The following is a 229,935-nucleotide window of genomic DNA, read 5'->3' as shown; positions in this document are numbered from 1 at the left end:
ATGGTGCGTGGCGCCAAGTTCGCCGGCCGCGTGGCCGCCATGCTGGTCAAGAGGGAGAAGCAGGTGGCCTCCGGTGGCTTCGACCGCAACGCCCGGATGCGTGAGGAGTTCCAGGGCGTCGACGGCACGTGGACCTCCGGCGCCGACGGTAACCTGGGCGGGCCGATCGAGGCTGCGGAGCGGATCGGCGCGGCCGTCGACCTGATGGATGACGCCTGGTGGGGTGGCTCCATCCCGCCGGTGGGGGAGAGCGGCGCTGCGTTCCTGGTGAGCGAGCGGGCGATGCCGTTCTCGATCATCGTCGACGGCGACGGCAACAGGTTCGCCAACGAGGCGGAGAGCTACGTCGATCTCGGGCACCACATGATCGAGCATCCCTCCGGCGCGCACGGACAGTACTGGATGATCTGTGACGCGCGGCACGGTCGGCGGTACCTGCGCTCGTACGCGCTGGATCCGAAGGTCAACAAGGCGCGCACCGAGGACAAGGCGTCGGTCAAGGCGAGGACGCTCGATGAGTTGGCCGACAAGATCGGCGTGGACAGGGCCAACCTCAAGCTCACGGTGGAGAGGTTCAACGGGTTCGCCCGCACCGGCATCGACCACGACTTCGGCCGCGGCAACTCCGCCTACGACCGCTACTACAGCGATCCCCGCGTGCGCCCCAACCCCAACCTGGGGCCCATCGAGAAGGGCCCGTTCGAGGCCGTCCGTCTCGTACCGGGCGACCTGGGCACCAAGGGCGGCGTGATGACGGACGCCAGCGCCCGCGTGCTGCGCGGCGACGGCTCGGTGATCGTGGGCCTGTACGCCTCGGGCAACTGTTCGGCCTCCGTGATGGGTCGCACGTACCCGGGCCCCGGCTCGACGCTCGGCCCCGCCGTCGTCTTCGGCTACATCGCGGCCAAACACATCGCAGGCGCTGGTTGAGTTGGGCGCAGCGACGGAGTCGCCGGCCCGTGTTGGAGGAGCACGGCCTCCGTGATGTGCGCATATTCGGGTCCATTGCACGAGGCTCCGCATCTCACGACTCGGACGTAGACCTTCTGGTCATGCCTGAACGCTCGACGGGGCTATTGCAGCAGGCGGCAGTCCAAGTGGAGGTTTCGGATCTCCTGGGACTGCCCGTGGACCTAGTTTCTGACGACGCGATTCGGCCCGATCTCCGCGATGTCATCCTGCGCGAGGCAGTCTCGTTGGCGGAGGTGTCTCAAGGACGCTGGCCGACCTAGGCCCGTTGCTCGTCTGCGGAAGCTTCCGGACGGGGTGCAGGCTGCAGATTCGACAACCACTCGTACGAGTCCTGAATGTGTTGGATCATCAGCGCCCGGGCGAGCATCGGTTCCCGGCGATACATCGCGTCGGCGATCCTTGCATGAGCGGCGTCGCTCGTCCGCTTGAGATCCCCGTGTGCCAGGACGTGGTAGTCGGCACCACGGTGATGGATCGTCTCAAGTAGAGCCTGGATCATCGGGTCGTCTGCAGCGCGAATGATGCGTAGATGGAACTCCTGGTCGAGTTCCTCGAAGCGGGGATCCTCTGCCGTCAACTCCGCGACCTGCGCAGCCAGCGCCACCAGTCCTTCAAGCTCCGCATCCGTCATGCGGGAGGTGGCCTGGGCAGTGGCATGACCCTCGAGGATCTGCCGGAGAGGGAACATCTCCAACAGCCGTTCCAGTGGCAGTAACGGGACCACCATGGCCAGACCCGTCATGAGCTTTGCTGCGGACATGTCTGAGACAGTGAGGCGTCCCCCTGCCTGGGAATCGAGGACGCCGACGGCGACCAGCATCTTCTGTGCCTCCCTCAGGGAGCTGCGGGACAAACCGAAACGATTGCACAGTTCGATCTCGCCAGGGAGTCGTTGCCCGGGGGACAGCTCCCCGGTGGCGAGCATCCTGCAGAGCGCCTCTCTGGCCACGTCGACCGCGCTCCCACGCGACGTACCGACATTTTTGTCAGACAAATCGACCCCTGTTCTCAAAAACCTAGCTCGAAAGTGTATTCTTTGTCAGACAATCACGGTTGATTGATAATCACAGGCTAGCCGTACAACGAGGACCGCAGCATGAACGACCCCCTTCCCTGGACGCAGCTCGACGCCCGGCCCATCCCGGCCTGGTACCCGCAGGCCAAGTTCGGGATCTTCATCCACTGGGGGCTGTTCTCCGTCCCCGCCTGGCGTACAGTGTCCGACGAATTGTTCGGCGGCTACGCCGAGTGGTACTACGCATCGGTCTACGGGAACTACCGCAATGCTGATCAGGGGTACCACGAAGCGACATGGGGACAGGACTTCGCCTACCGCGATTTCGCGCCACTCTTCACTGCGGAGCACTTCGATCCGGCCGATTGGGCCGACCTGTTCCGGCGGGCCGGGGCCCGCTACGTCGTCCTCACCTCTAAGCACCACGACGGCTACTGCCTGTGGCCGACCGGCAATCCGCACAAGGCAGGCTGGAACTCAGGCGACGTGGGGCCCAAGCGTGATCTGCTCGGCGACCTGGCTGCCGCAGTTCGCGCTGAAGGCATGAGGATGGGTCTCTATTACTCCATGCCCGAGTGGGAGACCCACCCCAGTCACCGGTGCAACGGCGGGTACTTCATTCCCGAGCGTGACGTGGAGCGATTCGGGATGAATCCCGCGGACTACCCAGAGGAGATCCTCCACGCGCAGTGGAGGGAACTCAACGAGAAGTACCAGCCTTCGGTGATCTACACAGACGGCGGGGAATGGGATCTCGATGAGGACTACACCCGCTCCCGTGAGCTGCTGTCCTGGCTCTACCGGGAGGCGCCCAACCGTGACGAGGTCGTCGTCAATGACCGGATGCACGTCGGCATGCCCGGCCAGCACGGCGACTACTTCTCCACGGAGTACTCCGACATTGAGGGGTACGGCGCTCGCCATCCATGGGAGGAGAGCCGAGGCATCGGACAGTCCTACGGCTACAACCGGGCAGAGACGCTCGATGACTACTCAGATGCAGCCGAACTGCTGGATCTCCTCGTGAGCACCGTCGGTAGAGGCGGGAACCTTCTGCTCAATGTCGGACCGAAGTCGGACGGCACAATCCCGGCCATTCAACGTCAGCGCCTCGAGAAAATCGGGGCCTGGTTGGACGCGAACGGCGAAGCGATCTTTGACACTGAACCTCTCTATCTAGCGCTTGCTGAGGGCGCCTACGCCGTTGAACGCGACGGTGTGGTGTACCTGCTGGCTACCTCCGACGCCCCAGAAGTGGTCGAACTGCCCTGGGCAGTCACCCGCGCTGTCGACGTGGCCACGGGCACACCTTTGGCCACCGAAGGTGCCCGAATCGCTCTTCCCACCCCACGGTCGTTCCCGTGCGCAACGGCGTGCACGGTTGAAGGAAGGAACCTGCCATGAGTGAACAACTCGCTGACCGGTCGTTGCTCGACACCGAGCCCATCCCCGCACCCAGCAAACCCATCCGCTTCTGGCATGCCCTGGTGCCTGTCGCGGTGCTGGTTGTCCTCATCGTCTGGGGCATGATCATCGGCCCGCTGGTGTTCGAGCTGCCCTCCTGGCCGCTCGAGTTCACCTTCTTGTTAGCAGCCGTGGCGACATGGCTGCTCATGTTCGGCCTCGGCTTCAACTTCGAGGCGATTAGCACAGCCATGGCCAGGCGTACCCGCACGGCTCTCCCCGCCATCTGGATGCTGATGGCCATCGGAGTGCTCATCGGCTCCTGGACGGCGGCAGGGACCATCCCGATGCTGGTCCACTACGGCATGCTGATCATCGATCCCAGTTGGATCTATCTCATCGCGTTGTTGCTCACGTCGGTGTTCTCCCTGCTGACGGGAACGTCGTGGGGCTCGGCGGGCACCATCGGTGTGGTGCTGATCAACATCGGCATGGCCACCGATGCGAACCTGGGCCTCCTCGCCGCGGCGATCATCTGTGGCGCATACTTCGGTGACAAGATGTCGCCCCTGTCGGACACGACGAACATGGCCGCTATGGGTGCGGGCGTGCCGCTGTACTCGCACGTGCGGTCCATGGTCAACACGACCGGGCCGTCTTATGTCGTGGCGGTGGTGCTGACGATCGTGTTCGGGATGATGCAGCCGGCGCGGGAAGGCGTGGATGTCAGCACCTTCACGCGCCCCGTGGCCGACGACTTGGCGCGCGCCTTTGATTTCAACATCCTTGTATGGGTGCCGCTGCTGGTGATGCTGGCCGGCGCGTTCCTCCGCAAGGCGCCACTCCCGACGCTGCTCTATTCCGCGGCCTCTGGCGCGATCGTCGCTTTGCTGATCCAAGGCTTCAGTTTCGACAACGTGATCCAGTCCCTGATCAACGGCGTGACCATCGACATGACCGGCGCCGAGATCGGGGAGCAGGCGGTGGCCATCATCGAACGCGGAGGCTTGTATTCCATGGCCAGCGCGGTGCTGATCACCCTGTGTGTCTTCATGTACATCGGCTCCCTCGATCTCATCAATGCGATGGGCCGAGTGGTGGATAGGGCGTTTGGCAAGATCAAGTCGCGCCCAGGCATCATCATTTCGTCGCTGATCAGTTCCGCTTTCGTCAACGGATTCTCGTCCAACCAGTACGCCACAAGCTTCATCATCGGTACAGCTTTCGGGCCGAAGTACGACGAGGCGGGGATTCCGCGCAAGGTGCTCTCCCGTTCCATCGAGGACTACGGCACGTTCATCGAACCGATGCTGCCGTGGACCACCACCGGCGTGTACATGGTGGCCACGCTCGGTGTGGCATACGGTGACTATCTGCCGTACATGTTCCTGCAGTGGGCGAACTTCATCGTTGCTCCGCTGCTCGCCATCACGGGCATCGGCTGCTTCTACGGCGAGGCCAAGCGCCGTCGAGCCAAGCGTGCGGAGAAGGAGGCTGCTGCCAGCCACGAGTAGGGGAGTTCGCCCAATGCCAGCCCCCTTAACGGGGGCCGGCAGTGGGTGCTGATTAGGTACATGGCACATTTGTAGCCAGTTACTACGAAAGGCTCAGATGAACCGCTCTCGCCTCGCCGCTGTGGCCCTCGCCGCCCTCCTGCCCCTCGGTGCGTTCACCGCCTGCTCCGCGGAGACCGCCCCCAGCCCCGCGACCTCCATCCCCCCCCCTTAACGGGGGCCGGCAGTGGGTGCTGATTAGGTACATGGCACATTTGTAGCCAGTTACTACGAAAGGCTCAGATGAACCGCTCTCGCCTCGCCGCTGTGGCCCTCGCCGCCCACGGGCTCGAGGGCAAGAGCGGCCGTGAGATCGTCGAGGCCCTCGACCAAACCGAGACCGCGCGCCCGCTGCCGTTGATGGGGTCGGTGCGCTACGACGAGGTACTCCTCTCAGACGGCACCGTCGAGGAGGCCGTGCCCATCGAGGGCGACGAGTTCTACCTCTCGCTGGCGCCGTACGAGACGTTCACGCACGACTGCTTCTTCCACAACGTGGGCACCTGCCAGGGCGAGCTCGTGGGCGAGGACGTGCACGTGACGATCACCACCGACGACGGCGAGGTGCTCGTCGACGAGGATGCCACCACGTATGCCAACGGCTTCGTCGGCTTCTGGGTGCCGAAGGACGTCAAGGGCACCATCACGGTGGAGAAGGACGGCAAGGTGGCGGAAAGCCCGTTCTCCTCCGACGCCGAGGGTGCCACCTGCGTGACCACCCTCCCCCTCGTTGGTTGAGCCTGCGGGCGCAGCGAGCAGCGCCGAAACCGCGGAACTTTCGTTAGACCCGTCCCTGAGCTGAGCGTCGCCGGCCCCCGCAGCTGACCTGTGACCTGAGCCAGCCGCCGATCCGTTCCCTGAGCCAGCCGCTCGCGGCTGGTCGAAGGGCGCTCAAACCTCCGTGGATGCTGACGATCGGTTCTGCAGATAGTCGCGAGGGGTGAGGCTGTCCCCATCCGCGACCATCGTCTCCGCCCCCGGCACGCGATCCGTGTTCTGGGCGCTCACGGCGAGCCACCCGTCGTCGCCCTGACGCTGGACAACGAAGGTGAAGATCCCCTCCCTGCCGCCAGCGGAGCGTCCGTCGGGAGTGGTCTGCCCGCTCATCTCCCACTGCGCGTGCACGACGGCGACCTCGCCCAGATCGCGAACCCGCGTCTCCACCAACCGCATCGTCGACTCGGCGAACATCACCCGGAATCCGCGGGCGTGGGCGCGGCGGATGGCGGCCTGATCGTGCCACCACAGCCCCGTGACGTTGACGAAATCAGCGTCCGCGACGAACAGGGCGGCGATAGCGTCCGGGTCGCGATCCTCCCACGCTTCGACGAAGGCCCGGGCGACCTGTTCCGGTTGATGCAGCGTCATCCGCGTCAGTATCCGTGCCTGTTGTTCCAATCCCAGATGTACCAGGCGTAGATGATGTTGCCGATGCCCGCGGTGAAGAAGAACAGCAACACGTGCGCCCAGAACGAGTTGTACTTGCGGTAGCCCATCACCATGGGGCCGCCCTGGTTGATGACCACCTGTTGCACCGGTTGTGGCGCGTAACCGTAGGGCGGTGGCGGTGGCGGTGGTGCACCATAGGGCGACGGCGGAGCGTAGGGCGACGGTGGGGCGTACGGCGCGCCTCCGTATGCCGGGGCGGGGGCCGGGGCCGGTGAAGCCATCGGTGCGGGCAGCGCGGCGTCTCGGGGCTTCGGCGCCGGGAGGTCGCGGAACACTGCGAGCAGATCCCCGTGGGTGCGGGCTGCGTTGACCGCCCCCACGCGCTCACCGAACTCGTCGGTGGTCAGGCGACCGTGTTCGGCGTGGGTCTGCAGGAACGAGACTGCTTCGTTGCGCTCAAGGTCTCCGATGCGGAGAAGCTCGTTGGTCATGGCGGCAGCCTAGCTGGGCGCTCTGACAGGATCTCGCGCGGCCCTTGGGGGTCGGACTGGAGTTTTCCTTGCAGTCACAGATGTCGTCTGTAACCTTAGACTGTTAAAGTTACAGAAGTCGTGGTTGTGTGTATGGAAAAGTCGTAGGTGAAGGGGCAGAAGTATGGCGGCCTGGGAGAGTCAGTTCTGGGAATCGTCGCTCGGGTCGGGGCTGTCGAAGCGGGACCGGCGCTCGGGCGGCTATGTCAGCTATGTGCCGGACCGGCTTGTCGGGGCTCCCTTGCGGTTGCCGCCCTACCTAGATTCTCTCGCAGGGGAAGCGGAGCGCGCTGTACAGCGCCTGTCCCGCGACGCCTCGCATGATCTGGCTGGGATCTCTCGGTTTCTTCTCCGCTCCGAAGCGATCGCCTCGTCGCAGATTGAGGGCATCGCTCCGTCGGCGGGGCAGGTCGCGTTAGCTGAACTGAGTGACCATGAAGCTGTCGCCGATGTTTCGGTGCAGGCCCGTCTCGTAGCCAACAACATGGCGGTGGTGCGCGAGGCTCGAGCGCGCCTCGCCGAGGCAAGCGCCGTGACCGTGGAGCATGTCGTGGACCTGCGCCGCTCTCTGCTGCCAGAAGACACGAACCAACATGGGTTGAGAACGGTGCAGAACTGGATTGGGGGATCTCAGTACCACCCCATTGATGCTGACTTCGTGCCGCCGACGGCTGAACTGGCTCCAGGGTTGGTGGCTGATCTTGTCGGGTACATGAACGGAGCCGCGCATTCTCCGATCGTGCAGGCAGCCCTGGTTCATGCTCAGTTCGAAACGATTCATCCCTTTACCGACGGTAATGGAAGAGTGGGGCGCGCGCTCATTCACACCGTGTTGACCAGGCGTGGCCTCACGGAGCATTCGGTGCTTCCCGTCAGCCTCGTCTTCGCCACTCTCCGTGAGAAGTATGTCGACGGCCTCACCGCCTATCGGCATGCTGGGGCCGCCGGATCCGAGGAGTTCCATGCGGCGCGTGCACAGTGGATCGAGGTGTTCACTGACACGGTGCTCACGGCGACGAACCAGGCTGCCCAGCTTGCGACGGATCTGGCCTCTCTGCGTGAGGAATGGGAGCAGCAACTCAAGGACGCGCGTGACCGGAAAGGGCGGACCCGGGCGGTGAGAAGCGACTCGGCCACAGCCCTGATTCTGCGTGATCTCCCCAGTACTCCCGTGCTGACCAGTGCGACGGTCCAGCGTATCCACGGCGTCTCCCACGTGGCAGCCGGGAGAGCGCTGGAGGAACTCACCGACGCCGGCGTCCTCAGCGTGGCACAGAGGGCGGGCCGCCCGTTCTATCGCGCCCAGGAGCTGTTGGATCTCGTCACCTCTACGGAGCGGCGTTTGGCGAGCACCCGCTTTGACACGCGCGTGAGTCCGCCGATCCGACCCGTCCCGGCGGCGCCGCGGTAAGCCGCCTCCATGAGGCGGCCGCTACCCTGGCACGCATGACCACTCCCGAACTGCTGCGGCCCGTCGACCCTGAGGCGCCGCTGCTCGTCGTCGCCACCCGCCAGGAGGCCGAGCACCTGAGCGCCGACCTGCCGATCCTGCTCACAGGGATCGGCCGCATCAACACCGTCGCTGCCCTCACCGAGGTCCTCGTCGGCGGCGTGAAACCCACCTCGATGATCAGCATCGGCACCGCCGGCTCGCTGGGCAGCGCCAGCGGCGTGCACCGCGTCGGCTCCGTGCTGCTGCACGACTTCTCCCACTCCGCGGTGGCCGATCTCACCGGGGGAGTGGCCTACCCACCCATCACGTTGGCCGACGACGGGCCGGTGCTCGCCACCGGCGACCTGTTCGTCGAGGACTCCGCCACCCGCGCCCGGCTCGCGGAAATGGCAGACCTGGTGGATATGGAGGGCTACGCCGTCGCCTGGGTGGCCCGTCGCCACGGCGTGCCGGTGGAGCTGATCAAGCTGGTCTCCGATCCCGCCGACGAGGACGCCGGGCAGCTATGGGTCGACGGCGTGGCCGAGTGCTCCCGCATCCTCGACGCCCACATGTCCGAGCGGTTCTCCGCGGGTGGAGCGCGGTAGGGGATGCCAGAGCGCTCGCACCACGTGAGGGCTAGAAGCGAGGGACCTCGGGGCCGGGGATGTAGGCAACGGAACCGCAATCGAGGCAGTGTTCGGCCGTGCTGTTGAGGAGCACAGCCACGCCGAGGAGCTTCTTCGAATCCAGGTAGTGCTGCCGGTCGATGTGGACGGTCTGGGCGGGATCGACCAGCTCGACTTTGGAACTGCCGCATTGACTGCATTCGAGTGCGGAATCCATCCACTGCACTTCGAAATCTTCACCGATGAGGCTGAAGTTCTCGCATGAGTCGCACGCCCAGGCCATGATGACGTGATCGGGTTCGATGAGATCACGGGTGACGAGCTCGTCGAAGGGCTCCGGGTTGCGTTTCCGTAGCTCAGCGGGATCCAGCCACGAGATGCCGCTCTCGCAGTAGTCGCACACTCGCGACGCCATTGCCTGCAGGATCTCCTGCATGACCTCGTCCTCCTCGACGGCGAGCGTGAACTCCTCGTCGGACGGCGGCAGCTGAGCGTTGGGTTGGGAATTCTTCGCCACGGTGATCTCCTCTGTGTCTCCGAAGAGGATAAGGGGGTTTCTGCGCACAAATGGGCAGGTCGTCGACGACGGCTGGGCAGAGGCTGGGGTGTCAATCCTCCGGTGTCAGCTCAGGTGGTGGCCCTGCTGAATCCCGTGGCACCAACGTGGTGGCGAGGGTGTAGTCCCCGGAACTTCTCCCGTCCATGACATCAAACAGCAGGTTCACGGCGACTCGGCCGACATCCTCAAAGGGCTGACGAACCGAACTCAGCGGTACAGCGAAATGCGGAGCCAAGTCGATGTCATCGAAGCCGATGATCGCCACATCCTCGGGGATGCGCAAACCCTTCTCCCACAGCCGGTGGATGGCGCCAGCCGCAACGTGGTCGTTGGCGGCGAAGATGCCATCGATGCGATGGTCCATTTCAAAGAGTTTGTCCACAGCGTGATACCCGCCGTCAGCGTGCCAGCCGGACTCAACCCAGGCTCCCTCCCCGCCTGCGGCGAGCCACCCGGCACGGCGTGCGTCGGCCTCCAGCCAATCGCTGGGGCCCGCCAGATGCGCCACATGTTGGCGCCCAGCAGCGCGCAGATACTCAACGGCCGTGCGGGCTCCCCCGTGATTGTCACTGCGAACTCTGGACAGACCGCCCGGCACCTCGCCCTCCGCAACCAGGCATGTGGGGATGCGGGAGGAGAAACGAGAGGCAAGCTCCAACGATCGCTCTGACCAAGCGCTGATGATGACCCCGTCCACACCCAGAGCCAGAAGATGCTCGTGAGCTGCACTCAGCGCTTTTCGGTCGTCGCTCTCGGGAGTGATGCCTACAGTCCAGTACCCCCTTCTGCGGCTCTCTTCTGTGATCGCCAAACTCGTCTGTGTCGGCCCGAAGAGACCGTTCCTGGAGGTCACAACCCCGATCACCATGGATGCTTTCGTGGCAAGGGATCGCGCCGCCATGTTCCGTCGGAAGCCCAGGGCTTCAATCGACTCCTGCACACGCGCACGCGTGGGCTCCCTCACAGTGGAAGGGTCGTTCAGGACACGCGAGACGGTCTGGTGTGAGACGCCTGCGTGGGCTGCCACGTCTCGAATGGAAGGGGCTCGCCTACTCGGTGGCATGCGGGCCAGCCTACTCAACGTCTGACCGATGGCGCGCCGACTGTTCCACCACCAGAGCCTCGCGGTACCGGGACATGAAGGTGTTGAACCCCGCGACATCATCCGTCGATGGTGTGAGGGTTGTCCGTTCCTGGCCGTCGAACACCTCGCGGTCGAGCCAGGAAGCCAGATCCGCGGCGCCACTGAGCCCGAAGGCGGCAAGTAGCGCCATCCCCCATGCGCCGCCTTCCCCTGCCGTGTCGGAGACGGTGACCGGTACCTCCAGAGCCGCCGATAGATAGCGTTGGCCGACGCCGGGCGTCCGGAACAGTCCGCCGTGCGCGAACATCTCGGTGACAGTCACATGCTCCCGCCTCAAGACATCGAAGCCCATGCGGAGCGCTGCGAAGGCGCCGTAGAGGTGAGCTCGCATGAAGTCTGCCAGGCGTAGGCGGGCGTCCGGAACCCTCGTGAACAAGGGCCGGCCCACGTCGACACCTGCTATCGGTTCCCCCACCTTGAAGTTGAGGGCCACTAGCCCGCCGGCGTCCACCGCACCTTCGAGGGACTCCTCGTACATGGTTCTGAATAGCGCGTCCGTGTCGAACTCGGCGCCGAGTGCCCTGCCCACTTCGCCGAACATCATGACCCAGTCCTGGAGGTCGGCGGCTCCATTGTTGCAATGGACCATCACGACCGGTCGTCCAGCTGGCGTGGTGACGAGATCAAGCTCGTCGTAGCTGCCGGCCAAGGCGTCATCAAGCACCACCATTGCAAAGATGCTGGTGCCGGCCGAGACGTTGGCGGTTCCCGGGCGCACAGTATTGGTTGCAACCATGCCCGTGCCGGCATCGCCCTCGGGAGGGACCATCAACGAGCCTGCTCTGAAGTCCCCCTGTGGGGCCAGGAGGAGCGCTCCCTCCGCGGTCAGCCGCCCCGCGCTCTGGCCCGCGAGGCGGGCTTCTGGCAACAATTGATCCAGTCGCCAGTGGACTGAATGCTCCGAGAGCATCGCGTCGACCTTGGTGAGCATGGAGGCGTCGTAGCCCCCGGTCTCCACGTCGATCGGGAATACCCCGCTTGCGTCCCCGATCCCCAGTACGCGCTCTCCGCTGAGGCGCCAGTGTACATAGCCAGCCAGAGTTGTGAGAGTCCGCACCTGAGGTACATGGGTCTCCTTGTCGAGGACCGCCTGGTAGAGATGCGCAACCGACCACCTGAGCGGGATGTTGACCCCCAGTTGGCGGCTGAGAAGCTTCGCCGCCTCGCCGGTGGTGGTGTCCTGCCATGTGCGGAACGGTGTCAGCAGTTGACCGTCCGCATCGAGGGCGAGGTAGCCATGCATCATGGCGGAAACCCCTAGTGCTCCAACCTCCACGAGCTCCGATCCGGACCTTCGGGCGAAGTCCTCCCGCATGCTGGAGAAAGCACCCTGCACCGCTGCCCATACGTCGTCCATGCTGTAGGTCCAATGGCCTTGGTGGAACTGAGAGCGCCACTCATAGCTTCCCGAAGCTGCGATGTTTGACTCGCCGTCGACGAGTATCGCCTTGACGCGCGTGGATCCCAGCTCGATACCCAACGCCATCTTTTCTTGTCGGCCGTTCATGTTCGACACTCCTTGCTCTCTCGCGCAACTGGGAGGATGTACCCCCCTCAGTCACCATAAAGTGACCGGTCACTTCCATGTGGATGTTCTCTGGATGCTCGCTAAACACTGGCCATCCCGGATGTTGGCCTGTTTGCAGGGCCCCCTTGTCTCAGCTTCGAGACGTGAGCTATGCTATCAGAAAGTGACCGGTCACATTCTCAATCGACTCGATGTGGAGGAGAGAAAGATGCTGGAACTGAGTGGATTCCCCTCGGAAGTGCGGGACGAGGTGGCTCGTGTCCGAGATGAGGTGGCTGAGCTGCACGGTGAGCTTCTGCGCTGGGAACTCGTCGTCTGGACAGCGGGTAACGTCTCGCAGCGCATCCGATGCGCGGACGTCATCGGCCAGGACCTGTTCGTGATCAAGCCTTCAGGCGTCTCGTACGCGGAACTCTCGCCGGACAAGATGGTCGTCTGCACCTTGGACGGAGCCAAGATCGTTTATGGCACGGGTGCAGAGCTCAAGCCCTCCAGCGACACCGCGGCGCACGCGTATGTGTATGAGCACATGGACGACGTTGGCGGCGTTGTTCACACGCACTCCACCTACGCCACAGCCTGGGCGGCACGAGGCGAAGCCATCCCCTGCGTTCTGACGATGATGGGTGACGAGTTCGGGGGTGACATTCCTGTGGGTCCCTTCGCCCTCATCGGGGATGACTCGATCGGCCGAGGCATCGTTGAGACGCTCAAGGGTTCCCGTAGCCCGGCGGTCCTCATGCAGAACCATGGGCCTTTCACCATCGGTACTGATGCCCGGAGCGCGGTGAAGGCCGCAGCTATGTGCGAAGAGGTTGCCCGCACCGTCCACATCGCCCGTCAACTGGGTGACCCCCTTCCCATTCCCCAGAGGCAGATCGACTCACTGTTCGACCGCTACCAGAACGTCTATGGCCAGAAGCAGAAAGAAGGGCAGCGATGATGCGCTCACCATTTGAAGGAAAACAGATTTTGTTCTTCACGGGCTCTCAGGACCTTTATGGCCCCGAAGTGCTCAGCCAGGTGGAGACCCAGTCCCGTGAGGTTGCCCGGCACCTTGAGGACTCGGATGCGGTGCCGCTGGAGATCGTGTGGAAGCCCATCCTCAAAGAGCGGGACTCCATCCGTGCGTCGATGCTCGAGGCGAATGCTGACCCTGCCGTCGCAGGTGTCATCGTCTGGATGCACACTTTCAGCCCGGCGAAGATGTGGATCGGGGGGCTCACCGCACTCACAAAGCCGATGCTGCACCTGCACACCCAGGCTAATGAGGCCCTCCCCTGGGATACCATCGACATGGACTTCATGAACCTGAACCAAGCCGCCCATGGCGACCGGGAGTTTGGGTACATCACCAGCCGGCTCGGGAAGAAGCGGCAGGTTGTCGTGGGGCATGCGAGTCATCCGTCGGTCCAGCACAAGATCGGTGTGTGGAGCCGCGCTGCTGCAGCACATCTGGAACTGCAATCGATGCGGCTGGTGCGTTTCGGTGACAACATGCGCAACGTCGCTGTCACCGAGGGGGACAAGACCGAAGCCGAACACAAGCTCGGCGTGTCCGTCAATACCTGGGGTGTCAACGAACTCGTTGCTGCCGTAGAGCAGGTGAGTGACGAATCGGTTGATGATCTCGTAACCCTTTACGAGGATCGCTACGATGTCGCCCCGGAGTTGCGCCGCGGCGGTGATCGTCATGAGTCTCTCCGATACGGGGCCAAGCAGGAACTGGCCATCCGGTCGTTCCTTGAGGGTGTCGGCGCGACTGCATTCACCACGACGTTCGAGGACCTCGGGGGGCTGCGGCAACTGCCGGGGCTCGCCGTCCAGAGACTGATGGCAGACGGCTACGGTTTCGGGGCTGAGGGTGACTGGAAGACGGCCATTCTCGTCCGGTTGGCGAAGATCATGGGGTACGGACTGCAGGGGGGAGCCTCCCTGATGGAGGATTACACCTACGAACTCACCCCTGGCAAGGAAAAGATCCTGGGCGCTCACATGCTTGAGGTCTGTCCATCGCTGACCACCGGCAGGCCGTCGCTGGAGATTCATCCCTTGGGGATCGGGGACCGCGAGGATCCAGTGCGCCTGGTGTTCGATACCGACCCGGGTTCCGGAGTGGTGGTTGCGCTTTCTGACCTCCGGGATCGCTTCAGGCTGACTGCCAATCAGGTGCGCATCGTTGCTCCTGACGCACCGTTGCCCAACCTGCCGGTCGCTCGCGCGGTGTGGGAACCGCAACCCGATTTCCACACCTCAGCTGAATGTTGGATCACTGCTGGCGCAGCACATCACACGGTCATGTCGACAGCCGCCTCGCTGGAGCATTTCGAGTGCTTCGCGGACATGGTGGATATCGAGTTGGCCGTCATTGATGACTCGACCACCACGCGCGGCTTCCGTCAGGAACTTCTCCTGAACGCGGTGGTTCATAAGTTCACAGACGGTCTTCGCTGAGCAGCAAGTGCAACAACCCGCCAACTCGTGGTGATGAGGTTCGACGACGACGTCGAATCGACGAAGGAGGAACTCTGTTCGGATTACGCCCTTCCCCTATCTGAAGCGAACACATATCCATCTGGCTGGATTCGAATCGGCCTAGCCAGTCACTCAATGAGGAGAAGAAAATGACAAGAAAGAACTCATCCATGGCCAGGGCACTGCTGGCCTTCGCAGCCGCAGGTTCATTGGCTTTCGCTGGATGTGCCGGCGGAGGGGCCGGTAGCGGTAATGGCGACACCGCGGACGGCGGTTCGACCGACGGGATGCGCATCGGCGTTTCAATGCCGACGCAGGTCTCCGAGCGCTGGATCGCAGATGGCAACTTCGTGAAGGAGCAACTCGAGGCCGAGGGTTTCGAGGTGGATCTGCAGTACGCCAATGACGACATCCCCATCCAGACCCAGCAGATCGATCAGATGCTGACCAACGGGGCCGAGGTGCTTGTGATCGCTTCGATTGACGGCACTGCACTGTCAAGCCAGTTGGATGCTGCTGCGGCAGCAGACGTGCCGGTCATCGCCTACGATCGCCTCATCCGAGACCACGACAACGTTGATTTCTACGTCTCGTTTGACAACTACCAGGTCGGAGTCCTCCAGGGCAACGCGATGCTCTACGGACTGGGCCTCACAGATCAGGAAGGTGCGGAGGCGGCCGACAGGCCCACCGGACCGATCAACATCGAACTCTTCGCCGGGTCCCCGGATGACAACAACGCCACGCACTTCTTCAACGGTGCGATGTCTGTGATTCAGCCCTTCATTGATGACGGAACCCTCGTCGTCAAGTCCGGGCAGACGGATTTTGGTCAGGTGTCCATCCTGCGCTGGTCGCAGGAGACTGCGCAGCGACGCATGGAGGACCTGCTCACCTCCACATACTCCGGCGGGGATCAGATCTCCGCAACCGTTGGCGGCCATGACCCCGTTGCGCGTGGCATCATCACGGCTCTCACCGGAGGTGGCTACGGGCCGACCATTGCCGACGGACTGCCCATCGTCGGAGGGATGGACGCCGACATCGCGTCCGTGAAGCTGATCAACGATGGCGTTCAGCACTCCACGATCTTCAAGGACACGCGTCTGCTGGCCAAAAAGCTGTGGTGGCGGTCCGTGCCTTCGCTGAGGGAGAAGAGCCCGAGGCCAACGACACCGAGACGTATGACAACGGAGTCAAGGTGGTTCCGTCGTACCTGCTCGAAGCCAAGACGATCTATCAGGACAACATTCAGAGCGAGCTGATCGACTCTGGCTACTTCACCCAGGAACAGGTTGAAAAGGGCGTCCTCTGACGCGCTCCGGGGCGGGCGGACACCGTCCGTCCGCCCCGATTTCATAGAAAGGGCGGGAACGCCATGTCTGAGTACCTGTTGTCCATGGAGGACATCAACAAGGATTTCTCAGGAGTCAAAGTTCTCAAGCACGTCAACCTCGACGTCAAACAAGGTGAAGTGCACGCTATCTGCGGCGAGAATGGCGCAGGCAAATCGACACTCATGAAGGTGCTGTCCGGGGTGTACCCACACGGTGACTACACCGGCAGGATCATTCTGGATGGTAAAGAGGTGCGCTTTCGTTCCATCGGAGAGTCTGAAGCGGCGGGTATCGCGATCATTCACCAGGAACTGGCGCTCATTCCGGAACTGTCAATTGCGGAGAACGTTTTCCTCGGCCAACCGAAACCCTCGCGATTGGGCGTCATCGACTGGGACAAGGTTCATCAAGGGGCAGAGAAGGCCATCCAGGCGGTGGGCCTGCATGAGAAGGTTACCGAGCGGGTCAGGAGCCTGGGCGTAGGCAAGCAGCAGCTCGTGGAGATCGCCAAAGCGCTGTTGAAGGATGCGCGGCTGCTGATCCTCGATGAGCCCACCGCTGCGCTCAACGACGAAGAGTCAGCGCATCTCCTGGACCTGGTTCGCGGTCTGCGTGATCGGGGCGTCGCCGTCGTGATCATCTCCCACAAGCTGGGTGAGATTCAGGCCATCGCGGACCGTACGACCGTGATCCGTGACGGGGAAACCATTGAGACGCTCGACATGCACGAGCCGGAATCGACAACGGACAAGATCATCTCGCTCATGGTGGGGCGATCGCTGTCCAACAAGTACCCGACTCGGGAGTCAAACATCGGGGAGCAGGCGCTGGCCATCCAGGGATGGACGGTCGAACACCCGACACAAGAGGGCCGGCTGGTCCTCAATGACGTCAGCATCGACGTGCGGCACGGCGAGGTTGTCGGCATCGCTGGTCTGATGGGTGCGGGACGAACTGAGCTGGCCATGAGCGTCTTCGGTAAGGCATACGGGCGCTTCAAGTCGGGCAAGATGCTCATCGACGGGAAAGAGGTCAATCTCTCATCCCCGCAGGAAGCCATTGCTGCAGGGCTGGCCTACGCGTCGGAGGACCGTAAGGGAAATGGCCTCAACCTCATCGACTCGGTCAAGCACAACATTTCGCTGGCATCGTTGGGCAAGCTCACCCAGCGGGGCCTCATCCACGGTGACCGTGAGGCGCACGTCGCCGAGCAGTATCGCCAGAGCATGCGCATTCGAACCTCTTCGATCGAGGCCCCGATCACCTCACTATCGGGTGGCAACCAACAGAAGGTGGTTCTGTCCAAGTGGCTCTACTCGGATCCGACTGTGCTGATCCTGGACGAGCCCACCCGGGGTATCGACGTCGGCGCGAAGTACGAGATCTACACGCTTATCAACGACATGGTCGCGCAGGGCAAAGCGGTGATCGTCATCTCATCCGAGTTGGAGGAAGTGCTGGGAGTCGCCGACCGCATCTTCGTCCTGGCCTACGGCAACATGACGGGGCAGTTGTCCCGTTCTGAAGCAAACCAAGAGTCCTTGATGGAACTCATGACACGTGAACCAGCATTGGAGTCCAGCAAATGACAACGCAGACCAGCAGCACGGCTGCCCCGTCCTCCGGCGGGCCGAGTGTGTTCGCCAAATTGAAGGGAAGTATGGGGCAGAGCGGCATCTTCGCGGCGCTGCTCTTGATCATCGCGTTCTTCGCCATCATCAACCCGAACTTCCTCAGCCCGGGCAACATCACCAACATCATCCTGCAGTACTCCTACATCCTTGTGCTGGCCATCGGCATGTTGATGGTCATCGTGCTGGCTCAGATCGACCTGTCGGTGGGTTCGATCGTGGCACTGGCAGGCGCAGTGGCAGGTGTGCTCCTGATCCAGACCGGGCTACCTTGGTGGCTCGGCGTTCTTGCGGCCATCCTCGTCGGGGTTTTGGCGGGTGCGTGGAACGGGTTCTGGGTCGCCTATATCGGCATCCCGGGCTTCATCGTGACCCTGGGCGGCATGATGGTGTTTCGAGGGCTGACCTATCAGGTTCTGGACAATGTCTCGCTGTCGCCCTTCCCGTCCGAGTACTACACCATCGCCAACGGGTTCCTGAACGGACTGCTCGGGGGGCGCGGGTTTGATGTCCTGACCCTGGTGATCTTCGGGCTCGGTGTTGTTGCCTTTGCCTTCAGTGAGCTCCGCACGCGGAAGAGCCGGATTGAGTATGGCCAACCGGTAGCCTCCATGGGCGTCAGCATCGCCAAGATCGTGATCGTGGCCGCCGTCGTGATGTGGTTCGGGTATCAGCTTTCGGTGGCTCGAGGCCTCCCGATCATCCTGATCATCCTGGCCGCGCTGATCCTCATCTACACGGTCGTCACGCAGAAGACAGCGTTCGGCCGCAGCATCTACTCCATCGGCGGAAACAAGGAAGCTGCGCGCCTGTCGGGCATCAACGTGAAGAGGGTCACCTTCTGGACCTACGTGCATCTCGGCTTCCTCTGTGGCGTGGCCGGAGTTGCCTTCTCAGCCCGCATGAATGGTGCTCAGCCCGCTGCCGGTAGCGGGTTTGAGCTTGAAGCTATCGCCGCTTGCTTCATCGGAGGTGCGTCCACCACGGGCGGCACTGGCCGCGTTGTCGGGGCGATCATCGGCGGCCTGATCATGGCGGTTCTGTCCAACGGCATGCAGCTCATGGGAGCAGACACCTCGACCCAGCAGATTGTCAAGGGCCTGGTGCTCCTGGCGGCTGTTGCCCTGGATGTGTTCAACCGCCGTAAGGCTGGTCTCCAGTGAGGTAGCTCGGATAACCGAACTCGTCGCCTATGCACCTGTACATGGGGGCGAGTGGGTGCCAGCCGTCGTGGCCCTGTGGATTCGAAAGGTTCCACAGGGCCACGTTGTCGTCTAGGGCACGGCGTGGAGCGTGCCTGGGGCGACCGCATCGAGTTCGTGACCTTCACCGGTGGTGGGTTCGACGACAAGGCGCGGGATCTGGAGATCTTTCTCGACGTGCTGAGCGCGGTGTGCACCCCGACCGGTGGGCACCTCATGGACCCGCGCTACGACTCTCAACTGGATGACGCCGAGCGTCGAGCCCGCGACGCCTTCCAGCGTTTTATCGTTAGCGAGTGGGATGTCATCGCTGACACGAGCATTGGGCGAGACGTCGCCGCTCTTGTCACGCGTAGAGGGAACCGGCGGCCGAGTGAGCGTTGAGGCCCGGGGCAATGGCTGAAGAACACGGCGGCAGACCTTTCGACGGGGTGGAGGATAAACTACCCTGGGATCTATTGCGATTATTTCGTTAATGGACAGGAGGTGTGCAGTGCCGGCAGCAGCGAAGCTGACTGACTTAGCCACTTACGTACCCACGCCTGAAGAGCAAGGGCGTCTCATCAGTTTTGTGGAAGCGATGCGGGAGCGTGGTCAGGATGTGCAGCCGCAGCCGGTGGTTGTCACGGCGGCGGGGGAGAGATACGAACTCACCACCGGTATGGTCGACATGCTGGTCAACCTCTTGAGGATGCTAGCCAACGGCCAGGCAGTGACCATTGTTCCCAGGCATCGTCTACTGACAACTCAAGAGGCGGCTGACTTGCTCAACATCTCCAGACCGACGCTGATCAAGATCTTGGAGCGTGGCGATGTGCCCTATGAGATGCGTGGCCGTCATCGACGCATTCGCCTCGACGATCTCCTCGCTTACCAGGTGAAGCTGCATGAGCAGCGGGCTGAGGCTCTCGACGAGATGACGAGGTCGGCTCAGGAGGAAGGCCTGTACGACATTCTCGACGTTCCGCCGGCCAGCCAAGGGTGAGCGGTGTTCTCTAACAGCTAACAGGAAGCCCGTGATTTGAGGTTCCGCCTAGCGAGGGCCGTGGCATCGATCAAGGCCGTAATGTTGCGCTCCTTCTTGGCGAGTCTGCCCGCGAATGTGCGTGGGTCTTTCCCCCGCTGCAGGTCGCGGCTGGGGTGCATGACGTCATTGCGGAAATCTGCCAGGCCGCGGCTGGCAGCGGCCCAACTGAAGGGACTTGGTCCTGTGAGCTCATGAAGAGCCCGATCACGGCCGGCGATCGTCAACAGGTCGTTGAGACTGACTGCAGACAGCTCATCGACGAATGTGTCAGTTCTGCGGAGCTTGGTGACCAGGTGGGCGTGTTCCTCACGCCGATTGTCGCTAAGCAGCGCGATGGCGTCGGTCTGCTGCGGGAATCGCTCGCGGAGGTACTTGTAGAGTGAAATTTCAAGGTCAGCCAGCAACATGTAGTAGTGGGTCCGCCCAGCATGACTCCCCAAATCCGTCGGGGTGATGAATCCCGAGATAGCCGACCCTTCGATGACGAAGAGGAATAGACACTCGGCCAGACTGTGAACGACATTCGTGAGCGGAGTGCTAGCCGCAACGATCATTGAAACCTGCAACTCATCCATGCACTTTCCCACCGTGCCGGCCCTGGCCGTGGCAGTCCGGAATAGTCCCACGGGAGCCCCGCGTTCGATGACGGGGGCCAGGTCGAAGCTCAGCTCGTTCAGCTTCTGGGCTGCCTCGAGAGCGTCGTCAGCCCGTTGGAATGAGATGGCGGCGCTGATCGGTGTGGCGATGTGGTGGGCACGGATGATCTCGTTGAATAGCGTTCGCGCAGCCATGTCTGCATCATGGCAGCAGTTTCATGACGGCGCTCGGTCTAGCGCCAGGCACCACCAGCTTTGACGGCTCATCACATTTGAGGGTGTAGAGGCGGGGTGATCACGGCGGCGCGTCGGTCCGCGGATGAGGGTCGAGGCCTCCCGAAGATGGAAGTTCTCACACTCACCATCCGGAAGACCTCGACGTGCCTCACGCTACCTTCACGCGCCCCAACCTGACCACGTTCACCCGCCTCGACGAGCTCGGCCTGGAGGTCGTCGGCCAACAGATCGAGCCGAAGCGGGCCGTGTTGGCCTGCCGGGTCGTTGAGCCGGACCAGTGGTGCCGGCGGTGCGGCTGCGAGGGAACGCCACGTGGCACCGTGGTGCGTCGTCTGGCGCACGAGCCGTTCGGCTGGCGACCCACCATCTTGCTCGTCACCGTGCGTCGCTACCGCTGCGGCGAGTGCGGGCATGTGTGGCGTCAGGACATGAGCAGAGCCGCCGAGCCGCGGGCGAAGTTGTCCCGACGGGCGTTGCGGTGGGCGTTGGAAGGACTCGTGGTCGCGCATCTGACCGTAGCCCGGATCGCCGAAGGGCTGGCAGTGTCGTGGAACACCGCCAACGACGCCGTCCTGGCCGAGGGCAAGCGGGTCCTGATCAACGATCCGCGGCGTTTCGACGGCGTCCATGTGCTCGGCGTCGACGAGCACGTGGTGCGCCACGAGGCGCTGTTGTATCGGATGGAGGTGGGAGACCTGCATTGGTTGGCCGTCGTAGCGGCCAAGTGAAGCTGACGGCAGCCTGTCCTGGGGGAACGCCTGGGGTGGGTGGGAGCAGCCGTGACAAAGTCAGGACGGTCCAGTACTACCGGATGGGCCGTGTCTGGTGAGCAAGACGGGAAGGTGTACGAGAGGAACCGGTGTCGTAAAGCCTCTTAATCGTCGCCCAGCTCTAACCCGGTGGATCGGGGCTGGTTTGCGGTGCGTAACCGCTTGTCGGGGCCGTCGCTGATGGTCGTGGCGGGGGGGGGACTGTCGGAACGGTGGTATGTGTCGGGTCCGGCAGGTCGTGGTGAAGGTCTACGGCGTAGCCACGACGATGCCGCAGGGGTAAAGCCGGACGCCTCGCCCGTCAACCGAACAACAGTGAACGTGGGAACCATCCGCATTCCGCTCCCCGCTTCTTGGGGATAGGTGCGTTGCCTGCCGAAGGGTGTGGGTGGGGCGGAGCCGCCGTAGTACTCCGAGGCCGGGAAAGCCGGTCACATGGGGAAGGGCGGCAGTGAGAGAAAGCAGAAGAAGGTGAATGTAATGTCCGAAGACGCGCCGGTGAATGTCGGCGCCTCCGGATGGCCCAGCGATGCTCGGGCCTATCTGGGGGTACGGAGGATGCAGACCAAGCTGCATGGTTGGGCGGCCACCGATGGTGGTCGCCGGTTCGATGACCTGTGGAACCTTGTGTGTGATCCGGCGTTCTTGACGATGGCGTGGGAACGCGTCGCCGGGAACAAGGGGTCCAAGACTCCCGGGGTGGACCGTGTCACCGTGGCACGGATCAGTTCCGGGGTCGGGGTGGAGGAGTTCCTGCGAAACATTCGAGCCCAGTTGAGGGCTGGAGAGTTCAGGCCGGTGCCGGTGCGGCAGGTGATGATCCCCAAGGCCAGCGGCAAGCTGCGCAAGTTGGGCATCCCGACCGTGACCGACCGGGTGGTGCAGGCAGCTTTGAAGCTGGTCCTGGAACCCATCTTCGAGGCCGACTTCAAGTCGTGCTCCTATGGGTTCAGACCTAACCGGCGCGCGCAGGACGCGGTCGCCGAGATCCACCACTTCGCGAGCAAATCGTATGAGTGGGTGCTGGAGGCCGACATTGAGGCGTGTTTCGACATGATCGACCACACCGCCTTGATGGACCGGCTCCGGTGCAGGATCGGTGACAAGCGGGTGCTCGCGCTGGTCAAGGCGTTCCTGAAAGCGGGAGTGCTCACCACGGTGGGCACGACCGAGGGGACGATCACCGGCACCCCACAGGGCGGGATCTTGTCCCCGCTGCTGGCCAACATTGCCCTATCAGTCCTCGATGACGAGTTCACTCGCCGCTGGGACCATGAGATGGGCACGGCCGGAAAGCGGGCCTGGCGCCGTGACCACGGCAAAGCGTCCTACCGGCTGATCCGTTACGCCGATGACTTCGTCATCGTGGTGAAGGGTCAGCAGGAACACGCCGAGCAGTTGCGTCACGAGGTGGCAGACGTGCTGGCCCCGATGGGGTTGCGTCTGTCGCCGGAGAAGACCCGCGTGGTCCACATCGACCACGGGTTCGACTTCCTCGGTTTCCACATCCGACGGATGCGGAGACGAGGCAGCAACAAGTGGTACGTCTACACCCTGCCCGCGAAGAAGGCGATCGCCTCGATCAGACAGCGGGTGAAGACCATGACCTACAGGAACACCCTGCACCAGGACCCGGGATACCTCATGGACTATCTCGGGCGGGTGCTGCGGGGATGGGCGAACTACTTCCGGTATGCGGTGGCCAAAGCAACCTTCGCCGCGATCGACTCCTACACGTGGGAGCGGATCACGGCATGGCTACGCAAGAAGCACCGCCGACTCGGATGGCCGGAACTCCGCCGCAGGTACTGCCTGCCCGGAACCTGGCGCCTCGCTCACAACGGGAAGAGGTTCACCGGCGCCGCCAGCGTCCCGGTGACCAGGTACCGCTACCGCGGCTACCACATTCCTACCCCCTGGGACCGGCCAGCTGTCACCACCAGCTGAACCAGCCCTCTCTCATGGAGAGCCGGATGCGGTGAAAGTCGCACGTCCGGTTCGGCGGGCGGCCTGGGGAAACGGACCGGGAGCAATCCCGACACCGCGCCCCAGGCCGACCCAACTGGCGGCACACCCGTCACGGCGACAAGTACGTCACCGTGATCATCGACCTCACCCCGATCAGGGATGACACCGGCCCAGCCCGCCTGCTGGACATGGTCGAGGGCCGCTCCAAGCAGGCGTTCAAGACGTGGCTAGCTGCCCGACCCGAGGCATGGCGGGCTGGCGTAGAGGTCGTGGCCATGGATGGGTTCACCGGCTTCAAGACCGCCACCACCGAAGAGTTGCCCGACGCCACCACCGTCATGGATCCGTTCCATGTGGTGAGGCTCGCCGGTGACGCCCTCGACCAGTGCCGGCGCCGGATCCAGCAAGAACTCCACGGCCACCGCGGCCGCGCTCAGGACCCCCTGTACCGGGCACGGCGCACCCTCCACACCGGAGCCGACCTCCTCACCCCCCGACAACAAGCCCGCCTCGACGCCTTGTTCACCGGCGACGACCACGTGCAACTGGAGGCCACCTACGGCGTCTACCAGCAGCTGGTCGCCGCCTACCGCGACCCCGACCGAGCCAACGGCCGCGCCCGCATGGAGGCACTCATCGCCAGCATCAGCAGCGGGGTCCCCGGCGCCCTACGTGAGGTCATCACCCTCGGACGCACCCTGAAGAAACGCGCCACCGACGTGCTGGCCTACTTCGACCGACCCGGCACGTCGAACGGCCCTACCGAAGCCCTGAACGGCCGCCTCGAACACCTCCGCGGTTCCGCCCTAGGGTTCAGGAACCTCACCCACTACATCGCTTATGCGGAATTCCGCATAAGCGATGGTATGTCGACCTCGGGGTTATGTTGACCGGCGTCCTGGGGAGCGTGCTCCAGCGCGGGTTGGGCCCTGATCCGGTCAACATAACGATGAGCGTCCGAGTCGGGGTTCGCTTGATCTGACCAGGCGATCGCTGGGATCGCCTGGCTTCGGGTCAGGAGGACCAAGATGGTGATTCATCGTGATCAGCGCCGCGCCGACACGCGGGACGTGCTGGATGAGTTCGAAGCGTGGCTGCTGCGGGAGCGGTCCACGCAAGAGGGCACCGCTGCTGCCTACACCGCCCGCGTCGCGGGGTTCGTGGAGTGGCTTCCCGCGCCGGTCGATCAGTCGCTGAAGACGCTGACCGCGGCGATGCTGACGCAGTGGGTGAACCTGGAAGCGGCACGCGGGCTGAAGGCATCGACCCTGAGCAAGCAGCTGGTGATGCTGCGCTCGTTCCTGCAGTTCTGCCACCGGTCAGGGCGGACCGGGCAGGACTTCTCCGGGGTCGTGCCTCACGCGGCGGCATGGCGGCTCTCGTCGATCCCTGACCCGGTCCCGGCCGGGACGATCGAGGCGTTGTTCGGCACTCTCGATCTGCGGTCGGCGAAGGGGATGCGCGACCGGGCGATCCTGCTGCTGTTGTCCGGTCTGGGCCTGCGGGCCTGCGAGATCGCCGGCCTGCGGTTGGACGACATCGGCTGGCGCACCGGAACCCTGCGCGTCTGTGGGAAGGGCGACAGGGTTGACGAGTTGCCGCTGTCCGAGGATGTGGGGCAGGCGTTGGAGGACTACGTGCTCCACGGCCGCGGCGGCCGGACTGCTGGCGAGGAAGTGTTCTGGACCGTGATCGACCCGGTCCAGCCGCTGACCGCGAACGGTGTCTGCGGGACGATCCGGCAGATCTGCGTCAAGGCTGGGGTGGAGAAGTTCGGCCCGCACCGGCTGCGGCACACGTTCGCGACCGGGATGCTCGCCTCCGGGGCGACGCTGCAAGAGGTTCAAGGGCTGCTACGCCACGCCCACCTGCGCACGACCGCGAACTACACCAAGGTCGACAAGAACCGGCTGAGCGCACTGGCCACCGAGTGGCCGGCAGCGGCATCGGGCAGGTGGTCACGATGAACGGCCTACGCGACCTCCTGGACGACTACCTGGCGACCCGGCGGGCACTCGGGTTCAAGCTGACCGCGCCGGGCAAGGCGCTGGACGGGTTCGTGGGCTGGATGGAAGAGGCCGGCGAGCCCACGATCCGTCGCGACCTGGCGACCGCGTGGGCGGCGCAGTTCTCTCGCGGCACGGTGCTGGAGCGGTTGAACTACGTCCGCCAGTTCGCCGAGCACGTCGCCTGGTTCGACCCCGCGACCGAGGTCCCGATCCTCGACGGGCGCCCCTACGGCGCTCATCGCCCTCGCCCGCTGATCTTCACCAGCGACCAGATCGACACGCTGCTCGCCGCGGCGGGGAGGCTGACCCCGCAGGTCCGGGCCGCGTCCTGGCAAACACTGCTCGGGCTGCTGACGGTGACCGGGATGCGGATCAGCGAGGCCCGCAACCTCAACGACGACGACATCACCACCGACGAGGACGCCAGTGATGGCAGCGGCTGGGCCAAGGTGACCGACACGAAGTTCGGCAAGTCCAGGCTCGTCCCGCTGCACAAGTCCACGATGGACGCGATCCGCCGATACCAGCGGCTCCGGGATCGGACGTTCCCTACCCCGGCCACGACAGCGGTGTTCGTCGCCAGGCGCGGCACCCGGATCGCCCGCTCGACCGCGGGAAACACGTTCCGCGAGATCCGCGAGGCAGCCGGGCTGGCCGGTGGTCCGACCGGACCGGCGGCGAGGTTGCACGACTTCCGGCACACGTTCGCCACGACCACCCTGATCGAGCACATCCGTGTTGGTGGTGATGTCGATCAGATGATGCCGGTCCTGTCGGCGTTCCTCGGACACGTCGGCCCGGAAGCGACCTACTGGTATCTGTCGAACACCCCGGAACTGGCAGCGGCCCTCGCCGAACGCATCCAAGCGAACGGGGCCGGCGATGAGTGACCTCGCGCCGCTGCTGCAACGGTTCTTCACCGACAAGCTCGACCGGCACCTGAACGCCAGCCCGCACACGAAAGCCGCCTACGCCGACACGTTCCGGCTCCTGCTGACCTACGCCCAGCAGGCCACCGGGATCGCCCCATCAGCGTTGACCCTGGCCGATCTGGACGCGGACCTGATCGGCGGATTCCTCCAGCATCTGGAAACCGAGCGCGGCAACTCCGCCGCGACCCGCAACGCCCGCCGGGCCGCACTGCGGTCGTTCTTCAGCTACGCCAGCTACCGGGCACCCGACGCGATCGCAACGATCAGCCAAGTCCTCGCGATCCCCGCGAAACGCACGAAGACCACCCTCGTGTCGTTCCTGACCGCTGCCGAGGCCGAAGCCCTCATCGCAGCCCCGGACACCCGGACCTGGCTCGGGCGCCGAGACCGGCTCCTGCTGCACCTGGGCATCCAAACCGGGTTGCGCGTCAGCGAGCTGACCAGCCTGCACATCGACAGCATCCAGATCGGCCCGCACAGCCAGCTCGAATGCATCGGCAAGGGCCGCAAGCAACGCGTGATCCCGCTCCAGAAGAACACCGTCCAACTCCTCACCGCCTGGCTCAGCGAGCTTCCGTCCACACCGGACGGGCCACTGTTCCCGACGCACGCCGGGACGCCGCTGACCAGGGCTGCGGTCGGCAAGCTCATCGCCCGTCATACCGCTGCCGCGGCCGGCCGGTGTTCTTCGCTGGCCGGGAAGAACGTCACCCCGCACACGCTGCGGCACACCTGCGCAATGAGCCTGCTGCATGCCGGGATCGACACCGCGAGCATCGCGCTCTGGCTCGGGCACTCGAACATCCAGACCACGCAGATCTACCTCCACGCCGACCTCGAACTCAAACGCCGAACCCTGGAACGCGTTCCCGCCGTCGATGAGCGGCCACCAGCTCGCTACCAAGCCTCCGACGCTCTCATCGCGTTCCTCAAGAACCGCTGAACCCCGCACGGTTATGTTGACCGGCTCAGGCGCCGACTCCCACAAGGACAGCGCTCCCAGGACGTCGGTCAGCATAACCCCGAGGTCGACATACCATCGCCAGATCACTGCTCGAGACCGGCGGATTCAGACCCCAACTACACCCTGCATTGTGATGAGCCGCTTTGACGGTCAGACGACATCGTGTTGGCAATGTGTCCCGCCTGTTGGGTTAGCTAGGCTGCATCGCCCAGAGCGACCGCTGCGAGAGTCGCGAGGAAGTCGACGACCTTGTCCTTGAGGTCAGGGTTCGTCATCACAGCCTCGGTCATTGCCGAAGAGTCAGTGGCCACGGAGACCAGCGCCTGGACGACCTTGTCGTGGAACTTGGGTGACGCCTTCAACTGTTCGTCAGTGTTCTCCTTGGACATGGCCTGAACCTCGTCGTCATCGGCGAGCACGCCCCAAGCCGCCTGGGTCCAGGCAGCGCCCGACCCGTCACCGAGGTCAAGACCGCTCGCTGCGAACATCTCGTTGACCTTGTCGATGGCCTCAGCCAGGGCGATCTGCTCGCGTGTCTGCCCGCCGAGAGATCGGTCGCCGTCGTAGGAGGGCGCGGTCAGGTCCGTCGACTCTGAGGCTGTGATCGAGTGGTCCTGCTCTGTCTTGTCGTCAGCTGCGATCGCCAAGCCGACCAGTTCGACAGTGTCGATCTCGATCTTGTCGAACACAAAGTCGACATGGAGGTTGCGTTCCAACAGTCCGGCCAAGATGGCCCGGCGGTGCAGAGACGGATTGCCGTAGTCGATGATTTGGCTCAAGAAGTCCCACGCACTTCGGTAGGCACGCGCGTTCCGGCGGAAGGCGAGTACCTCGTCACGCTCAGGGGTGTCAGGTTCGGTGCTGGCGAAGCTCTTCTTCCACGAATGGATCACCGGGGCAAGCAGGTGTGCCAGTTGCTCCCCGCTGGTGTTCGCCAGGTAGGCATCGGAGATTCCGTACAACTGGTCGTCGTCGTAGTAGCCGGCCAGGTCCAACTTGTCGGCCAGGTTGAACAGCGCGTTGGGATCAGTCTCCTGGGAGATGTAGGCGTCCGAGTAGTAGGTGGCGAAGGAGTCCTGGATGGTCTGCGCGTCATTGCGGAAGTCGAGGACGATGGGCAGAGGCTTACCTGGCGCCGTTCGGTTCAGGCGGGACAGCGTCTGCACGGCAGCGATGCCCGACAATTGCTTGTCGACGTACATGGCGCACAGCAACGGCTCGTCGTAGCCGGTCTGGTACTTGTCGGCGACGATGAGGACACGAGCCTCATCCGACTCCCGGAAGTGCTGCGGTAGTGCCTTCTCCGATATCCCGGTCATGCCCGGCTCGGTGTACTCCTCCCCGTCGACGATGATCTTCCCCGAGAACGCGACCAGGGCGGTCATGTCGTGGTAGCCCTTGTCCGCCAGGTACTTGTTCATCGCCAGGGACCAGCGCACCGCCTCCTCGCGAGAACTCGTGACCACCATGGCCTTGGCCCGCCCCTCGAGGGAGCCCGCGACGTTGGCGCGGAAGTGCTCGACGACGATTTGCACCTTCTGCGCGATGGCCGTCGAATGGAGGCGGATGAACCTGACGATCGAGCTGACTGCTTGTGACTGGTCAACCTTGTAGTCGACCTGATGCTCAGACTCCTCCCCGCTGAGGCTGTCGCGGATCCTGGCGAACATGGAGTACGTCGAGTAGCGCTTCAACACATCGAGGATGAAGCCTTCCTCGATGGCCTGGGCCATGGTGTAGGTGTCGAAGGCCCGCCAGTTGCCTTCGGAGTCTTGCGTGCCGAATAGCCGCAGCGTGCGGTGCTTCGGTGTAGCAGTGAGCGCGATGAAGGTCATGTTGGCAGCCGTGGCGACGGCGGAGCCTTGCGCCAGCAGGAAGTCGTCGCTGGTGAATCCCTGCGCCTGGTCGTCAGGGTCTGGGTCTGCCTCTGGGTGGGCTGCCAAGAGCTTGCGAAGGTCAGAGGCTGCGTCGCCGGTCTGGGAGGAGTGTGCCTCGTCGGCGATGACGCACCACCTGCGCTGCTTGAGCTCGGCAGAGTCGTTGATGATCTTCAGGGCTTCTGGGAAGGACTGCAACGTGACCGTGATGATGTGGTCACCCTCGGTCAGTGCGTCGCGCAATTGCTTGGATTTCGCGCCGGACTTCTCGTCGATGCCCACGACGTAGCCCTTCGAGGCGCCCAGCATGTTGACCGCTCGACGAAGTTGGTCATCGAGCACGCGGCGATCGGAGATGACGATGACCGAGTCGAACACCTTGTCGCCGCCGTGGCCATGCAGCCGGCCGAGGCGGTGGGCGAGCCAGGCGATGGTCTTGGTCTTACCCGAGCCGGCCGAATGCCAGATCAGGTAACGCCCGCCGGCCCCGCGGGAGGCGACGTCGCCGGTGACCTTCTCGACGGCGCGTAGCTGGTGATAGCGGGGAAAGACCAGAGTGCCGTCGTCGCGCATCGCGAAGTTGTTGAGGATCCGCACCAGCGTGGCGGGGGTGAGCACCTCGCGCCACAGGTAGTCGGTGGGTGAACCGGTCTCGGACGGGGCGTTGCCGGCGTGACCGTTGTTGCCCTTGTCGAAGGGGATGAACCGGGTCTCAGCCCCCTTGAGGGCGGTGGTCATCATCACCCGCGTGTTGGACACCACGAAATGCACCAGGCAATGGCCGGGCTGCAGCAGCGGGGTCTTCTTGGTGGGGTTGCGGTCCTTGCGGTACTGCTCGACGGCGTCGTCGGCCTTCTGCGTGTGGTCGGTCTTGAGCTCCAACGTTGCCACCGGCAAACCGTTGACGGTCAGCACCAGATCGATCGTCGAGTTCTTGCTGGGGTCGAAGCGCACCTGCCGCAGCACCCGCAGCAGGTTCTTCTCGTACCACTCCTGCGATGAGGTGAGCAGCGGGTTCTCCGGTGGGAACTCGCACAGCGCGCCGAACTTCCCCGACAGCGCGCCGGTAACCTTCGGCATGTAGTCGAACCCAGACCGCAGCAGGCCGAGCAGCCCGTTGCGTTCCTTGCCAGTGGTCGCGTCGATCAGCGGCTTGGCGGCCAGCACCTCGCAGACCCGCTTCACCAGTTGATGTTCGGCTTGCTGGCGGGCCACACCGGTCAGCGACGGCGGAACGACCCGCTCGTACTCCTTGGGGTAGCGGTTCGCCAGCCACCACAGCAGGTCGCCGACGTGTACGCCCAGTTCCGGCTTCCAGTCCGGGTCTGGTGCGGTGCCGCCGGAGTAGATCCAGCCGGATGCCGCTAGGGAGTCGCAGATGTTCGACTCGAACTCGGATTCGAGAATCTTCGCGTTGCTCATGCAGGCACTTCCTTCCGGCCGGTGACAACCTCGGTGATGAGGGTGGAGCGCCGCTCCACCAACAACTCCTTCAGCCGTTGGGCATCGGCGATCATGTCGTCGATGCGGGCTGTTTGCGCATCCAGTTCAGCGGCAATGTGTCGTTGTTTGTCGAGTGGTGGGACTGGGATCCCCAGTGGCGCCATGTCTTCCCAGTACAGCCGCCATTGAGAAGGCCGAATGCCCTTGGATCGAACACGGTACTGAGGAATCATCCGTGGTGACCGAAGAACAAGATGCAGGTAGCTCGGATCAACGTGGGGGCCAGCCGGCCGACAAACCTGATAGTCCGGGCTGACAATTCCCCTGTGAGCTGACACACCGAGCGAGCCTTGCCATGCCTTCATCTTGTTGATCACCACATCCCCTGGGCGAACCAGTTGGTAAGACGACAAGTTCTCCGGTGTCCTGTTGTGATTGTCATCTATACGAGACGACTTTGGAATAACCCCGTACTCCCGGAAGACCGACAAGACTTCTTCATCCGGATGGCCTTGATCCTTCACCGGCCTCAAGACACTCCACATCGGTTGAAGTGAACCGTCCACGGAAAACGCAGCTTCGAGCGCCGCTTCGTGGGCAGACATCCGTCGCTCCCGCAGCGTCTCCATGAGCCAGTCCAACTCGGCGTCCATCGCGTCGATCTCTGCAGTCTCCCGGTCGAGGTAGTCGGCGATGCGGCGTTGGGTTTCGATGTTAGGGGCTGGGATGCGAAAGCGGCTCACCTTCTCGGTGGTGAAATGCGCCATCGAAACCGTCGAGCACTCAACATCAATAGCGCCGGCTGCAAGCGCTGAGCGCAGAGCGTAGTCCAGGAATCGCCCGTCGCTCGCGTGTGTTGGGCGAAGCCGAATCAGCGAGTTTTGAAACCCCAGGCAAGGAAGATCGTCGCCTAAGCAGGTGCTTCGGCCGACAGCCCCACCTTCGACGACCAGTACGTCGCCCTTGCGCAGATCTAATGCTCCAGCCTCTGCGGGAGAAAACCACATCTCCTTGGCCTCAACCTCAAGCGCGAGCTGGCCATGTGGTTGAACATGCGCTGCTCTCAGGTAGGGACGCCGAACGTCCTCTGCGCTCTTCGCCGCCGGTTGTAGCATCTTGCCCAGTGTGACTTCGGCCAATGCCGCAATGGGTGCCATTTTCACTCTGCATGCACCGCCTTGAACTTCTCCGACAGCGACGCCATGACCTCGAACACGTCGGCGTCGATCTCGTCCAGTGAGCGCATCGGCGTCGGCTTGTAGAACAGGCGGGTGAACGGGATTTCGTAGCCGATCTTGGCGGCCTTCTCGTCCCACGTCGCGTCCGGCGCGAACGGCAACACGTCGCGCTCCATGTGTTCGGTGACGTCCTCGGACAGTGGGATGCGTTCGGTGAGCTTGGAGCCGTCGACCAGCACCGGTTTGCCTTGCCGGTTGACCGCTGGCGGGGCGTCGGGGTCGTCGGACGCCACGGCGTTCATGATCGCGTCGATCAGCCCCAGCGAGACGCGCAGCCCGCGGGTTTTGGCGGCGGCTTTGATGGTGGTCGGCAGGTCGTTCCACGCACCGCTCAGGCCGCGGATGAGGGCTTCGTGCTCCGGCGTGGCGTCCTTGTGGGCCAGGGCCTTCTCAACAGCCTCGTCGGTCACCTCGATGGTGAGGTGGCGGATGCGGTGGACCGGCACGTCGCGGAAGCCCAGGTCATCGGCGGTGACGATCTTGGAGATGTCAGACTCCTCGAAAGCTTCGTAGGCGGACAGAATCTGAGCGCGATCCGCGTCGGTCATCTCGCGGCGCTTGTCGCCCATGCCCTTGGCCATCGGGTGCCAGGCACCGGTGCCGTCGAGCAGTTGGATGCGGCCCTTGCGGTGGGGTTCCTTGTTGGTGTCGAGGATCCACACGTAGGTGGCAATCCCGGTGCCGTAGAACATGTTGGTGGGCAGCGCGATGATGGCGTCGACCAGGTCGGAGGTCAGCAGCCAGGCACGGATGTTGTCCGGCCCCGACCCCGGGCCGCCGGTGAACAACGGGGACCCGTTGGAGACCACGGCGGCACGGCCACCTGCGCCGCCGTCGCCGCGAGGCCTCAGCTTGGAGGCGCAGTGGGCCAGGAACAGCATCTGCCCATCGGAGACCGGCGGCAGGCCGTGGCTGAACCGGGTGCCGGGCATCTTGGCCTGCTCCTCGACGGCCTTGCGGTCGGCTGACCAGTCGGTGCCGAACGGCGGGTTGGAGAGGATGTAGTCGAACGTCTGTTCCTGGTAGAGGTCCTGCAGGAGGGTGTTGCCGCGGCGGATCGCATCGGGGCGGCCGCCTTGGATGAGGAGGTCAGCCTTGCCGATGGCGTAAGCCGTCTCCATCAACTCCTGGCCGTAGAGGCCGACGTCGATGTTGGGGTTGAGCTCGGTCAGCGCACGGGAGGCAACCAGGAGCATGCCGCCGGTGCCCGCCGTCGGGTCATAGACCGAGCGGGTCGGGTGCGAGCCGGCGAGCCCGACGTCGTCGGAGGCGAATAACACATCGACCATCAGGCGGATCGCGTCACGCGGCGTGTAGAACGCACCGGCACCCTTGCCCTTGGTGTTGAACGCCCGGTACATCACGTCTTCGAAAATGTCGCCCATCGCGGTGTCGGTGAGCCTGCCCGGCGACATGTCGAGCGTGGAGAAGTGTTTCACCACACCCCACAGCCGGCCGGAGTTCGCCAGCGTGCGGGCGCGGTCCATGAACTTGAAGTGGGTCCAGATGTCGCGGATCGAATCGGAGAAGCCGGCCAGATAGTGTTCCAGCGACTCGAGGACCTTGTCGTCGGTGGAGGCGATCCTGGTCAGATCCAGCTTCGACGAATTGTAGAAGTGCAGCCCGAACTTCACCTGGATGGTCATGTCCAGCATCTGGCCTGACAGGTTGGTGCCCTCGATGAACTCGAGCACCTGCGGCTTCGACTCGGCCAGGAGACATTCCAGGCGGCGGAGCACGGTGAAGGGGATGATGTAGTCGCCGTAGTCCTCCGGCTCGACCACGCTGCGCAGATAACGGTCGGCTGTCTGCCAGATCGCCTGCTGCATGATGCGGGTGGTCTGTACTTCGGTGGGACCCACGGTGTTCCTTTTCTCGGGTTCCATGCCCGTCTCTGTGCTGACACGGTGGCAGCCTCCCGCAAGGGTTGCCGCGCTGCATGACTTGCTGTGATCGTAGTAGACCCGCACTGTGTGGGTACTGGCCATCTCCGCCTTTGCTCTGGACTACGGTGGTTCCACACAGCGCCCAATGGAAGAGTCATGCAGGTTTCCACCATCCTCGATCAGATCGACAACGGCGACATCGCCCTCCCCGAGTTCCAGCGAGGGTATGTCTGGAACCGGGAGCAAGTCAGAGGGTTGTTCACTTCCCTCTACCGGGGCTACCCCGTTGGGGGGTTCATGACGTGGACGACGCCGGCGGGCTCGGCATCCAGCCGAGCTGATTCCGCACGTTCCGACGGCAACGTCCGGCTCCTCCTCGACGGGCAGCAGCGTGCTACGTCGCTCTACGGTGTTATTCGTGGCCACAAACCTCCCTTCTTCGAGGGCAGGGGCGATGCATTCTCCGGTCTGCACTTCAACGTTGAGGATGAACTGTTCGAGTTCTACGCGCCCGTCAAGATGGGTGACAATCCGCTATGGGTCGACGTCACCGCAGTGATGCAGGACCTCGGGCCCTTCATCGCGAAAATGCACGTCGTGGCGCCCGAGAAGCTGACCACCTATCTTGAGCGGCTCCAGCGGGTCAACAACATCCGCAATCGCGAGGTTCACATCGATGAGGTCACGGGAGCGGACAAGACCATCGACGTCGTCGTCGACATCTTCAACCGGGTCAACTCAGGAGGTACCAAGCTTTCCAAAGGTGACCTCGCCTTGGCGAAGGTGTGTGCGGTATGGCCGGAGGCGCGCTCTCGGATGAACGAGATGAGGGACCGCTGGGCCCAGAACGGCTTTCACTTCAGCCTCGACTGGGTACTCAGGAACGTCAACGCCATCGTCACCGGCGAAGCTCGCTTCATTGCGCTTGCGGAGGTGCCCATCGAGCGCTTCCAAGAAGGTCTCGTTGAGGCCGAGAACCACATCAACCATCTACTCGACATGGTCGGCAGCTACCTCGGGATCGACCATGACCGAGTACTGATGGGCCGCTACGCCTTCCCCATCATGTGCCGCTATCTGCACAACGTGAACAAGCGAAACCTCTCCCCAGCCGAACGTGGGCGGCTACTACGTTGGTACATCCACGCCGGGATGTGGGGACGCTTCGCCGGCTCCACCGAGACTGTCCTCAACCAGGATCTGAGCGCCGTCGACGAAGCGGGATTGGACGGTCTTGAGGCGAACCTCACCCGCTGGCGCGGAGATCTCCGAGTCCGCCCATCGGACTTCGAGGGATACAGCGTGGGCGCCCGCTTCTACCCCGTGCTGTATCTGATGACCCGGACGCAGAATGCGCGAGACTTCGGCGATGGCATCGTGCTTTCCAAAGGCCTTCTGGGGAGAAACTCCGCGCTCGAAGTGCATCACATCTTCCCGAGAGCCCTTCTCTACCGGCATGGCTACGACCGAGCCGAGGTCAACGCTGTGGCCAACTTCTGCTTCCTCACCAAGGGCACCAACATTTCGATTAGTGACCGTGACCCGGCCGAGTACTTCGATGCCGTCGAGGCAACGGCCCCCGGCGCGCTGCAGAGCCAGTGGATTCCCCTTGAGCCCGAACTCCGGTTGGTGGAGAACTACCGCGGCTTCCTCGCACGCCGTCGCGAGCTGCTGGCGGCGAGCATCAACGCCTTCCTCGATGAACTCTCGCACGAGGTGCCCGAGGAACTCACTCCGGCCGGTGCCGCGCACTTTGAATCTGAGGCGGACCCGCGCTCGGCGGAACTTGCGCAGCTGTTCGACGATCTTGAGAACGAAGGGTTCGCGCCGCCCGAGACTGACGTCGAGGTGACCCATCCCGAAACCGGTGAACTCCTCGCAGTGGCGGAGGCCTTTTGGCCGCGAGGGTTGCAGGAAGGGCTGGGAGACCCGGTGGTGCTGGAGCTGGACCCCGAAGCAGCGGAGTTGGAGAGCTTGTCGGTCTTGGGTTACAAAGTGTTCACGACGATCGGGAGCCTGCGGGAATACGTTGAGCGTATGGAACTCCCTGAGGAGAATGCCGAAAGGGACTGAGCAACATTGTCCGTCTTCTTGAGGACGAAGGCCTGGAGCGCAGATTGTCGGAGCTTCCCGATAGGGTCCACTGCATCCAACCAGTAGCCAGATCCTCGAGAAGGGTGCAGGCAATGAAGTCTGTGGAGGAAGCGCCGACGCGCCACGGCCGGATGCCGTCGCTAGAGGCCATCGATGCTGAGATCGCGCTTGCGAAAGCACATCTCCAGCAACTGATGGCGGAGAAGAGCCGCGCCGGTGCCGCAGCCCTTCCGAGTGCGGCTGGGCTCTCCGTCGCGCTCTACACCTGGCAGCAGCAGGCCCTCGAAAACTGGAAGGCCGCGGGCTGCCGCGGAGTGGTCCAAGCGGTCACTGGTGCAGGCAAGACCAGGGTGGGCATCGCTGCCATTGCAGAGGCGCTCAACGCTGGCCGTCGGGCTGTGGTCATCGTCCCCACTCTGGTGCTCGTCAAACAGTGGGTCGCCACGCTGCAGGAGTTGTTGCCTGAAGTCCAAGTGAGCGAACGGATCGGTGACGCGCGGCCATGGCGCGTGCTGGTCACCACCATCCAATCGGCGATGAATCGGCCCGCTGTCCCCTTCGGTGAGCAGGCTCTGCTCGTCGTTGACGAGGCTCATCGTTCGGGCGCAGAAGGATTCTCGATGGCGCTGCGGGCCGGCTTCGACTGGCGACTGGGGTTGACGGCAACCCTCGAGCGTGGCGATGACGGCGACGAGATCCTCAGCGAGTACTTCGGTGGTGTCGTCCACGATCTTGGCTATGAACAAGCTCTGGCTGATGAGCTCATTGCTCCGTTCCGCTTCGCGCAGGTCAGCGTCCCTCTCCTGCCCGCAGAACAGGCCAGGTATCTCCAGCTCACCGAGAACCTCCGCGGCGCTCGTGACGGATTGATACAGCACGGCGTCCACAGCGAAACGATCTCCGGTTTCCTCAAGGCCGTCAGTGATCTGGCCAACGAGCGTTCCGGATCGAAGGCCAGCGGGCTTGCGCGCTACTACATGAAGCTCTTCTCGGAGCGGAGGCGGCTCCTGGCCGAGACCCCGGTCAAAATGGTGGTCCTCGAAGCGTTGAGCGAAGCCATCCGCCGGGCGCACGGCAGCATCGTCTTCACGCAGACGAAGGAAGCGAGCCTCGAAGCTGCGAGGGTGCTTGGGAGTGCGGGCTGCTCGTCGGCCGCCGTTCATGGCGAACTCGACAAGGATTCCCGCGAAGAGCGCATCGATCTCTTCCGCACAGGTGCCGTCACCGCGTTGACCGCGCCGCGCGTGTTGGACGAGGGCGTCGACCTGCCAGATGCGGATCTCGGGATCGTGACTGCTGCCAACCGGAGCCGGCGGCAGATGATCCAGCGGCTTGGGCGTGTGCTGCGTCGGCGGGCAGACAAGCTGGCACGATTCGTCGTTCTGTATGCCGCGGGAACGGTAGAGGACCCTACCGCTGCGGGTCACATCCCGGACTTCTACGACGAGTGCCTGCCGTTTGCTGAGGCGTCCCAGGTCTTTGACCTCAGCGAGGATGGGCAGCTGGGGAGCCTGCTGAGCTTCTTGGGTGTCGACGGCGTGGGCGACGCGCAGTTGCCGCGACGCGACGGCGCGGCGGAGGATCCGCCGCCCCCGCCTGCCGGTCAGCAGCCCGAAAGGCCCAGCCCCGCGTCGGGCCGCCTACTGGCTGACCACCGTCCGGCCAAGCAACCGGATCTGGCGACGGAGGAAGATCCGGAGCCAGCCGCCCAGTTGGGGGAGACGCTCTGGACGGATGACCTCGTCAAGTTCTATCTGACAAAGATCGGCCAGTATCCGTTGCTGAGTGCTGAGCAAGAGGTTGACCTGTCTCGAAGCGTTGAGGCAGGGCTTTATGCCCGGCACCTGATGGACTCTGGGGATTCCCGCCATGACAGGGCTGACCTTGAGGTTCTGGAACGCAAAGGCCAGGAAGCCCGGGAGCAGACGATCTGCTCCAACCTCCGGCTGGTGGTGTCGCTCGCCAAGCGCTACACGGGCAGAGGCCTTGAGTTTCTGGATCTCATCCAGGAGGGCAATATCGGCCTGATGCACGCCGTCGAGATGTTCGACTACAGGCGGGGCAACAAGTTCTCGACCTACGCCACCTGGTGGATCAAGCAGGCCGTAACCAGGGGATTGGCTGATCGAGGCTCGACGATCCGTATCCCCGTGCACATGTATGAGAAGAAGGTGCGCATCGAGCGTTTCAGGCGCGAACGAGGCCTCTCGTGGACCGCGCTCTGCGCAGAGCTTCCAGACGGTATCGCCGAACTGGACGTCACCGGCGATGAGGTGGCAAGACTTGCCCGCCTCTCTCGCCCGATCATCAGCACCGAGTGGCTGTCGGAGGAAGTGGAAGACTCCGTCATCTTCGAACCCCTCGACGGCCATGCTCATGATGCGGCAACGGAGCTTGTCGAACGACGGGCGCTGAAGCAGCAGTTCGAGACGCTCTTCAGCCCGCTGGCCCACGAGGATCCGCGCACCGCGTTCGTCCTGAAAGCTCGATATGGCCTCCTGACCGGTGAGCCCGAAACGCTGGAGGTTATCGGCCAACGTCTTAGGGTGACCCGCGAGCGCATCCGCCAGATCGAGAAGATGGGGATGACCCGTCTCCGAGAGATTGCTGAAGAGCAGGAGGCGAAGTCGCGTCTGCTCAGCGAAGGTGGTGGCGCGCCCAGCGGAGAGCGCGTCGTGACGCCCCGCCTGCAGGAGTTGCTGAAGCGTGCAGCGCAGACGAGACAGCTACGCCGCAAGCAGATCCTGTCCGCAGCCAGACAAGCAGGGCCTGCTCCGCGTCGGGCTGCCCCGGGTGAGGCTGGGGCAGTTGAACCAGCCGTGCCGCGGCGCGCGATGGTGTGACTTGAAGCCGAGCCAGCCCCTGGCGGGGGCTGGCTCGGCGCGAGTGCCGACGTCGCTCGTCGGGGTCAGAATGGGCCATGCACTCCACCTGGTTCGACCCCAGTCCTGAGTGTTCGACCTCCGGTGTACCCCCTCGACGGATTGAGACCCGCGGCGGTTCAGAAACGAAGTCAACCCTTCGTTGAGCTAGTTCTGTCAGAGTCCGGCGATATCGTCCCTACATGAGGCAGAAGACATCTCTGTGCAGTCTCGATGTGCATGTGGACTTCTACATGCGTGGCTGCTCGGATGGCCGACATATTGACGCGGCAGTGGGGGTACTCATGCAGGTGCTGCGCGATACCGGGCTGTCCTACAGTCTCTACGCCGAGATTGATGCCGAGGAGCAGTTTCGTGACCGGCTGGAACTGGCCGAGGCTGGGGGACTGAAACCAAGCGACCACGTGAAGAGCATCGAGGGTCAGCCGACGATCGATATGTTCGAGATCCGCTGGGAAGTTTCCGGGGGAGTGGAGCAACTCGGTGGAGGAGGGCAACGGGGAGTTGCGGTGCATGTTCGCCTTCTCTACATCGAACCGGACTTTCGTAGTTGTGCCGTGGGGCTCCATGTGTTCGAAAAGTGGGTCGGTGGGTCACCGCGTCAAGTCCGTCGGGCCCAAGATGAGGAGATTGACTTCGCAGTACGCCTCTACGCAGAGGAGTACGGGGCACGCTGGGGCATTCCGGAACTTCAGGAACGAATCCGCTGATTTGACACGGGTGATAAGTTATAGCTTATGTCGGAGTCGAGGGAGATCATTCGTTCCCGGGCACGTTCGCTCGCTTTGGCCCAGCGGGGGCTCTTGTCGGAACTCGTTGCGCTGCGCCAGCAGCACCAACTCACGCAGGCGATGGTTGCTGAGCGGATGGGAGTGTCTCAGGCCGCGGTGTCTCAGTTTGAGCGCTATGACGCCAACCCAACGTTGAGCACGATCCGCCGTTATGCCCTGGCCGTGGGCGCCCGCCTTGAGCACCGCGTCATCGACGACCAGGACGGCTATGTCGAGTCACGGGTAGGAAATGTCATCCCGTTCCCGGCCCCCCGGGTTAGACGCCTAGCGGGAGTGGACTGGGCCGGGGTGAGGGCACAGGTGGCCCAGCATGGTTAACGACGCGCTGCAGGAGCTTGTCAAGGCCGCGAACCTCGAAACGATTGACTTTCAGGAGCTCGCTGCGCGGAAACGCGATGTGGTGCGGCAGGAGGGAGACGTTCTCGGACCGTCTTACTACCTGCGACTTGAGCGGGCACGCGCCGAGGATGGAAGGGTTCTGTTCCGCATCTATCTCCGCATGGAGCTGGAGCTGCCGGATGCTGAGTTCGTTGTGGAGCCCGCAGCGATCTACTCCGTGGAGGGCGAGGGTGAGCGGCTAATGGACAAAGCGACCATGAACGCGTTCGCTAACGAGGTTGGCATCATGGTCCTGCTTCCTTATATGCGCCAAGCTCTGGCTGACGTGTCCGCAAGGGTGCTGGGAGAGCCTCTGCTCATGCCCATCCTGCAGCGCGGTCAGCTTGTTTTCGACGAGGCGGACCTGGCCGAGGACAGCTAGTGGTCGTCAGTCGGCGTCCCTCTTTGCTTGACGCTCGCCTTGTGGGGAATCGCGCTTTACTCCGCCGGAACGGACCCTGTGGGCGATGATGAGTCATGGACTCCATCTGGTTCGACCTTCATCCGGAACTGACTGACACAGACCACATCGACTTGGGCGGGTTGCCGCCCGAGACGGTCATCGTCGGGGCTGGACTCACCGGGCTCGCCGTCGGCGTGCTGCTGGCCCGGTCCGGGCAGGACGTCGTCATCCTCGAGGATCAACGTGTGGGTGCCGTCACGACGGGGCACACCACAGCGAAGCTGTCGCTGTTGCAGGGCAGCCAGTTCTCGACGATCCTGGACCGGCACTCGCCGGAGATGCTCGCCGCCTACCTGGAGGCCAACCGCGAGGGGCAGGCCTGGCTGCGTCGTTTCATGGACGAGAAGGGCGTTGAGTATCAGGTTCGCGACGCGTGGACCTATGCCACGACGGAGAAGGGCCTCAAGGAGTTGGGGGCGGAGCATGAGGCGTGCCGGCAGGTGGGGCTCGCCGTCGAGATGGCGGAGCCCACCGAGCTGCCGTTTGAAGTGGCCGGTGCGCTGCGCCTGCCCGATCAGCTGCAGATCGACCCACTCCTCGTGCTCGACGCCCTGCGCGCCCAGTTCGTGGAACACGGCGGGGTGCTCGTCGAGGGAGTGCGGGTCACCGACGCCACGTCGAGCCAGCCGGTGGAGATCACCACCAGCCGCGGGAAGCTCACGGCCCGCCAGGTGATCCTCGCCACCGGGGCTCCGTTCCTGGACAGGGGAGGGCACTTCGCCAAGCTGGTGCCGCAGCGCTCCTACGTCACGATGCACAAACCCGCCGGGTCCATCCCGCAGGGGATGTACCTGAGCATCGATGCGCCGACGAGGTCGCTGCGCACCGTCGAGACGTCCCAGGGGCAGCTGCTCATGGTGGGTGGGAGTGGTCACGTGACGGGGAGGACCGATCGGGAGTCGGAGGCTGTTGACAGTCTCGAGGCCTGGACGAAGGAACACTTCCCTGGAGCGGAGATGACGCATGCATGGTCGGCGCAGGATTACGAGCCGCACGACACGTTGCCTTTCGCCGGCCCGCTGCCCAGGGCCGGCGGGTCCATCTACGCCGCCACGGGCTATAACAAGTGGGGAATGACCAACGCGGTGGCGGCAGCGCTTAACCTCAGCCAGCAGATCCTGGGCGGGCACATGGCGTGGGCTGATGTGCTCAACAGTCCTTCGCTGAAGCTGGGCACCGTGGCCGACGTGGCCAAGAATTCGGTGGCGGTGGCGGGGGAGATGACGAAGGACTGGGTTGCTGCGGAGCTGAAGTCGCTGCCGGATGAGGCGCCTGCGGAGGGTGAGGGCATCGTCGGACGGGTGGATGGAAAGCCCGTGGGGATGTCCACCGTGAACGGGGTCACCTGCAAGGTCTCGGGCGTCTGCACGCACCTGGGCGGGGTGCTGAAGTGGAACGACGAGGCCTCGTCGTGGGACTGCCCGCTGCACGGGTCGCGGTTCGCTGCGGATGGGAAGCGGTTGGAAGGTCCGGCAGCCGAGGACCTGAACCAGTTGAGCTAGGAGCCCAGGGTTCAGGCGTCCTCGTGCGGGAAGAACTCGACCGTTTCGCACTGCTGACAGTAGGTCGCCCCGCCATTGAGAAGGGCGTCCGCGCCGTACTCCTTCTTCAAGGCCAGATAGGTGGACCGGTCCTTGAGGGCACCCTGGGCCGGGTCGATGGTGTGCAACGTGACGGCAGAGCAGGCCTCGCACTGCATCGGGTCGTCGGCGCTGTCGAGCCACTGCTCCTCGAAGTCGGTGCCCACGATGCTGAAGTTGTCGCACTCGGTGCAGTACCAGGCGAAGACGATGTCGTCGTACTTCTTCCCGGCCCTGTTGAGCATGAAGGCGATCTCATCCGTGCTCTCAGCCCAGGCGTCGTTGGGGCGCGTCACTTCGATGGGGGAGAGGCAGTAGTCACACCGGGAACTGCGGAGGGTGGCGACGATCTCGTCCAGGCTGGTCCCCGTGCCTGCCGCAGCATCCGACGGGGCTGCGCCGCCGTCGGGATGCTTCTTCACTCGCTTGACCATCAGAGCTCCTTCCTTCCGGCGAAGTCTAGGCGAGACAAGGCAGACTGGAACCCACGACGTCCTGCACAGCCAGGGCAGGAAGGAACCCCATGATCGATCTTCCTCCCATCACCTGGCAAGCGGTGCTCACCGGCCTCGCCGTCGTCGCCGGCGGAATCATCGTCGGCAACCTCGTGCGGATCCTGCTGGCGAAGTTCTTGGCCTTCCGCCAACGCAGCGCCAGCTCCACCCGCGTCTTCTCCCAGCTCACACAGGGCGTCATCATCGTGCTGACCACCGCGGCCGCGCTCACCGTCGTGTTCCCCAGCGTCAAACCCGTCGACGTCTTGGGCGGCATCACCATCATCTCCCTGGCCGCAGGCATCGCCTTCCAGACCGTGCTGGGCAATATGTTCGCCGGCATCGTCATCCTCGCGCGCGATCGGTTCCGGGTCGGCGACCAGATCCAGGTCATGGGCCACTCCGGCACCGTCAGCGAAATGGGCCTCTCCCACGCCGCAATGCGCACCTTCGACGGGCGGCTGGTGCTCATTCCCAACTCCGCCATCCACTCCGAGATAGTTACCGTGCAGACAGGCTACGAACGCGTGCGCTCCGCTGTGATGGTGGACCTCGACGACGCCGTCAACCTCACCAAGGCCCGTGAGGTCGCCCTCAAAGCGATGCGCGACATCCCCGCAGTGCTCGACCAGCCTGAACCCGAAGCCCTGCTACGCGAAATCGGCACCGCCACAGTCCGGATGGAGCTGCGATTCTGGTCAGGCGCCCGGCAACTCGAAACTCGCCACGCCCAGGATGCAGTCATCCAAAGCGTGCTGGAAGCCTTCCGCGAGGAGAAGGTCAAGAGCGGCGACGAGGTGGTCACCGTGCGGCTCGTCGACGCGGGGGTTGCGCAAAGCTAACGGCCGCCCGACTAGGCCGGGCCGGCGGTCAGTACTCCTCCCATATCTCGTTCTCCCAGCGGAGCTTGCCCGAATCGAGGCGGTCGGCGATCTCCTGCAGGTACTCCACCGTGGAGCCGAACTGGGGGCCGGTGGGGCCCACCTCGTGATCCATGAACAGCACCTGGCCCAGCGAGCCGTTCTCGCCCGGGGCGGTGTCGACGACATGCCCGTTGCCGCCGCCGTCGGCGTCGAGCGGCACCCATCCGTGGTGCCACCAGCCCGTCTGCGTCATGCCGGGGCGGATGGAGGCGTCGTGGTCGGCACGGTCGCCGAACGTGCCGTCGTCGAGGAGGCCGCGCCAGATGTCGGTCTCACTCTTGATGCCCTTGACGTCGAGTAGGCCGCCATAGGGCCATGCGCCTTCGTCGGATCCGTTGTGCCTGAGGAGGGAGTCGCGGAGGTCAGTGGGGAGGGTGAGGTTGAGGTCACGCTCAAGTTGGGCGATGTCGTCGGGTGAGGCGCCGTCGTGGAGGGTGTCGGTCAGACCGGCCTTCTCGAAGTGGGCCTCGATGCGGTACCACTGCGTGCTGATATCCGTCATGGGAAGAGCTTGGCATGCAGTGGGGTCAGTGGCGGGGGTTGGGGTGTTGGGAACGCTGCGGGGTCCTTCGTCGGCGCTGGCTCGTTCCTCGCCGGCGACGCTCAGGGGCCAGCGGGGGTTTCGACACGCCCGCGCTCCTCGTTCCTCGGAGGCTGGCGGCTCAACCAGCGACGGGGCTCAACCGGCGGTCAAGGAGCGGACGACGTCGGGGCCGGCCTGGGCGATCGCGTCGAGGCTGCCCACCACGATCAGGCGGTCAGTGGCGCGGGACAGGCCCACGTACATGCGCTCCTTGAACCGCTCGTGCGTGCCGTCCTCGTTGACGCACAGCACCACCGCGCGGCGCTCCAAGCCCTTGAAGCCCAGGACGTGGCCGTAGAAGTTCACCTCCTCGTCCCAGAACGTCTGCCAATAGCCCGCCTGGCCCAGTTCCTCCTGCAGTGCCTTCTGCTCCGGATGCCGGCGGCCCGTCGTCAGGAGGGCGATATGGCCCGGGTGCCAGCCCTCGTCGAACAGGGTCTCCACCATGTCGTCGGCCACATCCAGCGCGTCCTCGGGGGAGGCCTCAACGTGCAGCACCTCGGGGCCGTCGCCGCCCTGGAGCCTCATCCGCGGCGCGAGCGGCTTGAACACCTCGGCGATCTGCCGGGTGTTGCGCAGGTTGTGATCCAGCACCAGGGGAACCAGCGGCACCGGCGGGCGGCCGTAGCGTTCGAACAGACGCTGCCCCTCGTCGGAGTAGAGGAACAGGCCGCCGTTCTCCTCGTCCTTCAGCGCCGCGAGCAGGGGGCGCCACCAGGATTCGGCGAAATCCTGCGCCTCATCCACCACGAAGGAGTCGAACCGCTTGCCCGGCGGCAACTCCTGGGCCTTCTCCGCCATGAGGACGGGGAGCTCGGTCTCCCAGAACGCGTGGTCGTCGCGCGTGCCGGATTCGATGCCCCACAGGTTGGCGAGATCCTCAAACGTGCCGACGAACGCCGGGCGCTCCTTGTAGCGCCACGTCTCCGTCTCCCGCCGGAAGTAGCTCGCCAGCCCGATGGAGTAACACAGCAGCGCCACCCGCTGCTTCTGGCGGCCGCCGCGCCCGGCCGTCAACTGCCGCGCCTGCGTCAACGCCAGGACGGTCTTGCCGCTGCCGGCGCCTCCGCGGATCTCGATGCGGTTGAGCAGCCGGGTCACCTTGAGGATGAGATCCTGTTCCTGCGTGAGCCTGTCCGCGCGGGCCTCACGCTCATCCGCCGCATCCACCACGCTGGGCGCCGCGTCGGTGCCGCGGGCGGTGAGGATCTCTACCATCACGTCGCAGTCCTCCACAGACGGGGCGCGGCGGTGCGTCTCGAATCCGGTGGGAAAATCACGTAGCCGCTCGGCGAGGTGGGGGAGATCCTCGCGGTCGTGCAGCATCCACCGCGGGGCGTCCGGGAGGGTCACGTCCCCCAGCGACGTGAACGGGGTGACCACGGCATGCGCGAACCGCACATCTGCCCGCGACGAGTGCGCCCACCGCCGATCCGTCTCGACGAAGTGGCGCAGCGCGTACTTGGTGTCGCGGGCCTGGGCGACGGGGTCCATCTCCTCGCGGGTGCCGTCACGCAGCATGCTCCACTGGCCGTCGGACAGCGCGGTGCCCGCGCCCTTGACCTCGACCACCACGACGGCGACCTCCGGCATCACGACAACCAGGTCGGCCTCGTGGTCCCTGTCCGTGGTGGTGAGGCGGTAGTTGGCGATGAGGGTGTCGTCGGGCCCAAGCGTGTCGCGCAACTGCTCCCAGACGGCGCGCTCGGATTCGGTGGTGAAGCGCGGGTCCTCAGGGATCAAGTGCGGCACGGTTCGCCCCTACTTACCCTGGCGGAGGCGGGCCTCTTCCTTCAGCACCTTCTGGTGGGTCTCGCGCTCGCGCTCGAGCCACGCCGGCGGGTTCGCGAGGAGTTCGCCGATCTGATCGTGCGTGAGGGCCTCGGTGAGGCCGCCACGGGCGAGACCCGACTTGGAGACGCCCAACTTCTGCGCCACCACATCGCGGGGGAACGGACCGTTGCGCCGAAGGTCGACGAGCCAGGCCGGCGGGTTGTCGCGGAGATCGTCCAGCTCGTCGCGGGTGATGGGGCTGTTCTGGAACTCCTCCGGCGCGGCGGGCAGGTAGATGCCCAGCTTCGCGGCCGCGGTGGCGGGTTTCATCGTTTGGCTCATGCGAGCAGCCTAGCCGTCGCGTGGGGTGCTCGTCGGGCGTTGAACGGCGAGGGGTGAACCCGTCGCGACTCATACTGAGTCATGGAACAAACCAGCCAGTATCAGCAGCTCGTCGACGCCGCAGACGCACAGCAGTTGGGCCCAGTCGTCTCCGCCCACGAGGGGCAGTCCGCGCGCCAACAGACGACGCGACTGATCATTGTCGGCATCACCGCCCTCGTCGTTGTGGGCCTCGCGATCTTCGGCCTGCAGGCCCCGGTCCAGGCGCCCAACGCCATCGCGCTGATCGTCGGTGGAATCCTCACCCTGGTGGCCGGGTACACACTCATCAAGGCCCTGGTGCGGATGGCGCAGGGCAGCAAGCAGGTGGCGGTGTTCGAACGTGGCCTCGTCGAGGGCCGTGGCGGCAAGCCGGTGCTCGTCGCGCCGTTCACAGGCTCCTCCCTCCGCGACGAGCGGATCACCTGGTACAAGGGGTCGATGCCCGCACCCACCGAGGTGCAGCAGGAGCTCCGCCTCGCCGACGGGCAGCGCTGGAAGCTCAGCGGGCCCACGCCGTTCCGCCTCGCGGTGGGCCCCGCGGTCGCCCAGCAGCAGGCACAGGTACGCCTCCCCGAACTGGCGGAGGAGCTGAGGAACGGCGGGCAGGTCGACTTCGGCCCGCTGGTACTCACCCCCACCGGGGTCCTGACCCGCTCCGGGGCCGAGGTCCCGTACCAGTCGCTGACGAGTTGGGTCATAGAGGCCGGTGGATGGGAGCTCGCCTGGGGTGACGGCCTCAAGGACAGGGTGGCCGGCGCCGTGCGCGACACCGAGAACTTCGCCTCCCTCGCGGCCCTCATCGCGCTGCAGGCACCGCAGCTCGGAAAGGTCTGATGACCAACAACCCGCTGGCCAATTCAAGCCGCCCGGCCGCCCTCGAACGGTTCCGCACGGGCGGCTACTCTGGCCCGCTCGTCGCGCCCGTGATCGCGTACATCGCCTGGCGCTACTACGCTCCCCACCTCGCCGCCACCTACCAACCCGCGGCCACCTGCGGGGGGCGCCCCATGAGCCCCGGCGACCTGTGCCGCCAACGGCCCGGCGGCACCTTCGGATACGAAAGAGCCCTCGAACTTGCCCACGACGCCCATCAAGCCTCCCTGATCGCCGCCCCCGTCTACCTCGCCGCCATCGGCGTCTGGTTCATCGCCAGCCTGCTGACCGTGCCGCGGGTGCGAGACGTGCCGGACACCCCGAACTCCACCTGGCACGCGTCGCCCGCCTCGACTTCGCTGTTCGCCTTCATCCCGTGGGGGATCGGCGCGATCGTGCTGTTCGTCTCCTTCCGCGACGGCGGCTGGAGCAAGATCTTCCTCATTCTGCTGTGGATTCCGGTGGTGGTGGGGCTCTACGTCTTCTTCCCGCGACCCGCACGGTTGGTGCGCGTGGACGACGACGGCGTGCTCGCCGTCCGTGGGCTGCGCCGCACCTGGATCCCCTGGGGAGAAGTGCACGACATCGAGGTGCGCGAGGGGCGTAAGACCACCTGGCGGATCCGGCACAGCCGGGGCACCACCTCGCTGAACTCCGAGCTCAGCTCCGCGCCCCTGCTGGGGCAGCGGCTCCGAAACAGGTGAAGTGTCGCCCGGGCTGCTGGGGCCTTCGATCTGTCCGCTCGCCCCTTCGCGGCCTGCCCTGGTCACGTCGGAGGGCTCGCGGGCTCAACCCATGGTGCAGTAGCGTCAAGGGGTGACATCTTCCGCGGGCCTGCGCATCGGCTTCGTCCCCGGAGTGACGCTCACCAAGTGGCGGCGCATCTGGGGCGAACGATTCCACGAGCCGCTCGACGTCGTTGAGGTGACGGAGGAGGCCCAGCGCAGGGCGGTCGTCGACGGCGAGGTGGACATGTGCTTCGCCCGGCTACCCATCGACAAGGACGGGCTCCACGTCATCCCCCTCTACGACGAGCAGCCGGTGCTGTGGCTCTCGAAGGACCACATCCTCGCCGCGCTCGACGAGATCACGGCCGAAGACCTGGCCGACGACGGCACCCGTGTCATCTACGACGCTTCGCTCGAGAGCATCGACCTGGCCACCTACTCCGCCGCGGTGCTGCGCGTGCCCATGTCCATCGCGCGCTCCGGGAGCCGCAAGGACATGATCTACCTACCGTTGGTGGACGCCGAACCCACGACGGTGGGGCTGGCGTGGCGGGTAGACAACGAGCATCCGCTCATCGAGGAGTTCATCGGCGTGGTGCGCGGACGCACCGTCAACAGCACGCGCACCGCGCAGGCCAAGGGCGACGAGCCCGCTGCCAAGAAGGGGCGGCAGGCCAAGGCAGGGTCGAAGCCCGCCGCGAGGCGAGGTGGGCGCGCGAAGGCGAGCACCAAGGGACCCCGCAGGAGGTAGCCGTGGCGAGCAACGACGGGAACAGCTGGGGGTGGTCGCTGGCCGGGGTCGCCGTCGCGCTGGGTGCCCTCGGCATCGACGCGTGGGCGCTGATCGGGGCTACCTCCGGCATGGCCGTGTGGCCGTGGGGCGCGGTGCTGATGTGCCTGCTGACGGTGCCCGCGCTGATCGTGTTCGGCCGCCGCGACCTCTGGGCCAAGACACTCATCGCCCGCGTGCGCCTGGGCGCCATGTGGACGTTCCTCGTGGCCGCCCCGCTGCTGCTGGGTATCGGCAGCATGGCCGTGGGCGCCGGGCACGGTCGTCGATTCCACGGCGGCATGGAGGTGGGTTCCTCGGCGTTCATCGGCGCCTACCTCGCCGTCGGGTTCATCACTCTGGTGGTCCCGGTGGCGGCGATGATGCTGCGCAAGCGCCTCGACAAGTGGCGCGGCCACGACGTGCCGGATCAGAGCGAGCCGTACCTGACCTCCTAGCAACGTGTGGGGCCCTTCACTTCGACCAGCCGCTCGTTCCTCGCGAACTGGCTCAGCACAAGCGACAGGCCGCGGGCGGCTGGCTCAAGGGGCGGGACGCCTCTGGGACGCTCACGTGCGACACAATGGGGGGCGTGACTGGAACCACTGACCGCGCCGCCCTCATCGAACATGTCAAGAACCTCGCCGTCGTGCACGGCAAGGTGACGCTCGCCTCCGGCAAGGAGGCCGATTACTACGTCGACATGCGCCGCGTCACGCTCGACGGCGCGGCCTCGCCCTTCGTCGGCCGCGTGATGAACGAGCTTGTCGCAGACCTCGAATTCGACGCCGTGGGCGGGCTGACGCTGGGTGCCGACCCCGTCGCCACCGCCATGCTCCACGCCCGCGCCGCCGCCGGCGGGCGACTCGACGCGTTCGTGGTGCGCAAGGAATCCAAGGCCCACGGGCTGCAGCGCCGCATCGAGGGCACGGAGGTCGCCGGCCGCAAGGTGCTCGTCGTGGAGGACACCTCGACGACGGGCGGATCGGCCCTGACCGCCGTCGACGCCGTGCGTGCGGCCGGCGCGGAGGTGGTGGCCGTCGCGGTGATCGTCGACCGCAGCACCGGCGCCGCCGAGAAGGTGGCCGAGGCCGGCCTCGACTACCGTTACGCGCTGGGCCTGGCCGACCTGGGGTTGTGATGGGTGACCTCCACAGGGTCGCCTTCGGGGTGCTGGTGCGCGACGGTCGCGCGCTGCTGTGCCACCGCCACCCGGAGCGTCGGGTCTATCCGGACGTGTGGGACCTGCCCGGGGGGCACATCGAGGACGGCGAGTCGCCGGAGGAGACGGTGCGCCGCGAACTGCTCGAGGAACTGGGCGTGCGGGTCACGGCGATGACCCGGCTGGAGACCGCGGTGGATGTGCCGAACGCGGAGACCCACGCCTTCGTCGTGACCGACTGGGAGGGCGAGGTGTCCAACCTCGCGCCCGACGAGCACGACGAACTGCGGTGGGTGAGCCCGCCGTCGCTGGGGGAGATGACCCTGGCAGTCCCCGAGATCGAGGCCCTGGTCGCCGAGGCCTTGGCCGCCCGCCCGTGAGCAATTGGATAGGGTCACGGCGCGACACGCCGGGAAAAACGCCCTCCAAGGCCCATGACCCCATCCAATTGCTCACGGTATGAACCCGCTGCGCCCCTGCGCCTGCGGTACCGTGAATCCCGACGATAGGAGAACTTCGTGGATACGTTGCTAATCATTCTCGCCGTGCTGGCGGTCATCGCCCTCGGCGTGGTGCTGTGGGGAGTCGGGGCCTACAACGGCTTCGTCAAGAGCCGCAACCTGATTCAGGAATCGTGGCGTCAGATCGACGTCGAACTCAACCGCCGCTACGAGCTCATCCCCAACCTGGTGGAGACCGTCCGCGGGTTCGCCGCGCATGAGCGCAACACGCTCGAGCAGATCACCGCACTGCGCAACCAGGCCCGCTCCCTGGCCGGCGACTCCGGCGGGCAGCCCACCGAGGCCCGCGCCGCCGTCGAGTCTGAGCTGACCCAGGCCGTGCACAACCTGCTCGTCTCCGTGGAGGCGTACCCGGATCTGAAGTCCAACCAGAACTTCATGCAGCTGCAGCAGGAACTCACTGATACCGAGGACCGCATCGCCGCCGCACGTCGCTTCTACAACGCCAATGTGCGCGACTACAACACGCGCATCGAGTCGGTGCCCAGCAACATCATTGCTGGCTTCGCGAAGTTCGAGAAGGCCACCTACTTCGAGGTCAACGACCCGATGGTGCGCCAGGCCCCCGATGTGAACTTCGGCGAGATCTCCCAGCGTCCGGCCGCCGCGCCCGAAGCGACGAAGCAGCTTCCGTCGCAGCAGCAGGGTGGCTACCAGCAGCCCGTGCAGCCCCCTCAGCAGCAGGTGGAGGGCCAGCAGCAGCCCGCGGATCGCCCGCCGTTCCAGAACTGACCGCTGGGTTTCGTAAGCTCAACCCACGAATTGCGCCCCTTCGTCGTCTCGACGGAGGGGCGCCGTCGTTCGCGCTCCTTCACCGCGCTGGGGCCCCAAATCTAGATTTGAGCACTAGACGGCTTGCGCGACATGCCGGAGTGACTAGGGCAAACGCCTGATTTCCGCAGAAGTGGTTGAACTTTGAACCAGAGGCTGTTAAAGTTTCAACTACCAACACGGAAACAACCACTGAAGGAACTTCGCATGAACCTCAACGAGCTCAACGGCACCTACGTCCTCGATCCCACCCACACCACCCTCTCCTTCGTGACCCGCCACGCGATGGTCACCAAGGTGCGCGGCTCCTTCGAGGAGTTCGAGGGCCAGGCCGTCGTCGACGGCGCCAACCCCGGCAACACCACGCTCGAGGTCAAGATCAACCCCGCGTCGGTCAACACCCGCAACGCCGACCGCGACAACCACGTGCGCTCCGCCGACTTCTTCGACGTGGAGAACTACCCCGTCTGGACCTTCAAGGGCACCGATTTCGCTATCAACGGCGACGTCGTCGAGGTGACCGGCGACCTCACCATCAAGGACACCACCAAGTCCATCACCATCCCGCTCGAGTACCAGGGCGCCGCCAAGGATCCCTTCGGCAACATGCGCGTCGGCTTCGAAGGCTCGACGCAGGTCAGCCGCGCCGACTTCGGCCTGACCTGGAACGCCGCCCTCGAGACCGGTGGCTTCCTCGTCTCCGACAAGATCACCCTCGAGTGCGAGATCTCCGCCATCCAGCACGCCTGATCTCCCGCGGGTTCACCGCACCGCACACACGCCCCCGGCCCATGCCGGGGGCGTTTGCGTAACCTGTCATACTATTTCGCATGCCATGCACCGACACATCGGAGGGGTCCCAACGTTTGCCTCTGAGAGGTAAACCCCGATGACCCCAGTTGTCTCCCTGCTCGTAGGCGTCGTGGTCGTGTTCCTGATCACGGTCGCCACCGGATACTTCGTCGCCCAGGAGTTCGCGTACGTCGCCGTCGACCGCTCCAAACTGGGCTCCCGTGCCAGCTCCGGCGATGAGCGTGCCGCGAAAACTCTTGAGATCACCCGCCGCACCTCCTTCATGCTCTCCGGCGCCCAGTTGGGCATCACCGTCACGGGCCTGTTGGTGGGTTACGTGGCCGAACCGCTGATCGGCCAGGCCATCGGCACCATGCTCGACGGCGGGGCGCTCACCGCAGTGAGTGTGGCGATCGGCGGCATCGTCGCCATCGCCTTCTCCACCTTCGTCCAGATGCTGTTCGGCGAACTGTTCCCCAAGAACTACGCCATCGCCCGCTCCGGCCCGGTTGCCGACGCGCTCGCGCCGTCGACCCGCATCTACCTGCTGATTTTCGGCCCCATCATCTGGGTCTTCGACAAGGCGGCCGAACTGCTGCTGCGTGCGTTGAAGATCGAGCCGGTCCACGACGTCGAATCAGCCGCCTCCGCCACGGATCTTGAGCGTGTGGTGGCCGCGTCGCGCGAATCCGGCACGTTGTCGCCGGAGATGGCCAACGTCATCGACCGCATCATCGACTTCCCCCGCCGCGACCTCGAACACGCCATGGTGCCCCGCGTCCGCGTCGACGCCGTGCGCGACGACGCCACCATCGGCGACGTCCGCGCCCTTATGGCCACGGGCCACACCCGCTACCCGATCGTCGACGAGGAGGACTACGTCGTCGGCGTGGTGCAGCTGGCAGATCTGCTGCGCAGCGACCGCGGCCTCGACGAGCCGGTGCTCAAGATCGCCCGCGAGCCGCTGCGGCTGCCGGACATCACCAAGCTGCCCGACGCCGAGAACCAGCTTCGCTCGTCCAATGAGCAGATGGCCTGCGTCATCGACGAGTTCGGCTCGTTCGTGGGCGTGGTCACGCTCGAGGATCTCGCGGAGGAAGTCATCGGCGAACTGACCGACGAGCACGACCCTGATGATCTCGATTACCTGCCCCAGGCAGACGACGGCGTGTGGGTCATGCCGGGCGACGTCCACGTCGACGAGGTGGAGCGGGCCATCGGCCTCAAGCTCCCCGTCGGCGACTACGAGACCATCTCCGGCCTCATCATCCAGGCGCACGGCGACCTGCCGGAGGAGGGCGCGGTCGTCGACCTCGTCCTCGAGCCGACGGCGGCGCAGCGCGCCATCGACGCCCACACCCCGTCGCGGCTCGTCCGCATCGAGGTGCTCGCCGTCGAACGTCATGTTCCCGCACGCGTGCGCATCACGCTGCCCGAGGTTGTGGAGGAGCAGGCATGATCCTCCTCGAATCAGGGATGGGCGGCTGGGCCGTCACCATCTGGACGATCGTCATCATCGCGCTCAGTGCGTTCTTCGTGGCCGTCGAGTTCGCGCTCATGGCCGCCAAACCCCACCGGCTCGAGGAGCGCGCCGGCACCCTGGCCGGCCGCGCCGCCATCAAGAGCTCGCACGAGCTGACCCTCGTGCTGGCCGGCTCCCAGCTGGGCATCACCGTGTGCACCCTGGCGCTCGGTGCGCTCACCAAGCCCGCCGTCCACCACGCGCTCACCCCGCTGCTGCAGGTCACGGGGCTGCCCACCGCGGTGGCGGATGTGGTCGCGTTCATCCTGGCGCTGATCATCGTGACCTTCCTCCACCTGGTGGTGGGGGAGATGGCGCCGAAGAGCTGGGCCATCGCGCACCCGGAGCAGTCCTCCGTACTGCTGGCCGTGCCCATGCGGATGTTCATGTTCCTCGCCCGCCCCATCCTCAAAGCCATGAACTCCATGGCCAACTGGCTCGTGCGCAAGGCCGGCGCCACCCCCGTCGATGGGCTCACCGCGACGCAGGACGTCGCCGGGCTGCGGCACCTCGTCGAACACTCCGCCGAAGTGGGCACCCTCGAAGCCAACTACGGGCAGTCGCTGACCTCCGTGCTGACCCTGCGCGAGCGCCAGGTGCGGGAACTGCTTCCCGAGGAGCAGGACCTCGCGGCCGTGCCGGCTGACGGCACGCTCGCCGACGTCCAGGCCGTCACCCGCGACCACGGGCACATGCGTGTGCTCGTCCGCGACGGCGGCACCACCGTCGGCATCGTGCACGTGCGCGACACCCTGGACGAGACGGACCTGAGCCGCCCGGCGATGGATCTGGCCCGCCCGCCGGTCATCCTCCCCGCCGACACAGGGCTGGCCACCGCGCTGAACCAGCTGCGGCAGGCCCGCACCCAGATCGCGGTGGTGGCCGAGGGGGGTCGCGAGCTGGGCATCGTGACGCTGAGCGACGTGCTGCCCGGGCTGATGCCCACGGCGATCGTCGATACGGTCGCCGACGCCGGATGAGCGAGCCACACGACCCCACCGCCCCGACGGTGGGGGTGGGGCCGCACCCGGAGCCGTGGCCGGATGACGAGCGCCTCGACCCAGAGTTGCTGCGCGACGGCGACCGCCGCAACGTCGTCGACAAGTACCGCTACTGGCGGCTCGACGCGATCGTCGCCGACCTCGACCGCACCCGCGTCGGGCTGCACGTGGCCATCCAGAACTGGGAGCACGATTTCAACATCGGCTCCATCGTGCGCACCGCCAACGCGTTCAACGTCGCGGCGGTGCACATCGTCGGAAAGCGACGGTGGAACCGGCGCGGCGCGATGGTCACGGACCGCTACCTGCACGTCCACCACCACGAGGATGAGGAGTCGCTGTTCGCGTGGCTGGGGGAGCGGGGCGTGACTCCTGTGGGCGTCGACAACCTGCCGGGCTCGGTGCCGCTGGAGACCGCCGTCCTGCCCGCCAGTTGCTGCCTGATCTTCGGCTCCGAGGGGCCGGGGTTGACCGACGCGATGGTCGCCGGGTGCGAGCGCCTCGTCGCGATCACGCAGGAGGGCTCCACCCGCTCGATGAACGCCGGCGCCGCGGCCGCCATCGCGATGTACCACTGGCGGCTGCACCACGACGCCGGTTGATCCCGCGAGTCTCACGAGCGTCGGGGTTTCGACACTGCTCGCTGCGCTCGCAGGCTCAACCAGCGTTAGCGCTAGCATGACCCGCATGGAGCAGCAGGCACAACGATTCGCGGCCGGGTTGACGCCCCTGCCCACCGCGGCGCGCGTCACCAGGGCCCGCGGGGCGTTGCGGTGGCGGGTCATCTCCACGGTGATCTCCTTTGCCATCCTCGCCGTGCTGTGGTGGTTCTTCGGCCGCGACTGGTCCCTGGGCTGGACCATCGGCATCGCCGTGTTCTGGGTGCTTTCCTCGACGTTGTGGCTGGTGCTCTCCGCCGTCGCTCTTGACCGCGCGAAGAAGGACCTTGCGGCGATCTCCGACGGCGTCGCGTTCTACCTCGACCCCGCGGGCGTCGAGTTCGTCCACCCGACGACGGCCCGCGTCGCGTGGCCGGACGTGTCTGCGCTGAAGCTCGCCGGCCGCAACTTCGGCGCCGGGCCCAGCGTCGTCGTCGAATCCAACGGGCAGCAGGTGGCGAAGGTGCCCGCCAGCTTCCTCGACGCCACCCCGGCGATGATCGATTCCGCCGCGCAGGCTTACTCCCTGGGTCGCGTCCGCCTCGACACCAGCGCGCTCGACAACCTCCTCTGACCCACGGTGAATTGCCCCCACCGTTCACACGATTCCGTGGGCGCGATAGGCTGGAAGGCGAACCGACTTTCATCGAGAAAAAAGGGGCAAACATGCCAGTTGCAACTCCTGATGTCTACGCGGAGATGCTCGATCGGGCCAAGGCGGGCAGCTTTGCCTACCCGGCCATCAACGTCTCCTCGTCGCAGACCCTCCACGCCGCCCTCCAGGGCTTCGCCGAGGCCGGCTCGGACGGCATCGTGCAGGTCTCCACCGGTGGTTCCGAGTACTTCTCCGGCCACACCATCAAGGACAAGGTTGCGGGCGCCACCGCGTTCGCCGTGTTCGCGCAGGAAGTGGCGAAGAACTACCCCATCAACGTGGCGCTGCACACGGACCACTGCCCCAAGGACAAGCTGGACAGCTTCGTGCGTCCTTTGCTGGCCATCTCGGAGGAGCGCGTCGCCCGCGGCGAGCTGCCCCTGTTCCAGTCCCACATGTGGGACGGCTCGGCCGTTCCCATGGAGGAGAACCTGCAGATCGCTGACGAGCTGCTCGAGCGTTGCGCCAAGGCCAACATCATCCTCGAGATCGAGGTCGGCGTCGTCGGCGGCGAAGAGGACGGCGTGGAAGCCGCCATCAACGAGAAGCTCTACACCACCGTCGAAGACGGCATCCGCACCATCGAGGTCCTCGGCCTCGGCGAGAAGGGCCGCTACCTGACGGCCCTCACCTTCGGCAACGTGCACGGCGTGTACAAGCCGGGTGCCGTGAAGCTGCGCCCCGAGCTCCTCAAGGAGATCCAGGACGCCGTCGGCCAGAAGTACGGCAAGGACAAGCCGTTCGACCTCGTCTTCCACGGCGGCTCCGGCTCCACCGCCCAGGAGATCTCCGACGCGGTTGACCACGGCGTCGTGAAGATGAACATCGACACCGACACCCAGTACGCCTTCACCCGCCCCGTCGCTGAGCACATGCTGCGCAACTTCGACGGCGTGCTGAAGATCGACGGCGAGGTTGGCAACAAGAAGCAGTACGACCCCCGTGCGTGGGGCAAGGCTGCCGAGGCCGGCATGGCCCGCCGCGTGGTCGAGGCCTGCGAGCAGCTCCGCTCCGCCGGCCAGGCCGCCAAGTGACCTGCCGCTAGTCGCCTAGACACGCAGAAGGCTCCGGGGATCTCCCCGGAGCCTTCTGCGTTCCCGCTGATGTACAACTCACTCGCCCTTCGACCAGACGCGCTCCTCGTTCCTCGCAGGCGTCTGGCTCAGGGAACGTCAGTGCTGCTTGAACCGCACGATGTTGTTGAGGATCTCCTTCGTCGCCCAGGCGTAGCCGCCGTCGGTGGCCTCGATCACGCTGGCGGTGATGTAGGAGCGACACCCACCGCGACCCGTGGCAGCGGTGTCGCACTCGGTGCGCCACTTCCGCCCGTCAGCCGCGGTCCACGAGCCGCTGTTGGCCAGCGGATTCCTGCCCCACTCCGCGCGCGTCATCCGGGGCAGGTACGTCAGGTTGTTGAACACCCAGCCGGTGCGCTGCGTGAACACGCCGTCGGTCTGGGTCACCTGCGTGGCCATGATCATCGTGCGGCAGCGCACCGTCTGCGAGTACGGCTCGCACGCGGTGAACCACTGGCGCCCGTTGACGTTGTGCAGGCCAGGCGTGTTGTACACATCCTGCGGCTCGGTGGGCGTCGGCTTCGCGGTGGGCTTCGCCGTCGGCTTGACCGTGGGCTCAGGCTCCGGCTCCGGTTCAGGCTCGTCCTCCTCCAGCCACAGGAAGGCGGGCGACGTCCAGGTCTCCACCTTCGCCGGCGAATCGAAGTTCATCACCTCGATGCGCAGCGCATAGGAGCCCCTGGGCGCGGTCACGAGCTCGCCGTCGTCGTCGTAGCGCAGGCCGTCCCACGGGGCCGCCTGCAGCTCCGGCGCCTGCCACGGATCCAGCTCCGTGGAGACCTCCTGGATGCTGGCCTCGATGGGGTTGCCCTCCTCATCGGCCTCCAACACCCAGATCCGCAGCTTCGACGCGGGCGTGCCCAGCACGAACCCGATCCCGGGCAGGGCCCCCTCGTGGAACGGCACCGACAGATCGGCCATGGGCTCGAACAGCGGCTCCTCACAGATGCGGTCCACCCACTGCGTGCACTCCCACAGCGTGCCCAGCGCGGGCGGGAACGTGCTCTCGATGTCCAGCAGGAGCGGCGCGGCGCTGTAGTCGCCCTTCATGCCCGCGAACGGCACCATGATCACCTGATTCTCAGCCGCGAAGCGGAGGTAGCCGCTGTAGACGGCGGTCTCCGGTGCGGTCTCGGGGGCATCGATGGTGACGTCGACGGTGGCGGTGCCGCCGGCCGGAACGGTCACGCTCTCCGCGGAGAAGGTGACCTTCGCCGCCTCCTGCGTGAAGTCCGGCTGCGTGTGCACCCGGCCCTCGTCCCACGCCACAGAGGTGGTGACCGCGTCGTCGTGCGACAACGCCCAGGTGACGGGGGCCTCGCCGCCGTTTTTGAGCGTCATGGTCTGGCGCAACGGGCCGTCGGCAGACTGCCCGGCCGACAGCTTCGACGGCGACACCGTGGCGCGTTGCTCGGCCGCCTTGTCCACGTGGATGAGGCCCGCGCCCTGCCGGTGCGCGCCGTCGAGCACGCCCGCGTCGGGCATGAACGAGTACGCGGCGGGGGTGGCGCTGTTCTGCAGCCTCGTGCGGATCTCGTCGGCTGTGTAGGTGGGGTTGCTCTGCAGCAGCAGCGCCACGGCGCCCGCCACGTGCGGTGAGGCCATGGACGTGCCCGAGTTCAGGCCGTAGCCGCCCATCCCCACGGGGAGGGTGGAGTAGATGTTGCCGCCAGGTGCGCCGAGGTCGGGCTTGAGCCCGAGCGTGGAATCAAGGCCCCAGGACGAGAAGAACGAGATCAGCCCGGGAGTGTACGCGTTCGGATCCTCGATGAACGTGCCGGGCACGGTGACGGTGACCGGTCCTTCCTTCAGCGCCTCCAGTACGCGGTTGCCCTCGTCGGTGAGGATGCCGATGGCGGGGGCCTCCATGCTGTCGACCCAGTCGATGAAGTAGAAGTCCTTGTAGACGATGATCCCGATGGCACCGGATTCGAGGGCCAGCGTCGTGCGGCGGTTGAGGTCGCAGCCGCCGTTGCCGGAGAAGATGGCCACCTTGCCACGCAGCGTGGGGTCCGGCTTGCACTGGAGCGGGTCGCTGAACGTAGCCACCTCGCCGGTGAAGCCGTTGGGCACTGGGGCGGAACTGATGGAGAGGTAGCCGGAGCTGATGGGGCTGCCCTCGGCCGGGGCGAACACGACCTCGGGCGTCGAGACGCCGGTCGCGTCGAACGAGGCCACGGTGATGGCCTTGGCCGAGGTGCCGGGCGAGCGCAGCGACTGCACGCCGTACTCGCCCTCGTTGCCGGCGGCCACCACCAGCACGGTGCCGGCGTCGACCATCCGGTCTCCCGCCTTGGACAACGGGTGGTTGGGGGAGCCCTGGAACGGCCAGCCGAGGCTCATGTTGACCACGTCCATGCCGTCGACGGTGGCCTGCTCCATCGCCTCGAGGATCACCGCCATGGTGGTGGCGCCCTCACAGGTCAGCGCCTTGTAGGCGCCGAGCGTCGCCTCGGGTGCCACGCCCAGCACGTCGCCCGCGCCAGCGACGGTGCCGGCCACGTGGGTGCCGTGCCCCGCGCAGTCCATGGGATCGGCGTCCGGGGTGACCTCCGTCACCCTGCCGTCCTCCAGGATCAGGCCGTAATCGTCCCCAATGAAGTCCCGGCCGTACGGGATGCGCTCAGTGGGGAAGACGGCGGACTCGTCGCCGGTGCCGCCGAGATCCGGGTGCGTGTAGTCGATGCCCGAATCGATGATGCCCACCTTGATGCCCTCGCCGGTGAGGCCCAGTTCGCTCTGGGCCCGGTCGGCACCGATCATCGCCAGCGACGGCTTGGTGGCGGCGCCCTCCGCCGAAGGCGGGGCGGCGGGGACCCGCATCCCCAGCACCGGGTGGACGGACTTGACCGAGCGCAGGCCGGCGAGCCGCTGGGCCTGCGCGCCGGAGGCGGTCACGGTGACGCCGTTGAAGAGGCGGGTGTAGACGTGGTTGACGTCGGCCGGCAGCTTGGCAGCCCTGGCCTCCGTGGTGAAATCCGCTTGGTCGCGCTGGATCTGCGCCTTCTTCCCGCCGGAGGCGATGGGCTCGGCGCGGAACTCGACGAACCACTCGCCGGTGGCCCACGTCTCACCCCTGTCGACGGTGGGGGTGGGGATGAAATCGGTGAGGTTGCCGAGGTCGACGGGGGCCGCGGGGCCGTCGTCGGCCTGGGCCGCGAAGGGGGTCAGGGTCAGGGCCGCGATCAGCACCGTTGCTGCTGCAGTGCGCCACCCACCAGGCTGGGACATGAGTCCTCCTAAACGTTGAGGTGGCGACAATGTAACGGCGTTGCGGGCTCTTCGGCGTCAGACCCCGGTCGTATCTTTTCTGCGCGCAGACGCGAAGAAACCCGGTGGGTTCTCTGTTGCTAGAGAACCCACCGGGTTTCGACACTGCTCGCTGCGCTCGCAGGCTCAACCAGCGGTGCTGGCTGCGCTCGCAGGCTCAACCAGCGGTGCTGGCTGCGCTCGCAGGCTCAACCAGCGGGGTGGCTAGTTCTGCTTGAACCGCACGATGTTGTTCAGCAGTTCCTTGGTCTCCCACTGGTAGGTGTAACCGCCGTCGGCCTTCGGCGAGGCGGCGATCACGCTGGCGGTGATGAAGGAGCGGCAGCCGCCGCGGCCGGTGGCGGCGGTGTCGCACTCGGTGCGCCACTTACGGCCGTCGGCTGCGGTCCACGAGCCGTTGTTGGCCAGCGGGTTGCTGCCCCAGGCCTCGCGGGTCATGTGCGGCAGGTAGGTGAGGTTGTTGAACACCCAGCCGTTGCGCTGCTGGAACGCACCGTTGTCGGCCTGGGTCACCGTGGTGGCCCAGATCATCGTGGTGCAGCGCACGGTCTGCGAGTAGGGCTCACACGCGGTGAACCACTTGCGGCCGTTGACCTCGTGCATGCCCGGCGTGTTGTACACGTCGGCCGGGAGCTCCGGCGGAGGCGTGGTGGTCACGGTGACCGTCGGGGTCGCCGTCGGCACCGCGGTGGGCTCCTCGGTGGGAGCGTTCTTCCAACCGAACGCCTGGGTCGTGAAGCTCTGCGTGCCGCCGTCGCCGTCGGCCTCAACCGCGGTGACCTGGATCACGTAGTTGCCGGGAGCGGCCTCGACGAGGAGACCCTGCTCGTTGGGGAGCATGCCGTTCCACGTGTACAGCGACTCGTAGCCGGAGCGGCCCAGGTGGTCGTAGGTCAGCGCCGTCGTGCGGGTGTCCTCGATCGGGTTGCCGTCCGCGTCGACCTCGAGCACGTCGATGGTGAGCTTCAGGACGGGGACCGCCTGGTGGAAGCCCACCGTCGGCAGGTCGGTGCCGCCGTTGAAGATGCGATCGGCGTCGACGAAGCTGTACTCGGCCTCGGGGTCGTAGCACTGGTTCTCGTGCCAGGTGGCGCACTTGGTGATCTCCACCAGTGCAGGCAGGTCCCAGATCTCTGGGAAGATCTCGAGGTTGCCGTAGTCGCCGGCCAGGCCGCCGAACGGCACGTGGGCGGTGGTGCCCTCACCCGCGGTCAGCGAGATGTACCCGGAGTACTGGGTGCCTTCGGGGGCATCAGCGGCGGCGTTGATGGTCACGTCGACGGTGGCGGAGCCGCCGGCCGGGACGGTGACGGTGGGCGCCGAGAAGGTGACGGCCGACTCGAAGACGTTGTAGCCGGCGGTGTTCTGGGTGCCGTCACCGTACTCGGGGTCGAACTCGAGGTAGGTGCTCAGCGCATCGACGTAGTCCAGCGTCCAGGTGACGTCGGCATTCGAGGAGTTGCTGATGGTCAGCGTCTCGGTGTGTGCACCGTCGGCCGATTCGCCCGTGGAGATCTTGCCGGGGGAGACGACGAAGTCGTCCTGGATGGCCTTGTCCACCTGGATGAGGCCGGCGCCCTGACGGTGCGCGGCGTCGAAGAAGCCGGCGTCGGGCAGCTCGCGGATGGCCGCGGGCTCGGCGCTGTTCTGCAGTCGGTCACGGATCTCAGCGGGGGTCAGGTTGGGGTTGGCCTCCAGCATCAGCGCGACGGCGCCCGCGACATGTGGGGCGGCCATCGAGGTGCCGGACAGGGTGGCGTAGCCGTCGGCCTTCTCCAGCGGGTAGGTGGAGCGGATGGAGCCGCCCGGCGCGCCCAGATCAGGCTGCAGGGTCAGGTCCGCCGCCAGGCCCCAGGACGAGAAGTCCGAGACCAGACCGCCGGTGGGGTTGGGCTGCGAACTCAGCTCGCCGGTGAACTCGAGGGTGGCGGGCTGTCCGGCCACCACGGCCTCGCCGACCTCCTGGGAGACGGTGATCACGGGAATGGTGATCTCGGTCTCGCCCTCAACGGTGGCGTTGATGAAGCCCGCGGTGTTGTTGTAGATGATGAAGGCTTCGGCGCCGGCGTTCTGCGCGGTGACGGCCTTCTCGTGGAAGGTGCACGTGCCGCGGGAGGCGATGGCGACGGAACCGCTCAGGTCGGCGGTCTCCGCCTCGCAACCCAGCGGGCCGGTCAGCGGGACGACGTTGGTGCCGTTGAGTGCATCGGTGGGCTCAGGGGAGCCGGTGGAGGCCAGGAAGCCCGCCGAGACGGCGCCGTTGGCGGTGTTGAACACCACCTCGTCCATGCGGACGTGGCTGTTGTCGAAGGACGCCACGTTGATGGCCAGATCGGCCACGCCCGGGGCGCCGATGGTCTGGGTGAACATGTCACCGGCGTTGCCGGCGGCGTTGACCACGACGATGCCGTTGCGGACCAGGCGGTCCGAGGCGCGCGAGGTGGGGGCGTCGGGCCATGCGTCGTAGTCGGAGCCGAGGCTCATGTTGACCACGTCCATGCCGTCGGCCTCGGCGCGCTCCAGCGCGTCGAGGATGACCTGGTCGTCGGTGGAGCCGTCGCAGCCGAAGACGCGGTAGGCGCCGAGCGTGACGTTCGGGGCGACACCGGTGATCTCGCCGGAGGCGCCGACGATGCCGGCGACGTGCGAGCCGTGGCCCTGGCAGTCGTCCGGGTTGCCGTCGGGCTTCGGGATGGGCTGGTAGTTCTCCGACGTCGGGTCCGCGTTGTAGTCATCGCCCACGAAGTCGTAGCCGTAGGCCACCTTCGCCGTCGGGAACGTGGTGGAGCCGTTGGTGCCGTTGCCGCCGAAATCCGGGTGGTCGATGTCGATGCCGGTGTCGATGATGCCCACCTTGATGCCCTCGCCGCTGAGGCCGAGCTCGGACTGGGCGATGTCTGCACCGGTCTGCGCGATGGCGGTCAGCATCCGCGGCGTGACCTCCTGCGGAGCGGGCACCGAGACGGGGCGCACCGGGTGGATGGCCTTGACGGAGGGCAGATCGGCGTACTGCTCAGCGGTGTTGGCGTCGGCGGTGACGGCCACGCCGTTGAACAGACGCTCGTAGCTCTTGATGACCTGCGCGGGGCGGCCGGCGTTGCGGGCCTCGTTGGCGAATGCGCGGTGCTGCTGCAGGATGTTGGCGCGGTTGCCGCCGCTGGCAGTGGGCTCGCTCTCGAACTCGACGAACCACTTGGTGGTGTTGAGCCAACGCGCCGTGCGCTGCTCCTGGCTGGGGGTGGTGTCCCGGGGGACGCGCAGATCCGGATCAGGATCTGCCGCGGCGGTGAGAGGCGCGAGCCCGACGATTGCGGCGATGGCAACCGTGGCTCCGCGCTTCCAGAAGGAAGCAGAGGGCATGAGTTCTCCTCGTGTGGTGGATACGTACCGCTGGCAACCTAGTACGGAAACAGGGTCACCCATCAGCTTTCTCCCAAGTTGAGACCAGCCTTAACCTCACCGAAACACTCGGCTAAGCCCCCGTCGGTCTCGAACTGGGCAGGTGCAAGTTGTGCAGCGGAGTTGGTGCACAACTCTCCCTTGCTTCCGGAAGAGGCGCGACGGTGGGTTGGGCAGGTGCAAGTTGTGCAGCGGAGTTGGTGCACAACTTGTACCTGCCTGCCCGAGGGGTGCGCGCCGGGCGGGATAGGCCAGCTGCGTGGCGAGAGCGGAGAGGTTGTTGTCGTTGAACACCGTGCCCGCCTTAGCGGCGTAGAGGCCCCACTCCTTACAGGTGGAGCCGGACTGCTCGACGCACCGACGTGTGGCCTCAGCGTACGGCAGATGACGGCCACCGCCCGCCCGGCTCTCGGCGCCCCGGACCAGCGCGCGGTGGAGGGGTTTCGCTCACTCCCGCTGAGCGTCTCGGGGTCGGGGATATGCTTGTTCACACGGTGAACCCATCACGGTTTGGTAACAGACCCTTGCGGAAAATACCCTGGGTGCTAGCGTTAACATAGTTGTTCGACCCGCAGCACAGCCGCTCGGTTCAGACAAGAAGGTACGAAGGAGTACGTGTGACAAAACTTCTAGAGCTGAAGAACGTCAGTAAGACGTTCCCAGGTGTGAAGGCGTTGCAGAACGTCCACCTGGATCTCAACGCGGGCGAGGTTCTCGGCCTGTGCGGTGAGAACGGCGCCGGCAAGTCCACGCTGATGAAGATCCTCACCGGCATCTACACGCCTGATCCGGGCGCGGAGATGTGGCTGCAGGGCCAGCAGGTGCAGGTGCGCGACGTCAACCACGCACGTGACCTCGGCCTGAGCATCATCCACCAGGAACTCAACATGGTGCCTGACCTCACCGTCGCGCAGAACCTGTACCTCGGGCGTCCCGGCAGCAGCAAGGGTGGCTTCGTCAACGACAAGCAGCTCAACAAGCAGGCCGCAGAGCTGTTCGACCGCCTCGGCATGAACGTGGATCCCACCGCGCGCATCGGTGACCTCTCCGTCGCCCGCCAGCAGATGGTGGAGATCGCCCGCGCGCTGTCCTTCGATTCCAAGATCCTCGTCATGGACGAGCCCACCGCCGCGCTGACGGTCTCTGAGACCGACGCGCTGATGGACATGATCCGTGACTTCATCACCCCGGAGACCGGCCTGATCTACATCTCGCACCGCATGCCGGAGATCGAGGAGATCACAGATCGCGTCTCCGTGCTGCGTGACGGCGAGTACGTCGGCACCGTCACCACCGACGAGGTGGAGATGCGCGAGATCATCTCGATGATGGTGGGCCGCGAGGTCTCCGGCGATGCCCGCCCCCGCACCACCGTCGACACCGACGAGGTCGTGTTCAAGGTGGAGGGCCTCAACACCAAGAAGCTGCTGCGCGACGTCTCCTTCGAGGTGCGCGCAGGCGAGGTGCTCGGTTTCGCGGGCCTCGTCGGCGCCGGCCGCACCGAGGTCGCCCGCGCCGTGTTCGGGGCGGACCCGCGCGAGACCGGCGACATCTATCTGCACGGCAAGAAGCGCGCCATCCGCTCCGCAGCCGACGGTGTACGCGCCGGCATCGGCTACCTCTCGGAGGATCGCAAGACCTTCGGCCTCCTCCTCGAACAGGACGTCAAGTACAACGCGGTGCTCGCCGCGATGAACGACTTCAGCATCGGCGGCTTCGTGCTCGACGGCAAGATCAAGACCGTCGGCCAGGAGTTCTCGGACAAGCTGCGCGTCAAGACCCCGTCGGTCAACCAGCTTCTCGGCAAGCTTTCGGGCGGCAACCAGCAGAAGGTGGTCATCGCCAAGTGGCTGGTGCGCAACTCCGACGTGCTGATCTTCGACGAGCCCACCCGCGGCATCGACGTGGGCGCCAAGGAGGAGATCTACGAACTCATCGAAGAGCTCTGCCACCAGGGCAAGGCCATCATCGTCATCTCGTCCGAGCTGCCTGAGGTGCTGCGCGTCTCGCACCGCATCGCCGTCATGGCCCACGGACACATCACCGGCATCCTCGACAACGAGGAAGCCACTCAGGAAAACATCATGGAGCTCGCCACTCTCGGCAAGGCCCAACTGGAAGGAACCGCAGCGTGAGCACTGAAGCCACCACCACCAAAGCCGAGCCGAGCAAGATGCAGGGCTACCTGAAGTCCTCGCTCCAGCAGATCTTCGTCTTCCTGGCGCTGGTCCTGATCTACATCATGTTCATGGTCGTGGCGCCCAACTTCGCCACCCTTGGCGTGGCCATGGACATCATCCAGCAGTCCGCCTACGTGGGCGTGATGGCGCTGGGTGCCACCTTCATCATCGCCACCGGCGGCATCGACCTCTCCGTCGGCACCGGTATGAGCTTCGTGGCCGTCATGGCCGGTGTGTTCCTCGCCGGTGACTGGTGGAACCTCCCGCTGGGCGCCGGCCTGGGGCTCACCCTGCTGGTGGGTGCCCTGGTGGGTCTGGTCAACGGCTTCAACATCTCCATCCTCGGCCTGCCACCGTTCATCGCCACGTTGGCCATGATGATGGCGGCCCGCGGCCTGGCCCTGGTGGTCTCGGACAAGCAGACCATCTCCATCAAGAACCCCCAGTACTCCTGGATCTTCAACGGCGAGATCATCCCGGGCGTCAAGAACGCCATCGTCTGGTTCATCCTGCTGGCCATCATCGCCAGCGTCATGCTGAACAAGACGCTGCTGGGCCGCTACGCCATCGCCATGGGCTCCAACGAGGAGGCCACCCGCCTCTCCGGCGTCAACGTGAAGCTGTGGAAGACCCTGGTCTACGTGACCGCCGGCGTGTTCATGGCGATGGGCGCCATCCTCTACTCGGCGCGCTTCGGCTTCGTGCAACCCGCGGAAGGTGTGGGCTTCGAGCTCAACGTCATCGCCGCCGTCGTCATCGGTGGCACCTCGCTGGCAGGTGGCCGGGCCAACATCGTCGGCACCGTCGTGGGTGCGCTCATCATGGAGACCCTGCGTAAGGGCCTGCAGATGATGGGCATCGCCCAGGAGTGGCAGCTGGTCGCCACCGGAGTGGTCGTCCTGCTGGCCGTGTTCATCGATAACGTCCGCCGCGCCAGAGCCGCAGCGGTCTGACCCCACCCCAACGAAAACACAACACAACACCCCAATACCGGGAGGGCGGTCCTCCCGTTACCGAAAGGAAACCGCTATGCGCATGCTGCGCTCCACGCTGGCTCTCGGAGCCGTGCTTGCACTGGGCCTCACCGCCTGCGGCACGTCCACCGACGCCGAAACCCCCGCCCCCGCCGACGACCCCACGACGGCTGCGGCTCCCGCTGAGGAGACCACTCCCGCCGAGGGTGGCGAGACCACTCCCGCCGAAGGTGGCGAAGAAGCCCCCGACGGCGACATCCCGCAGGGTGACGGCTCGCAGACCATCTACCTGGTCTCCAAGGGCTTCCAGCACCGCTTCTGGCAGGCTGTGAAGCAGGGCGCTGAAGAGGCCGGCGCCGAGTACAACTACAAGATCGAGTTCGTCGGCCCCCAGGACGAGACCCAGGTCACCGAGCAGCTCAACCAGCTGAAGACGGCTCTGGACTCCAAGCCCGCCGCGATCGGCCTGGCTGCTCTCGACTCGGGCGCCGCTTCGGACCTCCTCAACGAGATCCAGGCCGCGAACATCCCGCTGATCGCGTTCGACTCCGGCGTCGACTCCGACATCCCGCTGACCACCGTCTCGACCGACAACACTGCCGCAGCCGAGGCTGCCGCGGAAAAGATGCTCGAGCTCATCGGTGGCTCCGGCCAGGTTGGCTTGGTCTGCCACGACCAGACCTCCACCACCGGCAAGCAGCGCTGCGACGGCTTCAAGAACTGGATGGAGGCCAACGCTCCTGACGTCACGCTCCTCGAGCCTCAGGTTGCCGGCGCCGTCGACCTGGCTGCCAACACGGCCAAGTCCATGATCCAGGCGAACCCGGATCTCGTGGGCATCTATGGCACCAACGAGGCCGCCGCCACCGGTGTCGTCCAGGGCGCCAAGGAATCCGGCGCTGACCTCACCGTCGTCGGCTTCGATTCCGGCAAGACCCAGCTCGAGGCCATCCGCTCCGGAGAGCAGGCCGGCGCTGTGACCCAGGCCCCGCTCAAGATGGGCTACGAGACCGTCGTCGCCGCCATCAAGGCCATCAACGGCCAGGAGCTGCCCGAGGCCATCGACTCCGGCTTCGAGTGGTACGACGCCTCCAACATGGATGAGCCGAACATCGCGGGCAACCTCTACGAGTGATGTGACGGTGGGCAGCCAGCTGCCCGCCCCACCCACTGAAACACCAGGGGCGCCTGCTCGCCACTTTGCCGCGTGGCGAGGTGGCGGGCAGGTGCCCTGTGTTTCATCCGATTCCACACGACGCAGCCCCGCCGGCCGCCTGCGCCACACACACCGTGCCGGACCCCACACAGACCCTCCCCAAGTTTCAAACGATCAGAGATCAGAAGAAGGTGTGATTCGTGACCAACTACCCGAAGATCGGTATCCGTCCCATCATTGACGGCCGCCGGCGTGGCGTTCGAGAGTCGCTCGAAGACCAGACGATGGGCATGGCGCTGCGCGTCAAGGAGCTCTACGAGTCTGAGCTGCGCTACCCCGACGGGTCCCCGGTGCAGGTTGTCATCGCTGACTCGACCATCGGCCGTGTGCCTGAGGCCCAGGCCGCCGCACGGAAGTTCAAGGACGAGAACGTCGGCCTGACCCTGTCGGTCACCCCCTGCTGGTGCTACGGCTCCGAGACCATCGACATGGACCGCACGATGCCGCACGCGATCTGGGGCTTCAACGGCTCCGAGCGCCCCGGCGCCGTCTACCTGGCCGCCGCACTGGCCGGCCACGCTCAGCTGGGCATCCCCGCCTTCGGCATCTACGGCGAAGAGGTCCAGGACGCCGACGACGAGTCCATCCCCGACGCCGTGCGTCAGCGCCTGCTCGACTACGCGCAGGCCGGCCTCGCCGTCGCCATCATGAAGGGCCAGTCCTTCCTCTCGATCGGTGGCGTGTCCATGGGCATCGCCGGCTGCGTCGTCAAGGAGGAGTTCTGGAACTACTACCTGGGTATGCGCAACGAGTACATCGACATGGTCGAGATCGAGCGCCGCATCGAACTGGGCATCTACGACAAGGACGAGTACGAGGTGGCCTACAAGTGGGTTCGTGAGAACCTCAAGCAGGGCGAGGACTTCAACCCCGAAGAGTGGCAGCGCTCCGCCGAAGACCACGAGAAGTGGTGGGAGTGGAGCACCAAGATGGTGCTCATCGGCCGCGACCTCATGCACGGCAACCCCAAGCTCGCCGAGATGGGCTTCGAGGAGGAGGCCGCCGGCCACGGCGCCCTCGTCTCCGGCTTCCAGGGTCAGCGCCAATGGACGGACTTCCTGCCCAACGGCGACCTCATGGAGACCCTGCTCAACACCAGCTTCGACTGGAACGGCAAGCGTCAGCCCAGCATCCAGGCCACCGAGAACGACAACCTCAACGGCGCATCGATGCTGTTCAACTACCTGCTGACCAACAAGGCGCAGATCTTCTCCGACGTGCGCACCTACTGGAGCGCCGACGCCATCGAGCGCGTCACCGGGCACCGCCCCGAGGGCCGCGCGGCCGCCGGCCTCATCGACCTGCGCAACTCCGGCGCCACCACCCTCGACGGCACCTTCGCCGCCAAGGACGAGGACGGCAACCACTGCATCAAGCCGTGGTGGGACGTCACCGATGAGGACATCAAGGCCATGACGGAGGAGACCACCTTCCACCCGGCCAACACCGGCTACTTCCGTGGCGGCGGCATGTCCACGCACTTCCGCTCGAAGGGCGAGGTGCCGGTCACGATGACCCGCATCAACTGGGTCGACGGGCTGGGCCCGGTCATCCAGATCGCTGAGGGCTACACCGTCGAACTGCCCGACGAGGTGGCCAAGACCATCGAGCTGCGCACGGATCCGGGCTGGCCGACGACCTGGTTCGTCCCCAACCTGACCGGCGAGGGTGCGTTCAAGAGCGTCTACGACGTGATGAACGCCTGGGGCTCGAACCACGGTGCGATCAGCCACGGCCACATCGGCCACCAGCTGATCACGCTGGCCTCGATGCTGCGCATCCCGGTCAACATGCACAACGTGGAGCGCGAGCGGATCTTCCGCCCGAAGAACTGGCTCGGGTTCGGCACCGCCGATCTCGAGGGTGCGGACTACCGCGCCTGCGCCCAGTTTGGCCCGCTCTACAACTGACACTGGGGCTCCGCCCCAGACCCCGAGCTGCTCGCGCGATCCGATGCTCCGAGGAGCCAGGCTCCAACGCCCGCGGTTCCTCGGGCTCGCTCTGCGAGCAGTGTCGAAACCCGTCACGTTGGTTGAGCCTGCGAGCTCTGCGAGCAGTGTCGAAACCCGGTGCGCTTCACAGCAACCTGAATCTCAGGTCACCGGGTTTCGACACGGCCGCGCCGCTCGCAAGCTCGCGGGCGGCCGGCTCAACCAGCGGGCGGCCGGCTCAACCAGCGGGCAGTCGGCTCAACCAGCGGGCAGTCGGCTCAACCAGTTAACAACCCCAGGAGAGAAACAGTGTCCACCGTCACCGCCCTCGCGGTTGATCTCGGGTCGTCGTCCGGCCGTGTCATCGCCGGCACCTACCGTGACGGCCGCATCGAGGAAGTCGAAGTCCGCCGGTTCCCGCATGAGGCGCGCATGGTGGATGGCTACCTGTCCTGGGACCTTGAGTTCATCTGGGGCGAGGTGGTCGCGGGGCTCCGCGACGCCGTCGCCCGGTTCCCCGACGCGGTGAGCGTCTCCGTCGACACCTGGGGAGTCGACTACGTGCCCCTCGGCGAGGACGGCGCGGCGCTGACGCCGGGCCGCGCCTACCGGGACGAGCGCACGATCCGCACCCATGATGCGTTCCGCGAGCGACTCTCCGACGAGGCGCTGTGGGCCGCCACCGGCATCGCGCCGGCCACGATCAACACCGCGAACCAGCTGTTCGCCTACCTGCAGGAGGAGCCGGCGCTCGCGGAGCGCACCGCGCAGATCCTGCTGCTGCCCGATTACTTCACCTACCTGCTCTCCGGCGAGCGCGGCTGGTCCCGCTCGCATGCGTCGTCGTCGGCGCTGCTCACCCCCGGCGCGCACTCGTTCTCCGACGAGGTCTTCGGCGCACTGGGCATCCCGCGCTCCTGGGTGGGCGACATCACCGAGGAGCTCACCGTCGCCGGCCCGTGCGTCGTGGAGGGGCTCGAACAGCTCACCGTGGTGCGCGCCGGCGCCCACGACACCGCCTGCGCCGTGCACGCGCTGCAGCGTGACGTGAGTCAGGATTCGTACTTCCTGAGCTGCGGCTCCTGGTCCGTGCTGGGCGTGCTGCGCGACGAGCCGCTGCTCTCCGACGACGCCCGCGCGCTGGGCCTGACCAACGAGGCCCGCGCGGATCACGGCCTGCGCCCCCTGTTCAACATCACCGGCTTGTGGATCCTGCAGGAACTTCAGCGCGACTGGCAGTCCCAAGGCCGCATCCACGACATCGTCGAACTCATCCGCATGGCGGAGGCCTCACCGTCGACGGGGGCCGTCATCAACCCGGACGAGCCGCAGTTCGCGCTCCCGGGGCAGATGGAGCAGCGGGTGCTGGAAGCGCTGGCGGCGCAGGGCATCGAGACGAATGGTCTCGACGAGGGGGCCATCACCCGCGTGGTGCTGGAGTCCTTCGCCGCCAGGTATGCACGGGGGATCGCCGACCTGTCAGCGCTGACCGGCGTGTCGGCGCCGCAGCTCAACCTGGTGGGCGGCGGGTCGCGCAACAAGCTGCTGTGCCAGCTCACCGCGGACGCGCTGGGCGTGCCGGTCGTGGCCGGCCCCGTCGAGGCGTCGGTGCTGGGCTCGCTGCTCGCGCAATTGGAGATCATGGGCCACCTGGATCCTGCCGACCGCAACGCGGTGATCTCCGCCACCTCCCACACCGAGATCTTCGAGCCCCGCCCATGAGGGCCGTGAAGCAGCGCGCCAACCTCCGCGACATCGCCGAGGCCTCCGGCGTCTCCATCCAGACCGCGTCGCGGGTGGTGCGGGGCGTCGACGTGGTGGCCGAAGCCACCCGCCTGCGCGTGCTCGAGGCCATCGAGCGCCTCAACTACCAACCCAACCTGGCGGCGCGGTCGTTGTCGGCGGCCCGCACCGGATCGGTCCACATCGTCGACGCGGTGCCGCTGTTCCACGGCCACGCGTTCACGTTCGTCGCCATCACGCAGGCTCTCTCCACGCTGGAGCTGCACGCCTCCACCTCCGTGTTGGGCGCTCTGGATGACAAGCCCGAACTGCAGCGCCTCGTGCCGGTCAGCGCCGACGGCGTGATCGTGCTGGGCGGCCGCGCCGAGTCCGGCCAATGGATCGACGTGATCGCCTCCAGCCTGCCGACGGTGTGCGTGGGCGAGGCGAGCAATCTGCCCGGCAATGCCGTCGGTGTCTCGGTGGATCACCGGGCTGGCGCCGTCGCCGCGGTGGAACACCTCATCGAGCGCGGGGCGCGGAAGATCGTGCACATCGCCGGCCCGCAGGACTGGACGGATGCCCAGGAACGACTGGAGGGCTACGAACGCGCCATGGCCGACGCCGGGCTGGAGCCCGTCTCCCTGGTGGCGGGATCGTGGGACGCGGCCGCGGCCGCCGCCCTGGTGCCCACCCTGGGCGCCGACGTGGACGCGGTGTTCGCGGCCAACGACCAGCTCGCACTGGGCTGCATGACCGCTCTCCAGTTGGCCGGGCGGAGCGTGCCGGGCGACGTCCGCGTCGTCGGCTACGACGATGTGCCCGGCTCCGAGTGGTTCCTCCCCGGCCTCACGACGGTGCGCCAGGACTTCCGCGCGATGGGGGAGTACGCCGTCAAGGCGTTGAACCTGCTGCTGAACGGGCAGCCCGCCGAATCGATGCTGATCACCCCCACGCTGCTCGTCCGCGACAGCACCTGACCGGTCCCTGAGCCTGCCCCCGCGACGAAGGAGCCGGGCAGGTCGAAGGCCGCGAAACCCGAAAGGAAACACCATGCTCAATGGCCCCATGATCCACCCGGAGTTGCTCAACGCGCTCGGCCGCGCCGGCCACGGCAGCAAGATCCTCATCACCGACGGCAACTACCCCCACCAGACGGGGGCCCCGGCCAACGCGGCAAGGATCTATCTCAACCTCGCGCCCGGGCTGCTGACGGTCACGCAGATCCTCGAGGTGCTCAAGCAGGCCGTCCCGATCGAGCAGGCCGGCATCATGACCCCCGCCCCCGACGCCCCGCCGGAGCTGCGCCCCGACAAGATCGACGCGCACGACGACTACAAGGCGGCGCTGCCCGGCGTCGAGTTCGTCGAGATCAGCCGCTGGGACTTCTACGACGAGGCGAAGAAGGACGACGTCGGCATCCTCATCGCCTCGGGTGAGCAGCGTATCTACGCCAACCTGCTGCTGACCATCGGCGTGCGCCAGTAGTCGCTCCTCGAGCGTCGCCCGGCGAGTTCGTGTCCTGAGCCCAGGGACCAGGCGTTGGTTGAGCCGACCGCGCCCGAGCTTGCGAGGGCCGCGGTCGTGTCGAAACCGCCAAGCGTTCAAGCGGCCTGTTCGCAAGGCCCCGGGTTTCGACACGGCTGCGCTGCTCAAGCTCGCAGGCAACCGGCTCAACCAACGTCGCTGCAGTGAGATGCTGGGCCTACAGCGTTAGTAGGGCATGGAGGCCGTGATGCAGGGTGAGCCCGTCGTCGACCGTGCCGCTCAGTTCGACCAGTTCGTCGACGAGCGGGGCGGCGCGCTCTGGCGCGCAGCGTGGCTGCTGACCGGCGACACCCACCACGCCGAGGACCTCGTCCAGACCGCGCTGACCAAGACCTACCCGAAGTTCGGCGGGTTCAGCGACTCAGGGAAGTTCGAGGCTTACGTCCGCACCACCATCTACCGCACGTTCGTCTCGTGGTGGCGCAAACGCTCGTGGCGCTCGGAGATCCCCGCGGAGATCCGGCCCGACGCGGTGCACCAAGCCGACGGCGACCCCGCGCTGCGCACCGATCTGGTGCGGGCGCTGGCGAACCTTCCCCGCAAACAGCGGGCCTGCCTCGTGCTGCGGTACTTCGAGGACCGCTCCACGCGCGAGGTGGCCGACCTGCTGGGGATGGCCGAGGGCACGGTGACCAGCCACGTCAGCCGCGGGTTGGCCGCGTTGCGGGCCTCCAGTTTCCTGTCCGACGAGGAGGACGCGCGATGAACGATCAGCTTTCCGAGGCCTTTGACAAGGCCATTCCCGACCAGCCCCCGACCACCGGCTGGGGTGCCGCTGCGCGCCGAAGGGTGGCTCGCCGTCGGGCTGCCGTTGCCGGAGTTGCGGGGGTCGCCGCGGTGGCGATCGCCGTCCCCCTGGCGATGAATCCCGGCGGAGGCCAGACCCTGGTTGCGGAGCCGCCGCCGCAGGAGGCGACCGAGCCTCCGGACGCGAACTACCCGGTGGAGAGCTACGAGGTATCGGAGTGCCGCGAGGAGGGTGGCACGCGGGTGGAGGTCACGGACCTGCCCGACGGGAAGCTGCCCGAGGGTGCTGAACGGATCTGGCTCTGCGGTGGCGGCGAAGAAGGCTGGGTGGTCAACGACACCGAACTGGTGGGGGCCCGCGACCCGCTCACCCTCGGCGTGGACCGCGCCGTCGAGGCGTTCAACGCGTTGACTTTCGTGCCCGGTGCCGCCATCGACTGCTTGGGCGACGGGGCGACGTACCACGTGGTGGTCGAGTACCCGGACGGCGAGAGCCATGTGGTGCGCGGCTACAACACCCCTGATGGCTGCGACCACTTCCAACTGGCCGATGGCATCGTCGACGGCGGGGGCTCGGACTACCTCGCGGTGCTGCAGGAGTTGTGGGCCGAGCAGCGACAGGGTCGCCCGGTGCCCGACGGCAGGGTGCATCTGTGCCCGGCTGCCACCTCGGTGTGGGGGATCGACCCCGCCACCGCGACGAGGGCCGTGGCCTGTGTGCCAGCCGAGGCCGGCGAGCCGCCGCGGATGCAGGACGCGGTGCCCGACGCCCTGTTGCAGCGCATCCTCGCGGGGGTCGTTGCCGTCGACGAGGCGGAGGATCCCGTGGCCGACGAGGGCGCTCCCCGTCTGATCCTGAGCAACGAGGCAGGCGACCCGGTGACGCTGCGCTGGCAGGACGTCGACGGGGCACGTTCGCTGGTGTGGGGGTGGGGACAGAAGCAGTACGTGTCGCGCCCCGAGGCCTCCATCGCCGGCGAGTTGGATGCGTTGTTCGAGCCGGCTGAGGCACCGGCGACGCCCGGCACCGAGCCGCCCGTGAACCCCGCTCCGGTCTGGGAGGGCGAGCTACCTGAATGCACCGGATGGGTTTCAGGAGAAGACGGGGATCTCGACGCTCTGATCCCTGCGGGACGGGGCTGCTTGGTGAACGACCACGGCACGCTGGCCGTCGGGGACAGCCTGGGGCCGGAGTTGGCGCAGGAGATCATCGACGCGGTGCGCGCCGAACAGGTCGATCTCGGCTTCCAGCCAGGGCTGTCCGGGGGACCGGTGATCATGCTCGCTACCAGCGAGGGCCCCCCGCTGAGGCTGGCGCTGCAGCCCGATGGGCGCGTCGTCTTCTATCACGCTGACGCCGGCGGGACCGCGGCGTGGGTGCCGAACCGTGACCTGCTGGAGAGAATGTGGGCCGTCACCTACGGGTCGTGCCGGGACCTCCCGCCGTCGGCCACGCCCTCAGAACTAATCGGCCTCCCGCCCGCTCACGGCGTGCAGTGTGAGCGCGACCCGGCGAAGGGCACCGTCGTGGAACTCCAGCCCTCGAATCCGCCTGGCGCCACGCCCGGCCCCCCTCGGGGCCCGGACAGGCCGATCCCCGTCCCGACAGTGGAGCCGAAGGAGAGTTGACGATCAGGGGATGCGCTTGGTCCACTCCTCGGAGCTGAACTTCGTCTCGACGAGCTCCTTCGCCCGCGCCAGTTCCTCGTCGGAGTACCCGCGGCGCTTCGTCTCATACAGCGACTCGAAGTGCGCCAGGAACGACGACAGGATCTGGTCTCGGGGGAGCTGGGTCTGGGACCGGAGCGGGTCCACGCGCTTGTTGGCCGACCTGGTGCCCTTGTCGGACATCTTCTCGCGCCCGATGCGCAGTACCTCGAGCATCTTGTCCGCGTCGATGTCGTAGGCCATCGTCACGTGGTGCACGACGACGCCGCCGGTCACGCGACGCTGGGCGGCGCCCGCGATCTTGCCCTTGTCCGAGGCGATGTCGTTGAGCGGGATGTAGCGCGCGTTGACGCCCAGCTCCTTCAGCGCCCCCATCACCCACTGGTCGAGGAACTCGTAGGAGCGCTCGAAGCTCAGCCCCTCCACGAGCGAGACGGGCGCGATCAGCGAGTAGGTCACGCAGTTGCCGGGCTCCATGAACATCGCTCCGCCCCCGGTGATGCGTCGCACCACGTTGATGCCGTGGCGCTCGCGTCCCTCGTCGTCGATCTCGTTCTTGTAGCTCTGGAACGAGCCGATCACCACGAGCGGCTGGTCCCAGTCCCAGATCCGCAGGCTGGGGTTGATCTCGCCGCGGGCCAGTTCGGCCGCCATCACCTCGTCGAGCGCGACGTGCATGCGCGGGTCCATCGTGACCGGGCCGATGACGTCGAACGTGTGATCAGACCAGTCCGTGGCGTGGCCCAGCGAGCGGCGCACCGCGATACCCACGGCCTCCGGGTTGAAACCGATCATCTGGGTCTCGGGGGAGAGCCGCTGCTCGATGGCCTGCGCGAGCTCAGCCACCGACGACGTGGTGGGCATACCGAGCAGCGCGCCGTTGATGTCCTCGAGGGCTTCGTCGGGCTCGAGGAAGAAGTCGCCGGAGACGAACGCCTGCGTCAGCCGACCGTCCTCCGCCTCCACGTCGACCGCCACGAGCTTGCCGCCAGGAACCTTGTATTCGCCACGCATGCTCTCGAGCTTACCCAGTGTCAACCGGGCACCCCCCTCACCGCGTGGTAGGGGTGAGTATCAGGAGGAATCACCACGGGAACCGTCAGCCAGCCGCAGAGCGCCTGGCTGACGATGCCCGGCTGCGCAGGGAGGAGAGGGGCCTACGAGATCGTTAGGCTGAACGATGTGAGCGAAGACGTCAGCGAGGCCACGCTCGGCTTCGAGGGGTTCGTTGCCCAGAAGGGCAAGCGGCTCTGGCGCGCCGCGTGGCTGCTGACCGGTGACTCGCAGCACGCGGAAGACCTCGTCCAGACCGCGCTGTCCAAGACGTACACGCGCTACGGCGACATCGGTAACGACGCCCAGTTCGAGGCTTACGTCCGCACCACCATCTACCGCACGTTCGTCTCCTGGTGGCGCAAAATGAGTTGGCGCAACGAGAAGGCCGCCGAGTTCGTCGACGACGCGCCCGCCCCGGAAGCCCCCCATGGCGTCAACCTGGACCTGGCGCGGGCCCTGGACGAGTTGCCCCGCATGCAGCGCGCCGTCCTGGTCCTGCAGTACTTCGAGGACCTCACCACTGAACAGATCGCCGAACGGCTGGGAGTGTCCAGCGGCGCGGTGAAGACCCACGCGAGCCGGGGCCGTGCGGCCCTGCGCTCCTCCAAGCATCCCGGGAGGGGTGAATGAGATGAATGACAACTTCCACGACCTGTTCAAGGCATCGGTGCCCGAGGCGCCGTCGACGCGGGGCTGGGTTGAAGGAGCACGCCGCAAGCGCCGGGGCCGGCAACTGGTCACCAGCGGGACCGCCGCGCTCGCCGTCGTGGCCTTGGCCGTGCCCGCCGCGCTGAACTTGTCCGGCGGTGCCGAGCCCATCGTCGCGTCGCCCGAACCGACGGCGAGTGCCCCGGCCCCCACCCCGGATCCCACTGCGAGTGGGGCCACCGGCGTCGACGTGTCGCTGTCGCCGAACGCGGAGGGCAAACCCGGCGCCGCCGCCTGTTACGGCGAGGACGGTGAACCTGCCGGGGAGCGGAGCCATGCGGGCACCATCCGCACGGGCGCGGCGCGCGCATGGCTGTGCACCAATCCGGACAACTTCGGCACCGGCGGACCGCTCGAGCCGCTGGTGGTGGACGTCGACGGGCTCGTCGAGGCCCTCTACGCGCAGCCCACCCTGACCGATGACAGCGCCCAGGCAGTCGCGGAGCACTACACCGTGGTCTTCGAGTTCGATGACGGCCGCAGGATGTCCTTCTCCGGCGACACCCGGGACTCCACAGCACTGACCGATGGCGTCAACAGCCTGCAGGGCAGCGCGGCGTTCTATCGAGACGAGGTGGAGGCCGGCTGGCTGGCCCAGCGCGCCCGGGCCGGGGCCCCCGCCACCGGGTATGAGTCGCCTCAGGAATGCCCGGTGCTCTCCTGCCAGCAGTCGTTGCTGCCTGTGTCGCTCGATCGGATCACCGGTGGGTACGCCTGCACCACCGACGCCGACACCAGCAGGGCTGTCGAGTTGAGGCAGTCGCTAGCCGAGGATATCGGCTGGGCGGCGCTGGCCAACGCCTGGGGTGCCCAGATCCTGCTGCGCAAGGCAGGCGAGCGCTACGAGTTCAGGGGTGAGGACAGCCTGATGGGCTGGACACCTGCTCCCGGGTTGGCCACTGAACTGGACGCCCTTCCCGCAGGCTGATCGGGCTACGGCCCGCCGCAGACTCTGTCGGTGATGAGATAGAACTCTTCGGCCATGCTGTGGACCGAGATCGCAGCCACTGCACCGTCGAGCACCTCGAACACCAGGGCGTGCGTGACGTCCTCGAGCAGGTAGACCTCGGCACTGAACCCATCCGCGCCGCTCGAGGCCGGAATACGCGTCCAGGACTTGGGCCAAGTGAGCCGCTACGCCGATGCCTGAGCGGGTGGTCGGCCCGGGTTCCTCGAGCACGATGCCGTCCACGTGGCCGACATCACCGAGCCAGATCTCGATCTGGGCGTAGTGCGGGATGGTCAACATTCCGCCGTAACACTCCCGGGTCGCTGACCTCGTACCCGGCGGGTGGTGGTTGCGCTCTCTCCGCCGCAGGCAGCGGTGAGGGCCAGAACGAGTGCAACCGCGCCCCAACGAAGGCGCCGTAACGGTGTCATGAGCGGAGCTTACTGAAATTCGCCTTGGGATTTCGCGGTGATGTCGTCATATATGGACGATCGCACCGAAATCCCAAGGTGAATTTCAGAGAGGCCGGGGGTGTTTCAGGTGGGCCTTCGTGCGGAGAATCCGCGACAGATGTGCCAAGGTCTCATCCCACTCCAGGAAGATCTGCCGGTAGCTGAGCCGAAGGATCTCGAAGCCCAACGCCTTGGCCGCCAAGTCGCGGGCGTAGTCCTCCTCCGTGTACTTATGGTGGAGTTCGCTGTCACATTCGATGATGAGGCTATTGCCTACCACGAGGTCCACCCGCCCTACTCCGGGGATCTGCACCTGGGGTCTCACCTTCACGCGAGCTTGTTGCAGCCACATCCGCACCCTTGTCTCCGAGCCGGATTCGGCACGGGGGTCGAAGAACCGCAGAGCGTGCTGCTTGGTCGGGGAGGAATCAGCGATCAGCACTTCGGCCTCCATCCGGGAGACAAGGCCTTTCTGCACCGCAGACTCCAGCACCATCAGTGCCTCCTCGGGTGAGTGGTGCCGAATCACCTGCGCGATGCACTCAGTGACGGGAAACACGGCCTCGCCAGGGAGGGCGGAAGTGTGTCTGTGCCAGGCGCTGCGGCGGCGCTTCTCGCCCCGTCCGATGATGATGTGCGGTTCTGAGTGGTCCGGCGTCCACAGTCCGTGGACCCGGCAGCCGGACAGACAACCTAGCCTGCCGCCCTTCTTGACCGACTCGATGATCCAGTACTCTGCCGTGGGGTAGGCGACCCAACCACGGACGACTTTGACGAGGGTGCCAGCGTTGATGGCCGCGCACACTTGGGCCCTGTCCCAGCCGAGGGCCAAGAGCGAGTCGACAGTGACCACCTGCCCCGTGGTCACTTTCTTCCACCTTGGGATTTCGCGGTGATGTCGCCATATATGGACGATCGGGGTGATTTTCGAAGGTCAACTTTGCTGTAGTGCTTCACACCTTTGCACTATGGCCGGGTGTAGCCCTTGTTCACCGATATCCACAGGCTTGCATCGGGTGACAACCTCCCGGGAGGCCCATCGCGTCGTTAGGGTGAGGAGGTGGCCATGCAGGGGATAGAGACGTTTATCGCCCAACGCGGTGGCGACCTTCTTCGCGCCGCGTGGGCACTCACGGGCGACTCGCACCACGCGGAGGACCTCCTCCAAACCGCGTTGGCGAAATCCCTGGGCGCCTACGACAAACTCGCCAACGACCACAAGTTCGAGGCCTACCTCCGTACCACCATGTACCGCACGTACATCTCCTGGTGGCGACGGCTGAGCTGGAGATCTGAACTCCCCAGCGACACGGTCGACGACGACACGCCCACCCCCGACGGCACGGCCGAGCTTCGCCTCGACGTGCTGCGGGCGCTGGCCACCCTGCCCCGCATGCAGCGGGCCGTGGTGACGATGCGCTACGTCGAGGACCGGCCGATCGCGGAGGTGGCCGAGGCGTTGGGTGTCAGCGAGGGCGCGGTGAAGAAGTACGCCCACCGAGGGTGCGCGGCTCTGCGGGAGTCGGCGCACCTCATCACTCAGGAGGCCTGAGATGAGCGACCACGATGACATCAGAGACGCGCTGCGCCGCGTCACCCCCGAACTGTCCGTGCCCGACGGCTTGCTCGCTGGAGCGCGGGAGCGCAGGCGCCGTACGCGCTCAATGGTGACCGGCGGCGCGGTGGCCGCCGTCGCCCTGATGGTCGTGCCGTTCGCGCTCAACCTGGGCGGGAACTCCGCCCTGGATGCGGTGCCCGCCTCGGCGCCTGATTCAGACATGGCAGCGGCACACGAAGAGGCTGCCAAGCCCCCGCCTGCTGCCCGCGCTACGGAGCCCGGAGCAGTCCCAGGTGATGGTTCGTCCGACCAGCCGGCAGGTGAAGGAGCGCTCCCGGCCAGCGATCTGGCTGCTCGGGCGTCGCAGTCCCTCGGCTGGGAGGTCATCCAGGCCGGGGATGGCCTGAACCGGGTGGTGTCGCCCTCCTCGCTGTCCATGTCGCTCGCGCAGGCAGCCGAGGGTGCCGAGGGTGCTTCACTGGACAGCATCGACGCCGCGCTCGGCCTCACCGGCGACGCTCGCTCAGAGGCGTTCGCCGAGCTGCGCGAGTCGCTGCTCAAGTACGACTCCTTGCCGGCGAGCGTCGACGCCGACGACCCGCCCGAGACCCCTGTCGTGCATCAGGCCAGCCGCATCCTGGCCATCGATGCGGAGATCAAGCAGCCGTACCTCGACAGGATCTCCCGGTTCTACGACGCCACCGCAGAATCCGCCACACTGCCCGATGCCAAGGCGAACCTGGACGCCTGGGTCGAGGAGCACACTGCGGGTCTCATCGAAGAATCGGCCATCGAGCCCAGCCCCGACACGGTGGCCGTCCTGCAGGATGCGCTCCTGTTCGCCGCCTCATGGGAGACCCCGTTCGAGCGGGACATCACCGTCCCCTTCCGAACCGCCTCCGGGACGAAGGGCGTGCCGGCGGTGAGCCAGACGCTCAACGTTTCCTACGCGGAGGGCGACCGGTGGACCGCCGTTCGGCTCCCGTACGACGACCAACTCGCCGCAGAGGTGATCCTGCCGCGCGAAGGGATTTCGCCCACCGACCTCACGACCGAGGAGCTTGAGGAGGCGGAGCAAGCCCTGGCGGCCGCGGTTCCTGAACCGGTGGAGGTCGCAATGCCCACCTTCGATCTCGCCGTGACCTCCAACCTCCGGGAGGCTCTGCCGCAGATAGACCTGTCCAACCTGAACGGCATCTACTCCGGTGCGAGCGCTGGGGACTGGATGCAGCAGGCGAAGCTCATCGTCTCGGCACGCGGCACGGTCGGGGCCGCGGTCACCGAGATGGAGGTCTCCTACAGCGGCAGGGTGGAACCGTCGCGAACGTTCCACGTCGACCGCCCCTATGTGTTCCGCGTTCTCGACACCGACACCAGTTGGCCGCTGTTCCTTGCCGCCATCTCAGACCCGAGCGAGGCACCATGACCACGTTGTCTGAGCCCGGCTCTGCGACGAAGGAGCCAGCCGGGTCGAAGGGCGCCAAGCATGCGTTCCGGCCTCTTGCGGCTCTGCTGATCCCCGCCCTCGCGCTGGCCGGCTGCGCAGCGCCGCAACAGGCAGCACAAGAGATCAGCGCTCCGCCCGCCACCTCCACCCCGCCGTCGGTGCCAGCGCCGCAGGTGTCGTACGACCCCGCCGGAAGCGACCTCGTCCCTCCGCTTTGCACCGAGCTGCGTTCAGCGGTGGGCTACGAGGTGCCCACCCAGAACATCCCCGACGACGGGCTGCCGCTCGGCGCCTCTGCCGTCTGGCTGTGCGGGGAGGCGGGCCCGCCCTACGACGGCCGGCTGGGCGCCCGCGAGCCCCTCACCACCGACGTGGACGGTTTCGTGCAGAAGCTCAATGAGCTCCCAGCGCTGCCTGAGGAGATCGCGTGCACCGCTGAGTACTCGCTGACGTACATCTTCGTCGTCGACTACCCGGATGGCACCGCCGTGCCGCTGCAGGGCGAGTTGCACGGGTGCCGCACCGTCGCCGGCCGTGCGGGAGGTGGGGAGATCTGGGACGAGATCACCACCCGCTGGGCGGCGCAGCGTGACGCCCACGGCATCGCCTACACCGGCACGCCGGACCTCTGCGTGAACTCCTACCGCCAACGCGAGGGGATCCAGAACGGTGTGGACAGCGTCTGGAGCACGGGCGGCACCGACGCCGTGCGCGGCGTGATCTGCGGCCTCCCGGCTGATGCCACCTCCTACGAGGCCGAGGTCCTGCAGCGCGACCTGCCGGACGACCTCGTCGCGGACCTGGCAGCCGCCCTCGCCGGTGAACCCGTCCAGGGCCCGGGCTGGGGCGACGCGCTGCTCCCGTACCTGGTGCTGCTGAACCCTCACGGCGACCCCACCACCGTCTACCTCCAGCCCGACGGCCAGGCGGTGGCCGCCCGCAGCGAGCAGTTCCCCCTGACCGAGGACCTGCGCGCCCGGGTGCTCGCCGAGACCGAGGGGCTGCGCAGGGAGCGCTTCGCCGTCATCCCGGAGACGTGCCGGACGTCCCACGAGGATCCGCGCGCCGAGTTCGCCGACGTCGTCAGCGGTGTGGTGTGCATCTCGGAGTACGGCGTGCCGGAGCTCGGGCCGGAGTTGCCGCCCGAGGTCGCCGTCGACATCGCTCGGCGTTTCGACGCCGAGGCCGTGCCGGACACCGGCGGGTTCTGCGGCTCCATGGTGGTGCTGAGTGACGGACGAGGCGGCAGCATCCGTCTGGAGGTGGGCAGCGACGCTCCGGCGCTCGTGGACGCCGATTCCAACCGCAGGTGGCCCATCCCCGACGACATCCTCGCCGAGCTGGCCCCCCGCGGCTTCAACCCCAGCTGCGAATAGGAGACTCATCATGCGCGCATCCGTCACGTTGGCACTCGCCCTGTCCCTGGCCCTCACCGCCTGCGGACAACCCGCCACGCCGGACTCAGAAGGTGACGTCAAGGGTGCTGTCGCCGTCCTGGATCTGCCCCACGATGCCACGCCGCACGTCGACGAGGCCGCCCGGGTCTCGCAGGAGATCGCGTGGCGCATCATTCAGAACTCCACGCAGCCCAACCGACTGACCTCGCCGAGCTCGCTCAGCATGTCGCTGGCGCAGGCTGCTGAAGGTGCCCGGACGGTTACGCTCGACAGTATCGACGGCGTGCTCGGTCTCACCGGCGACGACCGGGCCCGCGCCTTCGGGGCGCTCCGGCAGTCGCTGCTGGAGTACGACTCGCTGCCCGACGGCGTGGATGTCGACGAACCGCCCGAGGCCCCCGTCGTGCACCAGGCCAGCCGCGCCATGGCCATCGAACGGGAGATCCAGCAGCCGTTCCTGGACCGGCTCTCGGAGTTCTACGACGTGGTGGCCACCGAGTCGCCCCGGGATGAGGCGAAGGCGGATCTCGACGCTTGGGCCAAGAAGCACACCGCCGGGCTCATCGAGGAATCCGGCATCGTGATCGAGCCCGACACCGTGGCGGTGCTGCAGGACGCGGTGCTGTTCGCCGCCGCCTGGCGCACGTCGTTCACCGAGGAGCGGCCCGTGCCGTTCGACGGGGGCGAGGTCGACGGCGTCAGCGGCATCGTGACCGCCCGCTACGCCGAGGGGGAGGGCTGGGCCGCCGTGCGCCTGCCCTACGACGACATCCTGGCCGCCGACGTCGTGATCCCCGGGCCGGGAGCCGACGAAGGGCCGGCCGCAGCCCTCACGCATGAGGATCTGGAGGCCGTCACGGCTGCCCTGGATGCGGCGCCCAACTCGCAGGTGTCGGTGACCATGCCGTCGTTCAACCTGAAGTCCAAGACCGACCTCATGGCAGCGCTCCCCGAGATCGACTGGGGCGACCTGGGCGGGATCGTCCCGGGTGCCTTCGGTGACTAATGGGTCCAGGAGGTGGTGTTGCAGGTCAGCGCCCAGGGCACCGTGGGGGCGGCGCTGACTGAGCCGGCGGCGGCGGGGAGTGCGCCGGTGCGCGCCCACGAGTTCACCGTCGACCGCCCGTATGTGTTCCGGGTCGTCGATACCCGCACCGGTTGGCCGCTGCTGCTCGCCACGGTCTCCGACCCGGGCCAGGAATCCTGATCCCGTATGCAGTGTGCATGTCATGCACAGGGGATGAATGAGCGTGTTGATCCAGATCCGAGACGTTGATGAAGACGTACGCTGACGGTTGCTCGGTGGTGGCGGACCTGGCGAGCGCTGCTGGGGCACTGATTGATGTGTTGGAGATCTGAACAGCGCCCCTAAGCTGGGCAGCATGAGTCACCCCCACACCCGACGCGACGATCTTGTTGACACCCTCCATGGTGTCGAGGTACCGGATCCCTACCGCTGGCTCGAGGACGCCGACAGCGCGGAGGTGCAGGAGTGGGTCGCGGCGCAGGCCCGCTTCACCGAGGAGCGTCTTGCCGAGCTGCCCGCCCGCGAGTGGTTCACCGAGCTCATGGGCCGCATCGTCGCCCGGCCCCGCGTCGGGGTGCCGCGCAAGCGGGGCGGCCGCTGGTTCGTCAGCCGCAACGACGGCACCACGCCGCAGGATCTCTGGTACACCGCGCCCACCGTCGAGGAACTGGCCCGCGGGGGCGAGGCCATCCTGGACCCGAACACGTGGAGCGACGACGGCACGAGCTCGCTGTCCACCTTCACCGTCGCCCGCGACGGCTCACTCATGGCCTACGCCCGCAGCGACGGTGGCTCGGACTGGCAGCGCATCCGCCTGCTCGACCTGGCCACGGGGGAGGAGCTCGACGACGAAGTGGTCGCCAAGTTCTCCACCCCCAACTGGCTGCCGGACCACCGCTCGTTCCTCTACACCACGTTCGACGAGGCCGAGGATGCCCGCGGCACCGCCACCGCAGGCCTGGGCGTCGGCCGCCTGATGATCCACCGGCTCGACGGCGAGGACGAGTTGCTGCTCACCTTCCCGGACGAGCCCAACACCATGGCGTTCGGTCAGGTGAGCCACGACGACGCCTGGCTCATCGTCACCATCGTGCGCGGCACGGAGCACGTCAACCGCCTGTGGGCCTACCCGATCACCACCTCTGAGGGTCGTTCCGTGTTCGGCGAGCCGGTCAAGGTGGTCGACGACGCGGATGCCGAGTACGGGTTCGTCCGGGTCGACGGCACGCAACTGTACCTCCACACGGACCTCGACGCCCCGCTCGGGAGGCTCGTACGGATCGACCTCGCGGCCCCAGGCCGGGGCTTCGATGAGGTGGTCGCCGAGTCCGGCGACACCCTCGCCGCCGTCGAAGCCGCTGGCCGGGGCATGCTGCTGGCGTATCTCAGGGACGCCCAGGCCGCCGTCGAGTGGCGCGAGCTGGACGGCTCGGGTGCCGTGGAGATCGACCTGCCGGCCGGCGCGCTGGTGGGGATGGATTCTTCACCGCTGCGCGACGAGGCCTTCGTGGGGTTGAGCACCATCGACACCCCGGTGGTCGCCTTCCAGATCCCGGTCCCTGAGCGCGAGCGCCAGCGAGCGACGAAGGGCCCCCGCAGGCTATTCAGCGCCTCAACCCCAGTGGCTGCGGTGTCAGACACGCTGCGGGGGCCCTTTACTTCGACCTGTCCGGCGCTTCGCGCTGGGACAGGCTCAGCACAAGCGTCGTTCGCTGGCGCTCACGCTCAGGCGCCGAAGTTCACCACGCAGCGGCTTCGCGCGACCTCTGCCGACGGCACCGAGGTGCCCTACTTCCTCATCACCCCCGACGACGGGAACACCGGCCCCCGCCCCACGCTGCTGTACGGCTACGGCGGCTTCAAGATCCCCGTCCTGGCCGACTACCGCCCCGGTTGGTCCGCCTGGCTCGCGGCCGGGGGAGCGTTGGCGATCGCCAATCTCCGCGGCGGTGGCGAGTTCGGCACCCAGTGGTACGACGCGGGCCGCCTCGCGAACAAGCAGAACGTGTTCGACGACTTCATCGGGGTGGCAGAGCACCTCATCGCCAGTGGCGCCACGACGTCGGCGCAGCTTGCGATCCATGGCCGCTCCAACGGCGGGCTGCTCGTCGGCGCCGCCCTCACGCAGCGGCCGGACCTGTTCGCCGCGGCCCTCCCCGGCGTCGGTGTGCTGGACCTGCTGCGGTTTCACAAGTTCACCATCGGCGCGGCGTGGATGAGCGACTACGGCGATCCCGGCACCCCCGAGGGCTTCGCCGCCGCCCACGCGTACTCGCCGCTGCACAACATCAGGGAGGGCGTCGGGTACCCGCCCACCCTGGTGCTCACCGCTGACCATGATGACCGCGTGGTGCCGTTGCACAGCTTCAAGTTCGCCGCCGCCCTCCAGCATGCGTCGTCGATTGAGCCATCGAATGTCCTGCTGCGGGTCGAGACGTCGGCAGGGCACGGCGCGGGCAAGTCGTTGCAGATGATCGCCAGCGAATGGGCCGATCTGCTCGCCTTCGCGGCGCACCACACGGGGCTGCGCGTCGGCAGGTAGCGCGGCAGATTCCTGCTCCGCTGCGTACGGGCTTGACCGACGCGGCGGTCGCCCGCGAGTTGGGGATCAGCATTCATCATCGAAAGGAATGTGATGATCGATACTCCTCCCATTCGCGGCTCTTCACAAACCAGGGTGTAGGTAGCGCTGTTCGGGTTTGCGGCGTGGCGGCTGGCTGAAGGGGTCGAGGCCCTCCGAAGATGAAGGTTCCTACACGCCTCATCTGGAAGACCTCGACGTGCCTGACGCTACCTTCAGCTGCCCTGATCTGACTAGTTTCTGCCTGCTCGACGGGCTCGGGTTGGAGGTGACCGGGCAGTGCGTCGAGTCTGAGCGTGCTGTGTTGGCCTGCCGGGTGATCGACGCCGATGACTGGTGCCACGACTGTGGAGGCCAGGGCAGAGCTCGAGGCACTGTGGTGCGGTGGCTGTCGCATGTTCCGCTGGGGTGGCGCCCCACGATCTTGCAGGTGAGGGTCCGGCGGTACAGGTGCGTCGAGTGCGGTCGGGTGTGGCGACAAGACCTGAGCAAGGCGGCCGAGCCCCGTTCGAAATTGTCTAGGGCGGCGTTGCGGTGGGCGTTGGAAGGGCTGGTGATCCAGCACTTGAGCATGGTCCGGATCGCGGAAGGTCTGGACGTGGCCTGGAACACCGCCAACGACGCGGTGCTGGCCGAGGGCCAGCGGATGCTGATCAACAACCCTGCCCGGTTCGACGGGGTCGAGGTGATCGGCGTCGATGAGCATTGCTGGCGACACACCCGACGCGGTGACAAGTACGTCACCGTGGTCATCGACTTGACCCCGACCAGGGACGGTACCGGCCCGGCACGACTGTTAGACATGATCGAGGGCCGCTCCAAGCAGGTGTTCAAGACCTGGCTCGCTGAGCGCCCCCGAGCCTGGCGTGACCAGATCGAAGTCGTAGCCATGGATGGGTTCACCGGCTACAAGACGGCTGCCGCGGAGGAACTGGCCCATGCCACCGCGGTGATGGACCCCTTCCACGTAGTCCGCCTGGCAGGGGAGGCCCTGACCCGGTGCCGGCAACGGGTTCAGCAAACCACCCGCGGACATCGAGGCCGTGCTGGAGATCCGCTCTACCGGGCCAGGCGCACCTTGCTGACCGGTGTTGATCTGCTCACCGACAAGCAGGTCGCCCGCCTGGAAGCGCTGTTCGCTGACAACCAGCATGGCGAGGTCGAGGCCACCTGGGGCATTTACCAACGTCTGGTGGTGGCCTACCGGCAACCTGACAAGAAGTTCGGCCGCTACCTGCTCAACAAGGTCATCGATGACATCAGCACAGGCGTTCCCACAGCACTAGTGGAGTTACGCAGCCTGGGTCGGACCCTGAACCGGCGCGCCGCTGACGTGCTCGCGTTCTTCGACCGGCCAGGCACCTCCAACGGCCCCACCGAGGCCATCAACGGCCGACTCGAGCACCTCCGCGGTATCGCCCTGGGCTTCCGGAACCTGACCCACTACATCGCCCGCAGCCTCCTCGAGGCCGGCGGATTCAAACCCCGACTACACCCTCGATTGTGAAGAGCCCCATTCGCAGGCGCACCGTTGCGCAAGGCCTAGCCTGGGCGACCCCCGCGGTGGTCGCGTCCGTCCATGCGCCGGCCTTCGCGTCGTCGACGGCGACGCACTGCTCCTACGAGGTGGACTTCAGCGCCAATCGCGGTTCCGAGGCGCCCGTGCGGCAGCTCGTCTGCCAGGCGCCCAATGGCGACGAGGTGCTCATCGGTGTCACCAACAGCCTGTCCGCCTGCACGGAGCCCACGTCGGCGAACCTGTGGAGCAGATCGGAGTGGCGTTGGCGGGAATCCGCTTCACCGTTCCCTGTTGAGTGATTCCCTAATTCTCCGGGAGCGTGGCGGTGCCGTGGATGTCCGTCCAGTCTTCGACGAACTTGTCGACGGCCATCAGGATGTCCGGCGCTGAGAGTGCCTGCTGCAACAGCTTGGGGGAGAGCGTCACCGCGTCCGCGCCAGCCTCAAGGGCATGGGAGACCTGCGCGATGTTCTTGAAGCTCGCCGCCATGATCTTGCTCGGGGCGTCGAACCGCTTGATGAAGCCCGCCAGTGCCTCGATGGTCTCGCGGGTGTTGATGTCGATCGACTGCATCCGGTTGTAGTACGGCGCCAGGTAGTCGACGCCGGAGGCGATCGCCAGGAAGCCTTGCGTCTTGGAGTAGATCGCTGTCGCGGTCACCTTGACGCCTTCCTCCTTGAGGATGCGCATGGCATGCAGACCAGATTCGGTCAGCGGGATTTTGGGGTAGACGTTGGCGTCGATCTTGTCGAGCAACCGGTGCGCCTCGTCGACCATCCCCTGCGTGTCCTTGGCGAGCACCTGGACGTGAAGCGTGCGGTTCGGCCCGATGATCGAGCGGATCTGGCGGAAGTGTGAGTAGAAGTCGATCTTGCCTTGCGCCTTGAGGATCGACGGGTTCGTGGTCACACCGGTGACGGGATAGATGGGGGTGAGCCGTTCGATGTCGTCGAGGTTGGCCGTGTCGAACAGGATGTCCATGGCGGTGCCCTTTCCTTGCCTGGTTGCTATCCAACCACGTCGGCCACGTCCGGTCCCTGAGCGTTGCGCCTCGCGCGGCGACGAAGGACCGCCGCAGCGTGGCAGGCGCCTGGATCACAGGGGTGCTCCGCCGAGGCTGGGGGTAGAAGGAGTTACACGTCACCCTGCCAACGTCTCCAGCAGACGAAACGTCCCCAGCACCTTATCCAGGTGCTGGGGACGCTTCAGGGGTTTCACTTCGTCACGCGCTGGCGACTGCGTCGCAGACCGCGGCTCAGTACAAGCGACACGCTACGCGGCTCGTTCCTCGCCGACGAGGCTCAACCAGCGACTACCTCTTCTCGGGGCCTCCGAACATCACGATGTTGTTGAACACCCACTGGTTGCGCTGCGAGAAGGTGTAGCCACCCTCCGCCTTCGGCGTCGCAGCGTAGACGGTGGTCATCGTGTACGAACGGCACGCATCCCCACCAGTGGCAGCGGTCTTGCACTCCGTGCGCCACTGGCGGCCGGCCGAGGTGAACACACCCGTCGAGACGTCGTCGGTAGTGGCCAGGTCACCCAGGGGGTTGCCCTTCCACGCAGCCTCGCTCATGTACGGCAGGTAGGTGAGGTTGTTGAACGCCCAACCCTGCTTTACCTCGAACTTACCGTTCTCGATCACCACCACGGTGGCCCAGATGTCGGTGCGGCACCGCTCCGTCTGCGAATACGGCTCGCACACCGTGTTCCAATCGCGACCATTCAGATGCCGGTGCAGACCCGCCAGCGTGTACGGCGCCTCCCGCACGAACTTGTCCACCGCCGGGGTGGTCGGCTCGTCCGTCGGATCCACGGTGGGATCGGTCGTCGGTACCACGGTGGGATCGTCCGTGGGCTCAACCGTTGGTTCCTCGGTGGGCTCGGGTTCGGTGGTCGACTCGGGGGCCACGGTCAGCGCGAACGTGATCTCGGACGAGTTGCCCACAGCGTCTGTCACCGTCACCACCACGTTGTAGCCGCCCTCGGGGAGGGTGCCGGTGATGAGGCCGCCTGCGTCGATCGTGAGACCATCGGCCCCGGAGATCGAGTAGGTCAACGGCAGGGAGTCGTCCGTCGCGGCCACCTGGATGCTGATCTCGTCGCCCACGGTGAGCGTCAGCGGCGGGATCTCGTTGATCCCGGGGCCCTCGGTGTCGGCCGGCGCCTCGTCATCGGGGACGGCCACCTTGACGGCGAGCTCCGCGATCGAGACGAAGTTCAACTTCTGGTTGGTCACCGCATCGATCACGCGCAGGCGCACGTACTGAGCCGTCACGTCGAGCGGGAGCCGCTGCACATCGGTCGAGTCCGGAAGGGTGCCTTCACCGATCAGCGTGAGGTCATCCAGCGAGTTGCCGGCGTACAGCTCGTACTGCGTGATGCGGCCGTTGCTGCCACCTGTCTGGCGAGGCGTCACCTCGAGGTAGGCGAGGTCCAGCGGCTTGTCACCGACGCTGAGGTCGATGTCGAGCGGGAGGTCGACGGTCTCGTACCAGGGCGTGTGCCACATGGTCTCTAGATCGCCATCGAACATCATCTCCGCGCCTTCGCCAGCCTGAGCGGGCAGCTCGTTGACGAGCGTGACATCCACAGCTTGGGCGGGGTTCTGGCCCTCGAGCAGTTCGACGGTGAGACGAGCGGCGCCGTTGCTCTGGCCGTCGGCGTTGCCGACGGTCACCGGGAGGGTGGTGGACCCGGCGTCAGCCCAGTCCGGCACGGTGACGTCCACCGAGACGGTGGTGGAGGCGCCGGCGGCCAGGGTGAACTCGGCAGACGGGGCGACCGTCCACCCCGCCGCGGCGGTGGGGGTGAGGACCAGGCCGGTGAGGTCTGCGGTGCCCACGTTGGTCACCTCGAACTCGACGGTGTTGGCGCCACGGTTGACCGTCTGCGCGGCCGCGGTGACGGACACGGGCAGGCCGCCCAGCCAGTCGAGCGACACCTGCATGTAGCGGATGGTGGAGCTGGTGCCCTCGAACAGCAGGCCGTAGGTGCCGGGCTGCGGCGTGGGGCCGTACGCCAGCGGGGTCAGGGTCGAGTACGACATGGCGCCGGGCTCGAAGACCTTGGACGTGGACCAGGTCTGGCCGTCGTCGTAGCTGAGCTTGATGGTGCCGTTGGAGCGCGAGGTGGCTGCGGCGTTGGAGAACAGCAGCATCTTCGCCTGGGCGGAGCCCTCCGGCGCGTTGGGGTAGGCGCGGGTGATCGACGCGTTGTTGGTGGGGTCGATCAGGGCGCGGTCGATGTAAACCTCGCCGTAGGTCTCGCCGCCGTCTTCTGAGATGGCGATCTTACGCGCGCCGGTGCCGGGAGCGCGGGAGTTCAGCATGACGCGGCCGTCGGAGAGTTCCACGGTCTTGTTCTCGTCCATGACGGTGCCGACGGGGGTGCCCGCCTGCCAGGTGGCGCCGTGGTCGTCGGAGTAGACGCTTACGGCCTGCGCCACACCACCGTTGTAGACGCTGTACTGCTGGATCAGGCGACCCGCATACTCGCCGTAGCGTAGCTGGATGCCTTCACCGGAGGTGGCGAAGCGGCTGGTCCAATCCGGCTCGTTGGTGATGTCTGCCGTGATGTGGACCGGATCGCCCCAGGTTTCGCCGTGATCATCAGACTTGATGTACACGGCGTGCAGGACGTTGCGGTCATCGGGATTGGTGCCCGCCTGCGAACCCCACCAGCCCTGGTCGTAGGACTTCAGGAAGAATGCGAACACCGTGCCGGTCTCGCGGTCGACGATGTAGGAGGGATCGGAGTAGCCGTACTTCGGTGCAGCGGTCTGGCCCTGGGCGATGACCTCGATCGGCTCCCAGGTCTGGCCGCCGTCCTTCGAGATGCGCTGCACGATGGAGTTGGCCTGCGGCGCGTCGCCACAGCCACCCGGGCGGCCGTCCCACGCGGCGAGGATCCAACCGTTGTTGGCCTGCGTCAGCGCCGGGATGCGATGGCAGGTGAAGCCGGCGGCGTTGGCGGAGGCGAGCGTGATGTATTCACCCTCCTCGCGCGGGGCTGCCGGGGTGTCGGTGACCGGCACGGCGGGGGCGGTGACGGTGGCGGTGTCGACGACGGTGCCGTTGTAGCCGCCGGTCAGGGCCTGCACGGTGACGGAGGGCTGGAAGGAGCCCGCCGCGAGGTCTGACTCGGTGATCGTGTGGGAGCCGAAGGTGCAGTCGAAGTCGGCGCCGGCCGCGAGGTTGCGCCACTGGCAGCCGCCGGTCGCGCCCTCGGCGACGATGCCGGACAGGTTCGACTCGGTGGGCTTGATCGCCACGCCCTGGTCGCCGACGTTGCTGACGTTCATGGTGTACGTGACGGTGTCGCCCACGCGGACCTCGTCGCCGAGGTTGTCGGTGCGGGTGAGCGTCAACGCGAGGTAATCGGTGGGCTCAGCGGGCGCCTGGGTGACCGGGAGCGAGCCGTAGAGGGTGGTGACGACAGGAGCGATCGACGTGTCCGTCGGCGTCTCTGTCCACGTGAGGTCGTAGACGGCCCGGCCGGCGCCGGCATCGGCCTCGGTGACCGTGTAGGTCACGGCAGCGGTCCCGTTGCGCGCGCAGTTGTACTTCGCGGCTGTGCCGGTGAGGGCCGTCGGGAAGCTGCAGCTGTCGGCGTTGGCCAGCGTGTCCGAGGTGGCGACGATCATGCGCTCGGGTGAGCTGCTGTCGGTCGCCTCTGTGCGGAAGGTGATGGTGACCACGTCACCGACCTCATAGGCATCCTTGACGGGCGAGACTGAGTTGATCTTCACCCAGCCCCAGGTCTTGTCGACCTGCTGGCCGACGGGGGTGATGGTCTGCGCGCTCGCCTGCGGCGACGCGACGAGGCCCGACAGGGCCAGGCAGAGGGCGAGGGCGGCGGTGAGCCAGAGCCTCGCGGTGCGCGTTATGTGCATGGTTTCTCCTCTTTGAGTGGGTCCCAGCATTTTATGTTGAGACGTCGGACGTCTGACCCACCCCTGGGGAGGTGAGCAGGCGCAATGAGCGAAAAGGCGTTCTGAAGCATCGGTGACCCCCCGGTCCGAAGGCTCCAAAGGAAGCGTATAGTGGCGGTATCGAAAGCGATTCGTAACCCCAACGAAAGCGAAGTGATCGACAGTGACCGTCGAACGCGCAGGCCGCGAGAGTGAGATCATGTCGCGCCTCAGCGATGACGGCGCCCTCACGGTGTCTTCCCTCGCGGCGGATCTGGGGGTGTCAGAGGTCACCATCCGAGGCGACCTCCGGGCGCTGGAGCAGCAGGGCATGCTCGTGCGCACCCGCGGCGGGGCCAGGCCCACCACGCTCAAATCGATCCTCCAGCGCGAACAACTGAACGTCGAGGTCAAGACCCGAATCGCCGCCGCCGCGGCCGCCAAGGTGCGCGACGAGGCTGCCGTCATGCTCGAGGCGGGCACCACCTGCGCGATGGTCGCCAGGGCGCTCACCGCGCGTCGGGGCATCCAGCTCGTCACCAACTCGGCCCTCGCGTTCAACAACGCCCGCATCAACCCCAACCTGAGCGTCATCCTCACCGGCGGAGTGTTCCGCCGGGAGTCCGAGTCGTTCGTCGGCCCGCTCGCTGAGCGCGCGATCGGCGACTTCAACGCCCGCGTCGCGTTCCTCGGCACGGATGGCTTCTCGCCCGAACGCGGGCTCACCACCCGCTTCGTCGAAGGGGCCCAGGTGGCCTCCACCATGCGCAACCGCGCAGAAGAAACCTGGCTCGTCGCGGACTCCTCGAAGTTCGGGCAGGCCGGGTTCGTCAGTTTTCTGCCCCTCGATCAGATCACCGGGATCATCACGGATTCCGGCCTGCCCGCAGGTGCAGCAGAAGCATTGCAAGAGCACACACAGTTGTGCGTCGTCTAAGTAGGTAAGGAAAACAGCAATGGCAACCGTTGTAGTCATGCCCCAGTTGGGTAACAGCGTCGAGTCGTGCTTGATCATTTCCTGGCAGGTCAAGGTCGGCGACGAAGTCGCTGTCGACGGCGTGCTGTGTGAGGTCGAGACCGACAAGGCCTCCATGGAGGTCCCCTCCACCGCCGCGGGCACCGTGCTCGCCATCCTCTGGGAGGAGGGCGACGACGTTCCGGTCAAGGATCCCATCGTGGTGGTCGGCGACGCCGGTGAAGACCCGCAGCCCGCCCTCGACGCCGCCGGCTGGAAGGGCAAGGACGCTGAGGAGGAGGACGTCCCCACCTCCGATGAGGGGCCTCACGCCCAGCAGGAGCGCGAGGCCGCGCCCGAATCTGAGTCCCCCGACATGACCGGCGACGCGTCGCAGCCCTCGCAGGGCGCTGCCGAGGCGGCGTCGGGGCAGGCCTCCAACGGCGCCTCGAGCCCGCGGGCCCGCAACCTGGCCCAGTCCAAGAACATCGACATCGACGCCGTGCAGCAGGGCTCCGGCCCCGGCGGCCGCGTCATCGAGCGCGACGTGCAGGCCGTCCTCGACGGCGGCGGCGCCACCCTGGCGGCCGCGCGCGCCGGCGCCCAGCCCGGTGAGGGCACCGGCCTCGGCGGCCGCGTCTCCACCGCGGACCTCGGCAAGGACGCAGCGGCCGAGGCCCCGAAGCAGGCCACGTTCGTCACCTCCGGCAACCGCGAGTACCCCGGCCCCACCGCGGCCACCCCGCTCAAGGGCATCCGCAAGGTGATCTCCGAGCGCATGATGCACTCCCTCGCCAGCTCCGCCCAGCTCACCTACACGTCGACGGCGAAGGCCGCAGGCCTGCTGGCGATGCGCAAGAAGCTGAAGAACTCGCCCGAGGAGCTGGGCCTCAACAAGGTCACCATCGGCGACCTGGTGGGTTTCGCCGCCGTCAAGGCGGCCGCCAAGCACACCAACCACAACGGCCACCTCGAGGACGGCACGTTCACCACGTTCGAGAACGTGCACCTCGGCATGGCCGTCGACACCCCGCGCGGCCTCCTCGTGCCGACGGTGCGTAACGCGTCGCAGATGAGCCTGCGCGAGTTCTCCGCCACCAGCAAGGACCTGGCGTACCAGGCCATCGACGGCAAGATCAACCCCGATCTCCTGGCCGGTGCCACGTTCACCGTGTCCAACCTGGGCGGCTTCGGCATCGAGTCCTTCACGCCGCTGCTGAACGTCCCGCAGGTGGCCATCCTCGGCGTCGACGCGATCTTCCCGCGCGCCACCATCGACGAGGACGGCAACGTCGGCGTCGAGCAACGCATCGGCTTCTCGCTGACCGCCGATCACCGCGTGATCGACGGCGCCGACGCGGCCCGCTTCCTGCAGGACCTCGTCAAATACATCGAGAACATCGACATCACGGCACTGGGCTGAGAGGACTCCGCATGAGTGAGACGAATTACGACGCCATCGTGCTGGGTGGCGGCCCCGGCGGCTACATCGCCGCCGAGCGCCTCGGCCACGCCAAGAAGAAGGTCCTCCTGATCGAGGCGGAGGCCCTGGGCGGCACCTGCCTCAACGTGGGGTGCATCCCCACCAAGGCGCTGCTGAACGCGGCCAAGACCTACTCCCACGCCAAGAACGGCGCCCACCTGGGCGTCAACACCGGCGACATCACCGTCGACTGGTCCGCCATGCAGGCCTGGAAGAAGAAGACGGTCGACACCCTCGTCGGCGGAGTGGGGCAGGCCGAGAAGAAGGCCGGCGTCACCGTCATCAACGGCTACGGCACGTTCGACGGGCCAGGCAAGGTCACCGTCGACGGCACGCAGTACACCGCCGAGCACGTGATCCTGGCCACCGGCTCCGTGCCGGTCATGCCACCCATCCCGGGCGCGCAGGACAACCCCAAGGTCATCGATTCGACGGGCATGCTCGCCGTCGAGGAGATCCCGCAGCGCCTGGCCGTCATCGGCGGCGGCGTCATCGGCCTGGAGTTCGCCAGCCTGTTCGCCATGCTCGGCTCCGAGGTCACCGTCATCGAGATGCTGCCGGAGATCGTGCCGTTCATGGACGACGAACTGGCCGCGCAGTTGCGCAAGGGCCTGCACGGCGTTGACGTGAAGCTGGAGTGCAAGGTCACGGCCATCGACGGCAGCACCGTCAAGTATGAGGCCAAGGACGGCGCGCAGGAGTCCCTCGAGGCCGACGTCGTGCTGATGGCCGTCGGCCGGCGCCCCGCCGTCCAGGGCTGGGGCGCGGAGAACACCGGGCTGGAGTTCTCCGGCAAGGGTGTCGTGGTCGATGACCGGATGCGCACCAACCTGCCCAACGTCTGGGCCGTCGGCGACGTCACCGGCCGCTCCCTGCTGGCCCACGCGGCCTACCGCATGGGCGAGATCGCCGTCGCCAACATCCTCGATCCCGAGGCGCACCGCAAGGGCGAGATCATGCGCTGGCACACCATCCCGTGGGCCGTGTACTCGTCCCCGGAGGCCGCCGGCATCGGGCTCACCGAGAAGCAGGCGGCGGCCGCGGGCCACAATGTGGCCAAGGTGGTCGTCCCCGCCTACATGTCGGGTCGTTTCATCGCGGAGGAGGGCGTCAAGGCCCCCGGCGCGTGCAAGCTCGTCTACGACGCCGACACCACTCAGGTGCTCGGCATCCACGTCCTGGGCGTGTACGCCTCCGAGATGATCTGGGGCGCCTCCGTCGTGCTCGAGACCGAACTCAACATCACCGACCTGCGCCAGGTCGTCTTCCCCCACCCCACCGTCAGCGAACTGATCCGAGAAGCGGCCTGGGCCGCGAAGATCTGACCTACCAGGAGACACAGAAGCAATGACCAAGTCACTCATCGTCGACCCGGGCAACGTCCGCAAGTCGTCCTACATCGAATCGCCGAAGGTACCGGTCAACCAGTACAAGCCGGATTTCGACGCCGAGCTGGAGAAGTACGGCAAGGAAGGTCTCATCGACATCCTGCACGACATGATCGCCGTGCGGCAGTTCGAGACCATGCTGGACTCCATCAAGAAGACCGGCTCCTGGAACGGTGTCGAGTACAACCACCGCGGCCCCGCGCACCTGTCCATCGGCCAGGAGTCGGCCGTCGTCGGCCAGGCCTCGCAGCTGAACCCCGACGACTATGTCTTCGGCTCGCACCGCAGCCACGGTGAGATCCTCGCCAAGTGCTACTCGGCCTCGCGCAAGCTGCCCGAGGACCAGCTCGAGAACATCATGAAGACGTTCCTCGACGGCGAGACACTGGGTTTCGCGGAGAAGGTCGGCTACGACAACATCACCGAACTGGCCGAGAACTTCATCCTCTACGGCACCGTCGCTGAGACCTTCGCCCGCTCCGCCGGCTTCAACCGCGGCCTGGGCGGCTCCATGCACGCCTTCTTCTCGCCGTTCGGCTCCATGCCGAACAACGCCATCGTGGGCGGCTCGGCAGACATCGCCACCGGCTCGGCGCTGTTCAAGCGCATCAACAAGCAGGACGGCATCGTGATCGCCAACATCGGCGACGCGTCGATGGGCTGTGGCCCGGTCTGGGAGGCCATGATGATGGCCGCCATGGACCAGTACCGCACCCTGTGGAAGGACGGCGTGGAGGGCAACCCGCCGATCTGGTTCAACTTCTTCAACAACTTCTACGGCATGGGCGGCCAGACCTCCGGCGAGACCATGGGCTACGACATCCTCGCCCGCGTGGGCATGGGCGTTAACCCTGAGGCCATGCACGCCGAGCGCGTCGACGGCCTCAACCCCCTCGCCGTCGCCGACGCTGTCGCCCGCAAGCGCGAGATCCTCGAATCCGGCAAGGGCCCGGTGCTCACCGACACCATCACCTACCGTTTCTCCGGACACTCGCCGTCGGACGCCTCGTCCTACCGCACCCCCGAAGAGGTCGAGCTGTGGCAGGCCCACGACGGCCTGGCCAACTACTCCAAGTACCTCGTCGACAACAACGTCCTCACGCAGGACGACGTGGAGGCCATCGCCGCGACGTTCGACGAGCGCCTGACCAAGATCATCGCGATCGCCACGAAGGATGACGGCTCCAGCCCGCGCGTGGACACCTCGTTCATCGAGTCGGTCATGTACTCCAACGGCAACGAGCCCTCGCTCGACACCGAGCGTGAGCCCGAGCTCACCCAGCCGCTCGAGGAGAACGCCCGCGCCAAGTCCCTGCTGGCCAAGGCCCGCTACTACAAGGACGACAAGGGCAAGGTGGTCTCCAAGGCCAAGGCCTACAACTACCGCGACGCCCTGTTCGAGGCCGTCGCGCACGGCTTCGCGACCGACCCGACGCTGGCCGCCTGGGGCGAGGAGAACCGCGACTGGGGTGGCGCCTTCGCCGTCTACCGTGGCCTCACCGAGCTGCTGCCGTACCACCGCCTGTTCAACTCGCCCATCTCCGAGGCCGCCATCATCGGCTCCGGCGTCGGCTACGCCCTCTCGGGCGGCCGCGCCATCGTCGAACTGATGTACTGCGACTTCCTCGGCCGCGCAGGCGACGAGATCTTCAACCAGGCGCCGAAGTGGCAGTCGATGTCCGGCGGCCTGCTGAAGATGCCGCTGGTGATGCGCGTGTCCGTGGGCTCCAAGTACGGCGCCCAGCACTCGCAGGACTGGTCCGCGCTCGTGGCGCACATGCCCGGCCTGAAGGTCTACTACCCGGCCACCCCGTACGACGCCAAGGGCATGATGAACCTGGCGCTGCGCGGCACGGATCCGGTGGTGTTCTTCGAGTCCCAGCTGCTCTACGACGTGGCTGAGCAGTTCGAGACCGACGGCGTGCCCACCGAGTACTACGAGGTGGAGGAGGGCCAGCCGGTCATCCGCCGCGAGGGCTCCGACGTCACGATCGCCACCTACGGCCCCACGCTGTACCGCGCGATCGAGGCGGCCGAGATCCTGGAGGAGAAGTACGGCGTCTCCGCCGAGGTCATCGACCTGCGCTTCATCGCCCCGCTGGATCTGGAACTGGTCATCGAGTCGGTCAAGAAGACCGGCCGCCTGCTGCTCACCTCGGACGCGGTGGACCGCGGCAACTTCCTCCACGACATCGCCTCCCGCGTGCAGACGCTGGCCTTCGACCACCTCGACGCCCCCGTCACCGTGGTCGGTTCGCGCAACATCATCACCCCCGCGGCGGAGCTCGAGAAGCTGTTCTTCCCGCAGCCCGAGTGGATGATCGACGCGATCCACGAGCGGATGCTGCCGCTCACGGACCACAAGCCCGAGTCGAACCAGACCGACGGCGAACTCGCGCGTCGCAACAAGCTCGGCCTCTGATCGTTGGTTGAGCCGGCTGCGCCCGAGCTTGCGAGGGCCGCAGCCGCGTCGAAACCTCTAGGCAGCCCCACTCGGCTGAGTGGGAGCGTCTGGAGGTTTCGACACTGCTCGCTGCGCTCGCAGGCTCAACCAGCGTGATGACACTGCTCGCTGCGCTCGCAGGCTCAACCAGCGTGATGACACTGCTCGCTACGCACGCAGGCTCAACCAGCGTGAGCTGAATGGAGATTCAGATGGATACCCGTAACCAGATCAACGACCCGTCCGTCGCTCCGGCTGATCGCGTGGCTGCCCTGCAGGAGTACCTGCAGGGCTCGCCCGAGTTCCCGGAGTTCGTGACCGAATCCAACAACCACGTCCACACCATCTACAGCTTCAGCCCGTACACCCCGTCGATGGCGGCGTTGCGGGCCCGTGAGGCCGGGCTGACCGTCGTCGGCTCGGTGGATCACGATTCGGCCGCCGGCGCGGAAGAGATGGCGGCGGCCGCGGCCGCCGTCGGGCTCGGCTCCGTGACCGGGTTCGAGTGCCGCGTCTACGTGCACTCGGCCGACGAGGTCGCCGAGGGCCGAGCGCCGTTCCACAGCCGGAAGCTCAACAACCCCGACACCGCCGGGATCGCCTACATGACGGTGCAGGGCATCCCCGCCTCTGCGCGGGACGAGGTGGCCGAGTACCTGAAGCCCATCCGCGAGGCGCGGCTCAAGCGCACCGCGAAGATGGTGGACAACGCCAACGAGATCCTGGCGCGCCTCGGCGCCCCGCTGATCGACGTCGAAGCCGACATCGTGGGCCGCTCGCAGTTCCTGCACGGCGGCACCGTGACGGAGCGTCACCTGCTGGCCGCGATGGCCGACAAGCTGATCGAGCACTTCGGCAGGGGTGAGTCCCTCGTCGAGGGGCTGGGGGAGCTGGGCCTGAACCTGTCCAGCAAGGTCAAGGCGCAGCTGGGCGACACCGACAACCCGCACCTGACGTTCGACCTGCTGGGCGTGATGAAGGCCGAGTTTCTCGACCAGATCTACGTGGTGCCGGAGCGCACCCAGGACGGGGGAGAGTGCCCCACGATGACGGAGGTGATCGGCTTCGCGACGTCGATCGGCGCCATCCCGTGCTACGCATACCTGGGCGACGTGACCGCGTCGCCGACGGGAGACAAGAAGGCGGAGAAGTTCGAGGACGACTTCATCGACGACCTCGTGGCTTACCTCGGCGAGATTGGCATGCCGGCCATCACCTACATGCCGCCCCGCAACACCGCCGAGCAGATGGCCCGCATCGCGGAACTGGCCGATGCCAACGGCCTCCTGGAGGTCAGCGGGGTCGACATCAACACGCCGCGTCAGGTGTTCAACTGCCCCGAGCTGCAGCGCCCGGAGCTGGATCACCTCAACGACGCGACGTGGGCGATGGTCGCCCACGAGCAGCTCGCCGAACACGACCGCGCGCTCGGTCTGTTCGCTGAGGCCTCGCCGCTGGCGGGGCTGCCGCTGAAGGAGCGCGTCCAGCGATACTCCGCCGTCGGCCGCGCCCTCGTCCAGGACGGCCTGCCCGTCGCCGATGCCGCCGCGCAACTCAACGCTGGTTGAGCCGAACACGTCCGAGCTTGCGAGGACCGTGGTCGTGTCGAAACCCATGAAGCGAGATCACCTGGCTGATCGTGCGCCTTTGGGGGTTTCGACACTGCTCGCTGGCGCTCGCAGGCTCAACCAACGAGCAAGGAGAAACACATGAACCTCATCGACATCGCGCCCACACTGCGGGGCGCCTACCTCAACCAGCACGGCGTGCCGGTCATCGTGACGGCCGTCGACGCCGCGGACGACGCCGTCGCTTTGACGGATCTCGCCTCGGCCGACCTCCCGCTGCCCGGCAAGGTCACCTTCGAGGGCCGGGCCTTCACCGTCGAGACCCTCGGCGACGTGGAGGTCCTGCCCGACGCCCGCTCCGCAGAGGCGCGCTCCGCCGCGTCGCGTGCCGACGTGGTGGCGGGCAAGGTCGCCGTCGTGACCGGCGGCGCGCAGGGCTTCGGTGCGGAGATCGTGCGCGGGCTCGTCGAGTCCGGCGCGTTCGTCTACATCGCTGACCTCAACATCGACGGCGCCACGGCGCTGTCGGAGGAGTTGGGCACGGATCGCACCGCGGCCATCGAGGTCAACGTCGGCGACGAGGCCTCCGTCGCGGCGATGGCCGAGGAGATCGCACGGCGCACCGGAGGCCTCGACCTCGTGGTCTCCAACGCAGGCGTCGTGCGCTCGGGCTCGGTCCTGGAGCAGGAGCTCAAGGACTTCGCGTTCACCACGGATATCAACTACACGGCGTTCTTCCTGGTCACCAAGCACCTGGGCGGGCTCCTCGCCGCCCAGCACAAGGCCGCCCCTGGCTGGATGACCGACATCATCCAGATCAACTCGAAGTCCGGCATGGTCGGCTCGAACAAGAACGGCGCCTACGCCGGCTCGAAGTTCGGCGGCATCGGCCTGGTGCAGTCCTTCGCGTTGGAGATGGTGGACCACGGCGTGAAGGTCAACGCGATCTGCCCGGGCAACTTCTACGACGGCCCGCTGTGGTCCGACCCTGACCGGGGGCTGTTCGTGCAGTACCTCCGCTCCGGCAAGGTGCCCGGCGCCACCACCATCGACCAGGTCCGCGAGTTCTACGAGGCCAAGGTGCCGCTGCGTCGTGGCACCTACGGCGCCGACGTGATGCGCGCGGTCTACTACATCGTCGAGCAGGACTACGAGACCGGCCAGGCCATCCCCGTCACCGGCGGTCAGGTCATGCTCAGCAGCTGACACCGGCAGGCTGACGCGCAGGGGCCGGATCTGGCCCCTGCGCGCCTGGTCCCTGAGCGTCGCCCTGCGAGCTTGCGAGCCAGGCGACGACGAAGGGCCCCCGCAGCGTTCCGCTGGGCCGGGTTACGGGGCCCAGTGCGGGTCACGGCCGATGAGGGCGACCATGCGCTCCTCGTCGGAGTGCGACTCGTCGAGCACGACGGGGGTGCCGAACTCGCCGGATTCCTTCAGCGTCTCCGCCATCGGTGTCATGTCGGTGACGGTGCCGCGCACCATCTCAGGCTCCAGGTCCGGGTCCTGTCCCGAGGCCTTCGCCAGGTCCCAGCGGTGCATGAAGAGATCGGGCAGGTAGTACTGCTCCAGCACCGCCCCGAGTGTCTGCTCGCCCGAGCCGACGTCGATGGTGCGCTCGAGCTGCTCATCGTCGTCGACGAGGGCCTGCACGTTGGCGGTGTGCTCGCGCCACGCGGCGAGCACGTCGTCGCCCACCTCCACGGTGGGAAGGGCGACTCCGGCGGCGCCCAGCATGCCGGGCAACCAGGTGATGAGGTGCTCCAGGATGTCGCGGGCGCGCCATTCCTTGACGGGAGTGGGGGCGTCCCAATCGGTGACGTTGGTGGCGATGCCGTCCAGCTTGCTGGCGAGAGCGGAGTGCTGCTCTGCGATCTTGTTCGTCATGGCCTGAGTTTAGGTGGCTGCCAGCTCGGCCACAAGACCTCCGACGGCGAACTCGGCTGGCAGATCCATCGGCGTCTATAGCGACAGATCTGCCAGCCGAGTTCCACGGTGTTGCCCGGAGGGCTAAAGGTGTTGTCCGGATCCCCAGTGGTGTTGTCCGTCGGTCAGGAATGCTGGTGAAGTAGTCCGCTCGCCGGGGAGGCTGGCTGGATGAAGCCCCGGCAGCACCTCCCCGACTCACTGGTCAAGCGCGCTGAGAGCCAGTATGGTGTGCTGAGCACCGCCCAACTCCTCGACGGTGGGCTCAGCCGTGACGTGATTTCCCGCATGGCGCGTGACTGGATGCCGATCGCGCCTGGGCTTCACCTCCTGGGCCAGCCGTCGTTCCACGCGGCGGCTTGGGCGGGGCTTCTGCGTGGCGGCGACCCCGCCGTCGTCGGTGGAAGGGCAGCCGGATATCTGCACGACGCTGTGCGCGATGCCCCGTCTCACATCACCATCTGGGCCCCGGGCCGCAGGACCGGTTTCACGCTGGCGGAGTGGGAGGTGCGGTACCGGCGGGCGACACGCAACGGGATGTACAGCCTGCCGAGAACTGGGTTGGAGGCAACCCTCCTGGACATCTCCGACGAGTCAGCGGAGGACGAGGCGGTCTCCGCTGTCGCTCGCGCGCTGGCCAAGAGCAAGACGACGGCGGAGCGCATTCTCGGGGAGCTTGAAGGGCGTCGGGGCGTGCGCCACAGCCAGGTGATCCGGCAGCTCTGCAGCGAGGCATGTCGTGGGATCGAGAGTGCGTTGGAGTGGCGGTTCCACACGGCTGTGCTGCTGCCGCACGGCCTGCCCATCCCGGAACGACAGGTGCGGCGAGAAGCTGGCCGAGCCGATGGGCAGTACGGCGAGTACGGCCTGATCGTCGAGCTCGACGGCTTGCGTGACCACACGCAGGCCTCGAGGGACTGGCTCCGCGACAATGCCAACGCGGTGGAGGACGACAGCCGGACTCTCAGGTACGGCTGGGACAGCACGCTGTTCGAACCCTGCCTCGCGGCGGGCCAGGTTGCCGCCCTGCTCACAAGGGGAGGCTGGACGGGGCGGCGTCAGCTCTGCCCGATGTGCTTGGGAATCCGAGTGGAGGATCTATCGGCATAGTTGCCGACAGATCTGCCAGTCCACACGAGCGATGAACTCGGATGGCAGATCCATCGGCGTCTATAGCGACAGATCTGCCACCCGAGACCGACGGTGGGCTCAGCCGGCCGATCGCGAGCCGGGCCAGCGGGCTGCGGGCCCGCTCCAGCTCGCGCAGGGGATCCGCGGCGGTGAGCTGCTCTCCCGTCGACTCGCGGGGGACTGGGCGGCCCAGCAGCGTGGCGAACTCGGTGTCGTCGGCCCCGCGCAGCAACGCCGCGCGCATCGTCGCCACGTCGTAGGGCGACTCCATCCGCTCACCGTCCACCACCATCTCGCCCGTGAGGCGGATGTCCGCGGAACTGGCGCCGATGCGCACCTCCCACGTGCCGCCCTCCGTGCGCCACGCGCCGGCGTCGACGTCGTAGTGCCGCCAGGTGTACCGGTCGAAGGGGATGGTCACCTGGCGCGATTCGCCCGGCTCGAGGACCACCTTCGCGAAGCCCTTGAGCTCCTGCTCAGGACGCAGCACCGCGCTGCCAGGCAGCGACACGTACAGCTGCGCGACCTCCGCGCCCGCCACCGGGCCCGTGTTGGTCAGGGTGAAGCGGGCGCCGTCGGCGTCCAGCTCCAGACCCGAGTAGCCGAACGTCGTGTAGCTCAGCCCGAAGCCGAAGGGGTGCTTGACGGGACGGCCGGCCGCCTCGTAGAAGCGGTAGCCGACGAAGGGCCCCTCCCGGTACATGGCGTGGCGGGTGTCGGCGGGGAAGCGATCGTGCGTGGGGGTGTCGCCCAGCGCGTGGGGGGAGGTCTCGGCGAGCTTGCCGGACGGGTTCGCGGCACCGGTGAGTACGTCGACGACGCCCTCCGCGCCCGCCTGACCGGACAGGTAGCTGTGCAGGATGCCCGGCGCCAGGTGGCTCCAGGAGAGGTCCACCACGCTGCCTGCGCTGAGCACCACCACCACACGCGGGTTCGCCGCGGCCACAGCGTGCAGCAGCGAGACCTGGGCCGCGGGCAGGTTGAGGTGCTGGCGGTCCATCCCCTCGGATTCGCTGGCCGTGGGTCGCTCCGGTGATCCAGGTCGCAGAGTCGGCCCCCGGCGGCGGATACCGCGTGGTGACCAAGAAACTGTTGAACAACGTCGTGTTGTTCAACAGTTGAGTTGCTGCCTGGAAGGGGCCTCAGGTGGCCCCTTCCGGGGGCACAATGAACCCAGACCCGCAGGAAAGGACATTCAATGTTGAAGAAGGTCATGGGGGCCGCCGCAGCCGCGGCCCTGGCGCTGACCGGCGCAGTTGTCACCTCGCCGCTGGCGCACGCCGACGGCACCACACTCCAGCCCGTCGGCCAGGCGTCGCAGGCTCAGGCCGGGGCCCAGTCCGTGCGCATGGACACCAAGGACCTCAGCCCCATGTCCAAGATCCTGTGTTCCAACACGCGCGACTGTGGCGTCGGCACCCCCATCCGGCTGGGCACGGATCCCGAGAGCTCGTGGCAGGAGGGCAAGCCGATGTCCATCAACGTCCTCGGCCAGAAGGACAGGCAGGTCCAGGTGCGGGCCTTCGCCATCCGATGGGTCAGTGAGACCGAGTACACCGCGGTCCCCATCTCCAACGCCGTCGCGGCCACGCCCACCGGATCGTCGGCAGCCAGCTATGGCCAGACGCGCGTCGAGGTCACCATCGGAAAGATCCCGGCGCCCTACGACGGCAGCCTCGTCGTGGTGCAGACGGCGGACTGGACCCCCCGGTACGGGGCGCTGTCCTCGAGCAGGGCCGCCACCAAGATCGACGAGGTCCAGGTGCGTTCGGCACGTGGCCGGGACACGGGCTTCGCGGAGCAGAACTTCACCGACTACTTCCACCGCAAGGTCGACACCGCCATCACCGGCGACAAGTACTCCGTGCAGCTCCTGCGCGGCGGCAAGTGGGTCACGATCGACACGAAGGGCCCCGGCACCGTCGGCAGGATGGGCACCGCCGTCGTCCAGGCTGCGCCCCCGAAGGATCTGCCCACCGGCAAGTACCGTACCCGCCTGGTCAACGTGACGAGGAACGTCACCGACATCAGCCCCGATGAGCCGTTCACGTACTTCACGTGGACCTACAACGCCACCCCGCCCAAGCCCGGCGACAAGGACTTCAACGTCTACACCACCCCGGGTGTGTGGGATTACAACGGCCGCAAGTGGAAGACCAACTGCGAGCCGTACTCGGCCACCGAGCGGTGCCGCACGGAGATCTGGGCCACCCAGATCCTGTACTCCGGCGGGAAGTTCAGCCGCGTCGACGGCTGGGCGTTCAACAACCTGACCTACAAGGCCTCCGCGCGTTCGCTCTGGAAGGGCAACCCCATCGGCGGCAACGGCACCGTCGGATACAAGGGCAGCTGGACCGCGGCTGACGGTCGCAAGTGGCGCGTCGAGTGCGACTCGGCCGCCACCGGCGGGGGCGGTTGCCGCTCCTACGCCGTGGCTTCCGTCGCTGAGGCGGCTCCCGGTGGCGGCTACCGCGTGGTGAGCAAGGAGCTGTTCAACAACATCGTGCTGTTCAGCTGAACCACCACGAAGCCTGATCAGATCCAGGCTTAGGATGATGGGGCCCGCCAGTGTCGGCGGGCCCCATCACCATGTCGGGAGGCATCCATGAACAAGACACGACGCTGGTTGGGCGCTCTGATGGCCGCCGCGCTCGCGACGGCGGGGCTGACGCTGGCGCCCCAGGGCGCGCAGGCCAACAGGATGAGCCCGGAGACCTCCAAGCTGTGCGCCGGCAGCGTGCACAACTGCCGCATCATCCTCGATCAGGCATCCGTTGAGCCGGATCCGGAGGAGGGCAACGCAGTGAGCGCCACCATCATGGGCACGCCCGGGGTGACGGTGTCTGTCAGCGCCTTCCTCCTGCAGCACGAATGGGACCGCAAGGTGCACTTCCGCACCATCTCGGAGCCGGTCCTGGTCACCCCGAAGAAGGTCAAAGCCTCCGACAAGCTCGGCACCGCCCGGGTGACGCTCAAGGCGCCCGCGCTGCCCAGCCCCTACACGTCCTCGTCGTGGATCCTGGTGCAACCCACCGATTGGCGCCCTGGCCTGGAATCGGTTTCGGAGATCGGCGGTTGGCAGCTGAGCTCCCAAACGCATCAGGTTTCCAAGCGACCCGCAGATCAGGGCTTCGTGGCCGCCCCCACCAAGGACGGCGTCTTCAAGCGCAAGCTGTTCAACGCGTCGAAGAGCGCCAGGTATAGCGTGCAGATCAAGCGCGGGAAGCAGTGGGTCGCCGTCGATGCCAAGGGGCCCGTCCAGGGCGCCGGCGCGGGAATCACGGAACTGCCCGGGCAGCTGCCCGCGGGGTTGACCACCGGCAAGTACGAGATGCGCGTGGTCAACGTGACCCACGGCCACACGGATCTCACCAGCACCGATCCGAAGATGGACCTCGACTGGAAGCTCTCCACAGACAGCAAGCTCTTCAACGTCTACACCATCCCCGGCGAGTGGAACTACAACGGGCGCAAGTGGAAGACCAGCTGTGAGCCGTATTCGGCCACGGAGCGGTGCCGCACGGAGATCTGGGCCACCCAGATCCAGTACTCGGCAGGCACCTTCACCCAGAAGGACGGCTGGGCCTTCAACAACCTCACCTACAAGCCGTCGCCTCGTTCGCTGTGGAAGGGCAACCCGTTGGGCGGCAACGGGCAGGTCGGCTACAAGGGCAGTTGGACGGCCAAGGATGGCCGCAAGTGGCGCGTCGAATGCGACACCGCAGCCTCCGGCCGGGGCGGCTGCCGCTCCTACGCCGTGGCCACCGTCGCCGAGGTCGCTCCTGGCGGCGGCTACCGCGTGGTGAACAAGGAACTGTTCAACAACATCGTCCAGTTCGGCTGATCCGGTGACCATCCGACGGCGGGGCATCCTCGCGCTGGGGGCCCTCGCGGTCGCCGGGTGTGCGCCCGGCACCGAACCGCCGCCGACGGTTCCGCCGTCGGCCGGTCCGCCCCGCGCGTCGGTGCCGCCGGCGCCCACACCGGCGGTGTCGCAGACGCCCACGCCTGACCCGACGCCGAAGCCGTCGCCGCTGGTGCCCGGCCGCGAGGAGATCGCCGCCCGCTTCGAAGGGGAAACCCCCACGCAGTGGGGCCTCGAGGTCGAGGGCGTGGTTCTGCGCCACGAACAGGCTCCAGTGGTGCTGACCTTCGACGCGTGCGGTGGGCCCAACGGCTCCGGGGTCGACGAGGATCTCCTGTCGATGCTGACCGCAACGGGCACCCCCGCAACCCTGTTCATCAATGCCCGCTGGGCCGGCGCCAATCCCGGCACGCTGCAGTCACTCATCGCCGACCCGCTGTTTGAGATCGCCAACCACGGCACCCGCCATCTGCCGCTGTCCGTGACGGGGGAGGAGGCCTACGGGATCGCCGGTACCGCGTCGGTGGCGGAGGTCTACGACGAGGTGGCCGGCGCGCAGGAACTGCTCACCGGCCTGCTGGGGGAGCCCCCGCGGTTCTTCCGCTCCGGCACCGCGCACTACGACGACGTGGCAGTCAGGGTGGCCGAGGCACTCGGGATGCAGGTGGTCAACTTCGACATCAACGCGGATGCCGGCGCCACGTTCAACGCCGCCCAGGTGCACGAATCCACCCGGCAGGCCATGGCGGGCTCCATCTGCCTGGGCCACTTCAACCGTCCCGGCTCCGGGACCGCGGAGGGGATCAGGCGCGCCATCGCCAGCCTGACCGATGAGGGCCACACGTTTGCGACGCTCGGCCAGGTGCTTCCGGCCCGATGAATGTTGCGGGGTTTCGACACGCGCTGGCTCCTTCGTCGCAGAGCGCGGCTCAACCAGCGCGTCCAGCACTACCCGAAGGGGTGGGATGGGGCTCGGGCTCTTCCCGTGTTTGGCGGTGCCGGGTAGATTGGTGATTCCTATCCCCGATCTGTAGGAGGCAACATATGGGACTCGGTGACAAGATCAAGGAAACCGTCGGTAAGGCCAAGGAAGGCATCGGCGACGCAGCCGACAACGAGTCGCTCCGCCGCGACGGCCAGAAGGACCGCATCGAAGCCAACGTTTCAGAGCTTGGCGATCGCGTCAACGAAAAGGTTGGCGATGCGTCCGGAAGCTTCGCAGACAAGGTCGAGGACTTCAAGGATGACGTCACGAAGGATCGTCGCTGACGATCCACTGCCTTACCAGGCCCTGAACCACACGGGACCGCCCAATTGGGCGGTCCCGTGTGCTGTGTCCCAAAAGAACACGAATCGCAGACAAGTCTACTTGTGGGCGCGGGAGCACTTTCATCGGGGGTGGCCTTTAGAAGGCCCCCGGCCCGTGGTTGGATAGATCCCATGACTGCGCGAAAGATCGGCGTGACGGAGCTTGCTCTCCGTGACGCACATCAGAGTTTGATGGCGACCCGTATGGCCATGGAAGACATGGTCGATGCGTGCGAGGACATCGACCAGGCCGGTTACTGGTCGGTCGAATGCTGGGGCGGTGCCACGTTCGACGCGTGCATCCGCTTCCTGAACGAGGACCCGTGGAAGCGGCTGCGGACGTTCCGTGAGCTGATGCCCAACTCGAAGCTGCAGATGCTGCTCCGGGGCCAGAACCTCCTGGGATACCGCCACTACGAAGACATGGTCGTCGAGAAGTTCGTGGAGAAGTCCGCCGAGAACGGCATGGACGTCTTCCGCGTGTTCGACGCCCTCAACGACCCCCGGAACATGGCAAAGGCCATGCAGGCCGTCAAGGATGTGGGCAAGCACGCTCAGGGCACCATCTGCTACACGGTTTCGCCCGTCCACACCGTCGAGGGCTACATCAAGCTGGCCGGCCAGCTGCTCGACATGGGCGCCGAGTCCATCGCACTGAAGGACATGGCGGCCCTGCTGCAGCCGCAGCCCGCCTACGACATCGTCAAGGGCATCAAGGACACCTACGGCGACATCCAGATCAACGTCCACTGCCACTCCACCACGGGCGTGACGCTCGTGTCGCTGATGAAGGCCATCGAGGCCGGCGCCGACGTCGTGGACACCGCCATCTCGTCGATGTCGCTCGGCCCGGGTCACAACCCCACCGAGTCGCTCGTCGCGATGCTCGAGGGCACCGGGTACACCACCGGCCTCGACATGGACCGTCTGCTGAAGATCCGCGACCACTTCGCCGCGGTGCGCCCCAAGTACAAGGAGTTCGAGTCGGCCACCCTCGTCGACACCGACATCTTCTCCTCCCAGATCCCCGGCGGCATGCTCTCCAACATGGAGTCGCAGCTCAAGGCCCAGGGCGCGGGCGACCGCATCCGTGAGGTCATGGAGGAGGTCCCCAGGGTCAAGGCCGACGCAGGCCACCCGCCGCTGGTGACCCCGTCGTCGCAGATCGTCGGCACGCAGGCCGTGTTCAACGTGCTGATGGGCCGCTACAAGGTCCTCACCGGCGAATTCGCAGACCTGATGCTCGGCTACTACGGCGAGTGCCTCGGCGAGCGTAACCCCGAGGTCATTGAGCTGGCCAAGGCCCAGGCGAAGAAGGAAGCCATCACGGACCGTCCCGCGGACCACCTCAAGCCCGAATGGGACGAACTGGTGGAGGCCGCCTCCAACCTCGACGGCTACGACGGCTCCGAGGAGGACGTGCTGACCAACGCCATGTTCCCCGGCGTCGCGCCGAAGTTCCTCAAGTCCCGCGACGAGGGCCCCAAGTCCGTCGCCAAGACCCAGGCCCAGATGAAGGCCGAGGCAGATTCCGCCGCCAAGGGTGGCGCCGCTCCCGGCATCACCGGTCCCGTCAAGTACAACGTCACGATTGCCGGCCGCTCGCACAGCGTTGCCGTCGAGCCGGTCTAAGGAGAATCTTTCATGGCAAAGCAGTACACGATGGCAGAGCGCCTCGAGCAGCTCGCCGAGCGTCGCGCCCACGTTGAGGCAGGCGGTGGCGAGGACAAGCTCGCCAAGCAGCGCGACAAGGGCAAGATGACCGCCCGCGAGCGCATCTCCGCCATGCTCGACGACGGCACGTTCCAGGAGAACGGCGCGTTCCGCACGAACCGCACCACCACCTTCGGGATGGACAAGGCGGACATGCCCGCCGACGGCGTGGTCACCGGCTCCGGCTACGTGCTGGGCCGCCCCGTCCATATCGCCTCCCAGGACTTCACCGTCATGGGCGGCTCCGCAGGTGAGGCCCACTCCATCAAGGTCACCGAGGCGCTCAACGCCTCGCTGCAGACCGGCACCCCGTTCGTGTTCATCAACGATTCCGGTGGCGCCCGCGTCCAGGAGGGCATCGATTCGCTGTCCGGCTACGGCAAGGTCTTCTACGCCAACGTGCTCCTCTCGGGCGCGGTGCCGCAGATCTCGATCATCGCCGGCCCCTGCGCCGGCGGCGCGGCCTATTCGCCGGCCCTGACGGACTTCATCATCCAGACCCGCAAGGCCCACATGTTCATCACGGGCCCCGGCGTGATCAAGCAGGTCACCGGCGAAGAGGTGACGCAGGACGACCTGGGCGGCGCGGATGCGCACATGGGTCGCTCCGGCGTGGTGCACTTCGTGGCGGATGACGACGAGCAGGCCATCCTGATCGCCAAGAAGCTGCTGAGCTTCCTGCCGCAGAACAACACCGAGGACGCCCCCATCGTCGATCCCGACGACGTGGTGGAGCCCAACGAGAAGCTGCGCGACATCATCCCCGTGGAGTCCAACAAGGGCTACGACATCCGCGACGTGATCGCCGAGATCGTCGACCACGCGGACTTCCTCGAGGTGCAGGCCGGCTGGGCCCGCAACATTGTGATCGGCTTCGGCCGCATCGTGGGCCGCACCATCGGCATCATCGCCAACCAGCCCAGCGTCATGTCCGGCGTGCTCGACATCGACTCCTCGGACAAGGCGTCGAAGTTCATCCGCTTCTGCAACGCGTTCAACATCCCCGTGGTCAACCTCGTCGACGTGCCCGGCTTCCTGCCCGGCGTCGCCCAGGAGCACGGCGGCATCATCCGCCACGGCGCGAAGATGCTCTACGCCTACTCCGCGGCCACCGTCCCGAAGATCACCGTGGTGCTCCGCAAGGCCTACGGCGGCGCCTACCTGGCGATGTGCTCGAAGGACCTGGGTGCAGACAAGGTGTTCGCCTGGCCCACGGCTGAGATCGCCGTGATGGGTGCGGAGGGCGCGGCCAACGTCGTGTTCCGCCGCGAGATCGCCGCAGCGGAAGACCAGGACGCACGCCGCGCTGAACTGGTGGAGGAGTACCGCGAGACGTTCTCGACGCCGTACATGGCCGCCAGCCGCGGCCTGGTCGACGACATCATCGACCCGGCGGACACCCGCGCTGAGATCGCCATGGCCCTCGAACTGCTCGTGGGTAAGCGTGAGATCCGCCCGGCCAAGAAGCACGGCCTCGGCCCGGCCTGATCGGAATCATCATGGAAGACACTCAGCTACAGGAGTTGCAGAGCCTCATCTCGCAGCTCACCGAGAGGATCCAGGACTTGGAGGCGCAGGTCGCAGACCTGCAGGCCGCCAAGGAGATCCCCGAGGCGGACCTCATCGCCATCGGCGCTGCGGTGGCGGCGTACTTCGGCCACAAGGCCAAGGTGCGCGCCATCCGCTACGGCTCCCAGACCCGTTGGGCCGCGGCCTCCCGTCAGCGCGTCCATGACCGCTCCGTCCCTCACGTCCGCTAAGGAGACAAACCCCTATGAAGCTCAAGGTGACCGTCAACCAGACGGAGTATGAAATCGATGTCGAGGTTGAGGAGGAGGAGCGTCAAGGACTTGGCCCGATCGTGATCGGCGTCAACGGAGGCTCCAACCCCATCCCGACGAAGGCCTCGGTCAGCGCTGTCAGCTCGAACGCCGTCGTGGCCCCGCTCGCGGGTTCCGTGGCGCGCATCCTCGTGGCCGAAGGCGACGAGATCGAGTCCGGCCAGGTGCTGCTGGTCCTCGAGGCCATGAAGATGGAGACCGAGATCACGGCCCCCGCAGCCGGCAAGGTCGCCACCATCCTCGTCGCCCCCGGCGACGCGGTGCAGGGCGGCCAGGCTCTCATCGAACTCTGAATCCGCACACAGCAGTTGGGCGTCCCACCAGTGGTGGGGCGCCCAACTGTCGTCACTGGCACTCGGTGTAGGTCTCGGCGTGGTCGATGGTGCTGCAGTCCCATTCCGGGATCTCGAAACTGGTCAGGGGTTCGTAGGTTTCGAGTCGATGGTGCTGCAGTCCCATTCCGGGATCTCGAAACTGGTCAGGGGTTCGTAGGTTTCGAGATCGATCGAGGTGACGTGTTCTCTGTCGGTGGCGTACGCCCGCCCACCCGGCCCCGCCACGAGGTTGCCCACTGCGTGGTCGAGCACCAACTCCCGTGGATCTCTCTCCAGGTCCCACACCTCGACGGCCCCGTTGCCGCCGCTCGTCAGCAGGAGCATCGCATCGGGCGCGAAGTCCAGCGTTGAGGAGGAACTGCTGCTCTCGTGGATCTTCTTCCACTGTGCGGTGTCATAGGCGGCGGTGTGCCACGTCGCATCCGTGTTCCACGCCGTCGCGGTGATGGCCAGGCGTGAGCCGTCATGGCTCCATGCCAGTTGTTCGGAGCCGTGCTGATCGCCGCCGAGGGTGGCTACCAACTTCTGGGTGGTGGTGTCCCAGATCTGGGCAGGCTGATCGAAGGAGCCCACCGCGATCAACCGGTCCCGTCGTCCGAACCGCACCGTCGTCGCAGATGTGGTGCATGCCGGCAGCACAACGCTGGTGCTGCCGTCACTGACTGTCTTCAACTCCACGTTGCCGGTGGCCGACAGCAACGCCACGCTCCCGCCGTCATGGGAGAAGCGGGTATCCACCAGCGTGTGGTCCCCCAGATCCAGTTGGGTCTCGAGTGCCTTGAAGGTGCCGGTGGCGGCGTCGACGAGCCCGGGGCCGCCCTTGTTGAGCACGAACTGCGAGAAATCGGCATTGGCGGCGAGGTACGGGCCGTTGGGTCCGCCGGGCTTTCCGATGCGCTCGACGATCCGGCCATCGGAAGTGTCCCAGACGATCACCTGGTGCCCGTGGAGGGCGGCCAGCCTGGAGCCGTCGGCGGAGACGCACAGGGTGTCGCGACCAATGGGCTCGTTCAGTGCGGGCTGGGGCACGTCGTAGACGACATCGTCCGGGGGAGGCGGCGGTGGGGCGCAGAGCTTGGCACCGAACCCGGGCAGTGGTTGGACCCCCGGCGTGCAGGCACTGGCGGCCAGTGCGGCGCCGATCCCCGCCATGAGAGTGCGACGTCTGATTGCCATGCGGTAAGAATAGGCCCTTCGGGTGCCCTGACCGCTTCCCAACGGGCGGTAGTCTGGACCGGAATCGATGAGGAGGCCGCGTGAGCGACGACACCCCCACCGGGTACGACGAGATCAAGCCGGTAGAGAATCTGCCGTTCAACGAGGACACCCTCGTCGCCCTTCCCTCCCCGGACCCGACAGATCCGGTGGACCGGGCAGATGTGATCGGTGCCGGCGGCCGCTGGGTGGCGGCATGGGCCGGGCGCTTCATCCTGATGGCGGTGGCCTTCCTGGTCCTCGGCTGGGTGGCCACGAAGTTCTGGACCGGGATCCTTCCGGTGCTCCTCGCGCTGCTGTTCGCCTCGGTCCTGTGGCCGGTGACCAACGCGTTGAAGAAGATCGGTGTGCCGTACGTGCTCGGCGCCGCGGTCTCGCTGCTGGCCGGCTTCGGTGTGCTTGCAGGGCTGATCTGGCTGATCGCGCCGAGCATCCGCGATCAGTGGACCACGCTCTCCAACCAGGCGATCCAAGGCCTGGAGAAGCTGCAGGAGTGGGTGGCCGGGCCACCGCTGAACATCCGCGACGAGCAACTCAACACCTGGGTGGACCAGGGTCTCGCCTGGCTGCAGGACCGCAGCGGCGAACTCGCGTCCCAGGCGCTCAGCGTGGGCGGCTCCATCGGCAGCGGCTTCGTCACGCTCCTGCTGACGCTCGTGCTGACGTTCTTCTTCCTGAAGGACGGGCACAACTTCCTCCCCTTCACTCGCCGCCTGGTGGGGCGCAAGGCGGGCTTCCACGCCACGGAACTGCTCACCCGCCTGTGGAACACCATCTCCGGCTACATCCGCACCCAGGCCATCGTCAGCCTGGTGGACGCGGTGTTCATCGGCCTGGGCCTGGTGCTGCTGGGTGTGCCGCTGGCCTTCCCGCTGGCCGTGATCACGTTCATCGCCGGCTTCATCCCCATGGTGGGTGCGTTCACCGCCGGCGCCCTCGCTGTGCTCGTGGCGCTGGTCTCCAACGGCCCCTACACCGCCCTGTTCACGCTGCTGCTGATCCTCGCGGTGCAGCAGCTGGAGGGCAACATCCTCCAGCCGCTGTTGCAGTCCCGCGTCATGCAGCTGCACCCCGTCGTCGTCCTGCTGGCCGTGCTGCTCGGCGGCGTGTGGGGCAACATCGTGGGCGCGTTCCTGGCCGTGCCGATCGCCGCCTCGATCGCGGTGGTGCTGCGCTACCTGGGCGACCTCATAGACCTGCGGACGGGGGACAGGCGGGCCGAAGACATCAACTGGGCCACGGACGACGGCCACAGCATCGCCTACGAGGGCGAAAAGCACGCGGCCTTCTTCCGCGCCCTGGTCAGCCGCCGCACCGCACGGCGCGAGGAGGAGGAGGGCACAGACCGTGCCTCCGTCGAACTGCCCCAGGGCAGGGAACTGCGCGTGGAGGGCACGGGCTGGCTCGGCAGGCTGATGCGCCGTCGCCCCCTCGCCAAGCGGGGCGGCGCCGTCAAGCACACCGGCCTGGACAAGCAGGACGGCCCGCTCGGTAACGGCGACGACGAGTGATCACTCGGGGCCTACAGCGTAATGTTCGGAGGCTTCGAGAAGCGGTAGCTGGTCCCTGAGCGCCGCGCGGGGCGCGGCGCTCAGGGGCCGGGGCGGTGTACCTTGTGCTGCGCGGCCTGGGCGCGCGGGCGGATTGTCACGCGGTCGATGTTGACGTGCGGCGGGCGGGTGGCCATGTAGACGATCGTGTCGGCCACGTCGTCGGCGGTCAACGGGCCTGGGACGCCGTCGTAGACCTTGTCCGCCTTCGCCTGGTCCCCGCCGAAGCGGGTCAGGGAGAACTCCTCGGTGTGCACCATGCCGGGGGCGATCTCGGTGACGCGGACGGGCTGGTCGAACAGCTCAAGGCGCAGCGACTGGACGATCGAGCGCTCGCCGGCCTTCGCGGCGCAGTAGCCGGCGCCGCCCTCGTAGCCACCGTCGGCGGCGGTGGAGGTGACGGCCACGATGATGCCCTCGGCGGCGACCAACGCGGGCAACAGCGCCTTCGTGACGCGGGCGGTGCCGATGGTGTTGGTGGCGATCATCCGGCCCCAGGCCTCGAAATCCGCCTCGGCGACAGGCTCCAGGCCCAGCGCGCCGCCGGCGTTGTTGATCAGGACGTCCAGCCGCCCGCCCACGGACTCGGCGAGGCGGGCCACATCGTCGGCGGAGGTGATGTCGCAGGCGACGGCGACGCCGCCGATCTCCCCGGCCAACGCCTCGATGCGGTCCGCCCGGCGGGCGGCGCAGATCACGCGGAAACCGCGGTCCGCCAACAGCCGCGCGGTCGCGGCCCCGATTCCGGAACTGGCACCAGTGACAACAGCAGTCTTCATGCGTTCAGCTTATCCACGGCGGACGTGCCCCGAACGGCATACGGGTCAGCGCTTGGCTGGGCGCCAGCCCGCTGCTTCGGCCTCCTCAGGCGAGCAGAACCAGCGCTCGCCCTCGAACGTGTCGATGACGGTGTCGTCGTAGTGCTGCTGATGCGGCTTGTGGTAGATCCGCTCGCCCCTGCGGTTGATGTTGCCCTTGATGACGCACTCCTCGCCGGCCTCAGCAGTGGTGGCGGGCGCGTCGCCCACGACGGCGAGGGGAGTGGCACAGAGCGGGCCCCAGATGCCCAGCCCGGCCTCCTGCGCCCGGGCCTGGGCCGCCAGGAAGTCCTCGACGTGGGCGTAGGGCTTGTCGTAGGTGTACTCGACGGCGAAGCCCTGCTCGATGATCTGTTCGGCGACGTTGAGCCCCTCGAGCGTGAACACGTGGCGCAGCATTCTGCCGTAGACGTCGACGTCGAGCTGCGTCGGGTCCGCTTCCAGCCGCACCTCGCGGGACTGGACCAGGGACTGCATGGCGCTGGCTGCCTCCTGGTAGCCGCACTCATCTCGTTCAGGGGCGTCCAGCCCGATGACGCGCACACGCGTGCGCTCGCCGTCGAGGTCCACGTCGATGGTGTCGCCGTCGATGATGCCCAGCACCTGCACGATGCCCTCGGCCGCGACTTCAGGTGTGGTTTCCGCTGGGGGAGCCGCGGTGGTGGGCGTGGGCGACGGCTCAGGCGGGGATGTGGGGGCGGGCGTGGGGGTCGCGGTGACCGTGGCGACGGCGGGCTGCGTCGTGGGCGGCACCGCCTCGGCGCCGGCTTCTGCCCCGTCGCAGCCAGCGGTTGACAGCAGCGCGACACACAGCAGGGCAGGCGCCGCGATGCGGAACCTGCCCCTGCTGCGTGTCATGTGTACTACTTCTTCTTGCCCTGGTTCTTCACTGCCTCGATGGATGCCTTGGCGGCCTCCGGGTCGAGGTAGCGGCCACCGGGGGTGACCGGCTTGAAGTCCTCGTCCAGTTCGTAGAACAGCGGGATGCCGGTGGGGATGTTCAGGCCGGCGATGTCCTCGTCCGAGATGCCGTCGAGGTGCTTGACCAACGCGCGCAGCGAGTTGCCGTGCGCGGTGATCAGGACGGTCCTGCCCTCGGCGAGATCCGGCACGACGTGGGCCTCCCAGTAGGGGAGCATGCGGGCCACGACGTCCTTGAGGCATTCGGCGCGGGGACGCTCGGCCTCCGGGATGTCCGCGTAGCGCGGGTCGTTGTGCTGGCTGAACTCGTCGTCGATGTCGATCGGCGGGGGAGGGGTGTCGTAGCTGCGGCGCCAGAGCATGAACTGCTCCTCGCCGTACTGCTCGAGGGTCTGCGCCTTGTCCTTGCCCTGGAGCGCGCCGTAGTGGCGCTCGTTGAGGCGCCAGTGGCGCTTCACCGGGATCCAGTGGCGGTCGCAGCCGTCCAGCGCCAGGTAGGCGGTGTGGATGGCGCGGCGCAGCAGTGAGGTGTGCAGGATGTCAGGAAGGAGGCCTTCCTGCTTGAGCAGTTCGGCGGCCTTCTTGCCCTCCGCGACGCCCTTCTCGTTGATGTCGACGTCCACCCAGCCGGTGAACAGGTTCTTGGCGTTCCATTCGCTCTCGCCGTGACGGAGCAGGATCAGCTTCGCAGTCATGGACCCAACCCTACCGGCGTGCCGAACCGTGCGGGCAGTCGCCTAGCCGATCACGTTGAACTCGTAGCCCGCGGAGCGGTAGGCGGCCACCACCGCGGGCAGCGTCGCGAGCGTCAGGGCCTTGTCCGGCGCATCGTGCGCCAGGAGGACGACGGCGTGGCAGCCCTCGCGGATCGGGCGGGTGGCCATCTCCACCATCGCCGCGGCCGTGGCGGGGCGACGCTCCTTCGGTTCCGCGTCTCCCGTGAGCGCGTTCCAGTCGATCCAGTGCGCTCCGCGGGAGGCGAGCGCCTCGTCTGCCGCCGTCAGATCCTTCCATGACATGTGCCCACCGGGGTAGCGCCACGGGGCGGGGGTGAAGTCTGCGCCCAGCACGCGGCGCACTGCCGCGAGCGACGTGTCGAACTCATCCAGGATGGCGTCCTTGTCGCCTCTGCGCTGTGGGTAGAGGCGACGGTAGTTGTGGCTGTAGCTGTGCAGCCCGACGGCGTGTCCCTCCGCGACCTCGCGCTTGAGGACGTCGGGTGCAGCCTCCACCTCCTTACCCAGCACGAAGAACGTGGCCGGGGCCTCGACCTCCTTCAGCACGTCCAGGATCTTCGGCGTCATGGCGTGGTTGGGGCCGTCATCGAAGGTGAGGAACACGTGCTTGGATTCAGGCGGGGACGTCAACCACTTCTGCACGGTCGCCGCCGGGACCGCCGACGTCGTCGCGGCCCTGTTGTGGTTGGTGCCGGGTGCCAGCGTGGTGGGCTCAGGTGCGGGCGGCGTCGTCGTCCCGGAGGTCGCCCGAGGCGCCGGCGTGGGGGAGGTTGTGTCCGGTGCCGGAACCGTCGCAGGGCCCGGCGCGCATGCAGACAGGAGGGCGAGGCACAGGGAGATCCGGACGACGACTCGGAACATGGCAACCTTTCTAGGTTCGGCTGCCATCGACGTTAGGCCGGATCCGTCCGCCCGCCATCAGACGTGGGGCCTCGAGAAGGTACACCGTGGTCGTGTTATGAAACGCGCCGGCCGCGGCCCAGGTAGGACCGCGGCCGGCGCGTCCGGGGCTGTGGGTCAGGCGTTGGGCCAGTCCTCGCCCTCGGGCACCTCGCCGGTGATGATGTAGATCACGCGGCGGCCGACGGCGACGGCGTGGTCTGCGAAGCGCTCGAAGTAGCGGCCGAGCAGCGCCACGTCGACGGCGCCCTCGATGGAGATCTCGGCGCCCTCACGGAAGATCTCGGTGAAGTGCTCGCGGCGCAGGTCGTCCATCTTCGCATCGATCGCGGCGAGGGTCTTGGCGCCCTTCGCGTCGCGCTCCGCGAGCGACAGGCGGGCCACGTCGATGACCTCTTCGGCGATGCGGGCCATCTCCCGGAAGTTCTCCTCGAACTGCGGCGGGAGCGCATGCGCGGGGTAGCGCAGGCGGGCGACCTTGGCGATGTGCGCGGCGAGGTCACCCATGCGTGCCAGTTCAAACACCACGCGGATGGCCGAGACGATGGTGCGCAACTCGCCTGCCACCGGGGCCTGGAGCGCCAGCAGGCTGAGGCACTGGTACTCCAGTTCCTCGTGCATGTGGTCCAGCTGGGCATCGTTGGTGATGACGGCCTCCGCGCGGCCGAGATCCGCGGTCAGCAGAGATTCGGAGCTCTCGCGGATGGCCACTTCGACGAGATCGGCCATGTGGACGAGGCGGTCAAGGACCGAGTTGAGTTCCTCGTGGTAGCTGGTGCGCATGTACGGGCTCCTTCATCAGGGTATGACGAGTCTAGCTGGGCCGAGACTCCTGCATGAGGCTATGAGGCCCACCTACAGGGGCGTGTCTCCTCTCTGAACGCCAGGTGAACTCCCGGTGAAGGGTTGGTGCCCGACATGAACGAGGCTGAACCTGAGGGTTAGCGCAACGTGTCGGGGCCCATATGATGAAGGCATGCATCCAGCGGTCGCGGGCCTCATTGGGGCCGCACTGGCCCTCGTCGTGGTGCTTTTCATCCACCTCGTGCGCAAGGGCCTGGCCCATCGGCGCCTCCTGGCTGCACAGGGCAGGGCGGAGATCAGCGACGAACTGCGCAGCGCCCTGGACCTGCTGCACTCCGGGGCCCTGCTCGTGGGCCCCCACGATGAGATCCTGCACGTCAACGAGCCCGGCGTGGTCCTCAACCTGGCCCGCGGTAGCCGCGTGGGCTTCGCGACGCTGCTCGACAAGATCCGCGAAGTGCGCGTGGCAGGAGAGGTCTATCGCGGCCCCCTCCGCAGGGAGATGCACCCGGGCGCGGAGCCCCTCGAACTGAGCGTCGGGATCGGCCCCCTCCACGACGACTGGGTGCTCGTGGTGGCGGAGGACGAATCCCGGCAGCGCCGCGTCGATGCGGTACGTCGTGACTTCGTGGCCAACATCTCGCACGAGCTCAAGACCCCCATCGGTGCGTTGAGCGTGCTGGCAGAGGCCGTCGAGGCCGCCAGCGACGACCCGGAGGCGGTGCAGCGCTTCGCGGGCCGCCTGCAGCACGAGAGCTCCCGCCTGGCGGAGCTGGTCAACCAGATCATCGACCTGTCCCGTCTCCAGTCCGAGGACCCGATGCTCAGCAGCGAGGTCATCGACGTGCACGAGGTGGTCACCGAAGCCGTTGGCCGCTCGCAGGAGCTCGCCAAGAAGCGCCAGGTCAGCCTCATCGTCGCCCGCACCAGCAGCGCCTACATCGTGGGGGACCGCTGGCAGTTGGCCGATGCGATCAGCAACCTGGTGCAGAACGCCATCAACTACTCCGACGAGCGGGCCCGCGTGACGCTCAGCATCCTGCAGGTCACCGACGACGGGGACCGGTTCGTCGAGATCAAGGTCTCCGACAACGGCATTGGCATCAAACCGGAGGAGCAGGAGCGCATCTTCGAACGCTTCTACCGGGTGGACTACGGCCGCTCCAGGGACGCCGGCGGCACCGGCCTGGGCCTGAGCATCGTGCGCCACATCGCCATGGCGCACGGCGGCTCGATCCGGGTGTGGTCCCGCCCCGGCCAGGGCTCCACCTTCACCCTCAGAATTCCGGCCTATCTCGGGCCAGACCCGCAAGATCCGCTTGAGGAGGACTCATGACCCGCATCCTGATCATCGAGGACGAGGATTCGTACCGCGATGCCACCAGCTTCATGCTCCGTAAGGAGGGTTTCGACGTGGTGACCGCCGCGGACGGCGCGGAGGGTCTGGCCGAGTTCGACAAGAACGGCGCCGATCTGGTTCTGCTGGACCTCATGATGCCCGGCATCCCCGGCGTTGAGGTCTGCCGGCAGCTGCGCGCCCGCGGCAACGTGGCGATCGTCATGGTCACCGCCCGCGACTCCGAGGTGGACAAGGTGGTGGGTCTTGAACTCGGCGCCGACGACTACGTCACCAAACCATTCAGCCACCGCGAGCTCGTGGCCCGGATCCGTGCCGTGCTGCGCCGCGGGCAGGACCAGGTGCTGCTACCCGAGGTGGTGGAGGTCGACGGCGTGCGCATCGACGTTGAGCGCCACCAGGTCACCGTCGACGGGCAGGACGTGCCGTTCGCGCTGCGCGAGTTCGAGCTCCTCGAGTTGCTGCTGCGCAACGCGGGGCGCGTGATGACCCGCGGCCAGCTGATCGACCGGATCTGGGGCAGCGACTACGTGGGCGACACCAAGACCCTGGACGTGCACATCAAGCGGCTGCGTTCCAAGATCGAGAAGGATCCGTCCCAGCCGCAGCGGCTGATCACGGTGCGGGGGTTGGGCTACAAGTACGAAGGGTGAGCGGCCAGCAGGTCAGCCTGCGTTGCTGTAGGCCTCGGCGAAGTCCTCGTGCTCCGAGCTCATCACCGGGGTGTGGACCGACATGGAGGTGCCGTCGCCGAACGTCACGTTGACCTCGGCGAGGCGCCCGAGCTGCAGTTCGGGGTTGGAGAACGCGGTCTCCGAGCCGTCGAGGTAGATGGTGGCGCCGCGGCTGATCGACTCGCTGTAGCCCAGGTCGACGGGCTGGCCGTAGTTCTCGAAGCCCGCCTCGGCGGCCACAGTGATGCCGGTGACCTCGGCCGCGTCGTCGCGGGAGTGGATGCCGCCCAGCAGCACCGCCTCCCCGGAATCATCGGAGACCACCACGATGTTGCGCAGCTTGAGCCCGCCGTCGTCGGCCTGGACGCCGGCCGCGGGAGGTGAATCCGGAAGCCAGCCGGCGCGCGTGCAGGCGCTCATGGACAGGGCGAGGGCTGCTGCGGCAATGATGGCCGCGGTGCGGCGCACGGGGTTGCTCATGGATCCTCCGGTCAGGGGCATGGGTGAGCACATAGTAACCAGTTCGCGGGCCCCTGTGCGAAGTTCCGGCGTGTTAGCTGGACCCCCGTGGCGATGGGCACCTGTCCGAGGTGTATAAGGCCCTGCTAGAATTGGGTTCGGAAGGTGGTCTTCAAGATATGACTTTTTCGATCGGTGAGACGGTTGTCTACCCAAACCATGGTACGGCCGTCATCGAGGACATTGAGAACCGGACGATCAAGGGTGAGGACAAGCTGTTCCTCGTCCTGCGCGTCCTCGGTCAAAATGATCTGGTGATCCGCGTCCCGTCTGACAACCTGGACCTCGTCGGCGTGCGCGACGTGGTGGACCAGGAAGGCCTGGAGAAGGTGTTCGACGTGCTCCGCGCCGAACAGTGCGAGGAGCCGGCCAACTGGTCCCGGCGCTTCAAGGCCAACATGGAGAAGCTGCACTCCGGCAACGTGATCAAGGTCTCCGAGGTGGTGCGTGACCTCTGGCGCCGTGACCGCGACAAGGGCCTCTCCGCCGGTGAGAAGCGCATGCTGGCCAAGGCCCGCTCGATCCTCGTGGCTGAGCTGGCGCTGGCCGAAGATGTCGATGAGGAGAAGGCTGAGTCCCTGCTGGACGAAGTGCTCGCCTCCTGACCAACGTGTCCCCATACACTGAAATACCGGTCGTCGCCGTCGTGGTGGCGGCCGGTACTGGTTCCCGGCTGGGTGCGCCCGTGCCGAAGGCCCTCGTCGACCTCGAGGGCGTCCCCCTGGCCCGGCGCGCCGTCGACGCGCTCATCGACGGCGGGGTCAGCGCCCTCGTCGTGACCATCCCCGCCGGCTTCGAGGCAGAGTTCGATGCGGCGCTCGAGGGAGTCGCCGCCCCCGTGCGGTGCGTCCCGGGCGGAGCTACGCGGCAGGATTCCGTGGCCCTCGGGTTGGCTGCCCTGCAGTCACCGCCGGACTCGGTCGTCCTGGTGCACGACGCGGCCAGGGCGCTCGTCCCGCCCGCAGTGGTGCGCGCGGTCGCAGACGCCGTGGCCGGCGGAGCCGAGGCCGCCATTCCAGTGGTGCCCGTCGTCGACTCCATCCGCAGGGTGGATGACGACACCTCCGTCGTGGTCAACAGGGCCCGCCTGCGCGCGGTGCAGACCCCGCAGGGCGCCAGGCTGCAAGCGCTGCGTGACGCTCACACCGCCGTCGCGCAGCAGGGCGTCGAGGTGACAGATGACGCCACCGTCTGCGAGTTCGCGGGGATGGCCGTCACCCTCGTCGCCGGCCACCGCGACGCGCTCAAGATCACGGAACCGACGGATCTCATCCTCGCGGGGGCCATCCTGCAGCACCGGAAGGAGAGCTGATGCGAGTCGGCCTCGGCACAGACGTCCACCGCCTGGAGGAGGGCGTGCCCATGTGGGTGGCAGGCCTCCATTTCCCCGATGAGCCTGCGGGGCTGGCCGGGCACTCCGACGGCGATGTGGCCGCCCACGCGGCCTGCGACGCGCTGTTCGGGGCGGCCGGGCTGGGGGACATGGGATCCAACTTCGGCACCTCCGAGCCGGAGTGGGCCGGGGCCAGCGGGGTCGCCTTCCTCGCCGAGACCGCCCGCCGGGTCCGTGCGGCAGGGCTCGAGATCGGCAACGTCTCCGTCCAGATCGTCGGCAACCGGCCGCGGTTCGCAGCCCGCCGCGAGGAGGCGCAGGACGTCATGTCTGAGGCGCTGGGCGCCAGCGTCACCGTCTCGGCCACCACGACGGACGGGCTGGGGCTCACCGGACGGGGCGAAGGCGTGGCCGCCGTCGCGGTCGCCCTCCTGCACTGATCCGGCCGGCGACTACGCTGGGGGTGCATCGCCCACGTCAGGCAGGAGTTGGTCCATGTTTTCGCTGAAGGTACGTTCAGTCGTCGGTGCCGTTGCGCTGCTCGCCGTCACCGCGGGGTGCACCGACAACCAGGTGCAGACATCTCCTTCGCCGGCTAAGACCACCGTCGCGGATCCGGCCCAGACCACGCCGGTGGAGACCGTGCCCGTGGAGACCATCCCCGTCGCTGACCCGGATCCCGTGGGGTCCGCTCCCGCAGAGGGAGGCGGAGTGGCGGCGGTGATCGCGCCCGGCGTTCTGCCGGAGAAGGTGCTCGATTTTGACCTGAAGCAGGTGGGGCCGACGTGGTCCTACTCGCGCGGTACCCTGAGCACGCTCGAGACCGTCGGCGTCATCACAATGCCCCCGGGGAGCTCGGCCGACCTGCTGTTGCCCTCTCTCGAGGATCAGTCCCCGGTCATGGACGGCCGTGGTACGTGCGGCAACTGGAGCGGTGCCATCCCCACGTGCCTGTTCGACAGCGAGAACCACGGCGGGGTCATGGTGCAGGGCCAGGACGTCGCGTTGGAAGAGGTCCAGGCGGTGGCCGAGGCCATCATCCCCGTCCTCTGAGCCGCGTACGCAGATGGCCGCGCATCCGCCAGGGTGCGCGGCCATCTGCGTAGAGGAGGACTGATCAGATTTCGAGGCCCGGGTAGAGCGGGTGCGTGTTCAGCAGCCGCTCGGCCTCCGCGAGGGAGTTGCTGCGGGCCTCGTCGGTGAGCTCGTACTTCGCCTTCGAGGGCTCGCCCTTGCTGGTGGTGGTGGGTTTGGTGGCCTTCAGGACCCCGGTGATCATCTCGGCGACGGCGTCCATATCCGAGGTCGTGAACCCGCGCGACGTCAGCGCCGGGGTACCCAGGCGCACGCCTGAGGTGTACCAGGCTCCGTTGGGATCGTTGGGCACTGAGTTGCGGTTGGTCACGATGCCGGCATCCAGGAGAGCGGACTCGCCCTGTCGGCCGGTGAGGCCGAAGCTGGTCGTGTCGAGCAGCACGATGTGGTTGTCGGTGCCGTCGGTGACCAGCTTGGCGCCGCGGCTCATCAGGCCCTCCGCCAGCGCCTTGGCATTGTCGGCCACAGCCTGCGCGTAGGAGCGGAACTCTGCGGTGCGGGCTTCGGCCAACGCGACGGCCTTGGCGGCCATCACATGGGAGAGGGGACCGCCCAGGACCAGCGGGCAGCCACGGTCGATCGACGGGGCGTACTCCGCCGTCGACAGCACCATGCCGCCGCGGGGGCCGCGCAGCGACTTGTGGGTGGTGGTGGTGACCACATCGGCGTAGGGGACCGGGTCCTCCTCGCCGGTGAACACCTTGCCGGCCACCAGGCCAGCGAAGTGGGCCATGTCGACCATCAGCACGGCGCCCACCTCGTCCGCGATGTCGCGCATCTTGGCGAAGTTGATGCGGCGCGGGTAGGCGGAGTAGCCCGCCACGAGCACGAGGGGCTTGAACTCCTTGGCCTGCGCGCGCAGGGCCTCGTAGTCGAGCAGCTGCGTCTCGGGATCCGTGCCGTAGGCGCGTTGGTGGAACATCTTGCCGGAGACGTTGGGGCGGAAGCCGTGCGTGAGGTGGCCGCCCGCGTCGAGCGACATGCCCAGCAGGCGCTGGTCGCCGAACCTGCGGCGCAGCGTCTCCCAATCCTCCTCGCTGAGCTCCGCCACGCCCTTGGCCCCGAACTCCGCCAAGGCGGGGGACTCGATCTTGTGGGCCAGGATGGACCAGTAGGCGGTGAGGTTGGCGTCGATGCCGGAGTGTGGTTGCACGTAGGCGTACTCCGCGCCGAACAGCTCCCGGGCGTGCTCGGCGGCGACGGATTCGACGGTGTCGACATTCTGGCAGCCGGCGTAGAAGCGGTGGCCGACGGTGCCCTCGGCGTATTTGTCGCTCAGCCAGGTGCCCATGGTGGCCAACACCGGCAGGCTGGCGTAGTTCTCGGACGCGATGAGCTTCAGCGACGCGCGCTGATCGGTGAGCTCCTGGCGCGTCGCCTGTGCGATGCGGGGCTCCACCTCCTCGATCATGCCCAGCAGGGTCCGGTAGGCCGATGAGATCGACTCGAGATCGCTCACAGTTCTCCTCGTTTCAGGGGTGTGGGCCCTACTCTAGACCGCAGCGCGGTGAACGGCTCATCGGTTAGCCTTCCCCCTGTGAACATGGACAGACGCTCTGCTCTCGCGCTCCTGGCGACGCTGGGCCTGACCGGCTGTTCGTTCGAGCCGGTGACCTGGGTGACCGCCATGCCTGAGCCAGAAACCACCGCAGATCCCGCCGTCGAGCTCCGCGACGACTTCTTCATCCAGACCAGCGACGCGGGCGTCAAGTCCATCGACGAGGGCGCCACCCTCGGCCTGAGGGTCTCGACGCCCTACTTCGACGGGCGGATCGAACAGCTGTTCCTCGGCGAGGAGGTGGGCGCGGCCACCGCCGTCCAGGTGCGCCGCCGCACCCCGCTGCGGGCGCCGGAGGGGCACCAGATCCTGGCCTTCACCCTGGCCGCGGGCCGCCCCTCGTTCCAGGCGGATCCCGATACCCAGTTGGTGCATTCGCTGCGGGTAGGGGAGTCGCTCCTCGAGCTGGGCCCACCGTTCGGCCGGCACACCGTCAGCCAGGAGGGGGAGTACGACATCGACTGGACCCTCGTCATGCTGTGCGTCCCCACGGGGCAGTCGGTGCGCTACGAGGTGACGGACCAGGACAGGACCGTGGCGGTGGACCTCATCGGGAAGGCACCCGTCGACGACGAGGCGTGGGCTGCCACGCAGGGTTTCCGGGAGCGGCACCAGATCTCGATCGGGCCCGAGCGGGCCATCTTCTCGCGTGGGGTCGTGAGCCAGCCAGATCCGGCCCTGGAGATCGAGGCGGAGGCGACGCAGCTCACCGTGCCGATGGCGCCCAACCCGGTGGGCAGCATCCTGGCGCCCTGGCTGCCCGGCCTGGGATGGGCCGAGACGGGCGCGCAATGGCTGCGGCTACGGTTCACGTTCGACCCGAGTTTCGCCGACACGAAGTTCCACTACGACCTCGACGTGGCACAGAGCTTCACCTTCGAGGACGGGAAGGGCACGCGCTACCCGGCCTCCGATCCGGAGCGGTTGACGGTGGAGGACGTCGACCTGCTGCAGCAACGCCTCGACGTGACCTTCGCCGTCGGTGGCCCCGAGGCCGGCGCCATGCGGTTCCAGCCCGTGGGCAACCTCCAGGCGCTCTACACCGGCGGAACGGCGGTGCCTGCCGTGTTGACCGATCAGGCCCCGCCGCTCGAGTTCGCGGTGCAGTTCACTGCGCAGGAGACGTGAGCGCGGCGCGCTGCTGCGAAACCTCGTAGAGGGCCACGGACGCCGCCACGGACGCGTTGAGCGACTCCACGTCGCTGGCGATCGGGATCGAGACCAACTGGTCGCAGTGCTCCCGCACCAGCCGGGCCAGGCCCTCATCCTCGGAACCCACCACGATCACCAGCGGGCCGTCCAGGCCGGCGGCGCCGGAGACCGGCACGTCGCCCTCCCCGGCCAGGCCGATGATGGTGAAGCCCGCCTTGGTGGCCTGCTCCAGCGTGCGGTTCAGGTTGGTGGCCATCGCGATGGGCAGCCGGGCGGCGGCGCCCGCCGACGTCTTCCACGCCGCGGCGGTCATCGAGGCCGAGCGGCGCGAGGGGATGACCACGCCGGTGGCGCCGAACGCGGCGGCCGAGCGGACGATCGCGCCCAGGTTGCGTGGATCGGTGATCCCATCGAGGGCGACGATGATGCCGTCGGTGTCGAAGGCGTCGGCAATGAGGTCCTGCGGGTCCGCGTACTCGTAGGCGGGCAGTTGCAGGGCCACGCTCTGGTGCACGAGCCCACCAGTGACCCGGTCGAGTTCGGCGCGGGTGACCTGCAGCATCGGCAGCCCGCGGTCTGCGGCGAACTTCAGAATATCGCGCAGCCTGTCGTCGCGCTCGGCGCCTTCGGCCACGTAGGCCTGCTTGACGGGCATGCCGGCCAGGAGCGCCTCGTAGACGGGGTTGCGGCCCACCACCCAGTCGGCGCCGGCCGGCTTCTGGCGGGGCTTCTTCTGCTGCGGACGACGTTGCGCGGCCTGCTTGGCCTTGTACGCCTTGTGGTATGTGCGATCCTCGGCCTTGGGGGTGGGTCCGCGTCCCTCGAGGGAACGCCGGATGCGGCCGCCGGAGCCGGCGGCCTTGTTCTTGCCCTTGCGGGTCGCGCCGCGGCGCGAGGAGTTTCCTGGCATGTCGTGTGTCCTTAGTTATGGTGCCTGGGAGTGCCCAAATCTGGATTTGAGCCGGTTCAGCTGAGGCTCCACTTGGGGCCCGCCGGGGTGTCGATGATGGTGAGGCCTGCGTCGGCGAGGGTGTCGCGGATGCTGTCCGCCGTGGCCCAGTCCTTGTTGGCACGGGCCTGCGCCCGCTGCTCGAGGAGCGCGGCGACCAGGCCGTCAACGACGGGGGTGAGGTCGTCGTCGGCCTGCTGCCCGGCCCACTCGGGCGCATCGGGGTGGATGCCGAAGACGTTGAGCATCGAGTCGACGACGGAGGCGTAGGCGAGCACCTTCTCCCGGTCGCCGTCGGCGATGGCCTGGTTGCCCACGCGGATGGCGTCGAAGAGGGCGGCGGTCGCGGCGGGGGTGCCGAGGTCGTCGTTCATGGCGGTGTCGAACGCCTCGTACTGGGACACCTGTAGCGGGGCGTTGGCGAACCGTCCGGCGTCGACGAAGGGCCTGGCGCGCTCGATGAAGGAGTCGATGCGCGCGATGGCCTTCTCCGCCTCGGCGAGTGAGCCGCGGGTGCCGTCGTCGGCGGGGGAGAACTCGATGGTGGAGCGGTAGTGCGGCGCGAGGAGGAAGAAGCGCACGGCGCGCGGGTTGTAGGTCTTGGTGACCTCGGAGACCTGCGCGGTGTTGCCGAGCGACTTGCTCATCTTCTCGCCGGCCATCGTCACCCAGGCGTTGTGCAGCCAGTAGCGCGCGAACCCGTGGCCGGCGGCGGCGGACTGGGCCAGCTCGTTCTCGTGGTGCGGGAAGCGCAGGTCGATGCCGCCGCCGTGGATGTCGAACGTGCTGCCCAGGTATTTGCCGGCCATGGCCGAGCACTCGATGTGCCAGCCGGGCCGCCCCCGTCCCCACGGCGACGGCCAGCTCGCCGTGGCAGGCTCGTCGGCCTTGTGGCCCTTCCAGAGGGCGAAATCCCGAGGGTCGCGCTTGCCGCGCGGATCCGCGTCGGTGGCGGCCTCCATCTCGTCGACCTTCTGGCCCGACAGCTCGCCGTAGCGGGGCCAGCTCGTGACGTCGAAGTACACGTCGCCCGAACCGTCCTCGGCGGGGTAGGCGTGACCCTTGTCGATCAGTTCGGCGATGAGTTCCAGCATCTCCGGGATGTGTCCGGTGGCGCGGGGCTCGTAGGTGGGGGGCTTGCAGCCGAGGGAGGCGTAGGCCTCGTGGAGTTCGCGCTCGAAGTGGTAGGCGTGGGCCCACCACTCCACGCCCTCCTCGGCGGATTTGGTGAGGATCTTGTCGTCGATGTCCGTGACGTTGGCCACCACGGTGACGTCGTAGCCCTGGTGCTCCAACCAGCGGCGCAGGACGTCGAAGACGACCTCCTTGCGGATGTGGCCCAGGTGCGGCGACGCCTGCACGGTGAGGCCGCAGTGGTAGATGGAGACCTTGCCGTCGACGAGGGGCACGAACTCGCGCACGGTCCGTGAGGCGGTGTCATACAGCTTGAGGGTCACAACAGGGCAGTTTACTTGACTTCGGCCCGGAGCACGCGGGCGACGCCAGCGGCCAGCGGCAGCAGCACCCAGATCGACGCGGCTGCCAGGAGGTAGCCCCAGTGGGCGCTGGTGGCGGCGCCGTCGAGGATGGGGATGAGGGCCTGGTCCAGGTCCAGGTCCAGCCAGTGCTTGCGCTCAGCCAGCGCGGGGACGAAGCTGACGGCGTTGCTCCGGGGGTTGGGGTTGGTGGCGATGAGCAATTGGATGGGGTCACGGGCTTCGGACGGCGTTTTTCCCGGCGTGTCGCGCCGTGACCCCATCCAATTGCTCACGGATGTCAGGCGGTGAGGGAGAAGAAGGCCTCTTCGAGCGTCCTTCATCCCCCGGCCACACCTTGACGCCTGCCTCCGCATCCGACAGCGACGGGGCTCGCATCGCGGGTACGGTTGAGACGTGAGTATTGATGTATCGATCTGGTCCGACATCGCCTGCCCCTGGTGCTACATCGGCAAGCGGCGCTTCGAGAAGGCCCTCGAGGACTTCCCCCAGCGCGACCAGGTCAAGGTCACCTGGCGGTCCTACCAGCTTGACCCCACGCTCCCGCAGCACGACGGCCGCTCCGAGGTGGACTACCTCGTCGAGGCCAAGGGCATGCCGCGTGAGCAGGTGGCCCAGATGCTGGAGCACGTCAAGGCCCAGGCGGCGGGGGAGGACCTCACCTACGACTTCGATGCCCTCGTCGTGGCCAACTCCCGTAGGGCACACCGCGTGCTGCAGGCCGCCAAGGTCGCCGACGCCGCGGATGGTGGCAGCCGCACCGACACGCTCAAGGACGCCCTGCTGGCCGCACACTTCGAGGCCGGCGAGGACATCGGCGACGTTGAGGTGCTGACCCGCCTGGCCGCGGAGGCCGGGCTCGACCAGTCCGAGGCCCGCGAGGCTGTCGACTCCGAGGAACTCGACCGCGCCATCGACGCCGACGTCGCCCTCGGCCGCCAGATCGGCGTGCAGGGCGTGCCGTTCTTCGTCTTCGAGAACAAGTACGGCGTCTCCGGCGCGCAGCCGCCCGAGGTGTTCGCCCAGGTGCTGCAGACCGTCGCCTCGGAGCAGACTCCGGGCCTCATCACGGTCGACGGCGGGGCCGGCGACGCCTGCGGCCCCGACGTCTGCTGACCCCCATCATGGGCAACGCCGAGGAGCGCCAACGCCAACTCTGGGACAGGATGGCCGCGCGCTACGACCAGATGATTGCCCCCATGGAGAAACGGTTCCTGGCTGCGAGCCGCCGGTGGATCGGCGAGCGCGCCGTCGGGGAGGTGCTCGAGGTAGCCGTCGGCACCGGCCTCAACCTGCCGCACTACACCCGGGATGTGCGGCTGACCGGGCTGGACCTCAGCGTCCCGATGCTCGACGAGGCACGCCGCAGAGCGGAGCAGGCCGGCCGCTCAGCTACATGGGTGGAAGGTGACGCCGGGGACCTGCCGTTCGGGGACGACACCTTCGACTCTGTCGTGTCGACCTTCGCTCTGTGCGGTGTCCGCGACGTCGAGAGGGTGCTGGCCGAGATCATCCGCGTGGTGCGCCCCAACGGACGGATCCTCCTGGCCGACCATGTGGTGTCGACCAACCCCTTCATCCACGGGCTGCAGTTCGTGGCCGAGGCCGTGACCAGCCGCACGAGCGGCGAGCACTGGACCCGCCGTCCGTTGCCGAAGCTGGAGCGCATGGGCGTCCAGATCGTCGATTCCGGGAGGCGACACCTCGGTGTCATCGAGCATCTGTATGCCCGCAAACGCTAGCCGACAGCGCTACTGGTTCTTCTTGGCGGCCTTCGCGCGCAGCGCGTTGATGTCGAAGCCCATCGGCACCTCGAGATCAGGATCGTTGGCGCCGTCCTCCCACGGGTCGTACGGCTTCTCCTCGTTCTCGTCGACGTAGCCCTGCGACGGGTCGTACTTGTTGGCCAACTCGCCGTTGATGGCTTGGATGTTGCCCAACTGCTCGTCGGGCAGCGTGGTGAGGATCTCGTGGATGTAGCCGGCCGCGGCGTCCTCCGTGGGCACCTCGCGGTTCTCCCGTTGCGACTGGTACCAGCGGTAGTCCAGCACCTCGTGGAAGAACTGGGCGGCGTCGCGCTTGCTGCGCAGATCCGCCGGGATGCGGTTGACGGCGGGCTCGAAAACCTCGACGAGCCACTTGTGCGCCGCCACCGATTCCGGCATGTGGGGCGCCCATTTGGCGCGAAACGTGTCCATGTCGTTGAGCAGCCGGCGGGCCTGATGCTCCTCGGCGTCGAGCCCGGTGAGGCGCATGAGCCGACGCGTGTGGTGACCGGCCTCCACCACCTTCGGCTGCATGCGGATGGTGCTGCCGTCCGGCGAGGCGTCCACGTCGATCTCAGCCACGTCGAAGCCCAACGCGTTGAGCCTCCGCACCCGCCCCTCGAGCCGGTACATCTCAGACTCGTCGAACTCCTCGACGCCGGTCAGTTCCGCCCACAGCTGGTGGTAGCGGTCCTCGATGGTGTTGACCAGCCACTCCGGATCCAGCGACGGGTCCAGGATGCCGCCCGCCTCCAGATCGAGGAACTCACCGAACAGGTTGGTGCGCGCGATCTGCAGATCGTGGGCGCGCTGCCCATCCGTCAGGCTGTCGTGGATTTCGCCGGTCTCGGCGTCGACGAGGTAGGCCGCGAACTCGCCGGCGTCGCGGCGGAACAGGATGTTCGACAGCGACACGTCGCCCCAGTAGAAACCTGTGAGGTGCAGGCGGGCGAACAGCACCACCATGGCATCGAGCAGCCGGTTGACCGTCTCGTGCTTGACGCCGTGGTAGAACAGCGCGCGGTACGGCAGCGAGAACGGTAGATGCCTCGTGAGGAGGATGGGGTCGAGGTGTTCGCCGTTGGCATCCGTGCGGCCCAGCACCACACCCACCGGTTCGACGGAGGGCACACCCAGCCGCTTGAGCTCAGTCAGCAGGCGGTACTCCTGCACCGCCACCTCTTCGAGGATCTCCTTGGCCGCGAAAATCTCCTCACCCACCTGCAGGAACCGCACCACGTGCCGCGAAATACCGCGGGGCAGCGCGACGAGGTGCTGCGTGGGCCAGTCGGCCAGCGGCACCTGCCAGGGCAGCCGAAGCAGATCGGCGTCAGGCTTGGCAGCGAGGAATCTGGGCACGCCCCCCAGCCTACCGCCCGATGCTGGTTGAGGGACCTGGGTGGGGTTCGGCGCCGGAGAAGCACTTGCGTACGCGCGACCCCGGCCACTCCTTCACGCTTGGGTAACGCCGAGGGCGTGCCCAGAGTTGAGGACCAGGAGGAGGGCAGCGGCGTAGGCGTTCTCTGCGTCCTCGTCGCGGTGGACGGTGCCGTCATCGAGTTCCACGACGACCTCGCGGCCCTCGCACGTCAGCGACACGAAGCGATCCCCGAGCGCCGCCCGCAGTTGGCCCTCGTCCGGCAACCACACCGTCGCCTCCTGCGTGACGGAATCCAGCGCCCACTCGGTGGTGCCGTTGAACGCGAAGATCGTGCCGCTCTCCAACTGGCGGGCCTCGATGACCATGTCCGCCAGGTAGAACACGTCGTCGATCATCTCGGTGCGGGTGACGACGAACCTGTCTCCGGGCCGGGGGCTCCACTCCAGGCCGGCGTCGCGGAGGGCCAGGGCGAGCGTGAGGCTGATCACGAGGCCCGCTCCAGCGCCCGGGAGGTCACCGCGACCAGGTCGTCGCGGCCCTCGATGCCGACGCTCAGCCGCAACAGCCCATCGGAGATGCCCGCGGTGGCGCGGGCCTCCTCCGTCATGCCGGCATGCGTCATGGACGCCGGGTGGCACACCAGGGATTCCACCCCGCCCAGCGACTCCGCGAGGTGGAAGATCTCCAACCCGTCGAGGAAGCGCTCCGCCGCGGCGCGGCCACCGGCTAGATCGATGCTCAACAACGACCCGAAGCCGCTCTGCTGGCGGGCGGCCAACTCGTGGCCGGGGTGCGACGCCAGACCGGGCCAGTACAGCGTGCCGACGGCCGGGTGGTCCTGCAGCACCGATACGAGCGCGGCCGTGTTCTCAGCGTGCACACGCAGGCGGGCGTCCAGAGTGCGGAGGCCGCGCAGGGTAAGGAACGCGTCGAACGGGCTGCCGGTCAGGCCCAGCGCGTTGGCCCAGAGCCGCAGCTTCTCGTGGTGCTCCTGGGTGCGGGCGACCACCGCGCCGCCCACCACGTCGGAATGGCCGTTGACGAACTTGGTGGTGGAGTGCAGCACCAGATCCGCGCCGTGCTCGAGCGGGCGCTGCAACAGGGGCGACAGGAACGTGTTGTCCACCACGAGCAGCGCGCCGGCAGCATGGGCGGCCTCCGCCGTCTTCCTGATGTCGGTGATGCGCAACAGCGGATTCGACGGCGTCTCGGCCCACACCACCGCCGGCCCACGCCCGAGTGCCTCGGTGAGCGCGGCGTCGTCGTTGAAGTCCACGAAATCCACCGCGAAGCGACCCTGCTCCGCCAGGAAGGTGAACAGCCGCCAGGTGCCGCCGTAGGCATCGTGCTGCGCGACGACGCGGCCCCCGGCCGGCACGAACGCCTCCGCAACCAGGGTGATCCCGGCCAACCCCGTGGCCACCGCCGTCGCCCCGGCACCGCCCTCGAGGGTGGCCAGCGCCTCGCCCAGCAGGTCACGGGTGGGGTTGCCGGAGCGGGAGTAGTCGTACTCGCGGGCCTGGCCGACGCCCTCGAACGTGTAGTTCGACGACAGGTACAGCGGCGGCACCACCGCCCCATAGGTGGGGTCTGCGGCCAGGCCGGTGCGTACCGCGTCGGTCCAGGGGGAGAAGTCAGTCATGGGCACATCCTTTACTCGCAGGCGCCCTCCAACATAGTGCGGCCCGGATGTGCCGGGCGGCGCTGCCCACAGGCGTTCGCTGCTGGGGGAGCAGAAACGACGGAGGGGCCCCGGCGAACCGGGACCCCTCCGAAACGACTGTCAGGCGATCAGGAGATGCGCTCTTCGGTCTGGTTGCTGAACACGTGGACGTGATCCGGATCCGTGGTCAGGCGGACAACCTGGCCCTTCTCCGGAGCGGTGCGGGCGCCGACACGGGCGACGAACTGCTGGGCGCCGACGATCTCATCGTCCGGCAGGCCAGCGAGCGTGCCGTACAGGTAGGAGTCAGCGCCGAGCTCTTCGACCACGGCGATGTCGAGACCGATGCCGGTCTCGCCGACGCGGAAGGCCTCGGGGCGGATGCCGACGGTGAGGGTCTCTTCGCCCTCAGCGCGGGCGAGCACCTCACGGGGAACCGGGACGACGTGGTCGCCCACCTGGACGCCGTTCTCGACGCGCTTGCCGGAGAACAGGTTCATGGCGGGGGAGCCGATGAAGCCGGCGACGAACAGGTTGTTCGGCGTGTCGTACAGGGCCAGCGGGGAATCGACCTGCTGCAGGATGCCGTCCTTCATGACAGCAACGCGGTCACCCATCGTCATGGCCTCGACCTGGTCGTGCGTGACGTAGACGGTGGTGACGCCGAGACGCTGCTGCAGAGCGGCGATCTGCGTGCGGGTCTGGACGCGGAGCTTGGCGTCGAGGTTCGACAGCGGCTCATCCATGAGGAACACCTGCGGGTTACGCACGATAGCGCGGCCCATGGCGACGCGCTGACGCTGACCACCGGAGAGAGCCTTCGGCTTGCGGGCCAGGAAGTCCTCGAGGCCCAGCAGGTGGGCGGCTTCCTTGACGCGCTTCTGGCGCTCTTCCTTGGGGACGTTCTGCATCTTCAGAGCGAAGCCCATGTTGTCCGCCACGGTCATGTGGGGGTACAGGGCGTAGTTCTGGAAGACCATGGCGATGTCCCGGTCCTTCGGGGGGAGGTCCGTCACGTCGCGGTCGCCGATGTAGATGGCGCCGGAGTTGACCTCTTCGAGGCCAGCGAGCATACGCAGGGAGGTCGACTTGCCACACCCCGAGGGGCCGACGAGGACCATGAATTCGCCGTCCTCGATTTCGAGGTTCAGCTTGTTGACGGCTGCGCGATCTGAGCCGGGGTAAACACGGGAAGCATCCCGGTAGCTAACGGTGGCCATGCCACTTGTCCTTTCCACGGGCAGGTACGTGCCCGACGATCCGTTGTGGATTGGAACCCTATGAAATTAGGTTTTCCTACGAGGTGACTTTACACCTCTCAGCTTCCACGTCCACTCCGGGGTTCAATCAATGGTCGAGACAGGGGTGAGGTCCTTGTGACGTAGCATTCACCCGTGACCGACGAGCCAAGGCCCTCCCTGGAGCCCACAGACCCCGCTGTACCTGACGCCGATGCCGAGGGCGCCGAGGCCGGGGACCAGCCCGAGGAACAGTGGTGGGAATCCGAGGGCATGCCCTGGAAGAAGGAACCCGGCAAGGCTGATTACTGGTGCCTGGCATGGTTCGGTTTCATCGGGATCTTCTCTCTGGTGCTGATTCCCATGCGCGCCTGGGCACTCGGCGCCGGCGCGGATGCGATTGCGGTCCTGGCCATGGCCACGGGCGGTCGCACCGCGGTCGCCTCCAGCGGCGCGTTCGCCTCACAGGGTCTGTTGTCGTACTGGCCCGTGGTGCTGGTCGTCGCCTCCCTCCTCAGCCTCAAGTTCGACTGGGTCTACTGGTGGGCCGGCAAGCTCTGGGGTCGCGGCATGATCGAGCTGTGGGCCGGCCAGTCGAAGCGGGCGGCCAGGAACTACGCCCGCGCCGAGCGCTGGGCGGAGAAGTTGGGGCCCCTGGGCTTCCTGGTGGCCTATGTGCCCATCCCGCTGCCGCTGATGCAGGTGGTCTTCGTCATCTCGGGCGCCACCAACATGAGCATCAAGCGCTTCCTGATCTACGACTACATCGCCTCGACGCTGTGGCTGGTGTTGTACTTCTGGCTGGGCTGGCGCTTCGGTGAGCCCATCGTCGGGGTGCTGGAGGCCTACGCGCGCATCGCGATGTGGGTGGCGTTGGGGCTGATCGTGTTCATCTTCGTCTCCACCTACCTGGCGCAGCGGAAGAAGGCGAAGGAAGCAGCCGAGGCCTGAGCCGCGCTGGTTGAGCCCGCGAGTTCTACGAGCGGTGTCGAAACCGCCAGGCGTGTCCAGTGCCTGATCCACTGCGGGGATGTTCCGCCGAGGCTGGGGGGAAGAAGGACGCGAGTGTTGCCCGTGCGCATGGCTCGCGACGTTCGGCTGCCACGTCCCGGCGTGGCCTCGAAACTCGCGCCCTTCATCCCCCACCCTCGGCTTGAGCGCTTCTGCTTGCGGGGCTCGGTGTAGAAACCGTTGTCGGCGTGGTTTCCGGAGCGTCCGGTGTCGGGGTGCGTGTTGGGTGGTCGTCGCAGTCGGGCAACAGGTGCCTGGGTGAGGGTCGGTGCCGGAGAAGCACTTGCGTACCCCCGACCCCGGCCGCTCCTTGTGGCTTGTGGCTCAGGAGGCTTTGCCGAGGATGGCGACCATGAAGTTGGAGTCCTCGGTGAACGGGCGCAGGTCCCAGGTCGAGAGTGGCACCTGCAGCTCGAGGCCGGCCTCGGCGCAGTCGGTGAGGAAGTCGCGGAAGTCGTAACCGCGGCCGGCGCCGAAGCCGATGATGGCCCGCCCGTCGTCGGCCAGGTGGGTGGCGAAGCGACGCAGCACGTCGACCCGCGTCGACGGCGCCAGGAAACCCACCACGTTGCCGGCGGCGACGATCACGTCGAAGTTGGCCTCGATGCCCTGCGCGGGCAGATCCATCTCAGCGAGGTCGCCGGTCACCCAGGTGGGGCCGGGCCAGTCCTCCCCGGCGGCGGCGATCAGGCCGGGGTCCACGTCGATCCCGACGACGGTGTGGCCCAACGCGTGCAGCCTGCCACCCACGCGGCCCGGGCCGCAGCCCGCGTCGAGGATGCGGGCGTTGCGCCCCACCATGGCGTCGACGGTGCGGACTTCGCCGGCCAGGTCATGGCCCTGCGCCTCCATCGTCTTGAAGCGCTGGATGTAGCGGCGCGTGTGGTCCGGGTCTGCCGCGATCATCTGCGTCCACTTGCTGGCTTCAGGCATGGGTCTCTCTCTGCTGGGAAGGTTCGGCGGGCCCTTCGACCAGCCGCGGTGCTCGCGAGTTCGCACGCGGCTGGCTCGGGGAGCGTGAGAGCCTCCTGTGGGAGTCGAACCCACGACCCTCCGCTTACAAGGCGGATGCTCTGGCCGCTGAGCTAAGGAGGCGTGGCGCCCATTGTGCCAACAGTGGGCCCGGAATGGGAAAATCAGGCGCCGGAGGCGGCGACGAACAGCTGCCCCTCGCCCCTCACGTTGACGTGCTCGTCCGCCTCGATGAAGGCGGAATCGCCCGACGCGAGCCTCAACTCGCCCTGGTCCCCGGTCAGGACGAACTCGCCCTGCGTGGCCACCGCGATGCGGCCGCAATCCGTGCGGGGCACCGGCAGGTGGGTGTCGTCCACGGGGGCGACCAGCCACAGCTCGAACTCGGGGAAAGCGGTGGGGTAGACGTAGACGCCGTCGGATCCCTCGGCCAGCAGCACCCGCGGAGTGAGCGGGTCGAAGCGGACCACCTGCAGCAGGCCGTCCACGTCGATGTGCTTCTGCGTGAGTCCGCCGCGCATCACGTTGTCCGAGTTGGCCATGATCTCCACGCCGACGCCGCGCAGGTAGGCGTGCATGACGCCAGCCTCCAGCATGACGGCCTCCCCGGGCTGCAGCTTGAAGCGGTTCATCAGCAGGGCGGCGAGGATGCCGGGGTCGCCGGGGAAGTGTTCGTCGAGTTCGACGGCGGTCCGGGCGAACGTGCCCAGCTCACCCGGTGCCTCGAGCAGGTTCACCGCGGCGGCGAGCACCACGTCGACCAGATGGCGCCGCTCGTCGAGCGACAGCACGTCGAGGAACACCTCCTGCAACGCAGGGGCTGCGCTGCGGTCGCGCAGTGGGCCGATCACCGAGGCCAGTTCGTCGGCGACGCCGAGGGCCTCGAACAGCCCCGCGGTCTCCAGCGGATCGCGGAAGCCGAGCAGGCCCTCGAACGGGGTGATCGCCACGATCGCCTCGGGCTTGGGCCAGTCGTCCTTGAAGGATCGGGTGGGATCCGACGGCGGCAGGCCCAGCAGGGACTCGCGGGCATAGCCCACCTCGGCCTGCTCCCGCGACGGGTGGGCCTGCAGGCTCAGCGGGCTGGAGGCGGCGAGGATCTTCAACAGGTAGGGGAGGCGGTCGCCGAACGCGGAGCGCGTCGCGTCGCCCACGACGTGCGGCTGCTCCTGCACATAGGTGGACAGCGCGCGGCCGTCGTCGAGGAAGGCCTGCCCGCCGGGGTGCGTGCCCAGCCAGTACTCGGCCCAGGGCCTGCCGTCGGGCTCGCGGCGCAGGATCGCCGGAATCGCGGTGCGGCTGCCCCACGCGAAGTGCTGGACGTGGCCGTGCAGTCGGCGCATGAGCGATCGGTTCCTCGGGTCGGTGGTGTTTCTTAAGCATCGCAGACTCTACCCCTGCACGGGAATCCGTTGCACCCCCGTGAATGACACGGATGTCGTTAGCGTCTAAACTGGCGGCATGTCTGAAGCCCTTCACGTACAGGCGCCGGTCGAACTGACCGAGCGGGAAGCCGCCATCCTCGATTTCGAGGACAGCTGGTTCACCGCGGCCGTGCCGAAGGAGCAGGCCATCATGGAGCACTTCTCGCTCAGCTCGGTGCGTTACTACCAGCAGCTCAACGCGCTGATCGACACGCAGGCCGCGCTCGAGTACCGCCCGCTGCTGGTCAAGCGCCTGCGCCGGATGCGCAGCCAGCGCCACGCTGCGCGCTCCGCGCGCCGCCTGCACGCCTGATCGTTGAACGTTCCCTGAGCCAGTCGCTCCGCGACTGGTCGAAGGGCGCTCAAGCGTCAAAGCGGGTTTAGGTCATCGCTTCAGAAGGGCCTTGATCCCCTCTCGCACCGGCCTCTTCCCGCCCGGGCGGTAGCCGCCCTCCATCAGACCCGCCTGCACTTCGAAGTGGTTGGCCGTCGCCCTGTCGCCCGAACGCAGCATCGACCATGCGGCAGCCAGCCCGTATAACGGCAGGAAGGGCAGGCCCAGGCAGTAGGCGTACTGCCAGGCGTGTTCCTCCTCGTGCGTCATCAGGTCAGGCACCCGCTTCTCGACCTCCTCGACGGTTCGACCGGGGATGAGCACCACGTCGCCCACCGTCATGGCGCTCGCGTTGATCAACGGCAGCGACACGTTCTCGAAGGCGACGAGGTGGCCGACGCGGCGGGGCTGCCCGCGGCCGGCGATCCCCAAGGCCAGGCCAAGGGGAGTGGAGAGGTTCACCGCGTTGGCGACGTTGCGGAGGGTGCGGGCCTTGTCCATGGTGAAATCTTTGCACTCGTTTGGGGAGAGTGCTAATAATGGGGTTAGCACTCTCAAGGTTTGAGTGCTACCGAATTGCAGGTGAGGCCATACCGGCCGTCCGTCGCGGGCACTGGCGATTCACACTGAGACATTTGAACACACACCGGGGCTAGCCGCCCCTTCGACGGGAGGACTCCCGAAACACCATGGCAAAGCTGATTGAATTCAATGAGGACGCGCGTCGCGGCCTGGAGCGTGGCATGAACACGCTGGCCGACGCGGTCAAGGTCACGCTGGGCCCCAAGGGCCGCAACGTCGTCCTGGAGAAGAAGTGGGGCGCCCCCACGATCACCAACGATGGGGTGTCCATCGCGAAGGAGATCGAGCTGGAGGATCCCTACGAGCGCATCGGCGCTGAGCTCGTCAAGGAGGTCGCCAAGAAGACCGACGACGTGGCCGGCGACGGCACCACCACCGCCACCGTGCTGGCCCAGGCGATGGTCCGTGAGGGCCTGCGCAACGTGTCGGCCGGCGCGAACCCCGTTGGTCTGAAGAAGGGCATCGAGACCGCCGTCGCGGCGATCGTCGAGAAGCTCAGCGAGATGGCCATCGACGTCGAGACCAAGGAGCAGATCGCCGCCACCGCGTCGATCTCCGCCGCTGACCCCACCGTCGGCGAGATCATCGCCGAGGCGATGGACAAGGTCGGTAAGGAAGGCGTCATCACCGTCGAGGAGTCGAACACCTTCGGCCTCGAGCTCGAGATGACCGAGGGCATGCGCTTCGACAAGGGCTACATCTCGCCCTACTTCGTCACCGACGCCGAGCGCATGGAAGCCACGCTCGACGACCCGTACATCCTGATCGCCAACTCGAAGATCTCCTCCCTGAAGGACCTCCTTCCGGTGCTGGAGAAGGTCATGCAGTCCGGCAAGCCGCTGCTGATCATCGCCGAGGACGTTGAGGGTGAGGCCCTCGCCGGCCTGATCGTCAACAAGATCCGCGGCACCTTCAAGTCGATCGCCGTCAAGGCCCCCGGCTTCGGCGACCGCCGCAAGGCCATGCTGACCGACATCGCCATCCTCACCGGCGGCCAGGTCATCTCCGAAGAGGTCGGCCTCTCGCTCGACACCGTCTCGCTCGACCTGCTCGGCCAGGCCCGCTCCGTGCTGGTCACCAAGGACGAGTGCACCATCATCGAGGGCGCAGGGGACTCGGAGCAGATCGAGGGTCGCGTGACCCAGATCCGCCGCGAGATCGAGAACTCGGATTCCGAGTACGACCGCGAGAAGCTGCAGGAGCGCCTCGCCAAGCTGGCCGGCGGCGTCGCCGTCATCAAGGTCGGCGCGGCCACCGAGGTGGAGCTCAAGGAGCGCAAGCACCGCATCGAGGACGCCGTCCGCAACGCGAAGGCCGCCGTCGAGGAGGGCATCGTGCCCGGCGGTGGCGTCGCGCTGCTGCAGGCCTCGAAGCAGGCCTCCGTCGAGGGTCTCGTCGGCGACGAGGCGGTTGGCGCGCAGATCGTGTTCACCGCTGCCTCGGCCCCGCTGAAGCAGATCGCGCTCAACGCCGGCCTCGAGGGCGGCGTCGTGGCGGAGAAGGTGGGCTCGCTCCCCGCGGGTGAAGGCCTCAACGCCGCCACCGGCAACTACGAGAACATGGTGGAGGCCGGCATCCTGGATCCGGCCAAGGTCACCCGCTCGGCGCTGCAGAACGCCGCGTCGATCGCCGCACTGTTCCTCACCACTGAGGCAGTCATCGCGGACAAGCCGGAGAAGGCCCCCGCGGGCGCTCCCGGCATGGACGAGATGGGCGGCATGGGCGGCTTCTGATCCCGCTGGTTGAGCCGGCCGCCTCCGACGAAGGAGGAGCGCGGACGCGTCGAAACCGTTGAAGGATTCTCAACGCCTGAATAGAGAAGGGCGGTCCCGCAAGGGGCCGCCCTTCGTCGTGCCGCCACTGTTTCCCGCTATGGCGAGCCACCGTTTGCAAGCGGAAGCCGCCACCGTTTTAAGTCTACAACTGCCACCGTTTTCAAACGTACCGTAGCATTCGGAGTATGGACACACTGTTGGACCGCCATCTGGTCGAGGAGGTGGCTGGGCTTCTCACTCACTTCCCGGCGGTCGAATTGGGCGGTGCCAGGCAGGTGGGCAAGTCCACTCTCATCAGGTTGCTGGGGCGCCTCGTCCCCAAGCCCGTCTCGGTGTTCACCTTGGACGATCCGGAGGTCCGGGGTCTGGCGGAGCACGATCCTCGCGGTTTCCTCGGCCAACGGCCGGGAGACCTCCTGGCGATCGACGAGTTCCAGAGGGTTCCGGCGCTGACGCTGGCCCTCAAGGCCGCAATCGACGCCGACCGCTCGCCCTCGCGTTTCCTCATCACGGGAAGTGCCAACATCATGGCCACCCAACAATCGGCCGACAGCCTCGCGGGCCGGGTGGTCGGCACCCAGCTCTTCGGCTTCAGCCAAGGGGAGCTGCTCGGGAGGCGCGACGACTTCGTTGCAGGCCTCCTCGACGGCGGGCGATTGGAGCGCTTCACTTCCTCCCTCGGCCGGAGCGACTACGTGGACCTCATCTCGCGGGGTTCGATGCCCGAGGCAGTGTCGCTGCCGTTTCGGCACCGCATCACGTGGCTCTCGTCCTACCTCGAGCGCCTACTGAGCCGTGACATCCTCGACCTGACACGCTTGTCCGATCCGTTGCGGTTGCGCTCACTGTTGGCCGCACTGGCCGCCACGCAGGGGAGCGAGACCGTCGTCTCGAGGGTGGGAAGTGCCATCAACCTCAATGCCACGACGACCAGCAACTACCTGGACCTGCTCAGGGCCCTGTTCCTCATCGAACGGGTACCTCCGTGGACGCCCAACCTCCTGAAACGCGAAGTGGGCCGCAGCAAGTACCTCGTCACCGACAGTGCTCTCGCCCTCATGCTCGCCCGTACGTCTCCGGCGAACCTGCTCGACATGACGACGGGCTCAGCGCTTGGAGGGTTCCTTGAGGGATTCGTCGCCGCGGAGCTCCTCAGGCAACGAGGATGGGCCAGCGTGCGGTTCGATCTGGCACACTACCGATCCCCTGATGGGCGGGAGATCGACGTGATCCTTGAGTTGGACGATGGCCGTGTCGTCGCGATCGAAGTGAAGGCTGCGCAGTCGGTGTCGCGTCACGACTACCGGCACCTGGCGTGGTTGAGGGAGAAGCTCGGGGACCAATTGGTAGCAGGGGTCGTCCTGACGATGGACACGCTGGGGCGACGGCTGCAGGACAATCTCTACGCTTTGCCGGTGAGTGCGTTGTGGATGCTGTGAGGTAGGGGCGATTACGCTGGGCGCCGAACGGAGGTGTCATGGTGAGTGCGGTGGGCGGCGGCGCCGTCGCGAGGCGCGCGATCGAGTCCGCTGGCCTCCGGCTGCTACGGGCAGACCTGATGCCCGTGCTCGTGGCCGTCCTCGGCACCCGTTTCGAGGAGCGTCGCACCATCCCGTACGCCGAGTTCGTGCTGATGGTGGCCGACGACCTCGACGAGTTGCGCGGAACAGGGATCAACGCACCCCGTACGGCGCAGGAGTACATCGCTGATTGGGTGCGCGACGGCTACCTGGTCCGGCGTCCCACAGCGGCTCGCGAGGAGACCGTGGAACTGTCTCGCTCCGCGGCAGACGCGGTGCGCTTCGTTCTCGGCATCGAACAGCCCCAATCGACGGTGACGTCCTCGCGGTTGAGCAACGTCGCCGGGCTCCTCGGCGATCTGGCCCGCGACTCCGATCCCAACCCCGAGCGGCACCTCGAACTGCTCCGGGCCCAACGCGCCGAGCTTGACGAACAGATCCGCCGCGCCGAGGCGGGACAGTACGAGCCGATGTCCGATGCTGCCGCACGTGAACGCCTGCTCGAGATCCTGCGGCTGGCCAGCGAGGTGCCGGGCGACTTCGCCCAGGTTGCAGACGACCTCGAGGCCCTCAACCGCGAACTCCGCGAGCAGATCGTCAGCCACGACGGCGCCCGCTCGGGCGTACTCGGCCAGATCTTCGACGGCGTGGACGTGATCGAGAACTCGGAGGCGGGCCGCACGTTCGGTGCCTTCCACGAACTGCTACTCGACCCCGTCCTGGCGGATCGCTTCAACACCGCGGTCGACGCGGTGCTGGAGCGGGGCTTCACCACCGAGCTGCCGGCCACCGATGCGGTGTTTCTGCGCCAGTTCCTCATCGTGCTGCAGCGCGAGAGCGCGCAGGTGCGCCAGCGGCTCACGGATTTCTCGCGCAGCCTCCGCCGGTTCGTCGAGACTCAGGAGTACCGCGAGCACAAACGCCTGGCCGAGGCCCTGAGCCGCGCGGACCAGGCCGCGTTGGCGGCGCTGCGGAAGGCGCATCCCACCGCGGAAATCGGCCGCGACCTGGACCTCACCTCCATCCAGATCTCCTCCATCGGCGCATGGCGGCTGCACAACCCCGCGGAGATGCGCCCGGAATCGGACGTCACCGAGCACCTCACCGGGGAGCTGGACCTCGCCGTCCTGCGGGAGCTGGTCCGCCTGACTGAGATCGACTTCGCGGAGCTGCAGACCAACGTAGCCGAGACGGTGGCGGAGCAGCCGGGCGCCACCGTCGGCGACGTGCTGGGCCGGTTCCCCGCTACGCAGGGCCTGGCCTCGGTGGTCGGGCTCCTCCTGTTGGCCACCCGACACGGGGTGCCGGCCAGCGGACAGGAGGTGTGGCACTGGACCTCCGCCACCGGAGCGGACAGGTCTGTCAGTGCTCCGCGCTATGTTTTCCTCACCGTTCCCGCCGAGTGGAGTGCCCATGTCGTTGCAGCCCGCGCCTAGGAGGGCCGATGAGGTCGACGAGTTCGACGACGACCTCACAGAGCCCGTCACGGACACCGGTGAGCTGGATCCGGGAACCAGGCGGGTCCTGCTCCGGCTGCTGCGCGGGCCCTACCTCCGCGCCGAGGAACACTCCAACCTCTGGCACGCGCTGGTGCGCAACGAGCCGCTGGTGCGCTCCCGGCTCGCGGATCTCTACCTCGAACTCGTGGTGGACCTCGACGCCGGCGTGGCCTTCGTGCGCAACCTCGACGTGGAGGATGCGCCCAAGGTGGTGCGCGCCCACCCGCTGACGGTGCTCGACACCGTGCTCGTGCTGTTCCTGCGCCGCACGCTGCTGGCGGGGCAGGGGCAGGCCACCCGAACATTCGTGGGCCGCGATGACATTGAGGACCAGTTGCGCGGCTTCCAATCCCTGGACACCACCAATCGCAAGGGCTTCGACGACCGGATCACCGCGTCGATCAACAAGATGAAAGCCAACTCCGTGTTGCTCAACGTCACAGGCAGCGACGACCGTTGGGAGATCTCGCCCGTGCTGGCCCTTGTCTTCGGGGCCGACGAGGTGGCCGCCGTCACCGCAGACCTCGAGCGGCTGGCGGCCCCATGACGCAACACAGGCTGAGCCGGGTGCAGGTGGTCAACTGGGGCACCTTCGACGGCGCGTGGAGCTTCACGGTGCCGTGGAAGGGCCTCCTCATGACCGGCCCCTCGGGAGCCGGCAAATCGTCCCTGCTCGACGCGATGGCGGCCATCCTGGTGCGCCCCGCGAAGCTGCGGTTCAACGCGGCTGCCCAGGGCACGGACACGGGGGACCGGGACCGCAGCACCCTCACCTACGTGCGGGGAGCCCACAAGCGCGAGACCGACGAGGCGACGGGGGAGGTGGGCACCGCCTACCTGCGCCGCGGCGCCACGTGGAGCGGGATCGCGCTGACCTACATCGACGAGCGCGGCAGCGAGGCCACGTTGCTGCGCCTCTTCCACATCCGTTCCGGCTCGACGGATGCGGCAGACCTGAAGTCGATGTACGTCTTCGCGCCGGAACCGGTCGACGTCATGGCCCTCAAGCCGTACGTCGAGACGGGTATGGAGAACCGCCGTGTCAAGGCGGCATTCCCCGCCTGGGACGTCTACAGCTCGGACGCCTACACCGGTTTCGCCGCGCGCTTCCGGCGGCACCTCGGCATGGGCAGCGAGCAGGCGCAGGTGTTGCTGCACAAGACGCAATCGGCCAAGAACCTCACCAACCTCGACACGCTGTTTCGCGAGTTCATGCTGGACCCGCCGGAGACGTTCCGGTTGGCCGACGAGACGGTCGAGCAGTTCGGCGAGCTCAGCCAGGCGCACGCCACGGTGGTGGATGCCCGCCGCCAGGTGGAGGCGCTCACCCCGTTGCGGGCACACGCCAGCAGGCTGGGCGAGTTGGGCCAGGACCGGGACCGGCTGGAGTTGGAAGAGCGCCATCTCGACACCTGGCTTCTCGACCGGCAACTCGCGGCCGCCCGCGCGGAAACGGAGGGGCTGCGCCCCATCGTCGAGCGGTTGGCGGACGAGCGGCGCACGGCGGAGCAGGGCGTGGCGGCTGCCGAGGCCCGCCGCCAGCAGGCGCAGCGCGCGGTTGACGGCTCGGGCGGGGCACAGCTGGCCACCCTGGAACAGATGCGAGACATGCTGCACCGCGACCGGGCGGAGCACGACGCAGGCGTCGCGCGGCTCCGTGGCGCGGCTGAGCACCTGGGTGTGGAATTCCCCGCGGAGCAGGCCGCCGTGGCGGGATTCCTGGCCGCGCTGAGAGGGTTGGCGATGGAAGATCATGAGGCCCGGGAGCGCAACGCCGCGGCCCGCTACGAGGCGATGGCGGACAATGCCCGCAGCCGGGATCAGGCCGCCAACTTGGAGCGCGACCTGCAGGCGCTGCGGCACCACCGCTCCAACCTGGACGCCAAACTTCTGACGGTGCGAGGCCGGTTGGCCGAGCAGCTGGGAATTGCCCCGGAACGCCTGCCGTTCGTCGGTGAACTCGTGCAGGTACGGCCGGAGCACTCGGAGTGGACCGGGGCCATCGAGCGGGTGCTCGGCTCTTTCGCGCGCACGCTCGTCGTCCCTGAACGGCACTACCGGGCGGCCGCCGAGTTCATCGACGAGGACTTCCTCGGCACGCGGCTGGTCTATGAGCGCGTGGCCAAGGTGGCAGACGACAGCGCGCTGCCGGAGCAGGGCGATTCGCTGCTGGCCAAGCTCGAGTTGGCCGACGGCCCGCATCGGGGTTGGCTCATCGACAGGCTCACCGCCCGCTTCGACTACGCCTGCGTCGCCTCCACCGAGGGCTTCGCGCAGCACGGCAAGGCCGTGACCCGGCGCGGCCAGGTCAAGCATTCGGCCGCGCTGCACGAGAAGGACGACAGGCGCCGGGTGGATGACCGCTCGCGGTGGGTGCTCGGCTTCACCACGGAGGCCAAGGAGGCGGAACTCCAGCTGCGCCTCGACGGCGTGGCCGCCCAACGAGACAGGCATGAGCAGCTGCTGCGCACTCTGGACGCCGAGCAGGAACGCCTCGTCGCCCGAGGGCGCGCCGCCGAGCAGTTCGAGGGCTTCGCCTGGTCCACGGTGGACCCGCAGCCGCTCCTGGCCCAGCTCGCGGATGTCGAGCGCCAACTCGACGAGCTGCGCAGCGAACACCACGACCTGCGGCGCCTCGAGGCCGAACTCGAGGAGGCCAAGCGTGCCGCGACGGGGGCCGTTGGCAGGCGCGACGACCTCGCCGTCGAACACGGCAAGGCCGCGGACCGGCTGCTGGGGCACGAGGAGCAGGTCGCGCGCCTGACGGCCGCTATCGAGGCCTCGACGCCGGTGCCCGGCGACGCCGCAGATGCGCTCGCCGCCCGCATCCAAGGCATGGACGTGCCGGAGCACCGTCTCGAGGTGCACCTGAAGGAACTGTTCCGGAAGCGGTCCGACGAGATCATGGCGCAGACCAACCGGGCCGTGCACGCGGCGGTGCGCACCATGGCGGCCTATCGCCGCGACTGGCCCGGCCCGTCGGCGGATTGGGGCGACAGCATCGACTACCTGGCCGAGTTCCTCGCTCGGCTCGACTCCCTCGAATCAGATGGGTTGCCGGCGTTCGAGGAGCGGTTCTTCACGCTCCTGCAGAACCAGGCCCGCAACAACATCAGCCAGCTGCACATGCAGATCCGTGGTGCGTACCGGGAGATCCGTAGCCGGGTGGACGAGGTCAACAAGTCCCTGCTGATGACGGAGTTCGCGCCCGACGAGTACCTGCAGATCGAGGTCACGAACCGCTCGCTGCCCGACGTGACAGCCTTCCTGGCCACGCTCAACGACATCACCTCCGGCTCGGTGACGGACGCCGTGTCCATGGCCAACGCGGCGGAGCGGGCCGCCGCGGAGGTGCGTTTCAGGCAGATGCAGGCGCTCCTCGCGCGGCTCAGCTCCGATGACCCGGCGGACAAGACGTGGCGGCAGCGGTGCCTGGACACGCGCCAGCACGTCGCGTTCCGCGCCAAGGTGCAGGACCCCGACGGCGTGCAGGTGGACGTCTTCACCGGCTCCGGCGGGCGTTCCGGTGGAGAGCGGCAGAAGCTCGTGACGTTCTGCCTGGCCGCCGCCCTGCGCTTCCAGCTGGCCCCACCCGGCGAGCTGCGGCCCACCTACGCGCTGGTGGTCATCGACGAGGCCTTCGACAAGGCGGACCACACGTTCACGCAGGCGGGCTTGGAGGTGTTCCGCACCTTCGGGTTCCAGCTGCTCCTGGCCACGCCCATGAAGATGCTGCAGACCATCGAAGACCATGTGGGCGGCGTCGTGATGGTCGCGAACCAACCGGGGCGTGGCTCGACGCTGCAGGAGTTGCCGTTCGACACGAGCCGGCCCACCATCGACGAGGGGCCGGAGGCGGAGCAGGGGGTGCTGCTGTGAGGACGGTGGCGGACCTCCGCGCCTGGGCCGCCCGGCAGTGGGCCCGAAACTGGCGGGAGTGGGTGGCCATGCCGGAGTCGACCGGGCCGCCCTCCTGGCCGCTTCACCCGCCCACGCAACGAGAGCTCGCCGCGGACCCGGATGCGGTGGCGTTGGCGGTCGGGCAGTGGCGCCAGTTGGAGGGAGAGGACGGCGTCACCCTCGAATGGGTGGAGCGGACGCTGCCGTCGTTCGGGAGGCAACGCCTCCCCAGCCGTGCGCACCTCAGCGGCCCCGCCGTCGCGCGGCTCCTGGGGGAATCCGAGGCATGGGAGCGGGCGACGGCGGCGCTGGCACACCTGCGCCACGCGTGGCCGGTGCTGGAGCAGCACCCGGCGGCGACGCGGGCGGTGAAGGCGCTGGCCACTCTGCCGGAGGAGGATCTGGTGCGGCTCATGGCCGTGCTGGGATGGTTGGAGGCGAACCCGGAGACGGTCCGATGGGAGCGGGAACTGCCGGTGCCCGGCGTCGACACCAAGTGGGTCGAGCGGCACCGCACCCTGGTAGGGGAGTTGGCCCACGCCATCACCGGGAGCTTGCCTGGGCTCCGCCGGATCGGGGCGCGCTTCACCGTGCACCTGCCGCCGGAGGCCGACGGCGTGCGGCAGTTCTCCGTCGACCTGGAGGGGTTGCGTGGGCTTGGCCTCCGGCCGCAGCGGGTGCTCATCGTCGAGAACGTGGTCTCGTTGCTGTCGTTGCCCGATCTGTCGGGAACCGTGGCCATCCACGGTATGGGCTTCGCCGCCCCCACCCTGGCGAGGGTGGCGTGGGTGGCCGCGGCGGAGCAGCTGTACTGGGGAGACCTGGACACCTACGGGTTCCAGATCCTCGGCCGCCTTCGAGCCGCGCTCCCGGATGTCCGCTCAGTCCTGATGGACGTGGCGACGTTGACCGCGTATCGCGGTCTCGCCGTGACCGAGCCCGTGCCGTTCCGCGGAGCGATCGGATACCTGACCGCTGAGGAACACCGCGCCTTGGCGATGCTGCGCACCGGGGACCTGCGATTGGAGCAGGAGCGGCTGCCGGCCGACGCCATCCGCCAAGCCCTCATGTCCGTCTAGGGACCCTGGCCCGGTCCGGCCGCTGGGTCGGAGGAATGTCCGTACGGGGGTTGAGCTTCGGCCCGGCGCATGAGAAGATATGAGCCTTGAACGTTAAAATCGTCATGACGAAGGAGTCACCTTGATGTCGCGTTTACGCTCCCGATTGTTCTCGGGCATCGCCATCACAGCGTTGCTGGCCACCTCAGGAGTGGTCACAGCGATCTCACCCCCAGCGCCGGCCGCCGCCGCAACCGAGTCCGTCACCCTGGTGGGTGACTTCCAGACCGAACTCGGTTGCACGGAGGACTGGCAGGCCACATGCAACGCCACGGCGCTCACCGATGCCGACGGCGACGGTGTGTGGACCGGAGAGTTCACCGTCCCGGCAGGCAGCTACGAGTTCAAGGTCGCGATCAACGGCACCTGGGACGAGTCCTACGGCATGGGCGACGGCAACTACCCGCTGAGCCTCGCCGCAGACGCCACGCTGGAGTTCGCCTTCGACGACCGCACCAACAAGGTCTCCCTCGACGTTGCGGGCCTGCCTGGCGGGTACGCGGAGGCCGACGACGCGCTCGTGCGCGCCCCGTTCCGCGACCCGGGCTCGGGTAACACCTTCTACTTCGTGATGACGGACCGGTTCGACAACGGCGACCCCACCAACGACGCCTGCATCGCCACCGGCCACGTCGGCGCCGACGGCGTGCTCCCCGTCGACTGCACCGGCACCGACCGCCTCGTCACCGGCTTCGACGCGACAGACAAGGGCTTCTTCAACGGCGGCGACGTGCAGGGCCTGCGCGACCGGCTCGACTACATCGACGGGCTCGGCGCCACCGCCATCTGGCTCACGCCGTCGTTCGTGAACCGTCCCGTGCAGGGCACCGGCGCGGACGCGTCGGCCGGCTACCACGGCTACTGGATCACGGACTTCACCCAGATCGACCCGCACTTAGGAACCAACGCCGAGCTGAAGGCGTTCATCGCCGAGGCGCACGCCAAGGGCATCAAGGTCTACTTCGACATCATCGCCAACCACACCGCCGACGTGATCCACTACGCCGGCCTCGAGGGCACCAACCCGCCCTACGTCTCCAAGGCGGCCAGCCCGTACAAGGACGTCGACGGCAACGAGTTCGACCCGTCCGACTACGCCGACGGCGCCCAGGCGATGCCGCTGATGCACCCGGACACGCGCTCCTTCCCGTACGACCCGGAGATCCCGGCGGGCATGGAAGAGGCCAAGTTCCCGTTGTGGCTCAACGACCCGACGCTCTACCACAACCGCGGCTTCGACCCGTCGTGGCCGCAGGGCGAACCGGCCGTCTACATGGATTTCGGCGACCTCGACGACCTGATGACCGAGAACCAGAAAGTCGTCGACGGCATGACGGAGATCTACAAGGCCTGGGCTGATTTCGGCATCGACGGCTTCCGCATCGACACCGTCAAGCACGTCGACTTCGTGTTTTGGCAGGAGTTCACCGAGGCTGTCTCGAACCACGCCGACGACGAGTTCTTCATGTTCGGCGAGGTCTACGACGCAGATGCGCGCCTCCTGTCGCCTTATGTCCGCGACACCGACATGAACTCGGTGCTCGACTTCGCCTACCAGTCCTCCGCGGAGAACTTTGCCAAGGGCTTCACCACCCGCGGCCTGTCCGGGCTGTTCGCCGCCGACGATTTCTACACCACCGCCGATTCCTCGGCCGCTTCGCTGCCCACCTTCCTCGGCAACCACGACATGGGCCGCATCGGCTTCCGCCTCAGCGGGGCGGACAACACGCTGCAGCGCAGCGAGCTCGCCCACGAGCTGATGTTCCTCACCCGCGGCCAGCCAGTGGTCTACTACGGCGACGAGCAGGGCTTCGTCGGCGACGGCGACGACAAGGACGCCCGCGAGAACATGTTCGTCTCGCAGGTGCCCAGCTACCTCGACAACGTTCAGATCGACGGCACCCCCTACGGCGCCGGCCCGCACTTCGACACCGCCTACCCGCTCTACCAGCACATCTCCGCGCTGGCGGAGCTGCGGCACAGCACGCCCGCCCTCGAATCCGGCGCGCAGATCGAGCTCCACTCTGAGGCCGGGGCTGGCGTCTACGCCTTCTCCCGCGTCGACCGCACCGAGAAGATCGAGCACCTCGTCGCCCTGAACAACACCACCACCGCGCAGGAGGTGTCGCTGACCACGCTCACCGACGACGCCAGCTACGCCCCGCTCTACGGCGCCACCGAGGCCGTCTCCTCGGGGAGCGACGGCGGGCTCACCCTGACCGTCCCGGCCCTCAGCGCCGTCGTGTACAAGGCCGACGGCACGGTCACCGATGCCGGCGACGCCCAGGCGATCACGGTGACGTCCGCGGCCCCGGTCAACGGACTGACCCCGATCACCGCAGACGTCGCAGACGGCCGCTGGGCGGAGACCTCGTTCGCGTACCGCCCCGTCGGTAGCAGCAGCTACACGGCTCTCGGCACCGCCGAGACCGATCAGCCCCGCGTCTTCGCCGATTTCGGCGACCTCGCCGCGGGCACCCTCGTCGAGGTCCGTGCGGTCAGCACCGACGCCGACGGCTCCAAGGTCGCGCACTCCGCCACCGTCGTCGTGGGCACCGACCTCGGCGCCGCCGCTCCGGAGGCGGGCGAGATCGACTGGTCCACCGCCGTCACCGTCCCCGGCAGCCACAACGCGGCCATGGGCTGCGCCGGTGACTGGGACCCCGGTTGCGAGGAGGCCCTCCTCACGCTCGACGAGACCAGTGGCCTGTACACCGGCACCTTCTCCCTGCCCGCGGGCAGCTACGAGTACAAGGTGGCCATCGGCGGCAACTGGGACGTCAACTACGGCGTGGGCAGCGTGCCCAACGGCGACAACGCCGCCTACACGCTGGACGAGGCCACGGACGTCACCTTCTTCTACAACCCGGTGACGCACCTGTTCTTCAACACCGCGCAGAGCCCCATCGTCACGCTCCCCGGCAGCCACCAGGCCGCCGTCGGATGCTCCGGCGACTGGCAGCCCGAGTGCCTGGCCACCCTGATGTTCCCCAACGGTGACGGCACCTACACGTGGTCCACCACCTCGCTGCCTGCCGGCAGCTATGAGGTCAAGGTAGCCCACGGCATGTCCTGGGATGAGAACTACGGCGCGGGTGGCGCGCCCGGTGGTGGCAACTACACCTTCACCACCGCCGCCCAGACGCAGGTGGTCTTCACCTACGACATCGACACCCACCTCCTCGAGATCACCGTCGAGGATCCGCCGCTGGCCGGTACCGGTTCGCTGCTGGGCCACTGGATCGACGCGGAGACCATCGCCTGGCCCACTGATCTGGCACCCGGCGACCGCAGCGCCCGCACCTGGGAGCTGTGGACCGATCCCGACGGCGGCCTCGCCCTCGTCGACGGTGTGGTCACCTCCGACGGCGCCGTCAAGGTCGGCGACCTCACCCTCGATGCCGACGGCCTGACCGCAGACCAGTTGGAGAACCGGGGTCATCTCAGTGGCTTCCTCGCGCTGAAGCTCGACGCCGACCGCGCCGCCGTCGAGGCGGCCCTCACGGGCGACCTCGCCGTCGTGCAGCGCAACGCCGATGGCCTGGCTGAGGTGTTCACCGGCCTGCAGGTCCCGGGCGTGCTCGACGACCTGTGCGCCGATGCCGCACGTGCCGTCGATCTGGGCGTGACCTTCACCGGTGACACGCCGTCGCTGACCCTCTGGGCGCCCACCGCCAAGAACGTCACCCTGCTGCTGCACGGCGACGCCACTGGCGCGGGCGAGCCCACGCGAGTCGCCATGACGCGCGACGACAGCGGCCTGTGGAGCGTCGACGGCGAGGCCAGCTGGAAGAACCGGGCGTACCGGTTCGACGTGGAGGTGTTCGTCCCGTCCCTCGATGAGGTCACCCACAACGTGGTGACCGACCCGTACTCGGTGGGCCTGACGCGCAACTCCACCCACTCCGTGCTGGTGGATCTCGACGACCCCGCGTGGGCGCCCGAGATCTGGACGGCCAACGAGGCGCCGGTCATCGAGCAGTTCGCTGACCGCACCATCTACGAGCTCCATATCCGTGACTTCTCCGTGTCTGACGAGACCGTCCCGGAGGAGCTGCGCGGCACCTACGAGGCGTTCGCCCTCGAAGGCACCGACGGCGTGGAGGCGCTGACCGAACTGGCAGATGCCGGCATGAACACCGTGCACCTGCTGCCCAGCTTCGACATCGCCACCATCGAGGAGGACCGCTCCGAGCAGGTCCACCCGGTCATCCCCGACGCGGGCCCGGCCTCCGAGGAGCAGCAGGCGGCCGTGACCGCAGTGGCTGACCAGGACGCCTTCAACTGGGGCTACGACCCGTACCACTACTCCACGCCCGAGGGCTCCTACGCCTCGGACGAGAACCAGGAGGGCGGCAAGCGCACCTCTGCGTTCCGCGAGATGGTGGGCGGCCTGCACGGCATGGGCCTGCAGGTGGTGCTGGACAAGGTCTACAACCACACCGCCCAGTCCGGGCAGGCGGAGAAGTCCGTGCTCGACAAGGTTGTGCCGGGCTACTACCACCGCCTCAGCCTCACGGGCACCGTGGAGACGTCCACCTGCTGTGAGAACGTCGCGACCGAACACGAGATGGCTGAGCAGCTCATGGTGGATTCTGTGGTCACCTGGGCCCGCGACTACCACGTCGACGGTTTCCGCTTCGACCTCATGGGCCACCACTCCCGCGCCAACATGGAGGCTGTGCGCGCCGCGCTCGACGAGCTGACGCTCGAGGCCGACGGCGTGGACGGTGCGAACATGTACCTCTACGGCGAGGGTTGGAACTTTGGTGAGGTGGCGGACAACGCCCGCTTCCACCAGGCGACGCAGGGTCAGTTGGGCGGCACCGGCATTGGCGCGTTCAACGACCGGCTCCGCGACGCCGTCCATGGTGGCGGTCCGTTCGACTCGAACAAGTCCGAGATGCAGGGCTTCGGCACCGGTCTCTACACCGATCCCAACGGGGTGACCACGCGTTCTGCCGATGAGCAGCTGCGTGACCTGCGCCACCGTCAGGACCTGGTGCGCATCGGCATGGCCGGCAACCTGGCTGAGTACTCGTTCGAGACCTCGGCGGGCACCGTCCAGAAGGGCAGCGAGCTCGATTACAACGGGGCCCGAGCCGGCTACGCCACCGAGCCCCACGAATCGGTCAACTACGTCGACGCGCACGACAACGAGACACTGTTCGACCTGGGCATGTGGAAGCTGCCGTCGGATTCGACGATGGACACCCGCGTGCGGATGAACACCGTGTCGTTGGCCACCGTCGCGCTGGGGCAGGCGCCGTCGTTCTGGCACGCAGGCACCGACCTGCTGCGCTCGAAGTCGATGGACCGCGACTCCTACAACAGCGGTGACCACTTCAACACGCTCGACTGGTCCATGCAGACCAACAACTTCGGCGTGGGTCTCCCGCCCGCGGAGAAGAACTCGGAGCAGTGGGACGCGATGCGCCAGTACCTGGAGAACCCGGCCAACACGCCGACCCCCCAGGACATCGCCACCTCGCGTGCCCGTGCCCTCGAGCTGCTCGAGCTGCGTTCCACCTACCCGCTGCTGACGCTGGGTTCAGCCGATGCGATCACGGAGAAGGTCACCTTCCCCAACGCGGGTGCAGACCAGACGGCCGGCCTCATCCTGATGCACATCGACGACACCGTCGGCGCGGATGTCGACCCCGAGGTTGACAGCCTGCTGGTGGCGATCAATGCCTCGCCTGAGGCGATCGTCGAGGAGGTCGACGGACTGGCCGGGGCTGAGCTGGAACTCTCGCCCATCCTGACCGAGGGCGACGACGCCGACCCGGTGCTGGCCACCACCGCCTGGGATGCCGCTAGCGGCACCCTCACGGTGCCGGCCCGCTCCGCCGTCGTGCTCGTGCAGCCGCAGGAGGAGGTGGTGGATCCGACGCCGGAGCCCACGGTCGAGCCGACCGTTGATCCGACGGTCGATCCCACGGAGGACCCGACGACGCCGCCGGTGAAGAAGTACGTGCGTACCGCGCCGTACACGATGCCTGGTCTGCATCGGAACCTCAATGGCCGGGATTGGCACACTGAGTGTGAGCCGTATTCGCAGACCGAGAGGTGTCGCACAGACATCTGGGCGACGATCGTGGTGATCGAGGATGGTCAGTTCGTCCGTAAGGATGGCTGGGCGTTCAACAACCTCACCTACCTGCCGTTCATGACGCGTGAGGCCTGGGGTGCCAATCCCTTGGCGAATGACGGTGAGTGGACTGCGTCGACCGATGCCCGCAAGTGGATGACCGAGTGTGACACTGCTCGCACTGGTCGTGACGGCTGCCGCTCCTACGCGTTCGTGACGGTCTACAAGGCCACCGCGAAGCCTGAGGGTGGGTACGCGTTCTCGCAGAGCAACCAGTGGGTGTTCAACAACATCGTGATGTTCGGAGGCCCCGAACTGCGATAGCGGTTGGTTGAGCCGGTCGCGTCCGAGCTTGCGAGGACCGCGACCGTGTCGAAACTCCTGAGGCGTCCCCAGCACCTGAATGAAGGTGCTGGGGACGTTCCTTGTGATGGAGGTGACAGATCAGCTGCGGGGGCCCTTCGTCGTGTCGCGGTCCTCGTTCCTCGGACGCGCCACGCTCAGGGACCGAATCTCCCGGCGAAAGGCGAAGGAGCGGCCGGGGTCGGGGTACGCACGTGTTTCTCCGGCACCGAGTTCCACCCAGGTATCTGTCGCCCAGCAACGGTCACCATCCAGCACGCACCCCCGGCGCCGGACTCTCCGGCAACAACACTCGCGTCCTTCTTCCCCCAGCCCCGGCAGAGCACACCCGTGGTGTATCAGGTGACAGACCAGCTTCGGGGTCTTCGCGCGGGGCACGCTCAGGGACCAACTACCTCGCCATGGAGCGGAGCATGCGATGCATCCCCACGTGGCCCCAGCTCTCGCTGGCCGAGTGCTGTTCGTCCAGGTCCGTGAAGCCCCGGCGTCTGTAGAACCGCCGGGCCCTCTCATTGGCGTCGATCAGCCACAGGTACATCGGGCGGCCGTCGTCGACGTTGGCGAACAGCGCGTCAGCCAGCCCGGTGCCCTGGTACTCCTTGGCGACGTACAGCCTGTCCAACTGGCGTGCCGCAGGGGAGGGGACGAACCCGTAGTGCTCCTCCCAGTTCGCCGGGGCGTCGGTGATCGACGCGATGCCCACGATCTGCTGCTTCACCTTGGCGATCAGCGCCCGCGAGGTGCCGAGCTCGGCGAAACGCTCCGCGAGCGCCGGCACCCAGTCGTCGCGGTAGGCGCGCTGGCGCTCCGCGAAATCTGCCGGGACGATGCCGGCATAGGTGGACGCCTGTTGAGCTACGAGGAAATCGAACCAGCCTTCGGCGTCTTCGGGCTTGGGCGTGGTCAACACGGGTACGGGCACAAGGCTATGTTACCGCTAACACAGCGCAGGATCTGGCAAGCTGGGTGCATGTTCCTGTTAGAGGTCATCGCACTGCACGCCGCAGACGCCGAGCGCGCGGAGGCCGGGGGTGCAGACCGCATCGAACTGGTGGGCACGATGGACGACGACGGGCTCTCCCCGGAGCCTCTCCTCGTGGAGAAGGTGCGGCGCGCCACCACCATCGAGATCCGCCCCATGGTGCGGCTGCGCGCCGGGTTCGGCACCGACGGGGGAGAGGTCGCCCGGCTGAAGGGGTTGATCGCCGCCTACCTGGACGCCGGGGCCGACGGCGTGGTGCTCGGCTACCTCAACGGCCTCAACCGGGTCGACCTGGAGGTGATGGGCGAACTGGTGGGCGACGGCTCGTTCCCGTGGACGTTCCACCGCGCCATCGACCACTGCCTCGACACCGATCTGGCGTGGCGGGAGGTGCGTACGCTCCCGGGGCTCACCAACGTGCTGACGGCGGGCTCGGTGCGCGGCGTGGAGCGGGGCCTCGACGACCTGATCCGCCGCGCGAAGGCCGACGACGGGGTGGCCGCTTTGATCATGGCCGGCGGCGGCCTGCAGGCCGAGCACGTGCCGTGGTTGACGCGCGCCGGGGTGCGTGCCTTCCACATCGGTTCGCCCGCCCGCCCGGGCGGCTCCTGGAAGGCGTACATCGACTCTGAGCTGGTGGCCAGTTGGCGCGACCTCATCGACACCGAGGCCGCGCATGTCCGCCACGCCCACTGACCGCCGCATCAAGCGGCGCCGCGGGGCCCGCGTCATCGTCCTGACCCCGACGCGGCACGTCCTCCTCCAGGGCGACACCGACCCGGGCCTTCCCGGTTCCCGCTTCTGGCAGACCCCCGGTGGCGGCATCGATGAGGGGGAGACGCCGCGGGAGGCCGCGGCCCGCGAGCTGTACGAGGAGACCGGGCTCGCCGTCGACCCTGCGGAGCTGGGTGAGCCCGTGGCCACCCGCACCGTGACGCACGGCTACTCGGACCGGGTGCTGATCCAGCACGAGACGTTCTTCCGGCTGGTCACGGACCGGTTCGAGCCGGTGGCTGCCGGCCTCAGCGAGGCGGAGTCGCGGCGGAGGCTGGAGACCCGGTGGCTCCCGCTCGACGACCTGCCGCCCGATGTCTGGCCGGCCGAGCTGGCGCTGTTGGCCGCCCACGACGGCGACCCGCTCGACCTGGGTGACGTCGAGGAATCAACCGTTCGCTTCAACCGCTAGCTTCTCCGGCGGCGCGGTCTTCACCGGTCGTCGAACGCGCCGGTGTCCTGCGGCGCACTGTCGCCGCCCACGGGCCGATCCGGCGATGTCAGGTGCTGCGGGAGGCGGAGATCATGAAGGCGATCGCACAGCCCAGCGCCGTCATGGTCCAGACGAACGAGAACGGCGCGTACTGCCAACGCTCGAGCAGGAGTTGCAGCAGCAGGCCCGCTCCGCCGACGCTGAGGGCTACCCAGCCCACCGTCTTTGCCAGCCGTTTGGTGGCCAGGCCCAGCGCGCCGGAAGCCACCAGCATGAACGGAGCCGTGCCGGTGATGAGGAATCCAACGAAACACAGCGCCCCCGCCACGCGGGCGATGCCACGCTGGGCGTCCGTGGCCGGGGGCTTCGGCCGGGGTGCGAGCCCACGCGACGGGTATCCCGGGAGAACCGGGGCTCCCTGCGGTGGGGGAAGAGGTGGGAGGGGAGCGAATCCCGAGGGGTGCGTCATGGGGCCCGGCGTCCCCGGCTGGTAGGGGGCGCCGGCCGGAAGCGGGTCCGCAACCGGGGTCGCGAACCCGTCGGGCCGCTCCACGGGCGCGTAGGCCGCGCCGTCCTTCCAAGTCGCCATGCCCCCATCGTAATCGGCTGTGGGAGCCACCGCGTGCACCGCCAAGTGAGGGGCGTGTGCGCACGTTTGCTGTTCACTTCACCGGAAAAGTGAACAGAATGTGCGCGAATGACGCTCGCTCACATATGGTCTTGGTCTAAGCAGCGCCGCCCCTTGACGGCTAGATCAGTGAGGTTCTGGGAGCATGGAAGTCATCATCGTCGACAACGCCGAGCAGGTCGGCCGCATCGCGGCGGACAAGGTCATCGAGAACCTCGACGGCCTGGTCACCCCCGTCCTCGGCCTGGCCACCGGCAGCTCGCCGCTCTCCCTGTACGCAGAGCTCGCGCGCCGCTCCAAGGAGGGGCTGTTCGACTTCTCCCACGCCCTGGGCTTCGCGCTCGACGAGTACGTCGGCATCGATCCCGAGCACCCAGAGAGCTACCGCAACGTCATCCACCGCACCGTCGTTGAGCCCCTCGGCATGGATCCCAACCGCGTGCGCGTGCCCAACGGCTTCGCCGATGACCTGCAGGCCGCCGCTGACGAGTACGACGAGGCCATCGAGGCCGCCGGCGGCGTCGACGTGCAGATTCTGGGTATCGGCTCCAACGGCCACATCGGCTTCAACGAGCCCTTCTCCTCCTTCTCCTCGCGCACCCGCGTCGAGATCCTCACCGCGCAGACCCGCGAGGACAACGCCCGCTTCTTCAACTCGCTCGACGAGGTGCCCACCCACTGCATGACGCAGGGCCTCGGCACCATCATGGATTCGCGCGTGGCGGTCATGGTCGTCACGGGCGAGCACAAGGCTGACGCCGTCGCCGCCATGGTGGAGGGCCCGGTCTCGCAGGTGATGCCCGCCTCGATCCTGCAGTTCCACCCCAACTGCATCGTGATCGTCGACGACGCCGCCGCCTCGAAACTGAAGTACGCCGATCAGTTCCGCGCCGAGTACGAACTGAAGCAGCAGCTCGAAGCCAAGGCCTGAGCGCCCTCCGCGTCGTCCGCTTGGGCACTCTCAGGCCCGAGCGGATAGACTGGGCCGTCACTGGGAATTTCGAGTAAGCGAGGGTGACGTGCCAACCGGTAAAGTGCGATTCTTCGACGCCGAGAAGGGCTTTGGGTTCATCACCAAAGACGGCGGTGGCGATGTCTACGTGCGCTCCAACGCGCTCCCCAACGGTGTGACTTCCCTGAAGTCCGGCCAGCGGGTCGAGTTCGGCGTCTTCGAGGGGCGCAAGGGCGAGCAGGCCCTGAGCCTCCACGTGTTGGAGACCCCGCCGTCGCTGTCCAAGGCCCAGCGCAAGAACCCCGAACAACTGGCGATCATCGTCGAGGATCTGATCAAGATGCTCGACGGAATCGGCAACGATTACCGCCACAGGCGCCACCCCGACGGCAGGCAGGCCTCCAAGGTCGCCGCGCTGCTGCGACGTGTCGCTGACGAACTGGAGCTGTAAATGGCAAAGCCCCCCAAGCTGGACGCCGTCGTGGCGGAAGCCGTCGACCTCGCCCGCGAGGCCGCGACCGAGCAGGGCGGTGAAGATTCCGTCGGTGAACATCTGGGCGTGGTCGCCGAGGAGGGCGAGCGCATCGCCACCCACCTCTTCGAGAGCCGCCTGCCCGGCTACCCGGACTGGCGATGGGCAGTGACCCTGGTGCGCGCCTCGCGTGCCCGGGTCGCCACCGTCAACGAGGTGGTCCTGCTGCCGCAGCCCGACGCGCTGCTCGCCCCCGCCTGGGTGCCGTGGGAGGAGCGCATCGGCGCCGGCGACATCGCCCCGGGCATGCTCATGGCCACGCCAGACAACGACCCGCGGCTCGAACCGGGCTTCGCTGCCACGGACCTGCCCGCCGACGCGGATTCGGCTGACTGGGTGCAGTTGCGCACCACGGTGGCCGAGTTGGGCCTGGGCCGCCAGCGGGTGCTGAGCCGCGAGGGTCGCGACGAGGCCGTCCAGCGCTGGCAGCGCGGCGAGCCCGGCCCCAACAACGAGATGTCCCGTGAGGCGCCCGCCAACTGCGGCACCTGCGGCTACTTCGTCCCGCTCCGCGGGTCACTGGGGGTGCTGTTCGGCGCCTGCACGAACGAGTACTCGCCGTCCGACGGCCGGGTGGTGCACCTCGACCACGGCTGTGGAGGCCACTCGGATGTCGTCGCCGAGGAACGGGCCAAGGAACTGCCCGCTCCCGCGTTCGACACGATCAGCGTCGACGAGAACCTCTTCGACTGACCCATCCGGCCCTTGAGCGCGGCCTGTCCTGAGCGTCGCGCCCCGCGCGGCGACGCTCAAGGCTCCGGGTAACAATCAGGTTGCAAACCGCCGAACTCCTGCGCGTAGCCCCATCATTGGCTACTTTGACGTATGGCCGAATCTGGGACTGAGGCAGCGACGACGGTGCTGGGCGCCCCGCTCGTGGTGCTCAAGGACGTCAACAAACACTTCGGAGACCTCCACGTCCTGCGCGACATCAACCTCACCGTCCACGAGGGTGAGGTGGTGGTCGTGATCGGGCCGTCAGGGTCAGGCAAGTCCACCCTGTGCCGCACCATCAACAGACTGGAGACCTTCGAATCCGGCTCCATCACCATCGGAGGTGTCGAACAACCCAAGGAAGGCAGAGCGCTCGCGCAACTCCGCGCCGACGTCGGCATGGTGTTCCAGAGCTTCAACCTGTTCCACCACAAGACCATCCTCGACAACGTCACCATGGGCCCCATCAAGGTGCGCAAGGTGAAACCCGGGGCCGCCAAGAAGCAGGCCCTGGACCTCCTCGAACGCGTCGGCGTGCAGGAGCAGGCCCACAAGTACCCCGCTCAGCTGTCCGGCGGGCAGCAGCAGCGCGTCGCGATCGCCAGATCCCTGGCGATGCAGCCCAGCGTGATGCTCTTCGATGAGCCCACCTCGGCGCTGGACCCCGAGATGATCAACGAAGTGCTCGACGTCATGGTCCAGCTCGCACGATCCGGCATGACGATGATCGTGGTCACACACGAGATGGGATTTGCCCGCAAGGCCGCGGACCGCGTCGTGTTCATGTCCGATGGCGCCATCGTCGAGGACAACACGCCGGACGAGTTCTTCACCAACCCCCAGTCTAACCGGGCCAAGGACTTCCTGGGCAAGATCCTCACCAACTGATCACCACCACCCCCACGACAGACCAGAGAACACAGGAGAACAGCATCATGAACACCACATTGCTTCGACTCACCGCGGTTGCTGCGGCGGCAGCGCTCACCCTGACCGCCTGCGGAGGCGACGGAACCGACGGCGGGGACGGTGGAAACGGCGACACCATCCGCATTGGCACCAAGTACGACCAGCCGGGCCTCGGGCTGGACGAAGGCGGCACCATGTCCGGCTTCGACGTGGACGTGGCCAAGGCCGTCGCCGAGAAGCTGGGCTACACGGAAGACCAGATCGAGTGGAGCGAATCGCCCACCCCTCAGCGCGAATCCATGCTGGAGACCGGCCAGGTGGACATGATCTTCGCCACCTACTCCATCACCGACACGCGCAAGGAGAAGGTGCAGTTCGCCGGGCCCTATCTCGTGGCCGGCCAGGACCTCCTCGTCAAAGCCGATGACGATTCCATCACCGGCCCGCAGGATCTCGAGGGCAAGCTGCTCTGCTCGGTCTCCGGCTCCACGCCCGCCGAGCGGGTTGCGGAGGAGTACCCGGGCGTCCAGCTCCAGGAGTACGACACCTACTCGCTGTGCGTCGAGGCCCTCGCGGGTGGGCGCGTGGACGCGTTGACCACGGATGACACCATCCTCGCCGGCTATGCGGCCCAGGAGCAGTGGGCCGGCCAGTTCAAGGTGGTGGGCGCCCCATTCAGCGAGGAACTCTACGGCGTGGGCATCCCGAAGGACTCGGACATGTGCGAGGAGGTCAACGAGGCCCTCACCGAGCTGTACGAAGAGGGCACCATGGACGAGATCATCGAGAAGAACTTCGGGCCCGCCGGCTACACCCCGGCCCCCGGCAGCAACCCTCCCACCCCGGGCGGACACTGCGCCTGATCCGTCTGACGCACAGCTGACGGGAAGCCGCCGAGGCACGAGGAGACCCCTTGCTCGAACTGATCGACAGATTCGATTTCTTCGCCGCCGTATGGATGACGGTGAAGCTCACAGCGTGGGCTGCGCTGGGGTCCCTCGTGCTCGGCACCTTCGTCGCGGTGCTGCGGCTGTCACCCGTGCGGGTGCTGCAGTGGGCTGGCTCGACCTATGTGACGGTCTTCCGCAACACCCCGTTGACCGTGATCGTGGTGGCCGCGAACCTGGTGGTCTGGAACCAACTGGGGCTGGAGGTGGCCGCCCGCACCGGCACCTACCTGGACGACACCAACTTCCGGCTGGCGATCCTCGCGCTGGTGGCCTACCACGCGGCCTTCGTCTGTGAGGCGATCCGCAGCGGCGTCAACACCATCCCCGTAGGGCAGGCGGAGGCGGCCCGCTCCATCGGATTGACCTTCGGGCAGAACCTACGCCACATCATCCTGCCGCAGGCCTTCCGCGGCGCCATCACCCCGCTGGGCAACGTGCTGATCGCGCTGACGAAGAACACCACCGTCGTGACGGCGATCGGGGTGGCGCAGGTCTCACACGCCATGCGCCGCATGATCGAGTTCCGCTCCGACGTGCTGTTCACCGTCTTCGGCCTGGTGGCGCTCACCTTCATCGTGCTCACGCTGCCCATGGGGATGCTCACCGGCTGGCTGTCTCAGCGGTTGGCGGTGAAGCGATGAGCGCACAGGCGATCCTCTTCGACGCGCCGGGCCCCCGCACCCGTCACCGCCACCTCCTCTACTCCGTACTGGGTGCCCTGTTCGTGTTCGGTGTGGCCGCCGTCGTGCTGTGGATCCTGTGGGACAAGGGCCAGATCACTCCTGACAAGTGGGCGCCCGTCCTCACCCCTGCGGCCTGGGCGCAGTACTTCATCCCCGGCATCCGGGCCACGCTCACCGCGGCGCTGGTGGCGATCGTCGCCTCCTTCGTACTGGGCCTGCTGCTGGCGATGGGGCGCATGTCGGATCTCCGCATCCTGCGCATCCTCTGCGCAGTGGTCGTCGAGTTCTTCCGCGCCGTGCCGGTGCTGATCATGATGCTTTTCGTGTTCTTCCTCCTCACCTACACGCTGCGGTTGCGCGGCGGCACGGCGCCCTTCATCGGCGTGGTGGTGGGGCTGATCTGCTACAACGGCGCCGTGATCGCCGAGGTCATCCGCAACGGGGTCGCCTCGCTACCGGCCGGGCAGCGCGAGGCCGGGCTCTCCATCGGGCTCAACTCGAGCCAGGTGCGCAGGATGATCCTGGTGCCCCAGGCCCTCACCGCGATGATGCCGACGCTGGTCAGCCAGGTGGTGGTCATCCTCAAGGACACCGCGCTGGGCTACATCATCCTCTACCCGGAGTTGCTCAACTCCGTGCGTCAGATGGGCAGCCGCTTCGGCAACATGACGGTGGCCTTCATCGCCGGCGCGGTGGCGTTCATCGTGATCAACTGGTTCATCACGAAGTTCGCCGAATGGCTGGAGCGGAGGCTGCAACGCAGGGGACTGGCCCCCAGTCGGGCCGCCAAGGCCCCGCCGGTGGGCGCCACCGTCGATTGATTCGTGAGGCTACTGATCAGGCGGGGCAGCTGGCGCGCACCACGAAGTTGATCGGGTCTGAACCGTCCACCTCGGGGTCCATCAGGTCGAAGTAGGGGCCGGTGCCGGCCACGGTGAACCACTCGCCGTCCCACGTGATGGTGGCGCTGCCCAGTTCCCGGGTGGTGTCCATGTCAACCAGCTTGCCGTCGTCGAAGACGACGCTGGCGCTGACCACCGTCTGCTTGTCGGCGGTGGTGGTGACGGCGACCTTGGCGCCGCCCTCGTTGCTGCCGCTCATCGACCAGTTCTCGTTGACATCCGTGCAGCCCACCTTCGTGATGGCCTCCTCGGTGTCTCCCAGGCGCACGGCGGCGCCGCCCTCCGGCGCCTGCGTCGTGATCTCGGTGGGGACGGGTTCGCCCGCCGGAACGTTGGAGTTTGCCTCGCCGGTGCCCTGACCGACGGGCTCAGGGGCGCCGCCTTCGGCACCGGTGCAGCCGGCAAGCAGCATCACCAATGCGGCGGGGCCTGCGAGGAGGGAAGCCTTCACACGGTTCATGGAACACCCTTTCTGAACTTGGGCCAGCTTATGCCAGAGCCCCAAGGTGCCCAACACCGCGCCCGGGGTTGCGCAATGCCGTCGCTCACAACAGGCGCGTTCCGTACCTGGGCCATAGGATCAACATCCGTGGTTACGAACTCCCCCAAGGCAGCCAAGCTGCATCCCGAGACCCCGCGCGGCACCGCGTCCGGCCTCGACCGCTTCTTCGAGATCACCCAGCGCCGCTCGACCGTCGGTCGGGAAATCCGCGGTGGCCTCGTCACGTTCTTCGCGATGGCCTACATCATCGCCCTGAACCCCATCATCATCGGTACCGCTGCGGACAAGAACGGCAACCTGATCTCCGGCGCGCCGAAGTTCACCGACGCCGCCGCCGGCGTCATCGATGAACTCGCCGTCGGCGCCTCCATCGGCATGGTCGCCGCGGCCACGGCGCTGGTGGCCGGCGTGCTGACCCTCCTCATGGGCCTGATCGGCCGGTTCCCCATGGGCATCGCCGCGGGCCTGGGCCTCAACGCGCTGGTGGCCTACGTGCTCGCCCCGCAGATGACCTGGCCGCAGGCCATGGGCCTGGTGGTCTGGGAAGGCATCCTGATCTTCATCCTGGTGCTCACCGGGTTCCGCACCGCCGTGTTCAAGGCCATCCCCAAGACGCTGCGCACCGCCATCTCCGTGGGCATCGGCCTGTTCATCGCGTTCGTCGGCCTCGTCAACGCGGGCGTCGTGCGCCCCGGCGGCGGCACCCCCGTCGAGCTCGGTGTGGGCGGCACGCTGCAGGGCTGGCCCATCGGCGTGTTCTTCTTCGGTCTGCTGCTGCTGATCGGCCTGTACGTGCTGAAGGTCAAGGGCGCCATGCTCATCTCGATCGTCGCGGCCACCGTCGTCGCGATCATCATCGAGGCCGTCAGCAACCTCGGCGCTCAGGCCCCCGACGGCTCGAATCCCTACGGCTGGTCCCTCAACGTGCCGGCGCTGCAGAACTTCACACTGCCGGATCTCGGCCTCATCGGCCGCGTCGACATGGTGGGCGCGTTCTTCCCCGACGGCCAGTTCTCCGTGACCAACTTCGTGGCCCTGCTCGTGCTGGTGTTCTCGCTGCTGCTGGCCGATTTCTTCGACACCATGGGCACCGTCGTGGCCGTCGGCTCCGAGGGCGACCTGCTCGACAAGGCCGGCATGCCGCCCCGCACCACCGAGATCCTGCTGGTCGACTCCCTCGGCGCCGTCGCAGGCGGCCTGGGCTCGGTCTCGTCGAACACCTGCTACGTCGAGTCCACGGCGGGCGTCGGCGAGGGGGCCCGCACCGGCCTCGCGTCGGTGGTCACCGGCCTGGCGTTCATCGCGGCGATCTTCCTGTCCCCGCTGATCAACATGGTGCCGTCCGAGGCGGCCGCCCCGGTGCTGGTGTTCGTCGGCTTCCTGATGATCTCGCAGGTCGTCGACGTCGACTGGACCAAGCCGGAGGTGGGCATCCCCGCGTTCCTGACGATCATCCTGATGCCGTTCGCCTACTCCATCACGGTGGGCATCGGCGCCGGCATGATCGCCCACGTCTTCATCCGTGTCATCAAGGGTGAAGGGAAGAAGGTGCACCCGTTGATGTACGTGGTGGCTGCACTGTTCGTCATCTACTTCGTGCAGGGCGCGCTGGTCGGCTTCCTCGCCAACTGACACTCGTCCACGACGGGCCGGGCGGAACTTCCGCCCGGCCCGTTGCCGTCTCGCTGGGCTCGGGCAATGGCAGAGGGATTCAGCAGGGCCAGCACCGGGATCGACGGGCTGGACCGCATCGTCGACCATCTGCGGCTGGGCGACAACGTGTCTGGCAGGTGGATTCGCTCGACGACTCTCACCCTCCCAGACGTCGTCGCCACCGCGTCGCGGGAGATTGGCACCGGCTTCATCGGCGGCAAGTCCGTGGGCATGCTGGTGGCGCGCGCCATCCTCGCCGGCGACCCCGGCAACCGCTTCGCGCCCAGGATCGAGGCCCACGACTCGTTCTTCCTCGGCTCCGACCTGTTCTACAGCTACGTGGTGGCCAACGGCTGGTGGCGGCTGTGGATGGAACAAAAGACCCCAGAGGGATACTTCGAAGCCGGTGCCCGGCTGCACGACAAGCTGGCCTCCGGCAGGTTCCCGCCGTCGGTGCGCGAGAAGTTCATGCGGATGCTCGGGCACTCCGGGCAGTCGCCCATCATCGTGCGCTCCTCGTCGCTGCTGGAGGACAACTTCGGCAACGCGTTCGCCGGGAAGTACGACTCCATCTTCTGCGCCGGGCAGGGCACACCGGAGGACCGCTACCAGCGCTTCGAGGAGGCCGTGCGCGCCGTCTACGCCAGCGCGATGAGCCAGGAGGCCCGGGCCTACCGCCGCGACCGGGGCCTGTCCCACCTCGACGAGCAGATGGCGGTGCTGGTGCAGCGCGTCTCCGGCGACCATCACGGGGACCTGTTCTTCCCGCACGCCGGCGGCGTGGGTAACTCGTCGAACCTGTACGTGTGGGAGAGCGGCATCGACATGGATGCCGGGATGCTCCGGGTCGTGTTCGGCCTCGGCACCCGCGCCGTCGACCGCACGCACGAGGATTACGCCAGGATCGTCACGCTCGACCAGCCCACCCGCCGGCCCGCTGTGGAGGACGGCAAGGAGCGGCGGTACTCGCAGCACTTCGTCTACGTGTTGTCGCTGACCGACAACGACCTGGTCACGGTGCCGCGGGGCGATCTCATCAGTGGGGAGCGCGGCGACCCCGGGGGCGACATCAGTGCGGACTGGAAGCTGTTCCTCTCCCGCGACGAGGGCGCGCTGCGTCGGCTGAGGGAACTCGGCCGCTCGACGACGCGGCCGCAGGTGATCTGCGACCTGCAGGGTCTCCTCAAGACCACCGATTTCGGTGAACTGATGCGCGACGCGCTGGCCCGGCTCAGCGCCGCCTACGACTATCCGGTCGACATCGAGTTCACCGTCAACATCCGCCCGGACGGCGACTACCGGTTCAACCTGGTGCAGTGCCGCCCGCTGCAGACCCGCGGCCTCGGCAAGGCCGTGCGCATGCCGGAGGTGACCGACGACGGCTGCCTGTTCCACACCGTCGGCAACTTCATGGGTGGCAACGTGCGGCTGCCGATCGGGGCGGTGGTCTACGTGCGGCCCAAACGCTACCTGGGGCTCGGGCACCAGGACCGCTACGCCGTCGCACGGCTGGTGGGGGAGGCCACCCGCGCACTCAAGGGCACCGGCACCCTGGCCATCGGCCCAGGGCGCTGGGGCACCACCACGCCGGCGCTGGGCGTGCCGGTGTCGTTCTCGGAGATCGCGGCGGCGGATGCGCTGATCGAGTTCACCTATCCCGACGGCGACTTCCGCCCGGATCTGAGCTACGGTTCCCATTTCTTCCAGGACATCGTGGAGGGGGAGACGTTCTACGCCGCCATCTTCGGCGACCGCCAGGGCGTGGTGTTCAGCCACGAGTGGCTCACCGATCAACCCAACCGGATCCTCGACCTGGTGCCCGGCGCGCAGCAGTCCATCGCCGATGTGGTGCACGTGGTGCTCCCCGCCGATCTGGTGATCTACTCCGACATCCAGACCCAGCGGGTGATCTGCCGGTAGCTCCCCGGGGCTGGAAGGCATTTCTACGGTGGGTGGGTAACCGTTAGGCTGGCGCCCATGTTCCAGAAGGTATTGGTCGCCAATCGCGGCGAGATCGCAGTGCGCGCATTCCGCGCCGCCTACGAGCTCGGTTACAAGACGGTCGCTGTGTTCCCCTACGAGGACCGCAACGCCGATCATCGCGTCAAGGCGCACGAGTCGTACCTCATCGGCGAGGAGGGCCACCCCATCCGGGCGTACCTCAGCATCGAGGAGATCATCCGCGCGGCGAAGGAGTCCGGCGCGGACGCTATCTACCCGGGCTACGGCTTCATGTCCGAGAAGCCCGAGTTCGCCAAGGCCTGCGAGGACAACGGCATCAGCTTCATCGGCCCCTCGTCCGACGTGCTGGCGATGGCCGGCAACAAGGTGCGCGCCATCGAGGCCGCCCGCAACGCCGGCGTGCCGGTGCTCAACTCCTGCCCGCCGTCGACCGACATCGACGCCCTGCACAAGGCGGCCGAGGAGATCGGCTTCCCCGTCTTCGTCAAGGCGGTCGCCGGCGGCGGCGGCCGCGGCATGCGCCGCGTCGACGACCCGGCCAGGATCCGCGACGAGCTGGGCTCCGCCATGCGAGAGGCGGAGGCCGCCTTCGGTGACCCCACCGTCTACATCGAGCAGGCCGTCGCCGCGCCCCGCCACATCGAGGTGCAGATCCTGGCCGACGGCGAGGGCAACATCGTCCACCTCTTCGAGCGCGACTGCTCCATCCAGCGCCGCCACCAGAAGGTGGTCGAGATCGCGCCCGCGCCGCACATCTCCGACGAGCTTCGTCAGGCGTTGTGCGACGACGCGGTGAAGTTCGCCAGGTCGATCAACTACTTCTGCGCAGGCACCGTCGAGTTCCTCGTCGAGACCGAAGGCCCCCGCGCCGGCGAGCACGTGTTCATCGAGATGAACCCCCGCATCCAGGTGGAGCACACCGTCACCGAGGAGATTACCGATGTCGACCTGGTGCAGGCGCAGATGCGCATCGCCAACGGCGAGACGCTGGAGCAGATCGGCATCCGCCAGGACGAGCTGGAGATCCGCGGCGCCGCGCTGCAGTGCCGGATCACCACCGAGGACCCGCTCAACTCGTTCCGGCCGGACACCGGCGTGATCACCGCCTACCGCTCGGCCTCGGGTGCAGGCATCCGCCTCGACGGCGGCACCACCGGCACCGGCGTGGAGATCAGCCCCCACTTCGATTCCCTCCTGGTCAAGCTCACCGCCCGCGGCCGCGACCTGGCCATGGCCATCGCCCGTGCCCAGCGAGCGCTGGCCGAGTTCCGCGTCCGCGGCGTGGCCACCAACATCCCGTTCCTGCGGGCGGTGCTGGAAGACGCCGACTTCCTGGCCGGGGCCGTGACCACCAACTTCATCGACGAGCGGCCCTACCTGCTCAACGCCCGCACCCCGGCGGACCGCGCCACCAAGCTGCTGCGCCACGTCGCCGAGGTCACCGTCAACAAGCCGCACGGCGACGCGCCCACCACACTGGACCCGGCACACAAGCTGCCCGAGGTGGACCTGCACGAGCCCTGCCCCGACGGCTCCCGCCAACGACTGCTCGAGTTGGGCCCCGAGGGTTTCGCCAAGGAACTGCGCGACGCGGTGCCGGTGCGGGTCACCGACACCACCTACCGCGACGCGCACCAGTCGCTGCTGGCCACCCGCGTGCGCACCAAGGACCTCCTGGCGATCGCGCCCACGCAGGCGCGCCTGCTGCCGCAGATGTTCTCCGTCGAGTGCTGGGGCGGCGCCACCTACGACGTGGCGCTGCGGTTCCTCGGCGAAGATCCCTGGGAGCGTCTCGCCACGCTGCGCGAGGCCATGCCCAACCAGAACCTGCAGATGCTGCTGCGCGGCCGCAACACCGTCGGTTACACCCCGTACCCCACGGAGGTGACCGAGGCGTTCGTCGCCGAGGCCGCCGCCACCGGCATCGACATCTTCCGCATCTTCGACGCCCTCAACGACGTCGAGCAGATGCGCCCGGCCATCGACGCGGTGCGCACCATCAGTTCCGTGGCGGAGGTGGCGCTGTGCTACACCTCGAACCTCCTCGACCCGGGCGAGAAGATCTACACGCTCGACTACTACCTCCGCCTCGCGGAGAAGATCGTCGACGCGGGCGCGCACATCCTGGCCATCAAGGACATGGCCGGTCTGCTGCGCCCGGAGGCGGCCCGTCGCCTGGTCACCGCGCTGCGTGAGCGTTTCGACCAGCCGGTGCACCTCCACACGCACGACACCACCGGCGGCCAGCTCGCCACCCTGATGGCCGCCATCGACGCCGGCGTCGACGCCGTCGACGTGGCCAACTCCGCGCTCAGCTCCACGACGTCGCAGCCGCCCATGTCGGCGCTGCTGATGGCCCTCGACCAGACCGAGCGCCAGACAGAGCTCGACCCGCAGGCCGTGCTCGACCTCGAGCCCTACTGGGAGGCCGTGCGCAACCTCTACGCCCCGTTCGAGTCCGGGCTGCCGGCACCGACGGGCCGCGTCTACTCGCACGAGATCCCCGGCGGGCAGCTGTCGAACCTGCGGCAGCAGGCCATCGCGCTGGGCCTCGGCGAGAAGTTCGAGCAGATCGAGGACACGTACGAGGCCGCCGACAAGATCCTCGGCCGGCCCACCAAGGTCACCCCGTCGTCGAAGGTGGTGGGCGACCTCGCCCTGCACCTGGTCGCCGTCGGTGCAGACCCCGCCGAGTTCGAGGCGGACCCGCAGAAGTTCGACATCCCGGACTCGGTGATCGGCTTCCTGGGCGGCGAGCTCGGTGAGCCCGCCGGCGGCTGGCCGGAGCCGTTCCGCTCCAAGGCGCTGGGCGGACGCAAGTCGCCCGTGCGGATCACGGAGGTCTCCGACGAGGACCTTGCGCTGCTGGAGAACGAGGGGCGAGAGCGTCAGGAGACCCTCAACCGCCTGCTGTTCCCCGGCCCCACCAAGGACTTCCTGCAGGCCCGCGAGGACTTCGGCGACATCTCCGTCCTGCCCACGCTGCCGTACCTCTACGGCATGGAGCGCGGCAACGAGTACGCCATCACGCTGGAGAAGGGCGTGACCCTGCTCGTCGGCCTCGAGGCGATCACGGACGCGGACAAGCGCGGCAAGCGCACCGTCATGACGCTGCTCAACGGCCAGATCCGCCCCGTACGGGTGCGGGACCTGTCGATCAAGTCAGAGGTCGCGGCGGCAAAGAAGGCGGATCCGGGCAACAAGGGCCACGTCGCCGCGCCGTTCAGCGGCGTGGTGACGCCGTCGGTCTCTGAGGGCGACACCGTCGAGGCCGGAGACCAGGTGGCCACGATCGAGGCGATGAAGATGGAGGCCTCCATCAACGCACCTGTCTCCGGCACCGTCAAGCGCGTCGTCCTACCTGGCCCGACGCAGCTCGAAGGCGGGGATCTCGTCCTCATCCTCGAGTAGTCGCTGGTTGAGCCGATCGCTCCTCGCTGGTTGAGCCTGCGAGCGCAGCAAGCAGTGTCGAAACCTTTGAAGCGTGTCTGACACTTGTGCCACAGGTGGTTGTCGCTGTCTCCGATGGGGGCCTGGAGCCGCCCATGCAGAAGACGGTTATCCTTGCGTCAGTCGCCGACCACGGCGACGTCGAGGCCGTCCCCAGCCGCGACGGCCTCAAGTACCTCGACGATGGGCTCGAGCCAGCCGTGCGACTCGGGCTGGCACTCCGGGTTCGCCAAGACCCGCCGGTACTCGCCGAGGGCCTCGAGGGCGTGGATCCGCTTGGCGTAGCCCACCACCTGGCCGGGCAGCGGGCGAAGAGGGGAACCCAACTGCCGGTCGGCCAGGGAGCGAAGCGAGTAGTCGCTGTTGAGGCCGCACTTGGCCAGGTCCCACTCAATGCGGTCGAACGCCTCGGCATCCCAGGCGATGCTGCGGTGCGCGGCGGACAGCTCCTCCATCCAGGCGTGCAGGATCCGCCACCCCTGGGTGGTGCGGTCCGGGCCGATGTAGGCGCCGGTGAGCAGGGCGTCGACATCGGTGCGCAGCGGCCTCGACGGGTCAACCTCTGTGGCTGGATCACGGCGCATCAGGGGACCGAACCAGCTGCGTCGGGGCGGCTTGGGCTCGGCGAAGCGTTCGGCCGCAACGGCACGCAGGCGCTCGGCGAGAGGCTCAGGCGCCCGGAAGATGTCGCGCACGTCATCGATGGAGATGGCGTAGACAACGAGCCGCTGCATGGATCCACGGTAGCCTGCGCGTAATATCGACGCAGTGAATCCGAAAAGTCGTCGCCTGATCGTCACGGGGGTCCTGCTGGCCCTCGTGCTGCTGGCCGTCGCCAGCGCCATCTGGGGCGGTCAACCGTGACGCTGCGCAACGCCCTATGCTGGGGTTCCTCATGAAGCTCCTCTCCCGAAGCGCCGCTACTGCGCTGGCTGGCGGCCTGGCCCTCGCCACGGCCGTGCTTCCCGCGTTGGCCGAGGAGATCCCCGTCCCCGAGACGGCCACGCCCGCCGTCGGGATGGCCTTCGATCCCGGCAACGAGGAACTCTGGCTCGCAGGGCCGGCAGCGGACGACGGCCAGTTCGTCAACGCGGACGGCTCCAAGGAAGTCACCCTCGGGGCCGACATGGTCTCGGTGCAGGCGCTGGCCTGGTACGGAGGCCGCCTCTGGGTGGGCGACATCGGCGACACCCCCGCCCAGCGTGAATTCATCGTCGTCTACCGGCTCGGCTCAACGGAGGGCGAGCGCAGCACCTACCACGCCTACGACTTCCAGTACGAGGACGGCCCGCACGACGCCAAGGCCATGCTCATCTCGGGCCGCGGCAACATCTACATCGTCACGGCGGACGAGAACCCCGGCGTCTACCGCGTCAGGGGCGAAGCCACCCGCGACCGGATGAACACCCTCGTGCGGGTCTACGACGCCCCGGCCGGCGTCACCGACGGGGTGTTCCTCAGCGACGGCTCCACCATGGCGCTGCGCACCGCCACCGGCATCGAGTACATCGACGCGCTGGCCTGGGAGCCTCTGGTCACCGACACCCTCGTCGGCGCCCCGGAAGGGGAATCCCTCGCGCTCGGGGCGGATGATCAGTTGTTCGTCGGCGGCAACACAGCAGTCCGCACGGCGAAGGTACCCGGCGCCGACGTGACCACCACCGTCGCTCCCGAGGCGGTGGCCACGCCCACGCCGACGCCCACCGAACCGACGGTGACGCCCACCGAGACGGCCGAGGCCAGGCCCGCCGAGGAGCAGGGCCCCGCCCGCGCCGGAACCATCACGGCCCTCGTCCTGGCGGGCGCGGTGGCCGTGGCCGCGGGGGTCGTCACCTACCTCTGGCGCACCTGAACCTCAGAGCCGCTCGATCACGTAATCGAGGCACTGCGTCAGCGCCTCCACGTCCTCCGGATCGACGGAGGCGTAGCACCCCACCCGCAACTGGTTGCGGTTCAGCGCGCGGTACGGGTCGACGTCGACGATCCCGTTGCGGCGCAGCGTCGCGATGAGCTGCTTGGCATCGACGCTGTCGTCGAGGTCGATGGTGGCCACCACCGGGGAGCGGTGCGCAGGATCCGGCACGAAGGGCGACGCGAAGCTGCGGTTCTCCGCCCAGTCGTACAGCGTCTGCGTGGAACGACGGCAACGCGCGGCCACCTCGTCCATCCCGCCGAGTTCCAGCATCCAGCCCAGCTGATCCTCCAGCAGGATGAGGGTGGCCAGCCCGGGCGTGTTGAGCGTCTGGTTCTTGCGGGAGTTGGCCACCGCCACGCTGAAGTCGAGGATCTCCGGGAGGTAGCGGCCCTGCGCCTTGATCCGCTCGGCCCGCTCGATGGCGGCCGGCGAGGCGAACGCCAGCCACAGCCCGCCGTCGGAGGAGAAGTTCTTCTGGGGGGCGAAGTAGTACACGTCCGTCTCGGCGATGTCGGCGTCGATGCCACCGGCGGCCGAGGTGGCGTCGATCAGCACCAGCGATCCGTCGCCGCCGCGCCGCTCGACGGGGGCCGTCGCCCCGGTGGAGGTCTCGTTCTGCGCCCAGGCGTGCACGTCGGCATCCGCGCAGTGTGGCAGTGCGATCCCGCCGGCCTCCGCCTCGAACAGCATCGGGTCAGCCAGGTGCGGTGCGCGGGCTGCGGCGCGGGAGAACTTGCGGGAGAACTCGCCGAACACGCCGTGTGCGGAGCGCTGCTCGATCAGTGAGAACACCGCCATGTCCCAGAACAGGGAGGCGCCGCCGTTGCCCAGCACCACCTCGTACCCGTCCGGGATGCGGTACAGCTCGGCCAGCGACCGCTGCACCGTGGCCACCAGATCACGTACCGGGGCCTGCCGGTGGGAGGTGCCCATCAGGTCTGAGCGCATCGCGAGGTAGTCGAGCGCCTCCGGGCGCACCTTCGCCGGGCCGGAACCGAACCGGCCGTCGCCGGGGAGCATGTCGTCAGGGATCCTCACCATGGGGGCCATCTTCTCACTTCAGCCACGCTGCGCGTTTGGGGGTTCACCGTCGAGCCCCGGGCGAGGTGGTGATTGGATGGGGGCATGCAGATCAAGGTTGCCCACGCAGTTACTCCCAACGGCGTCATCGACGACGCCGTGGTCACCGTCGACGGTGACCGCATCGTCTCCATCGAGCCCGGCGGCGGGGGAGAGGGCACGCTGTGGGCGGTGCCCGGGTTCGTCGACACGCACTGCCACGGCGCGGTGGGCGTCGCGTTCGGCAACCCGGACCGTGAGGCCAACATCAAGGCCATCAACTACCACCGCACGCAGGGCACCACCACGATCATCGCCTCGACGGTGACCGAGCCCATCGAGAAGCTCGAGGAGCAGGAGGCGGTGCTGCGCGGCCTGTACGAGGACGGCGAGATCGCCGGCATCCACCTCGAGGGCCCGTTCCTGGCGGAGGAGAAGAAGGGCGCCCACGACCCGTCGCTGCTCTGCGACCCTGAGCCCGAGTTCGTCGAGCGACTCATCGAGGCTGGCGGCCCCGCGTTGAAGATGATCACCATGGCGGTGGAGCGTGCCCACTCCGAGGAGGCCACGCGCCGCTTCGTCGAGGCGGGCGTGCACGTCGCCTTCGGCCACTCCAACGCCGACGATGTGGTCACCGCGCAGTCCATCGGGTGGGGCGCCGACATCGCCACCCACCTGTTCTCCGCCATGCGCTCCATCCACCACCGCGAGCCCGGCCCCGTGCCCGTGCTCCTGTCCGACGAGCGCGTGATGGTGGAACTGATCTGCGACGGCATCCACCACGCCCCGGTGATCGCGGCCATGTCGATCGACGCAGCCGGGCCGGGGCGCGTCGCGCTGGTGACCGACGCGATGAGTGCCACCGGCATCGGCGACGGCGAGTACCTCCTGGGTGAACTCAAGGTGGAGGTCAAGGACGGCACCGCCCGCCTCGTCACCACCGACGGCAGCCAGGGCGCCATCGCCGGCTCCACCCTCACCATGGCCCGCGCCTTCGAGTTCGTCGTCCAGGAGGTGGGCGTCTCCATCCCCGACGCCGCCCTGATGTCGGCCACCACGCCGGCGAAGTGGCACGGTATCCCCGACGTCGGCGAACTCGCGCCCGGCAAGTTCGCCGACGTCTGCCTGGTCGACGACGCCGGCGTGCTTCACGGCGTCCTGCGCCGCGGCGAGTGGGTCGTCGCCCCCTGAGACTGGTTCGCTGCAGGGTCGCGACGTTCGCGGGCCACCGACCCAGCGTGCGGGATAGGATGAGCCGCGAAGGAGGTGGCCGCATTGAGCGACCTGATCGACACCACGGAGATGTATCTCCGCACGGTCTACGAACTCCTCGAAGAGGGCGTCCAACCGCTTCGGGCCCGGATCGCCGAGCGCCTGCACCAGTCCGGCCCCACGGTGTCGCAGACGGTGGCGCGGATGGAACGCGACGGGCTGCTCGTCGTTGAGGAGGACCGCACGATCAAGCTCACCCGCACCGGGGCCAAGCTGGCCCGTGAGGTGATGCGCAAGCACCGGCTCGCCGAGTGCCTGCTCACTGAGGTGATCGGCCTGGAGTGGGAGAAGGTGCACGACGAGGCCTGCCGCTGGGAGCACGTCATTTCCCTCGATGTGGAGAAGCGCCTCGTGGAGATCCTCGATTCGCCCACCCGCTCGCCCTACGGCAACCCCATCCCCGGGTTGCGCGAGTTGGGCGTCGACATCGACCACACCCCCTTCCGCGACGGCGCGGATCCGCTCACCGATCTGGTCTCGGAGGAACCCCGGCGGTTCTGCCTGCAGCGGATGAGCGAGAATCTCCAGGCCGATGCCGAGATGATCGGCGAACTGGCGCTGGCCGGCTTCGATGTCGCCACGTCGTTCGAGGCCGTCCGCATCGGAGGCGTGGTGCGCATCACGTTGGGCGACCGCGTCGTCGATGTGCCCCCTGCCGCCGCCGAACTGATCTTTGTGAGCCCTGATGAGTGACGTCGACGGCGTGCTGAAGTGGTTCGGGGGCCGCCAGCCCGGCGCCATGGAGAAGGTGCTCTCCCGCGCTTATGGCGGAGACCGCACCCCGTACGAATGGTTGGCCAGGGCTGTGTCCGCCTCTGCCGCGACGGTGCTCGACCTCGCGTGTGGCGCCGGTGCCATGGTGGAGCGGCTGCAGAAGCCCGGGCGCCTCGTCGTCGGCCTCGACCGCTCCGAGGCAGAGCTACGCGAGGGCCAGCGACGCGGCCGTGAGCCGTTCGTGCAGGGCCACGCATCGTATCTGCCGTTCGCCGACGGCAGTTTCGACGCGGTGGTGACCTCGCTGGGTATCTCTGTGGTCGCTGACCGCCCGCGCTTCCTCGCCGAGGCCGCACGCGTGTTGCGCCCCGGGGGCGTGTTCGCTGCGCTCACGCCGTCGCTGCGGCCGGCCAACATCGAGGACCTGAGGATCGTCAGCCGGCTCGGTGGTCACCTGCGCACGTCGCCGCACCTTCCGGGCGTGACCGAGTTCAAGGCCAAGCGCGCGCTCGGCGAGGTGGGCCTCACCCTGGCCGAGGACAAGCGGGCCAAGTACTACTACGAGCTGGCTGACGAGAAGGACGCCGAGGACTTCCTCGCCGGCCTGCGCGCCCCCGTCGACGCGGCACGCACCGCCGCCACGCTCGACTTCCTGGCCCAACGCCTGCAGATGGGCCCGGTGAAGCTGCCGCTGCCGATGCGTCGGATCATCGCCATCAAATAGACCCCGCTGGTGGCCCCGGGCCGCGGAAGCGTGGGCCGTCGCGGCGCAAGCCGGGGTAGGGTCGGAAGTGACAGGCGGAATAACCCGTAGGTACAACGCGTTTACCGTGAGACAACACGAGAAAGGGGTCTCCCATGGCGACCACCGACCTGACCGCTGAGAACTTCGAGAGCACCGTCAAGGACAACGAGATCGTCCTGGTGGATTTCTGGGCCGATTGGTGCGGCCCGTGCAAGCGCTTCGCGCCCATCTACGACGAGGCCTCCGGCCGGTACGACGATGTGGTGTTCGCGAAGGTCGACACCGAGGACGCCCGAGATCTCTCCGCGGCCCTCGAGATCCAGTCCATCCCCACCATCATGGGCTTCAAGTCCGGCCAGCTCGTCTTCCGCCAGGCCGGCATGTTGAGCGGCAAGCAGCTCGACTCGGTCATCGAGCAGATCCGCGACCTCGATATCGAGGCTGCGCTGGCTGAGCAGCAGAAGTAGCCACTGACGCGACGGGCCCCGGGGAGATCCCCGGGGCCCGTTCGCGTGCTGCGTCGGCCGTCGGAGTTGTCCACGAACTGCGAGCCCGCTCCCACGATGAGCAATTGGATGGGGTCACGGCCGCAGGACCTGTGTTTTACGGCGTGTCGCGACCGTGACCCCATCCAATTGCTCACGGTGGTTGCCAGGCTCGGCGTTTTTGCGGCTCACGGTGGTTGCCAGGCTCGGCGTTTTTGCGACACCCCCTCCCCGCAGGTGATACCCCCCACCCCCTACTATGGCGAGTAGTTACGGAAAGGGACGATGATGACCTCCGAGCGCAGGGATATGACGGTCCAACCGGATCTGAGTGCGAGCCAGGGGCGTGTGGCGCCGGTGCGCTCTCGTCGCCCCATCTATCTCGACATGTTGCCGCCCTGCAACGCCGGTTGCCCGGCGGGGGAGAACATCCAGGAGTGGTTGCGGCTCATCAAGGCAGGGCAGGCCGAGGCCGCCTGGCGGCAGTTGGTTGCCGACAACCCGTTCCCCGCCGTCCACGGCCGCGTCTGCTACCACCCGTGCGAGACGGCCTGTAACCGCAAGGACCTCGACGCGGCGGTGAGCATCCACTCCGTCGAGCGCTACCTCGGTGACCTCGCCATCGACAACGGCTGGCAGTTCCCCAAGCCGCGGCGTCGCTCCGGCCGCCGAGTGCTGGTGGTGGGTGCGGGCCCCTCCGGGCTCTCGGCCGCCTACCACCTGGCCAGGCTCGGGCACGAGGTGGAGATCTTCGATGCGGGCGACCTGCCCGGTGGCATGATGCGCTACGGCATCCCCGAGTACCGGCTCCCGCGCGACGTCCTCGACGCCGAGATCGACCGTCTCCGCGAGCTGGGTGTCGCGTTCCGGCAGAACAGCCCGATCAAGGACCTCCTGGCCACGCAGGCCGAGGGTCGCTTCGACGCGGTGTTCGTCGCCGTCGGCGCTCACATCTCCAAGCGGGTCGACATCCCCTCGAACGACGCCTCCCGCGTGGTCGACGCCGTCAGCTTCCTGCGCGACGTCGCCTCGGGCGAGCGCCCCGTCATCGGCCGCCGCGTGGCGGTCTACGGCGGCGGCAACACCGCCATGGACGCCGCCCGCGTCGCCCGCCGCCTGGGCGCGGAGGAGTCCGTGGTCGTCTACCGCCGCGCGCAGGAGCACATGCCCGCGCACGCCGAGGAACTCGAGGGCGCCCAGACCGAGGGAGTGAAGATGAACTGGCTGCGCACCATCAAGGAGATGCACGACGAGGACCTCACCGTCGAGATCATGGAGATCGACGAGGACGGCAAGGCGCGCGGCACCGGCAGGTTCGAGAAGCTCGCCGCAGACACGGTCATCCTGGCCCTCGGCCAGCGTGCTGACACCGAGTTCCTGCGCGCCATCCCCGGCATGAGTTTCCACGACGACGTGGTCGACGTCGACCCCCACTCCCTCATGACGGCGGTGCCGGGCATCTTCGCCGGCGGCGACGCCGTGCCGTCGGACCGCACCGTCACCATCGGCACCGGTCACGGCAAGAAGGCCGCCCGCCGCATCGACGCCTACCTCAACAACGAGGAATGGGTCCCGCCGCTGAAGCACCCCGTCGTCACCATCGACCAGATGAACCTCTGGTACTTCGGCGACCACGGCCGGCGTCAGCACGAGGAGGCCGAGGTCGAGCAGCGGATGGAGGGCTTCGGCGAGATCGTCTCCGGCCTCACGGACGAGGAAGCCAACTTCGAGGCGCAACGCTGCCTCAGTTGCGGCAACTGCTTCGAGTGCGACGGCTGCTTCGGCGCCTGCCCCGAAGATGCCGTGATCAAGCTGGGCAAGGGTAACCGCTACCGGTTCGACTACGAGTTATGTACGGGCTGCGCCACCTGTTACGAGCAATGCCCGGTGCACGCCATCGAGATGATCCCCGAGGGAGGAGCCCGATGAGCGACAACGGGACCCAGGCCATCATTGATGGCAACGAGGCGGCGGCGGACGTCGCCTACCGCGTCAGCGAGCTGTGCTCGATCTATCCCATCACCCCCAGCTCCACCATGGCCGAACTGGCCGACGAGTGGATGGCGCAGGAGCGGCCCAACATCTACGGGATCGTGCCCACCGTCATTGAGATGCAGTCCGAGGGCGGTGCCGCCGGCGCCATGCACGGCGCCCTCCAGGGAGGTGCGCTGTCGACGACCTTCACCGCCTCGCAGGGTCTCCTGCTGATGATCCCCAACATGTTCCGCATCGCGGGCGAGCTCACCTCCACGGTGTTCCACGTCGCCGCACGCTCCCTGGCCACGCAGGGCCTGTCCATCTTCGGCGACCACCAGGACGTCATGGCCGTGCGGCAGACGGGCGTGTGCCTGCTGAGCTCCGCGTCGGTGCAGGAGGCTCACGACATGGCCGCCATCGCGCACCAGGCCACGCTGCGCACGCGCCTGCCGTTCGTGCACTTCTTCGACGGCTTCCGCACCTCGCACGAGCTCAATACCATGACGCGGATCACCGACGACCAGCTGCGCGCCTACATCCCCCGCGATCTGGTGCTGGAGCACCGCGGCCGCGCACTCAGCCCCGCCAACCCGTTCATCCGCGGCACGGCGCAGAACCCGGACACCTACTTCCAGTCCCGCGAGACCTCCAACCCGTTCTACAACTGGGTGCCCAGCGTCCTGGAGGACGCCATGCGGCAGTTCGAGGAGCTCACCGGCCGCAGCTACGGGCTGGTGGACTACCACGGCGCCGAGGATGCCGAGCGCGTCGTGATCATCATGGGCTCCGGCATCGAGGCGGTCACGCCCGTGGTCGACGCCCTCAACGCCGACGGCGGGCGCGTCGGCGTGATCCAGATCCGGCTCTACCGCCCGTTCCCGACGGAGGCGCTGCTCGCGGCGCTGCCCGCGAGCGTGCAACGCATCGCCGTGTTGGACCGCACGAAGGAGCCCGGCGCCTCCGGCGAGCCGATGTTCCTCGACGTCAGCTCCGTGCTGGCCGAGGCCGTCGCCGACGGCCGCCGGGAGAAGCTGCCGTTGATGATCGGCGGGCGCTACGGCCTGTCATCGAAGGAGTTCACGCCGGCGATGGTCAAGGCCATCTTCGACGAGTTGGGCGCCGAGCGGCCGCGGCCGCGGTTCACCGTCGGCATCAAGGACGACGTGACGCACCTGTCACTCGACTACGACGCGGCCATCGACTTCGAGGACCCGGAGACGCTGCGCGCCGTGTTCTACGGCCTCGGCTCCGACGGCACCGTGGGCGCCAACAAGAACACCATCAAGATCCTGGGCTCGTCGGGAGACCTGTTCGCGCAGGGCTACTTCGTCTACGACTCCAAGAAGTCCGGCTCGCGCACCGTCTCCCACCTGCGCTTCGGCCCCAACCCCATCAAGGCGCCCTACCTGGTCAACCAGGCCGGGTTCATCGGCTGCCACCACTGGTCGATCCTGGAGCGCGTCGACGTGCTCGAGTTCGCCCGCCCCGGCTCCACGCTGCTGCTGAACTCGCCCTACGGCCGTGACGAGACGTGGCACCACCTGCCCAAGCCCATGCAGGCCAAGATCATCGAACTGGGCATCAACGTCTACGCGATCGACGCCAACAAGGTGGCCCGCGCCGCCGGTCTCGGCAGCCGCACCAACACCATCCTGCAGACCTGCTTCTTCGCGATCTCCGGGGTGCTCGACCGCGAGACGGCCATCGGCAGGATCAAGGACGCGATCTCGAAGACCTACGCCCGCAAGTCGGCCGAGGTGGTGCGCAAGAACCACCTCGCCGTCGACTCCGCGCTGGCGGATCTGTACCAGCTGGAGATTCCCGCGGACGCCAGCTCCGAGCGTGGCTTCATCCCGCCGGTGCCCGACGGCGCCCCGAAGTTCGTCCGCACCGTCACCGCCACGATGCTGGAGGGCAAGGGCGACGATCTGCCGGTCTCGGCGCTGCCCATCGACGGCACCTACCCGTCGGGCACCACCAAGTTCGAGAAGCGCAACATCTCCGAGATCGTGGCCGAATGGGACGAGGAGGCCTGCATCCAGTGCGGCAACTGCGCGTTCGTGTGCCCGCACGCGGTGCTGCGCGCCAAGTCGTACCCCACCACCGAGTTGGAAGGCGCGCCCGACGGCTTCCTCAGCGCCCCGCTGAACGCCGCCGGCCTGCCGTCGACCAGCTACACGCTGCAGGTCTACGTGGAGGACTGCACCGGCTGTGGGCTGTGCGTGGAGGCGTGCCCGGTCAAACCCATCGGGCAGCCATCGCGCCGCGCGGTCAACCTGGTGCCCAAGCTGGAGCGGGAGAAGGACATCGAGGCGGTGGACTTCTTCGAGAAGATCCCCGTCAACGAGCGCGCCAACGTCGACTTCGGCACCGTGCGCGGCACCCAGTTCCTGGAGCCGTTGTTCGAATTCTCCGGCGCCTGTGCCGGCTGCGGCGAGACGCCGTACCTGAAGCTGCTGAGCCAGCTGTTCGGTGACCGCGCCACCATCGCCAACGCGACGGGGTGCTCGTCCATCTATGGAGGCAACCTGCCCACCACGCCGTGGGCGAAGAACGCCGACGGCCGCGGCCCGGCCTGGTCCAACTCGCTGTTCGAGGACAACGCCGAGTTCGGCCTGGGCATCCGCCTGGCCGCGGACCTGCACGAGCAGTTGGCCCGCCGTCGGCTCGTGGAACTGCGCGACCAGATCGGCGACGACGAGCTCGTCGACAAGATCCTCCATGCCCCACAGCGGCAGGGCTCCGAGATGGCCGAGCAGATGGAGCGGGTCAAGGCGCTGCAACCGCTCATCGCCGGGCTGGAGGGCACCGCGGCGGAGGATCTCCGCTCGGTGGCCGACCACCTGGTGCGGCGCTCCGTGTGGATCGTGGGCGGCGACGGCTGGGCCTACGACATCGGCTCCGGCGGGCTCGACCATGTGCTCGCCAGCGGGCGCAACGTCAACATCCTGGTGCTCGACACCGAGGTGTACTCCAACACCGGCGGGCAGGCGTCGAAGTCGACGCCGTTGGGCGCGGTGGCGAAGTTCGCCTCCGGCGGCAAGCTGACCAACAAGAAGGACCTGGCGCTGCAGGCCACGGCCTACGGATCGGTGTACGTGGCGCGGGTGGCGATGGGCGCGGACCCCCAGCAGACGCTCAAGGCGTTCCGCGAGGCGGAGGCCTACGACGGGCCCAGCCTGATCATCGCCTACAGCCACTGCATCGCCCAGGGCTTCGACATGCGCAAGGGCCTCGACCAGCAGTACAAGGCCGTCAACTCCGGCCACTGGCCGCTGATGCGCTACAACCCCGTCATCCGCGACGCGGGCGGCAACCCGTTCCTGCTCGACTCCCCGCGGCCCCGCGTCACGCTGGCGGAATACCAGGGCTCGGAGCTGCGCTACCGCGTGCTGCGTGCCGCGGATCCCGAGGAGGCCGACCGGCTGCTGTCCCTGGCGCAGGCACAGGTGGACCGCCGCTGGGGCGAGTACGAGGAGCTCGCCGCCCGCCGCGCGGATGACTTCGCCGAAGACCCCAGGAGGGACTCATGACCGACCTGACCACCACCTACCTGGGTCTGGCGCTGCGCAACCCCGTCGTCGCCTCGGCCGGGCCGCTGTCGCAGACGGTCGACGGGATCCGGGAGTTGGCCGACGGCGGCGTGGGTGCCGTGGTCATGTACTCGCTGTTCGAGGAGCAGATCCGCCGCGAGGCAGAGGCCGACGCCGTGATGGAGGAGATGTACGAGGATTCCTATGCGGAGGCCCTGAGCTACTTCCCGACGGTGGCGACCGAACGCAAGGACGCCAGCCACGCCTACCTCAAGCTGGTGGAGGAAGGCGCCAAAGCCATCGACGTGCCGCTCATCGCCTCCCTCAACGGCGCCTCCATGGGCGGCTGGACGCAGAAGGCGCGGCAACTGGCCGACGCCGGCGCCGCCGGCATCGAGCTCAACATCTACTTCGTGCCCGGCGACATCACCATGCCGGGTGCGGCGGTGGAGGAGCGGCACCTCGAGATCGTGGCGGGCGTCAAGTCCGCCGTCGACATCCCGGTGGCGGTGAAGCTGAGCCCGTTCTTCTCATCGGTGGGCAACATGGCGCAGCGCCTCGACGACGCGGGCGCCGACGGCCTGGTGCTGTTCAACCGCTTCCTGCAGCCCGACATCGACGTCGACCGGGTCACCGTTGAATCCGGGGTGTCGCTGAGCACGCCGAACGAGGCGCGGCTGCCGCGCACCTGGATCGCCGTGCTGCAGGACAGGATCCGGGGGTCGCTGGCCGCGACCACCGGGGTCGACACCGCCGAGGATGTGGTCAAGTACATCTTGGCGGGGGCCGATGTGGTGATGACCACGTCGTCGCTGATCCGCCACGGCGCCGCTCACGCCCAGACCCTCGTCGACGGGCTGGCCGCGTGGCTGCAGGCGCGTGAGCTGACTCTGGAGAAGGCCCGCGGCCTGCTCGCTGTGCCCGCCGACGCACCTGCGGATGCCTACGAGCGCGCCGGTTACGTCTCCGCCCTGGAGAAGGCGAAGAGCACCTACGGCTCGCTGCGCTAGAACTTGAAGGGGATGGGGATCCCGCCGCAGCAGCAGATGCCCTGCGCGGCCTGCGGGCCGGAGCGCAGCGCCGAGGCGGCGCGCCCGCACGCGACGAACTGACGCAGAGTGGGCAGGAGGGCGCCGAGCACGCCTCGTTCAGCGACCAGCGTACGGATGATCGCCGAGCAGGAGCGGGCACCGTCGGCCGCCAGGTAGGCGCACGTGAATCCCTTTCGCGGGGAGAGGTGGCGCTGGTACGCGCCGATGGCGGCGTCCACCGCGCGACGCGGTGTCTGGGTGAGCCAAGGCATCGTGATCATCCGGTCACTGTAGCCCTGGCCAGGCCCTTTGACTACGCCCTTGGCGGTGTCACCTGGTGCGCGTGGGTGCCGCCATGCGCTCGGGTGCGCATCCCGGCTATCCTGATCTGGTTGGCCCCGTAGCTCAGGGGATAGAGCACCGCTCTCCTAAAGCGGGTGTCGTTGGTTCGAATCCAACCGGGGTCGCCATCTGGTCCCTGAGCGTCGCGCCCGCGCGACGACGAAGGGCGCCCGCAGCACACACTCCCCGCGCAACCGGAGGATGAGCCGACCCCGATAATTAATACAAACTAATCGGAGTAAGATCGCTGGCATGATGGAACTCAACCTCACGCCCACTGCAACCTCGTGCGGCTGCGGCGGCCACGACGACGCCCTGCCGGAACTCGACGCCCGCGTGATCCCGCACGCCATCCGGCACGCCGCGATCCACGGCGTCGTCGACTCGCTGCAACACGGCTCCGCCTTCGTGCTCGTCGCCCCGCACAACCCGCTCCCGCTACTGCAGCAGATCTCGGACCGCCACGGCGACGACATCCGGGTCAGCTACGTGCAGGAGGGCCCGGAGGCCTGGAAGCTCAAGCTCGCGCGCGCCTGATGTGCAGCTACTGCGGGTGTGACTCCATCACCGTCATCGGGCGGTTCATGGAAGAGCACGTAGAGATCATCAACGCCTCGGGCGAGTTGCGGCGCGCCGTCGAATCCGACGGCGAGGTCGCCGCTGCGGCAGAGCGGTTGGGCTCGCTGCTGCACCCGCACACCGCCACGGAGGAGGCGGGGCTCTTCAGCGTGATGAAGGGCCTCGACGAGTACCACGACCACATTGAGACCCTCTGCGGTGAGCACCGCACCCTCGACGACCTGCTCGACGCCATCGCCGCCGGGAACCACTCCCTGATGGACGAGTTCGACGTCGCTCTGCGCGAGCACATCCACAAGGAGGACAACGGGCTCTTCCCAGCCGCGGCCCTCGGCCTGGACGGGGACCACTGGACCCGGATCGACGACCTGACCCATGAGCATGACCATGCCGCCGGCAACGCCCATCACCACTGATTCGCAGGTGCGCTCGTGAGGGGGCGTCGCTCGCTGCGCGACTTCACCACCCTGATCTGGCTGGTCGCAGCCGCCGTCGTCGCCGTCATCCACCGTTGGGTGCCGGAGGCCACCTGGCTGATGGTCCACCTCATCGCGTTGGGCGCCATCACGCACTCGGTGATGGTGTGGAGCGCCCACTTCACGGCCGCGCTCCTCAAGACCCGGCCCGACGACAGCGCGCGAAAGGTCGCTGACGTGCGGCTCGGCGTGCTGGGCATCGGCGCGCTGCTGGTGTTCATCGGCGTGCCGACGGCGACGTGGTGGCTGGTGCTCATCGGCGCCCTTGCCGTCTCCGCGGCGGTGCTCTGGCACGCGCTCACCCTGGCTCGGGACCTGCGCGGCGCGCTGCCCGGCCGTTTCCGGGTCTCGATCCGCTACTACATCTCCGCCGCGTTGCTCGTACCCATGGGGGCGGGCCTGGCCTGGGGGCTGGGGGACCGGTGGCACGCCAACCTGCTGGTGGCCCACACCATGACGATGATCCTCGGCTGGGTGGGGCTCACCGTGGTGGGCACCCTGGTCACGTTCTGGCCGACGGTGCTGCGCACCCGCATGGATGACCGTGCTGAGAAGTTAGCCAGGCAGGCGCTGCCGATCTTGCTGGGCGGGCTCGCGGTGATCCTCGGCTCCTCCCTGGCCGGGTGGCGGCCGCTCGCCGCCGTCGGCATCGCGGTCTACGCCGTCGGCCTCATCTGGTTCGGCCGCTGCCTCATCGCGCCCACCCGCAAGCGCCCGCCGCGGGAGTTCGCCTCGGCTTCCATACTGGCCGGCTGCGCTTGGGCCTGTGTCGCGCTCATCGCCACCGCGGTGCACGTGTGGCGGACCGACGACCTCGGCCTGGCCACGAACTACACCCTGCTCGCCGGGATCTGGGTGGTGGGCTTCCTGCTACAGATCGTCACCGGGGCGCTGAGCTACCTGCTGCCGTCAGTGTTGGGTGGCGGGCCCCGCGTGGTGCGCGCCGGCGCCGCGCACTTCGACAGGTGGGCGGCCCTGCGGCTCGCCGTGATCAACGGCGGCCTGGCGCTGTTCCTGTTGCCGCTGCCCGGATGGGCCAAGGTCACCGTCTCGACGATGGTGATGGCGGCGCTCGTGCTGTTCATCCCGCTGATGCTCGCCGGCATCAAGGCCTCCGTGCGCGAGAAGCGCGCGGCGATGAGGGGCGAAGAACCTGTCCTGCCGGCCGAACGTCGCAACGCGCTGACGGGCGCCGGGTTCGCGGCGGGCGTCGCCGCGCTCGCCGTCGCGGTCTCGGTTGGCTTGGGGATCGACCCGGGAGCGGCTGGCCTGGCCCAGCCCCGGGCCGAGGCGCCGGCGGTGGCGGCCACCGGCCGGACGGTGCGCGTCGAGGTGGCCGCACGCGGGATGCAGTTCGAGCCCAGCTCCATCGAGGTGGACCCCGGCGACCGGGTCATCATCACACTCACCAACCACGACGTCACCAATGTGCACGACCTGATGATCGGCCCGGTGCGCACTCCGCGCCTCGCAGCTGGGGAGAGCGCGGAGCTGGATCTCGGCGTCGTCGGGCAGAGCGTCGAGGGTTGGTGCACCGTGGTGGGGCACCGCCAGATGGGCATGACCTTCGACGTGGTCGTCGGCGACGTTGCCCCCGCGTCCGCTATCGCCACGGAGGGGCCGGGCGGCCATGCCGGGCACGGGCCCGCCGTCGGGGATCCGGAGGCGGAGCTTGGCCATGTCGTCGACCCGGTGGCGCCGCGGCTCAGCGACGCGACGGTGCACCGCCACGAGTTCCGCGTCACGGAGGAACCCCTCGAGGTGGCGCCGGGGCTGTGGCAGCGGCGTTGGACGTTCAACGGCCAGAGCGTGGGGCCGACGCTGCGCGGCAAGGCGGGCGACGTCTTCGAGATCACGCTGGTCAACGACGGCACCATGGGCCACTCCATCGACTTCCACGCCGGGGACGTCGCGCCCGATGAGCCGATGCGCACCATCGCGCCCGGCGAGTCCCTCGTGTACCGCTTCACCGCCAACCGCGCCGGGGTGTGGCTGTACCACTGCTCGACGGCGCCGATGAGCGCCCACATCGCCGCCGGCATGCACGGCGCGGTGATCATCGAGCCCGAGGAGGGGCTGCCGGAGGTGGACCGTGAGTACGTCGTCGTCCAGTCCGAGGTGTTCACCGACGACGCGGCCAGTGCTGAGGACGCGACGGACATCGACCCCGCCAGGGTCGCCGACGAGCGGCCCGACCGGGTGGTGTTCAACGGCATCGCCAACCAGTACGACCAGCAGCCGTTCGAGGCGAAGGTGGGGGAGAAGGTGCGGTTCTTCGTGGTGGACGCCGGGCCCAACCGGGCCTCGGCTTTCCACGTCGTGGGTGGCCAGTTCGACACCGTCTACCGCGAGGGCGGCTACCAGTTACTCGACGGCGTCGACGCGTTCGGCAACGCGGGCGGGGGGGCGCAGGCGCTGGCGCTGCAGCCCGCCGAGGGCGGGTTCGTGGACCTCACGTTCACGCAGGCCGGCCACTACCCGGTGGTGAGCCACATCATGGTCGATGCCGAGCGTGGCGCGCACGGCATCGTCAAGGTGACCGGACCCTGATCTGCCGGGGTACAGATGGCTGACCGGCTGCGGGCCACGCTCGGGGACAGTCAGGCCGCGTTGCTGAACTCGCCCAACTCGGAGATCTCGGTGAGTTCGCCGTCGAGCGAATCCCCGGCGACGGCGGGGACGCCGCCGAGGTCCACCAGGAAGCCGCCGGGGAACTCCTCGGCCAAGAGGTCGGCGAGGCGCTGGGCGGTGCGGGAACGGGCGTCGAGTTCAGTGTCGGCGGGCAGCGGCTCGAGCGCGTCGACGTCGCCGAGCAGGGCGCTGAGGTGGTCGTCGAGGATGGGGTGGTCGCCCGCTGTGGCATGGTCGCCAAAGACGTTGAGTTGGGCGCGCACCACCTCGACGGCGGGCAGCAGGGTCTCAGGGTTGGACGTCAGCACGGTGGCGCGGGTGCCCAGAGCGGGGAAGGTGGCTTCGTAGGGGAGGAGCGTCATGATTGCGGGTCCGTTCTCTTCGTTGATGTCCTCCAGATAACCGGCACATCCTGTGCACATGCTGTGACTCCTCTGGGGGCTGAATATGAGCCTGTTCCCTCGGGCGGTTAGGATCGTCCTCGTTACCTAGGAAGGGATTCGTCGTGTCCGAAGCAGGCCTGCAAGCAGCCCGCCAGAAGATGATTGACGCCGGTGTCGCCACCCCGGCCATCGAAGTGTTCACCCGCTTCTACCAGCTCCTCGAGTCCGGTGAGACGGGCGTCATCCGTGAAGACACCATCGAGCCGCTGCTCGACCCGCCGATGCTCACCGACGTGGACATCACCGACGCGCAGGCGCGCGACGCCATCGGCAAGACCGTCATCATCAAGCTCAACGGCGGCCTCGGCACGTCGATGGGCCTCGACAAGGCCAAGACGCTGCTGCCCGTGCGCGACGGCCAGAACTTCCTCGACCTCATCGTCAAGCAGGTGCTGGCCGCCCGCGAGCGCTACGACGCCCGCCTGCCGCTGCTGCTGATGAACTCGTTCCGCACGGAGGACGACACCCTCGCGCACCTGGCCCGCTACCCCGAGCTCGCCGTCGATGACCTGCCGCTGAGCTTCATGCAGAACCAGGAGCCCAAGCTCCGCGCCGACGACCTCACCCCGGTGGAGTGGCCGCAGGACCCGACGCTTGAGTGGTGCCCGCCCGGCCACGGCGACCTGTACCCGGCGCTCGAGGGCTCTGGCGTGCTCGACGAGCTGCTCGAGGCCGGTTTCCGCTACGCGTGCGTCTCCAACGGCGACAACCTGGGTGCCGCGCCCAACGCCACGATCGCGGGCTGGTTCGCGCAGTCCGGCGCGCCCTACGCGGCCGAGCTGTGCCGCCGCACCATCAACGACAAGAAGGGCGGCCACCTCGCGGTCCGCAAGGCCGACGGCCAGCTCATCCTCCGCGACACCGCGCAGACCGCGCCGGAGGAGATGGACTACTTCACCGACGAGCACCGCCACCCCTTCTTCCACACCAACAACCTGTGGTTCGACCTCCAGGTACTCAAGGACACCCTCGTGGAGCGCAACTCCGTGCTGGGGCTGCCCCTCATCCGCAACGAGAAGACCGTCGACCCCACGGATTCGTCGTCGACGCCCGTCATCCAGGTGGAATCCGCCATGGGCGCGGCCATCGAGGTGTTCGAGGGCGCCACCGCCATCTGCGTGGGCCGCGACCGCTTCCTGCCGGTCAAGACCACCAACGAACTGCTGCTGCTGCGCTCGGACGTCTACAGCCTCACCGACGAGGGCAAGCTCATCGCCTGCACCGACACCTCGCCGGAGATCAGCCTGGATTCGCGTTACTACAAGACGGTGCAGAAGTTCACCGAGCGCATCCCCTCGGCCCCGTCGCTGCGGAAGGCGACGTCGTTCCGGGTGGAGGGCGACTACGTCTTCGGCCGCGGCGTCGTCGTCAAGGGCGACGTCACCCTGCCGGATGAGGGTGAGGCCCAGATCATCGAGGATGGCGCCAAGCTTGACGGCTGATCCGCTGGCCGCGGCTCTCGCCCTCGCCCTGACGGGGGAGGATCTCGCCGTCGGCCCGGTGGAGAGGCTGGCCGACGACCTTGCCGCGCTGGGTTACCCGGCCGATCGCCTCGTGGAGTTGCGCCATGAGGCTCAGCGGGCTGAGCGTCCGTGGCCGTTCCCGGTTCCGCTCGAGGTGCGCCGTGCGGTGGGTTTCGCCCGCTTTGATGCGGCCTTGGCCCGGGCCCGGGAGTCTCTGGGCCTCACCGGGCTGGTCCGCTCGCTGCCGGTCGAGCGGCCGCTGAACCGGGACGAGCAGCGGCTCGTCGCCGACCGCCCGCCGCACTGGTGAATGCGAAACGGGGCGCCTCCCGAAGGAGGCGCCCCGTTTGCGGGTCGACCGAAGGTCAGAGGGTGGTGGTGCCGCGTGCCTTGAGGACGTCGCGGATCTCGCCGAGGAGTTCCTCGGTCTTGGTGATCTCGGGGGTCTCTTCGCCCGCCTTGGAGAAGCGCTCCTTGGCCTTGGTGTAAGGGAGGATGACGCCGAAGTAGACGACGGTGGAGATGATCAGGAACGCGATCAGCGCGGTCAGGAAGGAGCCGACGGAGACGCCGGCCGGCTTCCAGGAGGAGAAGTCAGGGGTGCCGCCGAGCTTGCCCAGCAGATCCATGAACATGGCGGTGAACGTCTCAACGACGGTGGCGAATGCAGCGCCGACGACGAACGCAACGGCAAGCTCGATGAGGTTGCCGCGCATCAGGAATTCTTTGAAGCCCTTCATAGCTCTTCAAACTTTCTGTGTTCCGCACCCTCGTGCGGGAAGTTCTTATGGCCGTGCTGCGGTGGCAGCAAGGCGCGGTCGGTGCGACCGGTAGAAACTATAACTTTCAAATACCTCGCTGCCAAAACGTCCACAGTAGTCCCTTGTCACAAGCCCCCCAGTACCACCCGGATTCCGCCGTCCTGACCGAGCGTGGCGACCATCGGTGCGTCGGAGGCGGGCACGTCCACGAGGATCAACGAGCCTGGCTGCGTACTGGGCATGGACAAGGGCGAGGACCCGCCGGCCGGGGTGGACAGCACACCCACTCTCGCGTCCGACGTGAGGACGGTGGCGTCCTCAAAACCGGTGGCGATCAGCGTGATCCGGTCCCCAGGGTGGAGCAGGGCGCGCAGCCCTTCGTCGCGAAGCGCGATGGGTACCAGAGCGCGGCCCGGCTCGGTGCTGCGGCTGGTGGCGAGCAGCGCAGGTTGGAGGATGCTGCCCTCACCCAGCGCCACGGCGGTGCTGCGGCCCACCAGATCGGTGGTCTCGGTGGGGGCGCCGTCGGGGACTGCTTCTGGTGGGAACTCAGCGACGAGCAGGTCAGCCGCGGTGAGGGTGTGGCCGGCGGGCAGGGCCGCGGCAACCGTGACGGCAGGCACGGTGGGGCCTTCGGGCGCTGCCAGCGCATTGCCCAGCATCAGGATGGAGACGGCCGCAAGTGCGGCGCCCACCAGCCGCCGGTGCCACGAGACCCAATTGACGGTGGCGTTGAGGAGACGCTTCATGCCCACCACTCTGGCCGGTGGGCACCCCGATCCCCCGTTATCCACAGAAACCGGTGGTGAGGATCAGACGGACTTGGCCTCGGACTTCGCTGCCGGCTTCGATTCGGTCTTGGCGGCCGGCTTCGATTCGGTCTTGGCGGGCTCGGCCTTCTTCTCCTTCGCCGCGGGCTTCGAGGAGGTGCGGCTGTCGGTCTTGTAGAAGCCGGAGCCCTTGAACACGACGCCGACCGCGCTGTAGACCTTGCGCAGCTTGCCCTCGCATTCGGGGCAGACGGTGAGCGGGGCGTCGGTGAACTTCTGGACGACCTCGAGGTCTGTGCCGCATTCGGTGCAGCGGTACTGGTAGGTGGGCATTGACTTCCTCCGGGGAGATGACCGCCGCAATGATAGTTCAGCCGTCAACAATGCGCCCAACCGCGCTCAGTGGCGTAGCCGTGCACCGCGACATCATGGGGGAGGGTGGGGACGGTGTCGAACACCTCCGCCTCGCGGGCAAGCCCGATCAGCAAAGCGTCGGCGCGGCGGTGGAGGAGCGCCCTGTCGTACCAGCCGCCGCCGGTGCCCAGCCTCGTGCCGTCGCGCCCGACGGCGCGGCAGGGCAGCAGGATCACGTCTGCCTCGGCGAGGGCCTCGGCGCCGAGTCCCGGGCCCGCCGGGTGGGGGATGCCTGCCCAGCCGGGGACCAGGGCGTCCCACCCCGGGAACTGCGCCCAGTCCGGCTCGCGGCGGAGTTTCGGCACCAGCACCTGCCAGCCAGCCTCCAGCAGGCCGTCGATGATGGCCCGGGTGCCGGGCTCGCCCGGAAGTGAGACGTAGACGGCTGCGGTGCCCGCCCTTCGGTCCGAGAGCGCGGCGAGAACGTGGCGGGTGCGGTGCTGGTCCTCGCGCTCCCACGCCTGTGTTGAGGTGCGGCGTCGCGCAGCGGAGATGGCCTCGCGCAGCGCGCCTTTGCGGGGGTCGGCAACCATTGGCATATCGTAAGGGGCATGGCCTGGTTTGGACGTAAATCGCAGGAGCCCGTCGTCGAAGAGATCCCCGAGAAGCCCCGCCTCCCTGAGCCACCGGCGCTGAGCGCATCGGGAATGCGCAGCGTCGTGGACCACACCGATTACCTCTTGAGCCTGGTGAAGCCGCTGGAGCCGTTCGGTACCTCGCTGCTCGAGGCGTGGGACCAGGTGATGTGCGAGGACATCGATTCGTCCATCAACGTGCCGCCCAACTCCACCGCGAAGGTCGCCGGATATGCCGTGCGAGCGGCGGACCTGATGGACGATGAGGGTCACCTGGCCGAGCCGTTGCAGATCGTGGAGGCCGACGTCGAGCGGCTGCCGGAGGCAGGGGCTGTCGTGGTGGCGGCCGGCGACGTGCTGCCGCGCGGGGCCAATGCGGTGCTGCCGTCGACCTTCGCCACCCTTGAGGACAACCACGCCCGGCTGATCGAGAAGGTCGCCGAGGGGGAGTACGTGCGCGCCGCCGGCGAGCACCTCAGCGTCGGCACGCGGTTGCTCAGCGAGGGCGACGTGCTGGACGACCGTGCCATCGGCCTGCTGGCCGGGGCCGGTATCGACAAGGTTCTGGTGCGGCCCCGCCCCCGCGTCGTGATCATCAGCTCCGGGGACCACCTGGTGGATCCGGGAGATGAGGTGCAGCACGGCGACTCCACGGACGCGAACTCCTACATGATCGCCGCCGCCGCGCGAGCCGCAGGGGCCACGGTCTTTCGCGTCGCGGTGCACTCCAATGACCCCGAAGCCATCCGCACCGCCATCACGGACCAGTTGATCCGCGCAGATCTCGTCATCTCGACGACGGGTGGGCGCCGCGAGGACTACGAGGCCGTCGCGGGAGTCATGGAGGAACTGGGGCTGGTGGATTCGGTGGACGTGGCGATGTCGCCGGGCCGCACCCAGACCTTCGGCCTGATCGGCGAGGACGACGAGCGCGTGCCCATGCTGATGCTGCCGGGCAACCCGGTGAGCGCCTATGTGTCGTTCCACGCCTTCGCCCGCCCGCTGATCCGCCGCCTGATGGGCATGCGGACCGACCACCGTGTTGTGCGGGCCATCACCGGCACCATGTTGCGCTCCATGAAGGGCACCATGCACCTGCTGCGCGGCCACGTGAGGCTCGAGGGGAGCATCCGCCACGTCGAGCAGGTCTCGCTGCCGCACGCGTTGGGTGAACTGTCCCGATCGAATGCGCTGATCGTCCTGGACGAGTCCGTGGAGTCGGTCAAGGGCGGTCAGGCCGTGAAGGTCTGGCTGTTCGACGACGAAGACTGAGAATTCCTCAACCCACTCTGGCGACGCGCGCCGCAGCGGCAGGCAAATTACACCGATGTTGTTAACGTATGGGCATGCTCGCCGGGATCATCATCGCTGTTGTCGTCTGTGCCGGCCTTGCGTTCGCACTTCCCTGGGTGACGGCGCAGCGGCCCGCCGATGTCGAGCTCGAAAGCGACCCCACTGAGCGGTTCGCCGATTCCATGCGGATCATCCGCCGCGACGTCGAGGATTTCGTTGAAGACGAAGACCTGGCGTCGGTCTCCACCCCGCTGACCCGCCGGGCGGAGCTCAATGAGCTGCGGCTGATCGCCCGCCAGGCGGCCCGTCTTCGGCTCACGGTGGTGTTGGTCCTCCTGGGTGCCCTGGTCGTGCTGACGGTGCTCGGCGTTCTGAGCGTCGTGCCCTGGTGGAGCCTGGCGATCCCCGGTGGGCTCCTCGTCGCGTTCCTGTGTGTGGCCCGCCTCACCGTCGTGGGTATGCACCGCAATCTCGACCGTCGCGCCGAGGCGGTCCGCGCCGGGTTCGACGAGGATGAGGACACCGGCGTCATCGAACTGCCCGAGGCGGAGCAGGCCGAGAACACCGAGATCTCCATCGAACTGACGATGCCCACGACGATGGGCGCGCTGTGGGACCCCATCCCGGTGACCCCCGCCACCTACGTCTCGCAGCCGCTGCTGCCGCGCACCGTCCGCACGATCGATCTCTCTGCCCCGGTGACGCCCACGTCGCCGCTGGTGCCCACTGCGGACAACCCGGCAGATCCCGTTGAAGAGGGCGAGGTGACGATCACCGGCTCCGACGGCGGCAACGTCACCGAGATGCGCCCCCGCGCAGTCGGCGAGTAGCCCTTCACCTGACTGCTCGGCCCCTGATGCCGGAGCCACCTGTTCAGTTCAGCACCGAGTGGGTCCCTCGCCAACGCAGGTTTCTCCGTGCCTGAGTTGCTGCTCGGCGCCGACGACACATCACAGGCGCCGAGAAATAGCGGCGGCGCGGAAGAATCTTGGTTGGCGGGGAGGAGTCTGTGTTGGCGCGAAGCGTTGAGCGTTGGCGCCGTGTCATCTGTGTCATCTGGAGGCGGAGCGCTCCGCCTCTGTTTCCGGATGTCTCGATGGTTTGCCCCTCATCTTCACCGGCCTGCGGCTAAGCGCACCCGCAGTGGATGAGGTGCTGGATCGGCTGCGGGGGGCCCTTTACTTCGACCTGTCCGGCCCGCTTCGCGCTGGGACAGGCTCAGCACAAGCGTCGTTCGCTGGCTCGCAAGCTCGCTGGCGAACTCAGGGACCGGAGCCGGTCCCTGAGCGTCGCGCCCCGCGCGGCGACGAAGGGCGGCCGCAGCGTGTCCATGACCCTGACCACAGGCTCGACCAGCCAGACTCCAAGGAGTGGCCGGGGGCGGGGGGATGCAAGTGCTTCTCCGGCACCGGACCCCACTCAGGTCCCTAGTTGCCCGACAACGCCGTGGGAAAGCAACGCACCCCGACACCGGACACTCCGGCAACCACGACGACAACGGTGTCGGCAGTAAGCCCCGGCAGCAGAAACGTTGAAGCCGAGGGTGGGGGAAGAAGGACGCGAGTTTCGAGGCCACGCCGAGAAGCGACAACCGAACGCCGTCGCCCACGCGCACGGGCAACACTCGCGTCCTTCTTCCCCCAGCCTCGGCGGCGCACACCCGCAGTGGATCAGGTGCTGGATCGGCTGCGGGGGTTTCGACACCGCTCGTAGAACCCGCGGGCTCAACCAGCGCGGGACGCAGCCGGCTCAATAAGCGCGGCACGCTCAGCACAAGCGTCGTGCCCGGCTCGTTCTTCGTGGGTCCACTGGGGCCCGGCCTCGATAGGCGCTCTCGCTGGGGCCAACTTGGAGCGGTTCTCCCAGCGGTGCTAAAGTTATCGATGCTCTGGGGCTATGGCGCAGTTGGTAGCGCGTCTCGTTCGCAATGAGAAGGCCGGGGGTTCGAATCCCCCTAGCTCCACGTAAGATGAGAAAATCGAAACTTGCCCCGCCTGATGGCGGGGCAGTTTTGTTTCTGCGGTGACGTGGGCCGGGGCATCGATGCTGGTGTGGGCGAGGACGCTGGCTGTGGTCTGCTCGGGAGTGTAGGTGGCGTTCTCTTCGTCGTCGATGGTGATGCGGGTGAACAGGGCGCGGTTGAGGATCCGTCGTTCGGCTGGTTCGCACTTGTTGTAGAGGTCGTTGAGGTCGACCAGGAGTTCAGTGAGCTGGTCCAAGCCTGTTCGGGCCTCGGCGTAGGCGTCGGTGAGGTTGTCGAGCCGTGTGGTGATCTGGTCGAGGTTGGCGCGGATGCGGTCTTGGAGTCAACCAAACCTTCGGCAGTCCCGAAGACGGACAACAAGGAACCCCTACAGTGACCGCCAGGAACCCAACGAACCCGACGTGTCATACCCGGCCTAGCAGGTGCACTGGGATCAGGCCATGCATTGCTTCCGAAGATGAGCAGAACCATCACAAGGACGCGGTGTTTGGAATCATCAACACGGCGGCGATCTCGCGCTGCTGATACCCACCGGCTAGTGTTCGCGAGAGATCGCCTGATCGATTGCGGTGCGCCGATACTTGGACGGGCTCATCCCGACGATGGCGGTGAACTGCCGTGCGGCATGCCCACGGCTGCGCCACCCGACTTTTGTCATGGCGACGCCGATTGGAAGATCAGTCTCGACCAGAAGCTCAGCCAGCCGATGGGCCCGAATATGAGCCAGGTACCGCATGGGTGGCATCCCGAATCGTTGTGTGAACGCTCTGCCCTGCTGTGACACCGAGAGGTGAACCAGCGTGGCAAGGTCACCGAGCCGCCAGTCCCGCTCGGGTGCTTCGGCCAGAAGTCGTGCCGCCCGCTCGGTGGCCGTCTCGGCGCGGCGTCGCTTCGCTGTGCGGGTGGTCTCGACCTCGTGGAGGTAGGCCTCCCGCGCGGTGATGCTCATCGACGGCGCCTCCTCGACTTCAGCTGCCGCGTCCGCGTACGGTGTGAAGGCGGCGAAGAACCGGTGGTCTTGAACAAGTCCACCCATGCCTCGACGGGCATGTCCTTTGGCAGTCCGGCACCGTTCACGCCGTGGCGTGTCAGCCACGCCTGTGCCGCATCGGGTGAGCCGAGGCAGGTGGTGCGTACGAGGATGTGAGCGAGCCCACGGCCGGGGCCGGTGTAGACGCGGTGGACCAGGGCGTGGAACTGGCGTCGCTGTGCCGGGGGCAGCAGCGGGCGTTCGCGACGGTGGATCGTGAGGATTCCGCCGTCGACTCCTGGACGGGGGGTGAACGCGCGAGCGGGGACACGACTGTGCAGCGTGAACTCGAACCAAGGCGCCCATTGCGCCGTCATCATCGTGGCACCACCAACGCCCGCTCTGCGCCGGGCAACCTCCCATTGCAAGAGCACAATGGCATCGGTCCAGGCAGGTGCGTGCAGGATGCGTCGCAACATCGCCGTGGTCTGGTGAAACGGCAGGTTGCCGACGAGCACATGCGCCGACGGTGGGAGCTGGTAGGTCAGGAAATCGTCGGCGATGACCTCCACATGTGACGGGAGTCGTTGGGCCAAGCGCAAGGCGAGCCGGGTGTCGATTTCGACGGCTGTCACTGGCCGCCCGAGCTGGGCCAGCGGCGAGGTGAGTACTCCGTCACCGGGGCCGATCTCGATGATCGGGCCCTCGGTATCTGCCACGAGCCGTGTCATCGTGGCGATGGTGGATGGGTCAGTCAGGAAGTTTTGGCCGTGCTCATGACGGCCACCTCGATAGGTAGGCACTCGTTGCTCCGTGGTTGTTGCGGAGCCGGGCACGCTGAAAGAGCCGCCCGGCCGTGGTCACCGGAGGCGGGAGCAACAACCTGTGGAGGGTGCTCGCCGCCGTTAACGGCTGCGCAGACGCAGCGAAGCAGTGCCGTACAACATGTCACCGAGTGTAGGCGATCCCGTCGCCATTCAGCGACTTAAGACTCCTCCCAAGCGCCAAAGACGCGGTGATTCGTATCAATGTAGACCAGAACGAATTCCGAGCGAATCCACACCCGCAGAGCCCCGCCATCATTGAGATTCACTCCGTGAGAGATCTCGACCGAGTCGCCACGCCTCTTGCAGATCGAGGTTGGGAGGCTGCCAGCTCACCCGTGTGACGACCAGGTGGGGTTGACTCGGGGTGGCGATGCTGACTCTGTTGACGTGCTACTGCGCCGACGCGGGCACCTTGCGTCTCGACTTGGTGGACTGTGATTGTCATCCTGTTTCGGGCAGCGTCAACCGCTGGCCTTTCCATCGTTTGCGCAGCCACCGGTCGTGTGATGCAACGACGACAGTGCCAGGGTATTGGGCGAGTGCGTATTCGAGCGCGGTGACGAGGCTGAGCGAAAAGTGGTTGGTCGGCTCATCCAGCAGCAGGATCTCTGGGGGGTCAGCCAGGAGTACCGCGAGGGCAAGGCGACGCTGTTGGCCGACGCTGAGTTCCTGCACGCATCGATTGTGGTCTCGACCAGCAACCAGTCCGAAGGTCCCCAGCGGCACTCGTGCCGCACGCTCCACGCCGACCAGATCCGTGTAGGCGTCGAGTGCGGTGCGAGCCGTACCGCGATCGTAGGGGTCAGGTAGGGCGGTCTCTTGCGCAAGCAGCCCTACGCGGTCGACCGGTGCGCGAGTGACCTGCCCGCTGCTGGGTTCCAGCGTGCCGGCGAGCAGGCCGAGCAAGGTCGATTTGCCCGACCCGTTCGGGCCGGTCATGAGCCACTTCTCGCCTCGGCTGATGCTGAGCGACGTGGCCGGGAGCCGATTTTTCAGCGTTACGTTGACGGTGGTGAGCACGGGTTCAAGCGCGCCGATGGCACGCGGGGCGCCAGCAACGGTGAGCCCTTGGAATTCGAGTTCCCGTGGCGGCTTCCGGATCTGGCGGTCTTCAAGGTCCGTCAGGCGTGCGCGAGCGTCGTTGACGCGGCGAGATACGACCTGCTCGTTGCGGTCAGCGTAAAACTTCTGTGCCATGCGTACCTCGGTACGCGGGCGCCAATCCGAGTGCCCCACCGTCTGCTGATCCTTCACCGCTTTACGAAGCCGGGAAAGCTCGGCCTGTTCATCGCGATACTGCCGTTCCCACCTCTGCCGTGCTTCAGCTCGTGCGGTCAGGTAGTCGCTGTAGCTGCCTGTGAAACGGGTGAGGCCGATCCCGGTTCCCGTGCCGTCGTGAACCAGCGGCCCCGCGACCGCGTGCGGGAGTGGCGAAGGGTCGAGATCGAGCAGCGACGTGACCGTCTCATCGAGAAAGGCCCGATCGTGACTGGCAATCAGCAGCGGACCCCGCCACGCCGTGAGCACGCTGACGAGATAGGCGGTCGCGGCATCATCGAGGTGATTCGTCGGCTCATCCAGCAGCAGCACATCCGGTGCACTTAGCAGCAGCCACGCTAGGGCGAGCCGAGCTCGCTGCCCTCCGGAGAGCGCTCCTACAAGCCGGCGGCGGTCGATGTCCCCGATCCCGAGACCGGCCAACATGCCGGAAATCCTCGCGTCGATCTCCCACGCTCCAAGGCGCTCGGCCGTCTCCAGGGCACGTGCGTAGCCGTCGGCCGTGACAGGATCGTCGGGGCGGTCTGCAAGGGCGACGCCGAGCCTGCTGACCTCTTCGGCGGCACGACGAGACGGCGCGACCGCGGTCTCGATAGCATTATCGATGGTCTCGGTAGCAGAGAACGGGTGCTCCTGATGTAGCAGCCCGAACACCGGCGCATCGGCATCGGGCGCATTCACGGTGACCGTTCCCGATGCCGGCTCCAAGACTCCGGCGATCGCCTTCAGCAACGTCGACTTACCCGACCCGTTTTCCCCGATGAGTCCTCCTCGGGCCCCGGCAGGCACGACGAACGACACATCTGTGAGGACCCGCCGATCAGGATAGGAGAATGAGAGACCCTCCACCCGTAGATGCGAGCCCGCGGCAGTGAACGACGATGAAGCAAGTACATGAGGCATGAGCAAGATCCCGAAGACGTGACGAAACCTGCCGGGCAGACGGCCTCGGACGCAGGTCAGGGAAACGCTCAAATGGTCACGGACCCAGTCTACCGAGTCTTGTCATCGGATCAACCAAGCGGGATGCCGATTGGGTACGGAGCACTCGACGCCTACTCCGGTGCCCGGCGGTTCAAAAGGCCGCTGGTCTGGCTCATCTGCTGAGTATGACGGTGTCGATGCGTGGTTGTGACAGTTTGGTTCGGCCCCGTTGTGACGGCCTGATCTGGCCCCGCGTGCGACTTGCCGGGGTGTTGACGGTCTGAACTGGCCCCACCCCTTCACGCTGGTCCCCATCACTGGGAACCAGTCGCGAGGGCAAGGGAGCCAAGATGGGGTCACGAGTGCAGCTGTACGCCGACATCCGCCACGACGCGCGAGTCGATGGCCTGTCCATCCGCGAGCTCGCCCGCAAACACGGAGTCCACCGCCGCACCGTCCGCCAGGCACTCGCCGCTGCCGAACCCCCACCCCGCAAGAAGCCGGTCCGCACGGCACCGCGCCTGGACCCGTACAAGCCGGCCATCGACGAGATGCTCACCTATGACCTGGCCGCGCCGCGCAAGCAGCGTCATACCGCGACCAGGATCCTGGCCCGGCTACGCGACGAGCACGGCGCCACGGACCTGTCGTACTCGACGGTGCGGGACTACGTGGGGGTCCGGCGCGCGCAGATCGATCTGGAGGCCGGGCGTCGGGTGGAGGCGATGGTGCCGCAGGACCACGCCCCCGGCGCGGAGGCCGAGGTCGACTTCGGCGAGGTCTACGTCATCCTCGACGGCGTCAAGAGCAAGTGCCACATGTTCGTCTACCGCCTGTCCCACTCGGGCAAGGCCATCCACCGCGTCTACCCGACGGGCGGGCAGGAAGCCTTCCTCGAGGGACACATCGAGGCCTTCCACGCCCTGGGCGGGATCCCGACCCGCCACATCCGCTACGACAACCTCACCTCCGCCGTGGTGCAGGTCATCCACGGCGGTGACCGGCTCCGCGAGGAGAACGAACGCTGGGTGCTGTTCCGCTCCCACTACGGCTTCGACGCGTTCTACTGTCAGCCGGGCATCGACGGCGCCCACGAAAAAGGTGGCGTCGAGGGCGAGGTCGGCTGGTTCCGCCGCAACCACCTCACCCCCATGCCCGAGGTCGCCAGCCTGGACGAACTCAATGACAAGATCCGCGCCTGGGAACACGATGACAACACCCGCCGCATCACCTGCCATGCGAACACGATCGGGCAGGACTACCACGCCGAACTCGACCACCTGGCGCCATTGCCGGCCGACGACTTCGACCCCGGCTTGATCCTCCACCCCCGGGTCGATCGCTCCGCCCTGATCACCGTCCGCATGGTCAAGTACTCCGTCCCCGCGCACCTGATCGGGCAACGCGTCCGCGTGCCCCTGCGGGCCTCGTGCGTGGTCGTGTTCGAGGGCCGCACCGTCGTCGCCACCCACCCCCGCCTCGGCACCCGTGGCGTGACCCGGGTCGAGCTGGACCACTACCTCGAAGTGCTGCGGCACAAGCCCGGCGCGTTCCCCGGCTCCACCGCCCTCGCGCAGGCTCGCGCCGCCGGGGCATTCACCGCAGCCCACGACGCGTTCTGGGCCGCCGCCCGCAGGACCAGCGGCGACGTAGCCGGCACCCAAGCGTTGATCGACGTGCTCCTGCTCCACCGATCCCTCCCGGTCGATGCCGTGATCGCCGGCATCACCTCAGCCCTGTCGGTCGGCGCCATCAGCCCCGACGTCGTCGCCGTCGAAGCCCGCCGCCACGCCACCGGCCACACACCCGCCCCAGCCCCCCCTGCCCACTGTCACCGCCTACGACGAACTCCTGCGTCGTCGCCAACCCGACCCCGCCCCGGCCTCCGCCGAGGTCCACCACATCCAGACAGGAACCCCATGACCACCAGCACCTGCAACCGCCAGGGCGGTCTTCGCCGCCGTCACAGCCTCACCGAACAAGCCGCCCAAGCCGCGATCGACCAGGCCTGCCGGCTCCGGCTGCCCACGATCCGCGCCGTGATCGATGACGCCGTCGCGGCCGCCACGAAGGAACAACTCACCTATCAAGGCTTCCTCGCCGAACTCCTGCTCGCCGAGGTCGACGACCGCGACCGGCGCTCCACCCTGCGCCGCATCAAGAGCGCCGGCTTCCCCCGCGAGAAATGGCTCGCCGACTTCGACTTCACCGCAAACCCCAACATCAACGCCGCCACCATCAACGAGCTCGCCACCGGCGACTGGATCCGCCGCGGCGACCCCCTGTGCCTGATCGGGGACTCCGGCACCGGCAAATCCCACCTGCTCATCGCGCTCGGCACCGCCGCCGCCGAACAGGGCTACCGCGTCCGCTACACCCTCGCCACCCGGCTCGTGAACGAACTCGTCGAAGCCGCCGACGAGAAACAACTCACCAAGACCATCAACCGCTACGGACGCGTCGACCTCCTCGTTATTGACGAGCTCGGCTACATGGAACTCGACCGGCGAGGCGCCGAACTGCTGTTCCAAGTCCTCACCGAACGCGAAGAGAAGAACGCCATCGCGATCGCGTCCAACCAGTCCTTCTCCGCCTAAACCGACACCTTCACCGACCCTCGCCTGTGCGCAGCGATCGTCGACCGCCTCACCTACAACGCCACCATCATCGAAACCGGCACCAACTCCTACCGCCTCGCCCACACCCGAGCCCGCCACCAGACCCCCTCCACAGGCGCGTGACATTCCTAAACTGCCGATGACGGTTCGTTGGTGCGAGTCCCGCCACAGCGCTCCTGCGTAGGCTCGGCACATGTCGATGCGCCTCACACAGCTGGTTCTCGAATGTGACGACCCCCAGCGGCTGGCTGCCTTCTGGCAACAGGTGCTGGATCTGGGACCGGCCACGGGTGACCCCGACTGGCTGACACTGCAGTGGGAGCCGGTCGGACGCTTCTCGTTCCACCGGGTCGAGGGCTATCAGGCCCCCACTTGGCCTGGAGATGTCGGGGCCCAGCAGGCGCACTTTGATCTGCTCGTTGACGATCTCGAACAGGCGGCGAGAACCGTCTTGGAGGCAGGCGGCACCCCGCTGACTGATGTCCTGGACCCGGGCCCCAAGGGCTGGCGCATCTACGCCGATCCGGCTGGTCACCCCTTCTGCCTCGTCACTGTTCCCGAGTAGCCAGCACAGCCCGCCTCGCGACGGTCGCCCCCTTCTTGCCGCTGTCGGAGCTAGCGTCCGACCATGCCGCAGGTCGTTGGGCCCCGCCGCCGCCCTCGCGCTCAGTAGATTGGCGACATGACCGACGCAGCGTTCGATGAACTCGGCCGGCCAGAGCCGCCCGCCCACGACACAGAGGAACGAACCCTGCTGGGATTCCTCGACTTCCTACGCGCCACGATCGGCTGGAAGACCGCAGGGCTGAACACGGCCCAACTCGAGGCTAAGCCGCTGAGTTCGACGATGACGCTGGGCGGCATGCTCAAGCATCTGGCCTACGTCGAGGATTTCTGGTTCGGCCGAGTCCTGTCGGGCCGCGATCCGCACAAGGCCTGGGCCACCGTTGATTGGCGCGCAAACCCCAACTTCGACTGGGAATCCGCTGCCGGGCACAGCCCTGACGAACTCCACGCCCTGTGGAGCGCCGCCGTGGACAGGTCACGACATCTGTGGCGCACCCAAGCAACCCAACCCGGCTTCACCCTCGAGATTGATTACGGTCTGCCAAACGGCGAGCGGGTCTCAGCCCGCTGGGTGCTCACCCACATGATCGAGGAGTACGCCCGTCACTGCGGACACGCCGATCTCCTACGCGAGGCCCTCGACGGCGCCACCGGCGAGTGACTCCTGGCAAAAGCGCACATCTGCCGCTGTCGGAGCTAGCGTCCGACCATGCCGCACCTTGCTCTTCATGCCGGACGGCGGATGGTGGGGCGTGTGCCGGGATAGCTGCCCCACCGACGCTGTCCCCTGCCCGGTCAGCACGTCCAACAGTTTCCGACGGCTCGGGTGAGACAAGGCGCGAATCGCGTCGGCCAGAGCCTCACCTGTGGGCGGCCAGGAGGCAGGCGGGGTCACGTCATCGAAGCGCTCGGATGCAGGTCGTCTCGGCATGCACCCATCCTTGAGACCCCGTCCGTCCCATACAACGGTTCTTGTATGACTCCCCTTAAGCACGGGCCAACATCCGACTTCGCCGCGACCGGCAAAGTGCGTGACAGGGCTGATCTGCCGATGAGCGGACGTTGCTCCTGCGTCTGACGGCAGGTGCGACGAGGGTCACCGAACGGGCCGTGCCCCCTGGATCTGGCGACTGCGCCAGCGACTCTGCTTGTTCCGATTCCCGCAGATCTCCATCGAGCACCACTGCCCCGTCCTGGAGCGAGAGTGGTCGTAGAACGCCCACTGGCAGGCGTCGTCCAGACATGCCTTCATCCGCGACCACGAGCCATCCCTCAGCGACTGGTCGACGGCCTGGATGAGAGCGGTCACGACATGACGGGCCCCGTCCCCGGTCGGCTGGAGCGCGAGACCCCCTGACGTAAAGGCGGGCACGGCGCTGCTCCAGGCAAGCGCAGCGTTCAAGGCTTCCAGCGTGGGTGTCGGCATCGGGGCACGATCATGGTTCGCCAAGAATCCAGCTCTGAGTCCCTCACGCAGCTCACGCATGAGTGCCCGCGACTCAGCTGAGCTCCCGGCTGGGACCTTCTGCTCGTGGCACCACGCGTCCCACTGGCTCGGATCGAGCAGTGAGTCTGTTCCCTTCTCCAGGTCCCGCGTATTCACGAACCTGCGCACCAGCTCGAGAGAACCAGGCGCGAAGGGGTCGGAAGACGTGGCCATACGGCATGGTAACCCTCATCGCACAGTTGGGGGTTGCCTAGCCCCATTGCGGGAGATAACCTCCATCACCATGACGACAGTTAGTGCCTGGCGTAGTCGCGACTTCCGACGCATCTGGGGTGCCACGACGAGCTCCGCGTTGGGCAACGAGGTGGGAGAGCTGGCCCTGCCCGTCTTGGCACTCGTCTGGCTGGGTGCGTCGGCCGAGGAGCTGTCGATGGTGCGAGCAGCCACGTTCTTGCCCTACCTGCTGCTGACCCTGTGGCTCGGTGTGGTCGTCGACCGCTACCGCCGCCGGGCCTTGCTCATCACCGCCGAGACGGTGAGTGCCTGCACGCTCTTGACGATCGGGGGGCTCGCCCTGCTCGGCACACTGACGATCCCCGTCCTGGTCGTCGCGGCCGCGCTGCTGGGTTCGATGGCCGTCCTCCACATGCTGGCGGACTTCTCGTTCGTCCCCCTTGTCGTCTCCCGCGAGCAGCTCGCCGACGCGAACGCGCGCATCACCGCCACGCAGTCAGCCATCGGCATCGGAGGGTCGGGCGTCGGTGGCGCACTGGTGCAGTGGTTGTCCGCGCCGATCGCCATCGGGCTTAACGGCGTCGGGCGGCTCGCGGCCGTGGTGCTTCTGTACCGGGTCCGCACGCAAGAGCCGGTTCCGGAACCTTCAGGCGCCTCGGCCCTCGCCCAAGCCTGGGAGGGACTCGTCACCCTGGGGCACCATCGCGTCGTGCGGGCCCTGGCTGCGGAGGCCACGGCGTGGAACCTCGGGAACGAGGTCTTCATGCTGGCCATGACCGTCGCGGTGGTGCAGGAGCGCTCGGACGGGCCCCTCATGCTGGGTGTGATCTTCATGGCTGGAGGCGTGGGTGCGTTCCTGGGGGCCAGCCTGAGCGCCCGGCTGACATCCGCGTTCGGCTACGGACGATCGTTGATCACCGCCATGGCGCTGGGAAACACCGCGCCGCTGCTCGGTGTGCTCCTGGCGTCGGACACCTCGACGCGCTCACTGGTGCTCCTGGGTGTCGCCTTCGTGGCCTCGGGCGTGGGCATCGGTGTCGCGAACTCGCAAGCCGTCACGGTTCGTCAGCTCTGCGTCGCGGAGCACCTGCGCGGCCGGGTCAACGCCGCCTACCGGATGCTGTCCTGGGGTGCTCTAGCCCTCGGTGCACTCCTGGCGGGGTGGCTGGTGACGGCTTGGGCGTGGTGGCCGGCGGCGATCGCAGGCACGACGTTGATGGCCGTCTCCACACTTCCGGTCGCGGTCTCCCCTGTCCGACGTATGCAGGGACTCACCGACCATCCGTCAACTCCTTAGGACTGGGGCTCTACGGCTGCACCCCCAGGGGGACATACTGACGGCACGGCCACCGCGGTGACCCTGCGCCCGATGAGCGAAGACGAGTACACGACGTGGCGGGCGGTGTGCGTGGCCGCCTACGCGCGCGACACCGTCAAGACGTTGCGCATCACAGCCGTCGTGGCCACCGAGCGAGCGGCAGCGCAGATCGAACAGATGATTCCCGATGGGCGAGGGACCGCGGACAACTACGCGCGGGCGATGTTCAGCAGCATGAACTCTGGCGCCGGATTCGTCCTTGATCTGCGCCAGGCATCCGGCAGATCGAGCGGGTCGAGGCAGGCATCGATGTCGTCTATCGATGTCCCCACCCTGGTTCTCGCCTCACGCCATGACGGCGTAGTGGCGTTTGCCCACGCGGAGAATGCCGCAGCCGTCATCCCCGGCGCCAGACTCGTCGACACTGAGGCCGCCAGCCACCTGTTCTGGCTCGGCCCCACACACGATGCCGTACGCCGCGAGATCGACCGGTTCCTTTCTGCTGCTGCCCTCGGTTGACGACTTCCCCCACGTGCACGATGCAGGCCGGCGCGTGGAGGTCCTCCGGCAACGGCTACCACCAGTGAGCGTCGTCAGAGTTTCTTGATCGGTCGTCGGAGGCCGAGCGCCGCCTCGCGTAGGGCCCAACACGTCCTGACTTGCCGCTGGTGGTGTGTCGTGTTGGTCGTGTGTGCTTGCTGCGCACTCAGCGACTGGCTCGTGCCTCTTCGTCCTTGCTGGCGCTGCGGCCGGCGTGATCAACGTGCAGCTGCACGGCTGTAGCGCGATCATCGGGTATGCCTGCGCCGAGGCGGGGGCCATGGGCATACATCTCGATGCTGTGGCCATCCACTGTCCAAGAGGCGCGGAACCCTGTCGCAGGACCGTTTGACTTTCCGATGTCGTCCGGGGAGCCTGGGATCCCGGAGAGCAACTTCTGGAGCTGTGTCGCCGCCGGGGCCACGACGGTGTCCCATGGCTCACCCGACCAGATGAACCAGTGCAACCCCACGAACTCGCCGTTGTGGAAGTGCCATCCTCCTCGAGGGTTGCCCCAGTTGCTCGGCCCCTGCGAATTGACGTAGTCCTCGTCGGTTGCTGTCTCGGTGATGTCCAGTCCGTGCTGGGTGAACCATGCGCTGCGTTCGGTCTCAGTGGTCGGCCACGGGCCGGAGATCAGCTGTTGGACGAGGTCGGCGACGTCGGAAGGGGCGGGCGTGATGGCGGGTTCTGGGCTCATGGTGTCGACGCTACGGGTGTGCGTGGCGCCGCCGCATCAGGGCAGACCCGGACTCGCGCCCCAAAGCACCCTGATGCCGCTGTCGGAGCTGGCGTCCGGTCATGCCGCTGGGGGCGGAACTCGTCAGGCGCCGCGCAGCACCGTGTCAAGGTCGCTGGTGATCTGGGTGACGGGGTCTCGGCCGGGCGGGAAGGGCGGGTATCTGCGCAGGACAGCGCGCAGCGCGGGGGTGGCCCTACTGACAGCATTATCGAGAAGGTCTTGCGCGGCAGCTTCACCCCGTGCGGCTTGCACCGCCAAGGCGGCGTGTGCGGTGCTCCGCAGGAGGTGCCCGACCTGGTCTGCCTTGGCGAAGGGGTGCAGGTAGGCGGACCCTGCCGCGTCCCCGGCAGCGGCCGCGGCATGTCTTGCGACGTCGTCGGTCGCCTCGCGTGCGGCTCGATGGGCGTCGAGCGCGGTCGTGCGCTGCAGTTTCGAGCGTCGCTGTCCTGCGGCGAACCAGCGTGCCGCCTCCAGCGCAGCCTGGATTCGAGGGTCGACTTTGGCGCCGAGCAGGCCCGTTACCTGTTCGGCGGGGGCCAGGGCGAAGCGAGTGACCTCTCGGAGCTCGTCCATGCTTAGGTCGAAGTAGAGGTCGGGATCAACGGCCATGGTCCCAGTCTCCAGCAGTCCGGACACGTCCGCTCGTGCCGCATGGCTGCCCGCGGTCAGGTTCTTGCGGTGACGGGGGGTCACTCCTCTGGGCGGGGGCTCATTCGCACCTGCTCGAAGCCCGCCGCAAGGATGTCGAGACCACGTTCGAATGCGCGATCCGTGTCGAAACCATCCACGGGGGTCGCGGTCTGGGCCTGCGCGAGATCGGTCAGGGCGAACCCGCGCGCATAGCTGGTGCCGGCCAGGTAGATGTCCATGGCGTCACCGCGGCTGAATCCCGCGGCCGCCAGGGTGTCGATGATCCGATGCAGGGCGGTCTGGTTCTCATCGAGCACCAGGGCCCGCCCCGCCTGGGCCATGAACACTGCCGGGTGCTCCACGATCAAGCGTCGATAGGCCCGCGCGAACTGGCACACCACTTCCTGCCATGAGGTCTCGGACGGCGCCACGGCTGACTGCATCCCGGCCACCAGGAGGGCAGCCATGCCATCGAGCACGTCCTGCTTGTTCTTGACGTGCCGATACAGGGACATTGCCTCGACGCCCAGCACCTCACCCAGGCGACGCATCGTCACCGCGGCCAAGCCTTCGCTGTCCGCAAGAACGATCCCCGCCTCCAGAATCTCGTGGCGCGTCAAGGGCGCTCGCCGCTGATTCTTCACCCCATCCTCCAAGCTTTCAGCTCTACCAATAGCTGTGCTTACATTGTAAGCATGACTCACGACACGAACGCCGACTCGCCAGCTGCCCACCCTCGATCCCGACGGTTTGTCCTCGCGGCCGTCGCAGGAGGTATCCATACGGGGATCACCCTCTACTGGGCCATCGGGGGCCGTGCCCTGCTGTGGACCATGGGAGACGCCTTCATCGTCAAGTTCGCCTCGGTCATGTGGATCCTGTACCCGCTGGCCGCAGTGAAGGCCGTGGGCGCATTCGGGCCGCTGTGGCTCCAGTCCCGCCAGTGGCAACCCTCCAGGTCACTAGCCCGGCTCGTCTACTGGTGCGCTTCGGGGGTGCTGCTCGTCTGGGGTGGGCTGAACACGGTCGTCAGCAATTTGGTGCTGTTCGGGATCGTCCGCCCGTCTGCGGGCTATGACCGTCCCGTGATGATTGGGCACGCTTGGATCTGGGATCCGCTCTTCGTTGTGTGGGGGCTCGGGCTGCTGCTAGGCCTGACGCGCACACGCACGGCGTCCAATCGGCAAGCCAACATCCTTGCACCACTCATCTGAACGCACTCAACTGCCGCGTACGGTGGTGCCCATGCCCGAGTTCGCGGAGTTCACTGACGACAGCGGAGACCTCGATCCGCTGCCCGTGCTGGTCAGCGCCTTGGCCAACGAGGACGTCCGCGCATGCGCGACATTGGCGGCAGCCCGCGAGGATGAGCCAATGGATCGCTGGATCGGTGCCTTCCAACGAGCGCTCGAGGATGATCGCCAGCTCGTCCTTGTGGCTCGTTCTGGCTCGGACCTCGTGGGCTATGGGAAGGCGAGTTGGCTGCAGCTGCCAGCCGACTGCAATGCCCCCTCGGGCTGGTACCTCACCGGTGTTGTGGTGGACCCAGCCGTACGTCGTCGAGGCGTGGGACGGCTGCTGACTCGCGCTCGACTCATCGAGCTACGAAGGCGAGGCGTTCGACAGGTCTGGTACTTCGCCAACGCCCTCAACCAAGCCTCCCTGGCGCTCCACGCACACCTTGGCTTTGGCGAAATCACCCGCGACTTCGCAATTCCGGGCGTCACCTTCTCGGGCGGGCAAGGTGTGCTGGCCTGCTGGGACGCCGCTTCCAATTGAACGCGCACTTCTGCCGCGAACGACCTCAGACGCGCGCAGGCCGCACCATGCGCTCCTCAAGGACCCCTCGGTGTCCCTCGAACGCTTGGCGAATCGCGCCGTCCTTACGGAAACCCTGCTTGGTGTAGAAGCGGATGGCCCGCTCGTTGTTCGCGAGGACCCATAGGCTGCAGGCCGCTTGTTGAGCAGCAGCCATCAGCAGTTGTTGAGCGGCTCCACTGCCTTTCTCCGACTCGAGCAGGTAGATCATCGTAAGCTCGACAGGGGTTGGCGCGTCGACATCGCGGGATGGCCGAACATGGGCAATGCCTGTGATTGAGCCGTCACGGACGACCACCCAGTAGGTGAGTCCCCGGTCCATAGCGGCCCGCCAGGAGCTGACCGCGTGAGCCAGGAAGTCGTCGGACGTTCGAGCGGCAGTGACGTCGTCGGGCACCACCCCGGAATAGGACTCAGACCAAGCCTGGGCCCACATGCGTGCGGCGGCACCCAACTCGTCCTGCCGGACTTCACGGATCTCCATCACTTCACCAGTCTCGCCGACGGCTGCAAGGGAATCCACGGTGGGCTGTTCCAGTTCGATCGTCACCGCCCAGTGAACCTCGAAGAACCATGGCTATGCACCTCAATTCACCTCCAGAGGACACCCTCGCCTGCCGCTGACTCACGCAAGGTCGGTCCAATTCTAGCCGTCATCCCGGGGCCCGATTGAGTTGACATAGCCACCTGCTCTTGGGGGTAGTGGCCGGTTCGACCCTGGCACCGCCCATAGTGGTGCCATGGAGACACCGGAGAACATGCAGGGAATCGAGCGAGCCATCGCATTGCTGGATCGAGCCTCGCGTCTGGAACTGGGTGGGGCTGACCCGTTGAGTGGAACTGACACCGGCTTCACGCTGGGTGCAGTCTTCATCGCGGCCGCCGCGTGCGCGGATGGGTCACCCGTCGGCTTGGCCCGGGGTGATGAGGAGCTGGAGACTGCGGCCGCCTGTGTTCACAAGGCCCGCGAGGCGCTGGTGGGGTGGGAGCCCGAGAATCTTCCCGCTGCGGCCGAGTTCGTGTCCAGTCTGGTCGACCTGGACGAGTTGCTTCAGGCGGAAGCGGCGTGAGTTGGCTGCATCGCGAGGCCATGCATCGTCGCCTCAGCGGGGTTCCGCTGGGGATCGCGGAGTGGGCCTCGGTGGTCCTGACTGCCCATCGCGCTCTGTCTGCGGCCAATCGTGAACCTGACCCCGGTGTGAGGGCTGCGGCGGGCCTCGCGCGCCTTCACTATCAGTCTGGCGGCTGGTGGAACGACACGAAGCTTGTGGCGTCCGCACGGTCCGTTGGTGACTCCTCGCGCGAGGATCTGCGCAGCGCATTCCAGCTCTTGACTCGGGATGCTGCCGTGTCGGCAACGAATGAGGACCAGGCAACGCTGCTGCGGGCGCTCGATCACCGGCTCATGGGTTCTCGGGTGAAGGGCGTCGATGAGTGGGGCGATGCCTTGGCTGCCGTCGCACCTGCGGCAGTCCATGTGGCCGCTGCGACGGCTATTGCCCACCAGCAGCACCGATTCCTGCGGCGTGCTGAACAGCTTCTCGATGCGGTGGACATCTCCCCTGATTCCGCGGTGCACCCTGAACGGCTTCGTCTGCTCACGCGGACCGCTGTTTCTCGGTGGCAGGAGTTGGTGCGAGGCTTGCCAACTCTTTCGGGCCCCCAGGCGGCTCTACCTCCCAACGTCCAGACCACGCTGGCCAGCGGTGCGAGGGCCGCGACCGCGAGCATTCGTTCGGCTCCGGGCTCGTCTCCTGCTGAGCAACTGGGGCTGCTGGCTGCCCGCACCGGCACCCGCCGACGCGGCACTTGCGAGCCTCTAACAAACCCGGGGCGATTCATCTACCGCCTCGCCCACACCCGCGCCCGCCACCACACCCCCACCACAGGCGCGTGACATTGATCATCTGCCGATGAGCGGGCGACGGCACCATCATCCCGAACTCCCCTTGGAACGACAGCGGACGTCCTCCGGCAGGCATCGGTTAGGTGTTAACTGGGGAAGGCGCTGCGGACGTGCGACTCGTCGTGCCGCGGAAGATGCGCTCATGCACTGTGCCCTAAAGCACCTTGCTATGCCCATACTCGTTGAGCAGTACGGTCGGATTCGCCTGAATGTGCTCAGGGTAGATGGAACCTTCCCAGAAAATCATAGTCCCCGATTGCTGATCCAGACCGTACACCGGACGTAGAGCCGACAGCGAGGACACGCCACTGCTGCAGCGCGCTGAGAGCCATGTCAGAAACTGCACAAGTGGGTAGCCGCCCAATTCTTTTCCCGGCGCGTGCTCCAAGAAAGCAGTCATAGGAAGATGCTTATAGGTTCCATCGGGTTGGAGTTTGGGGGTAAGTGCGGAGAAGCTCGTGCTCCAGAATCCTCGGTCGGCGATTAGGAGAGCGTCCAACTCTTCGCTCGGATGTCCGACAGCGTACCCGTCGACGCTATGAACAAGATCATCATAGAGGGTTCTGAAGTCGCCTCTGGGATCTTGGGATGAAGGCATCAACCCCGTCGATTGGCTCAGGAGGCCAAAGGGAACTGGCCCGGTCATTACCTCGGGCCAAGCGCTGCCGAACGTTCCCGCAACCGAGTTGATCATCCGCTTCTGTTCAAGAGCGTCCAGGATGTCCTTCTTCCTCAGCGTCAACTTGCACGAGAAAGCCGCTAAGACGCCGCTTACCAGGACCGTCGGTTGGTCGGTCAGCGCACTTGGGTAGTCGGGCCTTAGGATCACCAAGTCAATCTCGTTCGTCTCACCGCTCGGCCCGACAATGTACTTGCGCGTCACGATCTGGCCCAGCGGGAGCCACTTGCTTATGAGATTGACCCATGCCGCCTCGCCCTCATGGCCGGCACGTTGACTGTCTTTGTTTCGCGCGTGCTTTCGTGCAGCCTCATAATCGTCCTTGATTTCACGCGCGGCCGCGTCGATCAGAGCAATGAACTTGTCTGCACTCATAGTCAGCAATATGCCATACCCGCCCGCCGGCAACTCGCATGACGAGAACGGCGCTATGTCCGCTGGAGACGCTCGGTCATGCCGCAGTGGTCAAGCTCGTGGGCATCGAGTCAGGTTGGATCATGGTTAAACTAGCGGTGCGCGAATAGGAAGCCCTTGCGTGCAGCCGGAGGCTCCGAGGCCGGATGATCGCGGTCAACGCTCAGCGGGGCGGGCAGTCAACCAAGCCACGTTGTCGTCGGCCGCGAAGAACGTCTGCTGGACTGCCGTGTCCCAGGGCAGCTCGATGGAGGAGAGCAGCTCCTTCATGCGGAACACCCGCAGGCCGTCGATTTGTGGGAAGTCGCGATCCAGTGTCACCAGCCAGTCGCATCGGTTGAGTACGGCGGTAGCCAAATGCGTCGCGTCAGGAAGCTTCATCCCGTGCGTGCCTCGGTAGTCGGTTGCCTTGCGTGCGACCGGCACCGTTACGTCCAGCAGCAGCACGTCGCGCGATTCCAGCTTCGCGCGGATGGCGGCCAGCTTGGCGTCCTGGAGCTCTCGCTCGCGTTGCGAGACGGCGTTCGACTTCTTGTACACCTCGGCCAGCACGATGACCGACGCGACCAGCTCGGCTTCCCCGCGGTCGATCATATCGAGCAGACCGGTGATGCGCCCGGCCGCCGGCTCGCCGTTGATCCAGGCGAGGAGGGCGCTGGAGTCCATCAGGACACGCTTGACATCAGTCTTGGCCATGGATGGCCTCCAGGTAGTCCGCGACCGTCATGCCCTCGGTGATCTCGGGCATGTAGCCCCGCAGCTCGCGCCACGTCAGCGTGGGCTCCTCGACGACGCGGACCTCATCGGCGGTGATGTAGTAGGTCTGGCCGTCTTCGTTCTGTCGGAGCGTCCCTTCGACCTCGACGAACTCCAGCAGGCCGTCGCGCATCTTCTGGGCTAGCTGGGTCGGGAACCCGACGTGTACGACCTTGCCGCCGCCCTGGGGTTTGATGGAGGCTCGGTTGCCGCGGGTGACGTTGACGCCGGTCATCTGGCCGCGCACAGAGCCGTAGAACTCGCGCACCCACGGGGAGATCTCGTCAAGCCCGTTACGCAGCCGCCGGTCGAGCCAGACCACGTTGCTGGCCGCTTCGACCTTGGAGCGGTCGCCGGCCCTTCTGACCATGTCCTTGGCGTGCGCGACGGCGTTCGGGGTCCAATCGGCCGGCATCCCGTTGCCGTCCCGGATTCGGGCCAGCCCGGTGACCGCCGCGCGGGCCGCGTCGATGCCCTCGGTGCGGTGCTCGCCCTCAGCAGCTAGAGCGGAGACCGCGGAGCCGAGCTTCAGTTCTGCGACCTTCCACTGGACATCGGCGGTGTCGGACAGATCGTCCAGCAGTTCCAGCAGGTGCACCCCGGCCGCGAAGAAGCGTGCCGCGTCGGCAGACTGACCGTCGTCGACAGTGAGCACGATATCGGCGTCCACGCTGAGCTCCTTTCTACATGACCCATCCTCCCATTGCGGTCCGACAGCGCGCGAGGTCTCCGAGCGATCAGGCCTCGTTTGGCTCCCGAAGAGTTATTAGGGGCGACAGTAAAGTGGCCGTTCCGGAGGCGTCCCTGTTACGGCGGTGACCTGTCACCCGCTTGAGCATGCAGAGCCTGGCTGCGAACATCCGCTATTGCCGCGTGCCGTGACACTGATCCGCCCGACCATGGAGGACGATCGTCGGCGGCCCGCTGCCCAGGCGACGCGGCACCTGGACCTGTAATGGCGGGCACAAGGAAGGGGGTCTCGCACCGTCCAGAGGGATGGTGCGAGACCCCGCAAGCTGCCGACCGGGCTACAGAGACCGTTCGGGTGGACCAGCTGCCGGCCCCATGTGTTGCGTGAACTCGGCTGACAGCCCCGGACGATGGGTGGCGCGGTCGGTGATGAGTTCTTCGACGTCGGCAGCGCAGGTGACCAAGCGTGCGTTGCCGGTATGGAGCAGCTCGTGCGGACCATGACTGGTGGCGCTGGTGACGGGCCCCGGCACTGCACCAACCTGGCGACCGAGCTGATGAGCTTCGGCCGCCACGCGCAGTGCCCCCGACCGTGCGCCCGCTTCCACGACCACCGTCGCCGCTGACATGGCCCCCAACAGTCCGGAGCGGGCCAAAAACCGATGCCGCGTCGGCACCGCCCCGGGAGGAAGCTCGCTGACCAGCGCACCCACATCACCCACCCGGTCCAGCAAGTCACGGTTCCCGCTCGGGTGAGGGCGGTCCACGCCACCTGCGAGCACGGCGATCGTGTCCCCACCGGCCGCCAACACCGCGCGGTGCGCGGCAGCCTCGACACCATAGGCGCCACCAGCGACCAGCACGCGCTCCCTGTTCGCGAGGGCGGCAGCCAGCTCGCCCGCGACATGCTCCCCATACGCGGAGGCCGCCCGAGACCCCGTGACCGTCACCGAGGCCTGCATTGGCCGCGCCAAGAACGACGTCGCCCCGCGCACGAACAGAACATACGGGGCACGCTCACCCAGATCGTCCAGCGCCCGAGGCCAGTGCACATCCCCCGGAATCAGCGTGGCGATCCCGCTCTCCTCAACCACGCGCAGCCGCTGGTCCAGCCCATCCAGCCTGCCCAGTGACGTGAGACGGTCACGCCACACCCGACCATCAACACGGCCCAAACCCGGCACGGTCGTGTCGGTGTCGAGCAGCCCGAGCGTCTCAACGGCACCCACGCGACGCAGCAGCCCTCCCGTGACGGGATCATCCGGCTCCGCCAACAGCGACAGCACCACCCGGGCACGACGTTCATCAACACCAAGACCAGCAACACCGGACATGACGGCTCCTCCTCGAACAGACTCCGCCGAGCAGGTGCGCCAACACAGCCCGCGAGCCTCGCCCGGCCGTCAGGCCGTGGGTGGCGGCGAACAGGTCAGCACGCGCCGGTTGTGACGCTCAGCAGTGCGGGCTCGTACCAACAGCACCACGCTCACCGGGCCCATGACCAGGAACTTGAACGCGTTCCAGATGCACAACAGCACCAGCAGGTGGAACCACCCGGGCGCACCGCGGCCGATGAGAATCGTCAGGATGTTCGCGACCGCGAGATACGGGATGGCCAGCAACATCGCCGGCACGCCCCACTTCAGCCCCCGCCGCGTGCGGAGCCTGTCCAAGACGATGTTGGTCGGCATGTAGCGGTGCAGGAAGTCCCGCGTGTGGATGCTGGCGATCCAGATCAGGCGAAATATGAGCACAGTCCTCTCCTCGTCACCGGCGACAAGGAAACAAGAGGACCACTCCAGCCGAAGCCATCAGGTCATCCACCGCATCCAACGGTGGGTTCACGCAGGTAGAGGCCGCCTACGATTTAGCTTACCCGACCATGTGAAGGACTCGCTGCTTCTAGTTGCTCAGCGCCCGACGCTTGCTCGTGAAGCAGCGCAGTCACCGTTTGCACCCTGCGTCTTACGTCAATGAACTCGGCGTTGGACGGTTTCCGCGTACAACCGCGATGACAGCGCTGGTTGTGATGTGATGCGAAGCGTCACGACGGTGGCTGACCCATACGGACTCGGCGACGTGCGGTGTGCCCGCCGTGTGATCAGTGAGGTCGAGGACGAGCAATTGTGCGAACGGCTGATTCGTTGACTGGTACTCCATGGCCTGAGCAAGGTAGGCGGACTCAATGCTCTTCTTGCTGCAGTCGGATAGTTCGCGTTTTACCTCAGTAACGTATCGCTGGGCTCCATCGAAGTTGACGATCACGTCGGCACGGCCATGCGCAATGTTTGAGTGCTCAAGGCCCACACGGCCTGCCAGCTCCGTAGCGCTGAGATACTCAGCGAAGTGCTGTTGGAGTGATGATTCCAGGGGTGCTGGGTGGTTCGCGTCGATCGGCATGGTGTATTTCTGCCTTACGTCTCCAACGTGAACCATAAAACGCAGTGTATTAAGTAGGAGTAATGAGAAGTTTGACTTGACTGTTCCGACGAACGCGGGGTTGTCCGAGAGGTCGGCCATCAGAGATGCAGTTAGGCTCGCAATCAACTCGTTAGCAGGTCGGTCGCCTGCGAAAGTCCCAACGAACGTCTGCCGGGCGGACTCTTCGAGTGCGGCCCGCTTCTTGTCATCTAGGTCACTGATTAGAGCAGAGGCTGGCCCAAGTAGGGCGTGGAGGTAGGGTTCGCGGAGGGAATCCTCCTGGGGGTCATCGTTGGGCTCACGCAGAGTTGATCGAGCCCGATGGACAAGGCCCGCGAGCTCGTAGATCTCGTTGGACAACAAGGGGGTATCGCGCGCCTGATCCGCGTCCACGGCCCGTTGCAGTTGGTGCGCCATCGCATGGCGCCTTGCCAGTTCGTTGACGATCCTAGGCTGGATGAGAGTGTTGACCGTGCGTAGGCCGCTGAAGCGCCGGTCCGTCTCGTAAACCTTGGTGATCGCTTCGGCGGCGGCCCAAGTGTCTAGGAAAGCGTCTTCCGATATGTGTTCCGAGGCATACTCAAGGTGCCATGCTAGTGACGTCCAGGCCAGTTCAGCTTCATGCCCGGCTAAGACTCTGTTTCGAAGGTGCATGCCGTGGAGCTGGAGCGTGCGATAGTTCGCCGTCTCTCGCGCAGAGTGAGCAGCGGCTCGAAGTCGCTGCTCGTCGTGATCGTGGAACGCCAGGACCGCTTGACATGCCGATGCGAACGCTTGCGCGTCGCTTCTGTCTTCGCTCACGGACGCTAAGGAGAGGAACCGCTCTTGCGCGTTGCGGATGTAGCTGAGCAGTTCTGTCTGGTCCTGTTGCTGGAGCCCGTGACGAAGCACTTGGAGCGCGCGCTCATAGGCCGCATCCTCCGAACCGCGAGCCGCAAGTCTGTCAAGAGTGGCTGCGAACCTTCGTTGGTCGGCTTCCCCTGTCCATAAGTCCACGGCAACGCCGACTGTTCGGGCAAGCGGGTCGTCGAACTCGTGTGGGAGAGGGTCGACAGGTTGAGTGAGAACTTCCAGTAGTCGATAGGGCGGATGGTCTATTGTCGCGACAATATCCAGCGCAATACTAAGTCGAAGTCCCGCGATCAATGGAGACGCTGATATGCAGTCAGAGGTCGGCAGTAGGACGTCGTGCAGGGTGGGGCCGACAATATCAATGATGTCGTGAGTCAGCAGGGAATCGACGGCCTCTCGCAGCGCTAGATAGCTCCGCTGTGCAGCAAGTCCAACTGTGAACCTATGAAGCGCGTCCCTCCATAATCCTGTCTCTTCAATCGAGTTGAGTCGATGTGCCAATAGACCGGCAATAAGCGGTGCATGCGGGCCAGCGGCAAGTGTTGTCGCCTCGTTCGCGATCTCCTCAAGGGAGACTGTAGACAGCACACTCGAAGCGTCAACTGATGCTGACGCTTTGCATATCCGATCTGCAATGGACATGACGGTTCCGATCTTGCGGAGAAGTAGTTGGCTAGAAGATCGAAGATTTGCCCTGATCAGGCTTGATAGTCGCTGCAACTCCTGGTACCTGAGACGTGAGTGACTGGTCAGCGGTGGTGACGAAAACCTGAAGTTCGGGCTCCTCTGCAGCAGCGGCAACTAGACCCTCTAGGAGAATTCGGGCATGGTCATCTTGGACTTCTTCGGCTTTCAAGCTGTCGAGCAGGAGCAAACCTGGATGGCCGGCGATTCCACGTTCCTGGGCGAGGCGAAGTAATGAGATGAGGAGTGCATACCGCAGTCGCAACCGCTCACCTGGGCTCTGGGAGGAAAAGCTGGACGTGGCACCTCCACCTTTCGTGACGTCCATAGTGCCATTCGCTTTGATCCGTACATTTTCGAGTTCGCCCATTCCGAAGGTCACTGCAAAGTTGCAGGTCTTGGTGCTGAGGTCTTCATACAGCTCCGTGCTGAATTTCTGAATGTCCGATCGCAAAATCTTATCGGCCGCGGCGAGAACAATCTGGGCGACAGGCGTAGCAACAGCATCTGGTTGTAACTGTCTAAGCGTCATCACGACAGCCTGAGCAGCAGCAAGTTCATGCTCTGCTTCCAGTCGTGCCGCGGAGTGACTGGCAGCCTCAACATTTCCGATTCGCTTGTCCAGCCGCTCCAGTTCGGCGCTCGCTTCAGTGAGTCGTGTCTGGGCTGCAGCTTTGGCCGCGGCGAGCGATGACTCTGCGGCCCGTGTCGCGGAAAGGGCTTCGACAGCTTGCAGCTCGCGTTCCGCGTAGCTGTCATCTTCGCAGGTAAGCGCAGCGTCACAGACAGCGCACTGGTGGTGCTCCTGCTCACGCTTTCTGTGCTCACTGGAAATTGGTCCTTCGCATCGTGGGCAGTGCTTGGGGTCGAGGCCTTGGAAGAGGGCGCTGGCGGCGGCAGACTCCCGTATTCTGTTAAGGCTCTTTTCGTCTTCTATGCGTGCTTGGTGTGCTTCGCTATAGGCAGACGCGGCGGTCTCGGCCATGTGGCGCGCATCTGCGACTCGTTCCGCTGCGGCAGAGGCAAGGCTGATTAGGTCCTGCAAGCTCTCAGTTGGCGCTTGTGCCTGCAATTGGGCTATCCGATCCTCGGCCTTGGTTAGGCGCTCCTGCGCAGCCGCCAATTCGTGGACGAATGAGGCGTTTACTTGCTCCCGGCGCCGCTGCTCTGTTTTGTACTCGCTATCGAGCCGCTTGGCTAATGCAGAGACCCGCATGGCGCGTGTCGCGTCAGGCATGTCCAGAAAGACTTGCATTAGCCTGACTGGAAGGTAATCACTTGCGGTGCTACCCAAAAGCACTTTGTCAGCTGCAGCCGGGGGGTAGATTGCTCCGTAGTAAGCAGGCCAGCCATGCGACTTGATGGTTCCTGTCTCATCGTCGGCTCTCGGCTTGTTGAACACATGGATGGTGTCAAGGCCCAGTTGGGTCATCATGAATGTTCCGATGGTTTCAGCCCACTCGTCGTCGCTCTCGGCGCGCGCGATCTCGGTAACATCGGACGCGACGAAATCGTCGCTGAGCTGGAGTTGGTCTTTCGGGCCGGTGAGAATCTTCGCTTCTGTGATGTGTGAATTGTTGAACCGCAGGCGAAGGCCGACTGGTTGGCCGTTGAGGTGCATATCTACGGAAACGGCTGTGAGCCAAGAAAGAACGTCCGACTGTAGGTCGCGTGGTATTCCGCGGATCGCTAGGGTGAGTATTTCAAGGATCGTCGTTTTTCCCCGCAGGTTTCCGGCAGAGATCACGGTAACCCCGAATGGAAAGACGAAGGTGCGATCAAACTCGCCCGGTTCGATGTCTCCAGTTTTTGTTCCGCGCAGGCGGAGTCGAGTTACCGTCAGACTGCGATGCTGGCGGTTGGGGCTAGCCAAGGTCAAGCCGTAGTCGCTTAGCGTTTGAAGGACGGCGTCTTCGCTGCATTCTGCGCCGGTTGCGATGCGTTGGACCAGATCCGTAGTCGCTGTCATCTTGATTCATCCCGTCCCTGTGCGTCAAGCAAGCGCTGTAGTCGTGTGCGTGTGCGATCAGCGATTCCAGCGATAAGCGTCCCAACCTCCGCGCCTGCATACTCGGGCTGGAGGTATTGGATGTCACGCAAAGCACTCCCTCTTCGGCCGCCTGCCAAGTCCGCGACCAGTTTGGATCGGTCGACGTAGTACTTGAGTTCTGGCACAGAACTCACGATCGTGGCAGCCGCTTCGCGGCCGGCTCTGGTGAGGTAGTAGTTGTGCTGGGCAGTATGGCCGGGGACCCCTTGGCGGCGGCGGACTATGAGGCCTGGCGTTCTAAGGACAGAGAGGGCCTCGTCTAGCGGTTCGTAGGCGCCAAACAGATGACGGAGCATCTGGTAGGAACGAACTTCGGGCTCGTCGCTTTCGAGGATTTGGCGTGCAAGTTCGAGATCCTCTTCATTGCCTTCGGTTTCGAATCTTGAGAGGAGTTCGCCGGCAAGGTAGTCGGGATTCCGCAGCCAGAAATCTAACTTCTGGAGGAGCACTTGTGAGCGCAGAACGGCAACGGATTCGGCGGGAGCATCAGGCGGGCGGGGGCTGGGAAGTGGCTCCGCTGCAGCAGTGATGAGAAGGAGCAGGCGGACGGCGTCTTGGAATACGCTGGTCGTGTGTCCTTCGGCCACATTGGCGAACTCCATCATGGGGTTAGAGTACCGGCTCAAGCCTCCCTGACCTGGGCGGCGCGCGACCCAGGACAGGAACCTTCGGCATGAGCGGAGTGCGTAGGCTTGGCCGCTCTGCTTCGCCTTGAAGAGGCCCGGGGCCCCACGGCCAACCTGTCGGGACCGGGACTACTGTCCGGTGCGCGCATCATCTAGTCTCCGTGGCGACGGCTCCTCACGTATCCCGCATGACCACGCCGACGCCCAGTAGGTGCTTGCAGACTGTTGCCGCCGTATACCCGAACCTGTCACCCACTCGCTCAGTGAACTCCCTTGCTCATACATGGCCTGCATCAGCCGAGTCTCGCTGCTCGACGGGGAGTGGTTGCGGAGAATGACACCGCGTTCTCGCAGGAGGCGAGAGAGCCGCTCGTGTCCAAGGCCAACCTGGCGGGCCACGGCTTTCAGGGACCCTCCGGCGGCGTAGGCGGTTTCCGCTCGCTGGAGGAGGTCTTCGGATGCTTGCGGCGCCTGCTGCGGGTGGTGCCTCCGGAGGTGTGTCCTGTGCCGTCGAGCGCGGATCGACTGATGTACTCGCACCATCTGGATCGCCGGCGGGGCAAGCTTCGACAAGCCTCCCGCTAGGTCCACCAGAGGAATCGGCGTCTGACACGGTCAGGCGCCGATTGTCGTTTCGCTTCTGCCGTCGTCGGCGACCAGTTCGACGGCGGTGGTGGCGCCGTTGTTGAAGTTCTCACCCAGCCGGCTGCTCAAGACTGGTCCGCGGACAGGGCGGCGCAGCACGCCGCCGCGATCTGCAACAGCTCCCGGGGGAGTACACGCCGTCGGTTTCCGAGCCGCCGACGCGCACCTCGGCGCCCCTCTCGTTGCGGGCGACGTAGACCGCGGGCTCGACGCGGGCCGCGCACAGCTTGTGACGACGGGCTTCGGTGGTGCTGGCTGCCACGCCACCGAGACCAGGGCGTGGCTCGTCAGCCCGCGTCGGGCCGGACATCCTTGAAGAGCCGGAGGTGGTAGCCGAGACTGGCGTCGCCGGCGGTCTCGGCGTCGGCGACGGTGGCCAACACGACGGTGTGGTCGCCGCCGGGGATGAGTTGCAACTCCTCGCACCTGAGCCACGAGACCGCACCGTCGATGCGGGGCAGCCCGTGATCCTCGCGCCAGGCAAGGCCGTAGAAGCGGTCCGCGAGATCGCGGCGGGCGAACCTCATCGCCACCTCGGACTGGTCGCCCGCCAGCACGTTGACGCCCACCCTGCCGGCCTCGCGGATGCGCTCGATCATGCCGCCGCGGTTGTCCAGGGCGAAGAACACCATGGGCGGATCCACGGACAGCGACGCGAACGCAGAGACGGTGGTGCCCGCGGGCGTGTCGTCGACCGTGGTCGTGATGACGGTCACGGGCGAGGGCACGCGGGCCATCGCCTCCCGGAAGATCACCTCGAGTTCGTTCACCTGCCCCACCGTAGCCCGTGGAGCAGCCTCAGCGCTCGAGGTCCTCCTCGTCGACGTGGTGCATGCCGTCGACGTCGTAGAGCAACGTGGCGCCGTCGGCCTCCTCGCGCATCTGGCGCGGCGCGATGGCGCGGGCCAGGTGGTACACGGCGATCGTGACGATGGTGCCCAGGGCGATGCCGCCCAGTTCGAAGTCGCCCAGCGGGACCTTCACGTCACCGATGCCGATGATGATGCCGGCCGCGGCTGGGATGAGGTTGAGCGGGTTGCCGAAATCGACGTTGTTCTCTTTCCAGATCTTCGCGCCGAGCAGGCCGATCATGCCGTAGAGCACCACCGTGATGCCGCCCAGCACCGCCGACGGGGTGGCGGAGATGACGGCGCCGAACTTGGGGGAGAAGCCGAACAGGATGGCCACGATGGCGGCGACGACGTAGGCCGCCGTCGAGTACACGCGGGAGGCGGCCATGACGCCGATGTTCTCCGCATACGTCGTGGTGGGGCCGGCGCCCACCGTGGTGGCGATCATCGAGCCCACGCCGTCAGCGGCGATGGCGCGGCCCATGATGGGATCGAGATCCTCCTTGGTCATCTCCGCGACGGCCTTGACGTGGCCGGTGTTCTCCGCGATCAGCGCGATCACCACGGGCATGGCGATGATGATGGCGCCCAGCGAGAACTGGGGCAGGTGGAAGCCCACGACGTTGGTGGCAGTGGCGCCGAACTCCCACGTCGCAAGGTCGGTGACCGGCGGGAAACCGAGCCAATCGGCTGCGGCAACGCTGGACCAGTCGACGCGGGGCGCGGGCCCGTCGGCGGTCTGCAGCGGGCCGAGCGTCATGTCCGCCACCCAGCTGAGGATGTAGCCGAGCACCAGCGACAGGAAGATCGCGATGCGGCCCCAGAAGCCGCGCAGGCCGATGGACAGGCCCACCACGATCAGCATCACCACGAAGGCCAACCACGGGTCGACCGGCCAGTAGACGCTGGCCACGACGGGCGCGAGATTGAAGCCGATCAGCATCACGACGGCGCCGGTGACCACCGGCGGCAGCGCCCGGTGGATCACCCGCGCGCCGGCGAAGTGGATGATGAGGCCGGCGATGAACAGCAGGAGGCCGACGACGAACAGTGCGCCGGTCAGCGTCGCAGGGTTGCCGCCCGCGGCGTAGATGGCGGTGGCCACGCCCACGAACGAAGCCGAGGAGCCCAGGTAGCTGGGTACGCGGTGCTTGACGACGAACAGGAACAGCAGCGTCGCGACGCCGGACATCATCACCGCGAGTTGTGGGTTGAGGCCCATCAGCAGCGGGAACACGAACGTGGCGCCGAACATCGCCACGACGTGCTGGGCGCCCAGCCCGATGGTGCGCCCCCAGCCGAGACGTTCCGTGGGCTTGACCACTCCGTCGGGTAGGAGGACTCCGTTGTTATGCAGCTTCCACATGGGGCGCATCCTTTCGTCTGCGTGATGCTACTGCCGATGGGGTGGGCAACGGCACCACTCGCTCACGGAGAGTGCATGTGCCCAGCGCGCACACGACCGCCCGCAGGCAGATGCCTGCGGGCGGCCATGCCAGAGGGACGGGTTACCGCCGGAAGCGGACCAGGTTGTTGAACAACCAGGCATCCTCCAGGTAGTACGACCATGCACCGTCGGCAGCCTGGCGTGAATGGACCACATTCTTCACGAAGATGTAGGACCGGCACGCGCCTGTGCCAGTGGCCGCGGTGTGACACTCGGTGCGCCACTGACGGTCACCCGAGGTGAAAGCGCCGTCGTTGGCCAGCGGATTGGCGCCCCACTCATCCTCCGTCATGAACGGCAGGTAGGTCAGGTTGTTGAAGTGCCATCCGGTGGTGGCGACGAAGCGGCCGTCCTTGTATTCAACGACCGTGGCCCAGATGTCGGTGCGGCAGCGGAACGTCTGCGAGTAGGGCTCGCAGGCCGTGTACCACCGTCGGTCGCTGATGTTGTGGAAGCCAGGCACCTCGTAAGGTGCCTGGAGTGTCATCCCCGGCGGTGGGGTCGGGCGTGGCCCCACCGTGACCGTGAACTGGGTGCGGTGCACAGTGCCATCGATGGTCGTGGCGACGGTGACCGTCTGCCGCCCCAACACGTTGGGGTTGTAGCCGGTCACGGTCAGTTCGTCGTGGGGGACCACCGCAGTGGTTCCGTCGGAGTAGGTGACCGTGACCACCATGCCTGTCAGGTCCAGTGGATCCCCGGCGGTGTAGGCCGCGATGCTGGGCGGTGACGTGACGGCGATGCCCACGGCGGTGGCGTCCGCTGCCCACCGCAGCCCGAACCCGTAGCCATAGGCGTTGCCCGCGGCGTCGACGTAAGGCTCGGTGTCCTGCCCAACATCCTCCATTTGGGCTTCGACGGCGTCCATGTCGCGCGGGAACGCGATCGGCAGTCGGCCCTGAGGGTTGTGCTGGCCGAGGATCACGTCGAACAGTGCCTCGTCAGACACAGAGAACCCGACGACGATGCCGTCAGCCTGCTCCTCGAACTCGGCGGGCACGACCGGGTTGACGGCCTTGATGGCCACCATGACCGGCACGTCGCGACCCAGTTCATCGAGCTTGGTCACCGCGTCCAGGAGCGAGTCGAGGTCCTGTTCGTTGGCGATGTAGGAGGTCTCCCCGAAGTAGGACCGGTTCTGCCGGCTGCCGTCGGGAAGGATGTCACCCGCGATGGAGACCCTGCGGACGTTGGGCCCATCTGCAGTGTAGGGGCGGTACTGCAGAGACAGCGGGTAGAAGGTGCCATCGCCCCTGAGTCCTGCCCCGGAGAAGTTCGTGCCGTTCATGGGGCTGCGCAGGCCGGCCACTACGATGTCGACGTCGGAGAGGTCCGGTTGCTGCAGGTCCACCGGGTTGCCGGCATCGTCTTTGATGACCGTGTCGGTGACCACCCGGCCGAAGTACTGCTCAGCCGTGGCGATGTCCATCGTGGGTCCCGTCGTCGGGGGAGGCGTGTCGCCGAAGAGACCCGGGAAGCCGTGTGCGATGGAGGCCGGGATGTAGGCGGTCTTGTCGCTCCAGTAGGAGGCATCTGTCTCCTTGATGACGCCGTCGTTCTTCAGCATCACCACGGAATCCAGCTGAGCCTGGTACCCGGCGGCCACCTTGTCTGCGCTCGCCACCGTGGAGCGGGACTCCACCAGGTCGAGGTAGGGATGGTCGTACAGACCGGGGGCGAAGAACATCCGCAGGATGCGTTCACCGGACTGGCGGAAGCGGGTCTCCGCATCGATGTCCTGCAGCCCCGCCTCATAGTCGGCCTGCCACAGATCGTAGGCCGCGAGGACCGGGGCCTTGTTGTTGTTGCCGCCGAACATGTCGAGGCCGGCTGCGATGATGCGGTAATGGCGCTCCTCCGTGCTCACGCCTTCCATGCCGTGCGCCATGCGGGAGGTGACGCCCCAGTCTGTGCAGATCACGCCGTCGTAGCCGTGCTCGACGCGGACCACGTCGATGAGGTCCTTGTTGTAGGCGGCGCCGACGCGCTGGCCGAACATGGGTTCGCCGTCGGCGTCGATGGAGATGGAGTACTTCGACATCATCGACATCGAATCGATCCCCGCGACGAACGGGGCGAGGTGGCCCTCGAAGTTGTCGCCGGGGAAGACGTTGTACTTGCCTGCGTTGGTGTGGGATTCGCGTCCGCCCTCACCGGCACCGTCGCCCGGGACGTGTTTGATCATGGTGTTGATGGAGTCGCGGCCCCAGCCGGCCGCCTCGCCCGCAGCGTTGAACGAGTTCTGAGACCCGTGGACATAGGCTGCAGCGGCCGCAGAGGCCTGGTCGGTGTTCTCGCCGAACGTGCCGTCGACGCGGAGCCAGCGCGGTTCGGTGGCTGTATCGATCTGCGGGCCGAGCGCAGTGGTGATGCCCAGTGCGCGGTACTCCTCGGAGGAGATCCGGGCGAAGTCGTGGATGACATCGGTGTCGAAGATGGCTGCCAGGCCCAGATGCGACGGCCAGCGCGAGATGGGGCCCGCGGAGTCGTACTGCGCCACCCCCGCCGTCGAGCGTGGGTCAGAGGAGAAGTTCACCGGGATGTACGGCTTGTCCTCCGTGACCAGGCCTTCGACGAAGGCCTGCATCTCGTTGGACCACATGACGTTGGCGGCCACATGGTTGGGCCCGGCGTTCAGCACGTTTCGCAGATCGTTGTTCTGGAGGTAGTTGCGCTGGGCGTCGGTGAGCACACCATCAGGGTTGCGCTCATGGGACGAGAAGAGCATCAGGCCGGCGATCTGGTCGATGGTCACCTCTTGGGCCAGCGCTTCGGCGCGGGTGTTGTAACCCAGGCGCCAGTCCTCCCAGACGTCGAGTCTGCCGTTGCTGTTCGAGTCCTTGAAGGCCAAGGTGTTTCCATCGTCCACCTCCTCGATGATGCCGACGCCGCTGGCGGCCGCGTAGCTGATGGTCGCACCCCCACCCGGGTTCTCCACGACGACGAAGTTCGTCCGGCCGTCGGTCACATGGGTGGTGGTGTAGGTGTCTGCCGCGTGGGCAGGGAGCGAGAGTGACGAAGCCAGGAGTGCCAGTGCAGCCACTGGCGCTCCCATCCTCGTCGATGTTGGCCGTGACATAGTGGGTCTACCCCTTCCGCTCATCGCCGGCTTCGTTGCACGGACGATTGATCCGCGAGCGACCTCCGCTGGTCGCCCACGATGGGGAACACACCGGCCTCGACAGCCATGCCGTGAGAGTGCGGGCCGGCTGGGCGCGGGGAAGATGGTCGACGAGCCCCTATAGTCTCGAGACGCTACCTTATTGATCGCCTTGTGGGAGCGATTCCGCCCGAATAGGCGCCTCGGGTTTAGGTGGGGTGCCGCCCCGGCGGCGTCACGGGCAGTTAGTGTGGGGCCATGGCGCATGACGTGGTGGTCCTGGGTGCGACGGTGGCTGGCCTCACCGTCGCCCGGCTGCTCGCGTCCGAGGGCTACGGCGTCGTCGTCCTCGACCCCAACGACGAGGGTGTCAGCGCCGCCATCGGGCACGGCGTCGCAGCCACCGGCCATGCCTCGACAGTGGCGAACATCGCGCACGCCTACGGACTGGGCGCGGCGCGGGAGCATACCCGCCGCAACATCGCAGGCCTCCAACAGATCAGCAGCGTCTTGCCCGCCGCCCGGCGGATGCGGATGCGGGACCAGTCGCTGCCCGGAGGCGACGAGGCCGAGACCCTCAAGCTGGCAGAGATGTACCGCGAAGAGGGCGGCGATGCCGACGTGCTGGTGGCCCCGGATTCCATCAGTCTGATGAGCGAGGTGCTCGTCGTGGATCCCTTCGAGTACGCGGTCGCGCTGCGTGCCGCAGCCGTGAAGGCGGGAGCCAACGTCGTCCACGGCGTGACAGTGACACACCTGACCAGGCGTGACGGGGCCACCCGCATCTACTTCCGCAACAACATGGCGTGGGTCCGCGACGTCGGGCACGTCAGCGGCATGGCAGTGATCGACACGCTGGGCGTCAGCCCGTGGGGCAAGGTCGCCCGGATCGGGGAGGCCGAGTGGGTGCCGGTGCTGCGGTGTCGGCCCGCGGGTGCGCTCACCGAGGTCGCCCTGCACGCCAGGCCTGATGTGTGGATGGTGCGGCCCGTCGGCGACGAGGCGCTGCTACTCGGCCACAAGACAGGCCCCGACGGCATGGCGCAGGCGGCGGAAGCCCTTGAGGCCTGGGCGGTCGAGCATCTGGGCGCCACCGACGGCGAGCACAGCCGCCTGGCCATCGACCCCAGCGACCACGGTCGCCCTGTGGTGGGGGCCTCCGCCATCCCCGGCGGCTTCTACGCCCGCGGCAACGGCCGCGGTGAGCTGATGAACGGCACCGCCAGCGGCCACTACCTGGCCCGCCTCCTGGCCGGGCATGCGCCGTCGGGCAACGCGTTGCCGCCCATCCGCAAGCTGCGGGCATACGGGTCGCGGCTGCTGCGCAGCCTCTGACGCCGGGCCTAGCCTTCAGGACCAGAGAATCATCGAGGAGCCCCGCCGTCGATCTGACACTTGGCGAACATCGGCTGAGTTCCGCCGGGATCGGGGAAAGAAGGGCGCTCGCCCAGTGGTTCGCCTCGTAGGCGACGTCACCGTCGCAGTCGATCCGGTCCCTGAGCGTTCGCCAGCGAGCTTGCGAGCCAGCGAACGACGAAGGGCCCCCGCAGCCGATCTCACACTTCAACCAAGGGGGTTCAGGTGCAGATCACGCTGCGGGGGGCCCTTCGTCGCCGCGCGGGGCGCGATGCTCAGGGACCAGCGACTAACGCTTTTCGGGGCCTCCGAACATCACGATGTTGTTGAACACCCACTGGTTGCGCTGCGAGAAGGTGTAGCCACCCTCCGCCTTCGGCGTCGCAGCGTAGACGGTGGTCATCGTGTACGAACGGCACGCATCCCCACCAGTGGCAGCGGTCTTGCACTCGGTGCGCCACTGGCGGCCGGCCGAGGTGAACACACCCGTCGAGACGTCGTCGGTAG

General features: G+C 67.0%; 197 protein-coding genes, 3 tRNA genes and 5 pseudogenes (1 of these 205 cut by a window edge). 133 read left to right on the top strand and 72 right to left on the bottom strand.

Translation table 11 applies throughout. The features are described 5' to 3' along the window. Both BN1186_RS06935 and BN1186_RS16460 read left to right on the top strand, forming a co-directional pair. Window positions 1-930 carry the 3' portion of an FAD-binding protein gene (locus BN1186_RS06935; protein ID WP_052459891.1) on the top strand. Its footprint begins 54 nt before the window's first position, so 930 of the gene's 984 nt are visible here — the last part of the coding sequence; the start codon falls outside the window, past its left edge; its stop codon occupies window positions 928-930. A 29-nt stretch (window positions 931-959) separates the two neighbouring features. Continuing rightward, window positions 960-1,232: a nucleotidyltransferase family protein gene (locus BN1186_RS16460; protein WP_218975415.1), complete on the top strand. Its 273-nt coding sequence runs from the start codon at window positions 960-962 to the stop codon at window positions 1,230-1,232. On the opposite strand, the gene BN1186_RS06925 is transcribed toward BN1186_RS16460, so the two are convergent. Then, window positions 1,229-1,921, bottom strand: a complete 693-nt coding sequence (locus BN1186_RS06925; protein ID WP_052459890.1) for a FadR/GntR family transcriptional regulator — start codon at window positions 1,919-1,921, stop codon at window positions 1,229-1,231. The two genes, BN1186_RS16460 and BN1186_RS06925, sit on opposite strands and share 4 nt — an antisense overlap. Before the next feature lie 147 nt (window positions 1,922-2,068). On the opposite strand from BN1186_RS06925, the gene BN1186_RS06920 reads away from it, so the two are divergent. The 3 genes from BN1186_RS06920 to BN1186_RS06910 all read left to right on the top strand — a co-directional run bounded on the left by BN1186_RS06920 (window position 2,069) and on the right by BN1186_RS06910 (window position 5,682). Next, window positions 2,069-3,391, top strand: coding sequence for an alpha-L-fucosidase (locus BN1186_RS06920; protein ID WP_052459889.1), 1,323 nt, complete (start codon window positions 2,069-2,071; stop codon window positions 3,389-3,391). Then, complete coding sequence (locus BN1186_RS06915; RefSeq protein ID WP_052459888.1) at window positions 3,388-4,905, top strand: Na+/H+ antiporter NhaC family protein; 1,518 nt, start codon at window positions 3,388-3,390, stop codon at window positions 4,903-4,905. The genes BN1186_RS06920 and BN1186_RS06915 overlap by 4 nt, the downstream gene beginning before the upstream one ends. 282 nt (window positions 4,906-5,187) lie before the next feature. Continuing rightward, the gene (locus BN1186_RS06910; RefSeq protein WP_040283355.1) at window positions 5,188-5,682 is read left to right on the top strand and encodes a CueP family metal-binding protein; all 495 of its coding nucleotides are present in this window, start codon (window positions 5,188-5,190) and stop codon (window positions 5,680-5,682) included. Window positions 5,683-5,835: 153 nt separating this feature from the next. Here BN1186_RS06910 and BN1186_RS06905 read toward each other — a convergent pair whose 3' ends face one another. Together BN1186_RS06905 and BN1186_RS06900 are read right to left on the bottom strand one after the other, a co-directional pair. Then, complete coding sequence (locus tag BN1186_RS06905; protein ID WP_040283354.1) at window positions 5,836-6,312, bottom strand: YybH family protein; 477 nt, start codon at window positions 6,310-6,312, stop codon at window positions 5,836-5,838. A 5-nt stretch (window positions 6,313-6,317) separates the two neighbouring features. Continuing rightward, complete coding sequence (locus BN1186_RS06900; protein WP_052459887.1) at window positions 6,318-6,824, bottom strand: DUF1707 SHOCT-like domain-containing protein; 507 nt, start codon at window positions 6,822-6,824, stop codon at window positions 6,318-6,320. Window positions 6,825-6,987: 163 nt separating this feature from the next. On the opposite strand from BN1186_RS06900, the gene BN1186_RS06895 reads away from it, so the two are divergent. Both BN1186_RS06895 and BN1186_RS06890 read left to right on the top strand, forming a co-directional pair. Then, window positions 6,988-8,274: a Fic family protein gene (locus BN1186_RS06895; RefSeq protein WP_040283353.1), complete on the top strand. Its 1,287-nt coding sequence runs from the start codon at window positions 6,988-6,990 to the stop codon at window positions 8,272-8,274. Between the two features lie 35 nt (window positions 8,275-8,309). Then, window positions 8,310-8,903, top strand: coding sequence for a nucleosidase (locus BN1186_RS06890; RefSeq protein WP_040283352.1), 594 nt, complete (start codon window positions 8,310-8,312; stop codon window positions 8,901-8,903). Window positions 8,904-8,934: 31 nt separating this feature from the next. On the opposite strand, the gene BN1186_RS06885 is transcribed toward BN1186_RS06890, so the two are convergent. From BN1186_RS06885 to BN1186_RS06875, 3 genes are all read right to left on the bottom strand, one after another. Continuing rightward, window positions 8,935-9,441 (bottom strand): hypothetical protein, encoded by a 507-nt coding sequence (locus BN1186_RS06885; protein ID WP_040283351.1) that lies wholly within the window; start codon window positions 9,439-9,441, stop codon window positions 8,935-8,937. A 91-nt stretch (window positions 9,442-9,532) separates the two neighbouring features. Then, window positions 9,533-10,546 carry a LacI family DNA-binding transcriptional regulator gene (locus BN1186_RS06880; protein WP_040283350.1) on the bottom strand — a complete coding sequence of 338 codons (1,014 nt, stop codon included), beginning with the start codon at window positions 10,544-10,546 and terminating at the stop codon, window positions 9,533-9,535. A gap of 10 nt (window positions 10,547-10,556) precedes the next feature. Then, complete coding sequence (locus BN1186_RS06875; protein ID WP_040283349.1) at window positions 10,557-12,134, bottom strand: xylulokinase; 1,578 nt, start codon at window positions 12,132-12,134, stop codon at window positions 10,557-10,559. A 229-nt stretch (window positions 12,135-12,363) separates the two neighbouring features. On the opposite strand from BN1186_RS06875, the gene BN1186_RS06870 reads away from it, so the two are divergent. The 7 genes from BN1186_RS06870 to BN1186_RS06840 all read left to right on the top strand — a co-directional run bounded on the left by BN1186_RS06870 (window position 12,364) and on the right by BN1186_RS06840 (window position 19,785). Further along, window positions 12,364-13,098: an L-ribulose-5-phosphate 4-epimerase gene (locus BN1186_RS06870; RefSeq protein ID WP_040283413.1), complete on the top strand. Its 735-nt coding sequence runs from the start codon at window positions 12,364-12,366 to the stop codon at window positions 13,096-13,098. Continuing rightward, window positions 13,095-14,609 (top strand): L-arabinose isomerase, encoded by a 1,515-nt coding sequence (gene araA, locus BN1186_RS06865; protein ID WP_218975414.1) that lies wholly within the window; start codon window positions 13,095-13,097, stop codon window positions 14,607-14,609. The genes BN1186_RS06870 and araA overlap by 4 nt, the downstream gene beginning before the upstream one ends. A gap of 191 nt (window positions 14,610-14,800) precedes the next feature. Further along, window positions 14,801-15,895, top strand: a complete 1,095-nt coding sequence (locus BN1186_RS06860; RefSeq protein WP_246043254.1) for a substrate-binding domain-containing protein — start codon at window positions 14,801-14,803, stop codon at window positions 15,893-15,895. Between the two features lie 113 nt (window positions 15,896-16,008). Continuing rightward, complete coding sequence (locus tag BN1186_RS06855; RefSeq protein ID WP_040283348.1) at window positions 16,009-17,556, top strand: ATP-binding cassette domain-containing protein; 1,548 nt, start codon at window positions 16,009-16,011, stop codon at window positions 17,554-17,556. Continuing rightward, window positions 17,553-18,761 (top strand): multiple monosaccharide ABC transporter permease, encoded by a 1,209-nt coding sequence (gene mmsB, locus BN1186_RS06850; protein WP_052459885.1) that lies wholly within the window; start codon window positions 17,553-17,555, stop codon window positions 18,759-18,761. The genes BN1186_RS06855 and mmsB overlap by 4 nt, the downstream gene beginning before the upstream one ends. Window positions 18,762-18,884: 123 nt before the next feature. Continuing rightward, a complete protein-coding gene (locus tag BN1186_RS06845; protein WP_040283347.1) occupies window positions 18,885-19,184 on the top strand; it encodes a hypothetical protein in 300 nt (99 codons plus the stop codon). Window positions 19,185-19,293: 109 nt separating this feature from the next. After that, window positions 19,294-19,785 (top strand): helix-turn-helix domain-containing protein, encoded by a 492-nt coding sequence (locus BN1186_RS06840; RefSeq protein WP_180349031.1) that lies wholly within the window; start codon window positions 19,294-19,296, stop codon window positions 19,783-19,785. A gap of 17 nt (window positions 19,786-19,802) precedes the next feature. Here BN1186_RS06840 and BN1186_RS06835 read toward each other — a convergent pair whose 3' ends face one another. After that, complete coding sequence (locus BN1186_RS06835) at window positions 19,803-20,618, bottom strand: hypothetical protein (protein WP_040283345.1); 816 nt, start codon at window positions 20,616-20,618, stop codon at window positions 19,803-19,805. Between the two features lie 185 nt (window positions 20,619-20,803). Here BN1186_RS06835 and BN1186_RS06830 point away from each other — a divergent pair. From BN1186_RS06830 to BN1186_RS06800, 6 genes and pseudogenes are all read left to right on the top strand, one after another. Continuing rightward, a pseudogene (locus BN1186_RS06830) lies at window positions 20,804-21,322 on the top strand (ISL3 family transposase); the annotation flags it as partial. A 588-nt stretch (window positions 21,323-21,910) separates the two neighbouring features. Then, complete coding sequence (ltrA, locus tag BN1186_RS06825; RefSeq protein ID WP_040283344.1) at window positions 21,911-23,377, top strand: group II intron reverse transcriptase/maturase; 1,467 nt, start codon at window positions 21,911-21,913, stop codon at window positions 23,375-23,377. 116 nt (window positions 23,378-23,493) lie between these two features. Beyond that, a pseudogene (locus BN1186_RS06815) lies at window positions 23,494-24,288 on the top strand (ISL3 family transposase); the annotation flags it as partial. 138 nt (window positions 24,289-24,426) lie between these two features. Next, the gene (locus BN1186_RS06810; protein ID WP_052459764.1) at window positions 24,427-25,365 is read left to right on the top strand and encodes a tyrosine-type recombinase/integrase; all 939 of its coding nucleotides are present in this window, start codon (window positions 24,427-24,429) and stop codon (window positions 25,363-25,365) included. Beyond that, window positions 25,362-26,297 (top strand): tyrosine-type recombinase/integrase, encoded by a 936-nt coding sequence (locus BN1186_RS06805; protein WP_040282820.1) that lies wholly within the window; start codon window positions 25,362-25,364, stop codon window positions 26,295-26,297. Before BN1186_RS06810 ends, BN1186_RS06805 begins: the two co-directional genes overlap by 4 nt. After that, window positions 26,290-27,282, top strand: a complete 993-nt coding sequence (locus BN1186_RS06800; RefSeq protein ID WP_040282704.1) for a tyrosine-type recombinase/integrase — start codon at window positions 26,290-26,292, stop codon at window positions 27,280-27,282. Before BN1186_RS06805 ends, BN1186_RS06800 begins: the two co-directional genes overlap by 8 nt. A 215-nt stretch (window positions 27,283-27,497) precedes the next feature. Here the strand turns inward: BN1186_RS06800 and BN1186_RS06795 are convergent, their stop codons facing one another. Genes BN1186_RS06795 through BN1186_RS06785 form a run of 3 tightly spaced genes read right to left on the bottom strand, consistent with a single transcriptional unit; the run spans window position 27,498 to window position 33,747 of the window. Then, window positions 27,498-30,602, bottom strand: coding sequence for a type I restriction endonuclease subunit R (locus BN1186_RS06795; RefSeq protein ID WP_040283343.1), 3,105 nt, complete (start codon window positions 30,600-30,602; stop codon window positions 27,498-27,500). Then, on the bottom strand, window positions 30,599-31,780 hold the full coding sequence (locus tag BN1186_RS06790; RefSeq protein WP_052459884.1) for a restriction endonuclease subunit S: 1,182 nt from the start codon (window positions 31,778-31,780) through the stop codon (window positions 30,599-30,601). Before BN1186_RS06790 ends, BN1186_RS06795 begins: the two co-directional genes overlap by 4 nt. Before the next feature lie 2 nt (window positions 31,781-31,782). Beyond that, window positions 31,783-33,747, bottom strand: coding sequence for a type I restriction-modification system subunit M (locus BN1186_RS06785; protein ID WP_052459883.1), 1,965 nt, complete (start codon window positions 33,745-33,747; stop codon window positions 31,783-31,785). Window positions 33,748-33,903: 156 nt separating this feature from the next. On the opposite strand from BN1186_RS06785, the gene BN1186_RS06780 reads away from it, so the two are divergent. The 6 genes from BN1186_RS06780 to BN1186_RS06755 all read left to right on the top strand — a co-directional run bounded on the left by BN1186_RS06780 (window position 33,904) and on the right by BN1186_RS06755 (window position 41,857). Further along, window positions 33,904-35,820, top strand: coding sequence for a GmrSD restriction endonuclease domain-containing protein (locus BN1186_RS06780; protein ID WP_040283342.1), 1,917 nt, complete (start codon window positions 33,904-33,906; stop codon window positions 35,818-35,820). 113 nt (window positions 35,821-35,933) lie between these two features. Continuing rightward, on the top strand, window positions 35,934-38,684 hold the full coding sequence (locus BN1186_RS06775; protein ID WP_052459882.1) for a sigma-70 family RNA polymerase sigma factor: 2,751 nt from the start codon (window positions 35,934-35,936) through the stop codon (window positions 38,682-38,684). A 221-nt stretch (window positions 38,685-38,905) separates the two neighbouring features. Next, entirely contained in the window at window positions 38,906-39,433 is a 528-nt protein-coding gene (locus BN1186_RS06770; protein ID WP_139650908.1) for a hypothetical protein, read from the top strand. 93 nt (window positions 39,434-39,526) lie between these two features. Further along, the gene (locus BN1186_RS06765; RefSeq protein ID WP_218975413.1) at window positions 39,527-39,832 is read left to right on the top strand and encodes a helix-turn-helix domain-containing protein; all 306 of its coding nucleotides are present in this window, start codon (window positions 39,527-39,529) and stop codon (window positions 39,830-39,832) included. Then, on the top strand, window positions 39,825-40,274 hold the full coding sequence (locus tag BN1186_RS06760; protein WP_040283340.1) for a hypothetical protein: 450 nt from the start codon (window positions 39,825-39,827) through the stop codon (window positions 40,272-40,274). The genes BN1186_RS06765 and BN1186_RS06760 overlap by 8 nt, the downstream gene beginning before the upstream one ends. A 95-nt stretch (window positions 40,275-40,369) precedes the next feature. After that, a complete protein-coding gene (locus BN1186_RS06755) occupies window positions 40,370-41,857 on the top strand; it encodes an FAD-dependent oxidoreductase (protein WP_040283339.1) in 1,488 nt (495 codons plus the stop codon). A gap of 11 nt (window positions 41,858-41,868) precedes the next feature. Here the strand turns inward: BN1186_RS06755 and BN1186_RS06750 are convergent, their stop codons facing one another. After that, the gene (locus tag BN1186_RS06750) at window positions 41,869-42,369 is read right to left on the bottom strand and encodes a hypothetical protein (protein ID WP_040283338.1); all 501 of its coding nucleotides are present in this window, start codon (window positions 42,367-42,369) and stop codon (window positions 41,869-41,871) included. Between the two features lie 89 nt (window positions 42,370-42,458). On the opposite strand from BN1186_RS06750, the gene BN1186_RS06745 reads away from it, so the two are divergent. Continuing rightward, window positions 42,459-43,271 (top strand): mechanosensitive ion channel family protein, encoded by an 813-nt coding sequence (locus BN1186_RS06745; RefSeq protein ID WP_040283337.1) that lies wholly within the window; start codon window positions 42,459-42,461, stop codon window positions 43,269-43,271. A 28-nt stretch (window positions 43,272-43,299) separates the two neighbouring features. On the opposite strand, the gene BN1186_RS06740 is transcribed toward BN1186_RS06745, so the two are convergent. The 3 genes from BN1186_RS06740 to BN1186_RS06730 form a co-directional block, all read right to left on the bottom strand. Then, on the bottom strand, window positions 43,300-43,854 hold the full coding sequence (locus BN1186_RS06740; RefSeq protein WP_052459881.1) for an SMI1/KNR4 family protein: 555 nt from the start codon (window positions 43,852-43,854) through the stop codon (window positions 43,300-43,302). A gap of 177 nt (window positions 43,855-44,031) precedes the next feature. Further along, entirely contained in the window at window positions 44,032-45,687 is a 1,656-nt protein-coding gene (locus BN1186_RS06735) for an NERD domain-containing protein (protein ID WP_052459880.1), read from the bottom strand. Window positions 45,688-45,696: 9 nt separating this feature from the next. Further along, window positions 45,697-46,050, bottom strand: coding sequence for a DUF5997 family protein (locus BN1186_RS06730; RefSeq protein WP_040283336.1), 354 nt, complete (start codon window positions 46,048-46,050; stop codon window positions 45,697-45,699). 81 nt (window positions 46,051-46,131) lie between these two features. On the opposite strand from BN1186_RS06730, the gene BN1186_RS06725 reads away from it, so the two are divergent. From BN1186_RS06725 to fbaA, 13 genes are all read left to right on the top strand, one after another. Next, window positions 46,132-46,926: a DUF6585 family protein gene (locus BN1186_RS06725; protein ID WP_040283335.1), complete on the top strand. Its 795-nt coding sequence runs from the start codon at window positions 46,132-46,134 to the stop codon at window positions 46,924-46,926. Next, window positions 46,926-47,669: a PH domain-containing protein gene (locus tag BN1186_RS06720; protein ID WP_040283334.1), complete on the top strand. Its 744-nt coding sequence runs from the start codon at window positions 46,926-46,928 to the stop codon at window positions 47,667-47,669. Before BN1186_RS06725 ends, BN1186_RS06720 begins: the two co-directional genes overlap by 1 nt. A 112-nt stretch (window positions 47,670-47,781) precedes the next feature. Continuing rightward, a complete protein-coding gene (locus BN1186_RS06715) occupies window positions 47,782-48,444 on the top strand; it encodes a LysR family transcriptional regulator substrate-binding protein (RefSeq protein ID WP_040283333.1) in 663 nt (220 codons plus the stop codon). Window positions 48,445-48,446: 2 nt separating this feature from the next. Beyond that, the gene (locus BN1186_RS06710) at window positions 48,447-48,920 is read left to right on the top strand and encodes a hypothetical protein (RefSeq protein WP_040283332.1); all 474 of its coding nucleotides are present in this window, start codon (window positions 48,447-48,449) and stop codon (window positions 48,918-48,920) included. 134 nt (window positions 48,921-49,054) lie between these two features. Next, the gene (gene pyrE / locus BN1186_RS06705) at window positions 49,055-49,603 is read left to right on the top strand and encodes an orotate phosphoribosyltransferase (protein WP_281278441.1); all 549 of its coding nucleotides are present in this window, start codon (window positions 49,055-49,057) and stop codon (window positions 49,601-49,603) included. Then, window positions 49,603-50,004, top strand: coding sequence for an NUDIX domain-containing protein (locus tag BN1186_RS06700; protein ID WP_040283330.1), 402 nt, complete (start codon window positions 49,603-49,605; stop codon window positions 50,002-50,004). Before pyrE ends, BN1186_RS06700 begins: the two co-directional genes overlap by 1 nt. 138 nt (window positions 50,005-50,142) lie before the next feature. Then, on the top strand, window positions 50,143-50,877 hold the full coding sequence (locus BN1186_RS06695; protein WP_040283329.1) for a LemA family protein: 735 nt from the start codon (window positions 50,143-50,145) through the stop codon (window positions 50,875-50,877). A gap of 246 nt (window positions 50,878-51,123) precedes the next feature. Next, on the top strand, window positions 51,124-51,666 hold the full coding sequence (locus BN1186_RS06690) for a YceI family protein (RefSeq protein WP_040283328.1): 543 nt from the start codon (window positions 51,124-51,126) through the stop codon (window positions 51,664-51,666). 139 nt (window positions 51,667-51,805) lie between these two features. Continuing rightward, window positions 51,806-53,167, top strand: coding sequence for a hemolysin family protein (locus BN1186_RS06685; RefSeq protein ID WP_040283327.1), 1,362 nt, complete (start codon window positions 51,806-51,808; stop codon window positions 53,165-53,167). Next, window positions 53,164-54,210, top strand: coding sequence for a hemolysin family protein (locus tag BN1186_RS06680; protein WP_218975412.1), 1,047 nt, complete (start codon window positions 53,164-53,166; stop codon window positions 54,208-54,210). The genes BN1186_RS06685 and BN1186_RS06680 overlap by 4 nt, the downstream gene beginning before the upstream one ends. Next, on the top strand, window positions 54,207-54,833 hold the full coding sequence (locus BN1186_RS06675) for a TrmH family RNA methyltransferase (RefSeq protein ID WP_052459879.1): 627 nt from the start codon (window positions 54,207-54,209) through the stop codon (window positions 54,831-54,833). Before BN1186_RS06680 ends, BN1186_RS06675 begins: the two co-directional genes overlap by 4 nt. 85 nt (window positions 54,834-54,918) lie before the next feature. Continuing rightward, on the top strand, window positions 54,919-55,464 hold the full coding sequence (locus BN1186_RS06670) for a hypothetical protein (protein WP_139650906.1): 546 nt from the start codon (window positions 54,919-54,921) through the stop codon (window positions 55,462-55,464). Window positions 55,465-55,556: 92 nt separating this feature from the next. Continuing rightward, a complete protein-coding gene (gene fbaA, locus BN1186_RS06665) occupies window positions 55,557-56,579 on the top strand; it encodes a class II fructose-bisphosphate aldolase (protein WP_040283325.1) in 1,023 nt (340 codons plus the stop codon). A gap of 138 nt (window positions 56,580-56,717) precedes the next feature. On the opposite strand, the gene BN1186_RS16240 is transcribed toward fbaA, so the two are convergent. Beyond that, the gene (locus BN1186_RS16240; protein ID WP_082031139.1) at window positions 56,718-59,852 is read right to left on the bottom strand and encodes a S8 family serine peptidase; all 3,135 of its coding nucleotides are present in this window, start codon (window positions 59,850-59,852) and stop codon (window positions 56,718-56,720) included. A 243-nt stretch (window positions 59,853-60,095) separates the two neighbouring features. Further along, window positions 60,096-63,251 carry a S8 family serine peptidase gene (locus BN1186_RS06655; RefSeq protein ID WP_052459877.1) on the bottom strand — a complete coding sequence of 1,052 codons (3,156 nt, stop codon included), beginning with the start codon at window positions 63,249-63,251 and terminating at the stop codon, window positions 60,096-60,098. 656 nt (window positions 63,252-63,907) lie between these two features. Here BN1186_RS06655 and BN1186_RS06650 point away from each other — a divergent pair. The 9 genes from BN1186_RS06650 to BN1186_RS06610 all read left to right on the top strand — a co-directional run bounded on the left by BN1186_RS06650 (window position 63,908) and on the right by BN1186_RS06610 (window position 75,237). Continuing rightward, the gene (locus tag BN1186_RS06650; protein WP_040283324.1) at window positions 63,908-65,425 is read left to right on the top strand and encodes a sugar ABC transporter ATP-binding protein; all 1,518 of its coding nucleotides are present in this window, start codon (window positions 63,908-63,910) and stop codon (window positions 65,423-65,425) included. Beyond that, on the top strand, window positions 65,422-66,423 hold the full coding sequence (locus BN1186_RS06645; RefSeq protein WP_040283323.1) for an ABC transporter permease: 1,002 nt from the start codon (window positions 65,422-65,424) through the stop codon (window positions 66,421-66,423). Before BN1186_RS06650 ends, BN1186_RS06645 begins: the two co-directional genes overlap by 4 nt. A 76-nt stretch (window positions 66,424-66,499) precedes the next feature. After that, window positions 66,500-67,579, top strand: a complete 1,080-nt coding sequence (locus BN1186_RS06640; protein WP_040283322.1) for an ABC transporter substrate-binding protein — start codon at window positions 66,500-66,502, stop codon at window positions 67,577-67,579. A gap of 221 nt (window positions 67,580-67,800) precedes the next feature. Then, on the top strand, window positions 67,801-69,570 hold the full coding sequence (locus tag BN1186_RS06635) for an L-fucose isomerase (RefSeq protein ID WP_040283321.1): 1,770 nt from the start codon (window positions 67,801-67,803) through the stop codon (window positions 69,568-69,570). A 330-nt stretch (window positions 69,571-69,900) separates the two neighbouring features. Next, a complete protein-coding gene (locus BN1186_RS06630; protein ID WP_040283320.1) occupies window positions 69,901-71,313 on the top strand; it encodes a rhamnulokinase in 1,413 nt (470 codons plus the stop codon). After that, window positions 71,310-72,293, top strand: coding sequence for a LacI family DNA-binding transcriptional regulator (locus tag BN1186_RS06625; RefSeq protein WP_040283318.1), 984 nt, complete (start codon window positions 71,310-71,312; stop codon window positions 72,291-72,293). The genes BN1186_RS06630 and BN1186_RS06625 overlap by 4 nt, the downstream gene beginning before the upstream one ends. Window positions 72,294-72,366: 73 nt before the next feature. Next, a complete protein-coding gene (locus tag BN1186_RS06620) occupies window positions 72,367-72,801 on the top strand; it encodes an RbsD/FucU family protein (protein ID WP_040283317.1) in 435 nt (144 codons plus the stop codon). 247 nt (window positions 72,802-73,048) lie between these two features. Next, complete coding sequence (locus tag BN1186_RS06615; protein ID WP_040283316.1) at window positions 73,049-73,567, top strand: SigE family RNA polymerase sigma factor; 519 nt, start codon at window positions 73,049-73,051, stop codon at window positions 73,565-73,567. Then, entirely contained in the window at window positions 73,564-75,237 is a 1,674-nt protein-coding gene (locus tag BN1186_RS06610; protein WP_040283315.1) for a hypothetical protein, read from the top strand. The genes BN1186_RS06615 and BN1186_RS06610 overlap by 4 nt, the downstream gene beginning before the upstream one ends. Before the next feature lie 3 nt (window positions 75,238-75,240). Here BN1186_RS06610 and lplAB read toward each other — a convergent pair whose 3' ends face one another. Beyond that, a complete protein-coding gene (gene lplAB, locus BN1186_RS06605; RefSeq protein WP_040283396.1) occupies window positions 75,241-76,290 on the bottom strand; it encodes a lipoate-protein ligase LplAB in 1,050 nt (349 codons plus the stop codon). Between the two features lie 168 nt (window positions 76,291-76,458). Between lplAB and BN1186_RS06600 the strand changes: the two genes are divergently transcribed. Both BN1186_RS06600 and BN1186_RS06595 read left to right on the top strand, forming a co-directional pair. Next, entirely contained in the window at window positions 76,459-76,962 is a 504-nt protein-coding gene (locus BN1186_RS06600; protein ID WP_040283314.1) for a SigE family RNA polymerase sigma factor, read from the top strand. A gap of 1 nt (window position 76,963) precedes the next feature. Then, the gene (locus BN1186_RS06595) at window positions 76,964-77,968 is read left to right on the top strand and encodes a hypothetical protein (protein WP_040283313.1); all 1,005 of its coding nucleotides are present in this window, start codon (window positions 76,964-76,966) and stop codon (window positions 77,966-77,968) included. Between the two features lie 537 nt (window positions 77,969-78,505). Here BN1186_RS06595 and BN1186_RS06590 read toward each other — a convergent pair. After that, entirely contained in the window at window positions 78,506-79,309 is an 804-nt protein-coding gene (locus tag BN1186_RS06590) for an endonuclease domain-containing protein (protein ID WP_040283312.1), read from the bottom strand. Between the two features lie 198 nt (window positions 79,310-79,507). Between BN1186_RS06590 and BN1186_RS06585 the strand changes: the two genes are divergently transcribed. The 7 genes and pseudogenes from BN1186_RS06585 (at window position 79,508) to BN1186_RS06550 (ending at window position 88,269) form a co-directional block, all read left to right on the top strand. Further along, window positions 79,508-79,993, top strand: a complete 486-nt coding sequence (locus BN1186_RS06585) for a SigE family RNA polymerase sigma factor (RefSeq protein ID WP_040283311.1) — start codon at window positions 79,508-79,510, stop codon at window positions 79,991-79,993. A 1-nt stretch (window position 79,994) separates the two neighbouring features. Next, complete coding sequence (locus BN1186_RS06580) at window positions 79,995-81,425, top strand: serpin family protein (RefSeq protein WP_040283310.1); 1,431 nt, start codon at window positions 79,995-79,997, stop codon at window positions 81,423-81,425. After that, a complete protein-coding gene (locus BN1186_RS06575) occupies window positions 81,422-82,822 on the top strand; it encodes a hypothetical protein (RefSeq protein ID WP_040283309.1) in 1,401 nt (466 codons plus the stop codon). Before BN1186_RS06580 ends, BN1186_RS06575 begins: the two co-directional genes overlap by 4 nt. Window positions 82,823-82,832: 10 nt before the next feature. After that, window positions 82,833-84,050 (top strand): annotated as a pseudogene (locus BN1186_RS06570) (serpin family protein). A gap of 175 nt (window positions 84,051-84,225) precedes the next feature. Then, window positions 84,226-86,412, top strand: a complete 2,187-nt coding sequence (locus tag BN1186_RS15980) for a prolyl oligopeptidase family serine peptidase (RefSeq protein ID WP_040283306.1) — start codon at window positions 84,226-84,228, stop codon at window positions 86,410-86,412. A 238-nt stretch (window positions 86,413-86,650) separates the two neighbouring features. Further along, window positions 86,651-87,958 carry an ISL3 family transposase gene (locus BN1186_RS06555; RefSeq protein WP_040281693.1) on the top strand — a complete coding sequence of 436 codons (1,308 nt, stop codon included), beginning with the start codon at window positions 86,651-86,653 and terminating at the stop codon, window positions 87,956-87,958. After that, window positions 87,955-88,269, top strand: a complete 315-nt coding sequence (locus BN1186_RS06550) for a hypothetical protein (protein WP_040283304.1) — start codon at window positions 87,955-87,957, stop codon at window positions 88,267-88,269. The genes BN1186_RS06555 and BN1186_RS06550 overlap by 4 nt, the downstream gene beginning before the upstream one ends. Window positions 88,270-88,273: 4 nt before the next feature. Here the strand turns inward: BN1186_RS06550 and BN1186_RS06545 are convergent, their stop codons facing one another. Then, on the bottom strand, window positions 88,274-88,951 hold the full coding sequence (locus BN1186_RS06545; protein ID WP_040283303.1) for a fructose-6-phosphate aldolase: 678 nt from the start codon (window positions 88,949-88,951) through the stop codon (window positions 88,274-88,276). A 331-nt stretch (window positions 88,952-89,282) separates the two neighbouring features. Beyond that, window positions 89,283-92,864 carry an exo-alpha-sialidase gene (locus tag BN1186_RS06540; protein ID WP_052459876.1) on the bottom strand — a complete coding sequence of 1,194 codons (3,582 nt, stop codon included), beginning with the start codon at window positions 92,862-92,864 and terminating at the stop codon, window positions 89,283-89,285. Between the two features lie 202 nt (window positions 92,865-93,066). Here BN1186_RS06540 and BN1186_RS06535 point away from each other — a divergent pair, with 202 nt between their 5' ends. The 6 genes from BN1186_RS06535 (at window position 93,067) to BN1186_RS06510 (ending at window position 101,925) form a co-directional block, all read left to right on the top strand. Beyond that, window positions 93,067-93,819: a DeoR/GlpR family DNA-binding transcription regulator gene (locus BN1186_RS06535; RefSeq protein ID WP_246780802.1), complete on the top strand. Its 753-nt coding sequence runs from the start codon at window positions 93,067-93,069 to the stop codon at window positions 93,817-93,819. A gap of 19 nt (window positions 93,820-93,838) precedes the next feature. After that, window positions 93,839-95,260 (top strand): dihydrolipoamide acetyltransferase family protein, encoded by a 1,422-nt coding sequence (locus BN1186_RS06530; RefSeq protein ID WP_040283300.1) that lies wholly within the window; start codon window positions 93,839-93,841, stop codon window positions 95,258-95,260. 11 nt (window positions 95,261-95,271) lie between these two features. After that, window positions 95,272-96,645 (top strand): dihydrolipoyl dehydrogenase, encoded by a 1,374-nt coding sequence (gene lpdA / locus BN1186_RS06525; protein ID WP_040283299.1) that lies wholly within the window; start codon window positions 95,272-95,274, stop codon window positions 96,643-96,645. Between the two features lie 22 nt (window positions 96,646-96,667). Beyond that, window positions 96,668-99,130: an alpha-ketoacid dehydrogenase subunit alpha/beta gene (locus tag BN1186_RS06520; protein ID WP_040283298.1), complete on the top strand. Its 2,463-nt coding sequence runs from the start codon at window positions 96,668-96,670 to the stop codon at window positions 99,128-99,130. Between the two features lie 233 nt (window positions 99,131-99,363). Further along, window positions 99,364-100,719, top strand: coding sequence for a hypothetical protein (locus tag BN1186_RS06515; protein WP_040283296.1), 1,356 nt, complete (start codon window positions 99,364-99,366; stop codon window positions 100,717-100,719). A gap of 141 nt (window positions 100,720-100,860) precedes the next feature. Then, the gene (locus BN1186_RS06510) at window positions 100,861-101,925 is read left to right on the top strand and encodes an SDR family NAD(P)-dependent oxidoreductase (RefSeq protein WP_040283295.1); all 1,065 of its coding nucleotides are present in this window, start codon (window positions 100,861-100,863) and stop codon (window positions 101,923-101,925) included. 123 nt (window positions 101,926-102,048) lie between these two features. On the opposite strand, the gene BN1186_RS06505 is transcribed toward BN1186_RS06510, so the two are convergent. Then, window positions 102,049-102,603, bottom strand: a complete 555-nt coding sequence (locus tag BN1186_RS06505; RefSeq protein WP_040283294.1) for a maleylpyruvate isomerase N-terminal domain-containing protein — start codon at window positions 102,601-102,603, stop codon at window positions 102,049-102,051. Between the two features lie 210 nt (window positions 102,604-102,813). Here BN1186_RS06505 and BN1186_RS06500 point away from each other — a divergent pair, with 210 nt between their 5' ends. Beyond that, window positions 102,814-103,752 (top strand): hypothetical protein, encoded by a 939-nt coding sequence (locus BN1186_RS06500; protein WP_052459875.1) that lies wholly within the window; start codon window positions 102,814-102,816, stop codon window positions 103,750-103,752. On the opposite strand, the gene BN1186_RS06495 is transcribed toward BN1186_RS06500, so the two are convergent. Next, window positions 103,673-104,821 (bottom strand): glycoside hydrolase family 3 C-terminal domain-containing protein, encoded by a 1,149-nt coding sequence (locus BN1186_RS06495; protein WP_281278446.1) that lies wholly within the window; start codon window positions 104,819-104,821, stop codon window positions 103,673-103,675. The two genes, BN1186_RS06500 and BN1186_RS06495, sit on opposite strands and share 80 nt — an antisense overlap. A gap of 150 nt (window positions 104,822-104,971) precedes the next feature. Between BN1186_RS06495 and BN1186_RS06490 the strand changes: the two genes are divergently transcribed. The 8 genes from BN1186_RS06490 to BN1186_RS06455 all read left to right on the top strand — a co-directional run bounded on the left by BN1186_RS06490 (window position 104,972) and on the right by BN1186_RS06455 (window position 112,793). Continuing rightward, window positions 104,972-106,291 (top strand): hypothetical protein, encoded by a 1,320-nt coding sequence (locus BN1186_RS06490; RefSeq protein ID WP_040283291.1) that lies wholly within the window; start codon window positions 104,972-104,974, stop codon window positions 106,289-106,291. Between the two features lie 87 nt (window positions 106,292-106,378). Continuing rightward, window positions 106,379-107,617, top strand: a complete 1,239-nt coding sequence (locus tag BN1186_RS06485; RefSeq protein ID WP_139650904.1) for a hypothetical protein — start codon at window positions 106,379-106,381, stop codon at window positions 107,615-107,617. Window positions 107,618-107,621: 4 nt separating this feature from the next. Beyond that, window positions 107,622-108,518 (top strand): polysaccharide deacetylase family protein, encoded by an 897-nt coding sequence (locus BN1186_RS06480; RefSeq protein WP_180349029.1) that lies wholly within the window; start codon window positions 107,622-107,624, stop codon window positions 108,516-108,518. Between the two features lie 164 nt (window positions 108,519-108,682). After that, window positions 108,683-108,907 carry a CsbD family protein gene (locus BN1186_RS06475; protein WP_040283289.1) on the top strand — a complete coding sequence of 75 codons (225 nt, stop codon included), beginning with the start codon at window positions 108,683-108,685 and terminating at the stop codon, window positions 108,905-108,907. Window positions 108,908-109,078: 171 nt separating this feature from the next. After that, entirely contained in the window at window positions 109,079-110,578 is a 1,500-nt protein-coding gene (locus tag BN1186_RS06470; protein ID WP_040283288.1) for a methylmalonyl-CoA carboxytransferase subunit 5S, read from the top strand. Between the two features lie 12 nt (window positions 110,579-110,590). Then, window positions 110,591-112,147 (top strand): acyl-CoA carboxylase subunit beta, encoded by a 1,557-nt coding sequence (locus BN1186_RS06465; RefSeq protein ID WP_040283287.1) that lies wholly within the window; start codon window positions 110,591-110,593, stop codon window positions 112,145-112,147. 11 nt (window positions 112,148-112,158) lie between these two features. After that, window positions 112,159-112,419 carry a hypothetical protein gene (locus tag BN1186_RS06460; RefSeq protein WP_040283286.1) on the top strand — a complete coding sequence of 87 codons (261 nt, stop codon included), beginning with the start codon at window positions 112,159-112,161 and terminating at the stop codon, window positions 112,417-112,419. 14 nt (window positions 112,420-112,433) lie between these two features. Then, complete coding sequence (locus BN1186_RS06455) at window positions 112,434-112,793, top strand: biotin/lipoyl-containing protein (protein ID WP_040283285.1); 360 nt, start codon at window positions 112,434-112,436, stop codon at window positions 112,791-112,793. A gap of 123 nt (window positions 112,794-112,916) precedes the next feature. Here the strand turns inward: BN1186_RS06455 and BN1186_RS06450 are convergent, their stop codons facing one another. Further along, the gene (locus BN1186_RS06450) at window positions 112,917-114,011 is read right to left on the bottom strand and encodes a WD40 repeat domain-containing protein (RefSeq protein WP_139650902.1); all 1,095 of its coding nucleotides are present in this window, start codon (window positions 114,009-114,011) and stop codon (window positions 112,917-112,919) included. Between the two features lie 80 nt (window positions 114,012-114,091). Here BN1186_RS06450 and BN1186_RS06445 point away from each other — a divergent pair, with 80 nt between their 5' ends. After that, window positions 114,092-115,561 (top strand): AI-2E family transporter, encoded by a 1,470-nt coding sequence (locus tag BN1186_RS06445; protein WP_052459873.1) that lies wholly within the window; start codon window positions 114,092-114,094, stop codon window positions 115,559-115,561. 80 nt (window positions 115,562-115,641) lie between these two features. Here BN1186_RS06445 and BN1186_RS06440 read toward each other — a convergent pair whose 3' ends face one another. The 5 genes from BN1186_RS06440 to phoU form a co-directional block, all read right to left on the bottom strand. Further along, on the bottom strand, window positions 115,642-116,379 hold the full coding sequence (locus BN1186_RS06440; RefSeq protein WP_040283283.1) for an SDR family NAD(P)-dependent oxidoreductase: 738 nt from the start codon (window positions 116,377-116,379) through the stop codon (window positions 115,642-115,644). Window positions 116,380-116,424: 45 nt separating this feature from the next. Then, a complete protein-coding gene (locus BN1186_RS06435; RefSeq protein ID WP_052459872.1) occupies window positions 116,425-117,276 on the bottom strand; it encodes a thermonuclease family protein in 852 nt (283 codons plus the stop codon). Between the two features lie 5 nt (window positions 117,277-117,281). Further along, complete coding sequence (locus tag BN1186_RS06430; RefSeq protein ID WP_040283282.1) at window positions 117,282-118,034, bottom strand: phosphoglyceromutase; 753 nt, start codon at window positions 118,032-118,034, stop codon at window positions 117,282-117,284. Window positions 118,035-118,076: 42 nt separating this feature from the next. After that, window positions 118,077-118,718: a polysaccharide deacetylase family protein gene (locus BN1186_RS06425; RefSeq protein ID WP_052459871.1), complete on the bottom strand. Its 642-nt coding sequence runs from the start codon at window positions 118,716-118,718 to the stop codon at window positions 118,077-118,079. Between the two features lie 375 nt (window positions 118,719-119,093). Next, window positions 119,094-119,759, bottom strand: coding sequence for a phosphate signaling complex protein PhoU (gene phoU / locus BN1186_RS06420; protein ID WP_040283281.1), 666 nt, complete (start codon window positions 119,757-119,759; stop codon window positions 119,094-119,096). A 193-nt stretch (window positions 119,760-119,952) separates the two neighbouring features. On the opposite strand from phoU, the gene BN1186_RS06415 reads away from it, so the two are divergent. Next, window positions 119,953-121,116 (top strand): sensor histidine kinase, encoded by a 1,164-nt coding sequence (locus BN1186_RS06415; protein WP_052459870.1) that lies wholly within the window; start codon window positions 119,953-119,955, stop codon window positions 121,114-121,116. Continuing rightward, window positions 121,113-121,790: a response regulator transcription factor gene (locus BN1186_RS06410; RefSeq protein ID WP_040283280.1), complete on the top strand. Its 678-nt coding sequence runs from the start codon at window positions 121,113-121,115 to the stop codon at window positions 121,788-121,790. Before BN1186_RS06415 ends, BN1186_RS06410 begins: the two co-directional genes overlap by 4 nt. 12 nt (window positions 121,791-121,802) lie before the next feature. On the opposite strand, the gene BN1186_RS06405 is transcribed toward BN1186_RS06410, so the two are convergent. After that, complete coding sequence (locus BN1186_RS06405; RefSeq protein WP_040283279.1) at window positions 121,803-122,291, bottom strand: hypothetical protein; 489 nt, start codon at window positions 122,289-122,291, stop codon at window positions 121,803-121,805. A gap of 158 nt (window positions 122,292-122,449) precedes the next feature. Between BN1186_RS06405 and BN1186_RS06400 the strand changes: the two genes are divergently transcribed. The 4 genes from BN1186_RS06400 to BN1186_RS06385 are packed head-to-tail and all read left to right on the top strand — an operon-like array spanning window position 122,450 to window position 124,716. Beyond that, window positions 122,450-122,935 (top strand): CarD family transcriptional regulator, encoded by a 486-nt coding sequence (locus BN1186_RS06400; RefSeq protein WP_040283278.1) that lies wholly within the window; start codon window positions 122,450-122,452, stop codon window positions 122,933-122,935. Between the two features lie 5 nt (window positions 122,936-122,940). Continuing rightward, complete coding sequence (gene ispD, locus BN1186_RS06395) at window positions 122,941-123,642, top strand: 2-C-methyl-D-erythritol 4-phosphate cytidylyltransferase (protein ID WP_218975411.1); 702 nt, start codon at window positions 122,941-122,943, stop codon at window positions 123,640-123,642. Next, window positions 123,642-124,103 (top strand): 2-C-methyl-D-erythritol 2,4-cyclodiphosphate synthase, encoded by a 462-nt coding sequence (gene ispF, locus BN1186_RS06390; protein WP_040283277.1) that lies wholly within the window; start codon window positions 123,642-123,644, stop codon window positions 124,101-124,103. Before ispD ends, ispF begins: the two co-directional genes overlap by 1 nt. A 55-nt stretch (window positions 124,104-124,158) precedes the next feature. Further along, on the top strand, window positions 124,159-124,716 hold the full coding sequence (locus BN1186_RS06385) for a hypothetical protein (RefSeq protein WP_040283276.1): 558 nt from the start codon (window positions 124,159-124,161) through the stop codon (window positions 124,714-124,716). Between the two features lie 64 nt (window positions 124,717-124,780). Here BN1186_RS06385 and BN1186_RS06380 read toward each other — a convergent pair whose 3' ends face one another. Next, a complete protein-coding gene (locus tag BN1186_RS06380) occupies window positions 124,781-126,217 on the bottom strand; it encodes a glycine hydroxymethyltransferase (protein WP_040283275.1) in 1,437 nt (478 codons plus the stop codon). Window positions 126,218-126,295: 78 nt separating this feature from the next. Here BN1186_RS06380 and BN1186_RS06375 point away from each other — a divergent pair, with 78 nt between their 5' ends. After that, entirely contained in the window at window positions 126,296-127,444 is a 1,149-nt protein-coding gene (locus BN1186_RS06375; RefSeq protein WP_147625365.1) for a hypothetical protein, read from the top strand. On the opposite strand, the gene rlmB is transcribed toward BN1186_RS06375, so the two are convergent. The 3 genes from rlmB to BN1186_RS06360 are packed head-to-tail and all read right to left on the bottom strand — an operon-like array spanning window position 127,425 to window position 130,188. Next, window positions 127,425-128,378 carry a 23S rRNA (guanosine(2251)-2'-O)-methyltransferase RlmB gene (gene rlmB, locus BN1186_RS06370; protein WP_040283273.1) on the bottom strand — a complete coding sequence of 318 codons (954 nt, stop codon included), beginning with the start codon at window positions 128,376-128,378 and terminating at the stop codon, window positions 127,425-127,427. The genes BN1186_RS06375 and rlmB overlap by 20 nt on opposite strands. 56 nt (window positions 128,379-128,434) lie before the next feature. Beyond that, the gene (cysS, locus tag BN1186_RS06365; protein WP_040283272.1) at window positions 128,435-129,874 is read right to left on the bottom strand and encodes a cysteine--tRNA ligase; all 1,440 of its coding nucleotides are present in this window, start codon (window positions 129,872-129,874) and stop codon (window positions 128,435-128,437) included. Window positions 129,875-129,885: 11 nt separating this feature from the next. After that, window positions 129,886-130,188, bottom strand: coding sequence for a hypothetical protein (locus BN1186_RS06360; RefSeq protein ID WP_139650898.1), 303 nt, complete (start codon window positions 130,186-130,188; stop codon window positions 129,886-129,888). Window positions 130,189-130,309: 121 nt separating this feature from the next. Between BN1186_RS06360 and BN1186_RS06355 the strand changes: the two genes are divergently transcribed. Together BN1186_RS06355 and BN1186_RS06350 are read left to right on the top strand one after the other, a co-directional pair. Continuing rightward, window positions 130,310-131,029 (top strand): DsbA family oxidoreductase, encoded by a 720-nt coding sequence (locus BN1186_RS06355; RefSeq protein WP_218975410.1) that lies wholly within the window; start codon window positions 130,310-130,312, stop codon window positions 131,027-131,029. An 8-nt stretch (window positions 131,030-131,037) separates the two neighbouring features. Then, window positions 131,038-131,655 (top strand): class I SAM-dependent methyltransferase, encoded by a 618-nt coding sequence (locus BN1186_RS06350; protein WP_040283270.1) that lies wholly within the window; start codon window positions 131,038-131,040, stop codon window positions 131,653-131,655. A 9-nt stretch (window positions 131,656-131,664) separates the two neighbouring features. Here the strand turns inward: BN1186_RS06350 and BN1186_RS06345 are convergent, their stop codons facing one another. The 4 genes from BN1186_RS06345 to BN1186_RS06330 all read right to left on the bottom strand — a co-directional run bounded on the left by BN1186_RS06345 (window position 131,665) and on the right by BN1186_RS06330 (window position 135,943). Then, entirely contained in the window at window positions 131,665-133,038 is a 1,374-nt protein-coding gene (locus BN1186_RS06345) for a DUF4032 domain-containing protein (protein WP_040283269.1), read from the bottom strand. Window positions 133,039-133,131: 93 nt separating this feature from the next. Further along, window positions 133,132-133,548 (bottom strand): hypothetical protein, encoded by a 417-nt coding sequence (locus BN1186_RS06340; protein ID WP_040283268.1) that lies wholly within the window; start codon window positions 133,546-133,548, stop codon window positions 133,132-133,134. Beyond that, entirely contained in the window at window positions 133,545-134,702 is a 1,158-nt protein-coding gene (gene metB, locus BN1186_RS06335; protein WP_040283267.1) for a cystathionine gamma-synthase, read from the bottom strand. The genes BN1186_RS06340 and metB overlap by 4 nt, the downstream gene beginning before the upstream one ends. A 149-nt stretch (window positions 134,703-134,851) precedes the next feature. Then, a complete protein-coding gene (locus BN1186_RS06330; RefSeq protein ID WP_040283266.1) occupies window positions 134,852-135,943 on the bottom strand; it encodes an ABC transporter ATP-binding protein in 1,092 nt (363 codons plus the stop codon). A gap of 174 nt (window positions 135,944-136,117) precedes the next feature. On the opposite strand from BN1186_RS06330, the gene BN1186_RS06325 reads away from it, so the two are divergent. Continuing rightward, window positions 136,118-136,912: a DedA family protein gene (locus tag BN1186_RS06325; protein ID WP_040283265.1), complete on the top strand. Its 795-nt coding sequence runs from the start codon at window positions 136,118-136,120 to the stop codon at window positions 136,910-136,912. 384 nt (window positions 136,913-137,296) lie between these two features. On the opposite strand, the gene BN1186_RS06320 is transcribed toward BN1186_RS06325, so the two are convergent. The 3 genes from BN1186_RS06320 to manA all read right to left on the bottom strand — a co-directional run bounded on the left by BN1186_RS06320 (window position 137,297) and on the right by manA (window position 139,287). Next, window positions 137,297-137,905, bottom strand: coding sequence for a class I SAM-dependent methyltransferase (locus tag BN1186_RS06320; RefSeq protein WP_040283264.1), 609 nt, complete (start codon window positions 137,903-137,905; stop codon window positions 137,297-137,299). 89 nt (window positions 137,906-137,994) lie between these two features. After that, a tRNA-Thr gene (locus BN1186_RS06315) sits at window positions 137,995-138,067 on the bottom strand. A 41-nt stretch (window positions 138,068-138,108) separates the two neighbouring features. After that, a complete protein-coding gene (gene manA, locus BN1186_RS06310; RefSeq protein ID WP_040283263.1) occupies window positions 138,109-139,287 on the bottom strand; it encodes a mannose-6-phosphate isomerase, class I in 1,179 nt (392 codons plus the stop codon). A 118-nt stretch (window positions 139,288-139,405) separates the two neighbouring features. On the opposite strand from manA, the gene BN1186_RS06305 reads away from it, so the two are divergent. Continuing rightward, window positions 139,406-139,681 (top strand): DUF3263 domain-containing protein, encoded by a 276-nt coding sequence (locus BN1186_RS06305; RefSeq protein ID WP_040283262.1) that lies wholly within the window; start codon window positions 139,406-139,408, stop codon window positions 139,679-139,681. Between the two features lie 72 nt (window positions 139,682-139,753). Here the strand turns inward: BN1186_RS06305 and BN1186_RS06300 are convergent, their stop codons facing one another. Further along, window positions 139,754-140,203: a hypothetical protein gene (locus BN1186_RS06300; protein WP_040283261.1), complete on the bottom strand. Its 450-nt coding sequence runs from the start codon at window positions 140,201-140,203 to the stop codon at window positions 139,754-139,756. Between the two features lie 188 nt (window positions 140,204-140,391). Between BN1186_RS06300 and groL the strand changes: the two genes are divergently transcribed. The 7 genes from groL (at window position 140,392) to pulA (ending at window position 156,511) form a co-directional block, all read left to right on the top strand. Continuing rightward, window positions 140,392-142,017: a chaperonin GroEL gene (gene groL / locus BN1186_RS06295; RefSeq protein ID WP_040283260.1), complete on the top strand. Its 1,626-nt coding sequence runs from the start codon at window positions 140,392-140,394 to the stop codon at window positions 142,015-142,017. A 227-nt stretch (window positions 142,018-142,244) separates the two neighbouring features. Continuing rightward, window positions 142,245-143,498: an ATP-binding protein gene (locus tag BN1186_RS06290; protein ID WP_040283258.1), complete on the top strand. Its 1,254-nt coding sequence runs from the start codon at window positions 142,245-142,247 to the stop codon at window positions 143,496-143,498. A gap of 38 nt (window positions 143,499-143,536) precedes the next feature. After that, window positions 143,537-145,015: a DUF3375 domain-containing protein gene (locus BN1186_RS06285; protein ID WP_052459869.1), complete on the top strand. Its 1,479-nt coding sequence runs from the start codon at window positions 143,537-143,539 to the stop codon at window positions 145,013-145,015. After that, on the top strand, window positions 144,993-145,625 hold the full coding sequence (locus BN1186_RS06280) for a DUF4194 domain-containing protein (protein ID WP_052459868.1): 633 nt from the start codon (window positions 144,993-144,995) through the stop codon (window positions 145,623-145,625). Before BN1186_RS06285 ends, BN1186_RS06280 begins: the two co-directional genes overlap by 23 nt. Beyond that, window positions 145,622-148,957: an ATP-binding protein gene (locus BN1186_RS06275; protein WP_052459867.1), complete on the top strand. Its 3,336-nt coding sequence runs from the start codon at window positions 145,622-145,624 to the stop codon at window positions 148,955-148,957. The genes BN1186_RS06280 and BN1186_RS06275 overlap by 4 nt, the downstream gene beginning before the upstream one ends. Continuing rightward, a complete protein-coding gene (locus tag BN1186_RS06270; protein ID WP_052459866.1) occupies window positions 148,954-150,057 on the top strand; it encodes a Wadjet anti-phage system protein JetD domain-containing protein in 1,104 nt (367 codons plus the stop codon). The genes BN1186_RS06275 and BN1186_RS06270 overlap by 4 nt, the downstream gene beginning before the upstream one ends. Before the next feature lie 124 nt (window positions 150,058-150,181). Then, the gene (pulA, locus tag BN1186_RS06265) at window positions 150,182-156,511 is read left to right on the top strand and encodes a pullulanase-type alpha-1,6-glucosidase (RefSeq protein WP_082031135.1); all 6,330 of its coding nucleotides are present in this window, start codon (window positions 150,182-150,184) and stop codon (window positions 156,509-156,511) included. A 430-nt stretch (window positions 156,512-156,941) separates the two neighbouring features. Here pulA and BN1186_RS06260 read toward each other — a convergent pair whose 3' ends face one another. Then, the gene (locus tag BN1186_RS06260; protein ID WP_040283257.1) at window positions 156,942-157,472 is read right to left on the bottom strand and encodes a GNAT family N-acetyltransferase; all 531 of its coding nucleotides are present in this window, start codon (window positions 157,470-157,472) and stop codon (window positions 156,942-156,944) included. A gap of 48 nt (window positions 157,473-157,520) precedes the next feature. On the opposite strand from BN1186_RS06260, the gene BN1186_RS06255 reads away from it, so the two are divergent. Continuing rightward, window positions 157,521-158,228: a copper homeostasis protein CutC gene (locus BN1186_RS06255; RefSeq protein ID WP_040283255.1), complete on the top strand. Its 708-nt coding sequence runs from the start codon at window positions 157,521-157,523 to the stop codon at window positions 158,226-158,228. Further along, on the top strand, window positions 158,209-158,718 hold the full coding sequence (locus BN1186_RS06250; RefSeq protein WP_040283253.1) for an NUDIX hydrolase: 510 nt from the start codon (window positions 158,209-158,211) through the stop codon (window positions 158,716-158,718). The genes BN1186_RS06255 and BN1186_RS06250 overlap by 20 nt, the downstream gene beginning before the upstream one ends. 88 nt (window positions 158,719-158,806) lie before the next feature. Here BN1186_RS06250 and BN1186_RS06245 read toward each other — a convergent pair whose 3' ends face one another. Then, window positions 158,807-159,328 (bottom strand): hypothetical protein, encoded by a 522-nt coding sequence (locus BN1186_RS06245; protein ID WP_139650896.1) that lies wholly within the window; start codon window positions 159,326-159,328, stop codon window positions 158,807-158,809. Window positions 159,329-159,512: 184 nt separating this feature from the next. Here BN1186_RS06245 and nagB point away from each other — a divergent pair, with 184 nt between their 5' ends. From nagB to BN1186_RS06210, 7 genes are all read left to right on the top strand, one after another. Further along, window positions 159,513-160,298 (top strand): glucosamine-6-phosphate deaminase, encoded by a 786-nt coding sequence (gene nagB, locus BN1186_RS06240; RefSeq protein ID WP_040283251.1) that lies wholly within the window; start codon window positions 159,513-159,515, stop codon window positions 160,296-160,298. A gap of 88 nt (window positions 160,299-160,386) precedes the next feature. Further along, window positions 160,387-160,770 (top strand): cold-shock protein, encoded by a 384-nt coding sequence (locus tag BN1186_RS06235; RefSeq protein WP_040283250.1) that lies wholly within the window; start codon window positions 160,387-160,389, stop codon window positions 160,768-160,770. After that, window positions 160,771-161,544: a DUF3027 domain-containing protein gene (locus tag BN1186_RS06230; RefSeq protein ID WP_040283249.1), complete on the top strand. Its 774-nt coding sequence runs from the start codon at window positions 160,771-160,773 to the stop codon at window positions 161,542-161,544. Between the two features lie 132 nt (window positions 161,545-161,676). Further along, window positions 161,677-162,453 carry an amino acid ABC transporter ATP-binding protein gene (locus tag BN1186_RS06225; RefSeq protein WP_052459865.1) on the top strand — a complete coding sequence of 259 codons (777 nt, stop codon included), beginning with the start codon at window positions 161,677-161,679 and terminating at the stop codon, window positions 162,451-162,453. A gap of 47 nt (window positions 162,454-162,500) precedes the next feature. After that, window positions 162,501-163,337 carry a glutamate ABC transporter substrate-binding protein gene (locus tag BN1186_RS06220; RefSeq protein ID WP_040283248.1) on the top strand — a complete coding sequence of 279 codons (837 nt, stop codon included), beginning with the start codon at window positions 162,501-162,503 and terminating at the stop codon, window positions 163,335-163,337. A gap of 50 nt (window positions 163,338-163,387) precedes the next feature. Further along, a complete protein-coding gene (locus BN1186_RS06215) occupies window positions 163,388-164,065 on the top strand; it encodes an amino acid ABC transporter permease (RefSeq protein WP_040283247.1) in 678 nt (225 codons plus the stop codon). Next, entirely contained in the window at window positions 164,062-164,928 is an 867-nt protein-coding gene (locus BN1186_RS06210) for an amino acid ABC transporter permease (protein ID WP_040283246.1), read from the top strand. Before BN1186_RS06215 ends, BN1186_RS06210 begins: the two co-directional genes overlap by 4 nt. A gap of 16 nt (window positions 164,929-164,944) precedes the next feature. Here BN1186_RS06210 and BN1186_RS06205 read toward each other — a convergent pair whose 3' ends face one another. Continuing rightward, window positions 164,945-165,469 (bottom strand): lipoprotein LpqH, encoded by a 525-nt coding sequence (locus tag BN1186_RS06205; protein ID WP_040283245.1) that lies wholly within the window; start codon window positions 165,467-165,469, stop codon window positions 164,945-164,947. A 129-nt stretch (window positions 165,470-165,598) separates the two neighbouring features. On the opposite strand from BN1186_RS06205, the gene BN1186_RS06200 reads away from it, so the two are divergent. The 3 genes from BN1186_RS06200 to BN1186_RS06190 all read left to right on the top strand — a co-directional run bounded on the left by BN1186_RS06200 (window position 165,599) and on the right by BN1186_RS06190 (window position 172,537). Next, the gene (locus BN1186_RS06200; protein WP_246043253.1) at window positions 165,599-167,143 is read left to right on the top strand and encodes an NCS2 family permease; all 1,545 of its coding nucleotides are present in this window, start codon (window positions 165,599-165,601) and stop codon (window positions 167,141-167,143) included. A gap of 66 nt (window positions 167,144-167,209) precedes the next feature. Then, window positions 167,210-169,084: a PEP/pyruvate-binding domain-containing protein gene (locus BN1186_RS06195; RefSeq protein WP_052459864.1), complete on the top strand. Its 1,875-nt coding sequence runs from the start codon at window positions 167,210-167,212 to the stop codon at window positions 169,082-169,084. 57 nt (window positions 169,085-169,141) lie between these two features. Then, the gene (locus tag BN1186_RS06190; RefSeq protein WP_040283244.1) at window positions 169,142-172,537 is read left to right on the top strand and encodes a pyruvate carboxylase; all 3,396 of its coding nucleotides are present in this window, start codon (window positions 169,142-169,144) and stop codon (window positions 172,535-172,537) included. A 158-nt stretch (window positions 172,538-172,695) separates the two neighbouring features. Here BN1186_RS06190 and BN1186_RS06185 read toward each other — a convergent pair whose 3' ends face one another. Continuing rightward, window positions 172,696-173,310, bottom strand: a complete 615-nt coding sequence (locus BN1186_RS06185) for a hypothetical protein (protein ID WP_040283243.1) — start codon at window positions 173,308-173,310, stop codon at window positions 172,696-172,698. Between the two features lie 161 nt (window positions 173,311-173,471). Between BN1186_RS06185 and BN1186_RS06180 the strand changes: the two genes are divergently transcribed. Next, window positions 173,472-174,428 carry a hypothetical protein gene (locus BN1186_RS06180; protein WP_139650894.1) on the top strand — a complete coding sequence of 319 codons (957 nt, stop codon included), beginning with the start codon at window positions 173,472-173,474 and terminating at the stop codon, window positions 174,426-174,428. Window positions 174,429-174,431: 3 nt separating this feature from the next. On the opposite strand, the gene serC is transcribed toward BN1186_RS06180, so the two are convergent. Then, window positions 174,432-175,532, bottom strand: a complete 1,101-nt coding sequence (gene serC / locus BN1186_RS06175; protein ID WP_082031133.1) for a phosphoserine transaminase — start codon at window positions 175,530-175,532, stop codon at window positions 174,432-174,434. Between the two features lie 84 nt (window positions 175,533-175,616). Between serC and BN1186_RS06170 the strand changes: the two genes are divergently transcribed. The 7 genes from BN1186_RS06170 to BN1186_RS06140 all read left to right on the top strand — a co-directional run bounded on the left by BN1186_RS06170 (window position 175,617) and on the right by BN1186_RS06140 (window position 185,286). Then, complete coding sequence (locus tag BN1186_RS06170; protein WP_040283240.1) at window positions 175,617-176,741, top strand: N-acetylglucosamine-6-phosphate deacetylase; 1,125 nt, start codon at window positions 175,617-175,619, stop codon at window positions 176,739-176,741. A gap of 84 nt (window positions 176,742-176,825) precedes the next feature. Then, window positions 176,826-177,515, top strand: a complete 690-nt coding sequence (locus BN1186_RS06165; protein WP_040283376.1) for a metal-dependent transcriptional regulator — start codon at window positions 176,826-176,828, stop codon at window positions 177,513-177,515. Next, window positions 177,508-178,260, top strand: a complete 753-nt coding sequence (locus BN1186_RS06160) for a class I SAM-dependent methyltransferase (RefSeq protein WP_040283239.1) — start codon at window positions 177,508-177,510, stop codon at window positions 178,258-178,260. Before BN1186_RS06165 ends, BN1186_RS06160 begins: the two co-directional genes overlap by 8 nt. A gap of 134 nt (window positions 178,261-178,394) precedes the next feature. Next, a complete protein-coding gene (trxA, locus tag BN1186_RS06155; RefSeq protein WP_040283238.1) occupies window positions 178,395-178,748 on the top strand; it encodes a thioredoxin in 354 nt (117 codons plus the stop codon). Window positions 178,749-179,054: 306 nt separating this feature from the next. Continuing rightward, window positions 179,055-180,695 (top strand): NAD(P)-binding protein, encoded by a 1,641-nt coding sequence (locus BN1186_RS06150; protein WP_040283375.1) that lies wholly within the window; start codon window positions 179,055-179,057, stop codon window positions 180,693-180,695. Then, window positions 180,692-184,276 (top strand): pyruvate:ferredoxin (flavodoxin) oxidoreductase, encoded by a 3,585-nt coding sequence (nifJ, locus tag BN1186_RS06145; RefSeq protein WP_040283237.1) that lies wholly within the window; start codon window positions 180,692-180,694, stop codon window positions 184,274-184,276. Before BN1186_RS06150 ends, nifJ begins: the two co-directional genes overlap by 4 nt. Further along, complete coding sequence (locus tag BN1186_RS06140) at window positions 184,273-185,286, top strand: dihydroorotate dehydrogenase-like protein (protein WP_040283236.1); 1,014 nt, start codon at window positions 184,273-184,275, stop codon at window positions 185,284-185,286. Before nifJ ends, BN1186_RS06140 begins: the two co-directional genes overlap by 4 nt. On the opposite strand, the gene yidD is transcribed toward BN1186_RS06140, so the two are convergent. After that, a complete protein-coding gene (gene yidD / locus BN1186_RS06135; protein ID WP_218975409.1) occupies window positions 185,283-185,588 on the bottom strand; it encodes a membrane protein insertion efficiency factor YidD in 306 nt (101 codons plus the stop codon). The genes BN1186_RS06140 and yidD overlap by 4 nt on opposite strands. A 113-nt stretch (window positions 185,589-185,701) precedes the next feature. On the opposite strand from yidD, the gene BN1186_RS06130 reads away from it, so the two are divergent. The 4 genes from BN1186_RS06130 (at window position 185,702) to BN1186_RS06115 (ending at window position 189,254) form a co-directional block, all read left to right on the top strand. Further along, window positions 185,702-185,777 (top strand) — tRNA-Arg (locus BN1186_RS06130). A gap of 115 nt (window positions 185,778-185,892) precedes the next feature. After that, window positions 185,893-186,186: a DUF2249 domain-containing protein gene (locus tag BN1186_RS06125; protein ID WP_425471477.1), complete on the top strand. Its 294-nt coding sequence runs from the start codon at window positions 185,893-185,895 to the stop codon at window positions 186,184-186,186. Window positions 186,187-186,233: 47 nt separating this feature from the next. Next, complete coding sequence (locus BN1186_RS06120; RefSeq protein ID WP_218975408.1) at window positions 186,234-186,644, top strand: hemerythrin domain-containing protein; 411 nt, start codon at window positions 186,234-186,236, stop codon at window positions 186,642-186,644. 15 nt (window positions 186,645-186,659) lie between these two features. After that, the gene (locus BN1186_RS06115; RefSeq protein WP_040283234.1) at window positions 186,660-189,254 is read left to right on the top strand and encodes a multicopper oxidase domain-containing protein; all 2,595 of its coding nucleotides are present in this window, start codon (window positions 186,660-186,662) and stop codon (window positions 189,252-189,254) included. Window positions 189,255-189,304: 50 nt separating this feature from the next. On the opposite strand, the gene BN1186_RS06110 is transcribed toward BN1186_RS06115, so the two are convergent. Further along, on the bottom strand, window positions 189,305-189,757 hold the full coding sequence (locus BN1186_RS06110; protein WP_040283233.1) for a hypothetical protein: 453 nt from the start codon (window positions 189,755-189,757) through the stop codon (window positions 189,305-189,307). A gap of 83 nt (window positions 189,758-189,840) precedes the next feature. Here BN1186_RS06110 and BN1186_RS06105 point away from each other — a divergent pair, with 83 nt between their 5' ends. Together BN1186_RS06105 and BN1186_RS06100 are read left to right on the top strand one after the other, a co-directional pair. Further along, a complete protein-coding gene (locus tag BN1186_RS06105; RefSeq protein WP_040283232.1) occupies window positions 189,841-191,220 on the top strand; it encodes a UTP--glucose-1-phosphate uridylyltransferase in 1,380 nt (459 codons plus the stop codon). Continuing rightward, window positions 191,210-191,551, top strand: coding sequence for a hypothetical protein (locus BN1186_RS06100; protein ID WP_040283231.1), 342 nt, complete (start codon window positions 191,210-191,212; stop codon window positions 191,549-191,551). The genes BN1186_RS06105 and BN1186_RS06100 overlap by 11 nt, the downstream gene beginning before the upstream one ends. A gap of 55 nt (window positions 191,552-191,606) precedes the next feature. Here BN1186_RS06100 and mscL read toward each other — a convergent pair whose 3' ends face one another. From mscL to BN1186_RS06080, 4 genes are all read right to left on the bottom strand, one after another. Beyond that, a complete protein-coding gene (mscL, locus tag BN1186_RS06095; protein WP_040283230.1) occupies window positions 191,607-191,981 on the bottom strand; it encodes a large conductance mechanosensitive channel protein MscL in 375 nt (124 codons plus the stop codon). A 146-nt stretch (window positions 191,982-192,127) separates the two neighbouring features. After that, window positions 192,128-192,751: an SAF domain-containing protein gene (locus tag BN1186_RS06090; protein ID WP_139650889.1), complete on the bottom strand. Its 624-nt coding sequence runs from the start codon at window positions 192,749-192,751 to the stop codon at window positions 192,128-192,130. Window positions 192,752-192,814: 63 nt separating this feature from the next. Beyond that, window positions 192,815-193,105, bottom strand: coding sequence for an FmdB family zinc ribbon protein (locus BN1186_RS06085; protein ID WP_040283229.1), 291 nt, complete (start codon window positions 193,103-193,105; stop codon window positions 192,815-192,817). Window positions 193,106-193,149: 44 nt separating this feature from the next. After that, window positions 193,150-193,719, bottom strand: a complete 570-nt coding sequence (locus BN1186_RS06080) for a 5-formyltetrahydrofolate cyclo-ligase (RefSeq protein WP_052459861.1) — start codon at window positions 193,717-193,719, stop codon at window positions 193,150-193,152. Between the two features lie 18 nt (window positions 193,720-193,737). Between BN1186_RS06080 and BN1186_RS06075 the strand changes: the two genes are divergently transcribed. From BN1186_RS06075 to BN1186_RS06060, 4 genes are all read left to right on the top strand, one after another. Continuing rightward, window positions 193,738-195,033 (top strand): molybdopterin molybdotransferase MoeA, encoded by a 1,296-nt coding sequence (locus BN1186_RS06075; protein ID WP_040283227.1) that lies wholly within the window; start codon window positions 193,738-193,740, stop codon window positions 195,031-195,033. A 74-nt stretch (window positions 195,034-195,107) separates the two neighbouring features. Beyond that, window positions 195,108-195,884 (top strand): hypothetical protein, encoded by a 777-nt coding sequence (locus BN1186_RS06070; protein WP_139650887.1) that lies wholly within the window; start codon window positions 195,108-195,110, stop codon window positions 195,882-195,884. Between the two features lie 1,060 nt (window positions 195,885-196,944). After that, window positions 196,945-197,017 (top strand) — tRNA-Ala (locus BN1186_RS06065). Between the two features lie 34 nt (window positions 197,018-197,051). Further along, the gene (locus tag BN1186_RS06060; RefSeq protein WP_246043252.1) at window positions 197,052-197,414 is read left to right on the top strand and encodes a hypothetical protein; all 363 of its coding nucleotides are present in this window, start codon (window positions 197,052-197,054) and stop codon (window positions 197,412-197,414) included. Window positions 197,415-197,573: 159 nt separating this feature from the next. Here BN1186_RS06060 and BN1186_RS06055 read toward each other — a convergent pair whose 3' ends face one another. The 3 genes from BN1186_RS06055 to BN1186_RS06045 all read right to left on the bottom strand — a co-directional run bounded on the left by BN1186_RS06055 (window position 197,574) and on the right by BN1186_RS06045 (window position 200,962). Then, window positions 197,574-197,987, bottom strand: a complete 414-nt coding sequence (locus BN1186_RS06055) for a helix-turn-helix transcriptional regulator (RefSeq protein WP_052459859.1) — start codon at window positions 197,985-197,987, stop codon at window positions 197,574-197,576. Next, complete coding sequence (erm, locus tag BN1186_RS06050; protein ID WP_040283226.1) at window positions 197,984-198,811, bottom strand: 23S ribosomal RNA methyltransferase Erm; 828 nt, start codon at window positions 198,809-198,811, stop codon at window positions 197,984-197,986. The genes BN1186_RS06055 and erm overlap by 4 nt, the downstream gene beginning before the upstream one ends. 465 nt (window positions 198,812-199,276) lie before the next feature. Further along, window positions 199,277-200,962: an ABC-F family ATP-binding cassette domain-containing protein gene (locus tag BN1186_RS06045; RefSeq protein WP_040283225.1), complete on the bottom strand. Its 1,686-nt coding sequence runs from the start codon at window positions 200,960-200,962 to the stop codon at window positions 199,277-199,279. Window positions 200,963-201,387: 425 nt separating this feature from the next. On the opposite strand from BN1186_RS06045, the pseudogene istA reads away from it, so the two are divergent. The 4 genes and pseudogenes from istA (at window position 201,388) to BN1186_RS06025 (ending at window position 204,883) form a co-directional block, all read left to right on the top strand. Further along, window positions 201,388-202,960, top strand: a pseudogene (istA, locus tag BN1186_RS06040) (IS21 family transposase). Beyond that, a pseudogene (gene istB, locus BN1186_RS06035) lies at window positions 202,957-203,778 on the top strand (IS21-like element helper ATPase IstB). The pseudogenes istA and istB overlap by 4 nt, the downstream one beginning before the upstream one ends. A 70-nt stretch (window positions 203,779-203,848) precedes the next feature. Beyond that, window positions 203,849-204,220 (top strand): VOC family protein, encoded by a 372-nt coding sequence (locus BN1186_RS06030; RefSeq protein WP_040283223.1) that lies wholly within the window; start codon window positions 203,849-203,851, stop codon window positions 204,218-204,220. 117 nt (window positions 204,221-204,337) lie between these two features. After that, on the top strand, window positions 204,338-204,883 hold the full coding sequence (locus BN1186_RS06025; RefSeq protein ID WP_040283222.1) for a DinB family protein: 546 nt from the start codon (window positions 204,338-204,340) through the stop codon (window positions 204,881-204,883). A gap of 435 nt (window positions 204,884-205,318) precedes the next feature. On the opposite strand, the gene BN1186_RS16455 is transcribed toward BN1186_RS06025, so the two are convergent. Next, entirely contained in the window at window positions 205,319-205,882 is a 564-nt protein-coding gene (locus BN1186_RS16455) for a CGNR zinc finger domain-containing protein (RefSeq protein WP_040283221.1), read from the bottom strand. 70 nt (window positions 205,883-205,952) lie between these two features. Here BN1186_RS16455 and BN1186_RS06015 point away from each other — a divergent pair, with 70 nt between their 5' ends. Together BN1186_RS06015 and BN1186_RS06010 are read left to right on the top strand one after the other, a co-directional pair. Further along, window positions 205,953-207,200: an MFS transporter gene (locus BN1186_RS06015; protein WP_074436949.1), complete on the top strand. Its 1,248-nt coding sequence runs from the start codon at window positions 205,953-205,955 to the stop codon at window positions 207,198-207,200. A gap of 57 nt (window positions 207,201-207,257) precedes the next feature. Beyond that, window positions 207,258-207,740: an alpha/beta fold hydrolase gene (locus BN1186_RS06010; RefSeq protein WP_040283219.1), complete on the top strand. Its 483-nt coding sequence runs from the start codon at window positions 207,258-207,260 to the stop codon at window positions 207,738-207,740. 187 nt (window positions 207,741-207,927) lie between these two features. On the opposite strand, the gene BN1186_RS06005 is transcribed toward BN1186_RS06010, so the two are convergent. From BN1186_RS06005 to BN1186_RS15435, 3 genes are all read right to left on the bottom strand, one after another. Next, window positions 207,928-208,461, bottom strand: a complete 534-nt coding sequence (locus tag BN1186_RS06005) for a hypothetical protein (RefSeq protein WP_040283218.1) — start codon at window positions 208,459-208,461, stop codon at window positions 207,928-207,930. A 123-nt stretch (window positions 208,462-208,584) separates the two neighbouring features. Further along, window positions 208,585-209,112, bottom strand: a complete 528-nt coding sequence (locus BN1186_RS06000) for a putative immunity protein (protein WP_040283217.1) — start codon at window positions 209,110-209,112, stop codon at window positions 208,585-208,587. An 80-nt stretch (window positions 209,113-209,192) separates the two neighbouring features. Then, the gene (locus BN1186_RS15435) at window positions 209,193-209,789 is read right to left on the bottom strand and encodes a TetR/AcrR family transcriptional regulator (RefSeq protein ID WP_218975407.1); all 597 of its coding nucleotides are present in this window, start codon (window positions 209,787-209,789) and stop codon (window positions 209,193-209,195) included. Between the two features lie 39 nt (window positions 209,790-209,828). Here BN1186_RS15435 and BN1186_RS05990 point away from each other — a divergent pair, with 39 nt between their 5' ends. Together BN1186_RS05990 and BN1186_RS05985 are read left to right on the top strand one after the other, a co-directional pair. Continuing rightward, window positions 209,829-210,347, top strand: coding sequence for a DUF3995 domain-containing protein (locus tag BN1186_RS05990; RefSeq protein ID WP_052459857.1), 519 nt, complete (start codon window positions 209,829-209,831; stop codon window positions 210,345-210,347). A 31-nt stretch (window positions 210,348-210,378) separates the two neighbouring features. Then, window positions 210,379-210,912: a GNAT family N-acetyltransferase gene (locus tag BN1186_RS05985; protein WP_218975406.1), complete on the top strand. Its 534-nt coding sequence runs from the start codon at window positions 210,379-210,381 to the stop codon at window positions 210,910-210,912. Between the two features lie 25 nt (window positions 210,913-210,937). On the opposite strand, the gene BN1186_RS05980 is transcribed toward BN1186_RS05985, so the two are convergent. After that, on the bottom strand, window positions 210,938-211,501 hold the full coding sequence (locus tag BN1186_RS05980) for a GNAT family N-acetyltransferase (protein ID WP_052459856.1): 564 nt from the start codon (window positions 211,499-211,501) through the stop codon (window positions 210,938-210,940). Window positions 211,502-211,691: 190 nt separating this feature from the next. Between BN1186_RS05980 and BN1186_RS05975 the strand changes: the two genes are divergently transcribed. Then, a complete protein-coding gene (locus BN1186_RS05975) occupies window positions 211,692-212,021 on the top strand; it encodes a hypothetical protein (protein ID WP_139650885.1) in 330 nt (109 codons plus the stop codon). Beyond that, window positions 212,018-212,848 (top strand): hypothetical protein, encoded by an 831-nt coding sequence (locus BN1186_RS05970; protein WP_040283215.1) that lies wholly within the window; start codon window positions 212,018-212,020, stop codon window positions 212,846-212,848. The genes BN1186_RS05975 and BN1186_RS05970 overlap by 4 nt, the downstream gene beginning before the upstream one ends. Window positions 212,849-213,011: 163 nt before the next feature. On the opposite strand, the gene BN1186_RS05965 is transcribed toward BN1186_RS05970, so the two are convergent. The 11 genes from BN1186_RS05965 to BN1186_RS05910 all read right to left on the bottom strand — a co-directional run bounded on the left by BN1186_RS05965 (window position 213,012) and on the right by BN1186_RS05910 (window position 228,015). Then, complete coding sequence (locus BN1186_RS05965) at window positions 213,012-213,911, bottom strand: DUF6602 domain-containing protein (RefSeq protein WP_040283214.1); 900 nt, start codon at window positions 213,909-213,911, stop codon at window positions 213,012-213,014. A gap of 195 nt (window positions 213,912-214,106) precedes the next feature. Beyond that, window positions 214,107-214,646 (bottom strand): type II toxin-antitoxin system VapC family toxin, encoded by a 540-nt coding sequence (locus BN1186_RS05960; RefSeq protein WP_040283213.1) that lies wholly within the window; start codon window positions 214,644-214,646, stop codon window positions 214,107-214,109. Further along, window positions 214,633-215,376 (bottom strand): hypothetical protein, encoded by a 744-nt coding sequence (locus tag BN1186_RS05955; protein ID WP_040283212.1) that lies wholly within the window; start codon window positions 215,374-215,376, stop codon window positions 214,633-214,635. The genes BN1186_RS05960 and BN1186_RS05955 overlap by 14 nt, the downstream gene beginning before the upstream one ends. Before the next feature lie 358 nt (window positions 215,377-215,734). After that, window positions 215,735-216,730 (bottom strand): DNA-processing protein DprA, encoded by a 996-nt coding sequence (locus BN1186_RS05950; protein WP_040283211.1) that lies wholly within the window; start codon window positions 216,728-216,730, stop codon window positions 215,735-215,737. A gap of 69 nt (window positions 216,731-216,799) precedes the next feature. Continuing rightward, window positions 216,800-217,150, bottom strand: a complete 351-nt coding sequence (locus BN1186_RS05945; RefSeq protein ID WP_246043251.1) for a sulfate permease — start codon at window positions 217,148-217,150, stop codon at window positions 216,800-216,802. 211 nt (window positions 217,151-217,361) lie between these two features. Beyond that, window positions 217,362-219,311, bottom strand: coding sequence for a hypothetical protein (locus tag BN1186_RS05940; protein ID WP_139650883.1), 1,950 nt, complete (start codon window positions 219,309-219,311; stop codon window positions 217,362-217,364). Window positions 219,312-219,342: 31 nt separating this feature from the next. After that, window positions 219,343-221,322: an ATP-binding protein gene (locus BN1186_RS05935; RefSeq protein ID WP_139650881.1), complete on the bottom strand. Its 1,980-nt coding sequence runs from the start codon at window positions 221,320-221,322 to the stop codon at window positions 219,343-219,345. Further along, the gene (locus BN1186_RS05930) at window positions 221,319-222,008 is read right to left on the bottom strand and encodes a hypothetical protein (RefSeq protein ID WP_218975405.1); all 690 of its coding nucleotides are present in this window, start codon (window positions 222,006-222,008) and stop codon (window positions 221,319-221,321) included. Before BN1186_RS05930 ends, BN1186_RS05935 begins: the two co-directional genes overlap by 4 nt. A gap of 953 nt (window positions 222,009-222,961) precedes the next feature. Continuing rightward, entirely contained in the window at window positions 222,962-223,444 is a 483-nt protein-coding gene (locus BN1186_RS05920; RefSeq protein ID WP_218975404.1) for a flavin reductase family protein, read from the bottom strand. A 28-nt stretch (window positions 223,445-223,472) separates the two neighbouring features. Continuing rightward, window positions 223,473-224,891: a uracil-xanthine permease family protein gene (locus tag BN1186_RS05915; RefSeq protein WP_040283207.1), complete on the bottom strand. Its 1,419-nt coding sequence runs from the start codon at window positions 224,889-224,891 to the stop codon at window positions 223,473-223,475. A gap of 142 nt (window positions 224,892-225,033) precedes the next feature. Beyond that, entirely contained in the window at window positions 225,034-228,015 is a 2,982-nt protein-coding gene (locus BN1186_RS05910; RefSeq protein WP_052459854.1) for a glycoside hydrolase family 3 N-terminal domain-containing protein, read from the bottom strand. Between the two features lie 315 nt (window positions 228,016-228,330). Between BN1186_RS05910 and BN1186_RS05905 the strand changes: the two genes are divergently transcribed. Further along, window positions 228,331-229,407, top strand: a complete 1,077-nt coding sequence (locus BN1186_RS05905; RefSeq protein WP_040283206.1) for an FAD-dependent oxidoreductase — start codon at window positions 228,331-228,333, stop codon at window positions 229,405-229,407. 310 nt (window positions 229,408-229,717) lie between these two features. Here the strand turns inward: BN1186_RS05905 and BN1186_RS15430 are convergent. After that, on the bottom strand, window positions 229,718-229,935 hold a 218-nt coding region (locus BN1186_RS15430), incomplete at its 5' end, for a hypothetical protein (RefSeq protein ID WP_040283205.1).

Source organism: Tessaracoccus massiliensis, from assembly GCF_000826065.2.
GTDB classification, from domain to species: domain Bacteria; phylum Actinomycetota; class Actinomycetes; order Propionibacteriales; family Propionibacteriaceae; genus Arachnia; species Arachnia massiliensis_A.
This window is presented reverse-complemented; position numbering and strand designations above follow the sequence as displayed.

Excerpts from the sequence above, each read along its gene's own strand:
- BN1186_RS06585 (WP_040283311.1), top strand. The coding sequence starts at position 79,508 with ATGCAGGGGATAGAGACGTTTATCGCCCAACGCGGTGGCGACCTTCTT.
- BN1186_RS06875 (WP_040283349.1), bottom strand. The coding sequence starts at position 12,134 with ATGAACGGCCGACAAGAAAAGATGGCGTTGGGTATCGAGCTGGGATCC.
- BN1186_RS06805 (WP_040282820.1), top strand. The coding sequence starts at position 25,362 with ATGAACGGCCTACGCGACCTCCTGGACGACTACCTGGCGACCCGGCGG.
- BN1186_RS06220 (WP_040283248.1), top strand. The coding sequence starts at position 162,501 with ATGAACACCACATTGCTTCGACTCACCGCGGTTGCTGCGGCGGCAGCG.
- BN1186_RS06320 (WP_040283264.1), bottom strand. The coding sequence starts at position 137,905 with ATGCCTGAAGCCAGCAAGTGGACGCAGATGATCGCGGCAGACCCGGAC.
- BN1186_RS06670 (WP_139650906.1), top strand. The coding sequence starts at position 54,919 with ATGGAGCAGCAGGCACAACGATTCGCGGCCGGGTTGACGCCCCTGCCC.
- ispF (WP_040283277.1), top strand. The coding sequence starts at position 123,642 with ATGCGAGTCGGCCTCGGCACAGACGTCCACCGCCTGGAGGAGGGCGTG.
- BN1186_RS06000 (WP_040283217.1), bottom strand. The coding sequence starts at position 209,112 with ATGGCCGTTGATCCCGACCTCTACTTCGACCTAAGCATGGACGAGCTC.
- BN1186_RS06625 (WP_040283318.1), top strand. The coding sequence starts at position 71,310 with ATGAGGGCCGTGAAGCAGCGCGCCAACCTCCGCGACATCGCCGAGGCC.
- BN1186_RS06620 (WP_040283317.1), top strand. The coding sequence starts at position 72,367 with ATGCTCAATGGCCCCATGATCCACCCGGAGTTGCTCAACGCGCTCGGC.
- BN1186_RS06470 (WP_040283288.1), top strand. The coding sequence starts at position 109,079 with ATGACTGCGCGAAAGATCGGCGTGACGGAGCTTGCTCTCCGTGACGCA.
- BN1186_RS06870 (WP_040283413.1), top strand. The coding sequence starts at position 12,364 with ATGCTGGAACTGAGTGGATTCCCCTCGGAAGTGCGGGACGAGGTGGCT.
- BN1186_RS06690 (WP_040283328.1), top strand. The coding sequence starts at position 51,124 with ATGAACCTCAACGAGCTCAACGGCACCTACGTCCTCGATCCCACCCAC.
- BN1186_RS05930 (WP_218975405.1), bottom strand. The coding sequence starts at position 222,008 with ATGATGGAGTTCGCCAATGTGGCCGAAGGACACACGACCAGCGTATTC.
- BN1186_RS06725 (WP_040283335.1), top strand. The coding sequence starts at position 46,132 with ATGGAACAAACCAGCCAGTATCAGCAGCTCGTCGACGCCGCAGACGCA.
- BN1186_RS06195 (WP_052459864.1), top strand. The coding sequence starts at position 167,210 with ATGGCAGAGGGATTCAGCAGGGCCAGCACCGGGATCGACGGGCTGGAC.
- BN1186_RS05915 (WP_040283207.1), bottom strand. The coding sequence starts at position 224,891 with ATGTGGAAGCTGCATAACAACGGAGTCCTCCTACCCGACGGAGTGGTC.
- BN1186_RS06720 (WP_040283334.1), top strand. The coding sequence starts at position 46,926 with ATGACCAACAACCCGCTGGCCAATTCAAGCCGCCCGGCCGCCCTCGAA.
- BN1186_RS06015 (WP_074436949.1), top strand. The coding sequence starts at position 205,953 with ATGACGACAGTTAGTGCCTGGCGTAGTCGCGACTTCCGACGCATCTGG.
- BN1186_RS06640 (WP_040283322.1), top strand. The coding sequence starts at position 66,500 with ATGCGCATGCTGCGCTCCACGCTGGCTCTCGGAGCCGTGCTTGCACTG.
- BN1186_RS06675 (WP_052459879.1), top strand. The coding sequence starts at position 54,207 with ATGAGCGAGCCACACGACCCCACCGCCCCGACGGTGGGGGTGGGGCCG.
- manA (WP_040283263.1), bottom strand. The coding sequence starts at position 139,287 with ATGCGCCGACTGCACGGCCACGTCCAGCACTTCGCGTGGGGCAGCCGC.
- fbaA (WP_040283325.1), top strand. The coding sequence starts at position 55,557 with ATGCCAGTTGCAACTCCTGATGTCTACGCGGAGATGCTCGATCGGGCC.
- serC (WP_082031133.1), bottom strand. The coding sequence starts at position 175,532 with ATGGTGAGGATCCCTGACGACATGCTCCCCGGCGACGGCCGGTTCGGT.
- BN1186_RS06070 (WP_139650887.1), top strand. The coding sequence starts at position 195,108 with ATGCTCGCCGGGATCATCATCGCTGTTGTCGTCTGTGCCGGCCTTGCG.
- BN1186_RS06915 (WP_052459888.1), top strand. The coding sequence starts at position 3,388 with ATGAGTGAACAACTCGCTGACCGGTCGTTGCTCGACACCGAGCCCATC.
- BN1186_RS06290 (WP_040283258.1), top strand. The coding sequence starts at position 142,245 with ATGGACACACTGTTGGACCGCCATCTGGTCGAGGAGGTGGCTGGGCTT.
- BN1186_RS06230 (WP_040283249.1), top strand. The coding sequence starts at position 160,771 with ATGGCAAAGCCCCCCAAGCTGGACGCCGTCGTGGCGGAAGCCGTCGAC.
- BN1186_RS06005 (WP_040283218.1), bottom strand. The coding sequence starts at position 208,461 with ATGAGCCCAGAACCCGCCATCACGCCCGCCCCTTCCGACGTCGCCGAC.
- BN1186_RS06245 (WP_139650896.1), bottom strand. The coding sequence starts at position 159,328 with ATGGCGACTTGGAAGGACGGCGCGGCCTACGCGCCCGTGGAGCGGCCC.
- pulA (WP_082031135.1), top strand. The coding sequence starts at position 150,182 with ATGTCGCGTTTACGCTCCCGATTGTTCTCGGGCATCGCCATCACAGCG.
- BN1186_RS05950 (WP_040283211.1), bottom strand. The coding sequence starts at position 216,730 with ATGTCCGGTGTTGCTGGTCTTGGTGTTGATGAACGTCGTGCCCGGGTG.
- BN1186_RS06905 (WP_040283354.1), bottom strand. The coding sequence starts at position 6,312 with ATGACGCTGCATCAACCGGAACAGGTCGCCCGGGCCTTCGTCGAAGCG.
- BN1186_RS06350 (WP_040283270.1), top strand. The coding sequence starts at position 131,038 with ATGGGCAACGCCGAGGAGCGCCAACGCCAACTCTGGGACAGGATGGCC.
- BN1186_RS06860 (WP_246043254.1), top strand. The coding sequence starts at position 14,801 with ATGGCCAGGGCACTGCTGGCCTTCGCAGCCGCAGGTTCATTGGCTTTC.
- BN1186_RS06060 (WP_246043252.1), top strand. The coding sequence starts at position 197,052 with ATGGCGGGGCAGTTTTGTTTCTGCGGTGACGTGGGCCGGGGCATCGAT.
- BN1186_RS06285 (WP_052459869.1), top strand. The coding sequence starts at position 143,537 with ATGGTGAGTGCGGTGGGCGGCGGCGCCGTCGCGAGGCGCGCGATCGAG.
- BN1186_RS06475 (WP_040283289.1), top strand. The coding sequence starts at position 108,683 with ATGGGACTCGGTGACAAGATCAAGGAAACCGTCGGTAAGGCCAAGGAA.
- metB (WP_040283267.1), bottom strand. The coding sequence starts at position 134,702 with ATGACTGACTTCTCCCCCTGGACCGACGCGGTACGCACCGGCCTGGCC.
- BN1186_RS06110 (WP_040283233.1), bottom strand. The coding sequence starts at position 189,757 with ATGTGCACAGGATGTGCCGGTTATCTGGAGGACATCAACGAAGAGAAC.
- BN1186_RS06490 (WP_040283291.1), top strand. The coding sequence starts at position 104,972 with ATGTTGAAGAAGGTCATGGGGGCCGCCGCAGCCGCGGCCCTGGCGCTG.
- BN1186_RS06800 (WP_040282704.1), top strand. The coding sequence starts at position 26,290 with ATGAGTGACCTCGCGCCGCTGCTGCAACGGTTCTTCACCGACAAGCTC.
- BN1186_RS06685 (WP_040283327.1), top strand. The coding sequence starts at position 51,806 with ATGACCCCAGTTGTCTCCCTGCTCGTAGGCGTCGTGGTCGTGTTCCTG.
- BN1186_RS06150 (WP_040283375.1), top strand. The coding sequence starts at position 179,055 with ATGACCTCCGAGCGCAGGGATATGACGGTCCAACCGGATCTGAGTGCG.
- lplAB (WP_040283396.1), bottom strand. The coding sequence starts at position 76,290 with ATGCGTGGCGAATACAAGGTTCCTGGCGGCAAGCTCGTGGCGGTCGAC.
- BN1186_RS06615 (WP_040283316.1), top strand. The coding sequence starts at position 73,049 with ATGCAGGGTGAGCCCGTCGTCGACCGTGCCGCTCAGTTCGACCAGTTC.
- yidD (WP_218975409.1), bottom strand. The coding sequence starts at position 185,588 with ATGATCACGATGCCTTGGCTCACCCAGACACCGCGTCGCGCGGTGGAC.
- BN1186_RS06450 (WP_139650902.1), bottom strand. The coding sequence starts at position 114,011 with ATGGCAATCAGACGTCGCACTCTCATGGCGGGGATCGGCGCCGCACTG.
- BN1186_RS16240 (WP_082031139.1), bottom strand. The coding sequence starts at position 59,852 with ATGTCCCAGCCTGGTGGGTGGCGCACTGCAGCAGCAACGGTGCTGATC.
- BN1186_RS06740 (WP_052459881.1), bottom strand. The coding sequence starts at position 43,854 with ATGACGGATATCAGCACGCAGTGGTACCGCATCGAGGCCCACTTCGAG.
- nifJ (WP_040283237.1), top strand. The coding sequence starts at position 180,692 with ATGAGCGACAACGGGACCCAGGCCATCATTGATGGCAACGAGGCGGCG.
- BN1186_RS06750 (WP_040283338.1), bottom strand. The coding sequence starts at position 42,369 with ATGGTCAAGCGAGTGAAGAAGCATCCCGACGGCGGCGCAGCCCCGTCG.
- BN1186_RS06580 (WP_040283310.1), top strand. The coding sequence starts at position 79,995 with ATGAGCGACCACGATGACATCAGAGACGCGCTGCGCCGCGTCACCCCC.
- mscL (WP_040283230.1), bottom strand. The coding sequence starts at position 191,981 with ATGAAGGGCTTCAAAGAATTCCTGATGCGCGGCAACCTCATCGAGCTT.
- BN1186_RS06540 (WP_052459876.1), bottom strand. The coding sequence starts at position 92,864 with ATGCACATAACGCGCACCGCGAGGCTCTGGCTCACCGCCGCCCTCGCC.
- BN1186_RS06440 (WP_040283283.1), bottom strand. The coding sequence starts at position 116,379 with ATGAAGACTGCTGTTGTCACTGGTGCCAGTTCCGGAATCGGGGCCGCG.
- BN1186_RS06520 (WP_040283298.1), top strand. The coding sequence starts at position 96,668 with ATGACCAAGTCACTCATCGTCGACCCGGGCAACGTCCGCAAGTCGTCC.
- BN1186_RS06405 (WP_040283279.1), bottom strand. The coding sequence starts at position 122,291 with ATGAGCAACCCCGTGCGCCGCACCGCGGCCATCATTGCCGCAGCAGCC.
- BN1186_RS06900 (WP_052459887.1), bottom strand. The coding sequence starts at position 6,824 with ATGACCAACGAGCTTCTCCGCATCGGAGACCTTGAGCGCAACGAAGCA.
- BN1186_RS06030 (WP_040283223.1), top strand. The coding sequence starts at position 203,849 with ATGTCGATGCGCCTCACACAGCTGGTTCTCGAATGTGACGACCCCCAG.
- BN1186_RS06385 (WP_040283276.1), top strand. The coding sequence starts at position 124,159 with ATGTTTTCGCTGAAGGTACGTTCAGTCGTCGGTGCCGTTGCGCTGCTC.
- BN1186_RS06910 (WP_040283355.1), top strand. The coding sequence starts at position 5,188 with ATGAACCGCTCTCGCCTCGCCGCTGTGGCCCTCGCCGCCCACGGGCTC.
- BN1186_RS06400 (WP_040283278.1), top strand. The coding sequence starts at position 122,450 with ATGACTTTTTCGATCGGTGAGACGGTTGTCTACCCAAACCATGGTACG.
- BN1186_RS06205 (WP_040283245.1), bottom strand. The coding sequence starts at position 165,469 with ATGAACCGTGTGAAGGCTTCCCTCCTCGCAGGCCCCGCCGCATTGGTG.
- BN1186_RS06080 (WP_052459861.1), bottom strand. The coding sequence starts at position 193,719 with ATGGTTGCCGACCCCCGCAAAGGCGCGCTGCGCGAGGCCATCTCCGCT.
- BN1186_RS05960 (WP_040283213.1), bottom strand. The coding sequence starts at position 214,646 with ATGGCCAAGACTGATGTCAAGCGTGTCCTGATGGACTCCAGCGCCCTC.
- BN1186_RS05935 (WP_139650881.1), bottom strand. The coding sequence starts at position 221,322 with ATGACAGCGACTACGGATCTGGTCCAACGCATCGCAACCGGCGCAGAA.
- phoU (WP_040283281.1), bottom strand. The coding sequence starts at position 119,759 with ATGCGCACCAGCTACCACGAGGAACTCAACTCGGTCCTTGACCGCCTC.
- BN1186_RS06180 (WP_139650894.1), top strand. The coding sequence starts at position 173,472 with ATGAAGCTCCTCTCCCGAAGCGCCGCTACTGCGCTGGCTGGCGGCCTG.
- BN1186_RS06680 (WP_218975412.1), top strand. The coding sequence starts at position 53,164 with ATGATCCTCCTCGAATCAGGGATGGGCGGCTGGGCCGTCACCATCTGG.
- BN1186_RS06655 (WP_052459877.1), bottom strand. The coding sequence starts at position 63,251 with ATGCCCTCTGCTTCCTTCTGGAAGCGCGGAGCCACGGTTGCCATCGCC.
- BN1186_RS06835 (WP_040283345.1), bottom strand. The coding sequence starts at position 20,618 with ATGGCTGCGCGAACGCTATTCAACGAGATCATCCGTGCCCACCACATC.
- BN1186_RS06085 (WP_040283229.1), bottom strand. The coding sequence starts at position 193,105 with ATGCCCACCTACCAGTACCGCTGCACCGAATGCGGCACAGACCTCGAG.
- BN1186_RS06730 (WP_040283336.1), bottom strand. The coding sequence starts at position 46,050 with ATGAGCCAAACGATGAAACCCGCCACCGCGGCCGCGAAGCTGGGCATC.
- BN1186_RS06435 (WP_052459872.1), bottom strand. The coding sequence starts at position 117,276 with ATGACACGCAGCAGGGGCAGGTTCCGCATCGCGGCGCCTGCCCTGCTG.
- BN1186_RS06120 (WP_218975408.1), top strand. The coding sequence starts at position 186,234 with ATGGAAGAGCACGTAGAGATCATCAACGCCTCGGGCGAGTTGCGGCGC.
- BN1186_RS06810 (WP_052459764.1), top strand. The coding sequence starts at position 24,427 with ATGGTGATTCATCGTGATCAGCGCCGCGCCGACACGCGGGACGTGCTG.
- BN1186_RS06780 (WP_040283342.1), top strand. The coding sequence starts at position 33,904 with ATGCAGGTTTCCACCATCCTCGATCAGATCGACAACGGCGACATCGCC.
- BN1186_RS05905 (WP_040283206.1), top strand. The coding sequence starts at position 228,331 with ATGGCGCATGACGTGGTGGTCCTGGGTGCGACGGTGGCTGGCCTCACC.
- BN1186_RS06890 (WP_040283352.1), top strand. The coding sequence starts at position 8,310 with ATGACCACTCCCGAACTGCTGCGGCCCGTCGACCCTGAGGCGCCGCTG.
- BN1186_RS06250 (WP_040283253.1), top strand. The coding sequence starts at position 158,209 with ATGTCCGCCACGCCCACTGACCGCCGCATCAAGCGGCGCCGCGGGGCC.
- BN1186_RS06770 (WP_139650908.1), top strand. The coding sequence starts at position 38,906 with ATGAGGCAGAAGACATCTCTGTGCAGTCTCGATGTGCATGTGGACTTC.
- BN1186_RS06190 (WP_040283244.1), top strand. The coding sequence starts at position 169,142 with ATGTTCCAGAAGGTATTGGTCGCCAATCGCGGCGAGATCGCAGTGCGC.
- BN1186_RS15980 (WP_040283306.1), top strand. The coding sequence starts at position 84,226 with ATGAGTCACCCCCACACCCGACGCGACGATCTTGTTGACACCCTCCAT.
- BN1186_RS06485 (WP_139650904.1), top strand. The coding sequence starts at position 106,379 with ATGAACAAGACACGACGCTGGTTGGGCGCTCTGATGGCCGCCGCGCTC.
- BN1186_RS05985 (WP_218975406.1), top strand. The coding sequence starts at position 210,379 with ATGCCCGAGTTCGCGGAGTTCACTGACGACAGCGGAGACCTCGATCCG.
- BN1186_RS06500 (WP_052459875.1), top strand. The coding sequence starts at position 102,814 with ATGAAGCCCCGGCAGCACCTCCCCGACTCACTGGTCAAGCGCGCTGAG.
- nagB (WP_040283251.1), top strand. The coding sequence starts at position 159,513 with ATGGAAGTCATCATCGTCGACAACGCCGAGCAGGTCGGCCGCATCGCG.
- BN1186_RS06755 (WP_040283339.1), top strand. The coding sequence starts at position 40,370 with ATGGACTCCATCTGGTTCGACCTTCATCCGGAACTGACTGACACAGAC.
- BN1186_RS05975 (WP_139650885.1), top strand. The coding sequence starts at position 211,692 with ATGGAGACACCGGAGAACATGCAGGGAATCGAGCGAGCCATCGCATTG.
- trxA (WP_040283238.1), top strand. The coding sequence starts at position 178,395 with ATGGCGACCACCGACCTGACCGCTGAGAACTTCGAGAGCACCGTCAAG.
- BN1186_RS06785 (WP_052459883.1), bottom strand. The coding sequence starts at position 33,747 with ATGGAACCCGAGAAAAGGAACACCGTGGGTCCCACCGAAGTACAGACC.
- BN1186_RS06510 (WP_040283295.1), top strand. The coding sequence starts at position 100,861 with ATGAACCTCATCGACATCGCGCCCACACTGCGGGGCGCCTACCTCAAC.
- BN1186_RS05990 (WP_052459857.1), top strand. The coding sequence starts at position 209,829 with ATGACTCACGACACGAACGCCGACTCGCCAGCTGCCCACCCTCGATCC.
- BN1186_RS06530 (WP_040283300.1), top strand. The coding sequence starts at position 93,839 with ATGGCAACCGTTGTAGTCATGCCCCAGTTGGGTAACAGCGTCGAGTCG.
- BN1186_RS06760 (WP_040283340.1), top strand. The coding sequence starts at position 39,825 with ATGGTTAACGACGCGCTGCAGGAGCTTGTCAAGGCCGCGAACCTCGAA.
- BN1186_RS06330 (WP_040283266.1), bottom strand. The coding sequence starts at position 135,943 with ATGGCCACCGTTAGCTACCGGGATGCTTCCCGTGTTTACCCCGGCTCA.
- BN1186_RS06460 (WP_040283286.1), top strand. The coding sequence starts at position 112,159 with ATGGAAGACACTCAGCTACAGGAGTTGCAGAGCCTCATCTCGCAGCTC.
- BN1186_RS06595 (WP_040283313.1), top strand. The coding sequence starts at position 76,964 with ATGAATGACAACTTCCACGACCTGTTCAAGGCATCGGTGCCCGAGGCG.
- BN1186_RS06255 (WP_040283255.1), top strand. The coding sequence starts at position 157,521 with ATGTTCCTGTTAGAGGTCATCGCACTGCACGCCGCAGACGCCGAGCGC.
- mmsB (WP_052459885.1), top strand. The coding sequence starts at position 17,553 with ATGACAACGCAGACCAGCAGCACGGCTGCCCCGTCCTCCGGCGGGCCG.
- BN1186_RS06895 (WP_040283353.1), top strand. The coding sequence starts at position 6,988 with ATGGCGGCCTGGGAGAGTCAGTTCTGGGAATCGTCGCTCGGGTCGGGG.
- BN1186_RS06430 (WP_040283282.1), bottom strand. The coding sequence starts at position 118,034 with ATGACTGCGAAGCTGATCCTGCTCCGTCACGGCGAGAGCGAATGGAAC.
- BN1186_RS06055 (WP_052459859.1), bottom strand. The coding sequence starts at position 197,987 with ATGAGCATCACCGCGCGGGAGGCCTACCTCCACGAGGTCGAGACCACC.
- BN1186_RS06795 (WP_040283343.1), bottom strand. The coding sequence starts at position 30,602 with ATGAGCAACGCGAAGATTCTCGAATCCGAGTTCGAGTCGAACATCTGC.
- araA (WP_218975414.1), top strand. The coding sequence starts at position 13,095 with ATGATGCGCTCACCATTTGAAGGAAAACAGATTTTGTTCTTCACGGGC.
- BN1186_RS06545 (WP_040283303.1), bottom strand. The coding sequence starts at position 88,951 with ATGGACATCCTGTTCGACACGGCCAACCTCGACGACATCGAACGGCTC.
- BN1186_RS06275 (WP_052459867.1), top strand. The coding sequence starts at position 145,622 with ATGACGCAACACAGGCTGAGCCGGGTGCAGGTGGTCAACTGGGGCACC.
- BN1186_RS06185 (WP_040283243.1), bottom strand. The coding sequence starts at position 173,310 with ATGCAGCGGCTCGTTGTCTACGCCATCTCCATCGATGACGTGCGCGAC.
- BN1186_RS06575 (WP_040283309.1), top strand. The coding sequence starts at position 81,422 with ATGACCACGTTGTCTGAGCCCGGCTCTGCGACGAAGGAGCCAGCCGGG.
- BN1186_RS06610 (WP_040283315.1), top strand. The coding sequence starts at position 73,564 with ATGAACGATCAGCTTTCCGAGGCCTTTGACAAGGCCATTCCCGACCAG.
- BN1186_RS06225 (WP_052459865.1), top strand. The coding sequence starts at position 161,677 with ATGGCCGAATCTGGGACTGAGGCAGCGACGACGGTGCTGGGCGCCCCG.
- BN1186_RS06920 (WP_052459889.1), top strand. The coding sequence starts at position 2,069 with ATGAACGACCCCCTTCCCTGGACGCAGCTCGACGCCCGGCCCATCCCG.
- BN1186_RS06700 (WP_040283330.1), top strand. The coding sequence starts at position 49,603 with ATGGGTGACCTCCACAGGGTCGCCTTCGGGGTGCTGGTGCGCGACGGT.
- BN1186_RS06280 (WP_052459868.1), top strand. The coding sequence starts at position 144,993 with ATGTCGTTGCAGCCCGCGCCTAGGAGGGCCGATGAGGTCGACGAGTTC.
- BN1186_RS06410 (WP_040283280.1), top strand. The coding sequence starts at position 121,113 with ATGACCCGCATCCTGATCATCGAGGACGAGGATTCGTACCGCGATGCC.
- BN1186_RS06855 (WP_040283348.1), top strand. The coding sequence starts at position 16,009 with ATGTCTGAGTACCTGTTGTCCATGGAGGACATCAACAAGGATTTCTCA.
- BN1186_RS06505 (WP_040283294.1), bottom strand. The coding sequence starts at position 102,603 with ATGACGAACAAGATCGCAGAGCAGCACTCCGCTCTCGCCAGCAAGCTG.
- BN1186_RS16455 (WP_040283221.1), bottom strand. The coding sequence starts at position 205,882 with ATGGCCACGTCTTCCGACCCCTTCGCGCCTGGTTCTCTCGAGCTGGTG.
- groL (WP_040283260.1), top strand. The coding sequence starts at position 140,392 with ATGGCAAAGCTGATTGAATTCAATGAGGACGCGCGTCGCGGCCTGGAG.
- BN1186_RS06300 (WP_040283261.1), bottom strand. The coding sequence starts at position 140,203 with ATGGACAAGGCCCGCACCCTCCGCAACGTCGCCAACGCGGTGAACCTC.
- BN1186_RS06170 (WP_040283240.1), top strand. The coding sequence starts at position 175,617 with ATGCAGATCAAGGTTGCCCACGCAGTTACTCCCAACGGCGTCATCGAC.
- BN1186_RS06745 (WP_040283337.1), top strand. The coding sequence starts at position 42,459 with ATGATCGATCTTCCTCCCATCACCTGGCAAGCGGTGCTCACCGGCCTC.
- BN1186_RS06455 (WP_040283285.1), top strand. The coding sequence starts at position 112,434 with ATGAAGCTCAAGGTGACCGTCAACCAGACGGAGTATGAAATCGATGTC.
- BN1186_RS06210 (WP_040283246.1), top strand. The coding sequence starts at position 164,062 with ATGAGCGCACAGGCGATCCTCTTCGACGCGCCGGGCCCCCGCACCCGT.
- BN1186_RS06790 (WP_052459884.1), bottom strand. The coding sequence starts at position 31,780 with ATGGCACCCATTGCGGCATTGGCCGAAGTCACACTGGGCAAGATGCTA.
- rlmB (WP_040283273.1), bottom strand. The coding sequence starts at position 128,378 with ATGCCAGGAAACTCCTCGCGCCGCGGCGCGACCCGCAAGGGCAAGAAC.
- BN1186_RS06515 (WP_040283296.1), top strand. The coding sequence starts at position 99,364 with ATGGATACCCGTAACCAGATCAACGACCCGTCCGTCGCTCCGGCTGAT.
- BN1186_RS06775 (WP_052459882.1), top strand. The coding sequence starts at position 35,934 with ATGAAGTCTGTGGAGGAAGCGCCGACGCGCCACGGCCGGATGCCGTCG.
- BN1186_RS05940 (WP_139650883.1), bottom strand. The coding sequence starts at position 219,311 with ATGTCCATTGCAGATCGGATATGCAAAGCGTCAGCATCAGTTGACGCT.
- BN1186_RS06025 (WP_040283222.1), top strand. The coding sequence starts at position 204,338 with ATGACCGACGCAGCGTTCGATGAACTCGGCCGGCCAGAGCCGCCCGCC.
- BN1186_RS06415 (WP_052459870.1), top strand. The coding sequence starts at position 119,953 with ATGCATCCAGCGGTCGCGGGCCTCATTGGGGCCGCACTGGCCCTCGTC.
- ltrA (WP_040283344.1), top strand. The coding sequence starts at position 21,911 with ATGTCCGAAGACGCGCCGGTGAATGTCGGCGCCTCCGGATGGCCCAGC.
- BN1186_RS06075 (WP_040283227.1), top strand. The coding sequence starts at position 193,738 with ATGGCCTGGTTTGGACGTAAATCGCAGGAGCCCGTCGTCGAAGAGATC.
- BN1186_RS06160 (WP_040283239.1), top strand. The coding sequence starts at position 177,508 with ATGAGTGACGTCGACGGCGTGCTGAAGTGGTTCGGGGGCCGCCAGCCC.
- BN1186_RS06880 (WP_040283350.1), bottom strand. The coding sequence starts at position 10,546 with ATGCCACCGAGTAGGCGAGCCCCTTCCATTCGAGACGTGGCAGCCCAC.
- lpdA (WP_040283299.1), top strand. The coding sequence starts at position 95,272 with ATGAGTGAGACGAATTACGACGCCATCGTGCTGGGTGGCGGCCCCGGC.
- BN1186_RS05965 (WP_040283214.1), bottom strand. The coding sequence starts at position 213,911 with ATGAGTGCAGACAAGTTCATTGCTCTGATCGACGCGGCCGCGCGTGAA.
- BN1186_RS06140 (WP_040283236.1), top strand. The coding sequence starts at position 184,273 with ATGACCGACCTGACCACCACCTACCTGGGTCTGGCGCTGCGCAACCCC.
- BN1186_RS06305 (WP_040283262.1), top strand. The coding sequence starts at position 139,406 with ATGTCTGAAGCCCTTCACGTACAGGCGCCGGTCGAACTGACCGAGCGG.
- BN1186_RS06465 (WP_040283287.1), top strand. The coding sequence starts at position 110,591 with ATGGCAAAGCAGTACACGATGGCAGAGCGCCTCGAGCAGCTCGCCGAG.
- BN1186_RS06090 (WP_139650889.1), bottom strand. The coding sequence starts at position 192,751 with ATGAAGCGTCTCCTCAACGCCACCGTCAATTGGGTCTCGTGGCACCGG.